At 65.1% G+C, this 224,764-nt stretch carries 209 protein-coding genes and 6 tRNA genes (2 of these 215 running past the window's edge); 122 read left to right on the top strand and 93 right to left on the bottom strand.

Annotation, left to right across the window (positions count from 1 at the left end; genetic code table 11):
* Positions 1 to 1,981 carry the 5' portion of an elongation factor G gene (fusA, locus tag BTJ49_RS01840; protein WP_113063645.1) on the bottom strand. 71 nt of this gene lie to the left of the window's left edge, so only the first 1,981 of its 2,052 coding nucleotides appear in the window; it begins with the start codon at positions 1,979 to 1,981; its stop codon lies off the left edge, out of view.
* A gap of 496 nt (positions 1,982 to 2,477) precedes the next feature.
* Between fusA (BTJ49_RS01840) and BTJ49_RS01835 the strand changes: the two genes are divergently transcribed.
* The 3 genes from BTJ49_RS01835 (at position 2,478) to BTJ49_RS01825 (ending at position 6,190) form a co-directional block, all read left to right on the top strand.
* Entirely contained in the window at positions 2,478 to 3,026 is a 549-nt protein-coding gene (locus BTJ49_RS01835) for a glycine zipper 2TM domain-containing protein (protein ID WP_113063644.1), read from the top strand.
* A gap of 209 nt (positions 3,027 to 3,235) precedes the next feature.
* Complete coding sequence (locus tag BTJ49_RS15380) at positions 3,236 to 4,291, top strand: hypothetical protein (RefSeq protein WP_146742233.1); 1,056 nt, start codon at positions 3,236 to 3,238, stop codon at positions 4,289 to 4,291.
* A gap of 276 nt (positions 4,292 to 4,567) precedes the next feature.
* Entirely contained in the window at positions 4,568 to 6,190 is a 1,623-nt protein-coding gene (locus BTJ49_RS01825) for a hypothetical protein (protein WP_146742232.1), read from the top strand.
* 9 nt (positions 6,191 to 6,199) lie between these two features.
* Here the strand turns inward: BTJ49_RS01825 and BTJ49_RS01820 are convergent, their stop codons facing one another.
* The 3 genes from BTJ49_RS01820 to BTJ49_RS01810 all read right to left on the bottom strand — a co-directional run bounded on the left by BTJ49_RS01820 (position 6,200) and on the right by BTJ49_RS01810 (position 10,285).
* The gene (locus BTJ49_RS01820; protein ID WP_113063641.1) at positions 6,200 to 8,455 is read right to left on the bottom strand and encodes a molybdopterin cofactor-binding domain-containing protein; all 2,256 of its coding nucleotides are present in this window, start codon (positions 8,453 to 8,455) and stop codon (positions 6,200 to 6,202) included.
* The gene (locus BTJ49_RS01815) at positions 8,452 to 8,985 is read right to left on the bottom strand and encodes a (2Fe-2S)-binding protein (protein ID WP_113063640.1); all 534 of its coding nucleotides are present in this window, start codon (positions 8,983 to 8,985) and stop codon (positions 8,452 to 8,454) included. The genes BTJ49_RS01820 and BTJ49_RS01815 overlap by 4 nt, the downstream gene beginning before the upstream one ends.
* 430 nt (positions 8,986 to 9,415) lie before the next feature.
* Positions 9,416 to 10,285, bottom strand: coding sequence for a PhzF family phenazine biosynthesis protein (locus tag BTJ49_RS01810; protein ID WP_113063639.1), 870 nt, complete (start codon positions 10,283 to 10,285; stop codon positions 9,416 to 9,418).
* A 215-nt stretch (positions 10,286 to 10,500) separates the two neighbouring features.
* Here BTJ49_RS01810 and BTJ49_RS01805 point away from each other — a divergent pair, with 215 nt between their 5' ends.
* Genes BTJ49_RS01805 through murD form a run of 3 tightly spaced genes read left to right on the top strand, consistent with a single transcriptional unit; the run spans position 10,501 to position 15,735 of the window.
* Positions 10,501 to 13,053, top strand: a complete 2,553-nt coding sequence (locus tag BTJ49_RS01805; protein ID WP_113064003.1) for a bifunctional aspartate kinase/diaminopimelate decarboxylase — start codon at positions 10,501 to 10,503, stop codon at positions 13,051 to 13,053.
* Positions 13,050 to 14,402 carry a UDP-N-acetyl-alpha-D-muramoyl-L-alanyl-L-glutamate epimerase gene (gene murL, locus BTJ49_RS01800; RefSeq protein WP_113063638.1) on the top strand — a complete coding sequence of 451 codons (1,353 nt, stop codon included), beginning with the start codon at positions 13,050 to 13,052 and terminating at the stop codon, positions 14,400 to 14,402. Before BTJ49_RS01805 ends, murL begins: the two co-directional genes overlap by 4 nt.
* On the top strand, positions 14,383 to 15,735 hold the full coding sequence (murD, locus tag BTJ49_RS01795; RefSeq protein ID WP_113064002.1) for a UDP-N-acetylmuramoyl-L-alanine--D-glutamate ligase: 1,353 nt from the start codon (positions 14,383 to 14,385) through the stop codon (positions 15,733 to 15,735). Before murL ends, murD begins: the two co-directional genes overlap by 20 nt.
* A gap of 293 nt (positions 15,736 to 16,028) precedes the next feature.
* Here murD and BTJ49_RS01790 read toward each other — a convergent pair whose 3' ends face one another.
* From BTJ49_RS01790 to BTJ49_RS01765, 6 genes are all read right to left on the bottom strand, one after another.
* Positions 16,029 to 18,152, bottom strand: coding sequence for a M13 family metallopeptidase (locus tag BTJ49_RS01790; protein ID WP_113063637.1), 2,124 nt, complete (start codon positions 18,150 to 18,152; stop codon positions 16,029 to 16,031).
* A 101-nt stretch (positions 18,153 to 18,253) separates the two neighbouring features.
* Positions 18,254 to 22,006, bottom strand: coding sequence for a translocation/assembly module TamB domain-containing protein (locus tag BTJ49_RS01785; protein ID WP_113063636.1), 3,753 nt, complete (start codon positions 22,004 to 22,006; stop codon positions 18,254 to 18,256).
* The gene (locus BTJ49_RS01780; protein ID WP_113063635.1) at positions 22,003 to 23,775 is read right to left on the bottom strand and encodes an autotransporter assembly complex family protein; all 1,773 of its coding nucleotides are present in this window, start codon (positions 23,773 to 23,775) and stop codon (positions 22,003 to 22,005) included. The genes BTJ49_RS01785 and BTJ49_RS01780 overlap by 4 nt, the downstream gene beginning before the upstream one ends.
* A gap of 80 nt (positions 23,776 to 23,855) precedes the next feature.
* Positions 23,856 to 26,387, bottom strand: coding sequence for a glycosyltransferase (locus tag BTJ49_RS01775; RefSeq protein ID WP_240601716.1), 2,532 nt, complete (start codon positions 26,385 to 26,387; stop codon positions 23,856 to 23,858).
* A 252-nt stretch (positions 26,388 to 26,639) separates the two neighbouring features.
* The gene (locus tag BTJ49_RS01770) at positions 26,640 to 27,050 is read right to left on the bottom strand and encodes a hypothetical protein (RefSeq protein WP_113063633.1); all 411 of its coding nucleotides are present in this window, start codon (positions 27,048 to 27,050) and stop codon (positions 26,640 to 26,642) included.
* 233 nt (positions 27,051 to 27,283) lie between these two features.
* Entirely contained in the window at positions 27,284 to 27,751 is a 468-nt protein-coding gene (locus BTJ49_RS01765; protein ID WP_113063632.1) for a Dps family protein, read from the bottom strand.
* Positions 27,752 to 27,954: 203 nt separating this feature from the next.
* Between BTJ49_RS01765 and hrpA the strand changes: the two genes are divergently transcribed.
* From hrpA to BTJ49_RS01745, 4 genes are all read left to right on the top strand, one after another.
* The gene (gene hrpA, locus BTJ49_RS01760; protein ID WP_113064001.1) at positions 27,955 to 31,971 is read left to right on the top strand and encodes an ATP-dependent RNA helicase HrpA; all 4,017 of its coding nucleotides are present in this window, start codon (positions 27,955 to 27,957) and stop codon (positions 31,969 to 31,971) included.
* Between the two features lie 60 nt (positions 31,972 to 32,031).
* A complete protein-coding gene (locus BTJ49_RS01755; protein ID WP_113063631.1) occupies positions 32,032 to 34,128 on the top strand; it encodes a bifunctional (p)ppGpp synthetase/guanosine-3',5'-bis(diphosphate) 3'-pyrophosphohydrolase in 2,097 nt (698 codons plus the stop codon).
* Positions 34,129 to 34,203: 75 nt separating this feature from the next.
* On the top strand, positions 34,204 to 35,898 hold the full coding sequence (locus BTJ49_RS01750; protein ID WP_146742231.1) for a hypothetical protein: 1,695 nt from the start codon (positions 34,204 to 34,206) through the stop codon (positions 35,896 to 35,898).
* A 122-nt stretch (positions 35,899 to 36,020) separates the two neighbouring features.
* Positions 36,021 to 36,413, top strand: a complete 393-nt coding sequence (locus tag BTJ49_RS01745; RefSeq protein ID WP_113063629.1) for a DUF1761 domain-containing protein — start codon at positions 36,021 to 36,023, stop codon at positions 36,411 to 36,413.
* A 10-nt stretch (positions 36,414 to 36,423) separates the two neighbouring features.
* Here BTJ49_RS01745 and BTJ49_RS01740 read toward each other — a convergent pair whose 3' ends face one another.
* Positions 36,424 to 37,791, bottom strand: coding sequence for an adenosylmethionine--8-amino-7-oxononanoate transaminase (locus tag BTJ49_RS01740; RefSeq protein ID WP_113063628.1), 1,368 nt, complete (start codon positions 37,789 to 37,791; stop codon positions 36,424 to 36,426).
* Positions 37,792 to 37,857: 66 nt separating this feature from the next.
* Between BTJ49_RS01740 and BTJ49_RS01735 the strand changes: the two genes are divergently transcribed.
* From BTJ49_RS01735 to mazG, 5 genes are read left to right on the top strand one after another with little or no spacing between them, the layout of a single operon-like run.
* Entirely contained in the window at positions 37,858 to 38,619 is a 762-nt protein-coding gene (locus BTJ49_RS01735) for a type II secretion system protein N (protein ID WP_168184630.1), read from the top strand.
* A complete protein-coding gene (locus BTJ49_RS01730) occupies positions 38,616 to 39,395 on the top strand; it encodes an inositol monophosphatase family protein (RefSeq protein WP_206098352.1) in 780 nt (259 codons plus the stop codon). Before BTJ49_RS01735 ends, BTJ49_RS01730 begins: the two co-directional genes overlap by 4 nt.
* 26 nt (positions 39,396 to 39,421) lie before the next feature.
* On the top strand, positions 39,422 to 39,979 hold the full coding sequence (gene nudE / locus BTJ49_RS01725; RefSeq protein ID WP_113063626.1) for an ADP compounds hydrolase NudE: 558 nt from the start codon (positions 39,422 to 39,424) through the stop codon (positions 39,977 to 39,979).
* Between the two features lie 9 nt (positions 39,980 to 39,988).
* Complete coding sequence (gene cysQ / locus BTJ49_RS01720; RefSeq protein ID WP_113063625.1) at positions 39,989 to 40,798, top strand: 3'(2'),5'-bisphosphate nucleotidase CysQ; 810 nt, start codon at positions 39,989 to 39,991, stop codon at positions 40,796 to 40,798.
* Between the two features lie 30 nt (positions 40,799 to 40,828).
* Positions 40,829 to 41,671, top strand: coding sequence for a nucleoside triphosphate pyrophosphohydrolase (mazG, locus tag BTJ49_RS01715; RefSeq protein WP_113063624.1), 843 nt, complete (start codon positions 40,829 to 40,831; stop codon positions 41,669 to 41,671).
* Between the two features lie 58 nt (positions 41,672 to 41,729).
* Here the strand turns inward: mazG and BTJ49_RS01710 are convergent, their stop codons facing one another.
* The 3 genes from BTJ49_RS01710 to BTJ49_RS01700 form a co-directional block, all read right to left on the bottom strand.
* Positions 41,730 to 42,206 (bottom strand): hypothetical protein, encoded by a 477-nt coding sequence (locus tag BTJ49_RS01710; RefSeq protein ID WP_113063623.1) that lies wholly within the window; start codon positions 42,204 to 42,206, stop codon positions 41,730 to 41,732.
* 88 nt (positions 42,207 to 42,294) lie between these two features.
* Positions 42,295 to 44,775 carry an FtsX-like permease family protein gene (locus BTJ49_RS01705; RefSeq protein WP_113063622.1) on the bottom strand — a complete coding sequence of 827 codons (2,481 nt, stop codon included), beginning with the start codon at positions 44,773 to 44,775 and terminating at the stop codon, positions 42,295 to 42,297.
* The gene (locus BTJ49_RS01700) at positions 44,772 to 45,458 is read right to left on the bottom strand and encodes an ATP-binding cassette domain-containing protein (RefSeq protein ID WP_113063621.1); all 687 of its coding nucleotides are present in this window, start codon (positions 45,456 to 45,458) and stop codon (positions 44,772 to 44,774) included. Before BTJ49_RS01700 ends, BTJ49_RS01705 begins: the two co-directional genes overlap by 4 nt.
* Between BTJ49_RS01700 and BTJ49_RS01695 the strand changes: the two genes are divergently transcribed.
* Positions 45,457 to 46,101 (top strand): arylesterase, encoded by a 645-nt coding sequence (locus tag BTJ49_RS01695; protein ID WP_113063620.1) that lies wholly within the window; start codon positions 45,457 to 45,459, stop codon positions 46,099 to 46,101. The two genes, BTJ49_RS01700 and BTJ49_RS01695, sit on opposite strands and share 2 nt — an antisense overlap.
* Before the next feature lie 271 nt (positions 46,102 to 46,372).
* On the opposite strand, the gene BTJ49_RS01690 is transcribed toward BTJ49_RS01695, so the two are convergent.
* The 3 genes from BTJ49_RS01690 to BTJ49_RS01680 form a co-directional block, all read right to left on the bottom strand.
* Positions 46,373 to 46,951, bottom strand: a complete 579-nt coding sequence (locus tag BTJ49_RS01690) for a response regulator transcription factor (protein ID WP_113063619.1) — start codon at positions 46,949 to 46,951, stop codon at positions 46,373 to 46,375.
* Between the two features lie 52 nt (positions 46,952 to 47,003).
* The gene (locus BTJ49_RS01685) at positions 47,004 to 48,266 is read right to left on the bottom strand and encodes an ATP-binding protein (RefSeq protein ID WP_206098351.1); all 1,263 of its coding nucleotides are present in this window, start codon (positions 48,264 to 48,266) and stop codon (positions 47,004 to 47,006) included.
* A gap of 95 nt (positions 48,267 to 48,361) precedes the next feature.
* Entirely contained in the window at positions 48,362 to 49,909 is a 1,548-nt protein-coding gene (locus tag BTJ49_RS01680; RefSeq protein WP_113063618.1) for an oligopeptide:H+ symporter, read from the bottom strand.
* A 292-nt stretch (positions 49,910 to 50,201) separates the two neighbouring features.
* On the opposite strand from BTJ49_RS01680, the gene BTJ49_RS01675 reads away from it, so the two are divergent.
* Entirely contained in the window at positions 50,202 to 50,573 is a 372-nt protein-coding gene (locus BTJ49_RS01675) for a diacylglycerol kinase (protein ID WP_113063617.1), read from the top strand.
* Positions 50,574 to 50,648: 75 nt separating this feature from the next.
* Here the strand turns inward: BTJ49_RS01675 and BTJ49_RS01670 are convergent, their stop codons facing one another.
* Positions 50,649 to 52,655 (bottom strand): prolyl oligopeptidase family serine peptidase, encoded by a 2,007-nt coding sequence (locus BTJ49_RS01670; protein ID WP_113063616.1) that lies wholly within the window; start codon positions 52,653 to 52,655, stop codon positions 50,649 to 50,651.
* Between the two features lie 156 nt (positions 52,656 to 52,811).
* Between BTJ49_RS01670 and lgt the strand changes: the two genes are divergently transcribed.
* Positions 52,812 to 53,741: a prolipoprotein diacylglyceryl transferase gene (lgt, locus tag BTJ49_RS01665; RefSeq protein WP_113063615.1), complete on the top strand. Its 930-nt coding sequence runs from the start codon at positions 52,812 to 52,814 to the stop codon at positions 53,739 to 53,741.
* Here the strand turns inward: lgt and BTJ49_RS01660 are convergent, their stop codons facing one another.
* On the bottom strand, positions 53,742 to 54,752 hold the full coding sequence (locus tag BTJ49_RS01660; protein WP_113063998.1) for a TIGR00266 family protein: 1,011 nt from the start codon (positions 54,750 to 54,752) through the stop codon (positions 53,742 to 53,744). It lies immediately after the preceding gene.
* Positions 54,753 to 54,883: 131 nt separating this feature from the next.
* Here BTJ49_RS01660 and BTJ49_RS01655 point away from each other — a divergent pair, with 131 nt between their 5' ends.
* The 3 genes from BTJ49_RS01655 to mutT all read left to right on the top strand — a co-directional run bounded on the left by BTJ49_RS01655 (position 54,884) and on the right by mutT (position 56,682).
* Positions 54,884 to 55,678: a thymidylate synthase gene (locus tag BTJ49_RS01655; protein WP_113063614.1), complete on the top strand. Its 795-nt coding sequence runs from the start codon at positions 54,884 to 54,886 to the stop codon at positions 55,676 to 55,678.
* A gap of 106 nt (positions 55,679 to 55,784) precedes the next feature.
* Positions 55,785 to 56,270 carry a dihydrofolate reductase gene (locus BTJ49_RS01650; RefSeq protein ID WP_113063613.1) on the top strand — a complete coding sequence of 162 codons (486 nt, stop codon included), beginning with the start codon at positions 55,785 to 55,787 and terminating at the stop codon, positions 56,268 to 56,270.
* Entirely contained in the window at positions 56,263 to 56,682 is a 420-nt protein-coding gene (gene mutT, locus BTJ49_RS01645; RefSeq protein ID WP_240601688.1) for an 8-oxo-dGTP diphosphatase MutT, read from the top strand. Before BTJ49_RS01650 ends, mutT begins: the two co-directional genes overlap by 8 nt.
* Here the strand turns inward: mutT and coaE are convergent.
* The 4 genes from coaE to pilB all read right to left on the bottom strand — a co-directional run bounded on the left by coaE (position 56,679) and on the right by pilB (position 61,375).
* Positions 56,679 to 57,338, bottom strand: a complete 660-nt coding sequence (gene coaE / locus BTJ49_RS01640; protein WP_240601687.1) for a dephospho-CoA kinase — start codon at positions 57,336 to 57,338, stop codon at positions 56,679 to 56,681. The two genes, mutT and coaE, sit on opposite strands and share 4 nt — an antisense overlap.
* Positions 57,339 to 57,345: 7 nt before the next feature.
* Positions 57,346 to 58,221 carry an A24 family peptidase gene (locus BTJ49_RS01635; RefSeq protein WP_113063612.1) on the bottom strand — a complete coding sequence of 292 codons (876 nt, stop codon included), beginning with the start codon at positions 58,219 to 58,221 and terminating at the stop codon, positions 57,346 to 57,348.
* 95 nt (positions 58,222 to 58,316) lie between these two features.
* Positions 58,317 to 59,573, bottom strand: a complete 1,257-nt coding sequence (locus BTJ49_RS01630) for a type II secretion system F family protein (protein ID WP_113063611.1) — start codon at positions 59,571 to 59,573, stop codon at positions 58,317 to 58,319.
* Between the two features lie 71 nt (positions 59,574 to 59,644).
* Complete coding sequence (gene pilB, locus BTJ49_RS01625) at positions 59,645 to 61,375, bottom strand: type IV-A pilus assembly ATPase PilB (RefSeq protein WP_113063610.1); 1,731 nt, start codon at positions 61,373 to 61,375, stop codon at positions 59,645 to 59,647.
* A gap of 200 nt (positions 61,376 to 61,575) precedes the next feature.
* Between pilB and BTJ49_RS01620 the strand changes: the two genes are divergently transcribed.
* The 3 genes from BTJ49_RS01620 to BTJ49_RS01610 all read left to right on the top strand — a co-directional run bounded on the left by BTJ49_RS01620 (position 61,576) and on the right by BTJ49_RS01610 (position 64,058).
* Positions 61,576 to 62,427 (top strand): glycosyltransferase family 2 protein, encoded by an 852-nt coding sequence (locus BTJ49_RS01620; protein WP_240601686.1) that lies wholly within the window; start codon positions 61,576 to 61,578, stop codon positions 62,425 to 62,427.
* A 5-nt stretch (positions 62,428 to 62,432) separates the two neighbouring features.
* Positions 62,433 to 63,185 carry a class I SAM-dependent methyltransferase gene (locus tag BTJ49_RS01615; protein WP_113063608.1) on the top strand — a complete coding sequence of 251 codons (753 nt, stop codon included), beginning with the start codon at positions 62,433 to 62,435 and terminating at the stop codon, positions 63,183 to 63,185.
* Between the two features lie 90 nt (positions 63,186 to 63,275).
* Positions 63,276 to 64,058, top strand: coding sequence for a class I SAM-dependent methyltransferase (locus tag BTJ49_RS01610; protein ID WP_113063607.1), 783 nt, complete (start codon positions 63,276 to 63,278; stop codon positions 64,056 to 64,058).
* On the opposite strand, the gene BTJ49_RS01605 is transcribed toward BTJ49_RS01610, so the two are convergent.
* The 13 genes from BTJ49_RS01605 to BTJ49_RS01545 form a co-directional block, all read right to left on the bottom strand.
* Positions 64,059 to 65,072 (bottom strand): glycosyltransferase, encoded by a 1,014-nt coding sequence (locus BTJ49_RS01605; protein WP_240601685.1) that lies wholly within the window; start codon positions 65,070 to 65,072, stop codon positions 64,059 to 64,061.
* Positions 65,069 to 65,992 (bottom strand): NAD-dependent epimerase/dehydratase family protein, encoded by a 924-nt coding sequence (locus BTJ49_RS01600; protein ID WP_168184628.1) that lies wholly within the window; start codon positions 65,990 to 65,992, stop codon positions 65,069 to 65,071. Before BTJ49_RS01600 ends, BTJ49_RS01605 begins: the two co-directional genes overlap by 4 nt.
* The gene (locus BTJ49_RS15905) at positions 65,989 to 66,711 is read right to left on the bottom strand and encodes a glycosyltransferase family 4 protein (protein ID WP_240601684.1); all 723 of its coding nucleotides are present in this window, start codon (positions 66,709 to 66,711) and stop codon (positions 65,989 to 65,991) included. The genes BTJ49_RS01600 and BTJ49_RS15905 overlap by 4 nt, the downstream gene beginning before the upstream one ends.
* Before the next feature lie 450 nt (positions 66,712 to 67,161).
* Complete coding sequence (locus BTJ49_RS01590) at positions 67,162 to 68,121, bottom strand: glycosyltransferase family 2 protein (protein WP_113063603.1); 960 nt, start codon at positions 68,119 to 68,121, stop codon at positions 67,162 to 67,164.
* A 16-nt stretch (positions 68,122 to 68,137) separates the two neighbouring features.
* Positions 68,138 to 69,589 carry a lipopolysaccharide biosynthesis protein gene (locus BTJ49_RS01585; protein ID WP_113063602.1) on the bottom strand — a complete coding sequence of 484 codons (1,452 nt, stop codon included), beginning with the start codon at positions 69,587 to 69,589 and terminating at the stop codon, positions 68,138 to 68,140.
* A 261-nt stretch (positions 69,590 to 69,850) separates the two neighbouring features.
* Positions 69,851 to 70,666 carry a sulfotransferase gene (locus BTJ49_RS01580; protein ID WP_113063601.1) on the bottom strand — a complete coding sequence of 272 codons (816 nt, stop codon included), beginning with the start codon at positions 70,664 to 70,666 and terminating at the stop codon, positions 69,851 to 69,853.
* On the bottom strand, positions 70,663 to 71,382 hold the full coding sequence (locus tag BTJ49_RS01575) for a WbqC family protein (protein WP_113063600.1): 720 nt from the start codon (positions 71,380 to 71,382) through the stop codon (positions 70,663 to 70,665). The genes BTJ49_RS01580 and BTJ49_RS01575 overlap by 4 nt, the downstream gene beginning before the upstream one ends.
* A complete protein-coding gene (locus tag BTJ49_RS01570; RefSeq protein ID WP_113063599.1) occupies positions 71,382 to 72,560 on the bottom strand; it encodes a DegT/DnrJ/EryC1/StrS family aminotransferase in 1,179 nt (392 codons plus the stop codon). Before BTJ49_RS01570 ends, BTJ49_RS01575 begins: the two co-directional genes overlap by 1 nt.
* Complete coding sequence (locus tag BTJ49_RS01565; RefSeq protein ID WP_113063598.1) at positions 72,557 to 73,786, bottom strand: DegT/DnrJ/EryC1/StrS family aminotransferase; 1,230 nt, start codon at positions 73,784 to 73,786, stop codon at positions 72,557 to 72,559. The genes BTJ49_RS01570 and BTJ49_RS01565 overlap by 4 nt, the downstream gene beginning before the upstream one ends.
* A 23-nt stretch (positions 73,787 to 73,809) precedes the next feature.
* Positions 73,810 to 75,831, bottom strand: a complete 2,022-nt coding sequence (locus BTJ49_RS01560; protein ID WP_240601683.1) for a hypothetical protein — start codon at positions 75,829 to 75,831, stop codon at positions 73,810 to 73,812.
* Positions 75,832 to 75,928: 97 nt separating this feature from the next.
* Positions 75,929 to 77,905, bottom strand: a complete 1,977-nt coding sequence (locus BTJ49_RS01555) for a hypothetical protein (protein ID WP_113063597.1) — start codon at positions 77,903 to 77,905, stop codon at positions 75,929 to 75,931.
* Positions 77,906 to 78,380: 475 nt separating this feature from the next.
* Entirely contained in the window at positions 78,381 to 78,986 is a 606-nt protein-coding gene (locus BTJ49_RS16075) for a pilin (RefSeq protein ID WP_304598389.1), read from the bottom strand.
* A 96-nt stretch (positions 78,987 to 79,082) separates the two neighbouring features.
* Entirely contained in the window at positions 79,083 to 79,556 is a 474-nt protein-coding gene (locus BTJ49_RS01545; protein WP_113063595.1) for a pilin, read from the bottom strand.
* A 613-nt stretch (positions 79,557 to 80,169) separates the two neighbouring features.
* Here BTJ49_RS01545 and BTJ49_RS01540 point away from each other — a divergent pair.
* On the top strand, positions 80,170 to 82,173 hold the full coding sequence (locus BTJ49_RS01540) for a S9 family peptidase (protein ID WP_240601714.1): 2,004 nt from the start codon (positions 80,170 to 80,172) through the stop codon (positions 82,171 to 82,173).
* Positions 82,174 to 82,245: 72 nt separating this feature from the next.
* Here BTJ49_RS01540 and BTJ49_RS01535 read toward each other — a convergent pair whose 3' ends face one another.
* The gene (locus BTJ49_RS01535; protein ID WP_113063593.1) at positions 82,246 to 83,289 is read right to left on the bottom strand and encodes a YeiH family protein; all 1,044 of its coding nucleotides are present in this window, start codon (positions 83,287 to 83,289) and stop codon (positions 82,246 to 82,248) included.
* A gap of 91 nt (positions 83,290 to 83,380) precedes the next feature.
* Between BTJ49_RS01535 and BTJ49_RS01530 the strand changes: the two genes are divergently transcribed.
* Positions 83,381 to 84,280: a LysR family transcriptional regulator gene (locus BTJ49_RS01530; RefSeq protein ID WP_113063592.1), complete on the top strand. Its 900-nt coding sequence runs from the start codon at positions 83,381 to 83,383 to the stop codon at positions 84,278 to 84,280.
* On the opposite strand, the gene ptsP is transcribed toward BTJ49_RS01530, so the two are convergent.
* The 12 genes from ptsP to BTJ49_RS01470 all read right to left on the bottom strand — a co-directional run bounded on the left by ptsP (position 84,255) and on the right by BTJ49_RS01470 (position 94,348).
* Positions 84,255 to 86,000 carry a phosphoenolpyruvate--protein phosphotransferase gene (gene ptsP / locus BTJ49_RS01525; protein ID WP_113063591.1) on the bottom strand — a complete coding sequence of 582 codons (1,746 nt, stop codon included), beginning with the start codon at positions 85,998 to 86,000 and terminating at the stop codon, positions 84,255 to 84,257. The genes BTJ49_RS01530 and ptsP overlap by 26 nt on opposite strands.
* 73 nt (positions 86,001 to 86,073) lie before the next feature.
* A complete protein-coding gene (locus tag BTJ49_RS01520; RefSeq protein ID WP_113063590.1) occupies positions 86,074 to 86,343 on the bottom strand; it encodes an HPr family phosphocarrier protein in 270 nt (89 codons plus the stop codon).
* Positions 86,336 to 86,728 (bottom strand): PTS fructose IIA subunit family protein, encoded by a 393-nt coding sequence (locus BTJ49_RS01515; RefSeq protein ID WP_113063589.1) that lies wholly within the window; start codon positions 86,726 to 86,728, stop codon positions 86,336 to 86,338. The genes BTJ49_RS01520 and BTJ49_RS01515 overlap by 8 nt, the downstream gene beginning before the upstream one ends.
* Positions 86,729 to 86,732: 4 nt before the next feature.
* Positions 86,733 to 87,611 (bottom strand): RNase adapter RapZ, encoded by an 879-nt coding sequence (gene rapZ / locus BTJ49_RS01510; RefSeq protein ID WP_113063588.1) that lies wholly within the window; start codon positions 87,609 to 87,611, stop codon positions 86,733 to 86,735.
* An 8-nt stretch (positions 87,612 to 87,619) separates the two neighbouring features.
* Positions 87,620 to 88,570 (bottom strand): HPr(Ser) kinase/phosphatase, encoded by a 951-nt coding sequence (gene hprK / locus BTJ49_RS01505; RefSeq protein ID WP_113063587.1) that lies wholly within the window; start codon positions 88,568 to 88,570, stop codon positions 87,620 to 87,622.
* Positions 88,571 to 88,684: 114 nt separating this feature from the next.
* Entirely contained in the window at positions 88,685 to 89,005 is a 321-nt protein-coding gene (gene raiA, locus BTJ49_RS01500; RefSeq protein WP_113063995.1) for a ribosome-associated translation inhibitor RaiA, read from the bottom strand.
* A 219-nt stretch (positions 89,006 to 89,224) separates the two neighbouring features.
* On the bottom strand, positions 89,225 to 90,676 hold the full coding sequence (locus BTJ49_RS01495; RefSeq protein WP_113063586.1) for an RNA polymerase factor sigma-54: 1,452 nt from the start codon (positions 90,674 to 90,676) through the stop codon (positions 89,225 to 89,227).
* Between the two features lie 102 nt (positions 90,677 to 90,778).
* On the bottom strand, positions 90,779 to 91,498 hold the full coding sequence (lptB, locus tag BTJ49_RS01490) for an LPS export ABC transporter ATP-binding protein (RefSeq protein ID WP_113063585.1): 720 nt from the start codon (positions 91,496 to 91,498) through the stop codon (positions 90,779 to 90,781).
* Positions 91,499 to 91,505: 7 nt separating this feature from the next.
* Complete coding sequence (gene lptA, locus BTJ49_RS01485; protein WP_240601682.1) at positions 91,506 to 92,123, bottom strand: lipopolysaccharide transport periplasmic protein LptA; 618 nt, start codon at positions 92,121 to 92,123, stop codon at positions 91,506 to 91,508.
* A 1-nt stretch (position 92,124) separates the two neighbouring features.
* Positions 92,125 to 92,709: an LPS export ABC transporter periplasmic protein LptC gene (gene lptC, locus BTJ49_RS01480; RefSeq protein WP_240601681.1), complete on the bottom strand. Its 585-nt coding sequence runs from the start codon at positions 92,707 to 92,709 to the stop codon at positions 92,125 to 92,127.
* The gene (locus BTJ49_RS01475) at positions 92,706 to 93,254 is read right to left on the bottom strand and encodes an HAD hydrolase family protein (RefSeq protein ID WP_113063583.1); all 549 of its coding nucleotides are present in this window, start codon (positions 93,252 to 93,254) and stop codon (positions 92,706 to 92,708) included. The genes lptC and BTJ49_RS01475 overlap by 4 nt, the downstream gene beginning before the upstream one ends.
* A 77-nt stretch (positions 93,255 to 93,331) precedes the next feature.
* Positions 93,332 to 94,348, bottom strand: coding sequence for a KpsF/GutQ family sugar-phosphate isomerase (locus BTJ49_RS01470; protein ID WP_113063582.1), 1,017 nt, complete (start codon positions 94,346 to 94,348; stop codon positions 93,332 to 93,334).
* A 209-nt stretch (positions 94,349 to 94,557) separates the two neighbouring features.
* On the opposite strand from BTJ49_RS01470, the gene BTJ49_RS01465 reads away from it, so the two are divergent.
* Positions 94,558 to 94,818 (top strand): BolA/IbaG family iron-sulfur metabolism protein, encoded by a 261-nt coding sequence (locus BTJ49_RS01465; protein ID WP_113063993.1) that lies wholly within the window; start codon positions 94,558 to 94,560, stop codon positions 94,816 to 94,818.
* 84 nt (positions 94,819 to 94,902) lie between these two features.
* Positions 94,903 to 96,162, top strand: a complete 1,260-nt coding sequence (gene murA, locus BTJ49_RS01460; RefSeq protein ID WP_113063581.1) for a UDP-N-acetylglucosamine 1-carboxyvinyltransferase — start codon at positions 94,903 to 94,905, stop codon at positions 96,160 to 96,162.
* 104 nt (positions 96,163 to 96,266) lie between these two features.
* Here the strand turns inward: murA and BTJ49_RS01455 are convergent, their stop codons facing one another.
* From BTJ49_RS01455 to purM, 3 genes are read right to left on the bottom strand one after another with little or no spacing between them, the layout of a single operon-like run.
* Positions 96,267 to 96,974 carry a DUF6134 family protein gene (locus BTJ49_RS01455; RefSeq protein ID WP_113063580.1) on the bottom strand — a complete coding sequence of 236 codons (708 nt, stop codon included), beginning with the start codon at positions 96,972 to 96,974 and terminating at the stop codon, positions 96,267 to 96,269.
* A 35-nt stretch (positions 96,975 to 97,009) separates the two neighbouring features.
* Positions 97,010 to 97,678 carry a phosphoribosylglycinamide formyltransferase gene (gene purN, locus BTJ49_RS01450; RefSeq protein ID WP_113063579.1) on the bottom strand — a complete coding sequence of 223 codons (669 nt, stop codon included), beginning with the start codon at positions 97,676 to 97,678 and terminating at the stop codon, positions 97,010 to 97,012.
* Between the two features lie 25 nt (positions 97,679 to 97,703).
* The gene (gene purM, locus BTJ49_RS01445) at positions 97,704 to 98,789 is read right to left on the bottom strand and encodes a phosphoribosylformylglycinamidine cyclo-ligase (RefSeq protein ID WP_206098349.1); all 1,086 of its coding nucleotides are present in this window, start codon (positions 98,787 to 98,789) and stop codon (positions 97,704 to 97,706) included.
* 127 nt (positions 98,790 to 98,916) lie between these two features.
* Between purM and BTJ49_RS01440 the strand changes: the two genes are divergently transcribed.
* Genes BTJ49_RS01440 through hda form a run of 4 tightly spaced genes read left to right on the top strand, consistent with a single transcriptional unit; the run spans position 98,917 to position 102,059 of the window.
* Positions 98,917 to 99,603: a DUF2066 domain-containing protein gene (locus tag BTJ49_RS01440; protein ID WP_113063577.1), complete on the top strand. Its 687-nt coding sequence runs from the start codon at positions 98,917 to 98,919 to the stop codon at positions 99,601 to 99,603.
* Positions 99,604 to 99,627: 24 nt separating this feature from the next.
* Positions 99,628 to 100,224, top strand: a complete 597-nt coding sequence (locus BTJ49_RS01435) for a CDP-alcohol phosphatidyltransferase family protein (protein WP_113063576.1) — start codon at positions 99,628 to 99,630, stop codon at positions 100,222 to 100,224.
* Positions 100,214 to 101,353, top strand: coding sequence for an AI-2E family transporter (locus BTJ49_RS01430; protein WP_113063575.1), 1,140 nt, complete (start codon positions 100,214 to 100,216; stop codon positions 101,351 to 101,353). Before BTJ49_RS01435 ends, BTJ49_RS01430 begins: the two co-directional genes overlap by 11 nt.
* A complete protein-coding gene (gene hda, locus BTJ49_RS01425; protein WP_240601713.1) occupies positions 101,349 to 102,059 on the top strand; it encodes a DnaA regulatory inactivator Hda in 711 nt (236 codons plus the stop codon). Before BTJ49_RS01430 ends, hda begins: the two co-directional genes overlap by 5 nt.
* A 48-nt stretch (positions 102,060 to 102,107) precedes the next feature.
* Here the strand turns inward: hda and BTJ49_RS01420 are convergent, their stop codons facing one another.
* Positions 102,108 to 102,911, bottom strand: coding sequence for an inositol monophosphatase family protein (locus BTJ49_RS01420; protein WP_113063573.1), 804 nt, complete (start codon positions 102,909 to 102,911; stop codon positions 102,108 to 102,110).
* A gap of 401 nt (positions 102,912 to 103,312) precedes the next feature.
* On the opposite strand from BTJ49_RS01420, the gene BTJ49_RS01415 reads away from it, so the two are divergent.
* Complete coding sequence (locus BTJ49_RS01415; RefSeq protein ID WP_113063572.1) at positions 103,313 to 104,068, top strand: RNA methyltransferase; 756 nt, start codon at positions 103,313 to 103,315, stop codon at positions 104,066 to 104,068.
* A 13-nt stretch (positions 104,069 to 104,081) separates the two neighbouring features.
* Here the strand turns inward: BTJ49_RS01415 and BTJ49_RS01410 are convergent, their stop codons facing one another.
* Together BTJ49_RS01410 and BTJ49_RS01405 are read right to left on the bottom strand one after the other, a co-directional pair.
* Positions 104,082 to 104,681 carry an exopolysaccharide biosynthesis protein gene (locus BTJ49_RS01410; RefSeq protein ID WP_168184627.1) on the bottom strand — a complete coding sequence of 200 codons (600 nt, stop codon included), beginning with the start codon at positions 104,679 to 104,681 and terminating at the stop codon, positions 104,082 to 104,084.
* Positions 104,678 to 106,006, bottom strand: coding sequence for a hemolysin family protein (locus BTJ49_RS01405; protein WP_113063570.1), 1,329 nt, complete (start codon positions 106,004 to 106,006; stop codon positions 104,678 to 104,680). Before BTJ49_RS01405 ends, BTJ49_RS01410 begins: the two co-directional genes overlap by 4 nt.
* 177 nt (positions 106,007 to 106,183) lie before the next feature.
* On the opposite strand from BTJ49_RS01405, the gene BTJ49_RS01400 reads away from it, so the two are divergent.
* Entirely contained in the window at positions 106,184 to 106,813 is a 630-nt protein-coding gene (locus BTJ49_RS01400) for a pit accessory protein (protein WP_113063569.1), read from the top strand.
* Between the two features lie 10 nt (positions 106,814 to 106,823).
* Positions 106,824 to 107,948: an inorganic phosphate transporter gene (locus tag BTJ49_RS01395; RefSeq protein ID WP_206098348.1), complete on the top strand. Its 1,125-nt coding sequence runs from the start codon at positions 106,824 to 106,826 to the stop codon at positions 107,946 to 107,948.
* A 76-nt stretch (positions 107,949 to 108,024) separates the two neighbouring features.
* Here the strand turns inward: BTJ49_RS01395 and BTJ49_RS01390 are convergent, their stop codons facing one another.
* Together BTJ49_RS01390 and BTJ49_RS01385 are read right to left on the bottom strand one after the other, a co-directional pair.
* The gene (locus BTJ49_RS01390; protein WP_113063568.1) at positions 108,025 to 108,720 is read right to left on the bottom strand and encodes an SDR family oxidoreductase; all 696 of its coding nucleotides are present in this window, start codon (positions 108,718 to 108,720) and stop codon (positions 108,025 to 108,027) included.
* 84 nt (positions 108,721 to 108,804) lie between these two features.
* The gene (locus BTJ49_RS01385) at positions 108,805 to 109,209 is read right to left on the bottom strand and encodes a hypothetical protein (protein WP_113063991.1); all 405 of its coding nucleotides are present in this window, start codon (positions 109,207 to 109,209) and stop codon (positions 108,805 to 108,807) included.
* 46 nt (positions 109,210 to 109,255) lie between these two features.
* On the opposite strand from BTJ49_RS01385, the gene BTJ49_RS01380 reads away from it, so the two are divergent.
* From BTJ49_RS01380 to BTJ49_RS01370, 3 genes are all read left to right on the top strand, one after another.
* Positions 109,256 to 109,594 carry an MGMT family protein gene (locus tag BTJ49_RS01380; RefSeq protein WP_113063990.1) on the top strand — a complete coding sequence of 113 codons (339 nt, stop codon included), beginning with the start codon at positions 109,256 to 109,258 and terminating at the stop codon, positions 109,592 to 109,594.
* A gap of 124 nt (positions 109,595 to 109,718) precedes the next feature.
* Positions 109,719 to 111,572 (top strand): DNA helicase RecQ, encoded by a 1,854-nt coding sequence (gene recQ, locus BTJ49_RS01375; RefSeq protein WP_113063567.1) that lies wholly within the window; start codon positions 109,719 to 109,721, stop codon positions 111,570 to 111,572.
* Between the two features lie 182 nt (positions 111,573 to 111,754).
* Positions 111,755 to 113,491, top strand: coding sequence for an endonuclease (locus BTJ49_RS01370; RefSeq protein WP_113063566.1), 1,737 nt, complete (start codon positions 111,755 to 111,757; stop codon positions 113,489 to 113,491).
* A 96-nt stretch (positions 113,492 to 113,587) separates the two neighbouring features.
* On the opposite strand, the gene BTJ49_RS01365 is transcribed toward BTJ49_RS01370, so the two are convergent.
* From BTJ49_RS01365 to ftsY, 9 genes are all read right to left on the bottom strand, one after another.
* Positions 113,588 to 114,097, bottom strand: a complete 510-nt coding sequence (locus tag BTJ49_RS01365; protein WP_168184626.1) for a spore coat U domain-containing protein — start codon at positions 114,095 to 114,097, stop codon at positions 113,588 to 113,590.
* Positions 114,084 to 116,393 (bottom strand): fimbria/pilus outer membrane usher protein, encoded by a 2,310-nt coding sequence (locus BTJ49_RS01360; RefSeq protein WP_240601712.1) that lies wholly within the window; start codon positions 116,391 to 116,393, stop codon positions 114,084 to 114,086. The genes BTJ49_RS01365 and BTJ49_RS01360 overlap by 14 nt, the downstream gene beginning before the upstream one ends.
* A 22-nt stretch (positions 116,394 to 116,415) precedes the next feature.
* Entirely contained in the window at positions 116,416 to 117,102 is a 687-nt protein-coding gene (locus tag BTJ49_RS01355) for a fimbria/pilus periplasmic chaperone (RefSeq protein ID WP_113063563.1), read from the bottom strand.
* Positions 117,103 to 117,145: 43 nt separating this feature from the next.
* Complete coding sequence (locus BTJ49_RS01350; RefSeq protein WP_168184623.1) at positions 117,146 to 117,688, bottom strand: spore coat U domain-containing protein; 543 nt, start codon at positions 117,686 to 117,688, stop codon at positions 117,146 to 117,148.
* A gap of 287 nt (positions 117,689 to 117,975) precedes the next feature.
* Positions 117,976 to 118,051 (bottom strand) — tRNA-Phe (locus BTJ49_RS01345).
* A gap of 93 nt (positions 118,052 to 118,144) precedes the next feature.
* On the bottom strand, positions 118,145 to 118,423 hold the full coding sequence (locus BTJ49_RS01340; protein WP_113063561.1) for an oxidative damage protection protein: 279 nt from the start codon (positions 118,421 to 118,423) through the stop codon (positions 118,145 to 118,147).
* Positions 118,420 to 119,466 (bottom strand): A/G-specific adenine glycosylase, encoded by a 1,047-nt coding sequence (gene mutY / locus BTJ49_RS01335; RefSeq protein WP_113063560.1) that lies wholly within the window; start codon positions 119,464 to 119,466, stop codon positions 118,420 to 118,422. The genes BTJ49_RS01340 and mutY overlap by 4 nt, the downstream gene beginning before the upstream one ends.
* Entirely contained in the window at positions 119,463 to 120,524 is a 1,062-nt protein-coding gene (locus tag BTJ49_RS01330; protein WP_113063559.1) for an AsmA family protein, read from the bottom strand. The genes mutY and BTJ49_RS01330 overlap by 4 nt, the downstream gene beginning before the upstream one ends.
* A 3-nt stretch (positions 120,525 to 120,527) precedes the next feature.
* The gene (ftsY, locus tag BTJ49_RS01325) at positions 120,528 to 121,643 is read right to left on the bottom strand and encodes a signal recognition particle-docking protein FtsY (protein WP_240601680.1); all 1,116 of its coding nucleotides are present in this window, start codon (positions 121,641 to 121,643) and stop codon (positions 120,528 to 120,530) included.
* Between the two features lie 79 nt (positions 121,644 to 121,722).
* On the opposite strand from ftsY, the gene rsmD reads away from it, so the two are divergent.
* The 6 genes from rsmD (at position 121,723) to BTJ49_RS01295 (ending at position 125,787) form a co-directional block, all read left to right on the top strand.
* Complete coding sequence (rsmD, locus tag BTJ49_RS01320; RefSeq protein ID WP_113063557.1) at positions 121,723 to 122,310, top strand: 16S rRNA (guanine(966)-N(2))-methyltransferase RsmD; 588 nt, start codon at positions 121,723 to 121,725, stop codon at positions 122,308 to 122,310.
* Positions 122,311 to 122,391: 81 nt separating this feature from the next.
* Entirely contained in the window at positions 122,392 to 122,904 is a 513-nt protein-coding gene (gene coaD / locus BTJ49_RS01315; protein WP_113063556.1) for a pantetheine-phosphate adenylyltransferase, read from the top strand.
* 50 nt (positions 122,905 to 122,954) lie between these two features.
* Positions 122,955 to 123,461, top strand: coding sequence for a hypothetical protein (locus BTJ49_RS01310; RefSeq protein WP_113063555.1), 507 nt, complete (start codon positions 122,955 to 122,957; stop codon positions 123,459 to 123,461).
* 69 nt (positions 123,462 to 123,530) lie between these two features.
* The gene (locus BTJ49_RS01305) at positions 123,531 to 123,788 is read left to right on the top strand and encodes a YfhL family 4Fe-4S dicluster ferredoxin (protein WP_113063554.1); all 258 of its coding nucleotides are present in this window, start codon (positions 123,531 to 123,533) and stop codon (positions 123,786 to 123,788) included.
* 60 nt (positions 123,789 to 123,848) lie between these two features.
* Entirely contained in the window at positions 123,849 to 124,712 is an 864-nt protein-coding gene (locus BTJ49_RS01300; RefSeq protein ID WP_113063553.1) for an MBL fold metallo-hydrolase, read from the top strand.
* 61 nt (positions 124,713 to 124,773) lie between these two features.
* Complete coding sequence (locus BTJ49_RS01295) at positions 124,774 to 125,787, top strand: TMEM43 family protein (RefSeq protein WP_168184622.1); 1,014 nt, start codon at positions 124,774 to 124,776, stop codon at positions 125,785 to 125,787.
* 15 nt (positions 125,788 to 125,802) lie between these two features.
* Here the strand turns inward: BTJ49_RS01295 and BTJ49_RS01290 are convergent, their stop codons facing one another.
* From BTJ49_RS01290 to cdd, 4 genes are read right to left on the bottom strand one after another with little or no spacing between them, the layout of a single operon-like run.
* A complete protein-coding gene (locus BTJ49_RS01290) occupies positions 125,803 to 126,354 on the bottom strand; it encodes an NUDIX hydrolase (protein WP_113063551.1) in 552 nt (183 codons plus the stop codon).
* The gene (locus tag BTJ49_RS01285) at positions 126,351 to 127,277 is read right to left on the bottom strand and encodes a 5'-3' exonuclease H3TH domain-containing protein (RefSeq protein WP_168184653.1); all 927 of its coding nucleotides are present in this window, start codon (positions 127,275 to 127,277) and stop codon (positions 126,351 to 126,353) included. Before BTJ49_RS01285 ends, BTJ49_RS01290 begins: the two co-directional genes overlap by 4 nt.
* Entirely contained in the window at positions 127,265 to 127,834 is a 570-nt protein-coding gene (locus tag BTJ49_RS01280) for a nitroreductase (RefSeq protein WP_168184621.1), read from the bottom strand. Before BTJ49_RS01280 ends, BTJ49_RS01285 begins: the two co-directional genes overlap by 13 nt.
* A gap of 25 nt (positions 127,835 to 127,859) precedes the next feature.
* Complete coding sequence (cdd, locus tag BTJ49_RS01275; RefSeq protein ID WP_113063989.1) at positions 127,860 to 128,435, bottom strand: cytidine deaminase; 576 nt, start codon at positions 128,433 to 128,435, stop codon at positions 127,860 to 127,862.
* Between cdd and BTJ49_RS01270 the strand changes: the two genes are divergently transcribed.
* Positions 128,377 to 129,480 carry an NAD(P) transhydrogenase subunit alpha gene (locus BTJ49_RS01270; RefSeq protein ID WP_113063549.1) on the top strand — a complete coding sequence of 368 codons (1,104 nt, stop codon included), beginning with the start codon at positions 128,377 to 128,379 and terminating at the stop codon, positions 129,478 to 129,480. The genes cdd and BTJ49_RS01270 overlap by 59 nt on opposite strands.
* Before the next feature lie 27 nt (positions 129,481 to 129,507).
* Here the strand turns inward: BTJ49_RS01270 and BTJ49_RS01265 are convergent, their stop codons facing one another.
* Genes BTJ49_RS01265 through BTJ49_RS01255 form a run of 3 tightly spaced genes read right to left on the bottom strand, consistent with a single transcriptional unit; the run spans position 129,508 to position 131,001 of the window.
* A complete protein-coding gene (locus tag BTJ49_RS01265) occupies positions 129,508 to 130,029 on the bottom strand; it encodes a DUF3106 domain-containing protein (RefSeq protein ID WP_113063548.1) in 522 nt (173 codons plus the stop codon).
* Between the two features lie 4 nt (positions 130,030 to 130,033).
* Positions 130,034 to 130,429: a hypothetical protein gene (locus tag BTJ49_RS01260; protein ID WP_113063547.1), complete on the bottom strand. Its 396-nt coding sequence runs from the start codon at positions 130,427 to 130,429 to the stop codon at positions 130,034 to 130,036.
* Positions 130,426 to 131,001, bottom strand: a complete 576-nt coding sequence (locus BTJ49_RS01255; protein ID WP_255420345.1) for an RNA polymerase sigma factor — start codon at positions 130,999 to 131,001, stop codon at positions 130,426 to 130,428. Before BTJ49_RS01255 ends, BTJ49_RS01260 begins: the two co-directional genes overlap by 4 nt.
* Before the next feature lie 172 nt (positions 131,002 to 131,173).
* On the opposite strand from BTJ49_RS01255, the gene BTJ49_RS01250 reads away from it, so the two are divergent.
* Together BTJ49_RS01250 and BTJ49_RS01245 are read left to right on the top strand one after the other, a co-directional pair.
* The gene (locus tag BTJ49_RS01250; RefSeq protein ID WP_113063546.1) at positions 131,174 to 131,485 is read left to right on the top strand and encodes an NAD(P) transhydrogenase subunit alpha; all 312 of its coding nucleotides are present in this window, start codon (positions 131,174 to 131,176) and stop codon (positions 131,483 to 131,485) included.
* On the top strand, positions 131,482 to 132,903 hold the full coding sequence (locus BTJ49_RS01245) for an NAD(P)(+) transhydrogenase (Re/Si-specific) subunit beta (RefSeq protein WP_168184620.1): 1,422 nt from the start codon (positions 131,482 to 131,484) through the stop codon (positions 132,901 to 132,903). Before BTJ49_RS01250 ends, BTJ49_RS01245 begins: the two co-directional genes overlap by 4 nt.
* Before the next feature lie 4 nt (positions 132,904 to 132,907).
* Here BTJ49_RS01245 and BTJ49_RS01240 read toward each other — a convergent pair whose 3' ends face one another.
* Positions 132,908 to 133,387, bottom strand: a complete 480-nt coding sequence (locus BTJ49_RS01240) for a hypothetical protein (protein ID WP_240151739.1) — start codon at positions 133,385 to 133,387, stop codon at positions 132,908 to 132,910.
* A gap of 122 nt (positions 133,388 to 133,509) precedes the next feature.
* On the opposite strand from BTJ49_RS01240, the gene sufT reads away from it, so the two are divergent.
* From sufT to BTJ49_RS01220, 4 genes are all read left to right on the top strand, one after another.
* The gene (sufT, locus tag BTJ49_RS01235) at positions 133,510 to 134,067 is read left to right on the top strand and encodes a putative Fe-S cluster assembly protein SufT (protein ID WP_113063544.1); all 558 of its coding nucleotides are present in this window, start codon (positions 133,510 to 133,512) and stop codon (positions 134,065 to 134,067) included.
* 59 nt (positions 134,068 to 134,126) lie between these two features.
* On the top strand, positions 134,127 to 134,552 hold the full coding sequence (locus tag BTJ49_RS01230; protein WP_113063543.1) for a hypothetical protein: 426 nt from the start codon (positions 134,127 to 134,129) through the stop codon (positions 134,550 to 134,552).
* Between the two features lie 413 nt (positions 134,553 to 134,965).
* Positions 134,966 to 137,167, top strand: a complete 2,202-nt coding sequence (locus BTJ49_RS01225; protein WP_113063542.1) for a M4 family metallopeptidase — start codon at positions 134,966 to 134,968, stop codon at positions 137,165 to 137,167.
* 512 nt (positions 137,168 to 137,679) lie between these two features.
* A complete protein-coding gene (locus BTJ49_RS01220) occupies positions 137,680 to 140,043 on the top strand; it encodes a protease pro-enzyme activation domain-containing protein (protein ID WP_113063541.1) in 2,364 nt (787 codons plus the stop codon).
* Positions 140,044 to 140,228: 185 nt separating this feature from the next.
* Here BTJ49_RS01220 and BTJ49_RS01215 read toward each other — a convergent pair whose 3' ends face one another.
* From BTJ49_RS01215 to wrbA, 4 genes are all read right to left on the bottom strand, one after another.
* A complete protein-coding gene (locus BTJ49_RS01215; RefSeq protein ID WP_113063540.1) occupies positions 140,229 to 140,723 on the bottom strand; it encodes an asparaginase domain-containing protein in 495 nt (164 codons plus the stop codon).
* Positions 140,724 to 140,817: 94 nt separating this feature from the next.
* A complete protein-coding gene (locus tag BTJ49_RS01210) occupies positions 140,818 to 142,455 on the bottom strand; it encodes an acyl-CoA dehydrogenase family protein (RefSeq protein ID WP_113063539.1) in 1,638 nt (545 codons plus the stop codon).
* A 62-nt stretch (positions 142,456 to 142,517) separates the two neighbouring features.
* Entirely contained in the window at positions 142,518 to 142,886 is a 369-nt protein-coding gene (locus tag BTJ49_RS01205) for a DUF2069 domain-containing protein (RefSeq protein WP_113063538.1), read from the bottom strand.
* The gene (gene wrbA, locus BTJ49_RS01200) at positions 142,883 to 143,485 is read right to left on the bottom strand and encodes an NAD(P)H:quinone oxidoreductase (RefSeq protein ID WP_113063537.1); all 603 of its coding nucleotides are present in this window, start codon (positions 143,483 to 143,485) and stop codon (positions 142,883 to 142,885) included. Before wrbA ends, BTJ49_RS01205 begins: the two co-directional genes overlap by 4 nt.
* A gap of 117 nt (positions 143,486 to 143,602) precedes the next feature.
* Here wrbA and BTJ49_RS01195 point away from each other — a divergent pair, with 117 nt between their 5' ends.
* From BTJ49_RS01195 to BTJ49_RS01185, 3 genes are read left to right on the top strand one after another with little or no spacing between them, the layout of a single operon-like run.
* Positions 143,603 to 144,886: a virulence factor BrkB family protein gene (locus BTJ49_RS01195; protein ID WP_113063536.1), complete on the top strand. Its 1,284-nt coding sequence runs from the start codon at positions 143,603 to 143,605 to the stop codon at positions 144,884 to 144,886.
* Entirely contained in the window at positions 144,883 to 145,365 is a 483-nt protein-coding gene (locus BTJ49_RS01190; protein WP_113063535.1) for a TlpA disulfide reductase family protein, read from the top strand. The genes BTJ49_RS01195 and BTJ49_RS01190 overlap by 4 nt, the downstream gene beginning before the upstream one ends.
* 7 nt (positions 145,366 to 145,372) lie before the next feature.
* Positions 145,373 to 145,639 carry an acylphosphatase gene (locus tag BTJ49_RS01185; protein WP_113063534.1) on the top strand — a complete coding sequence of 89 codons (267 nt, stop codon included), beginning with the start codon at positions 145,373 to 145,375 and terminating at the stop codon, positions 145,637 to 145,639.
* Between the two features lie 2 nt (positions 145,640 to 145,641).
* On the opposite strand, the gene ppk2 is transcribed toward BTJ49_RS01185, so the two are convergent.
* The 3 genes from ppk2 to hemA all read right to left on the bottom strand — a co-directional run bounded on the left by ppk2 (position 145,642) and on the right by hemA (position 148,895).
* Positions 145,642 to 146,409 carry a polyphosphate kinase 2 gene (ppk2, locus tag BTJ49_RS01180; RefSeq protein ID WP_113063533.1) on the bottom strand — a complete coding sequence of 256 codons (768 nt, stop codon included), beginning with the start codon at positions 146,407 to 146,409 and terminating at the stop codon, positions 145,642 to 145,644.
* A 53-nt stretch (positions 146,410 to 146,462) separates the two neighbouring features.
* Positions 146,463 to 147,545 carry a peptide chain release factor 1 gene (prfA, locus tag BTJ49_RS01175; RefSeq protein ID WP_113063532.1) on the bottom strand — a complete coding sequence of 361 codons (1,083 nt, stop codon included), beginning with the start codon at positions 147,543 to 147,545 and terminating at the stop codon, positions 146,463 to 146,465.
* Between the two features lie 69 nt (positions 147,546 to 147,614).
* Positions 147,615 to 148,895 carry a glutamyl-tRNA reductase gene (gene hemA / locus BTJ49_RS01170; protein ID WP_113063531.1) on the bottom strand — a complete coding sequence of 427 codons (1,281 nt, stop codon included), beginning with the start codon at positions 148,893 to 148,895 and terminating at the stop codon, positions 147,615 to 147,617.
* A 186-nt stretch (positions 148,896 to 149,081) separates the two neighbouring features.
* Between hemA and BTJ49_RS01165 the strand changes: the two genes are divergently transcribed.
* The 8 genes from BTJ49_RS01165 (at position 149,082) to ychF (ending at position 155,924) form a co-directional block, all read left to right on the top strand.
* Positions 149,082 to 150,728 carry a tetratricopeptide repeat protein gene (locus tag BTJ49_RS01165; RefSeq protein ID WP_113063986.1) on the top strand — a complete coding sequence of 549 codons (1,647 nt, stop codon included), beginning with the start codon at positions 149,082 to 149,084 and terminating at the stop codon, positions 150,726 to 150,728.
* Between the two features lie 2 nt (positions 150,729 to 150,730).
* Positions 150,731 to 151,333: a lipoprotein insertase outer membrane protein LolB gene (gene lolB, locus BTJ49_RS01160; protein ID WP_113063530.1), complete on the top strand. Its 603-nt coding sequence runs from the start codon at positions 150,731 to 150,733 to the stop codon at positions 151,331 to 151,333.
* A complete protein-coding gene (gene ispE, locus BTJ49_RS01155) occupies positions 151,330 to 152,190 on the top strand; it encodes a 4-(cytidine 5'-diphospho)-2-C-methyl-D-erythritol kinase (protein ID WP_113063529.1) in 861 nt (286 codons plus the stop codon). Before lolB ends, ispE begins: the two co-directional genes overlap by 4 nt.
* A tRNA-Gln gene (locus tag BTJ49_RS01150) sits at positions 152,181 to 152,255 on the top strand. Before ispE ends, BTJ49_RS01150 begins: the two co-directional genes overlap by 10 nt.
* An 88-nt stretch (positions 152,256 to 152,343) precedes the next feature.
* Complete coding sequence (locus tag BTJ49_RS01145; protein ID WP_255420344.1) at positions 152,344 to 153,300, top strand: ribose-phosphate diphosphokinase; 957 nt, start codon at positions 152,344 to 152,346, stop codon at positions 153,298 to 153,300.
* 152 nt (positions 153,301 to 153,452) lie between these two features.
* Complete coding sequence (locus BTJ49_RS01140; protein ID WP_113063528.1) at positions 153,453 to 154,139, top strand: 50S ribosomal protein L25/general stress protein Ctc; 687 nt, start codon at positions 153,453 to 153,455, stop codon at positions 154,137 to 154,139.
* 51 nt (positions 154,140 to 154,190) lie between these two features.
* Positions 154,191 to 154,778, top strand: coding sequence for an aminoacyl-tRNA hydrolase (gene pth, locus BTJ49_RS01135; protein WP_113063527.1), 588 nt, complete (start codon positions 154,191 to 154,193; stop codon positions 154,776 to 154,778).
* Positions 154,779 to 154,832: 54 nt separating this feature from the next.
* Positions 154,833 to 155,924 (top strand): redox-regulated ATPase YchF, encoded by a 1,092-nt coding sequence (gene ychF / locus BTJ49_RS01130; protein WP_113063526.1) that lies wholly within the window; start codon positions 154,833 to 154,835, stop codon positions 155,922 to 155,924.
* A 45-nt stretch (positions 155,925 to 155,969) separates the two neighbouring features.
* Here the strand turns inward: ychF and BTJ49_RS01125 are convergent, their stop codons facing one another.
* Together BTJ49_RS01125 and BTJ49_RS01120 are read right to left on the bottom strand one after the other, a co-directional pair.
* Complete coding sequence (locus tag BTJ49_RS01125) at positions 155,970 to 156,353, bottom strand: STAS domain-containing protein (RefSeq protein WP_113063525.1); 384 nt, start codon at positions 156,351 to 156,353, stop codon at positions 155,970 to 155,972.
* Positions 156,350 to 158,674 (bottom strand): SpoIIE family protein phosphatase, encoded by a 2,325-nt coding sequence (locus BTJ49_RS01120; RefSeq protein ID WP_113063984.1) that lies wholly within the window; start codon positions 158,672 to 158,674, stop codon positions 156,350 to 156,352. The genes BTJ49_RS01125 and BTJ49_RS01120 overlap by 4 nt, the downstream gene beginning before the upstream one ends.
* 111 nt (positions 158,675 to 158,785) lie before the next feature.
* On the opposite strand from BTJ49_RS01120, the gene BTJ49_RS01115 reads away from it, so the two are divergent.
* The 47 genes from BTJ49_RS01115 to BTJ49_RS00885 all read left to right on the top strand — a co-directional run bounded on the left by BTJ49_RS01115 (position 158,786) and on the right by BTJ49_RS00885 (position 194,191).
* Positions 158,786 to 159,292: an acyl-CoA thioesterase gene (locus BTJ49_RS01115; protein WP_113063524.1), complete on the top strand. Its 507-nt coding sequence runs from the start codon at positions 158,786 to 158,788 to the stop codon at positions 159,290 to 159,292.
* Between the two features lie 350 nt (positions 159,293 to 159,642).
* Positions 159,643 to 159,728 (top strand) — tRNA-Tyr (locus tag BTJ49_RS01110).
* A gap of 98 nt (positions 159,729 to 159,826) precedes the next feature.
* A tRNA-Gly gene (locus BTJ49_RS01105) sits at positions 159,827 to 159,900 on the top strand.
* 26 nt (positions 159,901 to 159,926) lie between these two features.
* A tRNA-Thr gene (locus BTJ49_RS01100) sits at positions 159,927 to 160,002 on the top strand.
* A gap of 69 nt (positions 160,003 to 160,071) precedes the next feature.
* Entirely contained in the window at positions 160,072 to 161,262 is a 1,191-nt protein-coding gene (gene tuf, locus BTJ49_RS01095; RefSeq protein WP_113063523.1) for an elongation factor Tu, read from the top strand.
* Positions 161,263 to 161,382: 120 nt separating this feature from the next.
* Positions 161,383 to 161,458, top strand: a tRNA-Trp gene (locus BTJ49_RS01090).
* A gap of 12 nt (positions 161,459 to 161,470) precedes the next feature.
* Complete coding sequence (gene secE, locus BTJ49_RS01085) at positions 161,471 to 161,857, top strand: preprotein translocase subunit SecE (RefSeq protein WP_113063522.1); 387 nt, start codon at positions 161,471 to 161,473, stop codon at positions 161,855 to 161,857.
* Between the two features lie 10 nt (positions 161,858 to 161,867).
* On the top strand, positions 161,868 to 162,428 hold the full coding sequence (gene nusG / locus BTJ49_RS01080; RefSeq protein ID WP_043101847.1) for a transcription termination/antitermination protein NusG: 561 nt from the start codon (positions 161,868 to 161,870) through the stop codon (positions 162,426 to 162,428).
* A 178-nt stretch (positions 162,429 to 162,606) separates the two neighbouring features.
* Positions 162,607 to 163,035, top strand: a complete 429-nt coding sequence (gene rplK, locus BTJ49_RS01075; protein WP_113063521.1) for a 50S ribosomal protein L11 — start codon at positions 162,607 to 162,609, stop codon at positions 163,033 to 163,035.
* A gap of 3 nt (positions 163,036 to 163,038) precedes the next feature.
* The gene (rplA, locus tag BTJ49_RS01070) at positions 163,039 to 163,743 is read left to right on the top strand and encodes a 50S ribosomal protein L1 (RefSeq protein ID WP_113063520.1); all 705 of its coding nucleotides are present in this window, start codon (positions 163,039 to 163,041) and stop codon (positions 163,741 to 163,743) included.
* A 342-nt stretch (positions 163,744 to 164,085) separates the two neighbouring features.
* Positions 164,086 to 164,610, top strand: coding sequence for a 50S ribosomal protein L10 (gene rplJ, locus BTJ49_RS01065; RefSeq protein ID WP_113063983.1), 525 nt, complete (start codon positions 164,086 to 164,088; stop codon positions 164,608 to 164,610).
* 60 nt (positions 164,611 to 164,670) lie between these two features.
* Entirely contained in the window at positions 164,671 to 165,051 is a 381-nt protein-coding gene (rplL, locus tag BTJ49_RS01060) for a 50S ribosomal protein L7/L12 (RefSeq protein WP_113063519.1), read from the top strand.
* Between the two features lie 218 nt (positions 165,052 to 165,269).
* A complete protein-coding gene (gene rpoB, locus BTJ49_RS01055; RefSeq protein ID WP_113063518.1) occupies positions 165,270 to 169,430 on the top strand; it encodes a DNA-directed RNA polymerase subunit beta in 4,161 nt (1,386 codons plus the stop codon).
* A gap of 25 nt (positions 169,431 to 169,455) precedes the next feature.
* Positions 169,456 to 173,676, top strand: coding sequence for a DNA-directed RNA polymerase subunit beta' (gene rpoC / locus BTJ49_RS01050; RefSeq protein ID WP_113063517.1), 4,221 nt, complete (start codon positions 169,456 to 169,458; stop codon positions 173,674 to 173,676).
* A 171-nt stretch (positions 173,677 to 173,847) separates the two neighbouring features.
* Positions 173,848 to 174,222, top strand: a complete 375-nt coding sequence (gene rpsL, locus BTJ49_RS01045) for a 30S ribosomal protein S12 (RefSeq protein ID WP_043101834.1) — start codon at positions 173,848 to 173,850, stop codon at positions 174,220 to 174,222.
* A gap of 15 nt (positions 174,223 to 174,237) precedes the next feature.
* Entirely contained in the window at positions 174,238 to 174,705 is a 468-nt protein-coding gene (rpsG, locus tag BTJ49_RS01040; protein ID WP_113063516.1) for a 30S ribosomal protein S7, read from the top strand.
* Between the two features lie 42 nt (positions 174,706 to 174,747).
* Positions 174,748 to 176,838, top strand: a complete 2,091-nt coding sequence (gene fusA / locus BTJ49_RS01035; protein ID WP_113063515.1) for an elongation factor G — start codon at positions 174,748 to 174,750, stop codon at positions 176,836 to 176,838.
* A gap of 53 nt (positions 176,839 to 176,891) precedes the next feature.
* On the top strand, positions 176,892 to 178,082 hold the full coding sequence (gene tuf / locus BTJ49_RS01030; protein ID WP_113063514.1) for an elongation factor Tu: 1,191 nt from the start codon (positions 176,892 to 176,894) through the stop codon (positions 178,080 to 178,082).
* Positions 178,083 to 178,195: 113 nt separating this feature from the next.
* A complete protein-coding gene (gene rpsJ, locus BTJ49_RS01025) occupies positions 178,196 to 178,507 on the top strand; it encodes a 30S ribosomal protein S10 (RefSeq protein WP_043101825.1) in 312 nt (103 codons plus the stop codon).
* Between the two features lie 20 nt (positions 178,508 to 178,527).
* Complete coding sequence (gene rplC, locus BTJ49_RS01020; RefSeq protein WP_113063513.1) at positions 178,528 to 179,169, top strand: 50S ribosomal protein L3; 642 nt, start codon at positions 178,528 to 178,530, stop codon at positions 179,167 to 179,169.
* Between the two features lie 11 nt (positions 179,170 to 179,180).
* The gene (gene rplD / locus BTJ49_RS01015; protein WP_113063512.1) at positions 179,181 to 179,783 is read left to right on the top strand and encodes a 50S ribosomal protein L4; all 603 of its coding nucleotides are present in this window, start codon (positions 179,181 to 179,183) and stop codon (positions 179,781 to 179,783) included.
* Positions 179,780 to 180,070 carry a 50S ribosomal protein L23 gene (gene rplW, locus BTJ49_RS01010; RefSeq protein ID WP_113063511.1) on the top strand — a complete coding sequence of 97 codons (291 nt, stop codon included), beginning with the start codon at positions 179,780 to 179,782 and terminating at the stop codon, positions 180,068 to 180,070. The genes rplD and rplW overlap by 4 nt, the downstream gene beginning before the upstream one ends.
* 18 nt (positions 180,071 to 180,088) lie before the next feature.
* Positions 180,089 to 180,916: a 50S ribosomal protein L2 gene (gene rplB / locus BTJ49_RS01005; protein WP_113063510.1), complete on the top strand. Its 828-nt coding sequence runs from the start codon at positions 180,089 to 180,091 to the stop codon at positions 180,914 to 180,916.
* Between the two features lie 12 nt (positions 180,917 to 180,928).
* Entirely contained in the window at positions 180,929 to 181,201 is a 273-nt protein-coding gene (rpsS, locus tag BTJ49_RS01000) for a 30S ribosomal protein S19 (RefSeq protein ID WP_043101808.1), read from the top strand.
* A gap of 14 nt (positions 181,202 to 181,215) precedes the next feature.
* Positions 181,216 to 181,545: a 50S ribosomal protein L22 gene (gene rplV, locus BTJ49_RS00995; RefSeq protein ID WP_113063982.1), complete on the top strand. Its 330-nt coding sequence runs from the start codon at positions 181,216 to 181,218 to the stop codon at positions 181,543 to 181,545.
* A gap of 16 nt (positions 181,546 to 181,561) precedes the next feature.
* Complete coding sequence (gene rpsC, locus BTJ49_RS00990) at positions 181,562 to 182,275, top strand: 30S ribosomal protein S3 (RefSeq protein WP_113063509.1); 714 nt, start codon at positions 181,562 to 181,564, stop codon at positions 182,273 to 182,275.
* Positions 182,276 to 182,287: 12 nt separating this feature from the next.
* On the top strand, positions 182,288 to 182,701 hold the full coding sequence (rplP, locus tag BTJ49_RS00985; protein ID WP_113063508.1) for a 50S ribosomal protein L16: 414 nt from the start codon (positions 182,288 to 182,290) through the stop codon (positions 182,699 to 182,701).
* The gene (gene rpmC, locus BTJ49_RS00980; protein WP_113063981.1) at positions 182,701 to 182,886 is read left to right on the top strand and encodes a 50S ribosomal protein L29; all 186 of its coding nucleotides are present in this window, start codon (positions 182,701 to 182,703) and stop codon (positions 182,884 to 182,886) included. The genes rplP and rpmC overlap by 1 nt, the downstream gene beginning before the upstream one ends.
* A gap of 11 nt (positions 182,887 to 182,897) precedes the next feature.
* Positions 182,898 to 183,158 carry a 30S ribosomal protein S17 gene (gene rpsQ / locus BTJ49_RS00975; protein ID WP_113063507.1) on the top strand — a complete coding sequence of 87 codons (261 nt, stop codon included), beginning with the start codon at positions 182,898 to 182,900 and terminating at the stop codon, positions 183,156 to 183,158.
* Positions 183,159 to 183,173: 15 nt separating this feature from the next.
* The gene (gene rplN, locus BTJ49_RS00970) at positions 183,174 to 183,542 is read left to right on the top strand and encodes a 50S ribosomal protein L14 (RefSeq protein WP_113063506.1); all 369 of its coding nucleotides are present in this window, start codon (positions 183,174 to 183,176) and stop codon (positions 183,540 to 183,542) included.
* A 15-nt stretch (positions 183,543 to 183,557) separates the two neighbouring features.
* Positions 183,558 to 183,875, top strand: a complete 318-nt coding sequence (gene rplX / locus BTJ49_RS00965; protein ID WP_113063505.1) for a 50S ribosomal protein L24 — start codon at positions 183,558 to 183,560, stop codon at positions 183,873 to 183,875.
* A 7-nt stretch (positions 183,876 to 183,882) separates the two neighbouring features.
* The gene (rplE, locus tag BTJ49_RS00960) at positions 183,883 to 184,425 is read left to right on the top strand and encodes a 50S ribosomal protein L5 (RefSeq protein ID WP_206098359.1); all 543 of its coding nucleotides are present in this window, start codon (positions 183,883 to 183,885) and stop codon (positions 184,423 to 184,425) included.
* Positions 184,426 to 184,439: 14 nt separating this feature from the next.
* Positions 184,440 to 184,745: a 30S ribosomal protein S14 gene (gene rpsN / locus BTJ49_RS00955; RefSeq protein WP_113063503.1), complete on the top strand. Its 306-nt coding sequence runs from the start codon at positions 184,440 to 184,442 to the stop codon at positions 184,743 to 184,745.
* Between the two features lie 130 nt (positions 184,746 to 184,875).
* Positions 184,876 to 185,274 (top strand): 30S ribosomal protein S8, encoded by a 399-nt coding sequence (gene rpsH, locus BTJ49_RS00950; RefSeq protein ID WP_113063502.1) that lies wholly within the window; start codon positions 184,876 to 184,878, stop codon positions 185,272 to 185,274.
* A gap of 12 nt (positions 185,275 to 185,286) precedes the next feature.
* Positions 185,287 to 185,814 (top strand): 50S ribosomal protein L6, encoded by a 528-nt coding sequence (rplF, locus tag BTJ49_RS00945; RefSeq protein WP_113063501.1) that lies wholly within the window; start codon positions 185,287 to 185,289, stop codon positions 185,812 to 185,814.
* 64 nt (positions 185,815 to 185,878) lie between these two features.
* Positions 185,879 to 186,232, top strand: a complete 354-nt coding sequence (gene rplR / locus BTJ49_RS00940) for a 50S ribosomal protein L18 (RefSeq protein WP_113063500.1) — start codon at positions 185,879 to 185,881, stop codon at positions 186,230 to 186,232.
* A 134-nt stretch (positions 186,233 to 186,366) separates the two neighbouring features.
* Entirely contained in the window at positions 186,367 to 186,876 is a 510-nt protein-coding gene (gene rpsE / locus BTJ49_RS00935; RefSeq protein WP_113063499.1) for a 30S ribosomal protein S5, read from the top strand.
* Positions 186,869 to 187,057 (top strand): 50S ribosomal protein L30, encoded by a 189-nt coding sequence (gene rpmD, locus BTJ49_RS00930; RefSeq protein WP_113063498.1) that lies wholly within the window; start codon positions 186,869 to 186,871, stop codon positions 187,055 to 187,057. The genes rpsE and rpmD overlap by 8 nt, the downstream gene beginning before the upstream one ends.
* 6 nt (positions 187,058 to 187,063) lie before the next feature.
* Positions 187,064 to 187,495 (top strand): 50S ribosomal protein L15, encoded by a 432-nt coding sequence (gene rplO, locus BTJ49_RS00925; RefSeq protein ID WP_113063497.1) that lies wholly within the window; start codon positions 187,064 to 187,066, stop codon positions 187,493 to 187,495.
* 3 nt (positions 187,496 to 187,498) lie between these two features.
* Positions 187,499 to 188,827, top strand: a complete 1,329-nt coding sequence (gene secY / locus BTJ49_RS00920) for a preprotein translocase subunit SecY (protein WP_113063496.1) — start codon at positions 187,499 to 187,501, stop codon at positions 188,825 to 188,827.
* A 129-nt stretch (positions 188,828 to 188,956) separates the two neighbouring features.
* A complete protein-coding gene (gene rpsM / locus BTJ49_RS00915) occupies positions 188,957 to 189,313 on the top strand; it encodes a 30S ribosomal protein S13 (RefSeq protein WP_113063495.1) in 357 nt (118 codons plus the stop codon).
* Between the two features lie 14 nt (positions 189,314 to 189,327).
* Positions 189,328 to 189,714 carry a 30S ribosomal protein S11 gene (gene rpsK, locus BTJ49_RS00910; protein WP_113063494.1) on the top strand — a complete coding sequence of 129 codons (387 nt, stop codon included), beginning with the start codon at positions 189,328 to 189,330 and terminating at the stop codon, positions 189,712 to 189,714.
* Between the two features lie 10 nt (positions 189,715 to 189,724).
* Positions 189,725 to 190,351 carry a 30S ribosomal protein S4 gene (gene rpsD / locus BTJ49_RS00905; protein ID WP_113063493.1) on the top strand — a complete coding sequence of 209 codons (627 nt, stop codon included), beginning with the start codon at positions 189,725 to 189,727 and terminating at the stop codon, positions 190,349 to 190,351.
* A 20-nt stretch (positions 190,352 to 190,371) separates the two neighbouring features.
* On the top strand, positions 190,372 to 191,370 hold the full coding sequence (gene rpoA / locus BTJ49_RS00900; RefSeq protein ID WP_113063492.1) for a DNA-directed RNA polymerase subunit alpha: 999 nt from the start codon (positions 190,372 to 190,374) through the stop codon (positions 191,368 to 191,370).
* A 299-nt stretch (positions 191,371 to 191,669) separates the two neighbouring features.
* Positions 191,670 to 192,047, top strand: a complete 378-nt coding sequence (rplQ, locus tag BTJ49_RS00895; RefSeq protein WP_113063491.1) for a 50S ribosomal protein L17 — start codon at positions 191,670 to 191,672, stop codon at positions 192,045 to 192,047.
* Between the two features lie 157 nt (positions 192,048 to 192,204).
* Positions 192,205 to 192,711 (top strand): disulfide bond formation protein B, encoded by a 507-nt coding sequence (locus tag BTJ49_RS00890; protein ID WP_113063490.1) that lies wholly within the window; start codon positions 192,205 to 192,207, stop codon positions 192,709 to 192,711.
* A gap of 94 nt (positions 192,712 to 192,805) precedes the next feature.
* Complete coding sequence (locus BTJ49_RS00885) at positions 192,806 to 194,191, top strand: 3-deoxy-7-phosphoheptulonate synthase class II (RefSeq protein ID WP_113063980.1); 1,386 nt, start codon at positions 192,806 to 192,808, stop codon at positions 194,189 to 194,191.
* Between the two features lie 40 nt (positions 194,192 to 194,231).
* Here BTJ49_RS00885 and BTJ49_RS00880 read toward each other — a convergent pair whose 3' ends face one another.
* On the bottom strand, positions 194,232 to 196,004 hold the full coding sequence (locus tag BTJ49_RS00880) for an amidase (RefSeq protein WP_113063489.1): 1,773 nt from the start codon (positions 196,002 to 196,004) through the stop codon (positions 194,232 to 194,234).
* Positions 196,005 to 196,175: 171 nt separating this feature from the next.
* Between BTJ49_RS00880 and BTJ49_RS00875 the strand changes: the two genes are divergently transcribed.
* Entirely contained in the window at positions 196,176 to 196,898 is a 723-nt protein-coding gene (locus BTJ49_RS00875) for a c-type cytochrome (protein ID WP_206098347.1), read from the top strand.
* Entirely contained in the window at positions 196,895 to 198,202 is a 1,308-nt protein-coding gene (locus BTJ49_RS00870; RefSeq protein ID WP_240601679.1) for a cytochrome c, read from the top strand. Before BTJ49_RS00875 ends, BTJ49_RS00870 begins: the two co-directional genes overlap by 4 nt.
* Before the next feature lie 9 nt (positions 198,203 to 198,211).
* On the opposite strand, the gene BTJ49_RS00865 is transcribed toward BTJ49_RS00870, so the two are convergent.
* From BTJ49_RS00865 to BTJ49_RS00845, 5 genes are all read right to left on the bottom strand, one after another.
* Positions 198,212 to 198,718, bottom strand: a complete 507-nt coding sequence (locus BTJ49_RS00865; RefSeq protein WP_113063487.1) for a mismatch-specific DNA-glycosylase — start codon at positions 198,716 to 198,718, stop codon at positions 198,212 to 198,214.
* Positions 198,708 to 199,391, bottom strand: a complete 684-nt coding sequence (locus tag BTJ49_RS00860; RefSeq protein ID WP_113063486.1) for an ATP-binding protein — start codon at positions 199,389 to 199,391, stop codon at positions 198,708 to 198,710. Before BTJ49_RS00860 ends, BTJ49_RS00865 begins: the two co-directional genes overlap by 11 nt.
* A 119-nt stretch (positions 199,392 to 199,510) precedes the next feature.
* On the bottom strand, positions 199,511 to 201,355 hold the full coding sequence (gene typA, locus BTJ49_RS00855) for a translational GTPase TypA (protein ID WP_113063485.1): 1,845 nt from the start codon (positions 201,353 to 201,355) through the stop codon (positions 199,511 to 199,513).
* Positions 201,356 to 201,600: 245 nt separating this feature from the next.
* Positions 201,601 to 202,305, bottom strand: coding sequence for an alpha/beta fold hydrolase (locus BTJ49_RS00850; RefSeq protein WP_113063484.1), 705 nt, complete (start codon positions 202,303 to 202,305; stop codon positions 201,601 to 201,603).
* Between the two features lie 354 nt (positions 202,306 to 202,659).
* Positions 202,660 to 204,057, bottom strand: coding sequence for a GntP family permease (locus BTJ49_RS00845; RefSeq protein WP_113063483.1), 1,398 nt, complete (start codon positions 204,055 to 204,057; stop codon positions 202,660 to 202,662).
* 144 nt (positions 204,058 to 204,201) lie between these two features.
* On the opposite strand from BTJ49_RS00845, the gene BTJ49_RS00840 reads away from it, so the two are divergent.
* From BTJ49_RS00840 to BTJ49_RS00830, 3 genes are all read left to right on the top strand, one after another.
* Entirely contained in the window at positions 204,202 to 206,535 is a 2,334-nt protein-coding gene (locus BTJ49_RS00840; protein ID WP_240601678.1) for a TonB-dependent receptor, read from the top strand.
* A gap of 138 nt (positions 206,536 to 206,673) precedes the next feature.
* Complete coding sequence (locus BTJ49_RS00835) at positions 206,674 to 207,729, top strand: PHB depolymerase family esterase (RefSeq protein WP_240601677.1); 1,056 nt, start codon at positions 206,674 to 206,676, stop codon at positions 207,727 to 207,729.
* 110 nt (positions 207,730 to 207,839) lie between these two features.
* Positions 207,840 to 211,184 carry a PAS-domain containing protein gene (locus tag BTJ49_RS00830; protein WP_113063481.1) on the top strand — a complete coding sequence of 1,115 codons (3,345 nt, stop codon included), beginning with the start codon at positions 207,840 to 207,842 and terminating at the stop codon, positions 211,182 to 211,184.
* A 9-nt stretch (positions 211,185 to 211,193) separates the two neighbouring features.
* Here BTJ49_RS00830 and BTJ49_RS00825 read toward each other — a convergent pair whose 3' ends face one another.
* Together BTJ49_RS00825 and BTJ49_RS00820 are read right to left on the bottom strand one after the other, a co-directional pair.
* Positions 211,194 to 211,853, bottom strand: coding sequence for a response regulator transcription factor (locus BTJ49_RS00825; RefSeq protein ID WP_113063480.1), 660 nt, complete (start codon positions 211,851 to 211,853; stop codon positions 211,194 to 211,196).
* A gap of 36 nt (positions 211,854 to 211,889) precedes the next feature.
* A complete protein-coding gene (locus BTJ49_RS00820; RefSeq protein ID WP_113063479.1) occupies positions 211,890 to 212,648 on the bottom strand; it encodes a 3-hydroxybutyrate dehydrogenase in 759 nt (252 codons plus the stop codon).
* A 114-nt stretch (positions 212,649 to 212,762) separates the two neighbouring features.
* Between BTJ49_RS00820 and BTJ49_RS00815 the strand changes: the two genes are divergently transcribed.
* Both BTJ49_RS00815 and BTJ49_RS00810 read left to right on the top strand, forming a co-directional pair.
* Positions 212,763 to 214,598 carry a 3-hydroxybutyrate oligomer hydrolase family protein gene (locus BTJ49_RS00815; protein WP_113063478.1) on the top strand — a complete coding sequence of 612 codons (1,836 nt, stop codon included), beginning with the start codon at positions 212,763 to 212,765 and terminating at the stop codon, positions 214,596 to 214,598.
* 54 nt (positions 214,599 to 214,652) lie between these two features.
* Positions 214,653 to 215,162, top strand: coding sequence for a peptidylprolyl isomerase (locus BTJ49_RS00810; RefSeq protein WP_113063477.1), 510 nt, complete (start codon positions 214,653 to 214,655; stop codon positions 215,160 to 215,162).
* A 73-nt stretch (positions 215,163 to 215,235) separates the two neighbouring features.
* Here the strand turns inward: BTJ49_RS00810 and BTJ49_RS00805 are convergent, their stop codons facing one another.
* Complete coding sequence (locus BTJ49_RS00805; RefSeq protein ID WP_113063476.1) at positions 215,236 to 215,484, bottom strand: GlsB/YeaQ/YmgE family stress response membrane protein; 249 nt, start codon at positions 215,482 to 215,484, stop codon at positions 215,236 to 215,238.
* 217 nt (positions 215,485 to 215,701) lie between these two features.
* Between BTJ49_RS00805 and BTJ49_RS00800 the strand changes: the two genes are divergently transcribed.
* The 4 genes from BTJ49_RS00800 to BTJ49_RS00785 all read left to right on the top strand — a co-directional run bounded on the left by BTJ49_RS00800 (position 215,702) and on the right by BTJ49_RS00785 (position 220,281).
* Positions 215,702 to 217,081 (top strand): sugar porter family MFS transporter, encoded by a 1,380-nt coding sequence (locus BTJ49_RS00800; RefSeq protein ID WP_113063475.1) that lies wholly within the window; start codon positions 215,702 to 215,704, stop codon positions 217,079 to 217,081.
* Between the two features lie 156 nt (positions 217,082 to 217,237).
* Entirely contained in the window at positions 217,238 to 218,437 is a 1,200-nt protein-coding gene (locus BTJ49_RS00795) for a pyridoxal phosphate-dependent aminotransferase (RefSeq protein ID WP_113063474.1), read from the top strand.
* Between the two features lie 70 nt (positions 218,438 to 218,507).
* Entirely contained in the window at positions 218,508 to 219,491 is a 984-nt protein-coding gene (locus tag BTJ49_RS00790) for a malate dehydrogenase (protein ID WP_113063473.1), read from the top strand.
* A 139-nt stretch (positions 219,492 to 219,630) separates the two neighbouring features.
* Positions 219,631 to 220,281 (top strand): response regulator transcription factor, encoded by a 651-nt coding sequence (locus tag BTJ49_RS00785; RefSeq protein ID WP_113063472.1) that lies wholly within the window; start codon positions 219,631 to 219,633, stop codon positions 220,279 to 220,281.
* Between the two features lie 4 nt (positions 220,282 to 220,285).
* On the opposite strand, the gene BTJ49_RS00780 is transcribed toward BTJ49_RS00785, so the two are convergent.
* Positions 220,286 to 222,922, bottom strand: a complete 2,637-nt coding sequence (locus BTJ49_RS00780) for a PAS-domain containing protein (RefSeq protein ID WP_113063471.1) — start codon at positions 222,920 to 222,922, stop codon at positions 220,286 to 220,288.
* Between the two features lie 169 nt (positions 222,923 to 223,091).
* Here BTJ49_RS00780 and BTJ49_RS00775 point away from each other — a divergent pair, with 169 nt between their 5' ends.
* Positions 223,092 to 224,438, top strand: a complete 1,347-nt coding sequence (locus tag BTJ49_RS00775; RefSeq protein WP_113063470.1) for a dicarboxylate/amino acid:cation symporter — start codon at positions 223,092 to 223,094, stop codon at positions 224,436 to 224,438.
* 178 nt (positions 224,439 to 224,616) lie between these two features.
* On the top strand, positions 224,617 to 224,764 hold the beginning of the coding sequence (locus BTJ49_RS00770; RefSeq protein WP_168184619.1) for a porin. 1,280 nt of this gene lie beyond the right edge of the window; 148 of the gene's 1,428 nt are visible here — the first part of the coding sequence; its start codon is at positions 224,617 to 224,619; the stop codon falls past the right edge of the window.

Raw genomic sequence — 224,764 nt, 5'->3', positions numbered from 1 at the left:
AGTGGCTCATCTCCATGGCGTAGCGTCCCTGGCCGCCGGTCATCGATTTCAGTTCGGTCTGGTAGTCGGTCAGTTCGGCCAGCGGCACCTGGGCCTTGATGACCAGTTCGCCGCCTCGCAGGGTATCCGTGCCGAGGATGCGTGCGCGCCGCGAGGCCAGGCTGCCGGTGACGTCGCCGACGCTGGCCTCGGGAATCGACACTTCCAGATTGACGATCGGTTCCAGCACCAGCGGCCCGGCCTTGGCGACGGCGTCGAGGAAGGCTTTGCGGCCGGCGGTGACGAAGGCGATCTCCTTGGAGTCGACCGGATGATGCTTGCCGTCATGGACGATCACGCGCACGTCCTGCATGGGGTAGCCGGCCACTGCGCCGCTCTCCATGGCCTGCAGCACGCCTTTCTCGATGGCCGGCAGGAACGAGCCGGGAATGGTGCCGCCCTTGACCTGGTCGACGAATTCGAAGCCCGCGCCGCGCGGAAGCGGTTCGACGCGCAAGAAGACTTCGCCGAACTGGCCGGCGCCGCCGGTCTGCTTCTTGTGCCGATGATGGCCTTCGGCGCTGCTGCGGATGGTCTCGCGGTAGGCAATGCGCGGCGGGTGCGTCTTCACGTCGACACCGTAGCGCTGTTTCATGCGCTCCAGTGCAACCTTCAGATGCAGATCGCCGAGGCCGCGCAGCACGGTCTCGTTGAGTTCCTTGTGGTGTTCGACCTGCAGACAGGGGTCTTCTTCGCACAGACGGTGCAATGCCTGCGAGAGTTTCTGCTCCTGTCCCTTGCGCGCCGGTTCCAGCGCCAGCGCGAACATCGGCTGCGGCAGGTCCAGCGGCGCCAGGTGGATGTGCTGGTCGGCCTGGGCGTCGTGCAGCACGGCATCGAAATGGATGTCGTCGATCTTGGCCACCGCGGCGATCTCGCCCGGGCCGGCTTCGTCGATCTCGACGTGTTCCTTGCCCTGCAGGCGGAACAGATGGCCGACCTTGAACGGCTTGCGGCCGTCGTCCACGAACAACTGCGAATCCTTGCGCACCGTACCCTGGTGCACGCGGAACACGCTGAGCTTGCCGACGAACGGATCGTTGATGATCTTGAACACGTCGGCCAGCACGTGACGGTCGGGATCGGCCACGGTCAGCACCGGCTCGCTGCCGGCATCCTGCTCGCGCATGAAGGGAGGCGGGTTGCCTTCGGCCGGGCTGGGCAGCAGGCGCGTAGTGAGATCGAGCAGTTCCTCGACCCCGACGCCGGTGCGCGCGGAGACGAAGCAGATCGGCACCAGGTGCGCTTCGCGCAGGCATTGTTCGAAGGCATCGTGCAGCTCTTCGCGGCTGAGGTCGCCTTCGCCGGCGTCCAGGTAGTGCTCCATCACGCTCTCGTTGATTTCCACGACCTGATCGAGCATCTGTCGGTGCGCATCGGCCAGCGAGGAGAAGTCGGTTTCGCCGGTATCGTGGAAGAAGCAGTCCAGCACTTTTGTCCCGTTCTCCGCGGGCAGATTGACCGGCAGGCATTCGGGGCCGAACTGCTCGCGCAGCTCGTCGACCAGTGTGGCCAGCGTCGCGCCGTTCACCCGGTCGATGCCGTTGATGACCAGCAGCCGCGCCAGTTTGCGCTGGCCGGCGTACTGCATGAGTCGACGCGTGCCGTGTTCGATGCCGGCCGTGGCGTCGACGACCACGGCCATGGTCTCGACGGCATTCATGGCCGACAGGGTGGGGCCGCGGAAATCGGCGTAGCCGGGAGTGTCGATCAGCTGGATGCGGCAGTCGTCGCGGTCCAGGCTGGCCAGCGACGTGTCGATGGAGTGTTGGTGTTCGCGTTCCAGCGGATCATGATCGGAGACGGTGTCGCCGCGCTCGATCGTGCCTGCCGAGGGAATCGCCGCGCCGGCATGCAGCAGGGCTTCAAATAGGGTGGTCTTGCCGGCGCCGGCGTGGCCGGATAGAGCGAGGTTGCGGATGCTTGCTTGACGTTGGGACATGACCTGCCTCCCTTCGAGGGTGAGCGGGATGTCCTGACGAGGTCCTGTGCGGGTACCGTGCCCGGATCGCATGCGAATCGCGAGCGCCCGGGTGGGGGCGGACGGACCATGTGTCGAGAGGGCGAATGAGGTAGTTGTGGCTCGGGTACGCGCGCCGCGCCGCCTTTGGACGGCCCGGACGATATCCGGTTGCCTTGCGCCACGATCGGTTCGCTGTGGGCCTTCTGGACATCATGACACCTGCACTGGGACACATCAGGTATCCCTGGAGGCCGTCATGGTCGTCCGCTCGGGAACGCTGGCCGCCGGGAGCGCGGTGCGCTGGGCGGGCGGTCATGGCGGGGAGGTCAAGCCTTGTCCTTTTGTCGGCGCAGGTCAAGTGATCATCGCAACGCACGAGTCCGCGGCACGTTGACAGGCCCGATTTCGCGATTAAGAAGCAATTCAATGCCGATGCGGAGAATGCGAATCGCACAACCGATAAAGGAGTCGTGCCATGAAACGCCTCGTTACCACCCTGACGCTCGTTACCGCCATCGCCGCCAGCACCTCCGCGCTGGCCAATCCGCCCTGGGCGCGTCACGGCTACGGCCACGAGTCGTACATCGACTATGCGCGGGTGACCTCCGTGCGCCCGCTCTATCGCCACGCCTATCGTCCGCAACGAGTCTGCCGCGATGTGCCGGTGGGCCGCGAGGTTTATCGCGACAACGGTCATCAGGCCGCGGGCACGCTGCTCGGCGCCGTGATCGGTGGCGTGCTGGGCAACACCGTGGGCAAGGGCGACGGGCGCAAGGCCGCGACGGTGGTCGGCGCAGTCGTGGGTGGGGCGATTGGCAACCGCGCTTCCGCAGGCGGTCGCGACGAAGTGCGCACCGCCTATGCCCGGCGCTGTCACACCCGTTCGGTCTATGCGGGCGATCGCGTGGTCGCGTACAACGTGACCTATCGCTATCGCGGCGACATCTATCGCACGCGCATGGATCACGATCCGGGTCGTCGTCTGCGTGTGCGCGTGGACGATCGTGTGCGTCCCGCGGAGTAAATGCCGGGAGCGGGAACTCGACTGGGTTGCCGCACTCCAAAGGCATTGTGGCGCGAAGGTGGCCGGGCAGCTCGGCCACCTTCGCTGCTGTTCAGCGGTCATCCCGTCCACTTTCGCGGACAGACCGAAGCCAGGGAAGATCATTCGGGGAGACGTCTCATGCATTCGAGCCTTCGCGCATTTCGCGTCCGACGAGGGATTCGGCATCGATGGATCGTGCGCTGGTGCGTGCACGGATGACGGTGCGGGAGTCCAGGCACGAGAATGAGAAGGGCGACGCTGCGTGGTTCAGGGATCGAGGTTCCGGGGAGACGTTGTCGTGCGCGCGGAATCGCGCGCACGGGGCGAGGCCATTCACCGGCGTCGAGGTCGCGGCATGCCTGCTCTCCGTGCTGGTCAATCTGGGCTTCGCGCTGTGGATGGTGCGCGCCCACCCGGTACGACCATGGAGTCGCACCGTGTCCCGCCGGAACGGTTCTCTGCGGTTTCGCTTCATCCGTGCACACCGTCCCGCGCCTCCGCCCGCCGTGCCGCCGTGGCCCGTGTCGGCAGCGCGCGCATTGCATGCGCGTCGCACGCCGCGCGCGCGAACCCGGCCCGTGGCGAACGCTGCCGGGGTGTCGCCTCCGTCCGCTCCTTCGCGGCATCGTCCGGAACATGCACCCAGGGCCATGGCGTCCTGGGTCATGGCTCCGGATCGCTTCGAGCCGCCAGCTCCCGTGCATGCCGGACCGACCGATAGCCATGCCCGGTCGCGTGGCGTGCCTGAGTTCACCCAGCCCGCCTTGCAGGGTTCTTCCGACCTCATGACGCGGGGTACGCACGGCATCACGGTAAGGAAAACCGTGTTTTCCCCCTACTGGACGCCACAGCACGTGGATGGCATCACCGAGTGGCTGCAGCATCTCGTGGACGCGACGGCCTATCACAAGACGTTCGATCTCGGGCACGGTATTCGCCTGCATTGCGCCAGCAGTCTTTTCGGCATCGGGGTGGTGATCGGCTGCGCGGGCGATCCGCCGCCGCCGCCTTCGAGCAAGAGCGGCGATGCGCGCCTGAGCATGGCGCCGGCCAAGCCGCTTGCGCCGGGTGCGGGGGCGACGGGTCATGCGCGGAAGGCCTCCGTCAGGACACCCGCCAGACCGCTTCTCGTGCGGGTGGATTGCGAGACGGCCCGCGTCTCGGGTGCGCCGCTGCCGCCGCATTGCGCACGAAAGCGGCGAGCGGATGCGAACGCGACATCCAGGTACGGCGGTGGTGGATGATGAGCACTGCCGCTGGTTGCCGGGCACTGTTAAGGTGTCCGGGATTGCCGGGTCCGTGTCGGATCTGCGCGTGTTACGGATCGCGGACATGAGGATGCCGAGTACCTTCATCATCCTTGACGTTGCGCCTCGCCTGCGGCGGGCGTGTTTCGGTGTGCGCGCATGAAATGGCTGGGCTATGTCCATACGCCGATCGCGGAGCATCACCGCTGGTCGCCGCATTCCCGTCGATCGATCTCCATCGGGAAGGGCACATTCAGTCGCACGACCCGGCTGATGCTGCATCAGATGCGCTGGCGGAAGCCGCCGCCGCAGCACGGTCTGAACATCACCGCCTGGGTGCTCTCGATTCTCGTGCATCTGGTGGTCGCGACAGCGATGCTTCTGGTGCGCCCGCCGCACTATGAGCCGCCGACGCCGCAAGGGCAGGACAATGCCATCCAGGTGCGTTTCATCGACAGCAGTCCGCCGCCTCCGCCGCCGCCACCCCCGGTTCCGCCGCGCAAGGCGACTCCAGTGAAGAAGCGGGTTGCGCAGCGCGCCGTGGCGACCCCGGCGCAGGCGCCGAATCTGGCGCCGATTCCCGTGCCGGCGCCGACTCGTCCGAAGATCGACGTGCGCATCGCGCGCACCGAGCCGAAGGTGGAGGAGAAACCGCAGCCGCTGCCGCAGGTGCAGCCCGTGGCGCAGCCGCCGGTATCGCCGCCGAAGCCGGATGCGCCGGCAATCGCAGTACCGCCACCGCCGAAGGTGGTGCTGGAACCCTCGAAGATGGCGCTGCCGCCGCCCGAGGTCACACTCGACCAGCAGACGACCGTGCCCTCGCCCTCGGTGATGGATCAGCCGATTGCCATCGACCGGCCCAAGCCGGTTCAGGGCGCGCCGAAACTCGACGTCCAGGCCGAGCAGGCCACACCGGCCGCCGTGCAACCGGTGCAGGCGTCGCCGCCAGCGTTGCCGCAGCCTCAGCCGCAGATCGATGTCGGCAAGGTATCGCCGCGGCAGCAGATTGCCGTGCAGCCGACGCAGAAACTGCAGATCGACGCGACCGCGGTCGAACCGACTGCGGCACAACCGCCGATAGCCGTGGCCGCGCCGACGGAGGCGCCGAGTCAGGAGTTGCCCGCCGCGCCGGTGCAAGCGCCCACGGTACGCATCGACGTGGTTGCGTCGACTGCGCCGAAAGTCGATTTTTCGTCCTCCCTGACCGAGGTCGAATCGGTGCCGGATATGCATGTCCAGCCGCCGAGCGTCACGCCGACGCCATCCTCTTCGGTCGCACCGGCGCGATCCAGCACGGTCGTGGCATCGCCGCAGCCGGACGACACTTCGTGGGCGCAGCAGTCGGACCGCTTCGGCAAGAAGCCCGTCACCCAGCCCGGACATGGAGAGGCCGCGCAGCGTCAGGCTGGAAAGGGAAGCCCGGACGGTGTCCCGGCATACATCCAGCGTCAGCCGCAGGGTAATTCCGACGTGATGACCCGGCGTTATCACGGCCTCGATTACAAGCCGACGATCTTCGACAAGTACTGGGCGCCGGATAACCAGGACGCACTCACCGCCTGGTTGCAGAATCTGGTCGATGCACTGAGCTTCAAGAAGACGTTCGACCTGGGGCGTGGCGTGCGCATTCACTGCGGTGGCTGGTTGCTGGGCTTCGGCTGCGGTGGCGATCCGCCCAGCGGACCGTCCGCGAAGAGCGACGATCCGCGTCTGAACATGGCGCCGGCGAAGCCGCTGGTGCCGGGCATGGGCGCGTCCACGGCGGCGCCGGCCGCGCCGGTATCGTTGCCGCAATCCTCGTCGCAATCGGTCGAGTGCGAGACCGCGCGGGTTTCCGGCGGTGTGCTGCCGCCGGGTTGCGCGGCGCCGAAGGGCGCGCGCAGTCACAATTGGTAGTGGGTTCGCCTACAGCTTGCGCAGCAGTTCCGGCATTAGCGGCAGGCGGCGCACGCGGATCGTGGTCGCGGCCGACACTGCGCTGGCCAAGGCCGGTGCCGCCGAGGGCATGGCGACGATGCTGGCGCCGGTTGGAGCCAGGTCGGAGGGGATGCTGATGACCTCGACTTCGTTGGGCAATTGCGCCATGCGTGCCAGCGGGTAATCGTGGAGGTCGGTCTGCACGATGCGACCGTCGCGTATCTGGATGATCTGACCGAGCGCCGTGGATATCCCGTCCACGGTCGCGCCCATCGCCTGCGCCTGCAGCCCCAGCGGATTGACCACGCGGCCGACATCGATCGCGCATACGGCGCGGTGAATACGCAACCGCTCGCCGCGCACGGACACCTCGAAGGCATGCGCGCAGTAGGCGCCGTCGATGTGGTGGAAGGCGATGCCCAGACCATGGCCGTTGGTGCGGCGCTTGCGCCAGTCGATGCGCACGGCGACCCGTTGCAGTACGTTCGCGAGACGGGCCGTGTCGATCGGGATGCTGGCCGCCATGCCGGGAAGCATGCGCGGTTCGCCGAGCAGTTCCATGCGCAGATCGAGCGGATCCTTGCGCAGGACGTGCGCAATCTCGTCGAGGAACATCTGCGTGGCGAAGGCGTCCACTACGTCGTGCCCGGCGCGGCTGGGTCCGCGCGGCAGTGGACTGTCGAGCTCGTACCAGGTCGAACTGAAATTCGGGATCAGGCCGGCGGGCAGGGCGTCGGGGTTGTTCTCGGAGGTCCACAGCCGATCCGCTGGCACCTCGCGTCCAGCCAGGACCGAGGCGCTGGCCTTGCGCACGTTCCAGCCGATCAGGCGTTTGCGGCGGTCCAGCAGCGCCTGCATGCGGTGCAGGGCACCGGGGCGGTAGAAATCGTGCTGCAGATCCTGGTCGCGGGTCCACATCAGCTTGACGGCGGTGCCGGTCGCCTTGGCCAGTGTCACCGCCTCGGCCAGAAAATCGTGGTCGAGGCGGCGCCCGAAGCCGCCTCCGGTACGCGGGACCTGCACGTCGATGCGGGATGCGGGCATGCCGGTCAGGCGCTGCACCACGGTCAGGGCTTCCTGTGGCGACTGCGTCGGGGTCACTACGCGGATGCGGTCAGTGTCGATGCGCACCAGGCAGTTCATCGGTTCGGCGGTGGCGTGGGCGACGAACGGCTGTGTGTAGAGCGCCTCGACGCGGTGTGCGGCCTTCTTCGCAGCTTCGGCGAAATCGCCGTCTTCGCGCACGTGGCGGGTCGGTTCGGCCTGGCTCTGCAGCAGATCGTGGGTACGCTGTTCCATGGCCGCCGTGGACGCATTCGCGTTCTTGCCCGGTTTCCAGGAAAGCTTCAGCGCGTCGCGTCCGCGCAGCGCCGACCAGGTGTCGTCGGCCAGCACCGCCACGCCGTTGGCGATGGGTGTGCTGCCCAGCGGCTGACCGGGTTCCGGCTGGAATTGAAGGACTTTGCGCACACCGGGGATCGCCAGCGTGGCCTGGGTGTCGATGCTGTCCAGCGTGCCGTCCGGCCAGGGGCAGTGCAGTACCACGGCGGTCAGGGCCTCGGCCATGTACTGGTCGATGGCGAATTTTTCCTCGCCGCGCACCATGGCTTCGGCGTCAACGTCGCCGGCGGGTCGACCGATCAGGCGGAAGCGGTCGGGCGTCTTCAGCGGCGGCGCGGTCTGCGGCGGGGCCTGGCGCAGGGCGGATTTCACCAGTGATCCGTAGTCGAAACGGCGGCCGTCCGGCGCGATCACGGCGCTGTTCTCGCAGCGCAGGTTGGCGGCCGCGACGCCGCTGGTCTGCGCCGCGGCCTGCACCAGCAGCCATCGCGCCAGAGCGCCGGCGGTGCGCAGGTCCTGCCAGGCGGCGGGAATGCTGCTGCCGTCTCCGCTGCGCTGATGGCCATAGCGCCAGTGCAGGCTGTCGTTGCCGCTGACCAGGTCGGGGCCGAGCGACAGCACTTCGACGCGAGTCCAGTCCGCGTCGAGTTCGTCGGCGATGATGCGCGGCAGGGACGTGTGCGTGCCTTCGCCGCAGTCCGGATCACGTGCGCCAAGGATCACGCGCCCGTCCGGCTCGATGCGCACGTAGGGGCCGAGACGCGTGACGGGATCGCCGAGCAGGGCCAGCGGTGTGTCGCCGTCGTCGGCGCGCGCCTGGCGAACGCCGACGATCAACGCGCCGGTCGCGCCGGCCATGACCTGCAGGAAGCGGCGTCGAGTCAGCGGTATGCGGGTGCTCATTTTGCGGCCTTCGCGTCAAGCAGTTGCGCGGCGGCGCGGTGGATGGCGCGGCGGATGCGCGGCTGGCTGCCGCAGCGGCACAGATTGGGCAGCGCGTCGATGTCGGCGTCGCTCGGATTCGGCTTGCGGCGCAGCAGATCCGCGGCGGCCATCAGCCAGCCCGGCTGGCAGTAGCCGCACAGGATTGCGTCCTCGTCGATCCAGGCCTGCTGCAGGGCGTGCAGACGACCGTCCGGACCGGCGAGGCCCTCGACCGTGGTGACGTCGCTGCCAGCCAGGGTTTCCATGGTGCGGGCGCAGGCCAGGGCGCGCTTGCCGTCGATCAGCACGGTGCAGGCGGCGCAGACATTGCTGTCGCAACCGTACTTGGTGCCGGTCAGTTGCAGCACGTCGCGCAGGTACCACAGCAGCGGCATCGCCGGATCGCCGGTATGCAGATAGGGTTCGCCGTTGATGCGGAGCGAGATCCCGCTGCGCGGCGGAACCCTGGTGATGGTGTCGGGCGGCGTCTGGACAGGTTGCGCTTGCACGTTGGGTACGTCCTCTGGCGTCGGCGTACGCCTATTCTTGCAGAGCCAGGCCGTTCAGCGGCTGAACCGGTGTCGACGCCGATCACGCCGCCGACCGGGCACCTGGGCGACAGACGTAATCGGGCGCTTGCGCGCCCTGCTGCATGGGACTCCGCGAACCATCCGCACAGCATGCGATGCGCTGCGAGTGCGGGCAACTGTCGCTGCCAAAGGCGTTACGGACACGTCCTTCGGTCATCATGCCTGTGGGAGCAGGAGTCCAGCGATTTCACGCCGATTGGAAAGAAAGACGCTGGTTATTCGCTTCGCTCGCCCCTCCCGGGCCATTCTTCGGACGCTCTGCGCGTTGCGTGCTTGTCCGGTTTTCGCCGGGGTGACACAAGAGGGGAGGCTTCCGAGGTTCCCATGCGGGACGATCAAAGCGGGGCGATCAGAGGTTCAGACGGCCCTCGACCACGACGACGCAGCGGCCGCCCACGGCCACGTGTCCCTCGGTGTCGACGCTCACCTCCACAATGCCGTCGCGGCCCACTTCGCGGCCTTGACTGGCGGTGTAGCGGCGACCGTAGTCGTCGAGTCCGCCCTCGGCATGCAGGTAGGCGGCGATGGCCGCGTTGGCGCTGCCGGTGACGGGGTCTTCGGGAATGCCGTCGGCCGGGCAGAAGGCACGCACGGCCATGTCCGCGCGGCCGTCGCGCTCGCGACCGAACACGCAGGCGCCGACCGCGTCCCGTTCCAGGCACAGTGCGGCCAGTGCGCCCATGTCCGGCTCCAGTGCGCGAACCGTCGCTGCGTCGGTCAGGTCGCAGGTCAGCCAGTGCGGGCCGTTGTCGATCATCTGCGGTGGCCGCGCGGCCGTTGCGCCCAGCGCGTCGTGGAGGGCGTCGGCCTGCGTGGTGGACAGCATCTGCATGCGGGCCGGCGGCGCCTGCACGCGGATTGTCCGCCGCGCATCGTCGCCCTCGACCTGCACGGGCAGCAGTCCGGCAGCGCATTCCTGCACCAGCGCCCCGCGCGCCGCGTCCACGCGCCCGCAGGCCAGCGCGACAAAGGCGCTGCCGACGCTCGGATGTCCGGCGAAGGGCAGTTCCTGCCGCGGCGTGAAGATGCGCACGCGGTAGTCGGCCTCGGGCGTGGTTGGGGGCAGCAGGAAGGTGGTCTCGGAGAAGTTGGTCCACGTGGCGATGCGTTGCATGGCGGCATCGTCCAGGTCCTCGGCGTCGACGATCACGGCCAGCGGATTGCCGTAGAGGGCGCGGTCGGTGAAGACGTCGATCTCGAAATAGCGTCGTGGGGTCATGGCGGAACGGTGCGCAGACGGGTGGCCTACAATACACGTGACGCTTCCTCGCCATGTCGCGGCCACCTCCGGGACATGTGAAAACGCTATAACCGTGATGATTGCGTTTTGCCACGCGCAGGGCACACTGGCCGGATGACCTTTTCCCCCACCATGCAACCGAAATCGTGAACGAAGCTGTCTCCACTTTGCCCGTCGACGCCCCCTGGGTGGTGATGAAGTTCGGCGGCACCAGCGTTGCCAGCGCCGAGCGCTGGGGCAATATCCGCGAGCTGGCCGCTGCGCGACGCGCCGAAGGTTCGCGTGTGCTGCTGGTGGTCTCGGCCCTGGCCGGGGTCACCGATGCGCTCAAGGCGCTGTGCGCCGAGGATGCCGTCGAGGCCCGCGTCGCGGCCGCGAAAGCCATCGCCACGCGCCATCACGAACTGGCGGCGGTGATGGGGCTCGAGTTGCCGGACACGGTGCGATCGCGCCTGGCGGATCTTTCGGCGCTGGCCGAAAACGGTCCCGACGCGGCCGATCCGCTGGCCTGGAAGGCCCTGGTTCAGGGGCACGGCGAACTGCTGTCGAGCGCGCTCGGCGCGGCCTTTCTTTCGGCGCAGGGCCTGGCGACGCAATGGGTCGACTCGCGCGAATGCCTGCGCGCCGTGTCGCTGCCGAACCAGAACGCCCGCACGCGCACGCTGTCGGCCACCGTCGATGCACAGCCCGACGCGGCGCTGGCCGAGCGACTGGCCGGGCAGGGCGACGTGTTCATCGCGCAGGGCTTCATTGCCCGCGACGAGGACGGTCGCTGCGTGCTGCTGGGTCGCGGTGGTTCGGATACTTCGGCCAGTTGTTTCGGGGCCGTGCTGAAGGCCGCTCGCGTGGAAATCTGGACCGATGTCGCCGGCATGTTCAGCGCCAATCCGCGTCAGGTGTCCTCGGCGCGCCTGCTGCGACAGCTGGACTACGAGGAAGCGCAGGAGATCGCCACCACTGGCGCCAAGGTGCTGCACCCGCGTTGCCTGTCGCCGCTGCGCGCACCGCGCGTGCCGTTGTGGATCAAGGACACCCATCACCCGGACATGGAAGGCACCGAGATCGGCCCGCAGGTGCGCGAGGCCGCGCCCAGCGTGAAGGCGATCTCGACGCGCTCCGGTATCACCCTGGTGTCGATGGAGTCGGTGGGCATGTGGCAGCAGGTCGGCTTCCTTGCCGACGTGTTCGACGCCTTCCGCCGCCACGGCATCTCAGTGGACCTGATCGGTTCGGCCGAGACCAACGTCACCGTGTCGCTGGACCCGACCGAGAACCTGCTCGATTCCGACGCCGTCGCCGCGCTCGCAGCCGATCTGGCGAAGGTGTGTCGGGTCAAGGTGATCGCCCCGTGCGCGGCAGTGACGCTGGTCGGGCGCGGCATGCGTTCGATGCTGCACCAGTTGTCCTCGGTGCTGGCCGAATTCGGCCAGCTGCGCGTGCACATGATTTCGCAGTCGTCGAACAACCTGAATCTGACCTTCGTGGTCGACGAGGACGTGGTCGACGATCTGCTGCCGCGCCTGCACGAGCTGCTGGTGCGCGCGGGCAGTCTGCGCAGCGACGATTCGCAGCTGTTCGGCCCCAGCTGGCAGGCGCTGTACGGCAGCGGCGAGCAGGACATCGCGCCGGCCTGGTGGCGCGGCGAACGCGCGCGTCTGTTGCAGCTGGCTGCCGAGCGCAGTCCGCGCTATGTCTACCATCTGCCGACGGTGCAGGCGCGCATCGACGGATTGAAGAGCCTGCGCGCGGTCGATCACGTGCATTACGCGATCAAGGCCAACACCCACGCGCGCATTCTGCAGGCGGTGGCCGCGTCCGGCTTCGGGCTGGAGTGCGTCTCGCCCGGCGAGTTGGCGGCGGCGAAGGCGGCCGCGCCGGAGGCGCCGCGTCTGTTCACGCCGAACTTCGCGCGCCGCGACGATTACGCCGCCGCGCTGGATGACGGCGCCACGGTCACGCTGGACGCGCTGCACCCGCTGGAACACTGGGGTGAACTGTTCGCCGGTCGCTCGATTATGCTGCGCGTCGATCTGGGGCGCGGCCTGGGACACCACGAGAAGGTGCGCACCGGCGGCAGCGGCTCGAAGTTCGGTCTGCCGCTGGATCAGTTGGACCGCTTTCTGGAACTGGCGCGCACGCACGACGTGCGCGTGCAGGGTCTGCATGCCCATCTGGGCTCGGGCATCCTCGATGCCGGCCACTGGGGCGAGGTCTACGCGCAGCTGGCGACGCTGGCCGAGCGCATCGGCAGCGTCGAGATTCTCAACATCGGCGGCGGCCTCGGCGTGCCCTCGCATCCGGGCGAGCAGCCGTTGGACCTGGACGCGCTGGACCGCGTGCTCGGCGAAGTGAAGGCGGCCTATCCGCAGTACCGTCTGTGGATGGAGCCGGGCCGTTATCTGGTCGCCGAGTGCGGCGCGCTGCTGACGCGCGTGACGCAGGACAAGCGTAAGGGCGGGCATCACTACCTCGGTGTCGACGCCGGCATGCACAATCTGATCCGTCCAGCCTTGTACGAGGCCTGGCACGAGATCGTGAATCTGTCGCGCCTGGACGACGAGGCCACCGCGCTGTATCAGGTCGTCGGTCCGATTTGCGAGACCGGCGACGTGCTCGGCAACGACCGTCGTCTTCCGGTCTCGGAGGAAGGCGACGTGATGCTGATTGCCCAGGCCGGCGCCTACGGCGCGGTGATGGCATCGAACTACAATCTGCGGGAAACCGCCGACGAGATCGTGATCGAATGAGTGCACTGAGCGACCCGCGTGAGGCCGCGAGCTTCCGTTTCGTCCGCTGCGGCTACGCCGATGGCGTGGCCGAGCTGGCCTATGCCTTCGACGACGGCCCGGAGCTGATCGAGCGCATCCGCTTTCCGGACGCGCCGGCGCTGCCGGAGGCGCGTCGCGGCGCGTTTGACGCCGCGTTGCGTCTGCTGCACTTCGTCGCCGGCATCAGCTACTACAAGGCCGGCGTGCCACCGCGCATCGTCGTCGATGGTGCTGCGCCGAACGCCGACACCGCAGAACTGCTGGATACGCTGTATCTGCATGGTCTGGCCGAGTTCGCCTACCGCAACGGACTGGATCTGCGCGAGCGCATCGCCTTCCCGCGCGACGGCGCAGCGCAGGCGCTGGCGGTGTCGCTGGATCTTCCGCGTCGCACGCTGGTGCCGATCGGCGGCGGCAAGGATTCGCTGGTCGCGATTGAGGCGATCAAGGCGGTCGGCGGCGAGGCCACGGCGGTCTGGGTCGGCAATTCGCCGCTGATCGCGCATTGCGCCGAACGCACCGGGTTGCCGATGCTGAACATCGGTCGCGAGCTGTCGCCGGTGCTGTTCGACTACAACCGCATGGGCGCGTGGAACGGCCACATCCCGGTGACGGCGGTGAATTCGGCGATCCTGGTCGTGGCCGCGATCCTGTACGGCTTCGACGGCATCGCCTTCGCCAACGAGCGCTCGGCCTCGGCTGCGACGCTGGAATACGAAGGGCAGGAGGTCAATCACCAGTGGAGCAAGGGCTTCGATTTCGAATGCCGGCTGCACGACTGGCTGCATCGCCACGTGGCCGCGGATCTGGATTATTTCTCGCTGCTGCGCCCGTTCGCCGAGCTGGCGGTGACGCGCGCCTTCGCGCGCCTGGGCGGCGACTATTTCGACGCCTTCTCCAGCTGCAACCGCAACTTCCGCATTCTCGGCCCCAAACCCGCGGATCGCTGGTGCGGACAGTGTCCGAAGTGCCATTTCGTGTTCCTGGCGCTGGCGCCGTTCCTGCCCAAACCACGGTTGATGGGCATCTTCGGTCGCAATCTGCTGGACGACGAATCGCAGCGCGCCGGTTTCGATGCGTTGATGGAGTATCAGGACCACAAGCCGTTCGAGTGTGTGGGCGAGGGCGCGGAAGCGCGTGCGGCCATGTACGCGCTGAGCCAGCGTCCAGAGTGGCGCGAGGATGCGCTGGTGGCGCGCTTCGCCGATGAGATTCTGCCGCAGCTCGATGCGACCGAACTGGCGCTGGAGCCGTGGCTGGATGCCGCCGATGCGCATCGCATTCCGTCCCGACTGGCCGGAGCGCTGGATGAAATTCGCGGTGCTTGAAGGCCAGCGCGTCGCGGTCTGGGGCGCGGGACGCGAGGGGCGCGCGGCATTGGCCGCGTTGCGTCAACGGCTTCCGGGTCAGGCGTTGACGCTGTTCTGTCGAGAGGGCGAGGCGGACGATCTGGCGGCGACCGATCTGACGGTGTGCGGCGAAGCGCCGGACGCGCGGGCGCTCTCGGTTTTCGACGTCGTCATCAAGTCGCCGGGCATCTCCGCCTACAAGCCGGAGCTGCTGGCCGCGCAGGCGCAGGGCACGACGTTCACTTCGGGCACGGCGCTGTGGTTCGGCGAGCGTCCCGACGCGCGCGTGGTCGGCGTCACCGGGACCAAGGGCAAGAGCACCGTCAGCGCACTGCTCGCGCATCTGGCGCGTTCGCTGGGCGTGCGCACGGCGCTGGCCGGCAACATCGGTCTGCCGCTGCTGGAGCTGCTCGATGGCGAGGCGGCGTTGTGGGTGATGGAACTGTCCAGTTTCCAGACCGGCGAGGCCGGGCCGCTGGAACTGGGCGTGATCACCAGCCTGTACGAGGAACACCTGGACTGGCACGGCTCGCGCGAGCGCTATGTCGCCGACAAACTGAAGCTGGCCGATGCGGCGCGCACGCTGCTGGTCAACGGCACGCAGCCGGACCTGCTGGCGCGCACGGCGGTGCATCCGCAGCGCATTGTCTTCGGCGCGGTGGACGGGTGGCATGTGGCCGACGGCGGTCTGTACCGTGGCGCGTCGCGCCTGTTCGAGGTCGCTGATTTGCCGCTCCCGGGCGTGCACAATGCACTCAATGCCTGTGCCGCGTTGACCGCGCTGGAGCAGATGGGGCTGGATGCCGAGGCTGCGCTGCCGGCCTTGCGTACCTTTCACGCCTTGCCGCATCGTTTGCAGCCGCTGGGTGAGCGCGACGGGCATCGCTGGATCAACGATTCCATCAGCACCACGCCGCAGGCTGCGCTGGCGGCGCTCGACAGCCTGCCGCGCGCGCGGACCGTGCTGATCCTCGGCGGTCACGATCGCGGCCTCGACTGGCGCGGCTTCGCCGAGGCGCTGCGCGAACGTCCGCCGCATGCGCTGGTAGTGCAGGGCGCCAACCGCGCGCGTGTGCTGGACGCCCTGCGCACGGCCGGATGCGCGACGACGCTGATCGAGACCGATACGCTGGACGCCGCCATCGCCCGTGCGCGCGAAGCGGCGCCGCCCGAGGGCGTGGTGCTTCTGTCGCCCGGCGCGCCCAGTTTCGATCAGTTCCGCGACTACACCGAACGCGGCCGCCGCTTCGCCGCACGGGCCGGTTTCGACGCCGCGCGCATCGCCAGCATCGAAGGACTCGGCATCGCCTGAGTCGGGCGTGATCCGGCGCATGTCGCGACATGACCGCGTTGCCTTGAGGCAGGATGTCCTGTGTCATGCACGTCCGCGATTGCAGGAAGTGCGGTCATCATGGCTTTCCCCTCATGTCTGGTTTCGATGTTGCGTACGTTGCCGGCATCACGGAATTCGACTGTCGAAAGGAGCACGGTCTGGCGCATCTCGCGCTGTGCTCAAGCCGGTTCGCAAACATGATCTGGCGGGTTCCGAAACGAAAAAGGCCGCGCATCGCTGCGCGGCCTTTTCGTTTTTGCGGTGGTGCGGTCTTACCAGATCTGCACGCGCTGATCCGGCTTCAAGTACAGCTTCTGGTCCGGCTGCACATTGAACGCCTTGTACCAGCCATCCAGGTTGCGCACCGTCTCGGCGCGGAACTGCGGCGGCGCGTGCACGTCGGTGTTCACGCGCTGACGCAGGGCGGCTTCGCGCATCTTGCTGCGCCAAGCCTGGCCGAAGGACAGGAAGAAGCGCTGGTCGCCGGTCAGGCCGTCGATCACCGGCGCCGGCTTGCCGTTCAGCGACTTGTGATAGGCGATGTAGGCGGCGGTCAGGCCGGAGACGTCGGCGATGTTCTCGCCCAGCGTCTGCTCGCCGTTGACGTGCAGGCCCGGTAGCGCGACGTACTGGTTGAACTGGTCGACCAGCTTCTGCGTAGCTTCCTTGAAGTGCTTGGCGTCAGCCGGCGTCCACCAGTTGTGCAGGCGGCCCTCGGCGTCGAACTGCGAACCCATGTTGTCGAAGCTGTGGCTGATCTCGTGACCGATGATCGCGCCGATGGCGCCGTAGTTGTGTGCCGGGTCGGCCTTCGGATCGAAGAACGGCGGCTGCAGGATCGCGGCCGGGAAGTTCAGCGCGTTCTCCAGCGGGATGTTCAGCGCGTTGACGGTCTGCGGCGTCATCCACCAGTCGGCGCGGTCGACCGGCTTGCCCAGCTTGGACAGGGCGAAGTCGTAGTTGAACTTCGACACCGCCATGGCATTGGCCAGCGGGTTGTCGGCGGTGACCTTCAGGCTGCCGTAGTTGCGCCAGTGGCCGGCGTCCGGATAGCCGACGAAGACCTTCAGGGTATCCAGCTTCTCCTTGGCCTTGGCGCGCGTGGCCGGGGTCATCCACTCCAGATGCTGCAAGCGCGAGCCGAAGGCGGCGACCAGGTTGTTCACCAGATCCTCGACCTGCTTCTTGGCTTCCGGCGGGAAGTACTTCTTCACGTACAGCTTGCCGACCGCGTCGCCCAGCGCGTAGCTGGTCGCGGCGATGGCGCGCTTGGCGCGCGGCTGCTGCTTGGGCACGCCGGTCAGGGTCTTGCCGTGGAAGTCGAAGGCGAGATCGGCGTAGGCCTGCGGCAGCAGGCTGGCGTGCTCATCCAGCGTGTGGAAGCGCAGCAGCGCGCGCCAGTCGGCCAGCGGCGCATCGGCGACCAGCTTGGACAGGCCGGCGAAGGCCTTCGGCTGCCACACGTCGATGACTTTCTGACCGCTCAGGCCGGCGGCCTTGAAGTAGGCGTTCCAGTCCAACCCCGGCGCTTTCTTGGCGAAGTCGCTCATTGACCACAGGTTGTTGGCCTTATGCACGTCCTGGCTGTCGACCAGGCTTTCCTGCGCCTTGGCGATCTTCATTTCCAGGTCGAACACGCGCTTGGCTTCGGCCTCGGCGTTCGGCGTGCCGGCCTGCTTCAGCAGGGCGGCGATGTAGGCCTTGTACTTGTCGCGGAAGCCGGCCATCGCCTTGTCGTTGGACAGGTAGTAGTCGCGGCTGGGCATGGTCAGGCCGCCCTGCAGCAGGTAGGCGATGTTGTGCGACGGGTCGGTCAGGCCCTGGGCCACGAACAGGCCGAACAGATGATCGGTGTGGAAGTCGGTGTTGTTGACCGGATCTTCGTCCTGGCGCAGGCGGCTGCCCAGCACTTCGGCGAGGTCCTTGCGCGACTTGATCTTGGCGATGGCGTCGAGTTCGGGCTGGATCGGCTTCAGGCCCATCTTCTCGATGGCCGCGGTGTCCATGTAGGCCGCGTAGTAGTCGGCGATCTTGCGGTTCTCGGTGCCGGCCGCCGGGTTGCTCTTGGCGGTGCCCTCGATGATGTCGTCGATGTGCTTCTGGGTGCGCTCGTAGATGGTCAGGAAGTTGCCGATGCTGGAGCGGTCATCCGGAATCTTCGCCGTCTTCAGCCACGCGCCGTTGGCGTAGTCGAAGAAGTTGTCGCCGGGCTTCACCGAATGGTCGATGCCGGCCATGTCGACGCCCGAGACGGGTTTTGCGGCGACGCTGGCGGTCTTGGCCGGCGCCGGAGCGCTGGCGCTGGGCTGCTGGCCCTTCTGGTCGTTGGACGACGGCGAGCAGGCGCTCAGCGTCATCGCGACCGCGGCGGCGAGAATCCAGGATGTGCGTTGCATGGTGCTTCACCTCGGCATGGAAAGTAGACCACCTTAGTACGACCGAGGGCCCGGTGGAACGGTTCGGGCGGCCCTATAGGTCATAGGTCATGGATGCCGATTCAGCGTTCGTAACGGTAGTTGAAGCTGGCGCGGCTGAACTCGGTCGCCTGCTGCGCCTCGAAATTCCAGCGGCGGCTGAGGATGTAGCGCAGGGTCACGACCTGGCCGGGCTGGAACAGGCCGACGCCGTAGCTGAGGTACAGGCGCGGGGACAGGTACTTGCCGACAGTGAACGCGGCGGTGCCCAGGGCGTCGTTGCTGGACACGCCGATGTCGCTGATGCCGAGCTTGGATCCGATGCCCTTGGCCAGCAGGTCGCCGGTGGCCGAGCCGAGTGCCTGCGCGGCCGAGTTCACCATGCTGCCTTCGCCGCCCTTGACCTGCGACAGCGGCTTGCCGGTGATCAGGTAGGACAGCGCATCGGATTGCTCCATGACCGGGTTCGAGAACACCGTCAGTTCGGGCCGCTTGGCGGTGCCGCGCACCTGCAGGCCGACTACCTGGCCGTCGTCGACGGTGGCGTTCGGGTTGAGCTTGCGCACGGCGCGGAGGTCGAGGCCGGGATCGTCCAGCGGCGTGGAGGCGAACAGCAGGCGGCCCTGCTCGATGTGCAGATCCTGGCCGTAGGCGCGGAAGGTACCGTCGACGCGGATCTGGCCCTGGCCCAGCGTACCCCTGCCGCTGCGACCGATCACGTGCAGGTTGCCGCGCAGGTTGCCGTTCAGGCCGTAGCCGACCACGTGCGTGCGCTCGCCCAGGTCGACGCGCACGTCGGTGCTGACCGACAGGGCGGCGCCCTGGGATTGCGCCGGCTTTTCGGCGTCGACCACGACCACGTCGGGCGAGGCCTGGGTGGCACCCGCACCGGGCAGTTTCTCCAGTTTCACGTCGGCCTTGTCCACCCCCAGCGTGCCGCCGATGTGCAGACCCTCGGCGCTGTGGGTGACGGTCAGGTCCGGCGAGACGCTGACCTCAGCCGACGGGATGTCGGCGACCTGCACCTTCTTGCCGGTGAGCCGGATGTTCGTGCCGGTGCCGTTGCCGAGGCCGATACGACCGGCGACCTGCAGATCACCGTCGCCCGAATGCATCTGGCCGTCGACGCGCAGTTCCTGTGTGTTGTCGCCGCGAAGGCGCAGGCGGCCCTGACTGAGTTTGAGGCCCAGTCCGGGGATTTCGCCGGAGAGTCCGTCGGCCACGGCCTCGCCGCTGGCGGCCGGCGCGTCGAGCGTGCCGGCGAGGTTCAGATCGGCCTTGAGGTCGCCCTGGAGGTTGGCGACTTCGGTGGTGAACAGTTCCACGAACCGCAGATTGTCCAGGTGCATGCGCAGCCGGCCGCTGAGCGCATGGTTCGGTCCGCTGGCGCGCAGGTCGCCGTCGAGACGTCCGTTCTGCTGCAGCGACGCGCCGATGCGCAGGCGCTGCTCCTGTGGCGTCATGGCGAGACGGGCGTCGAGGTCGTGGAAGCGGATCAGCGGCTGGTTCGGGTGGTCGACGTAGAAGATCCGCCCCTGCGCCGATTGCAGACGCGCCTGGCCGTCGAACTGGCCCTTGGCGTCACGGCGGATATCGCCGTCGCCGTTGAGCACGCCGTCCGCGCGCATCGGCAGGTCGTTGCCGGCGACAGCCAGGATCAGTTCGAGCGGCAGTTCGCGCATGCGGTACTGCGCATGCAGGCGGCCGTCGCGCTGGCGCTCGGCGGACAGGCACAACTGCGGTTGGCCCGGGCTCAGGCAGGCCTGGCCGAGTGTGCCTTCGCCCTGGTTCCAGGCCAGCGTCGCCGGAGCGCGCAGGCGCCAGTCCGGCGTGCCGGTCAGCCCCAGGTCGAGCTGCTGCAGCGTGCCTTTCCAGGCGTCGCCCTGCATGCCGCCGGACAGCGCCACGGAAAGGGACAGCGGGTCGCCCTTGGCATCAAGGCGAAGGGTATGGCGCTGACGATTGCCGCGACCGTCCACTGTCAGCGAAGCGAAGGCGAAGCCGGCGGCGTCGACCCGGCTGGCCTTGAGCGCCAGTGTGCCGCCGGGGTGACTGAGGTCGTCGATATCGACGTTCAGGTGCGCCTGCGCGACCTGCTGGTCGTGCCAGGCCAGCTTGGCGCCGTCGAGCTGACCGCGGACGCCCAGTTTCGGCCACCGTCCGCGGATGCGCAGATGTCCGCGCAGCGCGCCGCGCGCCTGCGGCAGCCAGTCGCCCAGCGATGCGATGCGCAGCTGCACGTCGAGATCGTTGCGTGGGCCGTCCTTGCCCTTCATCTGCAGTTCGCCCGAACCCGAGCGCAGCTGCAGCGCACCGCTCACGACCCGGTTTGCCGACAGGTTGAGCGTGCCGTGGCCCGACACAGGACGCTGACGCAGCGTGCCATCGAGCTTGTCCAGCTTCAGGGTGCCGCGCGTGTCCTGGTCGGCAATGCGGCCCTGGCTGGACAGCACAGCGTCGAGTGCGCCGTCCCATCCGGCCAGCAATTCGCCCGGATTGAAATGATCGGCCTTGGCGTCGACCTGCCATTGCAACTGCGGACTCCATTGCAACTCGCCATGTGCATCGAGTTTTCCCTTGGCCTGCCGGACGGTGAGGTTCTCGATCGTGAGCCGATCCGACGCGCCCTGCAGTTGCGCTTGCAAGTGCGAGGGGCGGCCCGGTGGTCCGGCCTGGGCGTCGAGCGTGGCGCGATAATGCTCGGTATTGCCCTCGACGTGCAGCGAACCCTGGCTGGCCAGCGCTTGACCGGTCAGTTCGGCGGGAAGCGTGACGTCCTTCCACTGCAGGTCCAGCGCGGCCTGGAGCGGTGCCGGGTCCAGGCGGATGCTTCCATGGCCCTGCAGCACGCCCTTGTGCTGGGGCGAAGTGATCTGCAGGTGCTCCAGTTGCCATGGCTGGCCGTCCTGGGCTGCGTGCACCTGCAGCGCGGCCAGTTGCACGCGGGTGGTGTCGAGCTCCAGCCAGCCGTTGGCGTTCAGGGTCTTCCTGTCGCCATGGGCGTCGAGCGTGGCGGCCAATTGCTGGATCGAACCCTTGCCGATCCAGGGGGCGGCTTCTCCGCGCGGAATCACGATGTGCGCTTTCCAGGCGTAGGGCGCGCGCGGGGTGAGGCGGAGCTGCATGTGCGCCACGGACGGTTGCGTCAGTTCGATCTTCGCGCTGGCCGCGCGGCCGTTGTTGTCGGCATGCAGGGTGCCGGCCCAGCGTGTGCCGTTGGCGTTCCAGTCGAAGCGCAGCGAACCCTTGCCGGGGTAGCCGCGGCCGAAGGTCATCGTTCCGTCGAGATCGACCTGGCCATCCGGTGCGCGTAGTTGCAGGCGCCGCAGTTGCACGCCGTCGTGCGTCCAGGCGCCGGCCAGGTCCAGACGGTCGGAGACGAACACCTCCTCGTCGCCGCGATGGATGCGGACGTGGCCGACCTGCACCCGGTCGAGCATCACGTCGAACGGCGCGCGCAGTGAGATCGGTCCGGTGTCGCTTGCAGTGGCGGGTGTGGGATGCGTCGGCAAGGCCACGTCGACCTGCTGTACGGCCAGTCGCACGAGGTGGGCGCGTCCGCGCAGCAGGGCCAGCGGGTGCAGGTCGAGTTCGACCTTCGCGATCCGCACGTCCAGTCCGCTCTGCGCGTCGCGGTAGCGCACGCCGGACAGGGTCAGCGGTCCGGCCAGACGTCCCTGCGACTGCTGAATCTGCAGGGCGTTGCCGGTTGCGTGCTCGACGCGCGCCAGCGCGAAGTGCAGGCCCGACGCGGTGCCCAGTAGCCAGCCCAGCGCCAGCCCAGCTATCAGCAGCAGGACGCCGAATGCGATCGCGATGCGCTTCAGCCCCTTCACAGGTCCGGCCCGATGACGAGGTGGAGTTCGACGCCGTGGGCATTGCGGTCATGCAGAGGCACGCCGAAGTCGACGCGGATCATGCCCACCGGCGAGCGCCAGCGTACGCCCAGGCCGGCGCCGATGCGCGGCCGGTAGTCGCTGCCGTTGAAGGCGTTGCCCGCGTCGACGAAGGCGGCCATGCCCCAGGTGGTTGTGAAATAGTGCTCGGCGGTGACGCTGCCGACCAGTAGATTGCGTCCGCCGATGATGCGGTCGTAGCGGTTGCGCGGTCCGATCGACTGGTAGCCGTAGCCGCGAACCGACTGGTCGCCGCCGGCGAAGAAGCGCAACTGCGGCGGCAACTGGCTGAAGTCGCCGACCACGGTGCTGCCGGCGGTACCGCGCACGATCAGTCGGTCGCGGCGGCTGAAGGCATCGATCCACTTGGCGTCGGCGATGACCTGCGCGAAGCGCGTGTCGGAAAGAACGGTGCCCAGCGTGCTGCGCGCGGTCAGGCTCAGACGCCAGCCGTGACGCACGTAGTTCGGATCCGCGCCCTGTTTCTTCACCAGCGAGATTTCCGGGTACACCAGCGTGCTCTGGCCGCGCTCGATGCCCAGCGTGTTGTCCGGATCGCCGCCGCGCTTGCCGACGGTGAATGTGCCCGACAGCGCATGGATGCCGACCGTGCGCAGCCAGCCGTGCCACAGCCTGCTCTCGCTGGCGACCAGTTCCAGCGTGCGCGACTTGGATGTGTCGGTGTCGGCCTGCCGGTAGTTGGCGCCGAAGTTGAGACTGCGCTGATTGGTGCCGGGCAGCGGCACCTGGTAGAGCGTGCTGAGCGTCTTCAATCGTTGCGCCAGCACCAGTTCGTTCTTCCACTTGTGGCCGCGGTTGTTGACCCAGCGCCGTTCCAGCCCGAGACGGACGCCGGCGCCGGTGTCGGTGCCGATGAACGGACCGCCGGTGTAGACGCTGCGTTTGGCCGGTTTCAGTTGCACATTGATATCGACCACGCCGTCGTGCGCATGTTCGATGTCCGGCAGCACGTTGACCACCGCGAAGTAGTCCGCGCCGGTCAGCGCCTGCTGCAGCTGTAGCAGATCGGGCTGCGAGAAATAGTCGCCGCGCTTGAACGGCACGTAGCGATTCAGGAAACCGTCCCGGAACTGGCTGCCCTCGAAAGTTACCTTGCCGAAGCGATAGCGTCGGCCGACCTGCCAGGCCAGGTGCACGACCGCGCTGTGCGTGGCGCGGGTCACCTCGACCTTGTGCACGGTCATGCGCGCATCGAGGTAGCCGACGGCGGTCAGCGCCCCCGCGATGGCGTCGCGCGAGGCCGTGTACAGGCCGTCGTCCATGCGCTGACCCTTGCGCGGCTTGAACTGGCGGATGGCGCTGCGCACGTCGGGCAGCTTGCGCGCGGCGTCGTCGAGCTGGATGTCGACGTCGCGCACGATCACCGGATCGCCGGGTGTCACCTTCAGCGTGACAGTCCAGTCGGCGCCGTTCTGCTTCAGGTCCGCGTCGACACGTGCGTCGTAATAGCCGTAGGGGCGGAGCGCCTGACGTGCTTCGTCGGGCGCCTTCGCATACAGCCGTCGCACTTGCGCGGCGCTGGCGTCACGCTTGGCGTACTGGCTCAGGCGCACGGCGGCGGTCACGGCCTGCTTCAGGTCGTCGTTCAGTCCCTGCACGCGCACGGTGACGCCCGCCTTCGCGCACAGCGGCGCGAGCACCAGCAGAGGGAGCAACAAGGCGAGGACGATGCGCGAGAGCGGACGCATGAGAGGGTGACAACCGGTTCCGTGGCAAGTTTCGGACGACAGGGCGACGATAGCATCGGCCTGCCGCGGCGCGGCGGGCGTCAGGCGCTGCGATGGGCGACCCAGGCGCCGGCCAGCGCGGATACATAGGGTATCGCCTGCGCGCCTAGAATGATCATCCACAACGTGCCTTCGAGGTAGGTGCTGCCGAAGGCGAACGCCATGCCGCCGATGGCCAGCGCCAGCGCGATGGCCATCAGACCTTCCTCGCGCACCGGTGCGAACGCGGCGAAGCTCGATTCGCCCAGGCGGCGACTCTTGGCGGTGACCACGAAGGCCGTCTTCTTGCGGGTTAGTCCGTGCATGATGCCGCGCGCGATGGCATGCGACAGACCCATGCTGGCGACCGAGGCGGTCAGCGTGTCGCGCCAGCCGCAGGGTACGCGGGCACGGTACAGCACGATGCCGAACACCGCCTTGGCGATGAAGAAGCCGATCACCGGGATCAGGAACAGCTGCATCGGCAGGCTGAAGTATTGCGGCAGGCCGATCATGCCGGCGGTCCAGAATAGCGCCATCATCGTGAATATGAAGTGCAGCGCGTCGGCGAACCAGCTGAACCAGCCGGTGAGGAAGTGGAAGCGCTGGCCGGCGCTGAGCGGGCCCTTGCGCACGAGCCAGTCCCAGCGACCCTTGAGGATCTGCATCGCGCCGAAGGCCCAGCGGTAGCGCTGGCTCTTGTAGGCCTTGAAATCGGCCGGCGTCAGGCCCTTGCCCATCAGTTCGTCGACGTAGACCAGCTGGTAGCCGGCGTGCATCAGGCGCAGGCCCAGTTCGGCGTCTTCGCAGATGGTCCATTCCGACCAGCCGCCTGTGCCTTCCAGCGCGCTGCGGCGGACCATGGTCATGGTGCCGTGCTGGATGATGGCGTTGCGCTCATTGCGATGGTGCATGCCGATGCGGAAGAAACCGTCGTATTCCCACGCGGTCCAGCGGCGGAAGGTGTTGTTCTCGAAGTCGCGGTGCGCCTGCGGGCACTGCACCACGGCGACGTCGGCATCGTGGAAATGGCCGGTCAGGCGCGACAGCCAGTCCGGGCGCACCACGTAGTCGGCGTCGACCACGGCGACGACCTCGGCGCGGTCGTCGGTTTCCTTCAAGCCGAAATTCAGCGCGCCGGCCTTGAAGCCCGGCCACGGCTCCAGATGGAAGAAGCGGAAGCGCGGGCCGAGTTTCTCGCAGTAGGCCTCGACCGGCTTCCAGACGTCCGGGTCCTTGGTGTTGTTGTCGATCACCAGCACTTCGTAGTTCTGGTAGCCGAGCGCGGCCAGCGAGTCCAGCGTGACCTGCACCATCTCCGGTGGCTCGTTGTAGCAGGCCAGGTGGATCGACACGAACGGCTGCTTCGCCGGCGGGTCCGGTTCGAGCAGTTCGCCGTGCCGCAGCCAGCCCCGGCGCCACAGTACTTCGGTGAACTCGAAGCCGTTGATCAGCAGGATCGCGATGATGGCGATCTGTGCCGGGAACAGCAGCACCAGCATCGCCCAGTCGAACGGACTGAGGTAGAAGTTGAAGGGCAGGGTGGCCGCCCACACGATCACGCCGGCGGCCAGCTGCAGCAGCAGCATGAAGAAGAAGCGCCCAGCCAGCTTGAAACGGCTGTAGCGGCGGCCGAACCAGACCATCGGGATCAGCGCCAGCAAACTGGCGGCCAGCGCCTTGAACGGCCAGCCGGTGTCCTCGGTCACCGGGCCCGTGAAGGCGAACTTGGGTTTGCGGTCCGCACCGAACATGCCCCAGTAGGCGCCGGTGCGGCCCTCGCCGAGCTGTTCCTTCCATGGCTGGTCGAAGGCTTCCATCACGTAGTACTGGATGTGCCGTTCGCGCGCGACCTGGAACCACTGGCGCAGGAAGATCGCTTCGTTGGAGACCGACGGGTTGGCGTAATGGAAGCGGTCGCCGTTGGACGGCCAGCCGATCTCGCCGACCACGATCGGCTTGTTCGGGTACATCCGGCGCAGCTCTTCGTAGCGCTGCAGCACATCGCCGATGGCGTCGCGGCGCGGCACGCCTTCCCAGTACGGCAACAGATGCACGGCGATGAAATCGACGTGCTGCACCAGTTCGGGGTATTTCTCCCAGATGTGCCACGGTTCGGCCACCGACACCGGCTGCCGGATCGCCGCGCGCGCGCGGTCCAGGTACGCCATCAGCCGGTCCGGTTTGATGTCGGCTCGCAGCAGCACCTCGTTGCCGATCAGCACGCGGGTGATGGTCTTCGGGTAGCGGCGCGCCAGGCTGACGACGGCGCGGATCTCGTCGTCGTTGTGCACCAGGCGGCGATCAATCCAGGCACCGGCCATGACGTCCAGACCCTGCTTTTTCGCCAGTCGGTAGATTTCCGGGTTCTGCAGCGCGTCGTAGGTGCGGATGTGCTGCGTGTAGCGCGACAGCAGCTTCAGATCGCCGGCGATGTCCTTGTCGCTCGGCTTGTCGTTGTCGAACGGACTCTGATAGCGCTGGAACGGACTGTAGGCGAAGCCGCTGATCGGCCCCTGCAGGTCCGTCGGTCCGTTGGGCAGGTTGGCCCACCACCACAGTCCGATGTTGAGCACGGCCAGCACCAGTGCCATGACCACGGCAGCGAACACGGGATGTCGGCTGTCGTAGGTTCGGGCTTCGGGAGTCAAGGGGAGTCCTGCTGGCGCGTCACGGGCATGGCCGGGCCCGTCGGTGCGGGGCGAGGGAAACGAGCTTACCCAAGGCATTGCGCCGGCTCAACGCGATGCGGGATCGCGGTCAGGTTGCGCTCAGGCGACGGACACGCGAACGCCGCGGACCGGAGATCCGCGGCGTTCGAACTAGGGTGCGCCGGGTATGGCGGCTCAGGACAGGATGGTGAGCGCCTGACTCATGGAGCTCATCGCGCCCCAGGCATATTCATCCATGCCGCCCATGGCGACGGCCATCTGCATGTTGGCGTCGGAGAACAGCTTGCTGACGGCCAGCGCGACGGCGGTCAGGGAAATGCCCAGACGCGTCGCCATGCGCTTCCAGACCAGGCCGTTGGCCGGATCGTGCGCCTGATCGGCCTGCGCGCGCAGCAGCCAGGGCATCGGATCCTGCTCCAGCTTGCGGCACATCGTCTCGATCAGCTTGGGTTCGGCCTGGCTGCCACGGGTGCGCCAGTTGCTGATGGTCTGCGGTTTCACGCCCAGGATCTGTCCAGCTGCGTGATCGGAACGCACCGTCAGGCGCTCCTTGAAGAGTTCGAAAAGTTCGATCGTCGCGCTCATATCCCCAACCTGTTGATTTTTGGGCCTCGAGACTATATTGCCTCAATCAGAGGAGTTTGGCGATAGGAACGTTTCGCATTGGCGGAAACGCCTCTCGGCGACCTCTGGCAGGCTCGTTGACGGGCTGCAGACGTCCGCAACGAACGGCTCTCGCAACGAGTGTTCCGATCCGATGCAAAAGAAGGCGCGCCCATGCGGCGCGCCTTCGGTGCGGGGGACGTAGCGAGCAGCGGTTACTGCAGCAGCGAGCGCAGCATCCATGCGGTCTTCTCGTGGTCCTTGAGGCGGCCGATCACCAGGTCCGCGGTGCCTTCATCGCCGGCCTCCTCGGCCACCTTCACCGTCTTGCGCGCGGTGGCAGCGGCAACTTCGTGTCCCTCGACCAGTTGCTCGACCATGTCCTGCCATGCCGGCACGCCGGTCTCTTCCTTGATGGACGTCAGTTTGGCGAACTGCGTGTAGGAACCGGGTGCGACGATGTCCAGTGTGCGGATGCGCTCGGCGACCTCGTCGGCGGCCATCCACAGCGCGTTGTATTGCTGTTCGAACATCAGATGCAGGCTGTTGAACTGCGGGCCGGTGACGTTCCAGTGGAAGCTGTGGGTCTTCAGGTATAGCGAATAGGTGTCCGCCAGCAGACGCGAAAGGCTGCCGGCGATCGCCTCGCGATCCTGTTGTGCAATGCCGATATCGATGGCCATGCGTAGTCTCCTTTGCTGAGGGTTGGATGGATGCTCGATCCTAAGGGTGACGCCCTGAATCCGATGTGGCCGACGTCGGACGTCGACGGACAGCGATTCATGAGCGCGTCCCCTGTTGTCTACATAAATGGGGGCGAATGCGCCGGGAAGGAAATGGATAGTGCTGATTGCGGCCATAGGGCCGGGCTATCATGTTCGATTCCATGAACACTCCGCTCCCCGACCGTGACGACATCCGTGACCTGCCTGCGCTGCGCCAGCGCCTGGGGCAGGTCTGCTCGCGCGACTACGGAAGGCTGCTCGGCCAGTGGCGGCGCCTGAAGCGCGAGGGTGGCGAGGACGCCGCGAAACGGGCGCGCCTGCACGAGCGCATCGAGGCCTCGGTGGCGCGTCGCGAGGCGCGCGCGGCGACGGTGCCGAAGGTGGGACTCGACGCCGCGCTGCCGATCAGCGAGCGCGCCGACGACATCATGGCGGCGATCCGCGATCATCAGGTGGTGGTGATCGCCGGCGAGACCGGTTCGGGCAAGACCACGCAGTTGCCGAAGCTGTGCCTGGCTGCCGGGCGCGGTGCGGCGGGGTTGATCGGCTGCACGCAGCCACGGCGGTTGGCGGCACGTTCCGTGGCGCGGCGCGTGGCCGAGGAGCTGGGCACGCAGATCGGTCAGCAGGTCGGCTTCCAGGTGCGCTTCACCGAACAGGTCAGCGACGACAGCCTGATCAAGTTCATGACCGACGGCATCCTGCTGGCCGAGACTCAGCGCGATCCATGGCTGAGCGCCTACGACACGCTCATCATCGACGAAGCGCACGAGCGCAGCCTCAACATCGACTTCCTGCTCGGTTACCTGAAGCGGCTGGCAAGGCGGCGGCCGGACCTGAAGATCATCGTCACCTCGGCGACCATCGACACCAAGCGCTTCGCCGAGCATTTCGACGACGCGCCGGTGATCGAGGTCGAGGGCCGCACCTATCCGGTCGAGGTGCGCTGGCGGCCGCTGGAAGCGCTGTCGGGTTCGTCGGGCGGCATCCAGCAGGGCAGCGCCGAGCACATCGCGCGCGTGCTCGACGAACTCAGCGCCGAGGACCCGCGCGGCGACGTGCTGGTGTTCCTGCCCGGCGAGCGCGAGATCCGCGACGCGCATCTGCTGCTTTCGCGCCGTCAGTACCGCCATACCGAGGTGCTGCCGTTGTACGCACGCCTGTCGGCGAAGGATCAGGATCGCGTGTTCCATCCGGGACCGGCGCGGCGCGTGGTGCTGGCGACCAACGTCGCCGAGACCTCACTGACCGTGCCGCGCATCCGCTATGTCATCGACACCGGCACCGCGCGCGTGAAGCGCTACAGCCAGCGCAGCCAGCTCGAACGCCTGCACGTCGAGCCGATCTCGCGCGCCGCCGCCGATCAGCGCAAGGGCCGCTGCGGACGCGTGGGGCCGGGCGTGTGCGTGCGGCTGTATGACGAAACCGATTTCGAAGGTCGTCCGCCCTTCACCGATCCGGAGCTGCTGCGTTCGTCGCTGGCCAACGTGATCCTGCGCATGCTTAGTCTGAAGCTGGGTGAGGTCGAGGACTTTCCGTTTCTCGAAGCGCCCGAGCCGAGCGCCATCGCGGACGGCTACCGGCGGCTGGCCGAGCTGTCGGCCATCGACGATGCGCGCACGCTGACGCCCATCGGTCGCGAGCTGGCGCGTCTGCCCATCGACGTGCAGCTGGCGCGCATGCTGGTCGAAGCGAAGCAGCGCGATACGCTGGATGCGCTGCTGACCGTGGTCGCCTTCCTGAGTGTGCAGGACCCGCGCGAACGCCCCGCCGACGCGCGCGGCCAGGCCGATGCCGCGCACAAGGTCTTTGCCGATCCGAAGTCCGATTTCGTCGGCGTGCTGAATCTGTGGCGCGCCTACACGATGGCGCACGAGGACCTGACCCAGTCGAAATTGCGCGACTGGTGCCAGAAGCATTTTCTCAGTTACCTGCGCATGCGCGAGTGGCGCGAATTGCATCGGCAGCTGAAGCTGGCGATGGGCGATCTGGCGCGTGATGCCGGGAAGCCGGAAGCGTCCTCACGCCGTCGTCGGGGCAAAGCGCCTGCGCGCGCTGAAAAGACCGGGTCGACACAGGCTGCGAATTCTGCGCGCGCGCCGCAGCGGCAGGACGACGCGGATACGCTGCCCGCCGAAGCCTACGAGGCCATTCACCGCTGCCTGCTGGCTGGCTTGCCGACCCAGGTCGCGCACAAGGACGAGAAGGGCGTGTTTCGCGGCACACGCCAGCGCAGCTTCAAGGTCTTTCCGGGCTCGTCGCTGGCGAAGTCGCCGCCGAACTGGCTGTTCGCGGCGCAGATTCTCGACGTCGGCGGACGCGTGTGGGGCATGCTCTGCGCGCGCGTCGATCCGCGCTGGATCGAGGAGCAGGCCGCGCATCTGATTCGCCGCTCGCATAGCGACCCGCATTGGTCGCGCAAGCGCGGCAAGGTGGTGGCGTACGAACAGGTCACGCTGTTCGGTCTGAGTCTGGCCGAGCGGCGCATGGTGACGTTCGAGAAGCAGGATCCGGCGCTGGCGCGCGCGATCTTCCTGGAGCAGGCGCTGGCGACCGGCGACATCGACACGCGCGCCGATTTCGTCCGCGCCAATCAGCGCGTGCTGGAAAAGGCCCACGAAGTGGAAGCCAAGCAGCGCCGCGAGGGGCTGCTGAAGTCGCCGCAGGACCTCGCCGTCTTCTTCGAGGACAAGCTGCCTGCCGATATCGTTTCGCGCAGCACGCTGGAGAAGTGGTACCGCAAGGCGCCGCCAGCGAAGCAGGCCGCGTTGCGCTGGTCGCTCGACGACGTGCTCGACGTATCGCCGGACCTGGATGCGCACGCCTTCCCGGCGCGGCTGGAGATCGACGGCCAGCGCTATCAGCTCGAATACCGTTTCGTGCCCGGCGACGAGGCCGACGGGGTGACACTGCATCTACCGCTGGCGATGCTCAATGCGCTGCCGGCCACGCGCTGTCAGTGGCTGGTGCCGGGCCTGCTGGCTGACAAGGTCGCGGCGCTGATCCGCAGTCTGCCGAAGGGCCTGCGCCGCAACTTCGTGCCGGCGCCGGACTTCGCCCGGGCTTTCTGCGAGGCCGAGACGGTCGGCGACGAGCCGCTGCATGCTGCCCTGGCACGGTTCCTCGAACGCACGACCGGCGTGGAGATCGCGGCCGACGCCTTCGCCGGCGCCGAGCTGCCCGCGCATTTCGCCATGCGCTTCCGGCTGCACGATGAGCACGGCCGCACGCTGGCGACTTCGCGCAGTCTCGATGCCCTGCGCGCGGAATGGAGCGGCGATGCGCGCGCTGCGTTCTCGCGTCAGGCCGATGCCGACCTGACCCGCGAGGATGTGGTCAGCTGGGATTTCGACGACCTGCCCGAGCGCGTGCGCTCCGAGGGCGGGCTGGACGCCTGGCCGGCCCTGGTCGATCAGGGCACCTCGGTGGCGCTGCGTGTCTTCGAGCGCGCGGACGAAGCGCTCGCCGAGCACCTGAGCGGCGTGGAGCGCCTGCTGCGGCTGTCGCTGGCGCCGGCGCTGAAGCAGGCGCGGCGCAAGTTGCCGATCGGTAACACGATCGGTCTGAAGTACGCACCGCTGGGAAGCCTCGACGGCCTGCGCGAGGATCTGGTCGAGGGCGGCCTGGCCGATCTGCTGGCGGTGCAGACTCTGGATGTGCGTACCCGCGCCGATTTCGACGCTCTGCAGGACACGCTGGCACGCGGTGTGTTCGCGGCGGCGGTCGAACGTCTGAAGTGCGCCGAGCCGATCATCGAGGCGCAGGCCGAGCTCAAGCCCTGGCTGGAACCGCCGCTGATGGGGTTCGCCGCGGCCAGCTACGACGATCTGGGCGAGCAGCTCGATGCCCTGCTGCAACCGGGGTTCTTGCGCGAACTGCCGCTGGATCGCCTGCGCCAGTTTCCGCGTTACCTGCAGGCCATGCGCCTGCGCGCCGAGCGTCTGCAGCAGGACCCGAAGAAGGATCAGCAGCGCCTGCTGCAGGTGCTGCCGTACTGGCGCGCCTGGCTGCAGCAGCGGGCAGCCGGCGCGGCGGGCGAGGATCTGGATACGCTGCGCTGGATGATCGAGGAATTCCGCGTGTCGCTGTTCGCCCAGGAACTGGGCACGGCGGTCACGGTCTCGCCCAAGCGCATGGCGCGCGCGCTGCACAAGGTCGAGCGCGGCGGCGACGCCTGAGCATGGCGATACCACGCGTCGTCATTTCGTCCGCTTCACGCTTCGTACTAGGCTTTTCCCATGGCCGAATCCCCCCGTCCGCCGCAAACTCCCACTGCCGACACGCCGTTGCTGCGTGACGCGATGAATGCCTGCGCCGGTCTGCCGGAGGCGCCCTGCGAGTCCCAGACGCAGACACTGGAGTTGCTGGCGTCGCTGGGCTGCGACGAGGAAACCCGTGCCGCAGCGCTGTGGTTCGCGGTCGCCGAGCACGATCACGCGGCCTGGGAGCGGGCGGCGGAGTCGTTGCCGCCGGGGGTCGTCAGGCTGGTCGAAGGGCAGTTCGCCGCCGAGCGCGTGTGGGCGTTGCATGCCGAGCGCAGCGGCGCCAGCGAGGGGCTGCGGCGTCTGCTGCTGGCGATCATCCGCGATGTGCGCGTGGTGTTCGTGCTGCTGGTTCGGCAGTTGCTGCGCATGCGCGGCGCGTCGAAGCTGCCGGCCGAGGAAGCTCGGCGGCTGGCCAAACTGACCGCCGACATCCATGCGCCGCTGGCCAATCGTCTGGGCATCTGGCAGTTGAAGTGGGAGTTGGAGGATCTCGCGTTCCGCTTCCTGCAGCCGGACGTCTACAAGCGCATCGCGAAATTGCTGGATGAGCGCCGCGTCGACCGCGAGCGCTTCATCCGCGAATGCATCGACACGCTGGGTACGGCGCTTCGCGAAGTCGGCATCAAGGCCGACATCGCGGGTCGGCCCAAGCACATCCACTCGATCTGGAAGAAGATGCAGCGCAAGCATCTGGATTTCGCCGAGCTGTATGACATCCGCGCCCTGCGCATCCTGGTCGACGATGTCGCCGACTGCTACGCCGCGCTGGGCGTGGTGCACGGTCTATGGCCGCACATCCCGAAGGAGTTCGACGACTACATCGCGCGGCCCAAGCAGAATGGCTACCGCTCGCTGCATACCGCCGTGCTGGGGCCGGGCGGGCGCACGCTGGAAGTGCAGATCCGCACTCACGCCATGCATCGCGACAACGAACTCGGCGTGGCCGCTCACTGGCGTTACAAGGAAGGCGGGTCGGGCGATGCGCAGTTCGAGAAGCGCGTGGCCTGGCTGCGCACGTTGCTGGAGTCGCGCGGCGACGACGATGCCGGTCTGCTGGCCGATTTCGAGACCGCGCTGGACGAGGACCGCGTCTACGTGCTGACCCCGCGCGGTGAAGTCGTCGACATGCCGCGCGGCGCGACCGTGCTCGATTTCGCGTACCACATTCATACCGACGTCGGACATCGCTGCCGCGGCGCCAAGGTCAACGACCGCATTGTGCCGCTGACGCATCAGCCGCGCAGCGGCGACCGCGTGGAGATTCTCACCGCCAAGCAGTCCGAACCCAGCCGCGACTGGCTGTCGCCGCATCACGGTTATCTGCATTCGGGGCGCGCGAAGGACAAGGTGCGCGCCTGGTTCCGGCGCAAGGAGCACAGTGCGAATCTGGCCGCCGGTCGCGCGCTGCTGGAGCGTGAACTCAAGCGTCTGGCCATGACCGACGCCGACCACGACGCGCTGGCGCGCAAGCTCGGTTTCCAGCAGTTCGAGGAACTGCTGGTGGCGCTGGCTCTGGGCGAGTTGTCCACGGCCCAGATCGCGCGCAGCCTGACTGAACGTGAAGCCGGCGCGCCGGCCCCCCGGCCCGCGCCGCGGCGTACCGAGCGGGTCGATCCGGGCGCCATGCGCGTGCAGGGCGTGGGCGATCTGATGACCACGCTGGCGCGCTGTTGCCAGCCGCTGCCGGGCGATCCGGTGCGCGGGTACATCACCAAGGGGCGCGGCGTGTCGGTGCATCGGCGTGACTGCACCAGCCTGGCGCGGCTGGTGCGGCGCGATCCCAAGCGCGTGATCGACGTCGAATGGGGGCACGTGCCAGAGCGCGCCTACGAGGCCACGGTGCGCGTACTCGGCTACGACCGCAAGGGGCTGCAGAAGGACGTCACCGGCCTCATCACCAACTTCGGCGCGCCCATCGTGGCCTCGTCCAGCCGACTGTTTGCGCGCACCGGCGAGGCGGAAATGACCTTCACCCTGCGGGTGCGCGATTTCGAACAGCTGTCGGTGCTGCTGGCACGTCTGGAAACCCTGCCCAACGTGATCGAGGTGCAACGGCTGGCTGCCGGCTGAATGCAGCCCTGAAGCAAGTGCTGGCGCGGGTTTGACGATGCTAAGCTGAACGGAGTCAAGGTTTCGAGCTCTTCCATGGGCGAACAACGCAATTCCGGGTCGCGAGGCCGCACCGAGCCGAGTCTGGGCGATCTCGACGAGCTTCACGGTCGCTCGTCTTCCGCACCGCCGTCTTCCTCCGCGCCATCGCCGTCAGAGTCCGAGATGGTGCTTCCGGGCGAGACGCGAAAGCGGTCGCGCGCCTCCACGCCTTCGGCACCCACTCGTTCGGGCTCGCGTCGTGGCTGGCTGTGGCCGTTGCTGGCGGTGATCCTGCTGGCGCTGGGCACGCTGGCCTGGGTCAAGCAGGATGCGTTGCGCAGCCTGTTTCCCCGCACCCAGCTGAACAGTCTGCTGGCGCGCGCGGACAAGGCCTACGCGGCCGGGCATCTCGAAGGCAATCAGGGCGACAGCGCGCGAGAATTGTACGAAGCCGTGCGCGCGCTGGAGCCGGATAACGAGCAGGCCAACGCGGGATTGCGCAAGGTCGGCGAAGCCGAGTTGAAGCGGGCCCGCGATGCCATGGCCAAGGGCGACTATGCCGACGCGCAGTCCGCGCTGGAGGATGCCCGCGAGCTGCTCGGCGGTGGCGACGCGGTGCATGCCGTCTCGCAGAAGCTGCTGCAGGCGCGCCAGTCGCAGGCGCAGACCGATGCACTCATCACCCAGGCGCAGCAGGCCCTGGCCCAGGGCAAGCTGGATGGTGACCAGGGTGCGGCCAGGCTGTTCCGTCAGGCGCTGAAGGCCGATCCCGACAACGCCGTGGCACGCCATGGCCTGGACAAGGTCGGTGACGCGCTGGCGGGACAGGCGCGCAGCGCGCTCGACAACGGTCAGCTGGATCAGGCCGACGATCTGATCGGCGAGATTGCCTCGCTGATGCCGGGGTATGGCGATTTGCCGTCGCTGCGTGCGCATCTGGCCCAGGCCAAACAGCAGTCCGAGGCGGCCATTCAGCAGCATCTGCAGCAGGCCCGCGACGCCCTGCGCGCGGGGACGTTCACCGGGGACGGCAGCGACAACGCGCTGGCGCAGTTCCAGGCGGTGCTGAAACTCGACCCCGACAATGCGCAGGCCAAGGCCGGCGTGGGGCAGGTGGCGCAGGCGTTGATTCTGCGCGCCAACGCCTCCATCGATGCCGAGGATTTCAAGCAGGCTTCCGCCTTGCTCGATCAGGCCGCGAAGCTGGCCCCGCATTCGGCGGATCTGGCCGCCGCGCGCTCGCGTTTGACCGATCAGCAGCAGACGGCGTCCGGTCAGGATCAGGCGGCCACGCCGCTGACGCCGAAGCAGCAGGCGCGCATCGATGGGTTGCTGAAGCGGGCGAAGGCGGCGCTCGATGCCGGCGACATCATGCTGCCACCGGGGGCGAGTGCCTACGATCTGTACAGCGAAGTGCTCAACATCGACGGCAACAATCGCGCCGCCCTGGCCGGTTTGCAGGGGTTGGCCGCGCACGCGACCACGCGGTTCGACCAGGCCATGAACCAGGGCGATCTGGCGCAGGCCGACAAGATGCTGAAGGTGCTCGAGCAATTGGTGCCCGGCGATGCCGCGCAGACGGGCATGCGTCGCCGCCTGGCCAGCGCATGGCTTGATCAGGCCGAGAATAGCCTGAATCAGGGCAACCGCGCCGCCGCCAGGCAAGCCGTGGAAGCCGCCGCCAGACTGCGGCCGGACGCACAGCGTCTGCAGGCCTTGCGTTCACGCATCGGCAACGGAAACGGTTGAAATCCAGCGGGAGGCGAGCCCGCCCGGGCATGCCTTACGGCCTGCCACTTTGGTTGCAATGACAGATGCGTCCTGATTGTGGAAGCTTGTGCCCCGGTGCTGTGTGTGACGCGGGGTGAGTCATGGAAGATATCCAACTGTGGGCCGTACTCGCTGCGGCGATGTCCAGCTTCGTGCTGGGCAGTCTCTGGTACGGCTTCGTGTTCCAGCGGCTGTGGGCGCGTGAGGCGGGCGTGGATCCGGAGAAGGTGCCGCCGCTTCTGCGCACGTTTGTCGGCGCATTCGTGCTGAGCCTGCTGGCGGCGTTCGTGTTCGCGCTGTTCCTCGGGCCTTCGCCCCAGTTCCGCTTCGCGGTCGGGGCGGGCGTGCTGGCGGGTCTGTGCTGGGTCGCGACCAGCTTCGGCATCAACTACTTGTTCGCGCGGCGCAGCATGAAGCTGTTCCTGCTCGACGGCGGCTACCACACACTGCAGTTCACGCTGTACGGCGCGGTGCTGGGCGCCTGGCCGGTCTGAATCGTTCGGCTCAGGCCACCGCGCGTTCGATGCCCTCGATGGCGACGTCGACCAGATGGTCGATCTCGCTCTCGGTCACCACGTATGGCGGCATGAAGTAGACGACGTTGCCCAGCGGGCGCAACAGGCATTCGCGGGTCAGGCCGTGCAGGTACACGCGCATGCCGCGGCGTTCCTCGAATGGGAACGGCGTGCGCGTGGCCTTGTCGCGGACCAGCTCGACGGCGGCGATCATGCCGGTCTGGCGCACGTCGGCGACGTGCGGGTGGTCGCGCAGCGGTTCCAGGCGCGAGGCCAGGTGCGCGGCGAGGCGACGGTTGTTCTCGATCACCGGTTCGTCGGCGAAGATCGCCAGCGTCTCCAGCGCCACGCGGCAGGCCAGCGGGTTGCCGGTGTAGCTGTGCGAATGCAGGAAAGCCTTGCCGCTGGCGTATTCGTCGTAGAACGCCTCGTACACGGCGTCGGTGGTCAGTACTGCCGACAGCGCCAGGGTGCCGGCGGTCAGGCCCTTGGACAGGCACATGAAATCCGGACGCACATCGGCCTGTTCGCAGGCGAACATCGTGCCGGTGCGGCCGAAGCCGACGGCGATCTCGTCGGCGATGAAGTGCACGTCGAACTCGTCGCAGAGCTTGCGCAGACCGGCCAGGTAGTCCGGGTGGTACATGCGCATGCCGCCGGCGCACTGCACCAGCGGTTCGACGATCACCGCGCAAACCTCGCCGGCGTTGCGTTCCAGCACGGCGCGCATGTCTTCCAGGCGGCGTGCCGCGACCTCGGACGGCGACTCGCCCGGTTCGGCATCCCAAGTATCCGGCGACGGCGCCAGGATCGGTTCCAGCAGCAGCGGCGCGTAGGTCTTGCGGTACAGCGCCACGTCGCTGACCGACAGCGCGCCCAGCGTCTCGCCGTGGTAGCTGCCGGTCAGGGCGATGAAGCGGGTCTTCTCGCCGTGGCCCTGGTTGAGCCAGTAGTGGAAGCTCATCTTCAGCGCCACTTCGATGGCGGACGAGCCGTTGTCGCCGTAGAACACGCGATTCAGGCCCTCGGGTGTCACCCGCACCAGTTCCTCGGCCAGACGCAGTGCCGGTTCGTGGGTCAGTCCAGCGAAAATGACGTGCTCCAGCGTCCGCGCCTGATCGGCCAGGGCGTCGGCGATGCGCGGGTTGGCGTGACCGAACAGGTTCACCCACCAGGAGCTGACGCCGTCGATGTAGCGATTGCCGTCGGCGTCGAACAGCCATACCCCTTCGCCGCGCACGATGGGTACCATGGGGATGGTCTCGTGGTCGTGCATCTGCGTGCACGGATGCCACACGTGTCGAAGATCGCGCGCGGCCAGCGCGGCGTTGCCGGAGAGGTTCTTGGTGTCGTTCATGCCTAATATCATCCCCGTCCCGGGCGCTTGTACTCAAGCGGCGGACTATGGCAGGCGGGGCCGCCCGTGATCCGCGTTCGCACGCTGGTCTGGCTGCTTCCGCTGCTCGCGGCGATCATTCTGGTCGCGCTCTTTCCGGCTTCGTGGGCCTGGCGACTGGCGCGTGCGCACGCCTCGGGCGTGCAGGTCGAGGCGGTGCACGGCAGCGTCTGGAACGGGCGCGCCGAAGGGGTCGCGTACGACGGCATTCCCTTCGGCGAAGTGCACTGGGCATTGTCGCGGGTCGCCCTGTTCGGACGCGTGAAGCTGGATCTGCATCTGGACGGCCCGCTGCTGCAGGGGCGCGGATATTTCGAACGGCGAGATGATGCCGTGATCGGCGAGCGGCTGCATGCGGTCGTGCATGCGCAGGCGCTACCGGTGACGATCGGATCGCCCGGTCTGCGACCGATGGGCGAAGTGGTCGTGGACATTCCGCGTCTGCGCGTGCGCGGACGCTGGCCCGAACAACTGGACGGCACGGTCACGTGGTCGCAGGCGGCGCTGGTCGACGCGCAGGGTCCGGTGGCCCTGGGCACGCTGCGCGCGCGCCTGCACGAGCGCGCGGCCACGACGCTGGAGGTCCAGCTGAGCGATGACGGCGGTCCGCTGGCGCTTTCGGGCCAGGCGCAGGCTTCGCTGCTGGGCTGGCGTCTCGATGCGCGGCTGCAGGCGCGTAACAATGCGCCGCGGCTGCGACAGGTGCTGTCGCATCTGGGCACGCTGCAGCAAGATGGCACACTGATCGTTCGTCGCGAGGGCGGCGCGGTGATGGGAGCAGCACGTTGAGCGACACGTTTTCTCTGCAGCAGGCGCTGGACACGGCGCGCGAGGCGGCACAGGCCGCGGCCGAGGTGATCCGTCACTACTGGCGGCACGGCGTCCGGGTCGAACGGAAGGCCGACGACACGCCGGTCACCGTGGCCGACCGCGAAGCCGAGCAGGCGATCCGCCGGATCATCGGCGAACGCTATCCCGACCATGCCTTCTACGGCGAGGAATTCGGCCGCCAGGGCGAGGGCGATTTCCTGTGGCTGGTCGATCCGCTCGACGGTACCAAGAGCTTCGTGCGGCGTACGCCGTTCCTGTCCACGCAGATCGCGCTGATGCATCGCGGTCAGCTGGTGCTGGGCGTGTCTTCCGCGCCGATCTTCGGCGAGACGATGTGGGCCACGGTCGGCGGCGGCGCGTTCCTCGACGGCGAGACCGTGCATGTGGCCGGCACGGACACGCTGGCGCAGGCGTCGATCTCGACCGGCAATGTCGCCACGCTGACCGCCGACGCGCGCTGGGACGCACTGGGGCAGCTGATCCGCGACAGCAACCGCATCCGCGGCTACGGCGACTTCTGTCACTACCATCTGCTGGCGCGCGGCGGCCTGGATGTGGTGGTCGAGTCGGACGTGAACATCCTCGACATCGCCGCGCTGGCGGTGATCGTGCGCGAAGCCGGAGGCGTGTTCAGCGATCTGGACGGCAACGAGCCCGGACTGGACACGCGCAGCGTGCTTGCCGCCGTGCCGGCGTTGCACGAGACGGTGCTGCGACGCCTGCAGCGGACCTGACATCCCAGCGGGCGTACAATGGTGGAATGAGCCGCAAGTATCCGATCATCCACGACACCCGCAAGGTCGAGCGCAGCCGCTTCCTGCACATCGAGGAAGTGGATCTGGAATTCTCCAACGGTGAACGGCGCACCCACGAGCGCCTGCTCAGTTCCGGGCTGGGCGCGGTCATCATCGTGCCGATGCGCGACGACGACACCGTGCTGCTGGTGCGCGAGTACAGCGTCGGCCTCGACCACTACGAACTGGGTCTGCCCAAGGGGCGCATGGACCGCGACGAGAGCGTCGAGCAGGCCGCCAACCGCGAGCTGAAGGAAGAGGCCGGTTTCGGCGCGCGTTCGCTGCGCCACATCGGTTCGCTGTCGCTGTCACCGGCGTACATGAGCCATGTCACCAATGTGGTGCTGGCACAGGAGCTGTATCCGGAGAAACTCGAAGGCGACGAACCGGAGCCGCTCGAAGTGGTGGAATGGAAACTGTCGGAACTGCATCACCTGATGGCGCGCGAAGACGTCACCGAGGGCCGCTCCATCGCGGCGCTGTTCATGGCCCGCGAATACCTCGCCGGCCGGTATCGACCCTGAAGGAAGGACATGAACGACTCCCTGCGCGGCGACGCGCTGACCGCCTCCGTCATCGACATCGCGCGTCGCGCCGGCGATGCGATCCTCAGTGTCTACAAGCGCGATTTCGACGTCGAGCAGAAGGCCGACGACTCGCCGCTGACCGAGGCCGACCTGGCTTCGCATCGCATCATCGTCGACAGCCTGCGCGCACTGACGCCGGAGATCCCCGTGCTGTCGGAGGAGTCGGTCGACATCGCCTGGGAAACCCGGCGCGGCTGGGAACGCTACTGGCTGGTCGATCCGCTCGACGGCACCCGCGAGTTCGTCAAGCGCAACGGCGAGTTCACCGTCAACATCGCCCTGATCGAGGGTGATCGCAGCGTACTCGGCGTGGTGCAGACGCCGGTGACCGGCGACCTGTACTACGCGCGCCACGGCCACGGTGCGTTCCGGCAGGAGCGTCCCGGCGAGGAACCGCAGCGGCTGCAAACGCGCCAGGCCGCCGCGCCGCTGACCATCGCCGGTAGCCGCTCGCACGGCAGCGAGCGGCAGCGCGAACTGCTGACGCGGCTGGGCGAGCACGAGCTGATCGCGCGCGGTTCGTCGTTGAAATTCTGCCTGGTCGCACGCGGCGAGGCCGATCTGTATTTGCGTGCCGGTCCCACTTCCGAATGGGACACGGCCGCCGCGCATTGCGTGCTGGAAGCCGCGGGTGGCGACGTGCGCACGCTGAGCGGCGAACCCCTGCGCTACAACCGCAAGGACTCGCTGCTCAATCCCGAATTCATCGCCGTCGGCGACGCCGACATCGACTGGGCCGCGCGCCTGGCGTCGTGACGGCCACGCAACCATCGCGGAACTCGAAGCATGAGTAATCCCCGTTCCATCGACGAACTGCTGACGATCATGGCGCGCTTGCGCGATCCCGAACACGGCTGTCCGTGGGACGTGCAGCAGGACTTCGACTCCATCGCCGCCTATACGATCGAGGAAGCCTACGAGGTCGCCGACGCCATCGACCGGCGCGACTACGATGACCTGCGCGACGAACTCGGCGATCTGCTGCTGCAGGTGGTGTTCCACGCGCGCATGGCCGAGGAAGCGGGGGTGTTCGATTTCGCCGACGTGGTCGGATCGATCAGCGACAAGATGGTGCGGCGTCACCCGCACGTGTTCGGCGATGCCTCCTTCGAGGATGCCGAGGAACAGACGCGCGCCTGGGAGCAGATCAAGGCGGATGAGCGGCGCGACAAGGGCGAGGAAGATCGCAGCGCGCTGGCCGGCATCGCGCGCGGCCTGCCCGAGTGGAAGCGGGCGCTGAAGCTGCAGAAGCGCGCCGCGGCCGTGGGCTACGATTGGCCCGATCACCGTCCGGTGCTGGAGAAGGCCGACGAGGAGCTGGCCGAAGTGCGCGCCGAGTTCGACGCCGGCGGCGATGCCGCGCGTCTGGAGGACGAGATTGGCGACGTGCTGTTCGTGCTGGTCAACCTGACGCGTCACGCCAAGGTTGATTTCTCGCGTGCGCTGCGCCATGCCAACGCCAAATTCGAGCGCCGCTTCCGGCGCATGGAAGCTCTGGCGGAGGCGTCGGGCACGTCGATGGCCGAGCGCGACCTGGACAGCCAGGAAGCCTTGTGGCGCCGGGTGAAGGGCGAGGAGCGCGAAGGCGAAGACGCGGCGTCGTCCAATCGCGTCGAGTCGGCCCCCTGAAAGAAAAAAGCCCCGACATCGCGTGATGCCGGGGCGTCGGTCCGATGGGCGGGTCGGATTACTTCGGCGCTTTCGCCTTCATGGCGTTGAGGCGCGTCAGGTTCTCGTTGAGGCTCTTGCGCAGCGTGGCGATGGCCGCGTCGGGATTGCGCGGACGCATCTGCGCGCGGGCCAGCGCGTCGTAGGCGTAGTTGCGCACCATCGGATTCTGGGTCTTGCTCAGCACGTCCTTGTACAGCGCCGGAAGCTGGTCGGCCTTGCCCGCCGCCCTATACAGACGCGACAGCTGATGCAGGTCGGCGATGACCGCACCTGCCGGACCGCGGTGGCGCCCCATGCGATGCATGCCGCGCTGGCCGTGGCGATGTTCGCCCATGCGGCCCTTCCAGGCATGCGGCGCGCCCATCTTCATGGGCTGGTTCGCCGGGGCCGGCGGCGTGGGCGGGGCAGGCGGGGCGGTTTGCTGCGCCAGGGCGAGGCCGCCTGTGGCGATCAGGGCGGTAGCGAGCGCAGACAGCAGAAATTTGCGTTGCATGGTGCGTTTCCTCGTTCGGGGGTGTGAACGGGAAAACGCGACAGGGCCGTGAACGGTTGACGTATGCGCGCGGTGGGATAGTTTCCGTTCAGCTGCGGCGCAACAGTTCGAGTGGCGATGTGCGGATCACCCGGCGGGTACCGGCCAGGCCGATCAGCATCACGCTAAGGGCCGCAGCTGCGGCGGCGACGAGCAGCGGCTCCCACGGTGGCAGATAGCCCGGAATGCGGAACACCCCGCGTGCCAGCCATAGACCGGCCCCGGCCGCGCCCACTGCCGCAGTGATGCCTGCGATCAGGCCGAGCAGGGCGAATTCGCAGGCGGCGGCCACGCGCAGTTGCGACTTGTGCGCACCCAGGGTGCGCAGCAGGGCCGCCTCGTGTTCCCGCTCGCGCGCGCTGGAGGCCAGCGCCGCGGCCAGCACCAGGATGCCGGCCAGCAGACTGAAGCCCAGCACCCAGCGCACGGCGACGCTGACCCGGTCGATGATGCCGCGCACACGGTCCAGCAGGGCATTGACGTCGATCAGGCTGAGGTTGGGGTAGTCGCGCGACAGCGTCGCCAGTGCGCCGGACTGGCCGCGAGGCAGATGGAAGCTGGCAATCCAGGTATGCGGAAGCCGGCTCGCGTGCGCGGTGTCCAGCAGCAGGAAGAAGTTGACCTGGAACGAACTCCAGTCGACCTTGCGCACGCTGGACACAGTCGTGGTCAGCGTGGCTTCGCCGACCTGGAAGGTCATGCGGTCGCCCGGTTTCAGCTGGAACAGATCGCGCCAGCGTTCGTCGATGGAGACCATCGGCGTCGGCGGATCGGCACCCTGCCAGGTGCCGGCGACGACGCGGTTGGAGGAGGGCAGCGCGGCGGTCCAGGACAGACGCAGTTGACGGTCGGCCCAGCGCTTGGCGTCCGGGTTCGGCAGCGGTCTCTGGTCGATGGGCTGGCCATCGATCGACACCAGCTTGCCCACGGCCAGCGGCAGCATGTTCAGGCCGTCGGCATGCAGGTCGCGCAGCGCCTGCTCGAAGCCGGCGCGCTGATCGTTTTGCAGGTTAAGCACGAACCAGTTGGGTGTGTCCGGCGGCAGCTCGTTGCGCCAGCCCTGCAGCAGCGACGGCGCGATCACGCCGAGCAGCAGCAGGGCGGTGAGTCCCAGCGACAGCGCCGTGGCCTGGATCAGGCTGAGCCCGCGCCGGCGCGCCAGCGCAGCCAGACCCAGACGCAGTCCCGGATGCGCCCCCGGGGCGATGCGGCGCGCCAGCCACAGCAGCAGAAGCGACAGCAGCACCGCCGCGGCGACCACGCCGAACAGGCTGGCGGCCAGGATCGGTCCCAGTCGCGCGTTGCCGGCCTGCAGCCAGATCAGCGCCACGGCGACCAGTACCGGCAGCAGATAGAGCACGTCGAACCGCCGCACGCGTCGCGCAAGGCTGCGGCGGAATACCGCCACCGGCGCGACGTCGGCCAGACGCGCCAGCGGCGGGAAGGCGAAACCGATCAGCACGGCCAGTCCCATGCCGGCTGCCGCCCATGCCGGCAGCCAGGGCAGTTGGGTCGGCACACGGGTGAGCAGTTCGCCAGCGAGGTGCCAAGCCAGTTGCGAAAGCCCCAGCGCCAGAGCGCTGCCGAGCGCCAGCGCCGGTAGCGCGAGCGCGGCCAGCGTGGCGGCCAGCAGACCCAGCACGCGCCGGCGTGGCGTCCCCAGTGCGCGCAGCAGGGCGACCTCGTCGGTCTTGCGGCGTGCGTAGCGCTGTGCGGCCAGCGCGATGGCGACGCCTGCCAGCAGGGCGGCCAGCAAGGCGGTCAGGCGCAGGAACGCACCGGCGCGGTCGAAGGCGGCGCGCATACGCTGCTGGGTGCTTTGCGGCGTAATCAGGCGCTGCCCCTTCTGCAGCAGCGGGCGCACTTCGGTGACGTATTGCCGAATTTGCGGCGGTTCGCCCGCGATCAGCAGATCGTGACCGGCGCGGCTGCCCATACCGAGCAGCCCGGCGCGATGGGCGTCTTGCAGATTCATCACCGCGCGTGGCGCCATCGTGACCAGCTGGCCGCCATCGGGCAGCGCGTTCAGCTGCGCCGCGATGCGCAGCGTCTGTCCGCCGAGCTGCACCGGTTGGCCAATGGTCAGGTGTAGGTCCGTCAGCGCGCGATGATCGAGGTACACCGCGCCGGGCGCGGGACCGTGAGCAGCTTGCTCGTGGCCCTCGGCGTCCTGCACCCGCAGTCGGCCGCGCAGCGGATAGGCGGCATCGACCGCAGTGACGTCCAGCAGCTGATTGCGATCGCCGGCGAAGGCGACGCTGGGGAATGTAGCGTCCCGGCTGATCTTCAGGCCCAGTTGCTTTGCGCGGGCCGCGAACGATTCGGGCAGCGGCGACGCGCCGTGGACGCCGACATCGCCGCCGATGAGTTCGGCGGCGCTGGCGACGATGCCGTGTTCGACCCGCGCCGAAAGCGTCGCCACCACACCCAGCGCGGCCACGGCCAGCACCAGCGCCGCCGCCAGCGTGCGCAGCTCCGGCAGGCGCCATTCGCGGCGCAGCGTGCGCAGGGCCAGGCGCAGCAGTTTCATGCCGGCTCCCGCAGGCGTCCGTCGTCCAGTTCAGCCACGTGCATGCAGTGATCCGCCAGCTGCGTGTCGTGGGTGACCAGTACCAGTGTCGTAGCGTGGCTGTGGTTGAGTTCGAACAGCAGCTCGCAGACCTTGTTCCCGGTGCGGCGGTCGAGGTTGCCGGTCGGTTCGTCGGCGAACAGGATGCGCGGTTGGTGCACGAAGGCGCGCGCCAGCGCCACGCGTTGCTGCTCGCCACCGGACAGCTGGTGCGGATAGTGGCTCCGGCGAGCGCCCAGTCCGACGGCGTCCAGCGCGTCGCGCGCGCGGGTGCGCGCGTCTTCGGCACCGTCCAGTTCCAGCGGCAGCATGACGTTCTCTTCGGCGGTCAGGGCGGGCATCAGGTGGAACGACTGGAACACGAAGCCGACCAGCTGCCGACGCAGGGCCGCGCGGGTTTCCTCGTCGCTGTCGTGCAGGGGGTGGCCGTCCAGATGGATCTCGCCGCTGCTGGGCGTGTCCAGGCCGGCCAGCAGGCCGAGCAGGGTGGTCTTGCCGGAGCCGGATGCACCGACGATGGCCAGGCTCTCGCCCTGCGGCACGCGCAGCGTCACGCTGTCGAGGATGTCGATGCGACCGGCCGGTCCCACGACATGCTTGCTAACATCGCGGGCATCGAGCGCCACTTTGTCGGATTCCGTCATGCGTCGTCTTCCCGTGTTGCTGAATGCCCTTTGGACCCTCTGCATCCTGGCGTCGTTTGCGTTGCCTGCACAGGCGGCTGCGCCGCGTACGGTGCTGGTGCTGGGGGATTCTTTGTCTGCGGCCCACAATATCGCCGCCGAGCAGGGATGGGTCCATCTGCTCGACGGCCGTCTCCAGAATATGCGGCCGCCGTGGCGGGCAATCAATGCCAGCATCAGCGGCGAGACCAGTCTGAGCGGACGCAACCGTCTGCCTGCATTGCTGAAACAGTACCGACCGCAGATCGTGGTGCTGGAACTTGGCGCCAACGATGGACTGCGCGGGCTGCCGCTGGACCGCATGCGCGATAACCTCGCGGCCATGATCGAGGCCAGTCAGAAGGCCCACGCGCGTGTGCTACTGCTGGGCATCGAGCTGCCGGTGAACTACGGCCCGCGCTATCGCGATGCGCTACGCAACGTCTACGTCGATCTGGCCCAGCAGTACCACACTGGACTCGTGCCGTTTCTCCTTGATGGCGTTGCGCTCGATCCCGCACTGATGCAGGCGGATGGCCTGCATCCCACTGCGGCCGGCGAGCCGCGTGTGCTGAAGAATGTCTGGGAGGCCCTGAAACCGCTGCTGGACGCTGCGCCGCGCTGATCCGGCTCGCTGCAGTAAGGGGCCGTTGAGACGGTCCGGGTACAACCTGGTGGAGCGCGTCGATTACGAGAAGGCGCTGTAGTCGCTCGGCGTCATCAGCTATCTCGCACCGGTCAGCGATTCCCTGCTTGGCAAGTACCGTAGTGCGGACGATCTTGGCAAGAACGCGCTGACGCCCGGTGCTGTGGCAGGATTGGCGGGTGCGACGCAGCTGAAACTGGATGCCGAGCAGATCGTGCGTCTGGATCGCGTCAGCGCGTGCGGCTGAGGTTCATTCGTCGCGTTCGTGCGGCCGCTCGCGAACAGGGTGCTTGGCGAGCTTTCGTTGCAGCGTGCGGCGATGCATGCCGAGCCGGCGAGCGGTCTCGGAGATGTTGCCTTCGCACTCGTTGAGCACGCGCTGGATGTGTTCCCATTCCAGGCGGCGCAGCGGCAGCGGGCCGGAGGTCGTGCCGACAAGATCGTCGTTCTCGCCGTGGTTTTCCTGCTGCCCGCCCGTCAATGCGCGGACAACCGCATCGGCGTCGACCGGCTTGGACAGGTAGTCATGCGCGCCGCGCTTGATCGCTTCCACGGCCGTGGCGATGGAAGCGTAGCCGGTCAGCAGCAGGATGCGCATGCCCGGTGCCTGACGGCGCAATTGCGGAATCAGCTGCAATCCGCTCTGCTCGCCCAGCTTCAGGTCCAGCACGCAGTAGTCCGGCTGCAGGCGCTGCACCTGTGCCAGAGCATCGTCGGTATCGTGGGCGATCTCGATCTGGAAGCCGCGCGAGGCGAGCGCGCGGGCGAGCACGCGGGCAAAAGTGACGTCGTCGTCGACGATGAGCAGTTTGGCGTCGGAAGCATTCATGATGGCGGAAAGTGTACCGGATGCGTGTGCAGTTGCCGTTGCTTGTGCGGCTTCAGTAGACCGAAATCGGCAGGCGCAGACGGATTTCGCCGCCTCCGTCCACGTTGTGCGCGACGAGTTCGCCGTCCATGCGTTCGGCGGTCGCCTCGGCCAGCGCCAGGCCTAGGCCCAGGCCAGTCTGCTTCTGGGTGTAGCCCAGTCCAGTCAGGGTGTCGAGATCGGCGAAGCCGGGACCGTGATCGCGCACGGCGAGCTCGAACCAGGGGCCGTTGATGCGTGCATCGAGGAACACTTCGTCGTGTCCCGTGCTGGCGGACGCGTCGGCGGCGTTGTTGAGCAGATTGATCAGCGCGTGGCACAGGCCGGGCTGCATGTGCAGGATGAATTCGGGCGGCGCTTTCAGCGTGAGTTGCACATCGGTCTCCGGGCGCAACAGGCGGAAGCGCTGCAGACAGTCCTGCACGAAGCGCTGCATGCTCACCTTTTCCGGGGACTGCGACAGTTGCGCCTTGCCGAAGCTGACCATCTCGCGCAGGCTGTCGCGGCAGCGCTCGACCTGCGACTGCAGCAGCTCCAGGTCCTCGTTGAGCTGTGCATCGTCGGTGTGCTCGCGGCGCAGTTCGGGCAGCAGGGTGCGCATGGTCGAGAGCGGCGTGTTCATCTCGTGCGCGGCACTGGCGGCCTGGGTGGCGATGGCGAGGATGCCTTCGTCGCGTAGCGCACGTTCGCGGATACGCTGCACCTCGCCCTGCTGATCGCGTAGCGCCTGCGCCAGCCGCGAGATGAACACGCCCAGCAGCAACGCCATGATGATGAAGTTCATCACCATGCCGGCGACCAGCAGGCGGAAATCGGTGAAGCCGTAGGTGTGGATTGGCGGCAGCGGCATCGACCACAGCAGCAGAACCAGGTAGGCCAGTCCGCAGATCACCGCCACGCCCAGCACGGCGCCGGTGGACAGCGCCGCCGCGCTGAGTCCGATTGGCACCAGCATCAGGGTGATGAACGGATTGCTCGCGCCGCCGGTCAGGTACAGCAGGTAGCTCAGCACGAGGGTGTCGACGAGGATGTGGCCGACGCATTCCAGTTCGCTCAGCGGCCAGGTGCGCTGCAGGCGCCAGGCGGCGAAGACGGCGAAGATGGCCAGTGCGCCGACACCGATCAGCAGCGCCAGCAGCGGGATCGCCATGTCCAGCCACAGGTAGACGATGAAGATGCAGATGCACTGGCCGGCGATGGCTGAGATCCGCAGCCAGGCCAGGGAGCGGGCCAGTGCGCGCGGTCCGGTGCGCAGAGCGTTGGAATGGGAGTGCACGGAGATTCGCCTGTTGGAAGCGGCTTCATCCTAGCGCAAAAGAAAAAGGCCGCCGGATGTACCGGCGGCCCTTCGCGAAGCGTATTGCCTCGAACTTACTCTTCCGAGCCGATCGTCGGCATGCCGGTATCGGTGGCGATGTTGTGCTCGTGATGCTGCATGTTGAGCTTGCGCATCAGTGGCAGCACGGACAGCGCGATCAGGGTGCAGATCACGCCGGCCACGCCCAGCTTGAAGAACAGGTTGGTGTAGATGGGCATGGTCTGCAGCGGCTCGGTGATGTCTCTGGGCACGCTGGCGTAGTTCGCCACGACGCCGCCCAGGTACTGCGAGATGCCCGAGGCCACGAAGTACGCGCCCATCATGAAGCCGCCCATGCGCGCCGGCACGTAGCGGGCGATCATGGCCAGACCCAGGCCGCTCACGAGCAATTCGCCCAGCGAGGAGAAGCCGTAGCCCCAGACCATGATCCAGGAGCTGGCCTTGCCCGGCTGCGTGGTGAAGTGCGGCGCGGCGCTGTAGATGAAAAAGCCGATCGCCACCGCGGCGAAGCCGAGGGCGAACTTGGCGGCGATGGACAGATCCTTGCCCTTGTTGCCGGCGCTGGTATACAGCCACGCCAGGATCGGGCTGAGGACCATGATCCAGATCGGATTGAAGGACTGGAACTGCGCCGGTTTCCAGGTCCACAGATGGGCGCCGAACAGATTGAAGCTCCAGTCGACGTTGCGCAGCGCGAACAGATTCAGCGAGGTCGACATCTGCTGGTAGAAGACGAAGAAGAACACCGTCTGCACGGTCAGCACCAGCGCGGCGATCAGGCCCGGTCGCTCGTTCTTCTTGCCGATCACGATCAGGTAGATGAAGATCGCGGCGACCACGATGCCGGCGAGAATCACGAAGGCGCGCGCGACGCCCTCGTAGTTGAGGATGACGGCCGCGGCCAGCACCGCCAGCGCGCTCAGGCCGAGCACCGCGCCGAGTTTGCTCCACTGCACCGGCTTGTCGTCCGCCGGCGAGCCGACATGGCTCATGGTCAGGCGCATGAAGGAGTAGTTCAGCAGGCCCAGGAGCAGGCCGAAGCAGCAGACCGCAAAGGCGGCGTGCCAGCCCAGTTCGTGGCCCCAGGTGTCGTTGACGTAGTCCTTGATCCAGGGCGTCAGCAGCATCGAGATGGTCGAGCCAATGTTGACCGCCATGTAGTAGATGGTGAAGGCGCTGTCGATCTTGGAATCGTCGCCCTCGTAGATCTTGCGCACCAGGTTGCCGGCGTTGGGCTTGAACAGGCCGTTGCCGACCACGATCACGCCCAGCGCGAAATACAGGAACCACACGCTTTCGGTGGGTACGGCCATCAGCGCGTAGCCGGCGGCGAGGATGGTGGCGCCCAGCAGCATGGTGCGGCGGGTGCCGAGAATCTTGTCGCCGACCCAGCCGCCGATGGCGGGAGCGACGTAGATCAGGGCGGCGGCGGCGCTCCAGGTCAGATTGGCGCGATCGTCGGCGAAGCCGAGACGCTGGACCATGTAGTAGATGATCAGCGCCTGCATACCGTAGTAGCCGAAGCGCTCCCACATCTCGATCAGGAACACGGTCGTGAACGAGCGTGTTTGCGAAACAGGTGCTTGTGGTGCGTTGCTCATAATGTTTCCGCTGTGACGGTCAGTTGAACCCTGACGGCGCGCAGCCGCCTCCCCAATGTCGTGCTTTCGTATCGTGCCTTCTGCGAGGCACATTTCCTCAAGAGTACCTGATCGGCACGCGCTTCCTTGATGCGGTGCAGCATGGCAAAGTGCGCCGATCGAGGCGTGATCCCGGATGCGTATGGCATCATGCCGCGCTTACGGGAACGTGCTGCGGACCGTGTGTCGCTGTCAGCGTCTGGCGCGGTTGCGCGAGCGCTCGTTCCCACTTGTGCAAATCGGGAAACGAACCATGGCCAGCACCGAATCACGCGGTCCGCGACAAATCTGGAAAGCCTTTACCTGGTCGGCGAAGGGGTTGTCCGCGGCTTATCGGCACGAGGCCTCGTTCCGGCTGGAGCTGTACCTGTCCCTGGTGCTGATCCCGCTCGGCCTGTGGCTGGGTAACGGCGCGGTCGAGAAGATCCTGCTGGCCGGCACGCCTTTGATGGTGATGAGCGCGGAGTTGCTGAATTCGGGCATCGAGGCGGTCGTCGACAAGGTCAGCCCGGAATTCCACGAGTTGGCCGGACGCGCCAAGGACATGGGGTCGGCGGCGGTCTTCCTGCTGATGCTGCTGGTCGCGCTGTGCTGGGGGCTGCTGCTCGGACCGCGCCTGTTCTGAACCGCAGTTCCGCGAATCATGAAAAAGGCCCGCGTGAGCGGGCCTTTTTCATATCCGGATGCGGGTGAACCGATCTCAGTTCGATGCCTGCGCCGGCTTGGCCACCGGTGCACCGGGGCCGATGTTCGTCTTCAGGAAGGCGAGCATCTTGGTGAACAAATCGATGTTGTTCTGTTCGTCGTAGAAGCCATGGCCCTCTCCGGACTTGGCCATCCACTCGACGTGCTTTCCTGCCTTCTCCAGCGCGTCGCGCATTTCCTTGGCGCCGGCGTAGGGCGCGCGGGTGTCGTCCTTGCCGTGGACCAGCAGCACGGGAACATCGATCTTGCCCGCCTGGGCGACCGGGGAGTTGTTCTCCAGCGCGTTCGGATCGTCGCCGATCACCATGTGCAGGTAGTTGCGCCCGCTGCGGAGATAGCGGATGTCGCCCTTGTGGTACAGCATGTCCAGGTCGTAGACACCCGCGTAGCCGATGGCGCACTTGAACAGCTTGGGTGCGCGCACCACGGTCATCATCGCAGAGTAGCCACCGAAGCTGGCGCCGTACACGCAGATGCGATTCGGATCGGCGTACTGCTTGGCGATGGCCCATTTCACGCCGTCGATCAGGTCCTGCTGAATGCGGGTACCCCACTTCATGTAGCCGGCCTGCTCGAAGGCCGGGCCGCGTCCGCCCGAGCCGCGGAAGTTGACCTGCAGCACCAGATAGCCGCGGCTGGCGAGCATTTGCGCGTCCCACGCACCATCGGTGAACAGCCAGTCGTCGTGGATGCCGTACGGTCCGCCGTGCGGGAGCAGGATCATTGGCAGGTTCAACGGGTTGCGGCCTTTGGGCAGGGTCAGGATGCCTTCGAGCATCAAGCCGTCGCTGGCCTTGAAGCGGAACGAGCGGCGCTCGGACATCTGCTGCGGATGGATCCACGGCGCGGCATCGAACAGCTTGCGCACCTTGTTGTGGTGCCGGTCGAGCAGATAGTACGAACCCGGATTGCGATCACTGAGCGTCGAGAACAGCAGGGTCATGCCGTCCTGGCTGAAGGCGATGAAGTTGACGTACTGCCCGGGGAACGCCTTGCTCAGCGCCTTGTACAGCTTGGCCGAGGGCAGTTGCGGCTGCAGGAAGTGCGCCTTGGGGATGCCGGTGAGGTTGGTCACCGCGAACAGCTTGTAGGGCGGTGGCGACCATTGCGAGCCGCCGAAACTGGCGAACGGGTCGGCGGTCAAGGTAACCGGATGGCTGGCGTCCGCGTCGGCCTGGATCAGGCGGTATGGGCCGCCATCCTTGCTGGAGTAGGCATAGATCTTCTTCTCGTCCGGGGTGTACGCGAACGGTTTGAAGTGCGATCCCACGAGCTTATCCGGCAACGGAGTCCAGTGGCCGTCGATGTTGCGGAAGGCGCGGAAATCCTGTTGTGTGTTGACGCCGAAGGCGTAGGTGGCCTGACCCGCCTTGTCGATCAGGAAATTCATGCCGCCTTGGTCGATGTCGGAGACCAGATGGCGCGTGTTCCGCGCCGCATTGACGTTGTAGATCGAGCTGATGTTCTCGTTGTCCCACAACGAGACGTCCATATAGAAGTGATCGTTCGGTTTGTCGGGAAGACCCGCGAGCGTACCGAAGCCCTCATCGCGCGCGCGATTGGCCGCGCGTTTGCCCTTGGCGTCGTAGCCGTAGAGGTAGCGCTGGTTCTTGCCGTCGTAGTCGGAGGCGATGATCTGGCCGAGATTGATGGGCTTGCCGATCGAACCCATGGCCTTGCCCTTGGTGATGACCAGACGCGTTGCGCTGACCCAGGTGATGTCCAGGGGCAGTTCGTACTGCGGCATCTTCAGGATGCTGATGACGTGCATGTCGGCCAGTCGGTAGACCACGACCGAGTGATGCGTGCCGTCAGGATCATCGGTTCGAACGGCGAGGTACTTGCCGTCGGGCGACAGCACCGGGTCGCTGAGTCCGGGGTGTCGCGCGAAGTCTTTCAGCGGAATCGTCGCGCTGGACGGGAAGGCCTGGGCGGCGCCGGTGCCGGTAAAGTACAGGCCGCAGGCACATGCGGCTAGAAGGCGCAGAAAACGCAGTTGCATGGATTCCCCCCCCTACCCCCAATGATTTTGAAACAAGCTCACCCCCGCGCGCATTATAGCCTCGACCGGGGGTAGCTTCCGGCGTGCGCGTCGGTCGGGACTGGCTTCGTGCGTCAACGTCGCTAAACTTGTGCTTTGCGCGCGGATTTCTCGTCCATGATTCAACCCTTCGTTGACCACATCGATCCGGTTGCCCTGCGTCTGGGGCCTCTTCAGGTGCACTGGTACGGATTGATGTACCTGCTGGGATTCGCCGCTGCCTGGTTCCTCGGCGAACGCCGCCGTCGCAGAGGGTTCCTGCCGGTCAGCGCCAACGCCTACAGCGATCTGCTGTTCTTCCTGATGATGGGCGTGATCGCCGGTGGGCGCATCTGGTACATGGCGACCTACTACCGCCCGGCGGACTGGCTGTGGACCGACCCGCTGGCGCTGTTCCGCATCTGGGACGGCGGCATGTCGTTCCACGGCGGGCTGCTCGGTGTACTGCTGGCCGGCTGGTGGTGGTCGCGCCGCCACAAGGTGCATCCCATGGACACGGTCGATTTCGTCGCGCCGCTGGTGCCGATCGGTCTGGGACTGGGGCGGCTGGGCAATTTCATCAACGGCGAACTGTGGGGCAAGCCGACCCACCTGCCGTGGGCGGTCATGTTTCCGGATGCGCGCAATGAGGATCTGGAGTTCCTGGTTCATCATCCGGGCTGGCAGGCGACTTGGCAGCGCTACGGCATGCTGCCGCGGCATCCCTCGCAGCTGTACGAACTGCTGCTGGAGGGCGTGGTGATGTTCACCGTGCTGTACCTGTACTCGCGCAAGCCGCGGCCGCGGTTCCGCATTTCCGGATTGTTCGCGCTGATGTACGGCTGCTTCCGTATCGCGGTTGAATTCGTGCGCATGCCGGATCCGCAGTTCGGCCATCATGGCTTGCCTGGCTATTTGTTCGGCACGAACTGGGTCACGATGGGGCAGGTGCAGTCCGTGCCGCTGGTGCTGGTCGGCCTGTGGCTGCTGTGGCTCTCGCGTCGGGCGCCGGTTCCGGAGCGCCGGGTCGTGCAGGCGGAAACGAAGCCCGACGCCGAGAAGTCCTGATCAGAAGTTGCGGTCGCCGCCGAGCAGGTCGCCGAGACCGCCGAGAATCGAACCTTCGCCTCGCCGTTCGCCGCCGCCCTGCGGCGCGGCGGCGAGCATGCGGCCGGCCATGCGCGAGAACGGCAGCGACTGCAGCCAGACCTTGCCGGGACCGGTCAGCGTGGCCAGGAACATGCCCTCGCCGCCGAACAGCATGCTCTTGATGCCGCCGACGGTGCGCACGTCCATGCTCACGGTGTCGTGGAAGGCGACGACGCAGCCGGTGTCCACGTCCAGGCGCTCGCCGGCTTTCAGCTCACGCTCGATCACGGTGCCGCCGGCATGGACGAAGACCCAGCCGTCGCCTTCCAGTTTCTGCATGATGAAACCCTCGCCGCCGAACAGGCCGGTGAGGATGCGGCGCTGGAAGAAGATGCCCAGCTGCACACCGCGCGCGCCGGCCAGGAAGCTGTCCTTCTGGCAAATCAGGCGGCCGCCGTGCTCGGACAGTCTCATCGCCATCACGGTGCCGGGGTAGGGCGCGGCGAAGGCCACGTGCGCCTTGCCCGCGCCGCCGTGCGTGAACACGGTGGTGAACAGGCTCTCGCCGGTGACCACGCGCTTGCCGGCCGACAGCAGCTTGTCCATGAAGCCGCCGCCCTGGCCGCTGTGCGATCCGTCGCCGAACACGGTGTCCATGTTCACGGCTGCGTCCTTGTACATGAGCGCACCGGCCTCGGCGACGGCGCTTTCGCCCGGGTCCAGCTCGATCTCGACGAACTGCATGTCAGTGCCGACGATGCGGTAGTCGATCTCGTCGGCACTGCCGGTTGCCATCGGCGGCGGAGCGGCAGGGGGCGCGATGGCGCTGCCGCCGGTGCGCAGTTCGGGCGTGTCGGCAATGCGCTGCCAGGCGCCGAAGCCTTCGCGCCAGCAGTGTCCTTCGGGGCGGCGGGCCGCCTGTTCGCGGGCGGCGGCATCGTCCATCGGGCCGACCTGTTCGCCGTTGTAGCTGAAAAACCACTGGGCCATGTGCATTCCTTGTGCGGGAGTGGAGACCCTCGATTCTAGGCGGGGCAAGGGGCACATTCGAGTGACGCTCGTCATGCCCCGGCGTTTCCCTCGCTCGCGACCGGACGCTGCGCTTGGGCTATCCTTGCGGCATGCAGACCTACCTCGATCTTCTACGCCATGTCCTTGATCACGGCACGCCCAAGTCGGATCGCACCGGCACCGGAACGCGCAGCGTGTTCGGCTGGCAGATGCGCTTCGACCTGCGGCAGGGTTTTCCGCTGGTCACGACCAAGAAACTGCATCTGAAGTCCATCGTCCACGAACTGATCTGGTTCCTGCGCGGCGACACCAATATCGCCTACCTGAAGGAGCACGGGGTGCGTATCTGGGACGAGTGGGCCGACGAGAACGGCGATCTCGGCCCGATCTACGGCAGGCAGTGGCGTGCCTGGACCGCCGCCAATGGACAGGTGGTCGACCAGATCGACTGGGTGGTGCGCGAGATCGCCCGCAATCCGGATTCGCGGCGTCTGATCGTGTCCGCTTGGAATGTCGGTGACTTGCCGAAGATGGCGCTGATGCCGTGCCACACGATGTTCCAGTTCTACGTCGCGGAGGGGCGGCTGTCCTGTCAGTTGTACCAGCGTTCGGGCGATATTTTCCTGGGCGTGCCGTTCAACATCGCCAGCTATGCGCTGCTCACGCACATGGTGGCCCAGGTCACCGGACTGGAGGTGGGTGACTTTGTGCACACGCTTGGCGATGCGCATCTGTATTCCAATCACGTCGAGCAGGCACGCGAGCAGCTGACCCGCACGCCGCGACCGCTGCCCCGGTTGAAACTGGCGCCGCAGGTTCGCGCGCTCGGCGATTTCCGCTTCGAGGACGTGCAGTTCGAGGGGTACGAACCGCATCCGGCCATCAAGGCCGTGGTGGCGGTGTGAACGACGACTTCATGGTGCGGTAGGCGCTGTCCGCGTTCGGACGTAAACTTGCACGCAGCATTCGGACGCGGCGCGTGCCGCTTTCCATTCCATTGCAGGAGAATCCATGTCCATTTCCCTGATTGCAGCGCTGGACAACGACAGCGTGATCGGCAAGGACGGCAAGATGCCGTGGCATCTGCCGGACGACCTGAAGCGGTTCAAGGAACTGACCGTCGGCAAGTACGTGCTGATGGGCTACAACACAGCGGTCTCAATCGGCCGCACGCTGCCTGACCGCAGCAATCTGGTACTCAGCCGGCGCCACAGTGCGCCGTTCCCGGGGCAGGAGACGGTGCGCTCGCTGCCCGAGGCCCAAGCGCTGGCCGGGGGTACAGGACTGATGGTGATCGGCGGTGGCGAGGTCTACCGCGAGACGCTGCCGTTCGCACAGCGCCTCTATCTGACCTGGGTCGATACCCATATCGACGGCGGCGACGTATTCTTCCCGCGCGTCAATTTCCGCGATTGGGTGGAAGTCTCGCGCGTTCATCATCGCAAGGACGAGAACCATGCCTTCGCGTTCGACACGGTTGAATACGTGCGTGAGTGACGTGCTGGAAACGACGCCGGAGACGATTCACGTCGTCGCCGGCGTCTTGAACGATGGACAGGGGCGCGTGCTGCTGGCGCAGCGTCCACCGGGCAAGTCGCTGGAAGGTCTCTGGGAATTCCCCGGCGGAAAGGCCGAACCCGGCGAGAGTGCCGCCCAGGCGCTGGCGCGCGAACTGCACGAAGAGCTCGGCATCCACGCCGAACTCGGCGAGGTGTTGACGCGATTTCCCTGGCGTTACGGCGACAAGCAGCTGGATCTGGAGACTCTGCGCGTGACGCACTGGGACGGCGAGCCGCGTTCCTGCGAGGGTCAGGCGCTGCAATGGGTCGACGCGAGAACGTTCGATCGCGAGCAACTGACGCCGGCCGACCGGCCGATCATGGCGCTGCTGGCCGAGTCGGTGGATTAGGACTTCTCGCCTTTCTCCGCAGCGAGCCGCAGATAGCGCTCGTGCAGTGCACGTACCTGGTCGTCCAGTTCCGCCGGTGTGCCGGCATTGTCGACGACATCGTCGGCGAGTTCGAGGCGGCGCTCGCGAGTGGTCTGCGAAGCCAGCATGCTGCGTGCGAGTTCGGGCGTGATGTCGTCGCGCCGCATCAGTCGCTGCAGGCGGGTTTCGTCCGGCGTGTCGACCAGCAGCACGCGGTCGACCCATGCGTACTGCGGCCAGGTTTCCGCAAGCAGTGGGATCGCCAGGAGGCAGTAGGGCCCCTGGTCCGCATCCACGCGGTCGCGCAGCCATGTGCGTACGGCGGGATGCACGATGGCCTCCAGTTGCTGCCGAGCAGCGTCATTCTCGAACACGCGCTCACGCATGGCGCGACGGTCGAGTGCGCCGTTCGCGTCGAGCACATCGGCGCCGAAGGCGATGACGATGGCGCGCAACCCCTCGCTTCCAGGTGCAACCGCGTCGCGTGCGGCCACGTCGGCATCGTAGACGGCGACGCCAAGGCGCTCGAAACACTCGGCGACTGCGCTCTTGCCCGCGGCGACGCCGCCGGTCAGCGCGGCGACCCAGTGTGGGGGCGCATGCATGTGTTGATTGCTGGTTGCGCTGCGGGTCATGCGCGTTTCACCGCAGTCCGAATGTCGCCATGTAGGCATGCAGCAGCCAAGGACCGAACACGAACCATACCCAGCCTGCCGCGGCGATGAACGGGCCGAACGGCATCGGCACGTCGCGTTGGTGGCGGCGAAGCGCGATCAGGCTCACGCCAACGATGGCGCCAATCAGCGAGGACAGCAGCATGATCGGCAGCAGCGCCATCGGCCCCATCCAGGCACCCAGGGCGGCCAGCAGCTTGAAGTCGCCGTACCCCATGCCTTCCTTGCCGGTCAGCAGTTTGAACAGCCAGTACAGGCTCCACAGGCTCAGATAGCCGATCGCGGCGGCAAGGATCGCGGTCCGTGGTAGGACGAACATCGGCAGTAAGCTGAGCAGCAGTCCCAGCCAGAGCAGCGGATACGTGAGCTGGTCGGGAAGCAGTTGGGTGCGAAAGTCGATGCCCGATGCCGCCATCAGGATCCAGGTGAAGGCCAGTCCGGCGAGACCGACCCAGCCGGGTCCGAAGCGCCAGATCACGGCGGCGCTGAGCAGCGCGGTCAGTAGTTCGACCAGCGGATACTGAATCGAGATGCGCGCTTTGCAGTAGCGACAGCGGCCGCCCAGCAGCAGCCAGCCGAACAGGGGAATGTTGTCCAGCGCGGAGAGCCGGTGCTTGCATTTCGGGCAGTGCGAGGGTTCGCGCACCAGATCCGGCGGCGGTGTCTCCTCGACGTTTTCCAGTTCGAGAATTTCGCGTGCTTCGCTGCGCCAGGCATGCGCCATGCGCGCGGGCAGGCGCAACATCACGACATTGAGAAAACTCCCGACCATCAGGCCGAGCACGCCACCGACCAGGATCCAGGCCCAGTATGGAAGGATGGCGAGCAGGTGCGGCTGCAGCATGACGTGATGGACCCCTGTTGATGTTCTGCAAGCAAGAAGGGGCGAGTGATGCTCGCCCCTTCCGGTGATTCATGATTATGCGTCCGAGCGGTCGATCAGACCGTGCCGGCCAGTTTGAAGATCGGCAGATACAGCGAGATCACCATGCCGCCGACGATCACGCCCAGAACGACCATGATCAGCGGTTCGAGCAGGGTGCTCAGCGTGTCGACGGCGTTGCTGACCTCTTCTTCGTAGAACTCCGCGACCTTGAACAGCATGCTGTCCAGCGCGCCGGATTCCTCGCCGATGGCGGTCATCTGCACCACCATGTTCGGGAACAGACCGGTCTGGCGCATGGCCAGCTGCATCTGATGGCCGACCGCGACATCGTCGCGCATCTGTCGCACGGCGTCTCCGTAGACGATACTGCCCGTGGCGCCGGCCACGGCGTCCATGGCCTCGACCAGCGGCACGCCCGCCTGGAACGTCACGCCCAGCGTACGTGCGAAACGGGCCAGTGCCGACTGGCGAAGAATATTGCCGATGATGGGGAAGCGCAGCAGCATGCGATCGAGGAAGTGCGCGAATTTCCGCGAGCGCTTGTTGGCCATGACCAGTCCGACGATGCTGCCCACCAGGATCAGGAGGATCAGCCACCAGTAGGCCTGCACGAACTTCGATGCATTGATGACGATCTGCGTGGCCGCCGGCAGGGCGGCACCGGCGTTCTTGAACACATCCTGGAACACGGGCACCACGAACAGCAGGATGATCATGCTGACCAGGAAGGCCACGGCCATGACCATGGCCGGATAGAACAGGGCCTTCTTGATCTTGGACTTGATGCCCTCCATGCGCTCCTTGTACGTGGCCACCGTATCCAGCACGGTATCGAGCACACCCGCCGATTCACCGGCCTGCACCAGATTGCAGAACAGCTCATCGAACTGGATCGGATACTTGCCCAGCGCTTCATGCAGGGTGGAGCCGCCCTCGATGGTCTGCTTGATATCCGTGAGCATGTTCTTGAAGCGCGGATTGCGCTGGCCGCCGGCGATGATCTCGAAGGCCTGCACCATCGGCACGCCCGAGGCCATCATGGTGGCGATCTGGCGGCTGAAGATGGCCACGTCGCGCGGCTTGACGCGGCTGCCGGTGGAACCGAACAGCGGCTTGGGCTTCTCGCGCACGGTCTGCGGGTTCATGCCCTGACGGCGCAGCTCGGCCTTGACGAGCGAAGCATTCTTCGACTGCAGCTCGCCCTTCATCTTCTTGCCGCGCTTGTCCAGCGCGACCCACTCGTACATGGTGAGCTTGCTCACGCTGGCGCGCGAAGCGCCGGCATTTTTGGTGGCAGTGGCGGTAGCCATAGGCACGTTCTTCCACGTTGGTTATGCGATGGTTCCGTCGTTCCGGGGTCAGGGGCGGGACGACGGAGTCGTTAATCCTTGGTCACACGATTGATTTCGGCCAGGCTGGTGACGCCCTGCTTGACCTTCAGCAATGCCGAGGTGAACAGGTCGGAGACGCCGGCTTCGCGCGCGACCTGCGCAATCTGCATGGCATTGCCGCCTTCGAGGATGATCTTCTGGATATCCTCGAGCATCGGCATCACCTGATAGACGCCAACGCGGCCCTTGTAGCCTTCATTGCAGCCATCGCAGCCGTTGGCGTCGTAGATGTGCAGCCCTTCGTCAATTTCTTCCTGGCTGAAGCCTTCGGCCAGCAGTGCGGCGGGCGGCAGTTCGAGGTGCGTCTTGCACTCGTGCAGACGGCGCCCCAGGCGCTGGGCGATGATCAGCGTCACCGACGAGGTGATGTTGTAGGGCGCGATGCCCATGTTCATCAGGCGCGCCACGGTCTGCGCCGCGTCGTTGGTATGCAGGGTCGACAGCACCATGTGGCCGGTCTGTGCGGCCTTGATCGCGATCTCGGCGGTTTCCAGATCGCGGATTTCGCCGACCATGATGACGTCCGGATCCTGACGCAGGAACGAGCGCAGCGCCGCGGCGAAGGTCATGCCGCGCTTGACGTTCTGCTGGACCTGATTGATGCCCTCGACGCGGATTTCGACCGGGTCCTCGACCGTGGAGATGTTGCGCCCTTCGGTGTTGAGGATGTTGAGCGCGGTGTACAGCGACACGGTCTTGCCCGAGCCGGTCGGGCCGGTTACCAGCACCATGCCATAGGGCTTGTGCATGGCTTCGAGGAACAGCTGCTTCTGGTCGTCCTCGTAGCCGAGCTTGTCGATGCCCATCTTGGCCGCGGACGCGTCGAGGATACGCAGCACGATCTTCTCGCCAAACAGGGTCGGCAGGGTGCTGACGCGGAAGTCGATGGCCTTGGTCTTGGACAGGTTGAGCTTGATGCGGCCGTCCTGCGGCACGCGGCGCTCGGCGATGTCCAGGCCGCTCATGACTTTCAGTCGCGAGGAAATGCGGCTGCTCAGCGCCATCGGCGCCTTGGCCGAGGTGCGCAGGATGCCGTCCATGCGCAGGCGCACGCGGAACTGGGATTCGTACGGTTCGAAGTGAATGTCCGAGGCGCCGCGACGAATCGCGTCCAGCAGCACCTTGTTGACGAACTTCACGACCGGCGTGTCGTCGCCGCCGGTGGCGTCGACGCCCGAGTTGTCGGCCGGCTCCAGGTCGCCGGACTCGGTCATCAGCTCGTCCAGTCCCTCCTCGTCGTCCAGACCGTCCATGGTGGTCGAGGCGGAGGCCAGCGCGTGGTCGATGGTGCGTGCCAGCTGCTGACTCTCGATGAGGATCGGCTCGACGATGCAGTTGGAATGGAACTTGACCTCGTCGAGCGCGTGCGACTGGGTCGGGTCGGATACGCCGACGAAAAGGCGTTTGCCGCGCTTGAACAGCGGCAGCACCTTGTGTTTCGTCATCAGGGCTTCGCTGACGCTGGACAGCGGCATCTGCTTGACCGGAATCGAGGAAGCATCCATCAGTGGGATGCCGAACTCGGCACTGGTCACGCGTGCGATCTGCGCGCTGTCGACCATGCCTTTCTCGATCAGCCACTTGGTCAGCGGCACCTTTTTCTCGGCCGCGTTTTGCGCAGCCGAGCGGGCATCGGCTTCCTGAAGGACGCCATCGAGAACCAGCCGCCGGGCCATGCCGGTCAAGCCCGTGAGCGGCGGGGGCTGCATCTGAGTTGCCATAAGAATGTTTCGTAATCCCCCGAATATGATACGAATCTACCGCAAATACGGCGGTTTGGGCAGCCCGGATGCGGCTTTTGGTGTCCGGAACGGCCTACCATGTCGCGTTTCCGGCCTCGGTCGGTCGTCGGACCCTCCGGGCCAGACCGGTCGAAGTGGCTTCACGCTATCATCCGGGCAACCGGCAAGGGGCGAATTTCTTGATCAGCATCATCCTTCCAGCCAAGAACGAGGCGGCGGCGCTGGCCGAATTGCTGCCGCATCTTAGGGCCCTGCAACCCGAAGCCGAGATCATTGTCGTCAACGACGGTTCCACCGATGACACGGAGGCTCTTTGCGAACGTCATGGCGTGCAATGCCTCTCGTCGCCGTATTCCATGGGCAACGGCGCGGCCATCAAGCGTGGCGCACGTGCCGCGAGTGGCGACATACTGGTCTTCATGGATGCCGACGGACAGCATGATCCGAACGATATCCCGCGTCTTCTGGGCAAACTCGACGAGGGATACGACATGGCCGTGGGCGCTCGCGACTGGGACGGTCAGGCCGGGGTCGGCCGCGGCCTGGCGAACGGCTTCTACAACTGGCTGGCCAGCCGCATCACGGGCCATCGTGTCGAAGACCTCACCTCGGGCTTCCGCGCCGTGCGTGCGGACAAGTTTCGCCAGTTTCTGTATCTGTTGCCCAACGGCTTCAGCTACCCCACGACCAGCACGATGGCCTTCTTTCGCAGCGCCTACGGCGTGGCCTATGTCCCGATCAAGGTTGCGCAGCGTGACGGCACGACCAGCCACATCAAGCCCCTGCGCGACGGTCTGCGGTTTCTGTTGATCATCTTCAAGATTGCGACCCTGTATTCGCCGTTGAAGTTGTTTGTGCCCGCGAGCGCGGTGTTCTTTGCGCTGGGGTGTCTGAACTATGCATGGACTTTCTTGCATGAAGGACGCTTGACCAATATGAGCACATTGCTGTGGAGCGCGTCGGTGATCGTATTCCTCATAGGTCTGGTTTCCGAGCAGATTACGGCTCTGACCTATCGCAAGAACGACTGACGATCATGCGGGCACGTCTGATTCGCCGGATGCTGAAGCGCTTTCGAATGCTCCCCATTCATCCCCAGTGGCTGCTTAGTGCGCGTGAGGAGCGGCGAGCGCTTGGTCGCGTACTCAAGCCACTGCGTGGCCGGGTGTTGGACATCGGCTGCGCCGGAGGACGTCTGCGGCGATATTTTTCCTCTGAGATCAAGTACATCGGATTAGACTACCCAGACACTGCGCTGGCTCTTTACGCTACGCGGCCTGATCTGTACGCCGATGCACGGCACCTGCCCATTGCTACGGCAAGCGTGGACGCAGTCGTGCTGAAAGATGTGCTTGAGCATGTTCCAGAGCCGCAATGCGCGTTGGACGAATGCGCTCGGGTATTGCGTGATGGCGGGAAGATGGTGATCTGGGTCCCGTTTATATACCCGATCCATGATGCTCCCTACGATTTCCAGCGCTTCACGGAACACGGCTTGATCACATGCCTGGATCTGGCTGGTTTCGAAGTGGAGTATCTCCAGGGGCAGCTCAAGCCAGTGGAAACGGCTGCGCTGCTGGGAAGTCTTGCCCTTGCCGACATTATGGAGACCATACTGACCAAGTATCGGGTGTTTGTTTTTTTGTTGCCGCTGTTGGTGCTAGGGGTCTTGATCGTGAATGTGCTCGGGAAGCTGATTGGGCTGTTGCCGGCCGGAACGTTCATGCCGGCCTTTTACCGTATGCAGGCTGTGCGCCGATCGCGTCTGTCAAAGGATGAAGGTGCGTGAGTCCGACCTCACCGCCTGTCCGATTTGCTCAGGCTGGGCCATCCATACTCATGAATACTAGGCGTTAGGGCCATTCTGGCCGAGGCGTACATGAAAGCTGTGAATGCATTCAAGCTATTTAAAGTGGTCTGGTATCGATGGCTCACGCCACAAAACCGTTATTGCTGTGTATGTGGGCAAACCAGCGGTGGATTCCTTCCGTACCGTGGTGGGTCTCGTTCCATGCCGAATGCAATGCGGGCACTGAAAACAGTCGGCAGCGATCTCGATGAGTTTGAGTGTCCTTGCTGTGGTGCACATGATCGGGAAAGACATTTGCTGTTATATCTTCGGGCCAGCGGGGTATGGGATGAATTCCGCAGCGCCGATATATTGCATTTCGCTCCAGAAAAGCGGTTGGCGAAGCTGGTCGGCAGTCAACAACCTCGGTTGTATGTGAAGGCTGATCTTCATCCCGGGGGCGATGACATCCATTGCATGGATCTACATTCGATTGCGGTCAAGGCGGAGTCATTCGATATTGTCATTGCCAACCATGTGCTTGAACACGTCGATGACGATCGATTGGCGATGCGTGAGATTTCTCGCGTGCTGCGCCCCGGAGGGTGCGCCATTGTGCAGACGCCGTATAGCAGGGTGTTGCAGCATACGTTCAGCGATCCAGGTATCAAGTTTACTGACGCACGCAGGGAAATCTATGGTCAGGAAGACCATGTGAGGTTGTTTGGGCGAGATATCTTTACGCGCTTGGTTGCGGCGGGAGCGCTGGAAAATCGAGTTAAGACGCACCAGGACTTGTTGGCTGATGTCGATTCACATCGCTATGGGGTTAATCCTGACGAGCCTTTCTTTCTATTCCGCAAACCGCTCTGATTAACGCAGATTGGGGACGCCATATCGCCACAACAACACGAGTTTGCGTGGTACAAGCGTAAATGCGGAAAAATATGAATGGTTTCCTGAACGCCAGTGAGTACGTTGCGCGCGCCTGAGCGCTCGAAGCTTTCCACGATCTCTCCACAGTCTCAGCAACGTGTTTGCGTACACGCGCTGGAAGAGTTTCAAGTCCCGGCGAAGGGCGGTGAGAATGAGTCCTTCAAATATGAGCGTCAACGAGTGCACGGGAAGCATAACCACGAGCGATGGCCATGGCGTGCACAGCATCAGGACGGCGGTTTTGTTGAATTCACTGAGTGCGCGGCGACGATAGGTTGAGTGCAGGCGTCCCCGGATGGGTTTGTTGCCGCCGAGGCTCTGCCCCTGGTGGTGTTTGTATCCACTTGCATTCGGCACCTGGACTGACAGGCCCCGACGGCGCGCCTCGCAGCACAGGTACATGTCCTCTGCGAGGGATACCATCCAGGCGGGGAATCCGCCGATGTCACACCACAGTGATCGCCGGATCCATAGGCACGCACCGGCGACCATCGCCACATCCAAACGTCTGGCACGCACATTGGGAACGGGGTTGTAGAACGGATCCAGTAGACATCCCCGGTCAACTAGTTCTCCACGATTCCAAGTGTACTGCGGAAGGCTCAGAATGCCGCACTCAGTATGAGTGCGAGCATGGTCAAGTAAGGTATGCAGTGCATCGGGGAAGAGTGCGGCATCATTGTTCAGCAGCAGAACGAACTCCCCTCTTGCCACCTCTACCATGCGATTGTTGGCGACGCAGAACCCGACGTTTTCCCGGCTGGCAATAACCTTAACGTCTGGATACCTGGCGAGGATATGCAGCGACTCATCGGTAGACGCGTCGTCGTGCACGATGATTTCAATGTCCGGTCCGTTTTGCTGCGCAAGTACCGAGTCGATACATTCGGTGAGCATGCGCTCACCGTTGTAGTTCGCGATGCAAATGGAACACACCGGCGTGTTTGTCATGCGTAGTGTTCCGAAAACCATGCCCAAGTTTGCGCGAGTCCGTCAGGCAGCGATGTGACGGGTGACCAGCCCAGACGCCTATGTGCTTCGTCGTTGCCAAGTACTACTCGAGAGACGTCAACCGAGTGGCTGGCAGTGATGTCTCGAATGACTTTTTTTCCCGCCACATACTCGATCTCTTCCAGCAATGCATCCAGGCGGATTCCGGTTGCGCTTGCAGCATGCATAAGCACGGGTGAATCGGTCGGGCGATGATCCAGGGCGAGCATGCAGAGGTCGACGAGATCCTCAATATACAGATAGTCGCGAACTGCGCCACCGTCTCCCCACACGGGAAATGCTTGATCTTTCATGAGTGCATAGAATGCAGCCGGAATGATTCCGAATCCCGGGCGGTAGGGCTGTCCGGGACCATAAACGTTCGATGGCCTGATGATGGTTACGGGCGCAGTGGTCTGATTGGCAAATGCACTGGCAAAGTGTTCCAAGGCGGCCTTGCCGGCGCTGTAGTAGGACTTCGGCTTGATGCACCGCTCTTCGTTAGCAATCCCCTCAGGGATATCGCCATACATTGCTCCACCCGTGGAGATATAGATCAAGTGGCAGTCTGGATGCTCCTGTAATGCATCGAGCATGGTCAGGAATGGGCGTATGTTTCCATCAAGTTCTTCGAGAGGGTGGCCTTCAGAGTTTCTGGGGGTCGTGGAACAGGCCATCCAGATGAAGGCATGGGCGTCAGCCAGGATATTGCGGTAATCGTCTACCGACAGTGGCTGCATCGCTGTTCGGCGCGGCTCCCCGTCGCGGTGGATACCGTCACGATCAATGAGCGTACGAGTGTATCCGCGATGACGAAGGCGCTCCGATACATGGGTTCCCATGAAACCGCGCGCACCACTGAGGATGACGTGAGGACTCACGTTGAGGACTTCTCCAGGAGGTGGCGGTAGATGGTGCAGAAATGCTTGGCTGTATCGTCCCATGTTCCCGGAGTCTCATGCACGTTTTTTCGCGCTTGAGCCCCCAGGCGATAAGTGGTTTCGTGACTCTCGGCACGTTGGACAGATAAGGCGAGTTGTTCGGGATTGTCCACGATGTAACCGGTATGTTTGTCATGGACTAGGCCTTCATGGGCTGGAAGTCGAGAAGCGATAATGGGGAGTCCGGCTGCCATGGCTTCGAGGATGACCTGGGGGCGACCTTCTGCATGGCGGCTCAACGTAATCAAGCCGGTAGCGCGCGGGAACCATCGGTTGCACAGGTCTTCGGGGCTCGCGGGACCGTGGTATCGGACCCAATCGGGCAAGTGGATGTTTTCCTGCATCGGGCCGATCAGATGAAGTTCCCTACTTTCTCGCGCAAACAGGGGAGCACACCATTCGAGTAGTGGTCCGAGTTTGGCTCGAGTCAGGCGGCTGACTACCAGCCATTCGTGCGGCTGTGCGGGACTTTTGCCCCGGTCAATCTCAAACCAGCGTGGATCGATTCCAAACGGAACGGGCTGGATGGTTGCAATGTCTCCGAAAGACTTTTCGAGTTCAGTTTGCATCCATCCCGCATTCGGGCAGATAGCAACGGCTCGACTGCGAAAAGCGCGCCGGAGCAATGCCTTCATACCTGGTATGCGGATGAACTGCATGTCTGACCCGAGCACGGTCACCACCACAGGCCGGCCATCCGATGGGACCGGAATGGCGCATTGCAACCAGTTGACATGGTATAGGTCGACGTCATCTCGACGATATGCAGCATACAAGTCACGTAGGAGGCGTATGGCCGCAATGAGTCCCCGTACGCGTTGGTTGCGCAACAGATGGGCAATGCCTCCCTGTTCCATCAGTGTGGCAAGGCGCATGTTTTCACGCGCGTTGGAATTTCGTTGCACGGGGCCAGCGCATGGGCCAGGTGGCGCCCATAACCGAAGATGAATGTCTTTGCGCCTCGCCAATGCTTCGGTCAAATGACGGATGAACACACCGCGCCAGTCCCCCGGGGTCGACGGAAAGGATGTGCTTGTCATCAGAACGCGCACAGGATTTCCGGATGATTTCGGGTCATGGCTTGAAGGCATGAATCTGCGAGGTTCGTCTTAGCAAGGATGAAGGATACGGTAACGCCGACCCTGGAAGGTTCGTCTGATACCTAAATAGGTTAGGCGCAAGGCCGTCTTCGCGACCGCAAGCATTGCCAGCCAAAGGGTGCGTGAACGCGAACAGGGGGAATGTGCGATCACGACCGGAATCCATTTTCGGAGAAGTTCCGGGTTGCGGGTGCGTATGCTTCGGAATGTGATCATGCGTAGGAAGTTGGCCAGGCCGGCGGTGAAATCTGCATCGCTGATACGGTTCCTCGGGACGCTCAGGATGGCTTCCCAGTAGAGGTCGCGCACGCGATCGTTGCTTCCGGCCAACATCGAGCCTGCAGCATTGACTCGATAAGCGGTCAGTGGTTCTCCAATCAGTGCCAGGTAGCCATGTCGGGCCTGCCAAAGGTGGATTCTGTAGTCAATCTGCGTGTTGCATTCGGACCAGGCTTGCTTGCCGGAGTGTCGGAATAGCACTGAACTGTTGTTGAGGAAATTTCCGTTTCGCAGCATTGAGGCCAGGTCGATTGTTCTATCGCGGATATCGTTGAACAGCCCCACGTGATTGCCTGCCTCATCGACTGTCAATGCATTGGTGTATACGGCTGCACAATCGGGGTGATGGCGAAGATAGGCAATCTGCTTTTCTAGTTTTCCCGGTAGCCAGTGGTCGTCGCCATCCAGGCGTGCGATGAAGTCACCATCCGCCCGTGCAATCAGGTCACGCATGTTTGCAAACGCCCCCATTCGGGGTGAGCGAAGAAGGTGCGTTACTTTTTCTGGGTGTTCGGCGGCGAACTTTGCCACGATATCGCTGGTTCCGTCTTCAGACGCATCGTCGCCGATTAGGATGCTGACGCTGGCATCCACGACCTGGTCGAGCACACTCTGGATGCATTCACTGATGTAACCACGCTGGTTACACGTGACAATGCAAATGGTGACTTTTACGGGCACGGATTTCATGCGTATGGCTCCCGCGTCATGGGCTTCGTTTGAGCGCGAGGATCATCAAGTCCCGTACACGGCGATAGGCTTGCAGCTTCAGAATGTGACTGGAACCCACATAAATCAGGAGGCCTGTGGCCATATCGAGGCCCAGGCGGATAGCAATGCCTATCCCGGATAGACGTTTGTCCACGATCCATACTGCAACGGCCATCGCAGTGCCAAGGGTTATGTAAGGAAGCAGGTCCAGGCACTGCCGGTACAGAGGGTAGCCCGCGAGCCGAGCAGAATAGACCGTGTTGAACACCAGTCCAATGATGGATGACGCCAATAGTGCCCACGCGATGGCCATCATGCCCCAGTGGCCGGCCAGCACAAGCACGGCGATGAGCAAGGATTTTTTCGCCACTTCAATGCGTAGCGCCAGTTTCGGATGCCCAGTCGCTAGCATGAGATTGATATTGCTGATATGCATGGGCCAGAGCAATCCGATACCGCACAACACTCGCAAGATGGGCACCGATGGCAGCCATTTGGCCCCGAACACCAAGTATACCAATGGGTGTGCCGTGACCAGTAGGCCAAGCATAACCGGGATGTTGATTGCCATCGCAGTCACCTGAGCCTGTTGCATGCGGATACGCAGACCCACTTGGTCTCCTGCATTGCGAGAGAGGATGGGCAAAACCAACCTGGCATACAGGTTGCCCAGCGTGAGTTGCGGAAAGTCCTTGATGCTCGCCGCCTGATTGAAATAGCCCAGATCGCGGGTAGATTGCATGCGGCCGATCAGTACGGTGTAGAAGCGAGCAGCAAAGGCGTCGAGCAGCGAGGCAAGGAGCACGAAGCCGCTGAAACTGAGCATTTCCCTCAGGCGCTGCATGGACATCGTGAGTGAGGGGCGCCATGGATGCATCCACCACAACAGCAGTGCGTTGAGTGTCGTATTGAGCACGATCTGGGTAGCAAGCGCCCAGACCCCCAAGCCGTGTAGTGCAAGCATGATCGCCACGCCGCCTGCGATCACCGTTGCAAACGTGGCAGCCAGCGTTTGTGTGCGGAAATCCATGGCACGAGCGAGCATTGCCCGTTGCACGGTAATGAAGCCGGTTAGCCATGTGTTTGCGGCCATGGCCCACATCAATGGAACGAGAACCGGTTCTCGGTAGAACGATGCGATTAGTGGCGCCAAAAGGGCAATGGCTACCGCGGCGGCAGTGGCGACGAGGAGATTGAACCAGAAAGCCGTACTTACCGTTACGTTATCGATTTTTTCGCGCTGGACCAACGCGGTACCGAGGCCGCTGTCAACCAGCACGTTAGCGAACGCCACGAACAGCATCATCACGGCCAAAAGTCCGAATGCCTGTGGCTGTAGAGTCCGAGCGAGGACGATGCCGAACACGAATTGGCTGCCCTGGCGAAACAGGGCGTCGGCGCCAGCCCAAATCGTGGCGCGCTGGGTCGTGCTCAGCGAGTCAGACACCTAAGCTCCTCGGTGGATATCGGCTTGACCAAGTCGGGCTACTGTCGCCGCGCGTACCCGAAAGGTCTCAATGTAGTCCTGGGCATCATGATATTGCAGTGGAGTGCAGGTGTGCGGCACGCAGTCGCCGAAGGCCACGTTTCCCATTCTGGACTGAGCAGGGTGTCGGGACTACGCATGCAGCCTTCTACGAATGTCCATGATGACTCGCTCGTTGATGGAGCCGGCGCCTTTGATGGTGGCATCAAGAATGGTTGGAATTCAATGGTTTGCAGGGTCGAGGAAGGGGGCAAGGGGGGTGTCCGACAGCTCCTGGACTATGGCTTCGGCAATATGAGGCGGAAGCTTGTACTGGAAGCGGTTTGAAGTATTGCGGAAGACTCCGTAGGGATCGCTATCGTCCTCGCTGGTTGAACGCGCAAGGAATCGCTTTGTCTGGTTCTTGAAGTCGATTTCACAGAAGGAAAAGAGGTTGCGGATGATGGGTTCCGGATCGAGAACGAGATCCTCATATCGGACCAGGCGAAACCGGTTCGGGTATTTTTCGGAAAGCCTCAAGAATAGTTCGGCAAGTTCTTTCCAACGCTCGAATCCATACCAGTTTTCCCCAAGACCTGCGTTCTTATGGGCTGCAAGACGCCATTCCCCATCCAGTGACCATGCAAGGTCGAACTCCCGGGGCGCCATCGACCAAGATGCAATCACATCTCGAGGGTCGCGAATGAGGCCCACATAACGGGCCCCGGGGATTGCATCCAGCAAGTGTTCAATGAGGTGATGAAAGCGTACTTCCTTGTATACGAGATGTGTGGTCGATGTCTTGGTGAATTGAGTCCCGCGACGAGCGAGGCGCGCAGCTCCGGTCTGTAGCACGAACTCGTCTCGCGTATGAAGCAAATCATCGAGCCATGAACGGACCTCAGCCGCATCCGAATCGACGTCAATCCGGTCGCGAAACGCATAGGCGAAGAGTGGTTGGTATCGATATGCGGTCTGTGGCGAACTGTTGAAAATTTCGCCGACCCAGCTTGTGCCCGAACGCGGTGCGCCGTGGATGCCGATGATTTGAATGTTCAAGCCAGTGCATTCCTCGCGCTTCCGACGATCAGTTCGAACCTGTTCAGATCCTCTCTTACACCCGCCACACCTTTATGCATCAGTTCATGGAGTATGGACAGGTGCTGCGGGCCGCTTTCCAGCTGAGCCGGGGAAGCGGTGGTCCGAAGAAACTTCAGTTCGATGCCGCTCGCTGCAAAATCTTCCGGGTCATAGAGATCCATGCCGCCGATAGGGTTGATATAGGTTGTAGCACCGACGGCTTTGCAAATATCGATGACCCTTGGCGTGCCGCTTCCACGATGTCCAGCGGTCATCTGAGATGACCGCTGGAACCGGCAGCATATGCCCATCATGTGCGCCAAGTGAATGGCGGCATGGACGTTGAAGTTAGAGATGTTGGGGGAGGGGTACCTGAGAAGGTGCGCGACAACGTCGTACATTTCTCGACCATGGCTGGTGTGCGAGTAGTTCATCCAGATGGTGCGAAGCAGGCGCTCCAGGGTTGCTTCATCGGTACGGTATTCGCGTTCATGAATCGAAAGATGACTGCGATCCCTCTTGATGGGCAAGGTGAACCAGGCTGCGCGATTGCCGATGCGCAGCCGGTTCCGATTTACCCATCCGGACTTGATGTATTTGACATCGTCGTAGAAAACGAAGATGTCCACCGCATGCATCAACTGGAAGTAGCCGATGTAGGGGAACAAGTACGGTTGCATGATCGCCGCGATCATCAAGACATCCGGGACATTGTGCGGAATACATCTGTGATGAGTTTGATGCTGCCTTCGGGAAGGTTCATGCCGTTGGGGAGCACGATCACGCGTTGGGCCACCGCCTCGGTGGACGGCAGCGCCAATCCGGCGTTCGGGAAGAGGTCGTGATAGGGCTTCATGTTATGGCACCCTGGCCAGAAATATTTTCGTGCCAGGACATTTTCGGCCTGCAGAGCAGCCACAAGGACATCGCGACTGCATGCGAAGTCGTCGTCGACTTCGGCCACGACATAGTGGTAGTTCGGTTCGTTGGCCGGGTCATGCGACAGTACGGTTATGCCATTGATGCCTGAAAGAGCTTCGGCATATGTTGTATAGGCGCGGCGATTCGCTTCGACAAAAGCTGGAAAATTTGCCAAGTTGACCAGCCCCATGGCGGCATTGATCTCCGGCATCTTGCCGTTGGTGCCGGGGTGGATCACATCGTCATAGCCGGCAAAGCCGAAATTGCGCATGAGACGCATCTTTTCGGCCAGTTTGCCGTCGTTGGTTACAACGGCGCCGCCTTCGAAAGTGTTGAATACCTTGGTGGCGTGGAAACTGAAGACTTCACATGCGCCGAAGTTTCCAATGCTGCGATCTTGGTAGCTGCAGCCGAAGGCATGTGCGGCATCGAACATGAGCTGGAGGCCGTATTCATCGGCGAGCGCCTGCAAGGAGGTGGCCGGTGCGGGGCGGCCCCACAGGTGCACACCGATAATGCCACTGGTGCGTGGCGTGATCATGCGGCGCACGGCGTCTGGGTCGAGGTTGTGCGTGGTTGGGTCGATGTCTGCGAAGACCGGCGTGATGCCTTGCCAGTGCAGGGCATGTGCCGTGGCAATGAAGGTCCAGGATGGAACGATGACTTCGCCTTTCAGACCGAGTGCGCGGATAGCGATTTCGAGCGCTACCGTGCCATTGCACATGGCCACGCAGTGGCCCACTCCGAGCATGTCTGCGATGCGGCCTTCCAGTTGTCTCACCAGTGGGCCGTTGTTGGTGAGCCAGCAGTCGCCCAAGATTTTTCTGGTCATCGCCAGAAAGTTTTCATGATCGCCGATGTTGGGTCGGCCGACATGCAGTGGTTGATCGAATGCTGGCGGAGCGCCATTGATCGCTAGATCCTTCGCACTGTGGACGCGCTTGATGCTCATGGTCTCCCCGAGCGGGCCACGGTTCTAGGCAGTGTTGGACGAAGTATCGTCTTAGTGTGTGCAACGATGCGTTCGACATCACCATCGCTCAGCGCCGGAGACAACGGAAGGCTTGCGGTCTTGCGACCCACGCGCATTGCCTCCGGCCATTGCTCGGGCTTCCAGCCGAAACGTTCGCGGTAGTAGGTGTGCTCGGGTACGGAAAGGTAATGTACTCCGGTGCCGATTCCGCTTCCGTGCATGGCTTCGATGAACGCATTGCGCCCTATGCCGCCGCACGATTCGTCAATCAGCATGGTGAACAGGTGCAGGGCATGGCGTGTGCCCGGCTCGAAGCCCGCAGGGAGTTGCACGGGTAGGTCAACGAAGGTTTCCATGTAATGCTGCCAAATACGTTCGCGCTGCGTGCGGTTCGCTTCGGCGCGGGCAAGCTGGTGGATACCCAGCGCCGCCTGCATGTCCATCATGTTGTACTTGAAGCCTGCTTCGACTACCTGATAGTGGCGGTAACCGGTATCGCTGTAACGGTGCCAAGCGTCCTTGCTCATGCCGTGCAGGGCAAGGATGCGTGCGCGGGCGATGTGAGTTTCGTCGCGGCCAACGATCATGCCGCCTTCACCGGTGACTACGTTCTTGGTGGCGTAGAAACTGAAACAGCCGAAGTCGCCGAAGGTGCCCATTTTGCGGCCATGGTATTCGGCTTCGATCGCGTGGGCGCAGTCCTCGATCACTATCAGATCGTATTTGCGGGCAATGGCCATGATTGCGGCCATGTCACAAGGCCTTCCGGCAAAATGTACTGGCAGAATGGCACGTGTGCGTGGGGTGATCGCATCCTCAATTGCAGCCGGATCGATGTTCATCGTTACCGGATCGATGTCGGCTAGAATCGGTGTCAGACCGGCGTGGATGATCGCGTTGATCGTGGCGCAGAAGGTTAGTGGTGTGGTGATGACCTCGCTGCCTGGATCCAAACCTGCGGCGATCATGCTCACATGTAGCGCGGCGGTGCAGGAATTGACCGCCGCGACCTGCTGCTCGCCCACTCCCTTGTAGCTTGCAAAGTCGCGTTCAAATTGCGCCACGCGCGGCCCGGTACCTAGCCACCCCGAGCGCAAGCAGGTTTCGACTTCGGCGATTTCTTCTTCACCGATCAGCGGAGCACCGAACACCAGGTACGGTTCGCTGGCTTCTGCAAATGGTTTGTCCGTTTCATCGATGTTCATGGGAGCGACTTTCTGCTGGGATGTCACGGTTGACTCTGTTCGTGTGAGGTCTCTGTGCAGGATGCCTCATTGCAGCGGGCGCTGGATAGCCGTTGATGCAGATTTGCAATGCTGTCATCCAGCTCACCCCCGATATTCATGTGCTTGAGAGCATTGATTTGTTGCTCGGCTTCAGACAACTTGTTCAGAACCAGGTACATACGCACCAGGGTGATGCGGTAAGCAGGTTCGCTCGGGTCTGCATTGACGGCGTGCTGCGTCAGTTTCAGACCCTCAGCGTGATTGCCCAGTACGTTCCAGGTGTAGTCGCCGTAGGAAGCCCAGAGGCGTGCATCAGTGTCGGGGTAGGATACGGCGGCCTGAAAGGCTTGCTGCATCCGATGGGCCGGTAGCGAGCACAATCCATTGCGAGCACATTGGGTCAATGCGGCCAGTGAGCTTTCATCCTGTACGCCCGGTTTCCGGCGTTTCAGGGTGGCGATCAGGCTGTCCCACCATTCGACCTTGACCGGACGATGCATGCGTGCGTTGAAGAAAATCAGCGCCTGTTGCGGAAGAATCGAGGAATCGGGAAGTTTGGACGCGCGCTCAAGCGGCGCGTAGACCAGGGGTGTGTAGGGTGAGTCCGGCTCGTAATGCGAAGCGATGATGTAGCCGCGACCCAGTTCGTACTGCGCGCGAGGTGAATTCGGTGCGCGTGCGGCCAGTTCCCGCGCTAGGCGCATCGAGTCGCCCCAAGCGTATGCAGTGCTGGCGGTGAGCACAGTCCAGGTCAGCAGAGCAGCGCCAAGTACGCCCCATCGAACGCGCGCAAGGCGGGCCGATGACGGTACCGCGAAAAGCGGCACCAGAGCGAGCATCAGGCCGAAACTGGCGAAATAGTTGCGGTGTTCGTAGATGAGTTCCAGGGGAATGATTGTAGCTGTCAGTACATGACAGCCGAGGTAAAGCGCGATGCCTAGAGCGAATAGCGGATGAGTGCGACGAAACTTAAACACAGCCAGGACAAGAGCGAGCAGCACGAGGATGCTGGCCAGTGTGGTCCAGGGATGAAACAAGCTCGTGGAGACTTGGAAGTTGTCGTGATAGAAGCTCAGCCAATGTGGTAAGGCAAGTAGCGTCCAGGCGATATAGCCGACTACGATGCGCGCTTCGCTAAGCAGGCGGGTTTGTAAGTCGAAGTCTCGTGCGGCCCAGCTTGCCTGAGAGAGTACACCTGGATACAGCCAGATCAGGCCGACTATCATCGGCACTACCAACACCAGTGCGAATAGGGCCAGCACACTGCGGTCCGTACGGTTTTGGCAGGATGTTTCCGTGTTGCCGTGCGAGGTATCCAGTCTGTCAGCGCGTTGTGGCGGCATGCGGAAGCCGAATACGATCCATTCGATCAGGAAGGCATACAGCGGCAGCATTACCGCCGTTTCCTTTGCGGTCAGTCCGGCGGCGGTAGCCAGGACCAGGCTGGTGGCGCTTAGCAATAGGCCGCTATGGCGTGTGCGTGGGGAGCCGGATATCGAAAGCATGCGTCTGCGCCCGGTGATGTAGCCGAGCAGGCCGGCAAGAACGAAAATGTTGGCCAGGCTTTCCATGCGCTGCACAACGTACAGCACGCCGGTCAGGTTGATCGGCAACAACATCCACGCCGCGGCGATACATGCGGCCACAACACCTATGTACTTTGTTTCTGTTGGCGTGGGTGATTGAGCCGGGTCCGTGACTGATTTACGCGTTTGGGTCAGCAGCACTCTTGCCACAAGGAAGGCTAGGATGCCGTTGAGCAGGTGGATGAAAAGGTTCGTGAGCTTCCAGCTGAATGGGTTTAGGCCGCTGAAGTAATAATTGGCGGCGAAGGTTAGAGAGGCCAGCGGACGCTTGAAGATGCTGGATGGCGAGGACAGCGCTGCGTGCGTCAGGCTGGCCAAGTCGATGCGTGTCAGATGTACGCCGGGGTTCTGGACAATGTTGGGGTAATCGTCGAACAGCCAGCTACCCCACAGGCCGGTCTGATAGACAAATAGAGTCAGTGCCAATGCGGCCAGCATTAGCCACTGGCCTGGGCGTTCTGGTTTCGTCCGAGAAGTCATTCGGCGCAGCCTATGATGCAGTCCTGATACTGCGCAAGCAGATCAGTTGGCCTATTTACTTGCCAGATGGCGACTTGTTGGTGCTGACCGCGGGCGTCGCTTTTATCGTATCTCCGGGATCCGTTAGCGCTTTATGCTTCATGGCTTCGATTTGCCGGATGTTCTTCGCGTTGATGGCGCGATCATCCACCAGTAGACGACGCAGCAGCGGCAGGTGCTTGTAGTTGGTGTCGCGCAAGGTTGCGATGGCTTGATCGTATAGGCCGGCGCTGATCAGGTACTTGGCTTGCAGGCGTGGAATTTCAGCATCCGGATCGGCCTTGTAGGTCAAGTCCAGTTCGTGGATGGCCATGTCCAGCTTGCCCTTGCTGACAGCCCAAAAGTGCTTTTGGTAGTGAAGAAAGCCGGCAGCGATGCCGTAGCGCGCATAAGCCGGATTGGACAACAGTGTATTGGTTAAGCGCAACCAGTTCTTCGGGTTCATCGCCGGGCAGCGTCCTTCGAATGCCAGTTTGCGCAGGGTTTCCATATTGTCGACACCGCCGCGGTCGAACGGGGCGACTTTGAGGGTGGCGTCGAGCCGGTTAACGTCTTCGGGTGTCAGGGTGCCCATCCTGCACTGCAGGTATGCACGGTTTTCGGCTAGCATCGAGTCGTGCGGATGTCGTTTCGTGGCCGTGTTGATAACCTTGAGTGCTTGCTCCAGTTGGCCGTGCTTGAGCAGGCGGTCGGCCAAGTAGGTCTGGGCACGTATGGAATCAGGTTGCGCATTGGCCCAGGTCAGGGCCAAGCGGTCTGGAGACGCGTACACGTGTGCGCTGAGGGCGGTGGTGATGCCGCAGGCGATCAGCCACAAGCTGGCCAGTCCCATCGCCAGACTCCGGCGCGCATCGGGCTGCATACGCGCAACAGCTAATGCAAGTGCCAGCACAATGCCGGCCAGCGGCAAGTAGTTACGGTGCTCGAAATACAGTTCCAGCATGATGCTGGAACTTTCCAGCAGTTGTCCGCCGAGGTACCAGAACACGGCCAGTGCGAACAGAGGCCAGCGCTTCCGGCGTACAAAGGCAGCGACGGTTAGCCCTGCAACCACGACCAGTGAGGGAAGTGTGGACCACGGTGTCAGCAGTCCTGTCGAGAAGCGGTAACCATCGTGGTAGAGCCCGTAAATGCCGAAACGCGGCAAGAATATCTTGCCCAGATAGTCAAGCACGATGCGCGGTTCAGTCAGCAAGCGTTCGCCGATGCTGAAGGGGCGGATGCTGGCCAGATCCCATTGCTTCGGAATCATCCACACCAGGTACGCCAGCACGAATGCAAGAATGGGCCATATCAGTATCCGCCGGCACCACTTGAGTACGCCCGGTAGCCGCTGGACGTATTCGCGTAGCACCGTGGTATCGAGTACTAGCGCATACAATGGCAGCAGAATGCCATTCTCTTTGCTCAGGCATGCCGGTACCAGACATACGCCGAGGCCGAGTATCATCCAGCCTCCGCGCTGTCTGGACGAAAGCGCTTCGTTCAGCAATCCACGCATGTAGGCGTGTAGTCCCAGTAGCACGAACACCGCCATCAGCAATGTCATGCGTTGCACTACCAGCAGTACGCCGGCCAGTTGGATCGGATTGATCAGCCAGATGGCCGTAGCCAGTGTGGCCGGGATCCAGATCTGAGGTTCATGTGTACTGTCGCGACCGAGCCAGGCGCGCGCCACGCGCAGTACCAGCAGATAGACCAGCACCCCGCAGAGCAGGTGGATGCCCAGATTCACCAGGTGGAAGGGGAAGCTGTGGCCTGGCCAGGAGGACTTCTGCAGCAGGAAGCTGAGCATCGCAAGCGGCCGGCCGGGGAAATTGCGCGGTTGCGAGAGGTAGATGCCCAAGTCACGCCAATTCTCGATGTGCGTGATGCTCGACAGTGCGCTCAGGTTGGGTAAGTCGTCGAACAGGAACGGTCCGTGCAAGGACGGCCAGTACAGCAACGCAGTCACGAGCAACGCCACGATCAGCGCTGGGAGTTGGTATTTCATCAGGGTGTGTTCGCTTCGAGCGGAACCAGCGTGCACTATGCCTGAATTCAACGTTGCATTCCTGCGGAACACATCGCGGCATCCGCGAGCAATGTCCATTGTGCGAGAGACGTCTGTCCCGCGGTTCAAGAGTGGGTCTGTGGCAGGCAGGGGGCGGGTTGCGCCGATGCATCAACGGTGCAGTCGTTGTTGGCGATAGTCGTGCTTGCATCAGGCTTTTTTGAAAGCTGATCGAGGCAGGCGAGTCGCACAATCCTTGTGTGGGCGATGCAGGTTGGGGGGGTATTTGGAGGCAGCTATGCCCTAGCCGCCTGCCGGGATGAGGGTGTCAGATTTTTTAGTGAGACGGAAGGCGTCAGCGCATCGCATGACTGGATGCTTGCACAAGAGGCAACAAGCGCCTCTCGGAAGAACAGCTTGAGAGAGTCGCTCACCGGAGTCTGTGGTCATGGATCGGTGGTCCTGTTTTCGCAAATCAGTTGCCGTTGCAGGCTCGTGGCTTGTATTTGATAGGTATGCCGCTCGCGTTATTCATGTCGCAGATCCAAGAGAAATTGCCGCCATTGTTCTTGCCGGTGAGGATGACGGTTTTGCCGGCCAGTTGGGTCGCGACAGATCCGAGTGGCTTGAACTTGATGCGGATGGTGCAGCCGGTGGTCTTGTTGCCACCGGTTGTGACAGAAGCGACATACTTGCCGATAAAACTGCCCGGCGGAGAGATGCCGCCTGCGGCGGTCCCGGCAGCAGTATTGTCCGGGCAAGTGCCGCTCTGGTTGAAGTGGTCGACGACCGGTGTCTTCAGGCCATCAGCGATGGTCTGCGACTCGGAGAACTCCGATTTAGTCACATAGTTCTGGTACTGCGGGATGGCGATGGCTGCCAGGATGGCGATGATCGCCACCACGATCATCAGCTCAATCAGGGTAAAACCCGCTCCCCGTTTCCTTGTTTTCCCATTCAAGACACTGTTCCCCATGACATTGGACTCCAAGTGTGACTTGTCACCGAAAAAGCCAGCAAGGGATGTGCCATCAGCTGTTTTGGATGTGTGTCGGGGCAAAAAAAGAAGCCCCTCGAACACGAGGGGCTTCCATGTGAGCTGTCGACTTCGTATGTAATACGGGTCGCAGCGGGTCTGTACGATCAGTTGCCGTTGCAGACCTGTGGCTTGCCCTTCTCAGGGGTTGCCGTTGCAGACCTGAGGCTTGTACTTCGAAGCGATGCCGCTGGCATCGCCAGCGTCGCAGATCCAGGAGAAGGTGCCACCATTGTTCTTGCCGGTGAAAACAACGCTGTTGCCAAGCAGCGGGGTGGAAACCGAACCCGCAGTGGACTTGAATGCTACGGTAATGGTGCAGCCAGATGCGGCGGCGCCGCCGGTGGTGGCGCTTGCGACATACTTACCAGCAAAGCTGCCTGGCAGGGAGATGCCGCCCGAAGTGGCCGCTGCCGTATTGTCCGGGCACTGGCCGGTCTGGTTGAAGTACTCCACGATCGGCGTCTTCAGGCCGTCGGCGACGGTCTGCGTCTCGGAGAACTGCGACTTGGTGATGTAGTTCTGGTACTGCGGAATGGCGATGGCCGCCAGGATGGCGATGATCGCGACCACGATCATCAGTTCGATGAGGGTAAAGCCCTTTTGCGTCTTCATGGTGATTCCTCTGTTTAGCTAGCTATGAATCTTGTGATGCCCCTGAGCTCCGGTCCCGAATCCCCCTAGGCGGGATCGGCCCGCACCACTGTCAGGAATGACCAGAAAGCTCACGTGAAACGCAGCATGAAACATGCCACGCTCCCCGCACCCCTATTGCCTCATGGTTGCAGGCCGGTTGATTGTGCCCGCGGTCACGAATTGCCACAAGCGCTTGTGAAGCATTGTGCGAGGCTTGCATCAGATTGCTTATTTTCTACGCAAAGCGTGACGCTTTGCGGCATAGACTGACAAAAAACGTCACATTCAGTGTGACGCAGCAGTGCAGGTAATGGATGGCTAAATCGGCCGATGCAAGGCAGAACAAAATCACTTCGCGGCGCGAAGTAAAGCAAAGGGTCTAGTTCGAATGGTGGGCGAGTGCTCAGGAGAAGTCCTGCGTGCTTGCACGCCGGCGGTTCGCGGCTTACCGTTCGGAGCCAGTCTTCCCGGGGATCTTCCGAACATGATCAAGCAAGCGTTTTTGGCGCTGTCGCTGTGTGCTGTCTGTTTCCAGGCCTCGGCCGCCGACAGCAAGAGCGACAAGCATCCGTTCAACGTGCGTGACCTGGTGATGCTCAAGCGCGTCAGCGATCCGCATCTTTCGCCGGATGGCAATACGGTGGCGTTCTCGATCCGCCGTACCGATTACGACGCGAACAAGGGGCGTCATGCCATCGATGTTCTCGATCTCCGCTCGAGAAATGCCAAGCCGCACCGCCTGGTCGATAACGCGTCCAGTCCGCGCTGGTCGCGGGACGGAAGCCGTATCTTCTTCCTTTCCTCGCGCTCGGGCAGCAGCCAGCTGTGGTGGGTCTCGGCCCGGGGCGGAGCGCCGGTGCAGGCGACGCACTACCCGCTCGACGTCACCACCTTCAAGCTGTCGCCCGATGGCGTGCATGTGGCCCTGACCATGGATGCCTTCACCGATTGCGCCACGCTGGCCTGCACGCGTCAGCGTCTGGACGCGCGCGCGGCGGACAAGGCGAGCGGCACGCTGTACAAGAAATTGTTCGTGCGGCATTGGGACACCTGGTCCGATGGCCGCCGTTCGCAGCTGTATGTGGCAGAGCTCGGTGCGGGCGGCAAGGTGGCCGGAGAACCGGTGCACGTCAGCCGCGGCATCGATGGCGACATTCCGTCCAAGCCGTTCGGCGACGACGGCGAGTACAGCTTCTCGCCGCAGGGTGACTGGGTGTACTTCGACGTCCGCATCGCCGGGCGCACCGAGCCGTGGTCGACCAACTTCGACATCTACCGCGTGCCGACCAGCGGCTCGGCAGCGCCGAAGAATCTGACGGCGTCGAACAAGGCCTGGGATGCCTGGCCGGTGCCGTCGCCGGATGGCCGCAGTCTGTTCTATCTGGCGCAGAAGACGCCCGGCTTCGAATCCGACCGGTTCGCGATCATGAAAATGGATCTGGCCACGGGCAAGACCCGCGAGCTGGATGAAGGCTGGGACCGCTCGCCGGGAAGCCTGTCGATTTCGCACGATGGCAAGACCCTCTACGCCACGGCCGACGATGAGGGACAGCACCCGCTGTTCGCCATCGACGCCGAGGACGGTGGTGTCGACAAAGTGGTCGGTGACGGACACGTGGCCGGCTACGACGTCGCTCTCGCCGTCGACCGCATCGTGTTGGTGCGCGACAGCCTGACCGCGCCGGGCGATCTGTATACCGCGCACACCGACGGTGGCGATCTCGAGCAGGTCACGCACGTCAACGCCGCGGCGCTGGCCAAGGTCAGCATGGGCCAGCCGCGCTGGTTCACCTTCAAGGGCTGGAACGACGAACGAGTGCAGGGCTATGTCGTGACGCCGGCCGACTTCGACAGCGACAAGACCTATCCGGTGGCGTTCATCATCCATGGCGGCCCGCAGGGTGCGATGACCAACAGCTGGAGCTATCGCTGGAATCCGCAGACGTACGCGGGCCAGGGTTTCGCCGTGGTCACCGTCAACTTCCACGGCTCCACGGGCTACGGTCAGGACTTCACCGATTCGATCTCGGGCGACTGGGGCGGCAAGCCGCTGGACGACCTGAAGGCCGGCTGGAAGTACGCGCTGGACAAGTACGATTTCCTCGACGGCGACCGCGCCTGTGCACTGGGCGCCAGCTACGGCGGCTACATGGTCTACTGGATGGCCGGCGTGTGGAACAAGCCGTGGAAGTGCTTCGTCGACCACGACGGCGTGTTCGATGCGCGGATGATGTACTACGCCACGGACGAGCTGTGGTTCGAGGAGCGCGAGAACGGCGGTATGCAGTTCCGGGTGCCGCAGAACTACGAGAAGTTCAATCCCATCGACCACGTGAAGGATTGGCGCGTGCCGATGCTGGTCGTGCATTCGGCGCACGATTATCGCATTCCGTTGACGCAGGGGCTGGGCGCGTTCACAGCCTTGCAGCGTCAGGGCATTCCGAGCGAATTCCTGACCTTCCCGGACGAGAACCACTGGGTGCTGAAGCCGCATAACAGCGTGCAGTGGCACGACACGGTCAATGCCTGGCTCAAGCGCTGGACGCCGGCCACGGACAAGCCGAAGAAGAAAAGTTTTCTCCGCAGCCTGATGTAACGAGCCGATACGAGAACGGCGCCCGACAACTAAGTCGGGCGCCGTTTTTTTTTGTGTCGGGTGGAGCCGCGTTCAGAGCTGATGCATCAACAGCTGCACGCCCAGACTGCTCAGCGCCACGGCGGCCCAGACGCCCAGCCCCAGCAGGATCGGGCGCACGCCGGTCGAGAGCATGCGGCGCAGGTCCGAGGAGAGGCCGATGGCGGTGAGCGCCATGATGATCATGAATTCCGCGCCGGCGTGGATGATCGGCCCCCAGCTGTCAGGCACCACGCCGCTACTGCGCAGGGCCGAGGCGACCACGAACCACAGGATGAACCACGGGAAGATGCGGCGCAGGCTGAAGTCGGAACGGTTGTGCTTGTGGTGGCGACGGATCTCGATCACGGCCAGCACCAGGCAGACCGGAATGATCAGCGTTGCGCGGGTCAGCTTGACGATGGTCGCGTAGTCGCCGGCGGCCTTGCTGTAGGTGTAGCCGGCAGCGACCACCGACGAGGTGTCGTTGATGGCGGTGCCGGCCCACAGACCGAAGCCGTGCGCGCTCAGATGCATCAGGTGTCCGAGTGCCGGGAACAGCAGCACGGCGACCACGTTGAACAGGAAGATGGTCGAGATTGCGAACGCGGTCTCGTGCTCGTCCGACTGGATGATCGGTGTGGCCGCGGCGATGGCCGATCCACCGCAGATTGCGGTGCCGATGCCGATCAGCGTCTTCAACTTGGACGGAATGCCAAGCAGCTTGCCGAGCAGGGCGGCCGAGACGAAGGCGGCGGTGATCGTGACGAGGGTCACGCCCAATGAGGACGCGCCGGTGCGCAACACCTGGTGCAGGCTGAGGTTCAGGCCCAGCGCCACGATCGACCATTGCAAGACCTGCTTGCCGGCCAGACGGATGCCGGGCTGGAAGAGTGCGCCCGGTGCGCGCATATTGCGCACGGCGATGCCGAGCACGATGCCGAACACCGGTCCGCCGATCAGCGGCCAGAGACGGCCCAGACCCAGGGCGGCAACGGCGATGCATGCGGTGAGCAGCAGGCCGGGCCAGATCGTGCTGCGCATGCGTGGCGTGGCGGCTTCGGTTTGCGGGGCGGTGATCTCTGAAGCGGCGTTCATGATTGGGTTCGTGGTGACGGTGAAGTCATTCTGGCGCGTTGGGGTCGAAAGATATATTGATTAATAATTATCCATGAAATAAGTTTTACTTATGATTTCCTACACCCCTCGCCAGTTGCAGGCCTTCGTCGCCGTGGCGACCCATGGCAGTGTGCGGCGTGCGGCGGAAACGCTTCACCTCACCCAGCCGGCGCTGAGCATGGCGCTGGCCGAGCTGGAACGGCAGCTGGGAACGCCGCTGTTCGACCGCGAGCGCGGGCGGCTGCATCTGAGCGCGCAGGGGCGTGAGCTGCTGCCGATGGCGCAGGAAATCCTGCAGCGCATGCAGGCGCTGCAGCAGCGCGCGGGCACCGCGGCGGATCGGTTGAGCGGCGAACTGCGTCTGGGCGCGAGCAATACCGTGGGCAACTATCTGGTCGGCGATCTGCTGGGTGATTTCGTCGTCGCGCATCCCGATGTCGCGGTGCAGCTGACCGTGAACAACACGGACGCCATTGTCGCCGGCGTGCTCGAACATCGTCTCGATCTCGGCTGTGTCGAGGGCGAGGTGACGCATCCGCAACTGGACACGAGGCCGTGGCGCGAAGATGCTCTGGTGGTCTGCGCGCGCCCGGATCATCGTCTGGCGGAGCGGGCGCGTCTGCGCGCCGAGGATTTCCGCGGCACGCGGTGGATCGTGCGCGAACCGGGTTCGGCCACGCGGGCGATGAGCGAGCGCATTCTGGCCAAGTTGCCGGAACCGCGCGTGGTGCTGGAGCTGGGCCAGATCGAGGCCATCAAGCAGGCAGTGAGCGCCGGACTCGGACTGGCATGCCTGCCGCGCGTGGCGCTGGGCGATGCGCTTGCGGCCGGACGTCTGGTGGTGCTGCCGACGCCGTTCCTGCGCATGCACCGTCAGCTATCCCTGGTCATGCACCACACTCGCTATCGGGGGCCGGTGATGCAGGCGTTCCTCGACCGCGTGCTCACTGCAGTTTCAGGTCGGGGTTGAAACTGTCCAGCAGTGCGGCGACTTCCTGGCTGGAGCGCGCGCGAAGCAGTTGCGGCGACAGCTTGCGCAGGCGCGCGCGTTCGAGCTGGCCGATGCGGTCGCGCACTTCCAGCATCTGTCCCGGGTGCATGCTGAAGTCGGTGAGGCCGAGCGCCAGCAGCAGCGGCGTCAGCAGCGGATCGCCGGCCATCTCGCCGCACAGACTGACCGGCTTGCCGGCACGCCGGCCGACGCTGATCACGCGCGCGATCAGGCGCAGCAGCGCAGGTTGCAGTGGGTCGTACAGGGTGCCCAGTGCATCGTTGTTGCGGTCCGCGGCCAGCACGTACTGGGCCAGGTCGTTGGTGCCGATGGCGAAGAAGTCGGCGTCTTCGAGCAGGGTGTGAATGCCGATCGCAGCGGCGGGCACTTCGACCATCGCGCCGACCTCGGGCAGTTCGCTCAGCGTGTGGCCGGCATCGCGCAGGTCGTTGGCGCAGATCTGCAGCAGCGAGCGCACCGCGCCGAGTTCGTCGGGCGTGGTGATCATCGGCACGAGGATGCGGATCGGACCGTAGCTGGCGGCGCGCAGGATCGCGCGCAGCTGCGAGGCGAAGACCGCCGGATGGCGCAGGGACAAGCGCACGCCGCGCACGCCGAGCGCCGGGTTTTCTTCCTCGCGCAGGGCGATGCCGGCGTTGTCGGCCTTGTCCGCGCCCAGGTCCAGGGTGCGGATGGTGCAGGGCAGGCCGCCCATGCCCAGCACCAGGTCGCGGTAGGCGTGGAACTGCTCGTCCTCGCTGGGCAGGCCCTTGCTGCGCAGGAACAGGAATTCGGTGCGGTACAGGCCGATGCCGCTGGCGCCGAGCGCGCGCGCCTGGGCCACGTCCGGCGACTGCTCGGCATTGGCGAACAGGCGGATGTCGACGTTGTCGCGGGTGCGCGTGGGTTCCTTCGCCAGCGCGGCGAGGCGGCGGCCCTCGCGGGCGGCCTCGCGTTGCCAGTTGCGGTAGCGGGTCAGGTCCTGGGCGGTCGGATGGATCACCACCTCGCCGGCTTCGGCGTCGACCAGCACCAGGTCTTCGTCGCTGATGGTGCCGAGGGCGTCGCTGGTGGCGACCAGCATCGGCAGGTTCAGGCTGCGCGCGAGGATGGCGCTGTGCGAATACACGCTGCCGCCGGCTGCGACGATGCCGAGCAGGCCGTGGCCGGCCAGGTGCGCCATGTCGCCGGGCGCGATGGTGTCGGCGATCAGGATCTCGCCGACGCGCGCGGCCAGCTTGCGTTCTTCCTGGCTGGTCTGGCGCGACAGCACGCTCATGACGCGGCCGATGACCTGGTCGATGTCCTCACGACGACTGCGCAGATACGGATCGTCCATCGCCTCGAAGACTTTGCCGAGACGATCGGCCTGCATCTTCAGCGCGGCGCTGGCGCGGTAGTGCCCCTTGCGGATCATGTCGTCGAGACCATGCACCAGCTCGGGGTCTTCCAGCAGCAGGCTGTGCGCGTCGATGAATTCGCCGACGTCGCGGGCCAGGGCGCCATGCAGTTTTTCGCGCAGTTCAACCAGCTCCGCGCGGGCGGTCTCGATGGCGTCGTGCAGACGTTCGATTTCCGCTTCGACCTCGTCGTCCTCGAGCGGACGATTGTCCACATTCAACTTGCTCGGCTTGACCAGCCGGGCACGGCCCAGGGCCATGCCGCGCGAGGCGGCGGTGCCGGAGAGGACGATTCTCATCGCTCGTCGGCCTCCGTGCAGGGCGGTTGTGCGCGACGCGCCGACAGGTTGCAGGGAGTCAGCGAACGCATGCTCAGCCACCCTCGTCGAACTTGCGCTCGAACAAATCGACGACGGCGGTCATCGCCGCGTCTTCATCCGGGCCGTCGGTGCGGATGGTCAGCGTGCTGCCGAGTCCGGCCGCCAGCATCATGACGCCCATGATCGACTTGGCGTTGACCTCGCGGCCCTGGCCGACAAGCATCACGGAGGATGTAAAGCCGTTGACCAGCTGCACCAGCTTGGCCGAGGCCCGGGCATGCAGGCCCAGACGGTTGGAAATGACGATGTCCTTCTCAAGCATGGTCGATGAAGATTCCTCGGCGGCCGCCGCTGGCAGCGATTTCGGCCAATTCGGGCAGGGATTTGTCGGCGTAGTTCATGACTCGCAGCAGCATCGGCAGGTTCAATCCGGAAACGCAGCGCACGTGGGCGCCCAGGTTGCTCATGGACAGGCCGATGTTGCACGGCGTGGCGCCGTACAGGTCGGACAGCACCAGCACGCCGTCGCCGTCGTCGAGGTCGCGCAGGTAGCGGGTGGTGTCCTCGCGCGTGTCCGACACGTCGGCGTCGGCGGGGACTTCCATCGCGGCAACCTTCAGCGGCAACTGCGGCATGACGTGACGTGCCGCGGTGATCAGGGCGGCGCCCACGCCTTCGTGCGTCATCAGCAGGATTCCAACGCTCATCGGTTCAGTCCAGCTCGCGGTGGAAGGTGAGCACTTCGTCACGTCCGGCGTGGAAGTGCTCGCTGAGGCGTTCGGCCAGATACACCGAACGATGACGGCCGCCGGTGCAGCCGATGGAGACGGTCACGTAGCTGCGGTCGGCGTGCTTGAAGCGCGGCAGCCAGGTGTCCAGGAAGCGCATGATGTCGTCGAGGTACTCGCCAACCATGGGCTGGGTCTCGAGGAACTCGCGTACCGGTGCGTCCTTGCCGGACAGCGGGCGCAGCGTGCGATTCCAGTGCGGGTTCGGCAGGCAGCGCGCGTCGAACACGAAATCGGCGTCCAGTGGCAGGCCGTGCTTGAAGGCGAAGGACTCGAACAGCAGCGTCATGCCTTCGGCGGCGGCGGCGAACTCGGTGGCGATCATGCGCCGCAACTGGTGCACGTTGAGGTCGCTGGTGTCGATGACATGCTCGGCGATCGACATCAGCGGACGCAGCAGCTTGCGCTCGCGGGCGATGGCGTCAGCCAGCGACATGCCGCCGGTGGACAGCGGATGGCGGCGGCGGGTTTCAGAGAAGCGTTTCAGCAGCACCTCGTCCCGGCTGTCGACGAAGACCAGATGCACGACCACGCCCTCGGCCGCCAGCTCGGACAGCATGCCGGGCATGCTGGCCAGATCCTCGCTGCGCACGTCGATGCCGACGGCGATGCGTGCGTTGGTTTCGCGCGCGTTGCTGTCGACCGCCTTGACCAGTTGCGTCAGCAGCGGGGCGGGCAGGTTGTCGACGCAATAGAAGTTCAGATCCTCCATCGCGCGCAGGGCGATGGTCTTGCCGCCGCCGGACATGCCGGTGAGCACGACGAGGTGGACGTCTTCCTGATGGGGGCCGGGTGCGTTCATCGTCGGTATTACCAGGGGGGCATGTGGCGGAGTTGGTGGGCCTGACGGTCCATGAAGGTCTGTGCCGGGTCGATGCCCTGGCTCTTGAGCATGTGGCTGCGCACGGCGGCCTCGACCAGCACCGAGAGGTTGCGGCCGGGCGCGACGGGAATGGTCAGCTTGGGCACCTTCACGTCCATCACGTCCTGATGGCTGACGTCGCCGGTGATGCGCGTCATGGCGTCGGCCTCCTCGCCTTCGCGCATCGGTTTCAGGTGGATGATGAGGCGCAGGTACTTGGACGCCTTGACTGCGGTGTGGCCGAACATCTCGCGCACGTTGAGCACGCCCAGACCGCGCACTTCCAGCAGGTCGCGGATCAGCGACGGGCAGGTGCCGTCGATCACGTCGGGTGCGATCAGGGTGAATTCGGTGGCGTCGTCGGCGACCAGCCGGTGGCCGCGCGTGACCAGCTCCAGCGCCAGTTCGCTCTTGCCCGAGCCGGGTTCGCCGGTGATCAGCACACCGATGGAGTAGACCTCCATGAACACGCCGTGCAGCGTGATCGAGCGCGCCAGGCTGCGCGCCAAGTGGTACTGCAGCCAGGTCAGCAATTCGTGGCCACGCTTGCTGCTCAGCCACAGCGGCGTGTCCGATTCCTCGGCCGCATCGCGCAGGTCCGAAGGGACGCTCTGTTCCTTGCTGATGATCAGCGCGATGGGCGCGTTGGCGATGATCTTCTGGATGGTCTTCCAGCGCTGGCGCGAGTCGAGGCTGTCGAGATAGCGCAGCTCTTCGGTGCCGATGATCTGCACCTTGTTGGGATAGATGATGTTGAGATAACCGACCAGCGACGGCCGGCGCGACTGCGAGCGGTCGATCTTGACGACGCGCGATTCGCCGCGCAGGCCGGCGACCCAGCGCAGCGCCATGCGGTCTTCCACGTCATCGAAGAGTTGTCGGGCGGTCAGCTGTTCCACGTGGGCCACTCATGCGGGGCATGGCGGTCATTGTGCCAGTTTGCGGGAAGTGCGTCGCCCGTTCATTGCGCGCCGGGCCGGTCGAGGATGGACCGGCCCGGCGGTGCGGCGGCGTCAGCCGGCGCGCATCTGGCGCACTTCGGCGCGGTGATGATCGGTCAGCTTTTCCTTGTGCTTGCGCAACTGTGCGACCAGCTTGTCGATGAGCACGTCGATGGAGGCGTACATGTCGCTGTCGCAGGCTTCGGCATGCACGGTGGCGCCGGCCGCGTTGACGGTGCCCTCGGCGCGTTGCTCCAGTTTCTCCACGCTCAGGACCACGTTGAGCGAGGTGATGTTGTCGAAATGTCGCGTGAGGCGGTCCAGCTTGGATTGCAGGTGATCGCGCAATGCCGGGGTGACGTCGATCTGGTGGCCGCTGAGTTGAACGTGCATGGTCGCCTCCTGAAAGGAATGATTGGATTTGCCGCATGGCGGCATGACGCCGGAAGTCCGGTGTCGGGCAATCCCTCGCGAGGGCAACCCATGCTTCATGCCAGTCGCGCAGTTCGTGGTCGGAGCCTGGGCGCGATCGGGTTGCCTGGTGTGTGGTGCCTGTTTTCCATACCTCCTTGATTCTGACGTTGGGGGCGTGAAAGGGTTCCCTCAAGTTTCTCAGCCGATACGCTGACGTTCATTCGAGCTGGGAATGCGCAATTGCTCGCGGTACTTGGCGACGGTGCGGCGTGCCACCTGGATGCCGCGTTCGTTGAGATGTTCGGCCAACGCCTTGTCCGACAGCGGTCGGCTGGTGTCCTCTTCGTCAACCAGCTTGCGCAGCATGGCCTGGATCGCCGTGGCCGATGCGCTGCCGCCGGTGTCGGTGGAGACGCCGGAGGAAAAGAAATACTTGAATTCGAAGGTGCCGCGCGGGGTGTGCAGGTACTTGCGCGTGGTCACGCGCGAGATGGTCGATTCGTGCATGCCGACTTGCTCGGCGACTTCGCGCAGCACCAGCGGGCGCATGGCTTCCGGGCCGTAGTCGAGGAAGGCGCTCTGCCGTCGCACGATGGCCTCGGCGACCTTGAGGATGGTTTCGGCGCGCGACTGCAGACTCTTCAGCAGCCAGCGCGCTTCCTGCATGCGCCCGCGCAGGTACGCCGCGTCCTCGCGCGAGGCCTGCTTGATGAGGCTGCAGTAATGCTGGTTGAGGCCCAATCGCGGCTGCGAGTCGGGACTGAGGCTGACGCGCCAGCGCGTGCCGTCGCGCCATGCATAGGCGTCGGGCGTGACGTATTCGGTCGGTGTGGGGTCGAGGCGCGCGCCCGGCCGCGGGTCGAGGCTGCGAATCAGCGCGCTGGCGTCGGCGATGTCCTCGATGGGTGACTTCAGTTTGCTGGCCAGGCGCGGCAGGTCGTTCTTGGCCAGCAGGTCCAGGCCGATCTCGACGATGCCGCAGGCGAGCGCCAGTTGCGGTGTATCCGGTTCCAGCTGCTGCAACTGGGCCAGAAGGCAGTCGCGCAAATCGAGGCTGGCGACGCCGGTCGGATCGAGACGCTGCAGGCGTCGCCGCACGGCATCGATTTCGGCTTCGTCCACACCGTGCTGCGGCGGCAGGGCGGCGAGCACCGACGCCAGACCTTCGTGCAAATAGCCGTCGTCGTCCAGTGCGTCGATGATGGCCAGGGCGATGGCTTGCTCGCGCGGTGACAGCGATTCGAGGTTGAGCTGCCAGACGAGGTGTTCGCGCAGGCCCTCGGGCGCGGCGTTCTGCGGTTCGAAGTCGTCCTCCTCGCCACCGCCGCTGCCGTTGACGGTTCCGCCGCCGCTGGGGCCGTAGGATTCGGCTTCGCGGGAGGGGTCGCTCTCCCAGTCGTCGGTCTTGGTCTCGGTCGCGTTCTCGGCCGGTGGCTCGGCGTCCGCAGCGGGTTCGGAAGGGTTGCCGTCGACGTCGAGCGTCGGCTCCTCGCTGTCGTCGGTGAACTCCAGCAGGGGGTTGGTTTCGGTGATCTGGCGCAGCTCGGTTTCGAGCTCGAGTTGCGACAGCTGCAACAGGCGGATGGCCTGCTGCAATTGCGGCGTCAGCGCGAGCTGCTGGTTGAGGCGAAGCTGAAGCCCAGGTTTCATCCGTTAATGCAAGTGCTGGGGTGTCAGGTTCATCCTAACCCTATGCGTCGGCCCGAACCAGCGCCTACGCATGCAATCGGTGAAGGCGGTCTCGCTGTGGCGTCAGAGCTTGAACTCGTGGCCCAGGTAGACCTCGCGGACCTTCGGGTCGGCGAGGATGTGCGCCGGGTTGCCCCGAGCCAGCACTTCGCCTTCGTTGAGGATGTAGGCCCGGTCGCAGATGCCCAGCGTTTCACGCACGTTGTGATCGGTGATCAGCACGCCGATGCCGCGGTCCTTGAGGTGGCGCACGATGCGCTGGATCTCGCCGACGGAGATCGGGTCGACGCCAGCGAAGGGTTCGTCCAGCAGCATGAAGCGCGGACGGCCGGCCAGTGCGCGGGCGATCTCCACACGCCGGCGTTCGCCGCCGGACAGGCTGATGCCTTTCTGCGTGGCGATGTGGCTGATTTTCAGCTCGTCCAGCAGGGAATCCAGTTCCTTGCCGCGTTCGCGTGCGTCGAGATCGTCGCGCAGTTCCAGCACAGCCATGATGTTGTCGGCCACACTCAGGCGTCGGAACACCGACGGCTCCTGCGGCAGGTAGCCGATACCCATGCGCGCACGTTCGTGCATGGGCTGCCCGGTGATGTCGGTCTTGTCCAGGCGGATGCTGCCGGCATCGGCGGGAATCAGGCCGACCACCATGTAGAAACAGGTGGTCTTGCCCGCGCCGTTGGGGCCGAGCAGGCCGACGACTTCGCCCTCGCGGATGGAGAAGCCGAAGTCGCGGACCACCTGGCGCTGACGGAAGCGTTTCTGCAGGCCTTGCGCAGTAAGCATGCGGCGATCAGTTCCCTGCTGCGGCGCTGGCGGCGGCAGCCGGCGCGGGCGTGGAGGAGGCGGCAGGCGGCGTTGCCGCGCTGGCTGAAGTCGCGGGCGCCGAGGGCTTCGGCGGCGCGCTCTTGGCGGGCTTCTGCTTGGCCTGGAAGACCAGGTGCACGCGGTTGTCGCCGTCGCTGTGCGCAGTCATGGTGCTGGTCTTGGTGTCGTAGACCAGCCGGTCGCCGCTGGCGCTGCCGCGGCCGGCCTGCTTGACGTGTGCGCTGCCGGTAAGGATCGCGACGCCGCCGGGCACGTTGTAGTCGATGCTGTCGGCGTTGCCGGTCATCAGATTGTCGTGGTCGTCCAGCTGCTGGATGTGCGCGTGGCCGGTCAGCACCACGCGCTTGACCTGCGACTGGCCATCGAAGTGGATGGTGGCCAGGTTGCCGGTCGCCTTCAGCGTGCCCTGCGTGATCACGACATCGCCCTTGATGTGGCTGACGCCGTTGGGCTGCGCGGTGGCATCGGCCGACTTGGCGTCGACGTTGACCGGCTTGGAGCGGTCGCTCTGCTTGGCGTTCGCCGTAGCGCACAGCAGCACGCCCAGCAGGGCGAGCAGCGCGGGACGCCAGACGCGGCGCACGTCAGCGCTTCGAGGTGCTGGGCTTGAAGGTGCCATGGAAGTCATTCAGAAGCTCCATATGCTTGGTATCGAGATCGGCGCGCATGCCGATTCCCGTCATCGTAGCGGTTCCCTGGTGCATGACGACATGCTCGTCGGTCTGCACCTTGTTCTTCTTGGGCCAGGCGGTGACATCGCTGGTGTCGATGCTGGCGGCGGCCGTACCGGCATAGGCCTTGCGCCGCATCTTGACCGCGCCCTGCAGCTTCAGTTCGTCGCCCTTGGCGCTGACCCAGCCGTAGTCGGAGTGGCCGGTCCAGGGTTCGCCCGGCGCGCGCTTCGGCGGCAGCAGGAATTTCGGCTGGTTCAGGTACAGCGAGTCGTCGCCTTCGCGGCGTTCCAGCCGCGGAGCCTGCAGACGATAACTCAGCTTGCCGTTGTCGCCGTAGCCGTACAGGGTGAAGTCGTGCAGGGTGTAGCCCGAGCGCGGAGGACCGGCGTCCATGCGGTTGTTGCGCGTCGGCTGCAGCCACCACACCAGGAGTTGCACCACGCCGATCGCCAGCGCCAGCGCGACCATGCTCGCGATCAGGCGGCGCGTGCTCACGACCAGCGCTCGTATTCGGCGGCGGACTTGCCCTGCGCGGCGAGGATCATGTCGCAGACTTCGCGGGCCGCGCCCTCGCCGCCGCGCAGGCGTGTCTGCCAGTGTGCCTGTTCGGCGACCCAGGCGTGCGCGTTGGCCACGGCCACGGCCAGACCGACTACGCGCATCGGCGCCAGGTCGGGCAGGTCGTCGCCGACGAAGGCGGCCTGCTCGGGTTTCAGCGACAGCGCATCGAGCAGCTCGTCGAGGCTCTCGCGCTTGTTGCTCTGGCCCTGATAGAGGTGGGCGATGCCGAGATCGTTGGCGCGTTCGGCCAGTGCGTGACTGATGCGCGCGGTGATGAAGGCCACCTCGATGCCGTGGGCGTGCAGGCGCTTGAGGCCGAGACCGTCGTGGGCATGGAACAACTTGGTCTCGCGTCCATCCGCGCCGTACCACAGGCGGCCGTCGGTCAGGGTGCCGTCGACATCGAAGGCGACCAGCCGCACGCGTGCCGCGCGCTCGCGCACCGCATCGGGAACATCGGTCAGGAAATCGAAGGGCATCGGATCGGATCGGCAGTGAAAACGACAGGCGGCATGCTACCAGAGCCGCCGCCGTGGACGCCTTGCGGAAGGCGGATTCAGACCACGCGCGCGCGCAGCAGGTCGTGGATGTTGAGCGCGCCGACGACGACGTTGTCGGCATCGACCACCAGCAGGGCGTGAATCTGGTGCTTTTCCATCAGCTGCGCGGCCTCGACCGCCAGCTTGTCCGGCGTCACGGTCTTCGGGCCGCGGGTCATCAGGCTTTCGACGCTCGCGGCGCGCAGGTCGACGTTGTGGTCGTCCAGGGCGCGGCGCAGATCGCCGTCGGTGAACACGCCGAGCAGGCGCTGATCGTCGTCGACTACGGCCGTCATGCCCAGGCGCTTGCGGGTCATCTCCATCAGCGCCTCGGTCAGGCTGGCTCGCGGCGAGATGCGCGGGATACCGTCGTCGCGATGCATGATGTCGGCGATGTGCAGCAGCAGACGGCGGCCGAGGCTGCCGGCAGGGTGCGAGCGGGCGAAATCGTCGGCCGTGAAGCCGCGCGCTTCCAGCAGTGCGACCGAAAGGGCGTCGCCCATGACCAGCGCTGCGGTGGTGCTGGCGGTCGGCGCCAGGCCCAGCGGGCAGGCCTCGGCGGGCACGCTGACGTCCAGATGCGCGTCCGCCTGCTGGGCGAGGGACGACTTCGGATTGCCGGTCATGGCGATCAGCGGGATGCCCTGGCGCTTGATGACCGGCAGGATGAACAGCACTTCGTCGGTCTCGCCGGAGTTGGACAGCGCCAGCACCACGTCCTGCGGCATGATCATGCCCAGGTCGCCGTGGCTGGCTTCGCCCGGATGCACGAAGAAGGCGGGCGTGCCGGTCGAGGCCAGGGTGGCGGCGATCTTGCGCGCGATGTGGCCGGATTTGCCCATGCCGGTGACCACCACGCGGCCCTCACAGGCCAGAATGGTGCGACAGGCGGCGCTGAAATCGCCGTCGATGCGCGGTTCCAGCGAACGGATCGCGGCGGCTTCGGTGGCGATGACGGTGCGGGCGCTGCGGGCCAGACTGTCGGCCGTGACGGGCGCCGGGCTCAGTGTGGCCGGGGCGGTTTCGGTACTCATTGGTCTCTCCGGACGGGACAGCGCGCGAATGTGGCCCTGAACCGGGGCCGACGGGCGTGGTTTCTGTCGTTCCTGTGCCGCAGGTTTTCCATTACCATGCCATGATTGCATTTTACCTTTTCTTGACGGGCATGTGCGCCGTTGCGCATTCAGCAGCCGTTTCGTCTGCCGGCCCGTGCATCACCGTATCGAAGAACCCTTTATCCATGATGGATCCAGTCAGCATCAAGAACCTGATCGAGAGCGGCCTCGAAGACGCGCGCGCCGACGTGCGCGGCGACGACGGCGTGCATTTCGAGGCCGACGTGGTGTGCGCCGCCTTCGCGGGCAAGCTGCCGCTGGCGCGTCATCGCCTGGTGTATGCGACGCTCGGCGAACGCATGGGCGGGGAGATCCACGCATTGAGTCTGAATACCTGGACGCCCGAGGAAGCGCGCGAGCGCGGTCTCGACGTCGCCGGAGATTCATGACGGTTCGGGCGCGCCCGCAACCGGTCCGGCGGACCCGCGCTTGCCGGCGCGGCGCACGCCGCCCCACGAGGAACACATAGAACCATGGCCAAAATCGTCATTTCCGGCGGCGATCCGCTTTCCGGCGAAATCCAGATCTCCGGCGCCAAGAACGCCGTACTGCCCATTCTCGCTTCGTGCCTGCTGGCCGACGAGCCGGTCACCATCGGCAACGTGCCGCACCTGCACGACGTCACCACGACCATGGAGCTGCTCGGCCGCATGGGCGTGTCGCTGGTGCTGGACGACCGCATGACCATCGAGGTCGACCCGCGCACCATTGACCGCTTCTTCGCGCCGTACGATCTGGTCAAGACCATGCGCGCGTCGATCCTGGTGCTGGGGCCGCTGGTGGCGCGCTACGGCCAAGCCGAGGTCTCGCTGCCGGGTGGCTGCCAGATCGGCTCGCGACCGGTCGATCAGCACATCCGCGGCCTGCAGGCGCTGGGCGCCGACGTCGTGGTCGAGAACGGCTACATCAAGGCCCGCGCCAAGCGCCTCAAGGGCGCGCGCATCGTCATGGACATGGTTACCGTCACCGGTACCGAGAACATCATGATGGCGGCGACCCTCGCCGAGGGCACCACCGTCATCGAGAACGCCGCGCAGGAACCGGAGGTCGTCGACCTCGCCAACTGCCTCAATGCCATGGGCGCGCAGATCGAGGGCGCGGGCAGCGCCAACTTGGTCATCCACGGCGTCGAGCGCCTGCACGGCTGCCATTACGACGTGCTGCCGGACCGCATCGAGACCGGTACCTTCCTCATCGCCGGCGCCATCACCGGCGGCAAGGTGCGCACCCGCAACGCGCGCCCGGCGACGCTGGATTCGGTGCTGGCGAAGCTGGAGCAGACCGGCGCGCACATGAACGTCGGCGATGACTGGATCGAACTGGACATGCGCGGCAACCGTCCGCGTGCGGTCGACGTCAGCACCGCACCGTATCCGGCGTTCCCGACCGACATGCAGGCGCAATTCACCGCGCTCAACTGCGTGGCCGAGGGCGTCGGTGTCATCACCGAGACGGTGTTCGAGAACCGCTTCATGCACGTGCACGAGTTGCAGCGTCTGGGCGCCGACATCCGCCTGGAAGGCAACACCGCGATCGTCAAGGGCGTCACGCAGATGAGCGGCGCGCCGATCATGGCGACCGACTTGCGCGCCTCGGCGTGCCTGGTGCTGGCCGGATTGGTCGCCGGTGGCGACACCACGGTCGATCGCGTCTACCACATCGACCGCGGTTACGAGAATATCGAGGAGAAGCTGGGCACGCTGGGCGCGAAGATCCGCCGTCTGCCCAACTGATCTCGTCTTCGTTTGCGCGGCCTTCGCGGCCGTTGCGCGACGCTCCTGCCCGGACGGGCGGTAAGTCGGCGACGATGGTCGTCGCCGACCGAGCCCGTGAATCTTCAGTCGCGGCGGAAACTCTTCAGCAGCAGGGTCAGGTGACCGCCGGCGCGCTGCGCCAGCTTCACCGGCACCGGGTAGCGCTTGGGTACGTACCAGGCGGAGAAGTTCTTGCTGTCGTCGGTGCGGTCCACGCGCACGGCGTCGAAGCGGCCGGCGGGCACGTTCACCTCGCTCTTGCCGGTGATCGCGTAGCGCTGGATCTCGACGCGATCCTTCACGGCGACCGGCAGCGCGACGTGCCTTGCGCCGTCGGCCAGCGCGTAGCCCAGCGCCAGCGGCATGCTGTGGCGTTCGACCAATCCCGGCTTGGCGGCGTAGTCGAAGCGCTTGCCGCCGTCGGTGACCTGCACGGTGTCTTTCACCCAATCCACCTGCACGCGGCGCTGACGGCTCTTGATGGCGGCCTCCATGCGGTAGTCGTAGCTGAGCGCCTCGGGCTTGCCGTCATGCCAGCGGAAGCGCGAGGTCTCGTCGACGCTGGCGCCGAGAAGGCTGGCCAGACCGGACGTACCGCGCATGTGCGAGACGTAGGTCCAGTCGCTGCCGTCGCGGGTCAGGCGCAGCGTCGATTCGCCGATCGGCGAGCCGTTGCGCAGAACCTGGTAGGTCGCGGTGAACGGCGCGGGCGTGCCGGCGGCCAGGACGGAACCCGCGAAGCACAGTAGTGCGGTGGCGAGCAGGGAACGAAGAATATTCGGCGTATGCATGCGATCAGTGTGAGCGCACGATCCTGAATCGCGGCTCACGCCGGTTTCAGGCAGGCATCCTCGAGCCGCAGGGGGCTCGTCAACGGGACGTCGTCGAACACGATGCCCCGTTCGCCCAGATGCAGGCGGCCGCTGGCGATCAGGGCCACGGCGGCGGGCAGAAGACGATGCTCGAGCGGCAGCAGGCGTTCGGCCAGTGTGGTTTCGGTGTCGTCGGGGCGCACGTCGATGCGGGCCTGGGCGATGACCGGGCCACCGTCCAGCTCGGGACTGACGAAATGCACGCTCGCGCCATGCTCGGCGTCGCCGGCTTCCAGTGCGCGGCGGTGCGTGTGCAGACCGCGGTATTTGGGAAGTAGCGAGGGGTGCACGTTGATCATGCGGCCACGCCATGGATTCACGGCGTCTGCGTCGAGGATGCGCATGAAACCGGCCAGCACCAGCAGCTTCGCGCCGCTTTCGGCGACGCGGCGGAACAGTTCCAGGTCGTAGTCGCGACGCGTGGCGTAGCCGGCCGGGTCCAAGGCGAGCGTGGCGATGCCAGCCGCTTCCGCATGGCGCAGGGCGGGGGCCTCGGCGCGGTCGCTGGCGACCAGGCGCAGATCGATGGGCAGTCCTGCGTCGCGGGCGCGGATCAATGCCTGCAGGTTGCTGCCGCGGCCGGACGCCAGCACGGCGACGGGCAAGGTCGAACGTTCGGTCATGCGGGGATGCGCAGTCGCTGCCGCATCAGGCGATGTGCACGCGCGCATCGTCCGATGCGTCGGTCACGCGGCCGATGACCTGTGCGGAGAGTTCGTGGGCGCGCAGCGCGTCGATGGCGGTGTCGGCCTGGTCCGCGGCGAGGATCAGCGTGAAGCCGATGCCGCAGTTGAAGGTGCGCCACATTTCCTCGCGCGCAATGTTGCCTTCGCGCTGCAGCCAGTCGAACACGGCGGGCAGGGTCCACGTGCTGCTGTCCAGCTCGATGCCCAGTCCGTCCGGCACCACGCGGATGATGTTCTCCAGCAGGCCGCCGCCGGTGATGTGCGCCATGCCGTGCACCGCGATCTGCTTGCGCAGGGCCAGCATCGGCTTGACGTACAGCGTGGTCGGCGCCATCAGCGCGTCGACCAGCGGGGTGCCGTCCAGGTCCATGCCCAGCTTGTCGCTGTCGGGCGTGACGCCTGCGCGCTCGAGAATGTGCCGGATCAGCGAATAGCCGTTCGAGTGCGGTCCGGACGAGGCGACGCCGACGATGACATCGTCCTTGCGGATCGCGCTGCCGTCGAGCAGTTCGGACTTCTCTACCGCGCCGACCGAGAAGCCGGCCAGATCGTATTCGCCGGGCGGGTACATGTCCGGCATTTCCGCGGTCTCGCCGCCGATCAGCGCGCAGCCGGACAGTTCGCAGCCGCGCGCGATGCCGCTGACCACGGCGGCGGCCACGTCCACGTCCAGCTTGCCGGTGGCGAAATAGTCGAGGAAGAACAGCGGCTCGGCGCCCTGCACCAGGATGTCGTTGACACACATGCCGACCAGATCGATGCCGATGGTGTCATGACGGTTCAGCTGCTGCGCCAGCTTCAGCTTGGTGCCCACGCCGTCGGTGCCCGAGACCAGCACCGGCTCGCGGTAGCGGCCGGCCATGTCGAACAGCGCGCCGAAACCGCCCAGGCCGCCCATCACTTCCGGGCGCATGGTGCGTTTGACCATCGGCTTGATGCGTTCGACCAGCGCGTTGCCGGCGTCGATGTCCACGCCGGCGGCGCGATAGGTGAGGGCGTCGTTTTCGGCGGACATGCGTTCGTATCCGGTCGCGGGGTCGGGAATCATCGCGTGGCAGGTCGTGCCGACGCGGGTCTCAGAGCGCCCATGATAGACGTTGCAGCCTCAATTGGGCAGACTTTCGGGAAGAGTCGCCACGAAGGCGGCCGTGATTTTCCGCTCTGCGAGTGCCTCGATGCGTATCCGTTCCTTGTTGATTCTTGCCCTGGCGTTGGTCTGCGCCGTCGTCGTCCCGCCGCGTGCGCATGCGCAGAATGCCGGTTACGGCGTCACAGTTCCGGTCAGCGACACGTCCGATGCGCAACGCGACCACGCGTTCGCCGTGGCGCTGGGCGATGTGCTCACGCGCACGGCCGGCGCGTCGATCACTGGTGCATCGGGTTACACCGATGCGCTGGGCACCGCATCGAGCCTGGTGCAGAACTATCGCTATCTGCGGGCCGCCGCGGGCGCTTCGCGTCCGTTCCTGCTGCAGGTGCAGTTCGATCCCGCTGCCGTGCAGGAATTGGCCGGAAGCTTGCAGAAGCAGCTCGCGGCGCAGAATGCCTCCGCGGTCGCGCCCACGTCCGCGGCCTCGGCCGCGATGCCCGGTGCATCCGCCATGAGTCGTCAGGACGCCACGCTCTGGGTCGCACCGATGCAGTCCGGACTGGATCTTCCGCAGTTGCTGTCCGTGCTGCGCGCGAATCCGCAGGTGGCTTCGGTCGAACCGATCGGTGCGGACGGTGACGGCGTGATGCTTCGACTGCACGCGCGCAGCGCGATCTCCACCGTGCTGCCGTCGCTGCAGGCCAGCGGCCACCTGCAGCGCGATGCCGTCGATCACCCCGGCGCCGACGTCAGCCTGCGCTGGCTGCGGTGAGGACGACGGAGGCATGGGCCGGCGATGAATTCCACCACGACGATCTGGCGGCACCTGCCCAACCTGATCTCGTTGTTGCGCATTGCCCTGGTCGTGCCGGTGGCGTGGCTGATGCTGGAACATCGTTACGGCAGCGCGCTGTGGCTGGCGCTCGTCGCCGGTCTGTCCGACGCGCTCGATGGATGGATGGCGCGGCATTTCGGATGGCGCAGCCGTCTGGGCGCATTCCTGGACCCGGCCGCCGACAAGCTGCTGCTGATGACCAGCTACCTCGTCCTGGCGCTGATGGCGAAACTGCCCTGGTGGCTGGCGCTGCTGGTGCTGGGCCGCGACCTGGTCATTCTCGGCGGCGCGTTGGGTTATCGACTGCTGATCGGGCCGTTCACGGCGCAGCCCAGCCGTATCGCCAAATTCTGCACCATGTTGCAGATTGTCTATGTATTGCTGGTCCTGCTGCGCAGCAGCGCCCTGCCGAGTCTGCATCTGCAGCCGATGCAATGGCTGGTCGCGTTGCTGACCGTGGCCAGTGGTCTGGATTATGTGCTGCGCTGGGCGGTTCGCGCCCGGCGCGAGGGACGGGCAGGACGACGCCATTCGAAGGAGACGCCGCATGACGCCTGACGTTGCACGCCGCTGGCAGGGGCTGGCCATCATTCTCGTTCTGTTCGCCGTGCTATGGCTGCTGGCGCCGGTGCTGATGCCGTTCGCCGTGGCTGCGGGCTTTGCCTATCTGGGCGACCCCATCGCCGACCGGCTCGAACGCTGGAAGTTGAGCCGCACGGTGGCGGTCAGTCTGGTGTTCGCCTGCATGATCCTGGTGGTGGCTGGTGCGCTGCTGCTGCTGGTGCCGCTGTTGCAGCATCAGATCCGCAACCTGATCGACAACATTCCGCGCTATGTGGAGTGGGTGCGTGGCGTGGCCATGCCCTGGCTGCAGGTGCATCTGCATCTGGGCGCGAGTTCGTTCGACAGCCAGAAGCTGGTCGACACACTGAAGGAGCACATCGGCTCGGTCAGCGGTGTGGCAGCGGCAGTGCTGGGCCAGGTCTCGCGCTCTGGATTCGGCCTCATCGCCGGTCTCGCGAACTTGATTCTGATTCCGGTGGTGACGTTCTATCTGCTGCGCGACTGGGACGTGCTGATCGAGCGCATCGAGCGCATGCTGCCGCGCCGTCAGGCCCCGGTGATTCGTCGCCTGGCGAGAGAATCCGATCAAGTGCTGGGCGCCTTCGTGCGCGGTCAGATGCTGGTGATGCTGGCGCTGGGCGTGATCTACGGTACCGGCCTCACCCTGATGGGGCTGTCGGTGGGACCGTTGATCGGCATGATCGCGGGGCTGCTCAGCTTCGTTCCGTACCTCGGCTTCATCATCGGTCTGGGCGCCAGTCTGATCGCGGCGCTGGTGCAGTACGGCGACTGGATGCACATCGCACTGGTGCTGGTGGTGTTCGGCATCGGCCAGGTGCTGGAAGGCTATGTGCTGGTGCCCCGTCTGGTCGGCAACAAGATCGGTCTGCATCCGGTTGCGGTGATCTTTGCCGTGCTGGCGGGCGGCCATCTGTTCGGTTTTCTCGGCGTGCTGCTGGCGTTGCCCGCGGCGGCCATCATCATGGTGCTGCTGCGCTACGGCTACGAGCGTTATCAGGTCAGCGACCTGTATGGCCACGGACACGAACCGCCGCCGGCGCTGGACGAAGGGGGCGTATCGCAGGCATCGTCCGTCCCTGACGCACCCGATTCGGACGATTGACGTGAATCAGCTTCCGCTCGCCCTGCGCTGGCCACGCCGTCAGCGCTTCGAACATTTCCATGCCGGCGAGAACGCCGCCGCCGTCGCCGCCGTGCAGCGCGCGGTCGAGGGCGGCGAGGCACCCTGGATCTACCTCGCCGGCCCGGCGGGCAGCGGCAAGACGCATCTGCTGGCAGCGGCCTGTCAGGCGGCTAGCGAGGCGGGCAAACGGGTGCAATACCTGCCGTTGCGCGCGTTGCGTGGTCCGGCCGAACGCGCCATTCGCGGCAGCGGCGGCTGCGATTTGCTGGCGCTGGACGATGTCGATGCACTGGCGGGGCAGCGCGAGGCCGAGCATGCGCTGTTCGACCTCTACAACCGGTGCCGCGCAGAAGGCGCGACGCTGCTGTTCGCGGGCAACGAGCCACCTTCGCAACTGCCATTGACGCTGCCCGATCTGCGCTCGCGGCTGGGCATGTGCACGCTGGCCATGCTGCGACCGCTGAGCGAGGCGGAACGCCGCGACGTGCTGCGCACGCGCGCGCAGGCGCGCGGTATCGAACTCGATGACGCGGTGCTGGACTGGCTGTTCGTGCATCACGCCCGCGACTTGGGTGCGCTCGGCGAATTGCTCGAGGACATCGACCGCGCCTCGTTGGCGGCCAAGCGGCGCGTCACCGTGCCGTTCGTGCGGCAATTGCTGAAGAATCGCGATTCCGCGGCCTAGCTGTCGGCTCGCGCCACGGTGCCGTGACGCGGGAGCGGTGACAGCGGATCAACCGCGCAGCAGTTTCGGCGTCAGCGTGTTGCCGGCGATCTCGACCATCGCCCTCACCAGGTGATGGTTGCCGGCGATCAGGTTGCCGCTTTCGGGCAAGCCGTCACGGCCGGCGAAATCGGTGAAGCTGCCGCCGGCTTCGCGCACCAGCAGACAGCCCGCGGCCATGTCCCATGGCTTCAGTCCGATCTCGAAATAACCGTCGAAACGGCCGGCTGCGGTGTAGGCCAGATCGAGTGCGGCCGAACCCGTGCGGCGGAGGTCCTCGGCCTGGGTCAGCAGCTGCCGGGTCATGTCCAGCTGCGCATCGAGATGCGCGCGCTGGCGGTATGGAAAACCCGTGGCCAGCATGGCGCCGTCCAGCGACTCGCGCTTGCCGACGCGGATGCGGCGGTCATTGAGGTAGGCGCCGTCGCCCTTGCTGGCGGTGAACAGCTCGTCGCGCAGCGGGTCGTAGATCACGCCGTAGACCGGCTCGCCCTTGTCCAGCATGGCGATGGATACGGAGAAGTGCGGGATGCCGCGCAGGTAGTTGTGGGTGCCGTCCAGCGGGTCGATGACCCAGACCAGATTGCCCCGACCGATTTGGCCGGACTCTTCTCCGAGGAAGGCATGACGCGGGTAGGCACGCTTCAGCTCGCGGACGATCTCGGCCTCGGCGGCGCGGTCGACGTCGGACACGAAGTCCATGCGCTGTTTCTCGACCACGTTTACGCTGTCGAGGCGGTTCATGTAGCGCAGGATTACGTTTCCTGCTGCACGTGCGGCGCGGGCCGCCACATTGACTGCGGGTCTGGGCATGGTCGTCTGGGCTGTAAAGAACGGGGTCGCGATACGGGCGCGAAGGCGCGCAAGCTTAGCAGAGCCAAGGGGTTGCGCCCAATCCCTCGTGTGCATGCGCCACTTCCGGCCGGTCCTGGCCATCCCGCTCTGCGATCTGGAGTACGCGAAGATGCGGTCCTGTTCGTCGCCCGCTGGAATGCCCGTATCACGCAGGAGCCGGTGTGCAGGCGGATCGATGAAATTTCTTGTTAAAAGAATGCGTTGCCGCATGCGGTGTGGCCGCCTGACGGCCTGCCTGCCTGCTCAGCGGGCTGTCCGGTCTCGGTGTCGGTGTCCATGCGGCATGCGGCCTGCAGGGAACCGGCAGGCGCATCCCTGTACACTCTGCCGTTTGTCCGTCGACTGATTCCGGTGTCGCCATGATCGATTCCCAGGCCCTCGCACGTGTCCGCTATGTGCTGGTGCGCACCTCGCATCCCGGTAACATCGGCAGTGCCGCGCGCGCGATCCGCACCATGGGTTTCGATCGTCTCGACCTGGTCACACCGCATCGCTACCCCGATCCCGAAGCCGATGCGCTGGCGGCCGGTGCGCCCGGCGTGCTGGAGGCCGCTCGCGTGCACGACGACCTGCCGACGGCGCTGAGCGGTTGCAGCCTGGCATTCGGTCTCAGCGCGCGCCGGCGCGGCGTGACACTGCCGGAACTTACGCCGGGACAGGCCGCGGAACAGGCGTGGAAGGCTGCGCTCGAAGGGCGCGAGGTGGCGCTGGTGTTCGGCAACGAACAGAGCGGTCTGGCCAATGAGGAACTGGCGCACTGCCACGCCATGGTGCGCATTCCCAGTGTCGAGGACTACAGCTCGCTGAACCTGGCACAGGCGGTGCAGGTCGTGGCCTACGAGATGCGACTGGCCAGCCTGCAGGGCACGGCGCCGGACCTGCCCGAGGCGAAGGATCCGCCGGCCGATCTGGCGCAGATGGAGCAGTTCTTCACGCATCTGTCGCAGACGCTGCACGACATCGATTTCCACAAGGGACGTTCGCCGCGCACCATCGAACTGCGTCTGCGCAAACTGTTCCTGCGCGCCGAGCCGGATCAGCGCGAACTGCGCATTCTGCACGGCATCCTGGCCGAGGCACAGCGCGTGCAGCGGCGCGCGCAAGGCGAGAGCTGAGCCGGCACCGGTCTCAGAACATCTTGGCCATGGCGTCGAGCACCACGCTGCTGAACACTACCGACAGCACCAGGATCGCCACCGACAGCACCCACAGTCCGACCAGCAGCGCGCCGTCGCGCTCGATCAGGGCGATGGCGTAGGCCAGCATGATGAGGCCGAAGAAGTAGTTGGTGAACGGGATCGGCAGCGCGAGCAGGATGCCGAGCAGGGTCAGGAACACGCCGGTCACGATGCTCACGGGCCGCTGCGTGAGGAGCTCCAGCCGCGGTCGGCACATGCGTTCCAGACGCTGCAGGATCGGCAGGGTGCGATCCAGGAACTTGTGCACGGACGTGCAGCGAAGCGGGCGCTCACGCAGCCGTTTTGGCATCCACGGCTGCTCCATGCCGATCATCATCTGCAGGCCGAGCACGATGATCATCGATCCCATGATGCCGCCGATGCCGAGCGGAGCGGGAATGAAATTGGGGATTGCCAGCAACAGCAGCACGCAGCCGAAAGCGCGTGCGCGCAGGGGCGCGAGCAGGGTGTCGAGCGTGATGAACGTGTCCTCGTGGGCCGCCAAGGTCTCGGCGAGAATGCGCGTGGTGCGCCGTTCGCCGGGATTCACGCGTGTTCGGCCTGGGTGGTGGCGGTATGACCCTTGCCGGGTACGGCCACCACCCGCACGCGGTCGATGCGGGCGCCGTCCACGCGAGCGACCTCGAAGCGCCAGCCGCGCCAGCTGAAGGCGTCGCCTACCTGCGGAATGCGCGCGAAGGCGGTCATGACCATGCCGGCGACGGTGTTGAAGTCGTGCTCGTCTTCGTTGGGCAGGTGGTCCAGGCGCAGCAGCTCGCGCAAGTCCTCGGTAGCCAGGCTGCCTTCGATCAGCCAGCTGCCGTCTGCATGGCGCATGATCGGTGATTGCTCGCTGCCTTCGCCCGGCTGGCTCTGGCCGACCACGGCCGAGAGCACGTCGTTGAGTGTGACCAGTCCCTCGATGTCGCCGTATTCGTCGACCACCAGCGCCATCTGTGTGTCGGCGTCGCGGAACGATTCCAGCAGATCCAGCGCGCGCGCCGTCTCCGGGATGTACAGCGGCTTGACCAGGTCGCGGAACAGATCGGTTTCGCCGCGCAGCATGCCGTCCAGCATGCGCTTGACCTCGACCACGCCGAGCACCTCGCTTTCGTCGCCGCGGTAGACCGGAAAGCGCGAGAACGAGTGCGCCTGCAGTTCCTGCAGGTTCTCCTCGCGCGAGGCGGCCGCGTCGAGCCAGGCGATGCGCGTGCGCGGGGTCATCACGCTGTCGACCGGGCGGTCGCCCAGGCGCAGTACGCGGTTGACCATGTTGTGTTCATCGGGGTCGAGGATGCCCTGTTCGGCGCCTTCGGCGACCAGCAGACGGATTTCCTCTTCGCTCACTGCCGAGCGGCGCGCCTTGTTCAGGCGGAACAGCTTCAGCAGCAGCGTGCTGCCGCCGTTGAGCACCCACACGAACGGCGCGCACAGGCGCGACAGCACCAACATCGGCAGCGCGATGACCGAGGACAGACGTTCCGGCGCGACCAGCGCGATGCGCTTGGGCACCAGCTCGCCGATGATGATCTGCACGGTGGTGACGATGATGAAACCGATGAGCCAGCCGACCGCGGTGGCGTATGGAGTCAGCCACGGGAATCCCAACGATTGCACCAGTGCGCTGAAGCGCACTCCCAGTGCCGCGCCTGTGACGGCACCGGTGATCAGCATGACCAGCGTGATGCCGACCTGTACCGTCGACAGGAAACGGTCCGGATGCTCGGCCAACTGCAGCGCCACCCGCGCGCGGGCGCTGTGCCGGGCCATCTGCTTCAGGCGGCTCTTTCGCGAAGCCACAATGGCCATTTCGGACAGGGCGAAGAAGCCGTTGAGAATCGACAACAGCAGGATCAGTCCCAGTTCGGTCAGCATGTGCGCTCGGTGTGCGTCTCGGTGGAGTCCGCTGGCAGTGTAACCGGGTTTGCCCAGCGTACGCAGTGCCGTTCGGACCCCCGTTCAGCGACGCGGAGAAATGTGACAGTAGGGTTACAATGGTCCGATTCGCGTGCCTGTCGGGCACGCCTCCACTTCGACAGGAGCGGTTCCACCGTGTTCTCACTGCAAACCATCTTCGGCAAGGGCGACAAGTTCTACGGGCTTCTGGAGCAGAGCGCGGACGCCGCGCGCGAGAGCGCGCGCGCCGTACACAAGCTGGTCAGCCCCGGTGGCGGTAGCCCCGACATCGCTGCGTTCTCGGTCGCACGCAAGCGCGAGAAGGACCTGGCGCAGCAGATCAGCGAGGAACTGGTGAACACCTTCGTCACCGCGCTCGACCGCGAGGACATCGAGGCGCTGAACGCCGCGCTGTACAAGATTCCGAAAACGGTGGAAAAGTTCGCCGAGCGCTACGCGATGATCAGCGACCGCCTGCACGGCATCGACTTCACCCAGCGCACCGAGCTGTTGGTGCGCGCGTCCGACGTGGTCCGCGAGATGATCGGGCAGCTGCGCAAGGGCATGCGCGTCGACGCCATGCGTCGTCTTCAGGATCGCTTGCAGGCGCTGGAATCGGAGGCCGATCGCCTGCTGCTGGAGCCGTACCGCGAGATGTACGTCAACAGCACCGATCCGGTGCGCATGGTGCTGGCCAAGGATCTGTACGAACTGCTGGAGCGCGCCATCGACAAGTGCCGCGACGTCGGCAACGTGACGTATTCCATCGTGCTGAAGAACTCCTGAGGTCGCCGCCATGAGCCTGGACATGCTCATCGTGACGATGGTGATCGCGCTCGCCTTCACCTACATCAACGGCTTCCACGACACCGCCAACTCCATCGCCACCGTGGTCGCGACGAAGGTGCTCACGCCCGCTCAGGCGGTGATTCTGGCCGCCGTCACCAACCTGGTTGGTGCGCTGTGGGGCACGGCGGTGGCCAAGACTATCGCCTCGGGCCTGGTCGATTCGGGCGTGGTGTCGGTGGGGCCGGAATTCCTGATCTGCGCGCTGCTGGGCGCGGTGATCTGGAACCTTGTCACCTGGTGGTGGGGGCTGCCGTCCAGCTCCAGTCACGGTCTGGTCGGCGGTCTGGTCGGCGCGGCCATCGCGGCGTCGAGCGGAAAGTTCGATGCGGTGATCTGGTTCCGCGGTGGCGCGCACTGGTGGCAGGGACATGGCGTGATTCCCAAGGTCATCGTGCCGATGGCGGTGTCGCCGATCATGGGCTTCGTGCTGGGTATCACCGTGATGGGGCTGTTGTACGCGCTGTTCTCGTGGTTCAACAATCGCAAGGGTCGCCTGCATCGCTACGGACGCACGCCGTTCGTGAACGCTTTCTTCGGCAAGGCGCAGATCGTCTCGGCCGCGGCGATGGGCGTGTCGCATGGACTGAACGACGCGCAGAAGTCGATGGGCATCATCGCTCTGGCGCTGGCCGGCGCGACGGCGGCCGGCAGTCTCGATCAACTGCCGCACTGGCTGCACTTCCTGCAGATCCCGGAAGACGCCAACGGCGGCTTTCCGGTGCCGGCGTGGGTCGCGGCCGTGTGCGCGTTGACCATGGCGGCGGGCACGGCCGGCGGCGGCTGGCGCATCATCAAGACGCTGGGTCACAACATGGTCAAGCTGCACCCGATCAACGGCTTTGCCGCCGAGAGCAGCGCGGCCGTGGTGATCATCATCGCCTCGATCTTCGGCATCCCGGTGTCGACCACGCACAACGTGTCGGCGGCGATCATGGGCGTGGGCGCGGCCAAGCGCTTCAACGCGATCCGTTGGACCGTGGTCGAGCGCATGGTGTGGGCGTGGATCCTGACCTTGCCGATCACGGCGCTGCTTGCCTACGCCCTGTTCCAGGCTGCGACATGGCTGTTCTGATCGCGGGTGAGGCCGGGAACGTCGGGCGAGCCGACCTTGGCCGGCTCGCCGATTCGCACGTCGCGGGTGTCCGGCTTCAGGCGACCGGAGGGTAGACCTTCGCTTCGAGGATGCGGCCGCGCGGGCTGCGCGAGGCCAGATGCAGGGCCGTCGCCGCCAGTTCGCGCGGATCGATCCAGGAGGATGGGTCGACATCCGGCATCGCGCCGCGGTTGCCGGCGGTGTCCACGGCGCCCATCGGGTACATCACGGCGACGTTGACGCCCTGCGGCGCGACTTCCGCGTGCACCGACTTCAGCCATGCGATCAGCGCGGCTTTGGCCGCCGCGTACGGACCCTTCGAGGCGCCGCCGTCGAGCGCGGCGTCCGCGCCCACGCCAAGGATGAAGCCAGAGCCCTTCTTCAGCATGCCCGGTAGCACGGCGCGGGTGGCGTTGAAGGCGGTGCGGAAGTTGATGTCCAGCTGCGCTTCGAGCTGCTGGTGGCTGGTTTCGGTGGCGCCGCTCATGTCGAAGCCGCCGGCGATGTTGAGCAGGGCGTCGACGTGGCCCAGCTCCTTCTCCAGCGCGGCCATGCCCTCGTTGGCGCGGTTTTCGTCGACGAGGTCGATCTGCACCGTGACCGCATCGCCGTGGTCGCGCTGCAGGCGCGTCTTCTCGGCCTCGTCGTAGGCCACCAGGCCGAGCTTCCAGCCGGCCTTGGCGAAGGCGTCGACGACATGGCCGGCGATGGCGCCGCCGGCGCCGGTGATGATCGCGGTGTGCTGGGACATGAAGTGCTCCGTGAACGAATTCGGTCGCGGATTATCCCACAGGGACCGTGGCCGGCTCGAACCGACGGTGTACGGCGGGCGGTCTCAGAAGGCGTCGCTTTCGCTGGAAATGGCTTTCTCCAGCTGGTCGCCCAGGGTCGAAAGCTCGATGATCAGGCCTTCCAGCTCGTCTTTGGTCAGCAGGTCGTAGGGACGGTTCTCGCACAGATGGATGTAGGGCGAGCCGTCGAGGTCGCTGACCGCGAGATAGCCCACGCGCTGGGCCCAGTTGAAGCGCAGGCAGCGGCGCGCGTCGGTGCCGACCAGCGGGCCGACGGGGGTGGAGATGCGCAGGTACTTGCGTTCCTGCTCGTCCTCGAGCTCGGCCAGGTAGATACCCTGGTGACGGCCGTCGGGAAGGCGGACATCGAAGCTGATCAGGTACGGGTCGTTGTGGCGCAACGGATACTGGCTGCCGAGTTGCGAGCGGATGGCCTCGAAGTGCTGCATGACGTGCATTCCCGTGAAGTTCGTCGGCAATGGTAGCGTAGCGCCGATGAAGGAAGAATATCGACGCATCCTGCAGGCCGTGGCCGCGATTCCGCCCGGCCGCGTGGCCAGCTATGGCCAGATCGCGGCCCGCGCTGGTCTGCCGGGCCGCGCGCGCATGGTCGGCAAGGTACTCGGCTACCGCACGGAAGGCATGAAATTGCCGTGGTTCCGCGTGCTCCGGGCCGACGGGCGCATCGCCTTCGAGCCGGGCAGCCGGGGCTTTCGCGAACAGACCGAGCGACTGCGCGCCGAGGGTGTGGTCGTACAGAACGGACGCATTCGCATGCAGGAATTCGGTCTCGACCACGACCTCGATCGTGAATTGTGGGGTATCCCCGACTGACCTGCGTGGCGTGTGCGCACAGCGTCGCAAGCATCTGCGCGCTGGGTGTGGGCGGAGCGCTTTGCTAGCATCGCCGGGTGGCGACACGCGTCGTCCCCACTTCCACTCCCATGCCCCTGCGTTCATGACCGACTCTTCCGCCGTCGCCGCTTCCGTTCCGGCTGTGACGTCCATCGAAGCCCTGGAAACCCTGCGCCGCGTGTTCGGCTACACCGCGTTTCGCGGGCAGCAGGAGGCCATCATCGACCGCGTCACGCACGGCGGCGATGCGCTGGTACTGATGCCGACCGGCGGCGGCAAATCGCTGTGCTACCAGTTGCCGGCGCTGCTGCGCCCGGGCACGGCCATCGTTGTTTCGCCGCTGATCGCGTTGATGCAGGACCAGGTCGAAGCGTTGAACCAGGCCGGCGTCGAGGCGGCCTTTCTCAACTCCAGTCTCGATGCTGCGGCGCAGGCCGAGGTCGAGCGGCGTTTTCTCAGTGATGGTCTGAAGCTGCTGTACGTAGCGCCCGAGCGCTTGCTCACCGGGCGTTTCCTGGAGCTTCTGGGGCGCGTGGAACTGTCGCTGTTCGCCATCGACGAGGCGCACTGCGTCTCACAGTGGGGCCACGATTTTCGCCCGGAATACCGGCAGCTCACCGTGCTGCACGAACGCTTCCCCGGCGTGCCGCGGGTCGCCCTGACGGCGACCGCGGATGCGCCGACGCGGCGCGAGATCGTCGAGCGTCTGGCGCTGCAGGACGCCGAGCAGTTCGTCTCCAGCTTTGATCGTCCGAACATCCGCTATCGCGTCGTGCACAAGGACCAGCCACGCCCGCAGCTCAAGGCGTTCCTGGCCGGTCACGAGGACGAGTCGGGCATCGTGTACTGCCTGTCCCGGCGCAAGGTCGAGGAGACTGCCGAATGGCTGCAGGGGCAGGGCGTGAACGCGCTGCCGTACCATGCCGGCCTGGACGCCGAGACGCGCGCGGCGCACCAGCAGCGGTTTCTGCGCGAGGACGGCATCGTGATGTGCGCGACCATCGCCTTCGGCATGGGTATCGACAAGCCGGACGTGCGTTTCGTCGCGCACCTGGACCTGCCCAAGAGCCTGGAGGGCTACTACCAGGAGACGGGCCGCGCCGGCCGCGACGGGCTGCCCGCCGAAGCCTGGATGGCCTACGGGCTCGGCGATCTGGTCACGCTGGCCCAGTTCATCCAGCGCTCGGAGGCCAGCGACGAACGCAAGCGCCTGGAGCGTGCCAAGCTCGACGCGCTGCTGGCGTTCGCCGAGACCACGCGCTGCCGTCGGCAGCAGCTGCTGGGCTATTTCGGCGAGACGCTGGAGCAGCCTTGCGGCAACTGCGATAACTGCCTCGACCCGCCGCCGACCTGGGACGCCACCGAAGCGGCGCAGAAGGCGCTCTCCTGCGTCTACCGCACCGGGCAGCGTTATGGTGTGGGCTATCTGGTCGATGTGCTGCTGGGCAAGGACAACGAACGGATTCAGGCGCAGGGGCACGACCACCTCAACGTGCACGGCATCGGCACCGATCTCGACGCGCGGCAGTGGCGAGGCGTGTTCCGCCAACTGGTCGCGCACGGACTGCTGACTCCCGATGCCGAGGGTTACGGCACGCTGCATCTGACGACCGAGGCCAAGCCGGTGCTGCGCGGCGAGCGCGCGCTGCATCTGCGGCGCGAGCCGGATCGTGCGCAGCGCCGCGCCAGCCGCAAGGGCGTGTCGGGCGAACGCCGCAGTCTGGATATCGCGCCACATGAGGAAGTGATGTGGAATGCGTTGCGCGATGCGCGCGCGCGACTGGCAAAGGAGCAGGGCGTGCCCGCCTATGTGATTTTCCACGACGCCACGCTGTACGCCATGCTGCGCGAGCGCCCCGGCGATCGCGAAGCGCTGGCGGCGATCAGCGGCGTCGGCGCGCGCAAGCTGGAGCGTTACGGCGAGCAGTTCCTCGACGTGCTGAACGCGACGGACTGACACGTCGCGTTTTGCCGAATCCGTGCACGTGCGGCGCCATGCGGCGTTGGCCTGCGGTGCGGAAATTCCCCATCCGTACGCGCAGGCATGAATCGCGTCACAGTTTCGACCGCTTGCCGTCACACGCATGACGCATCTCGCCCGCTAGTCTGAAAAGACTTGTATTCAGGGAGGGGAGCAACATGCGTTCATACGTTCGCGTGCTGGCGATGATCGCCGCACTGGTCTGGATCGCGCCGGCGTTTGCCGACTCGCAGACCTTCATCAACGAAATCCACTACGACAACAGCGGCACCGACACCGGCGAAGCGGTCGAGATCGCCGGTCCGGCGGGCACCAATCTGTCCGGTTGGCAGGTGGTGCTGTACAACGGCAGCAACGGTTCCAGCTACGCCACCTACACGCTGTCGGGCACGCTGTCCGACCAGTGCAGCGGCTACGGCGTGACCACGGTGTCGACGCCGGGCATCCAGAACGGCTCGCCCGACGGCATCGCGCTCATCGACGGCAGCGGCATCGTGCGCCAGTTCCTCAGCTACGAGGGATCGTTCACCGCGACCTCGGGGCCGGCCTCGGGCGTGACCAGCACCGACATCGGTGTCAGCGAAGGCAGTGCCACGCCGGTGGGGCAGTCGCTGCAGCTGTCCGGTAGCGGTTCCTATGCCAGCGACTTCACCTGGCTGGCGCCGGACACGTCCAGCTTCGGTCAGTGCAATCCGGGCGAGACCTTCGTCACCTCCGGCGGCGGCACGGGCGGAAGCGGCAGCGGCACGAGTCTGCAGAACGGTGTTCCGGTCAGCGGCATCTCCGGCAGCCAGGGCGCGTTCTCGCAAGCCTACACGGTCGACATCCCGTCGGGCGCCAGCAACCTGGTCATCACCCTGTCCGGCGGCTCCGGCGATGCCGACATGTACGTGAAGCTCGGTTCCGAGCCGACGCTGAGCAGCTACGACTGCCGTCCGTACACCTCCGGCAACAACGAAACCTGCACCATGACCACGCAGGCCGGCACGTATTACGTGAAGCTGTACGGCTACAACAGCTACAGCAACGTCACGCTGGAGGCGACCTGGACGGCGCCCAGCGGCGGCGGGACCGGAGGCGGTTCGGGTGGCGGCAGCGGCTACTACGCCAACGTCGACACCAGCAGTCCGACGGCGCTGCGCAACTCGCTGCACACGCTGATCGAGCAGGTCACCAAGATTCCGTACACCGCCTCGACCACTGACACCTGGGATGTGATGGCCGCGGCCGAGCAGGACCCGTGGAACAGCAGCAACGTCATCGAGCTGTACACCAACAAGAGCGTGCCCAAGGAGACCGGAGGCAACACCGAGTACAACCGCGAGCACACCTGGCCCAATTCCTACGGTTTCCCGGACGACGGCTCGGACAACTACGCCTACACCGACCTGCACATGCTGATGATCGCCAACATCGCTGACAACAGCGCGCGCGGCAACAAGCCCTACGGCACCTGCAGCGCGTCGTGCACGGAGTATCCGACGGTGGCCAACGATGGCATCGGCGGCGGCACCGGGACCTATCCGGGCAACTCGAACTGGACCGACGGCATCATCTGGGAAGTCTGGATGGGCAAGCGCGGCGATGTGGCGCGTGCGCTGCTGTACATGGACGTGCGCTTCGAAGGCGGTACCAATCCGTATACCGGCTACGCCGAACCGGATCTGGTGCTGACTGACGACACCTCCAAGATCGTCACCACCGGCGGCAATACCACCGGCAAGGCCTACATGGGCAAGCTGTCGGTGCTGCTGCAGTGGGCGCAGCAGGACCCGGTGTCCGACTACGAGCGGCTGCAGAACGACACGGTCGAGTCGTACCAGGGCAACCGCAATCCGTTCGTCGATCATCCGGAATGGATCGCCTGCGTGTTCCAGAACCAGTGCACGCAATAGCCCGCACAGGATCGCCGCCGGCATCGTGTCGGCGGGGTCGTAATCGAGTGATCGAGGACCCGTCTCGTTCGAGGCGGGTCTTTTTTTTTGGAGCGATCAGTACGTCACGGTGACGGTGATACTGTCGGCATAGCTGCCCGGATTGACGTACTGGCCGGTGGGAATGGCGCCGTACACGGTCAGATTCAGCGAACCGACCTGCAGCACGCCGCTGTTGGTGACTGTGCTGGTCCCACCGCTGCCGTCGCCCCAGACCGTGGCCAGCGCCGAACTGGTGTAGAGGTTGTAGGACAGTGCATGCGCGCCCGAGAGCATGGTCCGGGGGAAGTATGTGGTCGATTGTCCGCGCGACAGGCTGACCGTGAACGAGGGCAGCACGTCGATCAGCAGGCTGCAGCGCACCGTGATGGTGCCGCTGGCCTGCACGGCCGAGCCGCCGCCGGGATCGTAGTTGCCGAAATTCACCGCGGTGGCGGAGGCCGAGATCGGGGTGAGTACCGTGCCGCACAGCGCAGCGTGCGCACGGCCGGGCGCGAAGGCGAGGCATGCCAGCGCCAGCAGGGCGAACCAGCGCCCCGGATGTCGGTGCAGATCATGGTCCGTCACGGGAAACACTCCGCAGGCAGGGAATCGGTCCTTCGGCGGGAATGCGGCCGTCGCTGCGCACCCGAGGCGGCGTGACGTGGAAGCGACATTGCAGCGCGCCGTGGCGAACTGTGCCGGAAAACGGTGCGGGCGCATCATCCAGAAACACCTGGCCGTGCCGTCCGACTACGAGCAAGTCCTCGCGCCCCTCGATGGCGACGACAGCGCCGAGCGGCGGGTAGCGGCCATCCTCCAGTTCGAGCGTCAACAGCAGCGGGCTTGCCTTCCTCGGCGCCAGGTCGACCTGCATGCCGCTGTCGCGCTGCGGCACCACATCGCGTTCGGGATGTTCGACGAGCACGCCCATCGGGTAGTCGGTCGGATCGATGGAGAGGTGATTGACGGAGTAGGCGCTCAGATCGGTGACCAGCGCCTTGCCGTCGGCGCCGGTCACGGCGATCTCGCGATGTTCGCGGTAGATCGGCACGCCGGGTGCGCCGGCGTCGACCAGCGCGAAGGCGTCGCCAGTGCGCCGCGTCGCGTAGGCGCTTCCGTCCATCAGTACCAGCGCGCCGGAGGCGCCGAGACGGCCTGCGCTGCGGCCGTCGATCGAGATCGCGCCCGCGTGGGTGACGCCGTGTTGTCCCACCCAGGTGACCTGGCCTTCGCGGATTGCGTTGTCGCCGGTGTAGGCATCCAGGCGGTATCCGAAGCCTCCGTCGGGGTTGGCCGACCGGGTCAGCGCCGCGCCGGCTGCGTTGCTACCGCGCCGGTCGCGCCGGCCGAAGGTGGAGAGGTTGCTTTCGCCGAGAGGGACGGTGATCGAGATCTGTCCCTGCCAGTTATCGGTGGTGCGGTCGTACAGCGAGCCGATGCCGAGGTAGGCGCCGCCGCCGAACGAGCGCGTGTAGGTCAGCGACATCAGTTGCGTGCGGTAGATGCGCTGGTCGACATCAATCCAGGATGCGACGAGATTGCCGCGCAGGCCGAGTGCCGTGCTAACGCCCAGTTGGGCGCGTCTGCGCGGCGGCGCGATGTCGTACTGCGCGCCGACGTCGGCGTAATGCCGTGATGCCAGGTCGAGGCGGGCGAATACGGTCATGCGGGACGCCTGACCGCTGGCCGCGAAGGACAGCAGGCTGCCGCGGCGTCCGTGATTCGTGCTGCCGGCGGCGTCGATTTCCAGCACGCCCAGCGGCTGGATCGCGAAGGCTGCGCCGCCGCCGAGCAGGGTCGTGTCGCGGCTGGCCTCGGCGTGCGACATAAGCGTGACGTTCCGGTTCATGCCATGACGAAAGGTCGCGGCAGCGGCGGGGGCTCCATAGTCGAAGCTGCGCAGTCCATATCGGCGGCGGAGAAAACCTGCGTCGAACGCATAGTCGCTGAGTCCGGGCCGGAGCAGTCGGTCGGAGGCGTAGAACGGCAGAGTCTGGGTCTGTTCGCGACCGAGCAGATCGCGGACCACAAGGGTGGCGACATTGCGCCCCGTGTTCACCGGGATGTCGTCGATCCGATACGGGCCGCTCGCGATGTTGCGGTCCAGCACTCGCGCGGCATTGACGTAGATGTCAAGACTTGAGGGAACCGTGGTGGAACCGATAAAGGCGGGCAGGGGAAACGTGCGCATCCGCGGCTGCAGGGCATAGTCGGTGCCCACGTGCAGACCGGCGAAGCGGAACGGACGCGACCAGCGTAGCCCGCCGGAGACGGCGTCGCCGATCACCCACTGCCGCAGGGTGCCGGGGCGGTCCATGACGAGCGAGGAATCCAGGCGCACAGCGCGATTCGTGCTCTGGCCGAATAGACCGAAGCCCGACGAGTTCAGGCGCCATCCTGGATGGAACAATGTGGCGGCCAGTGTCGCGCCACCGGTGGGGCCGCCATAGGCTTCGCCGGCGCTGGCCGAGACGTCGTAGTTGAGCATCAGTCCCGTGCCTGTCGGGTCGGGTTGCACAGCAGGCCGCGGGTCGACATGAATGTGCTGCAGGGACAGACGCTCGGCATCGGCGTGAATCAGCAGGCGTTGTCCGGCCTCGTCGATGCGCGCGCGGACGCCGGGCAGGCGTTGCAGGCTGACCCGGTCGCCGGCCGGGTCGTCGGATCGGAAGCGGAGTCCGGCGGCGGCCAGCGTGGCGCGGTCGATCCAGATCATGCCGTGGCGCTGGGTGACGGCGGCGTCGAGCCGGCTGTTGCGGTCGTTGATCCAGACCTGCAGCAACAGATCCCGATTGTCGAGTTCGAAAGGAGTTGCCGGATGCGACCCGTACGCGGCAGGCAGCCCGGCAAGCATCACGCACGCGAACATGGCGGTCTGCATGCTCAACCGGCGCATCGTGATGTCACTGTCTTACGGCGACGGTGACGTGCAGCGCGGTATCGCCGTGCAGTTCCTTGCCCTCGATGACCAGCTTGCGGCTCGTGGTCGCGGGGAGCATCCAGCTGCGTTCGGCGCCGGAAAGGACGTATTTCAACGATTTTGAGAGTACGGGCGTGCGTTTGCCATTGGGGGAGACGGTCACAAGATTGACGAGTTTCGCGTAGCCCGATCCGTCGTTGCGCACGGACAGGCGGATGCCGTCGGCTTCCCGGCGCGCGCGCCATGTCAGTGCAGGGTGACTGTCTTTGCCGGACGCGACGAACACCGGCACGCTGAACTGCAGCAGCACGCGCACGCTGTTGGCGCGTTCATTGTTAGGGTCGGGCAGCTCGCTGACGAGGAGACGGAACGTGCGTTCGCGCTTCGCCGCGGAGGGTGGCACGCGCACGCGAATAGTCTGCTTCTGCCCGGGTGCGATGCGCGCCATGGGCGGACTGCGCTGCAGCCGGTCCGTGCTGGCGAGGTGGTCCGCATTGTCGTGCTGGCTCCAGACATAGCCTTCGACCTGCACGATCACCGGGTGATCGCCGCGATTGAACGCGTACATAACTGCGGTGCCGCCGTTGGCGGGCAATCGAAGACTCGTCGGCGCGACGGCCAGTGAGCCGGCATGGACGGGAGCGGTCGCCGCGAATGCAACAGACAGCATGCCGCCCAGGATGCGACGGAGGATGCGGGACACGACCGTCGACTCAGTAGGTCACGGTGGCGGTCACGGTGTCCGTGTAGCTTCCGCTGGTCACGAACTGTCCCGTCGGAATGCTTCCGAAGACCGTGAAGTCCTGTGTGCTGGTACCGGTGCCCGTGCCCGTATTGGTCAGCGTCGAACCGGAACCGTCACCCCATACGACCGTGTGCGTGCCGTCGGTGTAGAGCTGGTAGTTGAGCGTGGAGCTGCCGCCGTCGGACATGTTGCGGTCGGTCAGCGTCGAGCCAGCCGTCGTGCCGGCATCGAGTGCAACGGCGAACGACGTGCCGTTCGAACATTGCACGGACACCGTACTCGTTGCGTCGTCGGACGAGGCTGATCCGGGATCGTAGTTGCCGAAATCGAGATCGGTGGCGGAGATCGTGCAGCTGGCGAGTACGGTTGCACTGACCGTGAAGGTGGTCGATGTCGACGCCGCATTGGCCGTGCCGCATATCAGCACCAGAGCCGAAGTTGTCGCGGTCAGTCCCCATTTCTTCCATGCATGCCGGGTCGACCGGCTTCTTGCCTGAACATCGCTAGCCATGGCGTTCCTCCCGAACTTTGGCCAACTTTCGTCGTCCGGTGCTTCAAGGCACTGAACACGTTTGAAAATTTCAGGGCATCCTGCGTTCAGCATAGGTCGGCGGGAGCGATTGTCAATATTCCGCCGAGCGAGGCCGCGTCGCGGTGGATCGCATCGTGCCGATCGCGGTCAGCATGCAGGGCCGGTCAGACGAAGGCGACCCGTGACCGAACCGCGTGCGAGTGCGCGCGATCTGATCGAAAAGAGGGCAAAAAAAACGACCTGCCGAGGGGCAGGTCGTCGAATCATGGTGGCCGGGGACGGAATCGAACCGCCGACACGGGGATTTTCAATCCCCTGCTCTACCAACTGAGCTACCCGGCCTGATTTTGGACTCGCGTCAATGCTGCGTTGGGCACTGCGCGAAGCCGCGTATTAAATCGATTGCGTGGTGCCGCGTCAAGCCATGCGTGCGAATCAGTCCGCTTCGGGCGGCACGTAGCCCTCCGGTCGGGCGACTTCGCCCTCGTCGAACAGGAAGCTCTTCATCTGCGTTTCCAGGAACTTGCGTGCTTCCGGGTCGAGCGGATTCAGGCGGTATTCGTTGATGAGCATGGTCTGGTGCGCCATCCACTGCTGCCAGGCCTGGCGCGAGATCTGTTCATAGACGCGCTTGCCCAGTGGGCCGGGCCAGGGGGCGAAATCCAGCCCTTCGGCGTCGATGTCGAGCTTGGCGCAGTGCACGGTGCGTGTCATGCGTCGGACTCCCAGGTGTCGTTCAAGAGTTTGCGTACAGGTGCGGGCAGACCGAGGGTCTGGATCTGCGCGGGATCGCACCAGCGAAGGTCGTCATTATCGGCGATTCGTCTGGTCGCTGTCGCGGCCTCGAACAGCAGCGGCCGGATTTCCAGGCGATAGTGGCTGAAGACATGGATGAACGCCGTCAGCGTCTGCGCGTCGCCGACTTCGGCGAGCCGCTTCGCTTTCTGCTGGGCGTCGGTCTCGTTCTCGGCTTCAGGCAGACTCCACAGACCGGACCACACGCCTTCGGGGCCGCGGCGTTGCAGCAGTACGCGCTGCTCATGATCCCGCAGCAGCAGCATGAACGTTTGTCGAGTCGGGATGGCGCGAGAAGGCTTCGGCGTTGGCAGTGCGTCGGTCAGGTCTTCGGCATGCGCGACACAGCGTGACTGCAGCGGACAGTCGTTGCAGCGCGGGCGGTTGCGTGTGCACAGGGTGGCGCCGAGATCCATGATGGCCTGGGTGTAGTCGGCCAGCCGCTCGTGCGGCGTGTGTTGCTCGGCCAGCGTCCAGAGCTGCTTCTCCACGACGCGCTGGCCGGGATGGCCATGGATGCCGTGCAGGCGGGTGAGCACGCGTTTCACGTTGCCGTCGAGGATCGGGAAACGCAGCCCGTGCGCCTGCGCCAGGATGGCGCCTGCGGTGGAACGGCCGATGCCGGGGAGGGCGGCCAGCGCATCGAAATCGCGCGGCAGTTCGCCATCGTGCTCACGCATGCATTGAAGCGCGGCACGATGCAGGAAGCGCGCGCGGCGGTAGTAGCCCAGTCCCGACCACAGGGCGAGCACCTCGTCCTCGTCCGCGCGCGCCAGATCCGCCAGTGTCGGCAGTTGCGTGACGAAGCGCTGGAAATAGTCGATGACCGTTTCCACGCGGGTCTGCTGCAGCATGATCTCCGACAGCCACACACGATAGGCGCTGCGCGGGTGCTGCCAGGGCAGGTCGTGGCGGCCGTGGCGGTCGAACCAGGCCAGGAGGGGTTCGGCGAGCGGCGTCACTTGACTTCGTTCTGCTCAGCTTGCGCCGCGCTGCTCGCGGCGGCCGGGAGGGCCGAACCGGAGCGCAGCTTGAGTCCCTTGATCTGCACGTCACCGAACGTCAGCGCATCGGCATCGACGGTGCCATCGATCGGCGGCGGCGGAAGCGGACCCGGCGCATGGTCGCCGGCGATGCGCTTCCACCACGCGGCCAGCTCCAGCGGCGAAAGGTGCAGGTCGGCCGATGTCTTAGGCCCTTCGAGTTTCACGTGCAGGCGGCCGCCGAGGCGGGCGTCGGGAGTATCGGAGCCGACATCGATGCGGTAGCTATCGCTGCCCTTGACGGCCATCTCGCCATGCAGCGCGATGGCCAGCTTCGGTCCGCCGAGCCACGTTGCGTTGCCGGCGAGCTGGATGCGCGAATCCTTTCCGCCATATCCACTCAGCTTCAGATCTTTCAGTTCGATGGCGCCCCGCGCCGTCTCGAGTGGGGTGAACATCAGCGTCAGGCGAAGATTCTTGCCCGACGCCGATTGCCCCGAGGCATTCAGCGAAAAGGTGCGCCCCGAGGACAGTGCGCCGGTCTGCAGGCTGACGTCCTGCAGCAGCACGCTGTTGTCGCGCACCAGGGTGCCGTTGCGGATGGAAACGCCTGCGTCGATGCTGGGCAGACTCGGCTGGCCGGTGCTCTTGGTCGGCAGCTCGTTCAGGGCATACTGCAGTTGGTCCAGATCCAGGCGTGGCGAATCCAGTTCCAGCTTGTTGATGGCGGTGGGGCCGCCGAACAGGGCGCGCCAGGGCACCACGATCTGGCCGTGATCGGCGATCAGGATCGGGTCGGCCTGGTTCTTGGCGAAGACCTGCAGTCCCTGCAACTGGACGCCCGGACGCGGCCACAGCGTGGGGCGCGCGGGCGCGGTGAGGGTCAGTTCGAGGCCGGCATTGCGAGCCGCGCTGCGCAGCGTTTCGGTGAAGCGTGCCGGGCGCAGCATCACGTAGGTGAGTACCAGCGCCGCCAGCACCAGCGCCAGCGCGACGCCGGCGACCGAGAGCAGGGTGATGCGCAGGCGCCGCGACATGCGTCAGGCGTCCGTTTCCACGGGCAGCAGGCCATCCACGTAGGCTTCGGCGTCGAAGGGACGCAGGTCGGCGATGCCCTCGCCGAGACCGACGTAACGGATCGGCAGGCCGAATTCGCGCGCCAGCGCGAAGACCACGCCGCCGCGCGCGGTGCCATCGAGCTTGGTCACGACCAGGCCGGTGACGCCGATGGCCTGGTGGAACTGGCGCACCTGGCTGACGGCGTTCTGGCCGGTGGTGCCGTCGATCACCATCAGCACCTCATTCGGCGCATCGGCGTCGAGCTTCTTCAGCACGCGGGCGATCTTGCCGAGTTCGTCCATCAGACCGCCCTGGGTGTGCAGACGCCCGGCGGTGTCGGCGATCAGCAGGTCGGCTTTTCGCGACTGCGCGCCTTGCAGGGCATCGAAGATCACGCTGGCCGAATCCGCGCCCTGGCCCTGCGCCACGACCGGCACCTGGTTGCGTTCGCCCCAGGTCTTGAGCTGCTCGACGGCGGCGGCGCGGAAGGTGTCACCGGCGGCCAGCATCACCTTGCGGCCGGCGGCCAGATGATGGTGGGTGAGCTTGCCGATGGTGGTGGTCTTGCCGACGCCGTTGACGCCGACTACCAGCATCACGAACGGCGTGTGCGTGGTGACGTCGAGCGACTGCTGCACGGGGCGGAGCTGTTCGATCAACGCCTCGCGCAGCGCATTGCGCAGGGCTGCGGCGTCGGCGAATTCGCGCTTGCGCACGCGCTGGCGCAGCGACTCGACCAGCGTCGTGCTGGCGGTGACGCCGACATCGGACGTGATGAGGATGGTCTCGAGTTCGTCCAGCAGCGCATCGTCGAGTTGCGGGTTGCGCTTGAACAGACCGCCCAGGCCGCGGGCGATGCCGCTGCCGCCGAGCCGCTCGCGCCAGCTGCGCGGTGCTTTTTCCTCCGGCGCGGCGATTTCTTCCGGCGCGGCGGATGGCGCGTCGCTCGCATGTTCCGGCGCTAGAGATTCCGCAGGCGCATCGGCGTTCTGCGGCGCATTGGCGTCGACATCGTCTTGTGCGGCCTCGCGCTTGGGGGCGGCGGGGTCGTTTTTCTTTTTCCAGAACTTGAGCATGAGGCGCGGAAATGAGGACAATTCAGGGCATCATGGTATCACCCGCAACCCACACCAGAGCTGAGCGCGGCGGCGCCGCGCACCGGCAAGGAGACGCTGCATGAAGCGTGCGAAAGGCGCTGCGGCCGGGCAGGTGCGCATCATCGGCGGTTCGCTGCGCGGCTCGGTGCTGCGCGTGGCGGATGCGCCGGGTCTGCGGCCCACGCCGGGCCGCGTGCGCGAGACCCTGTTCAATTGGCTGCAGCCGTTCATTGCCGGCGCGCGTTGCCTGGACCTGTTCGCGGGCACGGGTGCGCTGGGCATGGAGGCGCTGTCGCGCGGCGCGCGTGCGGTGACGTTCGTCGAGCGCGACGCCGCCGCCGCGCGGGCGTTGCAGGCCAATCTGCAACGGTTGAACCAGGACAAGGGCGACGTGCGGGGTGCCGATGCCTTCGATTACCTGCGCGGTACGGCCTCGCCGTTCGACATCGTGTTCCTCGATCCGCCGTTCGCACAGGCGCTGTGGGACGATGCGGCGCGGCAGCTGGAGGCGGGAGGCTGGCTGGCCCGCAATGCGCTGATCCATGTCGAGTCCCCCGTGGAGCAGATCCCCGCGCTGCCGGCGAATTGGCAATTGCACCGTGAGCGTTGCGCCGGGCAGGTGCGGCATGCGCTTTATCGCCGCGCTGCAGCCGATCCGTTAGACTGAAAAGAGCCGTACGGCAGCCGCCCGCGCCGCGCCGTCGATCAACCTCACGCCAACGCGGCCGCGCGCCGCAAGGTGCATCCGATGACTGCCAAAACCGATCCCGTCGCGGCCCGCGTGGCCGTGTATCCGGGTACTTTCGATCCGATCACCAACGGCCACGCCGATCTGGTCGCGCGTGCCGCGCCGCTGTTCGATCGTGTCGTGGTGGCCGTGGCCGACAGCCACACCAAGGGGCCGAGTTTCAACCTGGAGGAGCGGATCGGGCTGGCGCGCGAGGCGCTGGCGGACCTGCCCAATGTCGAAGTGCGCGGGTTCGACACACTGCTCGCGCACTTCGTGAAGGAAATCGGCGCGGGGGTGATTCTGCGCGGTCTGCGCGCGGTGTCGGACTTTGAGTACGAGTTCCAGTTGGCGAGCATGAATCGCCATCTGATTCCGCAGGCCGAGACCCTGTTCCTGACGCCCGCGGAGCAATACAGCTTCATTTCCTCGTCGCTGGTGCGCGAGATCGCGCGGTTGGGCGGCGATGTGAGCGGCTTCGTGCATCCTTCGGTGCAGAAGGCCATGCGGGCGCGTTGGCATACCGCGAGCTGAACAGTCGCGCTATGCTTGCCCACTGTGTTCGACAATCCAAGGTGACGACAATGCGCAAACTGGCAATCATCGCAATGCTGGCCCTGGCCGGTACGCTGGGCCTGACGGCCTGTGGCAAGAAAAGCGATGAAGGGCAGCAGACCCAGCAGGCAGCCAAGCTGACCCGCCCGACGGACATGAGCAACAAGTCCGCGTGGCAGGCCTATCTGGTGCAGGTGCTGCAGAGCGGCGACAACATGAAGGGCATGACGGGCGATCGTCCGTACGTGTACTACGTGTCGCCCTCCGATGACGATAACGACACCGCCGAGCGTCAGCGTCAGCTGGACAACGTCAGCGACACGCTGGCCCGTGGCGTCCTGCCGGGCAATCTGATGGCTTTCGCCGGTCCCGACTCGTCCAAGACCGCTGATCTGATGATCTCCGCGTTCCAGGACACCAAGGCGGGTTCGCTGGACAAGGTCATCGTGGTGTTCATCGGCGATCAGGCCGACGAGCAGCGCGTGGCCGAAGTCATCAAGCCGACCGGCGCGACCTTCCGTTTCGCGCAGATGTAAGTTCCATGCCCCGGCGCCGCGGCGGATTCGCCTCCGCGGCGCCGACGGCATCCGCTCCGACGAGATCCCATGGCACTGAAAATCCTCGACACCTGCATCAACTGCGATGTGTGCGAGCCGGTCTGTCCGAACAATGCGATTTCGCTGGGCGAGGAGTACTACCAGATCAATCCCGACCTGTGCACGGAGTGCGTGGGTCATTTCGACGAGCCGCAGTGCGTCGAAGTCTGTCCGGTCGAGTGCATCCCCAAGGATCCCGACCACGTCGAGACGACCGATCAGTTGCAGCTCAAATACGAGGCGCTGATGCGCAAGTCCGACGACTGACGCGATCCGGACTCGCCGCTGCAGGCCTCGTGGTTCACACGGCAATTTTCGAGGCTTTTCATGCAGCTCTGGTCGATCGAAGGCAATTCCCAGAAACTCGACGGTGGCGCGATGTTCGGCAACGCGCCCAAGGCGTTGTGGACGCGCTGGGTCGAGGCGGATGAACACAATCGCATCCCGCTGGCCTGCCGCTGTTTGCTGGTGAAGGATCTGAACGGGCGGACCGTGCTCTTCGAAACGGGCATCGGCGCGTTCTTCGAACCGAAGCTTCGTGAACGCTACGGTGTGGTCGAGTCCGAGCACGTGCTGCTGCAGTCGCTGGAAGAGGCTGGGGTCCGCCACGAGGATATCGATGCGGTGGTTCTGTCACACCTGCATTTCGACCATGCCGGCGGTCTGCTCGCGCCGTGGCGGGAAGGCCACGAGCCGGAGCTGCTGTTTCCCAACGCGACCTTCCTGGTCGGCGCCGAGCACTGGAAGCGGGCCTGCCATCCGCATCCGCGCGATCGCGCCTCGTTCATCCCCGAACTGCCCGGACTGCTTGAGCAGAGCGGACGCCTGGAACTCGTCGAAGGAGAGTATTCCAAGTGCCTGGGTGAGTCCGTGCGCTTCCACTATTCGCAGGGTCACACCCCAGGCCTGATGCTGGCCGAGGTCGTGGCGGACAACGGCGGGCTGGTGTTCTGTGCCGATCTGATTCCGGGGCGAGCCTGGGTGCACGTGCCGATCAGCATGGGCTACGACCGCTATCCGGAATGCGTGATCGACGAGAAGCGTGCGTTCCTCGAGGACATGCTGGCACGCGGCGTGCGTCTGTACTTCACGCATGACCACGCTTGCGCCATGGCCAGCGTGGATCGTGACGAGCGCGGCCGCTTTGTGTGCACGGACGCTCGCGAGCGTCTGGTCGGCGAGGTATGGTGATCGGAAGACCGGAGGCTCCGGGCAGGCAGACGCTTCGATGATGCAGGAAAGGGGAACGGCCATGTGGAAGCTGCTGGGCGGCAGTCTGCTGCTGCTGCTGGCGATGGCCATGCTCGCCAGCAACGAGAGCAGCGTGATGACCTACCGCACAGCCGCGGCGCGGCACGGCGGCGTCGTGGTCGATGCCACGCGCAGCGGTCCGACAGCAGCCAATGACAGCGACATGGTGCGGGTCGCCGGTACGCCGCGCGTGGTCAAGCCGGCGGTCGACAAGCAGTTCGGCATTCGCGCGGACGTGCCGATCCTGTGGCGCGTGACCGAAATGTTCCAGTGGCGCGAGATCGACTACGGTGGCAGCGCCAGCTACGAGTTGCAGTGGGTCGATCATCCGGTCAATTCGAACATCTTCAGGGAACGCGCGCGACACGAGAATCCTTCCGCGTTGCCGTTCGGCGGCGCGCGCTACCTGGCCGGTGAAGTGCGACTGGGTGGTTTCACGCTGAGTCCAGCAATCGTCGCTGCGATGCCGGGACGCACGGACTACGCGCCCGATTTCGGAACGCTTCGCCCGAACATGGCTGCCAGCTTCCGGGTGGTGAACGACACGCTGATGACCAGCGAGGATCCGAACTCACCCCAGCTCGGCGATCTGCGCGTGAGCTGGCGCAGTGCACCGTTGCAGGAGGTGACCGTGATTGCGCGTAATCGCGATGGCGTTCTGGTGCCGGCGGAGGGCGTCGAGGACAACCCGGGCTTCGAATTGCAGGTGGGACAGCGCGAGGTGATGGATCTGCAGCCGGACATGCCGCCGCAGCCGTGGCTGCCGTGGCTCTGGCGCGTGCTCTCGCTGGTAGTCGCCACGGTCGGTGCGTATGTCCTGCTGCACGGCATGTCTCCGTCCCGGCGAGGCGCGCCGCTGGCCGCGCTCGGCGTGGGTGTGGCGCTGACCTCCGGGCTGGGCGGTGTGATGTGGGTGACCGAACGCACCGACCTGGGCGGCGTGCTGCTCGGCATCGCGGTGCTGGCGCTCGGTGTGACCGCCTGGCAGATGTACGAGCGGTCGTCGCCGGCCTGAATCCCGGCGACGCCTTCAGCCGAAGGCTTCGGGGTGTTCGAGGAACCACAACCCGGCGAACAGCTTCGGGTCGATGGAGTAGCCCTTGCGGCTCATGCGAAGCAGCCATGCGCCGGCTTCTTGTCGAGGCACTTCGTGGACCACGATCTGTTCGCTCTCGTCGCCGCCGCCCGGTCCGGTGCGGCGCAGTCCGGTGGCGCGCACGAAGATCATCATTTCCGTGCTCATGCCGGCCGAGGAAGGGCCGGTGTGTATGACGTGCACGTGTTCGCACGCGTAGCCGGTTTCCTCTTCCAGTTCACGTCGGGCCGCCAGGCAAGCGTCTTCGTCGTCGTGTTCCTTCAGATCGCCGATCAGGCCGGCCGGCATCTCGATGGTCTGCTGCTGGATGGGCTCGCGGTACTGTTCGACGAACAGCACTTTGTCTTCGTCTGTCACTGCAATGATGATCGCAGCGCCGCCTGGATTGTTGCGCTCGACGAACTCCCAGCGGCCGCGTTTTCGCAGGGTCAGCCACTGGCCGTGATACAGCGTCTGCGCCGTTGTGTCTTCGGCGGTTCGAGTCATGCGTGCGGTTCTCCATCCAGCGCCTTCAGGCGCGAGCGCGTCAGCGGACCGAAGCGCAGCTGGTCGCAAAGTTCATCCAGGCGTTCCGCATCGCAGCGTTCGCGATGCAGTTCGGCCGCGGTCTCGGGCACGGGCGCATCCAGGGCGATGCGGGTGATGCGTGCGAACAGGCGTGCGGATTCGGCATGTTCGCGCAATCGTGTCGCACAGGCGGCGGCACCGCGCAGACGCAGGTAGGGTACTTCGTCGACACGTTCGAGCAGACTTTCCAGGTCGCCGAAGTGGCTCAGCAGCGCGGCGGCGGTCTTGGCGCCGACACCCGGGACGCCGGGGATGTTGTCCACGGCATCGCCGGTCAGTGCCAGATAGTCGGCGACCTGGTGCGGCTGCACCCCGAGCTTTTCCTGTACGCCTTCCGGCCCCCAACGGCGATTGCGCGCGAAATCCCATTGCCGGTCGCGCTCGCCGAGGAGCTGTCCGAAATCCTTGTCCGCCGAGACGATGATGCTGTCCAGCCCCTGCGCCCGAAGTGTCCACAGCATCGAGCCGATCAGGTCGTCGGCTTCGTAGCTGTGATGGGCCAGTGCGGTGACGCCCATGGCCTCGGTTACGGCGCGGCACAATTCGAACTGTCGCTCCAGGTCGGGTGGCGGCAACTCGCGGTTCGCCTTGTAGGGTGGATAGAGCGTGTTACGGAAGGACGTGGTCAACGCGGCGTCGAAGGCCACCATCAGGTGCAGGGGGCGTTCGCGTTCGATCAGGTCGCACAGGAAGCGCGTGTAGCCGTGCACGGCATTGACCGGTCGACCTTCGCGGTCGACGAAGTCATCCGGCATCGAATGCCAGGCGCGGAATACATACAGGCTGCCGTCGATCAGGTAGGCCGGAGCGGCGCGGCGGGCTGCGGTGTTCACGGCGTCCAGGCGCTGACGATGTCGGTGAGGTCGGGGCGGTCGCGCTGAGGAACGTCCAGCTTCGGCGTGCCGATGTGCACGAAACCCACCACACGTTCGTGTGCGGCGAGCCCGAGGATGCCGGCGACTTCGGGATCGTACGCGGCCCATCCGGTCAGCCATTGCGCGCCGTAGCCCATGGCCTGTGCGCCCAGCAGCAGGTTGTAGGCGACGCAACCGGCCGACAGCAGTTGTTCCTGTTCGGGGATGCGGCCTTCCTGGATGCGGGCGATCACCGTGACCACGAGCGGGGCGAAGGTATAGCGCAGCGTTTCTTTCTCGCGCTTGGCAGGAGGCAGATCCGGGTCCCGTTCCACGGCGCGCTGTGCCAGACGGCGGCCGAACTCCAGTTTCGCATCGCCCTGCAGCGTGACCAGCCGCCAGGGTTCGAGCTTGCCGTGATCGGGCACGCGGATGGCGCCGGTCAGCAGATGCTCCAGCTCACTCGCGTCGGGGCCGGGAGCTTCGAGCTGGCGCGAGGGCACGGAGCAGCGGTTCAGCAGAACGTGGAGGGCGTCGTCGGACATGAATCGTTGATTCCTGGAAAGTGATTCAGGCGCCTCCGTCGAAACGGAAGGCGTCGGGCAGCAGGGCGGCGACCGTGGTCCGGCGCTGCTGTCCCTTTGTGTTGGCGAGGGTGACCGGCGTATCGGCGGCGGCCAGTTCGGCCATGACCTGGCGGCAGGCGCCGCACGGGGTCACGGGCGCTTCGGTGTCGCTGATGACGGCGATGTGCGCGAAATCCCCGGGTTTGCAGCCTGCCGCGATGGCGCTGAACAGCGCCGTGCGTTCGGCGCAGTTGCACAAGCCGTAGGAAGCGTTCTCGATATTGCAGCCGCCGAACACCTGGCCGTCATGCGTCAGTACGGCGGCGCCGACGTGAAAGTTCGAGTAGGGCGCGTAGGCCCGATCCCGTGACTGCCGCGCCTGCTGCATGAGTTGATCTGGATTCATCGGCTTCCCGCCCCCGAAGTGGTCTTGTCCCGCCAGTGTATCGGCAATGTCTTGCCGTTGCGTGTTGGCATCGCGGCATCGTGTACGATGCGGCAAGACCGTACGGGAGGCGAGGATGACTGTCACAGTTGCGGCCCTGCGCGAGACCGCTGCCAGCGAGCGTCGCGTGGCCATCGTTCCTGAAGTGGTGAAGAAGCTGCGCGCGAGTGGCGTTGAGGTCCTGCTCGAGCGCGACGCCGGCGTGTCCGCGGGATTTCCGGATGATGCCTACGAGGGCGCGACATTCGACGATGCCGAGGCGGTTCTGGCGCGCGCCGACCTGCTGTGGTGCCTGCAGATGCCGGAGGCTTCGCGTCTGGCCGGCTTGCGGCGGGGGAGCGTGCTGATCGGCGCGTTGCAGCCCCATCGCCATGCCGAATCCCTGCAGCGACTGGCCGGACAGGGCGTCACCGCGTTCGCGCTGGAGCTGCTACCGCGCACTACGCGCGCGCAGGCCATGGATATCCTCAGTTCGCAGGCGGCGGTGGCCGGTTACCGGGCCATGCTGATCGCGGCCGAGCATTGCCCGAAATTCTTTCCCATGCTGACCACGGCAGCGGGCACCATCCGCCCGTCCCGGGTGCTGGTGATCGGCGCCGGCGTGGCCGGATTGCAAGCCATTGCCACGGCGCGCCGGCTGGGTGCGCAGGTGGAGGGCTACGACGTGCGCAGCGAGACCCGCGAGCAGGTGCAGTCGCTCGGCGCGAAGTTTCTCGAACTGGGTGTCGACGCGGCCGGCAAGGGCGGCTACGCCCGTGAGCTTTCCGCCGAAGAGCGGGCGGCGCAGCAGCAGGCGCTGGCCGATCATCTGGCCGGCATCGATGTGGTCGTCACCACGGCTGCGGTGCCGGGGCGTCCGGCGCCGCGCATTCTGACGCAGGCGATGGTCGAGGGCATGAAGCCGGGCGCGCTGGTCGTGGATCTGGCCGCCGAGGGTGGCGGCAACTGCGAGCTGACCCGTCCCGGCGAACAGATCGATCATCGGGGGCGCACTGTCATCGGTCCGCTGAACCTGGCGTCCGGCGCGGCCTTTCACGCTTCGCAGATGTTCGCGCGCAATGTGCAGCATTTCTCGGCGCTGCTGCTCGGCGAGGACGGCGTGCTTCTCGATTTCGACGACGAGTTGCTGGCGCGCAGCTGCGTGGTGCACGACGGCGAGGTTCGCTTCACCGCCGGCTGAAACGAGACAGCAGCGCGCTGCGATTGCTCAGCGACCGCCAGAAGAAGGCGGGTGGTCGTGCATCCAGCGCTTGCGCTGCTCGGGCGTCATGCGCCGCCACTCGCGCCGTAGCTTGTCGCGCTGTTGCGGCGACATCGACTGGAAACGCTCGTAGGCATGATGCAGTGCACGACGCTCCTGCGGGGACATGTGTTCATAGCGACGGTGATTGGCGCGGGCCTCCCGGCGCTGTTCGGGCGTCATGCGCTCCCAGCGTGCGATGCGTTCACGGATGCGTTCGCGGCGCTCCGGCGACAGATGCTTCCAGCGCTCGGCCCGGCGCAGCAAGTGCTGCTGGTGGCGCGGCGACATGCGGTCCCAGCGCGGACGCATCGGCGCGAGCATTCGGCGGGTGTCGGGGTCGAGGCGACTCCACGGCACGGGGCGCGCAGGGGACGGCGCATCCGCATGGTTTGGCGGCGGTGGTGGCGGGAGCGGCCCACGTGCGGCCAGGACCGGGGATGAGCCGATCAGCAGCAGGGCCGCGAGTATCCAGGTCGTGCGCAGCATGGGGTCAGCCTCCGCGAGGGGTGTGCGAGGCCGTGGCCGGTTGCTGGGCCAGCCAGGCGTAGAAATCCATGTCCTCGTACAGCGCCGGATCGGTGCTGTCGGGGTCCGGCGGCAGGGCGTCGCTGGGGTCGTTGTCGCTGGCCGTCACCGCGGTGGGCGTGACGGCGTGCCGCGATGGATGGGGGGCGGAAGGCCAGATCATCACGACCGCGAGCAGGCAGGCGGCGACAGCACCAGCCGGCACCAGCCAGCGGCTCAGGTACGGGCGTTCCGCTGCCTCCAGGGCCTTGCGGCGCGCGTCGCGGAGACGGGCGGCGGTGGCCGTGTCGACCTCGTCGCCGGTGCGCCGGTACAGCGCACGCAGCCGATCCTGGAATTCACGTTCGGTTTGCGGACTCATTGCCAGTCCTCCAGTTGATCTCTCAGGCTGTGCAGGGCGCGGGAAAGATGGGTCTTCACGCTGCCCTCCGAGCAACCCATGGCCGCGGCGGTCTCGGCCACGCTCAATTGTTCCAGCGTACGCAGCATGAAGGCTTCGCGCTGGCGTTGCGGCAGTTGCTTCACGGCTTCGCTGACCGCGTCCCAGGCCTGTCGGTCGGCGACCTGGCGCTGCGGTCCCGGGCCGTGGTCAGGCGGCTCCCAGGCGGGCATGTCTTCGCCGTGGTCGTCGCGGCGGCCGCTGAGCCAGTTCACCATGATCGAGCGCACCTTGCGACGGCGCTGCAGATCGGTGATGCGCCGCCGCAGGATGCCCCAGAACAGCGGTGTCCACTCGTCCGCTGGCTTGTTCCGGTAGCTGCGCACCAGGCGCAGCATGGCGTCCTGCACCGCGTCGTGAGCCTCTTCCGGGTCGCCCAGCGCGAGTTTCGCCATGCGCCAGGCCCGGCGCTCGATCTGCGCCAGGAAGGCATCCATCGACACCGGTGTCGACGGTGCGCGGTCGTCCGCGGCGAGCGAGGCCGATGCGTTCACGTCCACGAGCTCCTCGGCATCATGTTTTGGATCCGTGTTCACTGCTTGTATCCGTTAACGCATGAGGCGCGATCGGGGTTGACCGGCGAAACGCCGCTTGGGCTGGCCCGATGGGCGGGTTTCCGTATGATGGTCCGGCAGTCCGATCCGCATCCACGCTCCGGGGGCACCGATGATCGACGGGTTTGTAGCACTGTACATCTTCATGCTGGCGGCGTTCACTGGCTACGAGATCATCGCGCGCGTGCCGGTGATTTTGCACACGCCGCTGATGTCCGGTTCCAACTTCGTTCACGGCATTGTGCTGGTCGGCGCGATGGTCGCGCTGGGACACGCCGACGGGCTGCTGGATATCGCCATCGGCTTTATTGCGGTTCTGCTCGCCGCCGGCAACGCGGTCGGCGGCTATGTGGTCACCGAGCGCATGCTGGAGATGTTCAAGACCAGTCGGCCGGGCGGTGCGAACGAGGAGAAACGCTCATGAGCGCCGATCTCCTGCTGCGCTGGCTTCCGGGCGTGATTCGCGCCTGCTATCTGCTGGCGGCGCTGTTGTTCATCCTGGGACTCAAGCGCATGAGTTCGCCGCGCACCGCGCGCGGCGGTGTGGTCTGGGCCGGCGTGGGCATGCTGGTGGCGGTGCTGGCGACCATGTTGCTGCCGGACATGCATCATCGAAGCCTGGTCGTGCTGGGCATTGTCGTGGCCGGCGGGCTGGCCTGGTGGTCCGGCAAGCGCGTGGCGATGACCGACATGCCGCAGATGGTCGCGCTGTACAACGGCATGGGTGGCGGTGCGGCCGCGGCTATCGGTGTGTTCGAGCTGGTGGTCGCCGCGCGCGAGTCGATGCTCGACAGCGCACCGCCCATGGCGCCGGCGGCATTGGTGCTGGCGGTGCTGGGCGTGTTGATCGGCGCGGTGTCGTTTTCCGGTTCGCTGATCGCCTTCGCCAAGCTGCAGGGTTGGATGGACCGTCGCTTCGTGTTTCCGGGCCAGCAGGTCTTCAATGTGCTGATCCTGCTGCTGGCGGTCGTGCTCGGCGGCGTGCTGGTCTTCGCGCCGCCGGCGATGGCCGTGATCGGCGGGTTCCTGCTCGCGGCGCTGGTGTTCGGTCTGCTGATGACACTGCCGATCGGCGGCGCCGACATGCCGGTGGTGATCTCGCTGTACAACGCCCTGACCGGTCTGGCCGTGGCCTTCGAGGGCTTCGTGCTGCAGAACGAAGCCATGATCATCGCCGGCACAGTCGTTGGCGCCGCGGGCACGTTGCTGACGCAACTGATGGCCAAGGCCATGAATCGCTCACTGGGCAATGTGCTGTTCGGCAGCTTCGGTGCGGCGACCGGTGAGGCGCAGGCCATCGATGGCGCGCAGAAGGAGATCGAGGCCTCCGACGCCGCGGTGATGATGGCCTACGCCGAGCGTGTGGTGATCGTGCCGGGCTACGGCATGGCCGTGGCGCAGGCGCAGCACAAGGTCTGGGAGTTCGCGCATCAGCTGATCGAGCGCGGCGTGAAGGTGCGCTTCGCCATCCATCCCGTCGCCGGTCGCATGCCGGGTCACATGAACGTCCTGCTGGCCGAGGCCGGCGTGCCCTACGACCTGATCGTGGACATGGAGGACGTCAATCCGGAATTCCCCAACACCGACGTGGTGCTGGTGATCGGCGCCAACGACGTGGTCAATCCGGTGGCCAAGACGGACCCGTCCTCGCCGATCTACGGCATGCCGGTGCTGGACGTGGTGGCCGCAAAGCAGACCATCGTCATCAAGCGTGGTCGCGGCAAGGGCTTTGCCGGCATCGAGAACGCGCTGTTCTATGCCGAAAACACGCGCATGCTGTTTGGCGACGGTCAGGCGATGGCCGCCCAGCTGGTCAGCGAATTGAAGGGGTTGGACGCCTAGGGCGCTAGTCCGCGCCGCGTCGTCGACGCCCTCGCCATGCCAGCACGGCGGCGAGCAGGGCGGCGAAGATGTAGATCGCAATCGCGCCTGCGCTCAGCGAAGCCCATGCGAGGTGCGCCAGCATGCCGCTGCCGGCGCGGCGCAGGGCCTGCATGAAGCTCATGCCGAAGGTGCCGGCCAGATCGGCGGCAGCGAACAGGAAGCGCATGTAGGCACAGGCCAGCAACGTCGCCAGGGCGGCAAGCACGGCAGCGGGCAGCGGCTCGTCGATGACCCAGTGCCGCATGACGTGGCCGATCAACAGGCCCATTGGCAGCGCCAGCCAGACGGCGGTATGCCAGCTCGGCATAAACAGGTTGAGCAGCAGCCACAGTGCGCCTGCGGCCAGCGCGATCATGGCGGCGCTGAACGTCGAGAACAGCAGCGTCGTCATCGAGACGGCGCGGGAATGGTTCGACATCGGGTCGGGTGTGGCTCGGCCCATGGGCATCCTCCTCGGCAAGGGGCGCATGATAGCGCCTGTGTGGAAACGCGCATCCTCGCCTTGGCATGGGCGCGAGCCGGACGCATGTCATAATGACCGATCCATTCCACGCATCGATTCTCATGTCCGGTTTCAGTCTCAGCAGCGAACCTTTCACCCTGCAGCGCGATTGCGAGGCGGTGATGGTGCCCGTCGGCGAGACGGTCACGCTTCCCGCGGGGCAGATCGGCTACATCACCCAGGCTCTGGGCGGCAGCTTCACGGTGTATGTGGAAGGCAATCTGTTCCGCATCGCCGGCCAGGACGCGGAGGCGCTGGGCAAGGAGCCTCCGGCGCCGATCGAGCTGGCCGAGGACGCCAGCGATGAGGATGTGGAGAAGCTGGTCTGGTCGCAGCTGCGCACCTGCTTCGATCCGGAAATTCCGGTCAACATCGTAGAACTGGGGCTGGTCTACGACGTCAGCCTGGACCCGGACGAGGATGGTTCGCGCAAGGTCTATGTGAAGATGACCCTGACCGCGCCCGGCTGCGGCATGGGCGACATCCTGGTCGATGACGTGCGCACCAAGCTGGAACTGATTCCCACCGTGTCCGAGGCCGATGTCGACATGGTGTTTGATCCGCCGTGGAATCAGTCCATGATGTCAGACGCCGCCAAGCTCGAGACCGGCATGCTCTGATTCGATGCGCGGTCCCGGTTCGGCGGCTCGACACTGCCGGTATCTGACTGGAGGCCTCCATGAAGAAGATCCGTTGGTACGCCTGGGCTGCGATGCTCGGCGTTGCGATGTTGTTGGTCGAGGTCTACGCGCACGCCGGTCTGCGCGCGCAGCCTGTTGTCGGCGCAGCGGTTGCGTCCCAGGCGCGTCTGCAGGCTCCGCTTCGACACACCTATCTGGTCGCTGGTGCTCATGCATTGCAGTGGACGCCCTTCATGCGCGATCCGGCGATGCGCCTGGCCGAATCCGTATGGGGTGACGCGTTCGTTCCGATTCGCGAACATCCCGAATTGGCGCTGTACGAACTCGGGGACGCATCGCATGGCGTGGTGCACGCCTTGCTCGCGCCCATGTACTGGGGGGCGCCGCTTTTCCTGCTGCTGGCCGCGATCGGTTATGCGCTTCGTCCGCGCCGGGTTCATGTGATGGGTTCGGGCAATCATTGAATCGGCATTTTAGATACACATAATCGGAAAACATTTCGCGATGGCTACGATAATGTGAAGTCATCGGCGTGTGATTCATGAATAATTAATCACTCATGAATATGAAATCGGAAAAACTCCTAAAGCCGGCTTGACGACATTTTCCCGGCTGCTCTAGGTTGTCCTTGCCGCATTTCGTGGGGAGACGTAAATGCGGTGCTCCGAAACGGCGTCTTGGGGGATGCCGTCACCGATGTAACCAACGTTCAGTAACGCTCTCTCGGGGATGCAGGGGGAGAGCGCGTTATGCATTTCGAACGACTTCGGGGCAGCAAGGTAATCGACCGCGGCAATCGCGGTTCACTCACGTTTGATGGCCATGCCGTCACGAGGACGCGTTGCGCCATCGGGCACCTAGGAGGAGGTTGTACCCAATGCCTGGTACTTTTCGTTTGAACATCCTGGTCGCAGCCATGGGGCTGGCCGCGTTCTCGACGGCCAATGCCGCGACCACGGAGCATCTGCATGCACGAACGCTCGGCGTCACGCCGGCCAGCCAGCTCGCGCACACGCTCGGTCTCGGCAACGGCATGTCTTTCAAGGCGCGCTTCAGCCGTCCGACGCGTCACGGCACCGACACGGTTCGCATGCAGCAGATGTACAACGGCGTTCCCGTCTACGGCCGCAGCATCGCCGTGGAGCAGAACGCGCAGGGACAGGCCCTGGTGGCCAATGGTCCCGTCGCCCAGTCCTTCAACCTGAGCGCCTCGGACATGCGCGCCAAGCTCACCGGCGATCGTGCGGTGGAAGTCCTGCGCGGGCGTCACAATCCGTTCATGGCGCCGGGGCAGTCGATCCACAACGCCAAGGCCGACCTGTACGTGTATCCCGAGTCGCAGGGGCAGGCGCGTCTGGTCTATCTGACCTCGTACTTCGCGGCGGGTAACCAGCCGGCGCGTCCGACCGCGATCATCGATGCCAACACCGGCGAGATCATCGAGCAGTGGGACGGTTTGACCACCGCCGACGGCTACGGCCCGGGCGGCAATCAGAAGACCGGTCAGTATCAGTACGGCACCGACTATCCGGCGCTGGTCGTCACCGCGTCCGGCAGCACCTGCTCGCTGTCGAACTCGGATGTGAAGACCTACGACATGAACAACGCGATGTCCGGCTCGGGCACGCTGGTCAGTTTCCCGTGCTACACGCACACGGGCGATGGCGTGAACGGCGCCTACTCGCCGGAGAACGACGCGCATCACTTCGGCCAGGTCGTGCATGACATGTACAACAACTGGTTCGGCGCACCGCCGCTGAACTTCACGCTGGTCATGAAGGTGCATCTGGGCAGCAACTACGAGAACGCGTACTGGGACGGCTCGGCGATGAACTTCGGCGACGGCGCCAGCACGTTCTACCCACTGACCTCGCTGGATGTCACTAGTCACGAAATCAGCCACGGTTTCACCGAGCAGCACTCGAACCTGCAGTATTCCGGCCAGTCCGGCGGCATGAACGAGGCGTTCTCGGACATGGCCGGCGAAGCGGCCGAGTACTACGACCGCGGCAGCAACGACTGGCTGGTGGGCGCCGAGATCATCAAGAGCGGCACCGCGTTGCGCTACATGTGCAATCCGACCCAGGACGGTTCGTCGATCGACAACGCGGCGGACTACTACAGCGGTCTGAACGTGCATTACTCGAGCGGCGTCTACAACAAGGCGTTCTGCACCCTGGCCAAGACCTCCGGCTGGAATACCAAGAAGGCCTTCGAGGTGTTCGAGCGCGCCAATGCGCTGTACTGGAGCTCGACCGCGACGTTCAACAGCGGCGCCTGCGGCGTCGAGAGTGCCTCGGACGATCTGGGCTACACCACCAGTGACGTGGTCAGCGCCTTCAACGCCGTCGGCGTGAGCTGCCCGAGTGGCGGCGGCGGTGGTGGCGGCGGCGGTACTGGCGGTTCGCTGCAAAACGGCACCGCGGTCTCGCTGTCCGGCAGCTCGGGCGCCTTCAGCAGCACCTACACCGTGCAGGTGCCCTCGGGTTCCAGCAACCTGGTGATCTCCACCTCCGGTGGCAGCGGTGACGCCGACCTGTACGTGAAGCTGGGTTCGGAGCCGACCCTGAGCAGCTATGACTGCCGCCCGTACAAGAACGGCAACAGCGAGAGCTGCAGCTTCTCGTCGCCGTCGACCAGCACCTACTACGTCAAGCTGTACGGCTACAGCAGCTACTCGGGCGTCTCCCTGAAGGCGACCTGGACCGAGCCGAGCGGCGGTGGTGGTGGCGGCGGCGGGTTCTACGAGAACTCGACCAACGTCAACATCCCGGACCAGAGCACCGCGAGCAGCTACATCAGCGTCAGCGGTGAAGCCAACCCGGGTCCGAGCGACCTGCAGGTGCATGTGAAGATCGTTCACACCTACCGTGGCGACCTGCGCATCACGCTGTACGAGCCGAATGGTTCCAGCGTCGTGCTGAAGAGCCCGAGCGGTTCGGACGGCACGGACAACGTCGACCAGACCTACACGGTGAACGCATCCAGCGTGGACCCGAACGGTCAGTGGCGTCTGAAGGTCGACGATGTCTATGCCGGCGACACCGGTTACATCGACGACTGGAGCCTGCAATTCTGAGGCTCCGCCCGCACAGGGAGGTGCGGGTTTCGTCCGAGGAAAGGGTGGGTTGAGGCCTGCCGGCGAAGCCTTTAAATGGGGCTTTGCATGAAGGCCCGGCCGCGTTTAGCGGTCGGGTCTTTCTATTTCGGTAGCGGTTTGCCGAATTCGTGTATTCGACATATTTGCTGCGTGATACAACAATAAAGGCAAGTGCGGGGACAATTAATACACGGTTTCTCGCGGGGTAAAAAATTGCGAATTAACGCATATTTTTATCTTTATTAAATCCCCATGCTGGGGATAAGTGTTTTTAAATAAGCCAAGGGATGCTGGCAATAAGTTCCGCGATGCATAAATGAATGACATCAGTGCCCGTACATTGCTTCAGTCATGGAGGCTGGGGGAGTGGCAATGAACCGGGTCGCGGGAATTTGGATGGGTAGATAACTCGAGAGCGATTGGGCTCATTACAGAGTGGCACGCACGGGCCGCTGCAGGTTCGCTCGTGCTCTATATACGGAGGAGTAGCAATGCGAAGCAGTTTTCCACGATTGAAGATCCTTGCGGCCGCAGTCGGACTGGCCGCAGCCGGTACGGCCATGGCCGCCAGCGGCCAGGCTTCCGACATGGCGACCGCGCAGTCGCCGGTGATCGGTCATGCCATGCACCTGAACGCCCATCAGGCCGCGATCGGTGCGATGGATGCCGGTCAGCAGATGCACATTTCGGTGGCGCTGAAGCTGCGCAACCACCAGGATCTGAAGAATTTCATCGCTGCCGCACATGAGCATCTGTCGCCGCTGGCGCAGACGCACCTGTCCAAGGCGCAGTTCATGCAGAGCTATGGTCCGACTGCGGCCCAGGCGAACAAGGTGGCGAACTACCTGCGTCGCTACGGCTTCCAGAACGTCACCATTGCCGGCAATAACATGCTGGTCTCCGGTGATGCGCCGGCCAGCGTCGTGCAGTCTGTGTTTCACACCTCGCTGCAGCGCGTGCGCACCAAGAGCGGTCGTCTAGCGTTCGCGAATTCCTCGGATGTGCACATCCCGGCTTCGCTGAGTGATTCGGTCCTGTCCGTGATCGGCCTGCAGGACGTCTATCGTCCGCACACCTTCGCGCATGTCATGGCCGGCGCCAGCACGCAGAGCGTGACCGGTCACAACCCGACTGATTTCTCCGCCATCTACGGCGGTACCGGCGTCGCCACTGGCGCGGGCGTGACGGTCGGCATCATCACCCAGGGCAGCCTGACCCAGACCAAGACCGACCTGAACACCTTCACGTCGAACAACGGTCTGCCGACGGTGACCACGCAGACGGTCAACACCAACGGCACCAGCAGCGACACCAGCGGTGTAGACGAATGGAACCTGGACAGCCAGGACGTCGTCGGTGCGGCCGGCGGTCAGGTCGGCAAGCTGATCTTCTACAACATCCCGACCCTGTCCAACACCAATCTGACCGCAGACATCAACACGGCGGTCAGCGCCAACGCGGCCAAGATCATCAATGTGTCGCTGGGCGAGTGCGAGACCTCGGCGAAGAGCGACGGCTCGGCGGCGGCGCAGGACCAAGCGTTCCAGCAGGCCGTGGCGCAGGGGCAGACCTTCTCCATCTCGACCGGCGACTCCGGTGCGGATGAGTGCGGCAACGGTGGGACTACGCCAAGCTGGCCGGCTGCCTCGCAGTACGTCATCGCGGTGGCGGGCACGACGCTGAATGCGTCCACCACTACCTGGAACAGTGAGACCGTGTGGAGCAGCAGCGGCGGCAGCGAGAGCACCTTCGAGCCGAAGCCGAGCTGGCAGACGCTGTACAGCGGCACCTATCGTGGCGTGGCTGACGTGGCCTTCGACGGCGATCCGAATTCGGGCGCCAAGATCATCGTCAACGGCAGCACGACCCAGGTCGGCGGCACCAGCCTCTCGGCACCGATCTTCTCGGGCCTGTGGGCCCGCGTGATCGCGACCAAGGGCACCGGCGTCGGCTTTGCCGGTCCGCTGCTGTACAACCTGCCGGCTTCCGATTTCCATGACATCACGTCGGGCAACAACGGCGGTTCCACGGCCAGCACTGGCTATGACCTGGCCAGCGGCCGCGGCAGCCTGATCCTGAGCAACGCCATCAATGACATCGGTGGCAGCAGCGGTGGCAACAACCCACCGACCGCGAACTTCAGTGATTCCGTGAACGGCTTGACCGTCAACTTCACCGATTCTTCCAGCGATAGCGATGGTTCGATCGCCTCGCGCTCCTGGAACTTCGGCGACGGCTCGACCTCGACCGCCACCAATCCGAGTCACACCTACTCCGCGGGCGGCACCTATACGGTGACCCTGACGGTGACGGACAACGGTGGTGCGACGGATACCAAGACGGCTTCGGTCACCGTGTCGGGCGGCGGTGGCGGTTCCAACCAGCTGCTGGGCAACACCGGCTTCGAGAGCGGCTCGGCCTCGCCGTGGTCGCTGAGCTCCGGCGTGCTGTGCAGCAACAGCACCTGCTCGGGCCAGTCCGCGCATGCCGGTTCGTGGTTCGCGTGGCTGGACGGCTACGGTTCCTCGCACACCGACACCGTATCGCAGACCGTTTCGATTCCGTCCGGCATCAGCTCGGCGACACTGAAGTACTACCTGCACATCGACACGGCCGAAGGCACGTCTTCGTACGCCTACGACACGCTGAAGGTGCAGGTCTACAACACGTCGGGAAGCCTGCTGGGCACGCTGGCGACGTATTCGAACCTGAATGCGGCGTCAGGCTACACCGCTCACACCGCCAGCTTGTCTTCCTACGCGGGACAGACGGTGGTCGTGAAGTTCACCGGCACCGAGGACTACTCCAACCAGACCTCGTTCGTGCTGGATGACATCACGCTGACCACGCAGTAAGCGCACAACCCCGGGTCGGCGCGCGATGACGCCGGCCCGGGTTATCGAGCAATTGCACGCCGTCCGGCGTGCATCGGCAAGGACGCCGGGTCTACCCCCAGACCTGCTACATGGATGTATGCGTCATGGAGGACGCTTGTTGCCCGGCCCACGCAGCCGGGCATTTTTTTGTCCGCGTGTCGGTCTCAGGCGGCGGGGATTTCCTCGAAGCGGTTGGCGTCGCGATTCTTGCGTACGCGCATCGGATCCCATACGCGGCCGTTCATGGCGATCCAGACGCCATCGGGCAGGCTCTGCACCGCGCCGACCGCGCAGCCGATGTTGAACACCGCGTCCGAGCCCTGGAACCGCGCCGGATTCAGGGCGCCGGTCAGCACGATGGTCTTGCCCTCGATGCCCTGCAGCATGCGCGCGGTGTCGACCATGGAGTCGGTGCCGTGCGTCACCAGTACGTGGCGATGCGGCTGCGCCTCGATGGTGCGGCGGATCAGCTGGCGGTCGTCATCGGTCATGTCCAGACTGTCCTTGCGCAGGATCGAGACCACGTCGAAGCGGAAGCCGACGCCGAGCTGGCCGAGGATATCGCCGATCTGCGGCGCGCCGATCTGGTAGTCGGACTTGGCGTCGAAGTAGATCTTGTCGATGGTGCCGCCGGTGGTGACGATGGTCAGATGCTGCATGGAGGGATCCTGATTGCGTGATTGCGTACGTGGTGCGGTGTCGATGAATGAGGCGTGATGCGCGTGCACGGCGCCATTTCGTGGGGTCGCCCGCTCAATCGAGCAGGGCGAGTGTGTCGGTGTCGATATCGGTCAGGCGGTCGAGGCCATGCGCGAGAAAACAGCGCAGCGCGAGGGCGGGGCGGCGGGCGTCGGGCGACTCACTCGCGCGTGCGGCGAGCAGGGCGGCCGCCATGCATCGCGCCAGTGTGATCGCCAGCCCGCGCGCTCCGGCCTGCAGTCGAGCGGCGTCGTTGCCGCAGTCGTCGATGAAGGCACGCGCACGGTCCAATGCACTGCGCACGGCCTCGGCAGCGGTGCGGTCGTCATGATGGGGCAGTAGGCGTTCGATCTCTTCGTTCAGCGGGTCGAGACTGCTGGCGGACAGCGCGCGCAACGTGTCCAGGGACAGCACGTTGGTCGTGCCTTCCCAGATGGCATACACCTGTGCGTCGCGCAGCAGCTGGGGCAGGCCCGTGTCCTCGATGTAGCCCGCGCCGCCGAAGCATTCAAGTGTCTCCGAGGCGATCGCGACCGACAGCTTGCCGGTCCACAGTTTTGCCAGCGGCGTGAGCAGACGCAGTAGCTGCGTCTGTGCCGGGGAGGCCGTGTGGTGTTCGACCTGACCGAGCAGTTCGGCGACATGGAAGGTCAGGGCGAACGCGCCCTCGAACTCGGCCTGCATGTCGGCCAGCGTGCGGGCGTGCAGCGGCTGTTCGATCAGCGGCCGGCCGAAGGCCTGCCGGCGGCGTGCGTAATCGCTCGCCAGCGCCAGGCAGCGCGCCATGCTGGCCGTAGCGCAGACCGCATTCCAGGTGCGGGTGACGTTGAGCATCGGCGCGACCCGACGCACGCCATGATCGAGGCCAGCGACGGGTTCGGCGGGCAGGCCGTCCAGGTGAATTTCCGCGGTCGGCAGTTCGCGGGTGCCGAGCTTGTTCTTCAGGCGGTCGATGCTCAGATCGCGCCAGCGGCCCTGCGCATCCTTGGTCTCGACGTAGAACAGCGCCAGGCCGCCAGTGCCTTCGCCCGCGCCTTCGGGGCGGGCCAGCGCCAGCGCGGCTTCGCCGACCACCGCCGAGGTGAACCACTTGCGGCCGTACAGCCGCCACTGGCCCTGCTCGTCGCGTCGGGCGACGGTGCCGGTGCGAGCGACATCGGAGCCACCGGCAGTCTCGGTCATCCACTGCCCCGATAGCCAGAAACGGTCGCTTTCGCGGCTGAGGAAGTGCGGCAGGGCGCGCGCGATGATGTCTTTGTTCCCGGCGGCCTTGAGCGCGGTGGCCGCGCCGTCGGTCATGGCCAGCGGGCAGGTGTAGAACTCGCTGGCGAGGTGGTACAGATACACGCGCATGAACTGTTCCAGCCGGCCGTGCGCGCCGGCCTCGGCATCATGGCCGGCGGCGAGGACGGCATGGCGCGTGGTCAACTCGGGTCCCTCGCGCCAGGCTTGGGTCAGTTCGATGCGGTCGATGCGCTCGCCCCAGGGGCCCCATTGCGTCAGCACGGGTTCGCCGGGCGTGCTCGCCAGGCGACGCTCGTAGGCCATGCAGGCGTAGTCGCCCAGCGCGATCAGATCGGCCTCCAGCGCGGCGCGGCGCGCGGGCGGCACACGCTGTGCGATCAGGGCCTTGAGCAGGCGATCCTGATGGAACGGATGCGGCAGTCGTGGGGCGTCCTGCAGGAATTCCATGACGGTCAGCGCCAGCGGTGGAGAATCGAATTATAAACGCCGCGTGCGCCCAGCCGCAGGCGTCACGCCTTCCTGCGGCGCTGCACGCCGGCGCCGAGGGCAAAGATCAGCAGCAGGCTCAGCGCGACCTGGGCCAGCGCCAGCATGCGTTCGTTCGGCAGCGACCAGGCCTCGGCCACCCCGTGCGAGAAATAGAATAGCGCCACGATACCCGCCCATAGCAGCGCGCGGGCCGGGCGGCGGATGGCCAGCAGCGGCAGCAGCAGCGGCAGCAGCGCGAGAATCAGCACGGCGCTCAGGGGCTCGTGCGGATCGGGCGCGAGCCAGGCATGCCAGATCGGCTGCAGGGCAATCAGGCCGAGCCAGCCGAGGTAGCCGGTCAGGCGGGCACGGCGTTGGCGTGGGCTGAGTGTGAGCGTGTCCCGGCTCATGCATTCGCTTCCAGGCGTCGCGCGACATCGGCCAGCCGCTTGCCCAGCGCGCGGGCGAGCTCGCGTTCGTGCTCGCTGATGTCCAGCTCGTGCTGCGCGCCGGCCAGGTGGCTGGCGCCGTAGGGCGATCCACCCGTGCGGGTCGTGTTGAGTGCGGCCTCGGTGTACGGGATGCCGACCAGCAGCATGCCGTGATGCAGCAGCGGCAGCATCATCGACAGCAGGGTCGATTCCTGGCCGCCGTGCATGGTGCCGGTGGCGGTGAACACTGCGGCGGGCTTGCCGGCGAGCGTACCGGAGGCCCATTCGGCGCCGGTGCCGTCGAGGAAATGCTTCAGCGGCGCGGCCATGTTGCCGAAACGGGTCGGGCTGCCCATCGCCAGGGCGGCGCACTCGGCCAGATCTTCGCGCGTGACATAGGGCGCGCCGTCCTCGGGTTCCGGCGGCTGCGCGATTTCGGTCACCGGCGCGACCGGAGGCACCTGCCGCAGCCGTGCATGCATGCCCGGCACCTCCTCGATGCCGCGCGCGATCAGACGCGCCAGTTTCGCGGTGGCGCCGCTGCGGCTGTAGTAGAGCACCAGAATGTCCTGGTCCATGAGGTCTCCTGCGTGTTCGGGGGCGCGCTCGGACGCCCGGACGGCGTGTGTCGCCGTGTGTGGGACGTTCATGGCCGATGCGCTACGCTGACCATGATATTCCACACGGGGGCCGACATGTTCCGGCGTTTCGATCGCGACCGCGTTATCGCCTTCGCCCGCTTCGTCTGGCAGCGCTTCGTCGACGACAAGTGCTTCGAGACCGCAGGTGCGTTGTCGTACACCACACTGTTCGCGCTGGTGCCCCTGACCGTGGCCGTGGTCAGCATTCTCACGGCCCTTCCGATGTTCCAGGGCTGGACCGATGTGCTGGCCAACTTCCTGTTCCGCAATTTCGTGCCGGCGGCGGGCGACGCGGTACAGAAGTACGTGCTGGAGTTCGCCGGCAACGCCAGCAAGCTGACCGGCATCGGCATCGTGGTGGTGCTGCTTTCGGCGCTGATGATGCTGTCCAGCATCGAGGAGCGCTTCAACCGCATCTGGCGGGTGCAGACCAAGCGCTCGACGGTGTCGCGCTTCATGATGTACTGGGCGGCGCTGACGCTGGGGCCGGTGCTGGTGGTGGCCGGACTGACCCTGACCTCGTACCTGGCTGCGGTGCCGCTGCTGGGCCGGGTCAGCGACGGTGTGGAGCTGAAGCGCCATCTGCTGGGCGTCCTGCCGTTCCTGGTCAGTGTGGCGGGCCTGTTCGGCATGTACTGGCTGATCCCGAATCGCAAAATCAAGCGCCGCTATGCACTGGTCGGCGCGTTGCTGGCGGCTGTGTTGTTCGAGATCGCCAAGTGGGCCTTCGCCGCCTACGTGCGCAGCGTGCCGTCCTACCGCGAGATCTACGGCGCGCTGGCGGTGGTGCCGATCTTCCTGGTGTGGATCTATCTGTCCTGGGTCATCGTGCTGCTGGGGGCGTCGATCACCGCCTCGATCTCGGCGTTCGACTACCGTCCGCACGAGGAACGGCTGCCGAAGGGCGCGGAATTCCTCGGGCTGATGCATCTGCTCAAGCATTTCGTGGTGGCGCAGCGCCAGGGGCGCGCGCTGGGCGAGAGCGATCTGAAGGTATGCGAGCGCTTCGTGTCCGACGACCTGCTGCAGCGCTATCTGGGCGATCTGAACGAGGCGGGTCTGATTCGTCGCACCGAAGAGGACGAGTGGGTCATGACGCGCAGCCTGGACACTTCCACGCTGATGGAAATCTACGAGGCCGGGCGGTATCGTCTGCCTCTCGACGAGCCCCTGCTGCACCAGTTCAGCCAGGGGCTGCCGGAGCCGTTGCGCAGGCAGTTGGGCGAGCTTACCGAGTCCCTGCGCGCCACGCTCGGCATCCACCTGTCCGAGTTGTTCGTCTTCCCCAACGCGGGCGCCGATCGCGACGCCGCGAAAGTCAAAGCGGAATCCTCATGAAACGTCTTTTCCTGTTGATGTGCCTCGGTCTCCTGCTGGCCGGCCTCGGTTCCGTTTCGCATGCGAGCGGTACGGATGCACTGCCGACCCTGAAGGTCGACACGCTCGCCGGCAAGTCGTTCGACCTCGCCGCGCAGCGCGGCAAGTGGGTCATCGTCAACTACTGGGCGACTTGGTGCCATCCGTGCATCCACGAGATGCCGGCGATCTCGACCTTCGTCCAGGATCACGATGACGTCACCGCCATCGGCCTGGCCTATCAGGATGCCGATCCGGTGGACCTGCGGGCGTTCCTGAAGAAGCATCCCGTCAGTTATCCGATCGCCAAGGTCGATCCTGCGCATCCGCCGGCCGCCTTCGGTGCGCCGCTGGGCTTGCCGACGACCTACCTGATCGCGCCGGACGGCCACATTGCCAAGCGCTTCGTCGGTCCGATCACGCCCGCCGACCTGAAGAAGGTCATCGATGCGGCGAAGTGAGGCGCCGATGACGGCGGCGCGTTTTCTCGTGTCGGGACGGGTGCAGGGCGTGTTCTACCGCGCGTCCACCCGCGAGCAGGCGTTGCGGCTCGGACTGAGTGGTTCGGCGGTCAATTTGGCCGACGGACGCGTCGAAGTCATCGCCGAGGGGGCGCCCGATGCCATCGATGCGTTGGAGCGGTGGCTGCACGAAGGCCCGCCCGCAGCCCGGGTCGAGCAGGTCGAGCGCAGCACCTTCGCGGCGGATGTGGCGCCGGGATTCCGTACCGGCTGAATTCAGTGTCGAGGCTCGATCCAGAAAGACGGATCGGCCAGCTGTTCACGTCCAGGTTGTTCGCGCAAGGCGGGCAGGTCGAGCGCCGCCGTGGGCACGGTGGTGTCCGGTAGCCGGTCGAGCAGATGGCGCAGCAGATTCAGGCGACCGCGGCGCTGATCGTTGTAGTCGACTACGAACCAGGGCGCGTGCGGGGCGTGCGTGCGTTCCAGCATCACGTCGCGCAGGCGGCCGATCTCGGCGTACTTCTCGCGCGCGGCGACGTCGATGGGCGAAAGTTTCCAGCGCTTGAGCGGGTCCTGGGCACGCTCGGCGAAGCGCTCTTCCTGATTCGCCTGGTCGACGGCCAGCCAGTACTTCAGCAGCAGGATGCCGTCGTCGGCCAGCATGCGTTCGAAGATCGGACATTCATCGAGGAATTGCGCGTACTGCGCCTGCGTGCAGAACCCCATCAGCGGCTCGACGCCGGCGCGGTTGTACCAGCTGCGATCGAACAGCACGAATTCGCCGGCAGCGGGCAGGTGCGCGACATAGCGCTGGAAATACCACTGCGTGCTCTCGCGGTCGCTGGGTTTGGGCAGGGCGACCACGCGATAGCTGCGCGTGTCCAGATGCTCGGTGATGGCGCGGATGGTTCCGCCTTTGCCGGCCGCGTCGCGGCCCTCGAAGATCACCATCAGTCGGCGCCCGCTGGCGCGCAGCCAGCGGCTGACGCCGATCAGCTCGGCCTGCAGGCCTTCCAGCGCGTCCTCGTAGTCCTTGCGTTTCATCGGTCCGCCTCCGTCGCGATGATCGCAGCGTAGCAGGCGGGAGGCCGAAAGGGTCAGCCGCTTTCGCCGAGCGATTTGAGCTGCTCGGCCTGGTCCTCGGCGGTCAGTGCATCGATCAGTTCGTCCAGGTCGCCGGCGAGCACTTCGCCGAGGCGGTACAGCGTCAGGTTGATGCGATGGTCGGTGATGCGCCCCTGCGGGAAGTTGTAGGTGCGGATGCGCTGGCTGCGGTCGCCGCTGCCAACCTGCAGACGGCGCGAGGCGGCTTCTTCGGACGCCTGTTTCTCGCGCTCGGCCTCCAGCAGCTGCGCCTTCAGGCGTTTCATGGCCTTGTCGCGGTTGGCGTGCTGCGAGCGCTCGGTCTGGCATTCGACCACCACGCCGCTGGGCAGGTGGGTGATGCGGATCGCCGAGTCGGTCTTGTTGACGTGCTGGCCGCCGGCGCCGGAGGAGCGGAAGGTGTCCACGCGCAGGTCGGCCGGGTTGATCTCGATCTCGCCGATGTCCTCGGTCTCGGGAATGATCGCCACGGTCGCGGCCGACGTGTGGATGCGGCCCTGCGACTCGGTCTCGGGCACGCGCTGCACGCGATGTGTGCCGGATTCGAATTTCAGCCGCGAGAAGGCGCCGCGCCCGACGATGCGCGCCACGATTTCCTTGTGCCCGCCGTGCTCGCCGGCGTGGTCGGATTCGACCTCCACCTTCCAGCCTCGCTGTTCGGCGTAGCGCGTGTACATGCGGAACAGGTCGCCGGCGAACAGCGCGGCCTCGTCGCCACCGGTGCCGGCGCGGATTTCCAGGAACAGGTTGGCTTCGTCGCGCGGGTCGACCGGCAGCAGCAAAATTTGCAGCTCCGCGTCGAGCTCGGCGATGCGTGCTTCCAGGCGGCGCACGTCTTCGGCGGCGATCTCGCTCAGTTCGGGGTCGTCCAGCATGCCGCGCGCGTCGGTCAGCTCATGCTGTGCGCGCTCGTGCTCGGCAAGGGCGGATTTCAGCGGCTCCAGCTGCGCATATTCGCGCGACAGGTCGCGGAAGCGGTCGGTGTCGTCGATCACTTCCGGTTGCGCCAGCAGCAGGCTGATTTCCTCGTGGCGCTCGGCCAGCGTCTGCAGTTTGCGGCGTATGGAAGGCGTCATGGCGACCGGTTGGCGACAACGGGATGGCCGGTCAGGATAGCGTGCCGGCGGCGCAGGCGGAACGCTAGGCTAGCGCTCGTCGGGCGTCTTGTCCGGATCGGCGGTCAGGCCGTACAGCCGCTCGGCGGCGTTGAGCAGGTCCAGGTCGCCGGACAGCGCCGCTTCGCGCAGGCTCGCGCTGGGGGCGTGCAGCAGCTTGTTGGTCAGCGTGTTGGCGAGGAAGGCCAGCGCCTCCTCGGGCGACTTGCCGCGTTCGATCATGCTCTGTGCGCGACTGAGCACTTCGTCGCGATGGTTCTCGGCGTTGGCGCGCAAGTCGAGCACCGGATTGCGCAGGGTCAGCGCGCGGCGCCAGTTCATGTAGCGGTCGACCTGCAGGTCGATGATGGCGCCGGCCTCGTTGGCGGCCATTTCGCGCGAGCGCAGGTGTTCGTCGATGACCTGGCGCAGATCGTCGATGCCATACAGGAACACGTCGCGCAGTTCGGCCACGGCCGGTTCGATGTCGCGCGGCACGGCGATGTCGACCATGAACATCGGGCGGCGGCGACGCGTGGCGATGGCGGCCTCGACCATGTCGCGGGTAATCACCGGCTGTCGCGCGGCGGTCGAGCTGATGACGATGTCGGCTTCGGCCAGATGCTTGCCCAGGTCGGACAGGGCGATGGCGTAGCCGCCGTGCTGATGCGCCAGCGTCTGCGCGGTTTCCAGTGTGCGGTTGGCGACCAGCAGGCGTTTGACCTGTTTCCCGGCCAGGTGTCGCGCGGCCAGCTCGATGGTGTCGCCGGCGCCGACCAGCAACACGCAGGCGTCGCGCAGATCGGTGAAGACCTGTTCGGCCAGGCGCACGGCGGTGAAGGCGACGGAAACCGTGTGCGCGCCGATGCGCGTGTCGCTGCGCACTCGCTTGGCCACGGCGAAAGTGTGCTGCAGCAGGCGGTCCATCGGCGGGCCCAGCGTCTGCACTTCGCGCGCCATCTGGTAGGCGTCCTTGACCTGGCCGAGAATCTGCGGCTCGCCCAGCACCATCGAATCGAGTCCGGTGGCGACGCGGAAGATGTGTCGCACCGCCTCGTCCTCGTCGTGGCGATACAGGAACTCGTCCAGCTTGTCCGCGGTCAGGTGATGATGCTGGTGCAACCATTCGGCCGGCACGTGCTCGGCGCCGGCATGGACGCTGCAGTAAAGCTCGGTGCGGTTGCAGGTCGACAGGATCAACGCTTCGTCCACGCCGTTCTGCAGGCGCAGGTCGCTCATCGCACGACGTGCGTTGTCGCCGTCGAACGCAACCTGTTCACGCAGGCTGACGGGCGCAGTGAGGTGGTTGAGCCCGAAGGCGACGAGCGGCATAGGAAATCGTGGTGGCGGCAGCTTGGTTACGGGCAGCAATAGGCTAAGCTGTCCCGACGGCCGGTCGCTGGCGTTACCGGCCCCATACGGAGGTAAATTGTGCGCAGCAGTCACGCCAAGTTCAAGCAATGGCGGCATTTTGCAGCAGCAGCGATGCTGCCCATGGTGTTGTTCGGGTGCACTTCGATGCCCACAAAGACCGCGCAGCGGCCTGCGGACGGCAAGCAGCCGCTGCACACCCTGTCGGTCGCGACCCCGGATGCCGATCACGACGTGGCCGCGCTGTTGATGCAGGCCGAATTCGCGCTCGGCAAGGGCGACCTGCGCGCCGCGCAGAAGGGGTATGCCAAGGCCAGTCAGCTATCCAGCGATCCCAAAGTGGCCGAGCGTGCCGTGGGCCTGGCGCTGGCCCTGCATGATAGCGCCGCCGCGCAACAGGCTCTGGCGCGCTGGAAGGCCCTGGGTGCCGACGAGGCGGGACTGCAGCGCGCGCGCGCGCAGATCGCACTGGATCAGGGACGTACTGAAGACGCGCAAAAAGCCTTGATGGCGCTGACCGAGCGCGGCAGCAAGCAGGACTGGCAGCGTTTCGGCAAGGTGCTGCTGGGCGCACGCGATGCTGCGCAGGCGGGGCAGTTGCTGGAAAAGATTGCTACACCGCAGCGACTTCCGAAAGACGAGCTGGCCTGGCTGGCGATGAGCGAACTGGGTCAGAAACTCGGTCGCTACGCCTACGCGCAGCAGATTGCCGACATCGCCGCCGAGCGTTTCCGGAGCAGTCAGACCTATGCCTGGGCGGCGCAACTCCATGCGCAGCGCGGCGAAGACCAGAAGGCGCTCGCGCTGTATGCAAAAGCCGTGTCCGCTTCGCCGCAGGATCTCGATGCGCGCATGGCCTATGCCGGTCTACTGGCCAAGAACGGGGACAACCAGGGCGCCGAGCGCGTGCTGGCGAAGGGACCCCAGAATTCGCGCAGCTTCGCGGCGCGCGCGGCCTTTGCCGCACGCACCAAGGATTTGCCTGCGCTGAAACGCATCTACGGCGAATTGCGCAAGGCGCCGGATGACGTGCGGGAGTCGAGCTACTACCTGCTTGGTCAACTGGCTTCACTGCTGGACAAGCCGCAGGAGGCCGTCGATTGGCTGGCCAAGGTGCCGTCCGGCGACGAACATGCGTTCGATGCCGGTGTGCGGCGCGCCGTACTGCTGCAACAACTGGGCAAGCCGGCGCAGGCGCACGCGCTGGTCAAGCGTATGCGTGACGACCATGCCGACAAGGCGGATGTGGTGCAGCGACTGGATCAGGTCGACGCCGAGCTGTACATGCGTGGCGGCGACTATGCCAAGGCAGCGGTGGCGTACACGCGCGCACTGAGCGCGGACAAGCACGATGCCGAGTTGCTCTACGGGCGTGGTCTGGCCTACGCAGAGGCCGGCGACATCGATGCCGCAGTGGCTGACCTGCGCGCTGTGCTGCGGTTGAAGCCCGACGACATCAATGCCGTCAATGCACTGGGCTATACGCTGGTCGACGCCAATCGCGATCTCGATCAGGCAGAGAAACTGTTGACCCGGGCGCATGCCGCGCAGCCGGATGATCCGTCCATCACCGATTCCTGGGGCTGGCTGCAGTATCGACTGGGTCATCTGGACAAGGCCGAAGCGGCGTTGCAGGAATCCTGGAAGAAGCGTCCCGATCCCGAAGTCGGCGCGCATCTGGTGCAGGTGCTGCTCGACCTGGGCAAGCGAACGCAGGCCGGGGAGGTCTATCGAGACGCGTTGAAACTGGATCCGGACAACCGGCACCTGCTTGCGCTGAAAGGGAAGCTGTAACCGTGAACATCCGTCATCTGCTGCTCGGCGCCGCGATCCTGGCGCTGGCGGCCTGCGCGCCGGTACGGATCAAAGGCGACCATGCCATGCTCGGCGCGCAGCAGGCACGCGAGGCGAAGCTGTCGGCGCGCAACCACTGGACCATCCAGGCAAGGCTGGCGGTGACGGACGGCAAGCATGGCGGCAGCGGCAGCCTGACCTGGACCCAGAACGGCGACCGTTACGATTTCACCCTGCGCGCCCCGGTCACCGGGCGCAGTTTCCGCCTGCGCGGCGGCCCGGATGGTGCGGAGCTGGACGGGCTGGATCAGGGCACGCTCTACGGCGTCGACGCCGAGCACCTGTTGGCGCGGGCGCTGGGCTGGCGCGTGCCGCTGCAACAGCTGCGCTATTGGGTGAAGGGACTGCGCGCGCCGGGTGGCAAGGCGAAGTTGCGCTTCGGCGAGAACCATCTGCCGTCGCTGCTGCAGCAGAATGGCTGGAACGTGGAATACCGCGACTGGTTCGCCGGCAGCGATCCAAGCGTGCCGCGCAAAGTCTTCGCCTCCATGGGCAACTATCGTGTGCGCGTGTCCATCCAGCGCTGGTCCTGGTTCAAGCGATGAGCGCGTGGAGCGTCTGGCCGGCGCCGGCCAAACTCAATTTGTTCCTGCGCATCGTCGGTCGGCGTGCGGATGGTTACCATCTGCTGCAGACCGTGTTCCGGCTGCTCGACTGGGGCGACGACGTCCGCGTCCGCGTTCGCGATGACGGGCAGATCACGGGGGGCTCTGGTGTTGAAGGTGTGTCGCCCGAGCAGGATCTGGTGCTGCGGGCTGCACACATGCTGCAGCAGCGTGCCGGCTGCACGCTCGGCGCGGATCTGGCCGTGGACAAGCGGATTCCGCTGGGTGGAGGGCTTGGCGGCGGCAGTTCCGACGCGGCGACGACGCTGGTTGCATTGAATACGTTGTGGAGAGCGGGCCTGGATATCGACGAACTGGCGGATCTGGGGCTGCGGCTCGGCGCGGATGTGCCAGTATTCGTGCGTGGCCGCAGTGCCTGGGCTGAAGGGGTGGGTGAGTGCATCGAGCCGTTGTCGCTGCCTGCCGCTAGCTATGTCATCGTGGATCCAGGTGTGCATGTGTCCACGCAGGCGCTTTTTCAGTCGCCCGAATTGACACGAAATGCGCCCGAGGCGACAATTTCGAGCTTCCTGGAGGGACATGTCACGGATAACGCCTTCGCGCCGTTGGTGCGGGCGCGGCATGTGCGAATCGACGACGCGATGACCTGGCTCGGCCAGTACGGCGCGGCGCGATTGTCCGGAACCGGAGCGTGCGTATTCCTGGAAACGGAAACGCGCGAGGCCAGCGAGCGGATTGCCGCGCGCTGCCCGGAACCGTTCAGGGCCTTCGTGGCCGGTGGCGTCGACACGTCGCCGTTGCGTACGAAGGCGGACCGTTCAAGCATTGGGGCGTAGCCAAGCGGTAAGGCACCGGGTTTTGATCCCGGCATGCGCAGGTTCGAATCCTGCCGCCCCAGCCATTTTTCGCAGCGCGCATGCGTCCGACGCAGCGCGTACATCGGGGTCCGCCCCGGTCTTCTCGAAACATCGCCAAGCGGAGAACGAACTGTGGATACGGCTGGCCTGATGCTGTTCACCGGCAATGCTCATCACAAACTTGCCGAGGACGTCGCGCACCGGCTGGCGGTGCCCCTGGGCAAGGCGCTGGTCGGTCGCTTCAGCGACGGCGAAACCCAGGTCGAGATCGAGGAGAACGTGCGCGGGCAGGACGTCTTCGTCCTGCAGCCGACCGGCGCACCGACGGCCGAGAACTTCATGGAGCTGTTGGTGCTGGCCGACGCGCTGAAGCGCGCCTCGGCGACTTCGGTGACCGCGGTGATGCCGTATTTCGGCTACGCCCGGCAGGATCGCCGCCCGCGCTCCGCGCGTGTGCCGATCACCGCCAAGCTGGCGGCGAAGATGATCGGTGCGTCCGGCGTCGACCGCGTGCTGACCGTCGATCTGCACGCCGACCAGATCCAGGGTTTCTTCGATATTCCGGTCGACAACGTCTACGCCTCGCCGGTGCTGCTGGCCGACATCTGGCGTCGTCACAACATGGACGACATCATCGTGGTCAGCCCTGATGTTGGAGGCGTGGTGCGCGCGCGCGCCATCGCCAAGCGTCTGGACGATGCCGATCTGGCGATCATCGACAAGCGCCGTCCGAAGGCCAACGTGGCCACGGTGATGAACATCATCGGCGACGTGTCGGGCAAGTCCTGCGTGCTGGTCGACGACATTGTCGACACCGCCGGCACGCTGTGTGCGGCCGCCGCGGCGCTGAAGGACCAGGGCGCCAAGCGCGTCGAGGCCTACTGCGTGCACGCAGTACTGTCCGGCGCCGCCATCGACAACATCAACGGTTCGCAGCTGGACCAGCTGGTGGTGACCGACACGCTGCCGTTGTCGCCTGCTGCCGCGGCCTGCGAGAAGATCCGCCAGCTTACGGTGGCCGAACTGCTGGCCGAGACCATCCGGCGCATGGCCGGCGGCGAATCGGTCAGTTCGCTCTACGTGGACTGATGCACCGGGCCGCGCATGCGGCCGGTTTTTGCCCTATAATCGCCGGTTTGCCGGCTGGCGACGGGCGGCATTCCAAGGATTTCATCGTTCTCCTGGTCGCGGGAGAACGTTTCTTCCGCCGCAAGGCGGGCTTTTCAACCGAGGCAACAATCATGGCAACGATTCACGAAGTGAACGCCGAAGTTCGCAGTGACGAGGGGAAAGGTGCGAGCCGCCGCCTGCGTCACGCGGGCATGGTTCCGGCGATCGTCTATGGCGGCGACAAAGCGCCCCAGAGTATCCAGATCGAGCACCGCATCGTTATGGCGCTGGCCAAGAACGAGTGGTTCTTCTCGTCCGTGCTGGACCTGAACGTCGGCGGCAAGACCGAGAAGGTGCTGCTGCGCGACTGGCAGAAGCATCCGTATAAGCTGCAGATGATGCACATGGATTTCCAGCGCGTGCGTGCCGGCGAGAAGCTGCACACCGCCATCCCGCTGCACTTCCTGAACCAGGAGAAGTCCCCGGCCGGCAAGACCTCCGGCGTGGTGGTTTCGCACAACTTCACCGAAGTCGAGGTGGCCTGCCTGCCGAAGGATCTGCCCGAGTACATCGAGGTCGATCTGTCCAACATCGACCAGGGCGACATCATTCACCTGTCGGAGCTGAACCTGCCCGAGGGCGTGGAGATTCCCGAGCTGCGTCACGGCCCCGAGCATGACCTGCCGGTCGTCACCGTGCATGCGGTGAAGGTCGAGGTCGAGCCGACCGAGGGCGAGGAAGGCGAGGAAGCCGCCGCCGCGCCGAGCGCCGCCGCCGAAGGGTCGTCCGCCGAGGGCGACGCCGGCGAGGACAAGTAAGCGCATCCGCGCCGCGCTTCCTCGCGAAGCGCGGCGCCATGCCTTGCATCCATGGCAGGTCTGCGTCTCATTGTCGGTCTGGGCAATCCCGGAGCCGAATATCTCGGAACCCGGCACAATGCCGGGTTCTGGTTTGTCGACGCCCTGGCGCGCGCCGAGGGCGAGACGTTCACGGCGGACAGCAAGCTGCACGGCATGTCCTGTCGCGTGCGCATCGGCGGCGAGCCGGTGTGGCTGCTGAAGCCGTCCACGTTCATGAACAAGAGCGGCATCGCCGTGGCATCGGCGCTGCGCTACTACAAGATTCCGGCCGACGAGTGCCTGGTCGTGCATGACGACCTGGATCTCGATCCGGGCGTCGTGCGTCTGAAATTCGACGGCGGACACGGCGGCCAGAACGGCCTTCGCGACATCATGGCCCATCTCGGCCACGGCAAGTTTCATCGTCTGCGGGTGGGCATCGGTCATCCGGGCGTGCGCGATCGCGTGACGCCCTGGGTGCTGGGACGCCCGTCGGCACAGGACGAGGACGCCATCATGATCGACGGCATCGCGCGCGCGCTCGACGTGCTGCCGCTGGCCGTCGAGGGTCGATTCAACGAGGCGATGAAACGCCTGCATACCAGTGCGGCGCAATAAGGCGCGTAGGCGCCGGCGTCGCGTTCGTTCTCCCGTTACACGGAATCCAGTCTGATGGGTATCAAATGCGGCATCGTCGGTCTGCCCAACGTCGGCAAGTCGACTCTCTTCAACGCGCTGACCAAGGCCGGCATTGCGGCGGCCAATTTTCCGTTCTGCACCATCGATCCGAATGTCGGCGTGGTGCCCGTGCCGGACCCGCGTCTGAAGGCGCTGTCCGACATCGTGCACCCGGAGCGGGTGGTGCCGACCTCGATCGAGTTCGTCGACATTGCCGGCCTGGTCGCCGGCGCCTCCAAGGGTGAGGGTCTGGGCAACAAGTTCCTGGCGCACATTCGCGAGGTGGACGCCATCACCCACGTGGTGCGCTGCTTCGAACACGGCGACATCGTGCATGTGTCCGGCAAGGTCGATCCGATCGCCGATATCGAGACCATCGACACCGAGCTGGCGCTGGCCGATCTGGAATCGGTGGAGAAGGCGCTGAACCGCGTCGAGCGCGCGGCCAAGGCCAATGACAAGGATGCCCTGGCGCGTCGCCCGGTGCTGCAGAAGCTGGCGGCTGCGCTGAGCGAGGGCCATGCCGCGCGCTCGGTGGAGCTGGACGACGACGAGCGCGCCCTGGTGCGCGACATGTTCCTGCTGACGCTCAAACCGCTGATGTACATCGCCAACGTGCGCGAGGACGGCTTCGAGAACAATCCGCATCTCGATGCGGTGCGCGCGCGCGCCGAGACCGAAGGTGCCGAGGTGGTGCCGGTGTGCGCCGCCATCGAGGAAGAGATGGCGCAGCTGGATGATGCCGATCGCGACGAGTTCCTGGCCGATCTGGGTCTCGATGAGCCGGGCCTCGACCGCGTGATCCGCGCCGGCTACAAGCTGCTCGGCCTGCAGACGTACTTCACTGCGGGCGTGAAGGAAGTGCGCGCCTGGACGGTCAAGCGCGGCGCGACCGCGCCGCAGGCAGCGGGCGTCATTCATACCGATTTCGAGAAGGGCTTCATCCGCGCCGAGACCGTCGGCTACGACGATTTCATCCAGTACAAGGGCGAGAGCGGTGCCAAGGAAGCCGGGCGTCTGCGACTGGAAGGCAAGGACTACATCGTCAAGGAAGGCGATGTGCTGCACTTCCGCTTCAACGTCTGATACCGGCGAGCGCCCGGCCGCGTGGCGGCCGGGCGAAGCATTCGGTCAGCGGTCTTCCTGCATCATCTTGCGCTGAATCTGGTCGAGATAATCATCCAGTTCCTGCACGGTCACGAAAATCTCATTGACCGGTACCGCCTTGACGATATCGAACACCTTGCGTACCTGCGGCTGTGGATTGAGCAGCAGCGTGTGCCCGTTGCGCGTACGCATCTGCTTGCGGATCTTTGCGAAACTGCGCAGACCGGCGCTGCTGATGTACTCCAGGTCCTGCAAGTCGAGCACCACGGTGCCTCCCTCGAGGAGCGGGGCCAGTTTCTGCTGCGTCTCGCTGTCGAATTGTCCGAAATTGCTGGCGTCGAGGCGGCCTTCCACGAAGAGGGTGATGCGTTCCGGCGAAGTCGATTCGGTACGGATGTTCAGCGTCATGACTCGGATTCCATGCGAGGGTTGTTGACGAAGCGAAGCTGCAGGTGGTTGCCCTGGGCGTCGTGCGAGTAGGTGAGTTCGCTGGCCATGGCGCGCACGAGGTGGATGCCGAAGCCGCCGACCTGTTCCGGATCGGCGGCGCCATCGGTGGTGGTGGGTGGCGGTTTGGCTTCGAGCGGATTGAACGGGTGGCCGTCGTCGCGCAACGAGACGTGGACGTCTTCTTCGCATTCCAGCCGCAGCCGGATGCATCCGTCGGCCTTCGCGACGTGTCCGTGTTCGACCATGTTGACCATCAGTTCCTCGAGCACCAGTCGGACATCCGCGCGCACGCTGCTCGGGATGCCGGACGCGGTCATGGTCTGGTCGCATCGTTCGAGCGCTGCGAATACGTCTTCGAGTTGGCTGGGAAGATCCAGTTCGAGCATGTCGGAGGCTTGTTCGTCTGCGGTGTGACACCAGCTCAGCGCGAGGATCGTGATGTCGTCGGCCTGGTCGGCATGGCCCACGAAGTGGTCCAGGTCCGACAGCAGCCGGCGTGTGTATTCGCTGGCGTGCTCGGGGCGCGGAGCATGGTCGAGCACCTTCAGTGCGCGCTCGATGCCGTACATCCGCATTTGCGCATCGTTCGCCTCGGTGATGCCGTCGGTGTACATCATCAGGGTATCACCGGCGTGCAGTTGCACGGTGCGGCTCGGGTAGGAGGCGTCCTCGTCGAGTCCGATCGCCGGCCCGGTTTCGGTCTCAATCAGGTGGGCACCGCCTTCGCCGCACAGGATGATCGGGTCATGCCCGGCGCTGGCTAGCGTGAGCTTTCCGTTGCGCAGATCCAGCACGCCGCACAGCAGCGTCACGAACATGCAGCTGTCGTTGCCGACGCACAGTTCCTGATTCAGGCGCTTCAGAATCTGCTGTGGCGACAGTGTGTGCGCTGCTAGTGCCTTGGCCAGGGTGATGGTGCGCGCCATGAACAGAGCGGCCGGTATGCCTTTGTCGGAGACGTCGCCGACCATCACGCAGAAATGCCGGTGATCGAGCATGAAGTAGCTGTACAGGTCGCCGCCGACCGCGCGGGCAGGGCGCAGGCACGCATGCAGTTCGAAGCGTGAGGTGTGTGCTTCGATGTAGTGCTCGCTGGGCAGCAGGGAGGTCTGGATCTGCTGCGCGATTTCCAGTTCGCTGCTCAGCCGCTGTTGTGCGCGGACGGCTTCGGTCAACTGCTCGATGTGTGCGGCCAGTTCTTTGCGCATGGTGTCGAAGGCCTGCGTCAGTCGGCCGATTTCGTCATGACCGCGAACGGCAGGCAGTTCAAATTCGGTTTCGCCCCGTGCGATGTGCTCGGCACGCGCGGTGAGCACGCCCAGCGGCGCGAGTGTGCGCCGGGTCACGACCAGCAGCATGACGGCGATGCACAGCAGGGCCAGCAGGCCGACACTGAGGTCGATGACGAAAAGGCGGCGCAGCGGTGCGTAGATGCGCTGCTCGGGAATCAGCATGCCGAGCGACCAGTACGATCCATGGATGGGGGCGCCGTACAGCCAGGAGGTTTCGCCGAGATCCGGTGCGTGGTTGGTCGACAGCAGGGTGGGCGTTCCGGTACGTGCAGCCAGAGCCTTGAGCAGGGCCGGGCTGCCGGCATGCCCCGTCAGGTCGTGCTCGTCGTGCGCCAGATACTTGCCATTGCCACCCATGACGAAAGCCTGGGCGCCATCCGGCTTGTGCAGCGCGCCGAGTATGTCCTGCAGCCAGTCCAGGCTGACGTCGGCGTTGACCAGGCCGACCGGTCGCCCCTTGCGCACGATGGCAACGGAGAAATTGATGAGCCAGCGATGCCGGGACTTGGAGAAAAAGGGACGCTGCCAGCAGCCGGCTCGGCAGGTGAGGCCGCCCAGGAACCAGTTCTGCTCCCAGTACTGTGTGGGGTCGTCGCGCAGGTCGCGCTCATGCAGCATGCCTTCGCTGTCCCGGCTGACGAAAGGCGCGTGTGCCGTCTGTCCATCCTCTGGTCGGAAGGCCACGGCCAGGCCGGACAGGTCGTGATTGGCCTTCAGGGCCTGATGGAGGATTTTGTCGGTCTCCGGCGCCGGGCGGTCGATGAGGGCGGCCAGTTGCTGTGTCGAGACCATCACGCGATCCAGACGCGCCTCGATGCGGCTGGCCGCGCTTCGCGTGAGTGCGCCGGCCTCGCGATGCGTGTGGGCGAGGATGGTGTCGCGCGTATGTGTGAAGAGAATGGTTCCGCTGATCGCAAGAACCAGGGCGGAGCCCAGCAGGGCCCATAGGGCGAGTCGTGGAGCGATACTTATGCTTCGCCATCCCATGACGACATCTCCTTGTGTGGCCGGGCGATCGATCGGGTGCGGCGCGATCACTGCTGCTCCGGGGATATTGACGCATAATGGCCGTTCCTGAACGAACAGCGGATCATTTGCATGTCCGGAATGCAGCGCGAAGTCACATTTCGTTTCCTGGCTCAGCCCACCGATGTCAATTTCGGCGGCAAGGTGCACGGCGGGATGGTGATGAAATGGATCGACCAGGCCGGTTACGCGGGTGCGGTCGGATGGAGTGGCGCTTACTGCGTGACTGTGGCGGTGGGCGGGATCCAGTTTGTGCAGCCGATTCTTATCGGCGATCTGGTCACCGTGCATGCGAAGCTGATCCATACCGGGACCTCCAGCATGCATTTCGCCGTTGACGTGTTGGCGCGCGACCTTACGCATGGCAAGGAGCGTCTGGCGACGAGCTGCGTCATCGTGTTCGTGGCGCTGGACGGGCCGGACGGCAAGCCGACGCCGGTTCCGGCCTGGGAGCCGAAGGATGACGGTGACCGCACGCTGCAGGAGTACGCGCAGCGATTGATCGAGCTGTCCAAGCGCATGGAGCAGGAGGTTGCGCAGTATCGGCCGCCGCTTCGTCATGAAGACGTGGGTGGCTGAGGCCCGTTCGATGGCTTGAGGGCGGAGCGGTTGGTACAGGTTCTCGACCGATTGCGATCATCGCCCTCGGAATGAGGAGGGCATTGCCGAGTCAGGGTTGCGCTTGGGTGCGGTGGGGTTTGAGCGGTAGGAATTCATACGCATATGTTCCTCGGTGCTCGGCTTTTCGCATCGATCTGTGCGAAATGACTTGGCAATGTCGTCGCGATCAGCCAGAATACGCGCCCCGCCGATGCGGACCTCGCGCAGCATGCACATGGTCTTCGTTCGGCACGGCAAATAACGCGCCGAAAGTCGCCCTGAAGTGTTGACACATCCGGGGTCGGTCGCGAAAATAGCCGGTCTTTGTTGGAGGGATACCCAAGCGGCCAACGGGGGCAGACTGTAAATCTGCTGGCTTACGCCTTCGGTGGTTCGAATCCACCTCCCTCCACCATTTCATTCGCCTCCGGTGTGTGTGAAATGGTGAAGCAAAACAGAGTGGTGCAAGCGTCGGTTTCGGTGCTGCGCAACTCGAAGCGATGTACCCGCCGGGCGGGAGTAGTTCAATGGTAGAACCTCAGCCTTCCAAGCTGATGGTGCGGGTTCGATTCCCGTCTCCCGCTCCATTGACCTCCGGTCATGCGGAACTTCTGCTCATGTAGCTCAGTCGGTAGAGCACTTCCTTGGTAAGGAAGAGGTCACAGGTTCGATTCCTGTCATGAGCACCACTTTTCACGGGGCGCTCTTGCGTCCTGATTTTGTGTTTTCCATTTTGATTCCATCGGGGTTTGGCAGTCATGTCCAAGGAAAAGTTCGAGCGAACCAAGCCGCACGTGAACGTGGGCACGATCGGTCACGTTGACCACGGCAAGACGACGCTGACGGCGGCGCTGACGAAGGTCGGTGCGGAGAAGTTCGGCGGCGACGTGAAGGCCTACGATCAGATCGACGGTGCGCCGGAAGAGAAGGCGCGCGGTATCACGATCTCGACCGCGCACGTTGAGTACGAATCCCCGACGCGCCATTACGCGCACGTGGACTGCCCGGGCCACGCCGACTACGTGAAGAACATGATCACGGGTGCGGCGCAGATGGACGGCGCGATCCTGGTGTGCTCGGCCGCGGACGGCCCGATGCCGCAGACGCGCGAGCACATCCTGCTGTCGCGTCAGGTCGGCGTGCCGTACATCGTGGTGTACCTGAACAAGGCCGACATGGTCGACGATGCCGAGCTGCTGGAGCTGGTCGAGATGGAAGTGCGCGAGCTGCTTTCCAACTACGACTTCCCGGGCGACGACACGCCGATCATCACCGGCTCGGCGCTGAAGGCGCTGGAAGGCGACGAGAGCGAGATCGGCGTGCCGTCGATCGTGAAGCTGGTCGAGGCGCTGGACAGCTGGATTCCGGAGCCGGAGCGCGACATCGACAAGCCGTTCGTGAGGCCGGTCGAGGACGTGTTCTCGATCTCCGGTCGCGGTACGGTGGTCACGGGTCGTGTTGAGCGCGGCATCATCAAGGTGGGCGAGGAAGTCGAGATCGTCGGCATCCGTCCGACCACCAAGACCACCGTCACCGGTGTGGAAATGTTCCGCAAGCTGCTGGATCAGGGCCAGGCGGGCGACAACGTGGGTCTACTGCTGCGCGGCACGAAGCGTGACGAAGTCGAGCGCGGCCAGGTTCTGGCCAAGCCGGGTTCGATCACCCCGCACACGAAGTTCGAGGCCGAGGTGTACGTGCTGTCGAAGGACGAGGGTGGTCGTCACACGCCGTTCTTCAAGGGCTACCGCCCGCAGTTCTACTTCCGCACGACCGACGTGACGGGTGCCTGCGAGCTGCCGGAAGGCGTCGAGATGGTGATGCCGGGCGACAACGTGAAGATGAAGGTCGAGCTGATCGCGCCGATCGCGATGGACGAAGGCCTGCGCTTCGCGATCCGCGAAGGTGGCCGCACCGTCGGCGCCGGCGTCGTTGCCAAGATCTTCGAGTAAACGCAGTACAGGTGTCGACCGAGCTGAAATGTGGTTCGGTCGACTCCAGATGAAGTTTGTGGCCGGCGGTCCGTGCAAGCGGTCCGCCTTGGTCATTTCGACGCGATAGAATTCATTCATACGGCAGTAGCTCAATTGGCAGAGCAGCGGTCTCCAAAACCGCAGGTTGGGGGTTCGATTCCCTCCTGCCGTGCCATCCAGGGTGCGCATGAACGCGAAGGCTGAACAAACCAACAAGTCGAGTGCTGGCGATAAGCTGATGCTGGCGCTTGCCGTGCTGGTGCTGGCGGCCGGTATCTTCGGCTTCTACTGGTATGCGAATGCGGCGCAGTCCTTGCGCGCCGGTATTCTGGTCGGTGGCCTGGTTGTTCCGGCCGGGCTTGTCATGTTGACCAGCTACGGTCGTCGCATTCGCCACTTCCTGGCCGAATCGCAGTTCGAAATGCGCAAGGTGGTCTGGCCCAATCGCGACGAGACGGTCAAGACCACAATCATCATTCTCATTGTCGTGGTGATCCTGGCCCTGCTGCTGGGCGCGATCGACATGCTTCTGAAGACGGTCGTCCTCGAGTGGCTTCTCAAGCTCGGAAAGTGAGGGTAAGGGCATGAGCAAGCGCTGGTATGTGGTGCACGCCTATTCGGGCTTCGAGAATCAGGTCAAGCGTTCCCTTGAGGAGCGTATCCGTCGCATGGAGATGGAGGCCAAGTTCGGCGAGGTCCTGGTGCCGACCGAGGAAGTGGTCGAAATGCGCGCCGGTCAGAAGCGCCGTAGCGAGCGGAAGTTCTTCCCTGGCTACGTGCTGGTGCAGATCGAGACCGACACCGAAGGCAAGGCGCCGCGCATCGACGACGAGTGCTGGCATCTGGTCAAGGACACGCCCAAGGTAATGGGCTTCATCGGCGGTACCGCTGATCGTCCGCAGCCGATCAAGGACAGCGAGGCCGACACGATCCTCAGTCGTGTGCGCGAGGGTGTCGAGAAGCCGCGTCCGAAGGTCTTGTTCGAGCCGGGTGAGATGGTCCGCGTCATCGACGGTCCGTTCAACGATTTCAACGGTGTGGTCGAAGAAGTCAACTACGAGAAGAGTCGCCTGCGCGTCGCGGTGCTCATCTTCGGGCGCTCCACGCCGGTCGAGCTGGAATTCGGGCAGGTGGAGAAATCCTGACCCGCGGGTAGCAAGGCTTGTAAGAAGCTGTTTTCCCGCCTATACTAGGCTGTTCACGCCGTTCCTTTTGGGGTCGGCGTGTACGCGTTTGTGGCCCGGCGGAGCCGAGGCCGTCCCGTCATCAAGGATGGTGTGAAGCGAGGAGCCGTCAGGCGCTTGCACTCGCAAGGAAAATAACATGGCAAAAAAAGTCATTGGATACATCAAGTTGCAGGTGAAGGCCGGTCAGGCCAATCCGTCTCCGCCCGTCGGTCCGGCGCTGGGTCAGCGCGGTCTGAACATCATGGAATTCTGCAAGGCGTTTAATGCCGCCACGCAGAAGATGGAGCCGGGTCTGCCGATCCCGACCGTCATCACGGCGTATTCCGACCGTAGCTTCACCTTCATTACCAAAACCCCGCCGGCCTCCGTGCTGCTGCGCAAGCTGACGGGCGTGAAGAAGGGTTCGTCCAAGCCGAACACCGACAAGGTGGGCAAGGTCACCCGTGCCCAGCTCGAAGAGATCGCCAAGCAGAAGGAGCCGGATCTGACGGCTGCCGATCTGGAAGCCGCGGTGCGCACCATTGCTGGTAGCGCGCGCAGCATGGGCCTGGTGGTGGAGGACTAAGTCATGGCGAAGCTCACGAAGCGTTTCAAGGCAATGCAGGGTCTGGTCGAGCCGGGCAAGACCTATCCGCTCAGCGATGCGCTGTCCATGATCAAGGACAACGCCAAGGCCAAGTTCGTCGAGTCCATCGACGTGGCCGTGCGCCTGGGTATCGATGCGCGCAAGTCCGATCAGGGTGTGCGCGGTTCCTCGCTGCTGCCGCACGGCACTGGTAAGACCATCAAGGTCGCGGTGTTCTGCCCGGCCGGTGAGAAGGCCGAGGCCGCCAAGGCCGCCGGCGCCGACGCCGTCGGCATGGAAGACCTGGCCGAGCGCCTGCAGGGCGGCGATCTGGACTTCGGTCGCGTGATCGCCACGCCGGACGCCATGCGCGTGGTCGGCAAGCTCGGTCAGTTGCTGGGTCCCCGCGGTCTGATGCCGAACCCGAAGGACGGTTCGGTCACGGCCGACGTGGTCACCGCGGTGAACAACGCCAAGGCCGGTCAGGTGAAGTTCCGCAACGACAAGGCGGGCATCATCCACGCCAGCGTCGGCAAGGCGGATTTCGACGTCGAGAAGCTGGCGGACAACATCAACGCGCTGGTGTCCGACCTGCTGAAGGCCAAGCCGGCGACGGCCAAGGGTCAGTACCTGCAGAAGGTTTCGGTGTCCAGCACGATGGGCATCGGTATCGCCGTCGACACTTCGACGCTGTCGGCAGGCAAGTAAGAATTAAGTCCCGTTCGGCTCTCGGGCCGGGCGGGCAGTTTTTGGGGGCAACATCCGGTATATCCGGATGAAGCCGTCAAAGACCGCAGGCGGCTCGAGCGGTCGCTCCGGAACGGCAAGGACGCGCGTGTTTAGCGATGGAAAGGTCCCCGGAGTGCTCATGAAAGCCTTAATCGGTCCCAACCGGCCTGCGTAGATGGTGCTGCCCGAACAGGTTTCATCCTGGAACGGCCACCAAGTCGGCATCGAACGATGCCGGGGGACCGCAAGGACGTGGTTTCCATAACCCGCTTGGGAGCGGTGGCGCGAAGGATGCGTCGCCGATCCGGTTCGGAGGAAGCAATGGCGCTCAATCTCGCGCAGAAGAAAGAGGTCGTTGCCGAACTGGCGAACGTGGCCGCCTCGGCTCACTCGCTGGTCGCCGCCGAGTATCTGGGTCTCACCGTCGAGCAGCTCACCGAGCTGCGCAAGAAGGCGCGCGAGTCCGGCGTGTTTCTTCGCGTTGCGAAGAACACCCTGGTTCGTCGTGCAGTGGAAGGTACCGACTACGAAGGTACTTCCGACCAGCTGGTCGGTCCGCTGCTGTATGCCTTCTCGGTCGAGGATCCGGGTGCCGCCGGTCGACTGGTGAAGGAATTTGCCAAGGCCAATGACAAGCTGAAAGCCAAGATCGTGGCTATCGGCGGCAAGGTGTATCCGGGCTCGCATGTCGAAGTCCTGGCTTCCCTGCCGACGCGCGATCAGGCGCTCAGCATGCTGCTCAGCGTGATGTCGCAGCCGGCCACCCAGCTGGTCCGTCTGTTGTCGGAGCCTGCCTCTCAGGTCACTCGCGTGATCAACCAGGCCGGGCAGCAGAAGGCCGCCTGACGTTTCGCCCTACGGCAATCCCATTCAAACGTAACAGTCGTTTTTCCAGGAGTTATCAAGATGTCTCTCAGCAACGAACAGATCATCGACGCGATCGCCGAGAAGTCCCTCGTCGAGGTGATGGAGCTGGTCAAGGCGATGGAAGAGAAGTTCGGCGTGTCCGCCGCCGCTCCGGTCGCCGTGGCTGCTGGCCCGGCCGCCGGTGGTGCCGCCGCCGCCGCCGAGGAGCAGACCGAGTTCGACGTGGTCCTCGCCGCCGCCGGTAGCAACAAGGTCTCCACCATCAAGGCCGTGCGTGCCATCACCGGTCTGGGCCTGAAGGAAGCCAAGGACATGGTCGAAGGCGCCCCGCAGACCCTGAAGGAAGGCGTGAGCAAGGACGAGGCCGAGAAGTTCAAGAAGGACCTCGAGGAAGCCGGCGCCAAGGTCGAGCTGAAGTAAGCGGCGCCTTGCGCGCTGCATACTCGACCCGAAGCACAGCGAGCCTGGGGGCGAGAGCCCCCGGGCTTTGCCTGTTGAAGCAAAACCCGTAACCCGGAAGAGGGCGATGGGCCATCGGCACTTGCGAATGATCGCGAGCGTCGATTTCCGATCTTCGTTTTCCAACTTTAGCCGGTGTTTTTCCACCGGCGTCACTGCGAACCGAGGCGGTATCCACCATGACCTACTCGTTTACCGAGAAGAAGCGCATCCGCAAGGATTTCGGCAAGCGTCCTCCGGTGCTGGACGTTCCCAACCTGCTGACGATCCAGACCGATTCCTATCGCGACTTCCTGCAGCAGAATGTGCAGCCGAAGAAGCGTGAGGAGAAAGGTCTGCACGCGGCGCTGAAATCGGTGTTCCCGATTTCCAGCTATTCCGGCAACGCCGCGCTGGAGTACGTGGACTATCGCCTGGGCGAGCCGCCCTTCGACGAGCGCGAATGCCGCAACCGCGGCATGACCTACGGCGCGCCGCTGCGCGTGACCGTGCGCTTGGTCATCTACGACAAGGACAGCCCGGCCTCCAAGAAGACCGTCAAGTACATCAAGGAGCAAGAGGTCTACATGGGCGAAATGCCGCTCATGACCGAGACCGGCACCTTCATCGTCAACGGCACCGAGCGCGTCATCGTCTCGCAGCTGCACCGTTCGCCGGGCGTGTTCTTCGATCACGACAAGGGCAAGACGCACAGCTCGGGCAAGCTGCTGTTCTCCGCGCGCGTGATCCCCTACCGCGGCTCCTGGCTGGACTTCGAGTTCGACCCGAAGGACGCGTTGTTCACTCGTATCGACCGCCGCCGCAAGTTGCCGGTGACGGTGCTTCTGCGTGCGCTGGGCTACAACGACGAAGAGATCCTGGCGATCTTCTTCGAGCACAACGTGTTCCATCTGAATCAGAAGGAAGGCGCCACGCTGGATCTGGTCGCCGAGCGTCTGCGCGGCGAGACCCTGAACTTCGATCTGGTTGCCGATGGCGAGGTGCTGGTCGAGGCCGGCAAGCGCATCACCGCGCGCCACGTGCGTCAGCTGGCCAAGGCCGACGTCGACACGCTGGAGGTTCCGGACGACTACCTGATCGGCCGTATCCTGGCCGTGGACGTCGCCGACACCAAGACCGGCGAGCTGATTGCTTCGGCCAATGACGAGATCACCGAGGAACATCTGGAACTGTTCCGCAAGGCCGGCATCGAGACGCTGCCGACCCTGTACGTGAACGATCTGGATCGTGGTCCGTACATCTCCAACACGCTGCGCGTGGACCCGACCAAGACCCAGCTCGAGGCGCTGGTCGAGATCTACCGCATGATGCGTCCGGGCGAGCCGCCGACCAAGGAAGCGGCGCAGAACCTGTTCTTCAACCTGTTCTTCACCTTCGACCGCTACGATCTGTCGGCCGTCGGTCGCATGAAGTTCAACCGTCGCGTCGGTCGCGAAGACGTGATCGGCCCGAGTGTGCTGTTCGATCACAAGTACTTCTCCACGCGCAAGGACGAAGCCTCCAAGAAGCTGCTGGAAGAGCAGGGCGAGGGTTCGGACATTCTCGACGTGCTGAAGGTCCTGATCGACATCAAGAACGGTCACGGCCAGGTCGACGACATCGATCATCTGGGCAACCGTCGCGTGCGTTCGGTCGGCGAGATGGCCGAGAACACCTTCCGTATCGGTCTGGTGCGCGTCGAGCGCGCCGTGCGCGAGCGCCTGTCGCTGGCCGAGGCCGACAACCTGGGTCCGCAGGACCTGATCAACGCCAAGCCGGTGGCCGCGGCGGTGAAGGAGTTCTTCGGATCCTCGCAGCTGTCGCAGTTCATGGATCAGAACAACCCGCTGTCGGAAGTCACCCACAAGCGTCGCGTGTCGGCGCTGGGTCCGGGCGGCCTGACCCGTGAGCGTGCCGGCTTCGAAGTCCGCGACGTGCATCCGACCCATTACGGTCGCGTCTGCACCATCGAGACGCCGGAAGGCCCGAACATCGGCCTGATCAACTCGCTGGCCGTGTACGCCCGCACGAATCGCTACGGCTTCCTGGAGACGCCGTACCGCCGCGTCGTGAACGGCAAGGTCACCACCGACGTCGACTACCTGTCGGCGATCGAGGAGGGCGACCACGTCATCGCGCAGGCGAACTCGCCGCTCAACGAGGACGGCAGCTTCGTCGAAGGCTTCGTGTCCTGCCGTTTCCGTGGCGAATCCGAACTGCGTCCGGCGTCCGAAGTGGACTACATGGACGTTTCGACCATGCAGACCGTGTCGGTAGCCGCCGCGCTGGTGCCGTTCCTGGAGCACGATGACGCCAACCGCGCACTGATGGGCGCGAACATGCAGCGCCAGGCCGTGCCGACGCTGCGTTCGGAGAAGCCGTTGGTCGGTACCGGCATCGAGCGCCCGACCGCGCGCGATTCCGGTGTGACCGTGGCCGCCCGTCGCGGCGGCGTGATCGACCAGGTCGACGCCGGCCGTATCGTGGTCCGCGTCAACGAGGACGAGATCCAGGGCAACGACGCCGGCGTGGATATCTACACGCTGGTCAAGTACACCCGTTCCAACCAGAACACCAACCTGAACCAGCGTCCGCTGGTCAAGGTCGGAGACATCGTGGCCAAGGGCGACACCTTGGCCGACGGCAGCTCCACCGACATGGGCGAGCTGGCGCTGGGCCAGAACATGCTGGTCGCGTTCATGCCGTGGAACGGCTACAACTTCGAGGATTCCATCCTCATCTCCGAGCGCGTCGTGCAGGAAGACCGCTACACCTCGATCCACATCGAGGAGCTGACCTGCGTGGCCCGCGACACCAAGCTGGGTCCCGAGGAGATCACGGCCGACATCCCCAACGTGGGCGAACAGGCGCTGGCGCGTCTGGACGAGTCGGGCATCGTGTACATCGGTGCCGAGGTCAAGGCCGGCGACATCATGGTCGGCAAGGTCACGCCGAAGGGCGAGAGCCAGCTGACCCCGGAAGAGAAGCTGCTGCGCGCGATCTTCGGCGAGAAGGCGTCCGACGTGAAGGACAGCTCGCTGCGCGTGCCGCCGGGCATGGATGGCACCGTCATCGACGTGCAGGTCTTTACCCGCGACGGCATCGAGAAGGACAAGCGCGCCAAGCAGATCGAGGAAACCGAGCTCAAGCGCATCCGCAAGGATCTGGACGATCAGTTCCGCATCTTGGAAAGCGCGATCTACGATCGCATGCGCGAGAAGCTGGTCGGCAAGGTCGTCAGCAGCGCGCCGGCCGGTCTGAAGCGCGGTTCGGAGATCACCGACGAGTACCTCGACGGCCTGAAGAAGGACGAGTGGTTCAAGATCAACGTCAAGGACGAAGAGGCCGCCGAATTCCTGGAGCGTGGCGCCAAGCAGATCAAGGCGCACAAGGACGATTTCGACAAGCGCTTCAAGGAGAAGCAGGGCAAGATCACCGCCGGTGACGACCTGGCCCCGGGCGTGCTGAAGATGGTCAAGGTGTTCCTGGCCGTCAAGCGCCGCATCCAGCCGGGCGACAAGATGGCCGGCCGCCACGGCAACAAGGGTGTCGTGTCGATGATCGTCCCGGTCGAGGACATGCCGTATTCGGCCGACGGTCGTCCGGTGGACATCGTGCTGAACCCGCTGGGCGTGCCTTCGCGTATGAACATCGGCCAGATCCTGGAAGTGCATCTGGGCTGGGCCGCGAAGGGGCTGGGCGAGAAGATCGCCGGCATGCTCGACGCCAACGAGAAGGCCTCGAAGGTGCGCGAGTTCCTCAACGAGATCTACAACCACGACAGCGCCGAGTTCGGCAACCGCGTGAACCTGAAGTCCTTCAAGGATGCCGAGGTTCTCGAGTTGGCCAACAACCTGCGCGGCGGCGTGCCGATGGCGACGCCGGTGTTCGACGGTGCCGAGGAGCGCGAGATCAAGGCCATGCTGAAGCTGGCCGATCTGCCCGAATCGGGTCAGGCCACGCTGTATGACGGCCGCACCGGCGAGGCATTCGATCGCCCGGTCACGGTCGGCTACATGCACATGCTCAAGCTGAACCATCTGGTCGACGACAAGATGCATGCGCGTTCCACCGGTCCGTACTCGCTGGTCACCCAGCAGCCGTTGGGCGGCAAGGCGCAGTTCGGCGGCCAGCGCTTCGGTGAGATGGAAGTCTGGGCGCTGGAAGCCTACGGCGCGGCCTACACCCTGCAGGAAATGCTGACGGTGAAGTCCGATGACGTGCAGGGCCGCAACCAGATGTACAAGAACATCGTCGACGGCAATCACGAGATGGTCGCGGGCATGCCGGAATCCTTCAACGTGTTGGTGAAGGAAATCCGGTCGCTGGCGATCGACATCGAGCTGGACGAGACCAAGTAATCGGCGCGCGAGCGGAGAGAACCCCATGAAAGATTTGCTCAACCTGTTCAATCAGCAGCGTCAGCCGCAGGACTTTGACGCGATCAAGATCTCGCTGTCCTCGCCGGAGCTGATCCGGTCGTGGTCGTTCGGCGAGGTCAAGAAGCCGGAAACCATCAACTACCGCACCTTCAAGCCGGAGCGTGACGGCCTGTTCTGCGCCGCCATCTTCGGACCGGTGAAGGACTACGAGTGCCTGTGCGGCAAGTACAAGCGCATGAAGCACCGTGGCGTGGTCTGCGAGAAGTGCGGCACCGAGGTCACCCTGGCCAAGGTGCGCCGCGAGCGCATGGGCCACATCGAGTTGGCCAGCCCGGTCGCGCACATCTGGTTCCTGAAGTCGCTGCCGTCGCGCATCGGCCTGATGCTGGACATGACCCTGCGCGATATCGAGCGCATCCTGTACTTCGAGGCCTACGTGGTCGTCGACCCGGGCCTGACCACGCTGGAAAGCGGTCAGATGCTGTCCGAGGACCAGTACCTGGAAGCCGTCGAGGAGCACGGTGACGAGTTCGACGCCCGCATGGGTGCCGAGGCCGTCTACGAACTGCTGAAGGACCTCGATCTCAAGACCGAGGAAATGCAGCTCAAGGAAGCCATCGCGGCGACCAATTCCGAGACCAAGCTCAAGCGACTGACCAAGCGCATCAAGCTGGTCGAGGCGTTCCTGGAGTCGGGCAACAAGCCCGAGTGGATGATCATGACGGTGATGCCGGTGCTGCCGCCGGATCTGCGTCCGCTGGTGCCGCTGGACGGCGGTCGCTTCGCGACCTCGGATCTGAACGATCTGTACCGCCGCGTCATCAACCGCAACAACCGCCTGAAGCGTCTGCTCGACCTCAATGCGCCGGACATCATCGTGCGCAACGAGAAGCGCATGCTGCAGGAGTCGGTGGATGCGTTGCTGGACAACGGCCGTCGCGGCCGTGCCATCACCGGCACCAACAAGCGCCCGTTGAAGTCGCTGGCCGACATGATCAAGGGCAAGCAGGGCCGCTTCCGCCAGAACCTGCTGGGCAAGCGCGTCGACTACTCCGGCCGTTCGGTCATCGTGGTCGGCCCGACCCTGAAGCTGCATCAGTGCGGCCTGCCGAAGAAGATGGCGCTGGAGCTGTTCAAGCCGTTCATCTTCGCCAAGCTGCAGAGCCGCGGCCTGGCCACCACCATCAAGGCCGCCAAGAAGCTGGTCGAGCGCGAAGAGGCGGAAGTCTGGGACATCCTGTCCGAGGTCATCCGCGAGCATCCGGTGATGCTGAACCGCGCGCCGACCCTGCATCGTCTGGGCATCCAGGCGTTCGAGCCGGTGCTGATCGAAGGCAAGGCCATCCAGCTGCATCCGCTGGTCTGTACCGCCTTCAACGCCGACTTCGACGGCGATCAGATGGCCGTGCACGTCCCGCTGTCCATCGAGGCACAGCTGGAAGCGCGTGCCCTGATGATGTCCTCCAACAACATCCTGTCGCCCGCCAACGGCGAGCCCATCATCGTGCCGACGCAGGACGTGGTCCTGGGTCTGTACTACATGAGCCGCGAGCTGGTCGACGCCAAGGGCGCGGGCATGGTCTTCGCCAACGTGGCCGAAGTCCGCCGCGCCTACGAGAACCGTGCGGTCGAACTGCATGCGAGCGTTCGCGTGCGCCTGAAGCAGGTCGAGGTCGGCGAGGAAGGCGAGCGCACCGAGAAGGTCGAGCTGGTCCAGACCACCGTCGGTCGTGCGTTGCTGGCCGAGATCATGCCGGTGGGGCTGCCGTTCGAGCTGGCCAACACCGAGCTGACCAAGAAGGCCATCTCGCGCCTGATCAATGCCAGCTACCGCCGCCTGGGCCTGAAGGAGACCGTCGTCTTTGCCGACAAGCTGATGTACACCGGCTTCCGTCTGGCGACGCGCGCGGGCATCTCCATCGGCATCGACGACATGAAGATTCCGGAGGCCAAGAAGGGCATTCTTGCCGAGGCCGAGAAGGAAGTCGTCGAGATCCAGGAGCAGTACCAGTCGGGTCTGGTCACAGCCGGCGAACGCTATAACAAGGTCGTCGATATCTGGTCGCGTACCAACGAGCAGGTCGCCAAGGCCATGATCGACGGTATCGGCACCGAGAAGCGCGTCGATGCCGAGGGCAAGGAAGTCGACCAAAAGTCGATGAACTCGCTGTACATCATGGCCGATTCCGGCGCCCGTGGTTCGGTGGCGCAGATTCGTCAGCTGGCCGGCATGCGTGGTCTGATGGCGCGTCCGGACGGCTCGATCATCGAGACGCCCATCAAGGCCAACTTCCGTGAAGGCCTGAACGTGCTGCAGTACTTCAACTCGACCCATGGTGCTCGTAAGGGCCTGGCCGATACCGCGTTGAAGACCGCGAACTCCGGTTACCTGACGCGTCGTCTGGTCGACGTGGCGCAGGACGTGGTGGTGACCACCGAGGACTGTGGCACGACCGAAGGTCTGACCATGACGCCGATCGTCGAAGGCGGCGATGTGGTCGAGCCGCTGCGCGAGCGCGTGCTGGGCCGCGTGGTGGCCGAGGATGTGTATGCGCCGGGCGACGACAGCAACGACCCGATCGTCGAGGCCGGCACGCTGCTGGACGAGAAGCGGGTCGCCATGCTGGACGAGGCCGGCGTGCAGACCGTGCAGGTCCGTTCGCCGATCACCTGTGCGGCTTCGCACGGCGTCTGCGGCATGTGCTATGGCCGCGATCTGGCCCGTGGCCATCTGGTCAACATCGGTGAAGCCGTCGGCGTCATCGCTGCGCAGTCGATCGGTGAGCCGGGCACGCAGCTGACCATGCGTACCTTCCATATCGGTGGTGCCGCCTCGCGTGCCGCCGCGGTCGACAATGTCACCGTCAAGACCACGGGTACGCTGAAGTTCAACAACCTCAAGACCGTGCAGCACAGCCAGGGCCATCTGGTGGCCGTGTCGCGTTCGGGCGAGGTCAGCGTGCTCGACACGCAGGGTCGCGAGCGCGAGCGCTACAAGGTGCCCTACGGCGCTACCATCGACGTCAAGGACGGCGCGCCGGTCAAGGCCGGTCAGACGGTCGCGCAGTGGGATCCGCATACCCATCCGATCGTTTCGGAAGTGGCCGGTGTGGTCCGCTTCAGCGACTTCATCGACGGCGTTACCGTGCAGAGCCAGACCGACGAACTGACGGGTCTGGAAAGCGCGGTGGTGACCGATCCCAAGCGTCGCGGAACCGCGGCCAAGGATCTGCGTCCGATGGTCAAGCTGGAAGACAAGAAGGGCAAGGAGCTCAAGCTGCCCGGCACCGATGTTCCGGCGCAGTACTTCCTGCCGGCCGGCGCCATCGTGTCGATCCAGAACGGTGCCGAAGTCGGTGTGGGCGACGTGGTGGCACGTATCCCGCAGGAAACTTCCAAGACCCGCGACATCACCGGTGGTCTGCCGCGCGTGGCCGATCTGTTCGAGGCGCGCAAGCCGAAGGAGCCGGCCGTGCTGGCCGAGCGCTCCGGTGTGGTCAGCTTCGGCAAGGACACCAAGGGCAAGCAGCGTCTGGTCATCAAGGATGCCGATGGCAACGATCACGAGGAGCTGATTCCGAAGTGGCGTCATGTCATCGTGTTCGAAGGCGAGCACGTGGAGAAGGGCGAGACGGTTGTCGACGGCGAGCCGGATCCGCATGACATCCTGCGCCTGCTGGGTGTCGAGCAGCTGGCCGCCTACCTGGTCAAGGAGATCCAGGACGTCTACCGCCTGCAGGGCGTGAAGATCAACGACAAGCACATCGAGGCGATCATTCGACAGATGCTGCGCAAGGTCGAGATCACCGATCCGGGCGAGAGCACCTATCTCCGTGGCGAGCAGGTCGAGCGTCAGCGCTTCATCGAGGAAAACGAACGCATGGTCAAGCGCGATGAGCGCCCGGCCGAAGCGCAGTCGGTCCTGCTGGGTATCACCAAGGCCTCGCTGGCGACGGAATCGTTCATTTCGGCGGCTTCGTTCCAGGAGACCACCCGCGTGCTGACCGAGGCTGCTGTACGAGGAACGCGTGACACCTTGCGCGGGCTGAAGGAAAACGTTATAGTCGGCCGGCTAATCCCGGCGGGAACGGGTCTTGCCTATCACGCGCAACGTCAGCGCAGCGATGGCCTGACCGCTTCCGAGCTGGAAACTCTCTCCGGCAGCGGTTCCGAGGAATCCGCCGCCGCCGAGACCAGCGAGGCCGGTGCGGCAGACGGCGAGTAATAATCCGGCTGTCGACTACATACGAAATGAGGCGCACGGACGCGCCTCGTGTTCGAACTCAGGGAAGGTTAAGTGCTGCTTGCCATATGGGGGCAGTGCGTGTTAAATTTCCGCTTCTTGGCAGGCCGGATTGCACCGGTCTGCCTTTGTGTTTCTTAGGACAACTTTCGCATGGCGACGATCAACCAACTGGTTCGCAAGCCCCGCCGGCCGAAGAGCTACAAGAGCAATTCGCCGGCCCTGCAGAGCAGCCCGCAGCGACGTGGCGTCTGCACGCGTGTTTACACGACCACGCCGAAGAAGCCGAACTCGGCGCTTCGCAAGGTGGCCAAGGTCCGTTTGACCAATGGCTACGAGGTCATCAGCTACATCGGCGGCGAAGGCCACAACCTGCAGGAGCACTCGGTGGTCCTGATTCGTGGCGGCCGTGTCAAGGATCTGCCGGGTGTGCGTTATCACACCGTCCGCGGCAGCCTCGACTGCGCCGGCGTCACCAAGCGTCGTCAGGCGCGTTCCAAATACGGCGCCAAGCGCCCGAAGGGCTAAGCGAGGATTTGAAAGATGTCGCGTAAAGGTTCACATCCCGCTCGCGTGATCCTGCCGGATCCGAAGCACAGCAGCGAGCTGATCGCGCGCTTCATCAACATGGTGATGAAGAGCGGCAAGAAATCGACCGCCGAGACGATCGTCTACGGCGCACTGGGCCACATCGGCGAGAAGAATGCCGAGCCGGTGGCCCTGGTCGAGAAGGCGTTGGGCAACATCGCGCCGGTCGTCGAGGTGAAGTCCCGTCGTGTCGGTGGCGCCACCTATCAGGTGCCGGTCGAAGTGCGTCCGGGTCGTCGCATGGCGCTGGCCATGCGCTGGGTCATCGATGCCGCGCGCAAGCGCAGCGAGACGTCGATGCCGCGCAAGCTGGCTGCCGAGCTGCTGGACGCGTCCGAATCGCGTGGCGGCGCCATGAAGAAGCGTGAAGAGACGCATCGCATGGCCGAAGCCAACAAGGCCTTCTCGCACTACCGCTGGTAATCGCGGTAGTACGGATACACACGAGAATTTCGAGGAATCACCGTGGCACGCACCACTCCCATCGAGCGCTACCGCAACTTCGGCATCATGGCCCACATCGATGCCGGCAAGACCACGACGACGGAGCGCATCCTGTTCTACACCGGTGTCTCGCACAAGATCGGCGAGGTGCATGACGGTGCTGCCGCCATGGACTGGATGGAGCAGGAGCAGGAGCGTGGCATCACCATTACGTCGGCCGCGACCACCTGCTTCTGGCAGGGCATGGACCATTCGCTGCCGCAGCATCGCTTCAACATCATCGACACCCCGGGCCACGTCGACTTCACCATTGAGGTGGAGCGTTCGCTGCGTGTGCTCGACGGTGCGGTGTTCGTGCTGTGCGCGGTCGGTGGTGTGCAGCCGCAGTCCGAGACCGTGTGGCGTCAGGCCAACAAGTACGCGGTGCCGCGTATGGCCTTTGTCAACAAGATGGACCGCACCGGCGCCAACTTCGACAAGGTCGTTGACCAGCTGAAGACGCGCCTGGGTGCCCACCCGGTGCCGATGCAGGTGCCGATCGGTGCCGAGGACAACTTCGAGGGCGTGGTCGACCTGGTCAAGATGAAGGCCATCTACTGGGATATGGAATCCCAGGGCACCAAGTTCGAGTATCGCGACATTCCTGCCGAGCTGCAGGAAAAGTGCGACGCTGCCCGCGAGTTCATGGTCGAGTCCGCCGCCGAGACCAGCGAAGAGCTGATGAACAAGTACCTGGAGGAAGGCGAGCTTTCCCAGGAAGAGATCATCGCCGGTATCCGTCAGGGTACGTTGGACACCTCGCTGATTCCGGTGTTCTGCGGCACCGCTTTCAAGAACAAGGGTGTGCAGGCGCTGCTGGACGCGGTCATCGAACTGCTGCCGTCGCCGGCCGATCGTCCGCCGGTCGAAGGCATCGACGAGAACGAGCAGCCGGCCACGCGTACGGCTGACGACAAGGCTCCGTTCTCGGCGCTGGCGTTCAAGATCATGACCGATCCGTTCGTCGGTTCGCTGAGCTTCTTCCGCGTCTACTCCGGCGTGCTGAATGCCGGCGATCAGGTCTACAACCCGGTCAAGAGCAAGAAAGAGCGCGTGGGCCGCATCCTGCAGATGCACGCCAACGAGCGTCAGGAACTGAAGGAAGTCCGTGCCGGCGACATCGCCTCCGCGGTCGGCCTGAAGGACGTCACCACCGGTGACACGCTGTGCGATCAGGGCAACATCATCACCCTCGAGCGCATGGTGTTCCCGGAGCCGGTGATTTCCATGGCGGTCGAGCCGAAGACCAAGTCGGACCAGGAGAAGATGGGTATTGCCCTCGGTCGCCTGGCGCAGGAGGATCCGTCCTTCCGCGTGCGTACCGACGAAGAGTCCGGCCAGACGATCATCTCGGGCATGGGTGAGCTCCACCTGGACATCCTGGTGGACCGCATGAAGCGCGAGTTCAACGTCGAGGCCAATGTCGGCAAGCCGCAGGTCGCGTACCGCGAGACGATTCGCAAGGCCGTCACGCAGGAAGGCAAGTTCGTGCGTCAGTCCGGCGGTAAGGGCCAGTTCGGTCATGTGGTGCTGGAGATCGAGCCGCAGGAGCGTGGCGTCGGCTACGAGTTCGACAACAAGATTGTCGGCGGCGTGGTGCCGAAGGAATACATCCCGGCGGTCGACAAGGGTATCCAGGAAGCCATGGCCAACGGCATCATGGCCGGTTATCCGGTCGTGGACATCAAGGTGCGCTTGGTCGACGGTTCCTACCATGAAGTCGATTCGTCGGAAATGGCGTTCAAGATCGCGGGTTCGATGGGCTTCAAGGAAGGTTTCAGCAAGGCCGATCCGGTCCTGCTCGAGCCGATGATGAAGGTCGAGGTCGTCACGCCCGAGGAATACATGGGCGACGTCATGGGCGATCTGAGCCGCCGTCGTGGCCTGCTGCAGGGTTCCGATGACGGCCCGTCGGGCAAGGTGGTCAACGCGATGGTGCCGCTGGGCGAAATGTTCGGCTACGCGACCAGCCTGCGTTCGAGCACTCAGGGTCGTGCGACCTTCACGATGGAATTCGATCATTACGCCGAGGCGCCGAACAGCATCGCCGAAGAAGTGATGAAAAAGGCCTAAGGCCGGTTGTCTACACGAATCACAAGTACAAGTTCTTTCGAGGTTATTAAGTCATGTCCAAGGAAAAGTTCGAGCGAACCAAGCCGCACGTGAACGTGGGCACGATCGGTCACGTTGACCACGGCAAGACGACGCTGACGGCGGCGCTGACGAAGGTCGGTGCGGAGAAGTTCGGCGGCGACGTGAAGGCCTACGATCAGATCGACGGTGCGCCGGAAGAGAAGGCGCGCGGTATCACGATCTCGACCGCGCACGTTGAGTACGAATCCCCGACGCGCCATTACGCGCACGTGGACTGCCCGGGCCACGCCGACTACGTGAAGAACATGATCACGGGTGCGGCGCAGATGGACGGCGCGATCCTGGTGTGCTCGGCCGCGGACGGCCCGATGCCGCAGACGCGCGAGCACATCCTGCTGTCGCGTCAGGTCGGCGTGCCGTACATCGTGGTGTACCTGAACAAGGCCGACATGGTCGACGACGCCGAGCTGCTGGAGCTGGTCGAGATGGAAGTGCGCGAGCTGCTTTCCAACTACGACTTCCCGGGCGACGACACGCCGATCATCACCGGCTCGGCGCTGAAGGCGCTGGAAGGCGACGAGAGCGAGATCGGCGTGCCGTCGATCGTGAAGCTGGTCGAGGCGCTGGACAGCTGGATTCCGGAGCCGGAGCGCGACATCGACAAGCCGTTCCTGATGCCGGTCGAGGACGTGTTCTCGATCTCCGGTCGCGGTACGGTGGTCACGGGTCGTGTCGAGCGCGGCATCATCAAGGTGGGCGAGGAAGTCGAGATCGTCGGCATCCGTCCGACCACCAAGACCACCGTCACCGGTGTGGAAATGTTCCGCAAGCTGCTGGATCAGGGGCAGGCGGGCGACAACGTGGGTCTGCTGCTGCGCGGCACGAAGCGTGACGAAGTCGAGCGCGGTCAGGTTCTGGCCAAGCCGGGTTCGATCACCCCGCACACGAAGTTCGAGGCCGAGGTGTACGTGCTGTCGAAGGACGAGGGTGGTCGTCACACGCCGTTCTTCAAGGGCTACCGCCCGCAGTTCTACTTCCGCACGACCGACGTGACGGGTGCCTGCGAGCTGCCGGAAGGCGTCGAGATGGTGATGCCGGGCGACAACGTGAAGATGAAGGTCGAGCTGATCGCGCCGATCGCGATGGACGAAGGCCTGCGCTTCGCGATCCGCGAAGGTGGCCGCACCGTCGGCGCCGGCGTCGTCGCCAAGATCTTCGAGTAATTGCAAGACCGCGGGACCGGAGCCTCGCGCTCCGGTCCCGAATCACGGCATCGGTGAGAAGCCGCTGTCATTCCAAGTTGTAGAAACGTTCTTTCGATAAACAGGACACGGTTATGGCGAACCAGAAGATTCGCATTCGGCTCAAGGCCTACGATCATCGTTTGATCGATCGTTCCGCCGGCGAGATTGTCGAGACGGCCAAGCGCACCGGCGCCACGGTTCTCGGCCCCATCCCGCTGCCGACCAAGATCGAGCGCTACACCATTCTTACGTCGCCGCACGTCGACAAGGATGCGCGCGATCAGTACGAGACCCGTACGCACAAGCGAGTGCTCGACATTGTCGACCCGAACGACAAGACCGTGGACGCGCTCATGAAGCTTGACCTCGCCGCTGGCGTGGACGTTCAGATCAAGCTCGGTTGAGCGATAGACAGGATACGAAGATGAGTATCGGACTGGTTGGCCGCAAATGCGGCATGAGCCGGATCTTCACCGAAGACGGCACGTCGATCCCGGTGACGCTGATCGAAGCGACCCCGAATCGCGTGACGCAGGTGAAGACCGAAGACAATGATGGCTACAGCGCCGTCCAGGTGACCGCGGGCGCCAAGCGCGCGTCCCTGCTGACGAAGCCGGCCAAGGGGCATTACGCCAAGGCCAAGGTCGAGCCGGGTCGTGGTCTGTGGGAATTCCGCGTCAGTGCCGAGGACGTTGCCAAGTACGAAGTGGGCAGCGAAATCAAGGTTGACGACATTTTCGAAGCCGGTCAGGTGGTCGACGTTGCGGGTGTGAGCAAGGGCAAGGGCTTTGCCGGCACCATCAAGCGTCACAACTTCCGTGGCCAGGACAACACGCACGGCAACTCGCTGTCGCATCGCGTCCCGGGTTCGATCGGTCAGAACCAGACGCCGGGTCGCGTGTTTCCGGGCAAGAAGATGTCCGGCCACATGGGTGCCGTGCGTCGTACTGCCCAGGGCCTGCAGGTGGTCAAGGTCGACGCCGAGCGTCACCTGATCGCGATCAAGGGTGCTGTCCCAGGTGCGACCGGCGGTGATGTCATCGTCCGCGCGACGGCGAAGGGTTGAGGAGAAACGGCATGGAACTGAATGTGACTGGCGCCAAGCCGATGAAGGTCTCCGAAGCCGTGTTCGGCGCGGAGTTCCGTGAACACCTGATTCATCAGGTTGTGGTGGCCTACCAGGCTGCCGGCCGTTCCGGCACCAAGGCGCAGAAGACGCGCTCGGAAGTCAGCGGCACGACCAAGAAGTCCAAGCGCCAGAAGGGCGGCGGTGCGCGCCACGGTGCGTTGACTGCGCCGATCTTCGTCGGCGGTGGCGTGACCTTCGCGGCGAAGCCGCGCAGCTTCGAGCAGAAGGTCAACCGCAAGATGTATCGCGGCGCGCTGCGCTCGATCGTGGCCGAGCTGAACCGCAAAGACCGCTTCAAGGTGGTCGAGGATTTCGGTCTCGATTCCGCCAAGACCAAGGCTATGGCTGCGAAGTTGGCCGAGCTGGAAGTCAGCGGTCGTGTACTGCTGGTGTCCGAGAATGCCAGTGAGGAACTGTATCTGGCGGCGCGCAACATCCCGTATGTGCACGTCGTCGACGTTGCCGCCCTGAATCCGGTCAGCCTTGTCGGTGCCGATTACGTGGTGGCGACGGTCGAGTCGGTGAAGAAGCTCGAGGAGTGGCTGGGATGAGCAACGAACGCATTCTCAATACGCTGCGTGGCCCGCACATCTCCGAGAAATCGGCGCTGCTCGGCGAGCACAACCAGTATGTTTTCGTGGTCGCGCCGGACGCGACCAAGGCTGACGTCAAGGCGGCTGTGGAAAACCTCTTCGACGTGACCGTCGAGCGGGTGAATATCGTCAACGGCAAGGCCAAGACCAAGTCGTTCCGCTTCCGCACCGGCAAGCGCCAGGGCAAGCGCAAGGCCTACGTCCGTCTCGCCGATGGCCAGACCATCGACGTGTCGGCGGCCTGATCCAGGAGTTGAATTTCGATGGCACTGATCAAACTCAAGCCAACCTCTGCAGGACGCCGTTCCACGGTGCGCGTGTCCACGCCGGGTCTGCACAAGGGCGCGCCGTACGCGGCGTTGACCGAGGCGCAGTCCCGCACCGGTGGCCGCAACCACCATGGTCGCATCACCACGCGTCATCGCGGCGGTGGTCACAAGCAGCTGTATCGCATCATCGACTTCAAGCGCAACAAGATCGGCATTGCCGCTCGCGTCGAGCGCCTGGAGTATGATCCGAACCGTACCGCGCACATCGCGCTGGTCTGCTACGCCGATGGTGAGCGCCGCTACATCATCGCGCCGAAGGGTCTGGAAGTGGGCGACCGCATCCTGGCCGGTAGCAACGCGCCGATCAAGCCGGGCAACAGCCTGCCGCTGCGTAACATCCCGGTCGGCACCACGGTGCACTGCATCGAGCTGAAGCCCGGCAAGGGCGCGCAGATCGCTCGCAGCGCTGGTGCCTCGGCACAGCTGGTCGCCCGCGAGTCGGCGTACGCCACCCTGCGCCTGCGTTCGGGCGAGATGCGTCGCGTCTCGATCGAGTGCAGCGCGACGATCGGCGAAGTCGGCAACAGCGAGCACAGCCTGCGCAAACTCGGCAAGGCCGGCGCTAAGCGCTGGAAGGGCATTCGCCCGACCGTCCGCGGTGTCGCGATGAACCCGGTCGACCATCCGCACGGCGGTGGTGAAGGCCGTACCTCCGGTGGCCGTCATCCGGTCAGCCCGTGGGGCACGCCGACCAAGGGTTACAAGACCCGTAACAACAAGCGCACGCAGCAGTTCATCGTGCGCCGCCGCAGCAAGAAGTAAAGGGAGACGATCATGCCGCGTTCTTTGAAGAAAGGTCCGTTCGTCGACCTGCACCTGCTGAAAAAGGTGGAGGTCGCCTCCGCCGCCAACAATCGGCGTCCGATCAAGACCTGGTCGCGTCGCTCCATGGTCCTGCCGGAAATGGTCGGCCTGACCATTGCCGTTCACAACGGTCGCCAGCATGTCCCGGTGCTCATCAACGAGAACATGGTCGGGCATAAGCTCGGCGAGTTCGCGGTGACGCGCACCTTTAAGGGCCATTCCGGCGACAAGAAGTCGAAATGACGATGGATAGCACGATGGAAGCCAAAGCGATCCTGCGCAGTGCGCGCATCTCGGCGCAGAAAGTGCGTCTGGTGGCCGACATGGTCCGCGGCATGCCCGTGGGCAAGGCCGAAGGCCTGCTCGAGTACACCAACAAGAAGGCTGCGCACCTGGTGCGCAAGGTGCTGCTGTCCGCCGTCGCCAACGCCGAAAACAATCTCGGTGCCGATGTCGACGAGCTGAAGGTGGCGCGCATCTTCGTGGATGAGGGCCCGACCATGAAGCGCATGCATGCACGCGCCAAGGGTCGTGGTTCGCGCATCCTGCGCCGTACCAGCCACATTACTGTCGTCGTCGGCGACTGATACGAGGACGAAAACGATGGGTCATAAAGTTCATCCCACCGGCATCCGCCTCGGCATTTCCAAGGACTGGAATTCCAAGTGGTATGCCAACAAGGGCCACTATGCCGAGTATCTGGCCGCCGACCTGAAGGTCCGCGATCTGCTGAAGACCAAGCTGAAGCAGGCCGGCATCTCGCGCATCCAGATCGAGCGTCCCGCCAACAACGCGCGCATCACCATTCACACGGCTCGTCCGGGTGTGGTGATCGGCAAGAAGGGCGAGGATATCGAGAAGCTGCGTCAGCAGGTGACCAAGGTGATGGGTGTTCCCACCCACATCAACGTCAGCGAAGTGCGCAAGCCGGAACTGGACGCGCAGCTGGTCGCCGAGTCGATCGCCAACCAGCTCGAGCGCCGCATCATGTTCCGCCGCGCCATGCGTCGCGCCGTCGGTAATGCCGTGCGCCTGGGCGCCTTGGGCATCAAGGTGCACGTCGCCGGCCGCCTGAACGGCGCCGAGATCGCGCGTTCCGAGTGGAGCCGCGAGGGCCGTGTGCCGCTGCATACCCTGCGTGCGGACATCGATTACGGTTTCGCCGAGGCGCACACCACCTACGGTGTGATCGGCATCAAGGTCTGGGTCTACAAGGGTGAGATCTTCGATCTGGAAGCCGCCGAGGAAGCGAAGGACGAAAAGCCGTCCGGTCGTCGCGAGGGCGGTGAAGGCCGCCGCGCTCGGGCTGCGAAGTAAGGAGTCACAGTCATGTTGCAACCCAAGCGAACCAAGTACCGCAAGGTGCACAAGGGCCGTAACCGCGGCCTGAGCAACAACTCGAACCTCGTCAGTTTCGGCGAGTTCGGTTTGAAGGCGACCACCCGCGGCCAGCTCACAGCGCGCCAGATCGAAGCGGCCCGCCGCTGCATCACGCGCTACGTCAAGCGTGGCGGCAAGCTCTGGATCCGCGTGTTCCCGGACAAGCCGATCACCAAGAAGCCCATCGAAGTGCGTATGGGTTCGGGTAAGGGCAACGTCGAGTTCTGGGTCGCCCCGATCCAGCCCGGTCGCATGCTCTATGAAATCGAGGGCGTCGACGAGCAGACCGCTCGTGAAGCCTTCCGTCTGGCGGCTGCCAAGCTTTCGGTGCAGACCCAGTTTGTGACCAGGGCGGTGATGTGATGGCTATCAACGACATTCGTGAAAAATCGGTGGAGGAGCTCAAGGAGCACCTGCTCGAGCTGCGCAAGGAGCAGTTGAACCTGCGCATGCAGCAGGGTTCCGGTCAGCTTTCCCAGCCGCATCAGCTGCGCCGTGTTCGGCGCGACATCGCCCGCACGAAATTCGTGCTGGGCGAGAAGAAGTAAGGACCGCCGACATGAGCGAGAATCAGAAAACAGCACGCAGCCTGCAGGGGCGCGTGATCAGCGACAAGATGGCCGATACGGTCACCGTCCTGATCGAGCGTCAGGTGCAGCATCCGGTCTTCGGCAAGATTATTCGCCGTTCCACCAAGCTGCACGTGCACGACGAATCCGGTGCGCGTGAGGGCGACGTGGTGCGCATCGAAGAGTGCCGGCCGCTTTCCAAGACCAAGCATCATCGCGTGGTCGAAATCGTTTCGCGTGCGGAACAGTAAGGCGAGGGTGCAGACATGATCCAGATGCAAAGCACGCTTTCCGCGGCTGACAACAGCGGTGCCCGTGAACTGATGTGCATCAAGGTGCTGGGTGGCTCCAAACGCCGTTATGCCCGCATCGGCGATGTCATCAAGGTGACCGTCAAGGACGCCATCCCGCGCGGCAAGGTGAAGAAGGGCGAGGTGTACAATGCCGTCGTCGTGCGTACCGCCAAGGGTGTGCGTCGTACCGATGGCTCGCTGATCCGTTTCGACGGCAACGCAGCGGTGCTCCTCAACAACAAGCTCGAGCCGATCGGCACCCGTATCTTCGGACCGGTTACCCGTGAGCTGCGCAGCGAACGATTCATGAAGATCGTTTCGCTGGCACCGGAAGTGCTCTGAGCGGAGGCCTAGACTATGAACCGTATTCAGAAGGGTGATCACGTCATCGTGACCACCGGCAAGAACAAGGGGCAGCGCGGCGATGTCCTGCGTATGGCGGGAGATCGGGTGTTCGTTTCGAACGTCAACCTGGTCAAGCGCCACACCAAGGGCAATCCGCAGGATCCCCAGGCTCCGAGTGGCATTATCGAGCGCGAAGCCTCGATCCACATCTCCAACGTGATGCTGTTCAACCCCGCCACCAACAAGGGTGAGCGCGTGGGTACCAAGACGCTCGAGGATGGGCGCAAGGTCCGCGTGTACCGCTCGAGTGGCGAGGTCGTGGACGTGTAAGGACGAAATCATGACGCGCCTTGAAAATTTCTACAAAGAGCAAGTAGTTCCGAAGCTGATCGAGCGTTTCGGCTACGACAACGTGATGCAGGTTCCGCGCATCACCAAGATCACGCTGAACATGGGCGTGGGTGAAGCCGTGGGCAACAAGAAGGTCCTCGAAAACGCCGTGGCCGACATGGCCAAGGTGTCCGGCCAGAAGCCGGTGACGACCAAGGCTCGCGTGTCCGTTGCCTCGTTCAAGATCCGTGACGGCTGGCCGATCGGTTGCAAGGTGACCCTGCGCCGCGCCCGCATGTACGAGTTCCTCGACCGCCTGGTGAACGTTTCGCTGCCGCGCGTCCGCGATTTTCGCGGCGTCAACGGCCGTTCGTTCGATGGTCGCGGCAACTACAACATGGGCCTGAAGGAGCAGATCATCTTCCCCGAGATCGACTACGATCAGATCGACGCGATCCGGGGCATGGATATCTCCATCACCACGACCGCCAATACCGACGAGGAAGCCAAGGCACTGCTCGAAGCCTTCAGTTTCCCGTTCCGTAACTGACCTTAGGTACAGACATGGCCAAGACCTCCATGGTTGAGCGCGACGTCAAGCGCGCCAAGCTCGTCGCGAAGTACGCCGAGAAGCGTGCGGCGCTGAAGAAGATCGTGCTGAATCCGGAATCCTCCTACGAGGAGAAGATGGAAGCGCAGGCGAAGCTGCAGAAGCTGCCGCGTGATTCCAGCCCGGTTCGCCAGCGCAACCGCTGCGCCCTGACCGGTCGCCCGCGTGGCGTCTACCGCAAGTTCGGCCTGGGCCGCAACAAGCTGCGCGAGGCCACCATGAGTGGCAACGTGCCCGGCCTGCGCAAGGCCAGCTGGTAAACATCGCTCGCCATAGCGGTTCAAGTACTGCTATACTCGCGGGTCTGCCCGGCACGGTCTTCCGTGTCCGGGCATTACAATCGAAGATTTCCGGTCAACGGATATCGGTGCACCCTCAAAGGTTTGACTTATGAGCATGACTGATCCCATTGCCGACATGTTCACGCGGATCCGCAACGCCCAGGCTATGGGCAAGGCGACCGTGAGCATGCCGGCTTCCAAGCTGAAGGCGGCCATCGCCGACTTGCTGAAGAACGAGGGCTACATCCTCGGCAGCAAGGTGGAACAGGGCGATTCCAACAAGCCCGTTCTCGAAGTCCAGCTGAAGTATTTCGAAGGCCGTCCGGCCATCGAGCGCATCCAGCGCATCAGCCGTTCGGGTCTGCGCGTGTATCGCGGCAAGGACGAACTGCCGCAGATCATCGGCGGCCTGGGCATTTCCATCATCTCGACCTCCGCCGGTCTGTTGACCGATGCACAGGCCCGTACCAAGGGTCTGGGCGGCGAAGTGCTCGGCTTGGTGGCATAAGGGAGGATCGACATGTCTCGTATTGCCAATGCGCCGATCACCCTGCCGAAGGGCGTGGAATTCAAGTCCGATGATAGCGGCGTCACCGTCAAGGGTCCGAAAGGCACCCTGTCGCTGCACGCACTGCCGGGCGTCATCATCAACAACGAGGACGGCACCCTGCGTTTCTCGATCGCCGATGGCGGTGAGGTCAAGTTCGCGGGTACGGCCCGCGCCCTGGTCGCCAACATGGTCAAGGGTGTTACCGACGGATTCGAGCGCAAGCTGGAGCTCGTTGGCGTCGGTTACCGTGCCTCGATGCAGGGCAAGAGCCTGAACCTCAGCGTCGGTTATTCCCATCCGGTGGTCTTCGAGGCTCCCGAGGGCATCACCATCGAGACCCCGACCCAGACCGAAGTGCTGGTGAAGGGTGCCGATAAGCAGCGCGTGGGTCAGGTGGCCGCCAAGATTCGTTCGGTGCGCCCGCCGGAGCCGTACAAGGGCAAGGGCGTCCGCTATGCGGGCGAGCGTATCAGTCTGAAGGAAGCCAAGAAGGCGTAATGCCGCTGCGGGCCGTTCGGTCCGAGCGTTGTAAAGCCGATCCGTTTCCAGGAGTAGCAAGATCGTGGATAAGAATTCCGCCCGTCTGCGCCGTGCCAAGTCCACGCGCGCACACATCCGCAAGCTGGCCGTGCCGCGCCTGACGGTGCATCGCTCGGGCAAGCATCTGTACGCCCAGGTCATCGATGCGACTGGCGGCAAGGTCGTGGCGGCTGCCTCGACCCTGCAGAAGTCGATCAACGAGGGCCTGGAAGGCACGAAGAACCTGACTGCCGCGGCCGCGGTGGGCAAGGCTGTTGCCGAACGTTCCATCGCCGCTGGTGTCGACAGTGTGGCGTTCGACCGTTCGGGCCTGAAGTATCACGGTCGTATCAAGGCGATTGCCGATGCGGCGCGTGAGGCCGGCCTGAAGTTCTGATGTTTCACGGCACGTGGTTTCGGTCCGGCTGGCCACGTGCAGTGTTCGACCATAACAAGAACGACAACAACTCCAAGCGGCTGCGGCCGTAATCTACAAGTCCCGAAATCGTTTCGGGCACGACAGGAAAAGACATGTCTTCGAGTGATCGTGACAATTCGGACGGCCTGCTCGAGAAGCTGATCGCCGTCAATCGTGTGGCCAAGACCGTGAAGGGTGGCCGCCAGATGAGCTTCACCGCACTGACCGTGGTCGGTGACGGCGAGGGTCGCGTGGGTTTCGGCTATGGCAAGGCGCGTGAAGTGCCGCTGGCCATTTCCAAGGCCATGGATCGTGCCCGCCGCAACATGGTGAAGATCGATCTCAACAACGGCACCCTGTGGTATGCCATCAAGGCCAACCACGGCGCGGCGCGTGTGTACATGCAGCCTGCCGCCGAGGGTACCGGTGTCATCGCCGGCGGCGCCATGCGCGCTGTGCTGGAAGTGGTCGGTGTGCGCAACGTGCTGGCCAAGGCCGTCGGTTCGCGCAACCCGATCAATCTGGTTCGCGCCACGATCAACGGCCTGAAGGCGGTTGCTTCGCCGGCGCAGGTCGCGGCCAAGCGCGGCAAGACTGTGGAAGAGGTGCTGGGCAATGGCTAAGAGCAATGCAACCGTTCGCGTGCGCCTGGTGAAGGGCCTGCGCGGAGTGCAGCAGCGTCATCGTCTGAGCGTGAAGGCCCTGGGCCTGAACAAGCTCAATGACGTGCGCGAACTGAAGGATAGCCCGCAGGTGCGTGGCCTGATCAACAAGGTCTACTACCTGGTCCGGGTCGAGGAGTAAGCGATCATGCGTCTGAATACGATCAAGCCGTCCAAGGGCTCGCGCCCGGCCCGCACCCGAGTGGGGCGTGGCATCGGTTCCGGCCTGGGCAAGACCGGTGGCCGCGGCCACAAGGGTCAGCACGCCCGTTCCGGTGGTTATCACAAGGTGGGCTTCGAGGGCGGTCAGATGCCGCTGCAGCGTCGCCTGCCGAAGGTGGGTTTCCGCTCGCTGAAGAAGGCCGATACCGAGCAGGTATTCCTGTATCAGCTGGCCAGCGTGAAGTCCGACACCATCGACTTCGCCACGCTGCGTGAAGCGGGTCTGGTCAGCAATCGCGCCAAGAAGGTCAAGATCGTGCTGCAGGGCAGCATCGATCGCGCGGTCAAGCTGTCCGGCGTTCTGGCCACGGCCGGCGCCAAGGCTGCCATCGAGGCAGCCGGCGGAAGCGTGGAGTAAGGCGTGGCCGGTGCGCAGGGCAACAGCATGCTGGGTTCGCTCGGTCGCCTGACCGAGCTGCGTCAGCGCATCTTCTTCGTGATCGGTGCGCTGGTGGTCTTTCGTCTGGGGTCGTTCATCCCCGTGCCGGGTGTGAACCCGGAAGCGATGAGCAGCTTCCTGAATCAGCAGGGTGGCCTGTTGGGCATGTTCAACATGTTCTCGGGCGGTGCGCTGGGCCGTTTCTCGGTCTTCGCGCTGGGCGTGATGCCTTACATCTCTGCATCCATCGTGGTGCAGATGATGGGGTCGGTTCTGCCGAGCCTGCAGCAGCTGAAGAAGGAAGGCGAGGCAGGACAGCGCAAGCTGACGATGTACACGCGCATCGGCACCGTCGGTCTGGCTGCATTCCAGGCGTTCGGCATCGCCGTCGCTCTGCAGAAGCAGGTGGGCGCTGGCGGTATCCCGGTGGTCTACATTCCGGGACCCGGCTTCGTGTTGTCGGCCGTGATCGGTCTGACCGCGGGCGCCATGTTCCTGATGTGGCTCGGCGAGCAGATGACGGAGCGCGGTGTGGGCAACGGCATCTCGCTGCTGATCTTCGCCGGTATCGTCGCGGGTCTGCCTGCCGCGGTCATGCATACGCTGACCATGGCGAACAACGGTGAACTCTCGATTCTGCGCGTGTTCATGGTCATCGCGGTGGTGCTGGGCGTGACGGCGTTCGTGGTGTTCATGGAGAAGGCGCAGCGGCGCATTACCGTGAACTATGCGCGACGTGGCGGTGGTCGTCAGGGTTACCAGAACCAGACCTCGCATCTGCCGCTGAAGATCAACATGTCGGGCGTGATCCCGCCGATCTTCGCGTCGAGTCTGATTATGTTCCCGGCCACGGCTGCCGCCTGGATGGGAACCAGCAACAAGTCGCACTGGCTGACCTCGCTGACCACTGCGTTGTCGCCCGGCGAGCCGCTGCACGATGTGCTGTATGCCGCGCTGATCCTGATCTTCGCGTTCTTCTACACCGCGATCGTGTTCAACTCGCAGGAAACGGCCGACAATCTGAAACGTTCGGGTGCCTTGATTCCGGGTATCCGCCCGGGCCGCAACACCGCCAACTACATCGACGGTGTGATGACGCGACTGACCACGGTTGGTGCGATCTATCTGGTGCTGGTCTGTCTGGTGCCGACGTTTCTGCAGAATGCATGGCATGTCCCGTTCTACTTTGGCGGTACGTCCCTGCTGATCGTGGTGGTCGTGGTGATGGACTTCACGGCTCAGATCCAGGCCCATCTGGTCAGCCACCAGTACGAAAATCTGCTCAAGAAAGCCAATCTCCGTCGCAACTGAGACTGAGCTATTGGCACGGGGAGAAAGCCGGGTTGCCGCGTGCGGTACCCGTAGGGCTTTCTGTTTGATGAAATAAAGGTTAGAATTGCGCGTTTACCGCGCACGTTACGTAATCGGAGAGAACAGCTCATGGCGCGCATTGCGGGTGTCAACCTGCCGGTCCACAAGCATGTCTGGATCGGTCTGCAGAGCATTTATGGTATCGGGCGTACCCGGTCCATGAAGGTCTGTGCCGAAGCCGGCGTGGAACCCACCACGCCGATCAAGTCGCTCAGCGAAGGCGAGATCGAAAAGCTTCGCGCCGAAGTCGGCAAGTACATCATCGAAGGCGATCTGCGCCGTGAGATCGGCATGTCGATCAAGCGACTGATGGATCTGGGCTGCTACCGCGGTCTGCGCCATCGTCGTGGTCTGCCTGTCCGTGGTCAACGCACCAAAACGAATGCGCGTACCCGCAAGGGCCCGCGTCGTCCGATCAGGAAGTAAACGGATTCCAAGTTATGGCAAAGCCGGTTAAGAGCAAGAAGAAGGTCAAGCGCGTCGTCACCGACGCGATCGCCCATGTGCAGGCGTCCTTCAACAACACCATCGTCACCATCACCGACCGTCAGGGCAATGCGTTGTCCTGGGCGACCGCCGGTGGTGCCGGTTTCCGTGGTTCGCGCAAGTCCACGCCGTTCGCCGCGCAGGTCGCTGCCGAGCGCGCCGGTCGTGCCGCGCAGGACTACGGTGTGAAGACGGTAGAAGTGCGCATCAAGGGCCCGGGTCCGGGTCGCGAGTCCGCCGTGCGTTCGCTGAACGCGCTGGGCTACAAGGTTCTGAACATCACCGACGTCACGCCGATTCCGCACAACGGCTGCCGTCCCCCGAAGAAGCGTCGCGTCTAAGGAGCACATCATGGCCCGATATCGTGGAGCCACCTGCAAACTGGCGCGCCGTGAAGGTGCTGACCTGGGTCTGAAGAGCCCGGCCCGCGCGCTCGATTCCAAGTGCAAGCTGGAGAACAAGCCCGGCCAGCACGGTGCCAATCGCCGCATGCGCCAGTCGGACTACGCCGGCCAGCTGCGCGAGAAGCAGAAGGTCAAGCGCATCTATGGCGTGTTGGAACGTCAGTTCCGCAACTACTACGCCAAGGCGTCCTCGCTGAAGGGCAACACCGGCGAGAACCTGCTGCGTCTGCTGGAAAGCCGTCTCGATAACGTCGTCTACCGCATGGGTTTCGCGGTGACACGTTCGCAGGCTCGTCAGCTGGTCGCGCACAAGGGCGTCATGGTCAACGGCAAGAAGGTGAACATTCCTTCCTACCAGGTTCGCGAAGGCGACGAGATCTCCCTGACCGAGCGCGCTCAGAAGCAGCTGCGCGTGCAGGAAGCCTCGACGCTGGCCGACAGCATGGACCTGCGTCCGATGTGGGTCGACGTGGACACCAAGAAGTTCGCCGGTGTGTTCAAGTCGGTGCCGGATCGCGGTGATCTGCCGTCCGACATCAACGAAAGCCTCATCATCGAGCTTTACTCGAAGTAAACCAATTACCGGAGCCGTACATGGCAGTTTCGTCTACAAGCGTGCTGCGGCCGCGCGGCCTCAGTGTCGAGCAGCTCGGCGCCAACCACTCCAAGGTGGTGGTTGAGCCGCTCGAGCGTGGCTTTGGCCACACTCTGGGCAATGCCCTGCGTCGCGTGCTGCTCTCCTCCATCCCGGGCTCGGCAATCATCGAGGTCGAGATCGATGACGTCCTGCACGAGTACACCACGCTCGAAGGTCTGCAGGAAGACGTGATCGAAGTCCTGCTGAACCTGAAGGACGTCGCCATTCGCCAGCACAGCGGCGATGAAGTCGTCCTGACCCTGTCCAAGAAGGGCAAGGGCGTGGTCACTGCTGGCGACATCACCGTCGATCACACCGTGGAGATCGTCAATCCGGATCATGTGATCTGCCATCTGACCAAGGACATCGCGCTGAACATGCGTCTGAAGGTCCGCAAGGGTCTGGGTTACCAGCCGGTCAGTGCACGTCAGAATCCGGACGATGAGGCCCAGCCGATCGGCCGCTTGCAGCTGGATGCGTCCTTCGCGCCGGTGCGCCGTGTGGCCTACGAGGTCGACGCCGCCCGCGTGGAACAGCGTACCAACCTGGACAAGCTGATCCTGGACATCGAGACCAACGGCACCATCGACGCCGAGGAAGCGGTGCGCAAGGCGGCTGAGATCCTCAACGACCAGCTGTCGATCTTCGGCGACTTCTCGCAGCGCGAGAGTGACGAGGGCGAGGCCGAGCAGGCCGGGTTCGATCCGCTGCTGCTGCGTCCGATCGACGATCTGGAGCTGACCGTGCGTTCGGCCAACTGCCTGAAGGCCGAGAGCATCTACTACATCGGCGATCTGGTGCAGAAGACCGAGGTCGAGCTGCTCAAGACCCCGAACCTGGGCAAGAAGTCCCTGACCGAGATCAAGGATGTGCTGGGTGCGCGTGGTCTGGCCCTGGGCATGAAGCTGGAAAACTGGCCGCCGCCGGGCCTCGTGCACGGCATGCAGCTGGGCTAAAAGCTGCTTCTTCCAAGGTTGCGGAAGATTGTGATCTTGGCAGTGTTTATTCGTGCAATTGTCCCTGATTGCCGCAGTAGGACCAAGTCGGCCAGAGCGTGTAGTGCGCTCTGGCTGATGCATCAGAAGCGGCCATCCATGGCCGCACTTCTCGAAAGCGTCGTGCTTTTCGAGAATTTTGCGGTCTGCGGACCGTGTTTCTCTAAGGCCCCGATCTAATAGGGCTCATAGCGGGCAACCGCGGGTGTCGGACATAAGAGCCGGTCTCCCATAACGACAAACCAAAAGAGAATGCCATCATGCGTCACATGAAATCCGGTCGTAAGTTCAATCGGACCAGCAGCCACCGTCAGGCGATGTTCCGCAACATGTCAGCATCGCTGATCAAGCACGAGCTGATCCGTACCACCCTGCCCAAGGCCAAGGAACTGCGCCGCGTTGCCGAGCCGCTGATCACCCTGGCCAAGAATGACGGCGTCGCCAATCGTCGTCTCGCCTTCTCGCGCCTGCGCGACAAGGAAGCCGTGGGCAAGCTGTTCACGGATCTGGGCCCGCGCTACCGCGAGCGTCCGGGCGGTTACCTGCGTATCCTGAAGTGTGGCAACCGCGACGGCGACAATGCTCCGATGGCCTACGTCGAGCTGGTCGATCGTCCGGAAGCACCGGAAGCCGAATAAGCGACCGCATCACGAACGCCGGAAATGAGACGCCCCGGGAGCTTCAGCTTCCGGGGCGTCTTTTTTTTGGGACATTGCACTCTCGAGCGTTGGCATGCAGCTGACAAGCGGGCGGGGAATCGGTACCTTTGCCGTTCCATCGTTCAAGTCATTCGCCATGAATCCATTGCGCTGGTCTTTCCGCACGCTCTATCTCTTCGGCTTTCTCGTCTGCGCCGGCTTGATCGCCTTCGCGCTTTATGCGCAATACGTGATGCTGATGGATCCATGTCCGCTGTGCATTCTGCAGCGTGTGGCCTTCATTGCGCTGGGTGTGGTGTTTCTGATTGGTGGCCTGCATGCCCCCAAGGCTCGTGGCAGATGGTTCTATGCGCTGCTTGTTGTCGTGGCGGCCGGGGTCGGGGTGGCGATCGCTTCGCGTCATCTGTGGATTCAGTCGCTTCCGCCGGGCGCCGTGCCCAGCTGCGGAGCGCCGCTCGGCTATCTTCTGGATACTCGTGATGCGCATGGCGGGCTGCTCGGGGTGCTGAAGATGGTGCTGAGCGGGTCGGGCGAATGCGCCAAGGTCGAGACGATCCTCGGCCTGTCGATGCCCTGGTGGTCGTTGATCTGGTTTGTGCTGCTGGGACTCGGCGGTCTGTTCGCCGTACGCAGCCGCCGCTGAACTCTTCCGCACGAATTTCGCTCATGCCCGCGCGGCATTTCCCTCAATGGGGGATAATGTCTACTCTGCATCCATGAACCATCGTGCCCGCGCCATGAACGTCAGCGACCGTAATCTGCAAGCCATCCGTGAACCCGAGAACTGGGCGGTGGACTCCTGGCAGTCGCGTGAGGCCATTCAGCAGCCGCATTACGAGGACCAGGTGGCGTTGGGTGGCGTGCTGGCCCAATTGAACGAACGCCCGCCGCTGGTCACGTCATGGGAAGTGCTGGCGCTCAAGCGCCTGGTAGCCGAGGCGCAGGAAGGCCGACGTTTCGTCCTGCAGGGCGGCGATTGCGCCGAGAGTTTCGCGGACTGCAACAACCGAGTCATCACCAATCGTCTGAAGGTCCTGCTGCAGATGAGTCTGGTGCTGGTCCACGGCCTGCGTCTGCCGGTGCTGCGTGTGGGCCGCTTCGCGGGGCAGTACGCCAAGCCGCGATCGACCGACACCGAGACCCGGGATGGCGTGACGCTGCCCAGCTATCGGGGCGACATCATCAATGCCCCCGCATTCGAGGCCGATGCGCGCCGCGCAGATCCGCAGCGTCTGCTGCGTGCGCATTCGCATTCGGCGATGACGATGAATTTCGTGCGTGCGCTGATCGACGGTGGTTTCGCGGACCTTCATCATCCCGAATATTGGGATCTGGCCTGGGTCGATCATTCCCCCCTTGCCAGCGAATACCGTCAGATGGTCGACGGCATCAGCGACTCGCTGCGATTCATGGAGACGCTGGCCGGCGAGGCGCTGGAGAGTTTCTCGCGCGTGGATTTCTTCACGTCCCACGAGGCGCTTCTTCTGCACTACGAGCAGGCGCAGACACGGCGCGTGCCGCGTCAATGGGGTTGGTTCAACCTCGGTACGCATTTCCCTTGGATCGGTATGCGCACGGCGGCGCTGGATGGCGCGCACGTCGAATACTTCCGCGGCATTCGCAACCCGGTCGCGGTGAAAGTCGGGCCGACGATGCAGCGAGACCATCTGCTACGCCTTCTGGAAGTGCTCAACCCCGAGGACGAGCCGGGCCGCCTGACGCTGATCCATCGCATGGGCGCGGGCAAGATTGCCGAGCAATTACCGCCTCTGCTGGACGGCGTGAAGGCGAGCGGACGTCGGGTTCTGTGGATCTGCGATCCGATGCACGGCAACACCGAGAGCACGTCCAACGGCTACAAGACGCGTCGCTTCGCCAATGTCGCCAGTGAGCTGGAGCAGGCCTTCGATGCGCATGCTGCGGCCGGCACGCGTCTGGGTGGCGTGCACCTGGAATTGACCGGCGAGGATGTCACCGAGTGCATCGGCGGAGCGCGGGGCCTGGCCGAGGCGGACCTTTCGCGCGCGTACAAGTCGAACGTGGACCCGCGTCTGAACTATGAGCAATCGCTGGAACTGGCGATGCTGATCGTTCGCAAGTCAGGCGGCCGCATCAGCGTCTAGATCCGTCGCGCGTATCGATGACGCGAATTCGGCCATCGCTTCATGACTGAGTCGGGATTGGTGCATCACTCGTGCTCGAAGACGAAGCCGGTGTCGTCGTGCTGTCGGCGGGTGCCGGATTTCCGGGAGCTGAAGCATCGCTGGGCGAGTTCGCGGAGGCTGCCTGAGCGGGTGCGGGGTTCGTTGTATGTTCCACCGAAGGGGGCGGATCGGGCGTTTCCTCCAGCACCGAGGGGAAGAAGTGCGGTCGACGCCGTGCATGGGTGTGCTGCTCGAAACCGTAGGCGATGCCGATCAGCGTCGGTTCACTCCATTTTCCGGCAAAGAACACCACGCCGATCGGCAGGCCGTGCACGAAGCCGGCCGGGACCGTGATGGACGGATAGCCAGCGACGGCGGCTGTGCCGTAACCGTTGCCGCCGTCGTTGTCACCGTTGACCAGATCTGTGACCCACGCCGGCCCCTGTGTTGGTGCCACGAGTGCGTCCAGGTGCTGTGCGGTGAGGGCGGCGTCGATGCCTTCCGGCCCGGCCAGTCGGTGTGCTTTCTGTCGCGCGTCAATGTAGCCCTTGTCGGTCAGCGGCCCCATGGTCTCAGCTTTTAGGAACAGTTCCTGCCCGAACCACGGCATCTCGGTGTCCGCGTGCGCCTTGTTGTAGGCGATGAGGTCGGCCAGCGAATGCACTTTCAGGCGTGGCCGTGTGGCCAGGTAGGCGTTGAGGTCGTGCTTGAACTCATACAGCAGGACCGTGAACTCGGCGGCGCCATACTCGTTCAGATGCGGCAGCTTGACCGGGTCGACGACGATGGCACCCGCAGCGCGCATCGCCGCGATGGCCTGGTCCAGGATGCGGTCGGTGGCCGGGCTGTAGCCGGTCAGGCCACGGACCACTCCGATGCGCTTGCCGCGAAGGCCCTGCGGATCGAGAAAGCGAGTGTAGTCGGTGGCGTGCAGGTCGGCTTCGCGGGTGGCCGGATCTTGCGGGTCGCTGCCGGCCATCGCGGTGAGCAGGCGCGCGGCATCGCCGACGGTGCGTGCCATCGGTCCGGCGGTGTCCTGGGTGTGACTGATGGGGATGATGCCTGCACGGCTGACCAGGCCCACGGTCGGTTTGATGCCGACGATACCGTTCGCCGCCGACGGACAGATCACGGAGCCGTCCGTCTCGGTTCCGATGGCGACCGTGACGAAGCCGGCTGCGACGGCAGCGGCCGAGCCGGAGCTGGAGCCGCAGGCTGTGCGGTTGAGCACGTACGGATTGCGCGTCAGTCCGCCGCGACCGCTCCAGCCGCTGCTGGAGTGCGTAGAGCGAAAATTGGCCCATTCGCTGAGGTTGGTCTTGCCCAGTAGCACCATGCCCGCCGCGCGCAGTTTCAGCGCGACGGTGGCGTCGCGCGGCGCGGGTGGGCCGGCCAGTGCCAGTGAGCCGGCGGTGGTCTGCATGCGGTCGCCGGTGTCGATATTGTCCTTCAGCAGGACCGGTATGCCGAGCAGCGGTGCATGCGAGTCCGGTGCGGCGGCGCGTTGATCGTCGCGCTGGCGGGCGATTTCCAGCGCATCGGGGTTGATCTCCAGCACCGCGTTCACATTGGGGCCGGACTGATCCTTGGCTGCGATGCGCATGATGAAATTGCGCGCCAGGGTTTCCGCACTGAGTTGCCCCTGGTGCATGCGCTGCTGAAGCACCGGAATCGAAGCGTAGATATTCGGCACGGGCGTTGCTGCGGGCGCTGAGGCCGGCGTTTGTGCAGGACTTGCGTCGGCGGCCAGTGCAGAAAGTGCGAGGAATCCCGATACGACCCAGATTTTCATGCCATTCCCCCTGAGGAAATCGCGGCGTGGATGATACGTGAGACTCAGTCTACAGGCGTTCTCGGTATGACTGAACGTTGCGGCGAAGGCTACTGGGGCACGTACAATGGAAGGCCTTGCCGCGAAAAGGCGCCGTGCGCGCATTCGCTGCCCTCTGTTACGGGGATCAAGATGCCGCGTTTCGTTCTGACTGTTGCAATGGCGTTTTTGGCGCTCCTGAGCTGGGGCGCGTCGGCGAGCGGGTACACGCCCGCCTCGGTCCCGAACACGCTCAAGCAGCGCATTGCGGCCTGCACCAGTTGTCATGGCGCGAACGGTGAAGGCGGCACGAACGGCTTCAATCCGCGCCTGGCGGGCAAGCCGGCCACCTACCTGTATCACCAATTGCTGAATTTCCGCGATGGCCGCCGCCACTATCCGCTGATGACCTATATGCTGCGGCCGCTTTCGGATGCCTATTTGCACGAGATCGCGACCTATTTTTCAGCGCTGGACACGCGTTACCCCGAGCGGCATCCGCCGCGTCTGTCGTCAACAGAGTTGGCGCGGGGGCGCACGCTGGTGCACGAAGGCGATCCGGGCAAGGGCATTCCTGCCTGCCAGGCCTGCCATGGCGCGCGCCTGACCGGTGTCGAACCGGCCATTCCCGGTTTGCTGGGGCTGCCGTACAGCTACCTCAGCGCGCAGCTCGGTGCATGGCGCAACGGCACACGCCGCATGCGCAAGCCGGATTGCATGAAGCACGTGGCCGATCGCCTGGATGCGCGCGACATTCGCGCGGTGGCCGCCTGGCTCGCTGCACAGCCGATTCCGGCCGAGGATCGCGCGCAGGCAGCCAGCATTCCTGGGCATGACCTGCCGCTGCGCTGCGGCAGCGTGGAGACTGGCGAATGATCGTGCAATGGAAGCGATACGCGGCGCTGGGCATGGCGCTCGTGCTAGCGGCGGTCGTGCTCGGTGCGGCGACCGCCAGTGGCGAGAAGGACTCGTCGCATGGGCGAACCGGCCACGAAGCCGCGTCAGCCGTGCAGATCGCGCGTGGCAAGTATCTGGTCCGCGCCGGCGACTGCATCGCCTGCCACACGGCGCCGGGCGGCCAGCCGTTTGCCGGCAACCGCATGATCCCGACACCATTCGGGGTGATCTACACGGCGAACCTGACTCCGGACAAGGCCACCGGCCTCGGCGACTGGAGCGTGGACGATTTCTGGCGCGCCATGCATCTCGGGCGGGGGCGTGATGGCCGGCTGCTGTATCCGGCGTTTCCGTATCCGTCCTACACCAAGATCCGCCGCGCAGATGTCGAGGCCATGTATGCCTACCTGCGCACCCTGAAACCGGTGCACAGCAGGACGAATCCCCCGGAGTTGTCGTTTCCCTACAGCTGGCGCCGCCTGCTGCTGGGCTGGCGTGCACTGTATTTCGATGCTGGCGAATACGTCGCGAACCCCAAGCGCACGGCGCAGTGGAATCGCGGCGCGTATCTGGTGCAGGGGCTGGGACATTGCAGCGCCTGCCACACGCCGCGCAATGCACTCGGCGCGCGCAAGAGCGGTCAGGCACTGCGCGGCGGCATGATTCCCGAGCAGGGCTGGTACGCCCCTGATCTGACGGCCGACGCCCACGGTGGACTGGCGGGCTGGAGCGAACAGGACATCGTCGACCTGCTGAAGACCGGTCGTTCGCGCAAGGGGACGGCGTACGGTCCGATGGCGGAAGTGGTGCAGAACAGCATGCAATATCTGCGCAACAGCGACCTCCATGCCATGGCCGTCTATCTGCGCAGCCTGTCGCCCGGCCGGGCGGAAGACTCCGCCATGTCGAGCGATGCCGAACAACTGCCCGCCAAGACCGCGACAGCCCTGGTCGCGCGAGGACGCGTCATCTATCGGCGTGATTGCTCGGCTTGCCACCAGAAAGACGGCCGTGGCGTCGCGAATGTGTATCCGCCGCTGGCCGGCAACAGCGTGGTGCGCGCGGCCAACCCGGTCAATCCGGTTCGAGCGGTGCTACTCGGTGGATTCGAGCCGACGACCGCCATGTATCCGCGACCGTACTCGATGCCGCCGTACGCGCAGCGACTCAGCGATCGGGACGTGGCGGCCGTGGTCAGCTACATCCGTCAGGCGTGGGGCAATGCCGCCGCGCCGGTGTCGCCGAGCATGGTGGGCGAGTACCGCTCGATTCCGATCCACTGAGCCGGCGGCTCAGTCGGCGTGCAGCCAGTCCGAAAGCATCTGCCAGGGTTCGATGCGCCAGGCCGCGCGCGCCTGGCCGGAGGGCGAGGGCAGCACGAACAGTCGCGTGTCGCCGATGCGTTCTTCCTGCCAGCCGTAGTCGACCGGGTGGCGAAGCCAGGCGCGTGCGGCATTCTTGCTGGTGAAGGCGACAGCTCCCGGCGCGTGTTGGCGGATGCGCGTCTCGAAGGCTTCGATGTCGAATGCGTCGCGCGGTAATTCGTTGTCGTTGCCCGAGTGATGCTTGGCGAGGTCGGTGAGACCGACGCCCAGCGTGAGCAGGTCGGGGAATTCCGTAGGTGCGAAGCGACGGGGCGTGATGCCCACCTCGTGCAGCGCACGCCAGAAGGCGTTGCCGGGATGGGCGTAGTAGGCCGCCTCGCTGGCCGAGCGGCGGCTCGGCGCGGTGCCGCAGAACACCAGGCGCAGACCCGGTTGCAGCATGTCGGGGAGGATCGGCGCCGAATCAGCGGGCATCGTCGAGCAGGAAGTCGGTGTACTGGAAGCGCTCGTCCCGCAGTACCGACTCGCCGCGCTGGAGTGCGATGGGTGCTTCGAAGGCGGGGCCGGCGAAGGCGAGAGTATGGAATTCGCCGTTCTCGCCGCACGGGTCGACGTCGTCGGGCAGGTCGTCGAGCAGGTCGGCATCGAAGGTGCGTCCGCAGAACGAAGCGTCCAGCTGCGTGGTGTCGACGCAGGTCAGCATGGCGCGGTGGCCCGAGTCCACGAAGCGGCGCGCCATGACTGCGGTGTCCGTCTGCCAGATCGGGAAGACGCCTTCCCACTCCATGCGCGCCAGCTGCTGCTCGCGGTAGGCGCGCACGTCTTCCAGGAACAGATCGCCGTAGGCGCAGTGACGCAGGCCGGGCCAGCGTTCGGCGGCCGCGCGCAGGGCGTCCGCATGGGCCTGTTCGTAGGCCTCATTGCTGCTGGGCCAGTCGATTTCTGCGGTCAGCAGCGGCAGACCGAGCCGTTCGGACTGGCGTTCGAGCACGTCGCGGCGGATGCCGTGCATGGCGATGCGGTCGAAGGTGCGGGTGACGGTGGTGAGCAGGGCGACGGGCTGCCAGTCTGGATCGGCGCGCAGGGCTTGCAGCGCCATCAGACAGTCCTTGCCGCCGCTCCAGGCGAGCAGTACGGGCGTGGTCATGCGGGCCAGTCTACGGATTCGACCTACTAGTCGCGAGTCGTCGCCGATGGTGCAAAAACGAAAACGGCGCCGGCGATCGTTCGACCGCCGGCGCCGCGCCGTCTTTCCGGTGTCGAGCGTCAGGCTGCGCGCGAGGCGCGCTTGCGATCGCTCTCGGTGAGGTGTTTCTTGCGCAGGCGGATTTCCTTCGGCGTGACCTCGACCAGCTCGTCGTCGTCGATGAATTCCAGTGCCTGTTCCAGCGACATTTTCACCGGCGGCGTCAGCGTCAGCGCGTCGTCCTTGCCCGAAGCGCGGACGTTGGTCAGCTGCTTGGCGCGCAGGGCATTGACGGTGAGGTCGTTGTCCTTGGAATGGATGCCGACCAGCTGGCCCTCGTAGATTTCCACGCCGGCGTCGATCAGCATGCGACCGCGATCCTGCAGACCGAACAGGGCGTAGGCCGGCGCCGGGCCGGTGCCGTTGGAGATCAGGACGCCGTTCTGACGCTTGCCGATCGTGCCTTCCGACTTCGGGCCGTAATGGTCGAAGACGTGGAACAGCAGGCCGGTGCCGGCGGTCAGCGTCTTGAACTCGGTCTGGAAACCGATCAGGCCGCGCGCCGGGATCATGTATTCCAGACGTACGCGACCGCGGCCGTCCGGTTCCATGTTCTTCAGCAGGCCCTTGCGCAGACCCAGACGCTCCATCACGCCGCCCTGGTACTGCTCCTCCAGGTCGACCACCAGTTGCTCGTACGGCTCCTGCATCACGCCGTCGATCTCCTTGATGATGACCTCGGGACGCGACACGCCCAGCTCGTAGCCCTCGCGGCGCATGGTCTCGATCAGGATCGACAGGTGCAGTTCGCCGCGGCCGGAGACCTTGAACTTGTCCGGGTCGTCCGTGTCCTCGACCTTCAGCGCCACGTTGTGCAGCGTCTCGCGGATCAGGCGGTCGCGGATCTGGCGGCTGGTGATGAACTTGCCGCCGCTGACGTCCTTCTTGCCGGCGAACGGCGAGTTGTTGACCTGGAAGGTCATGGAGATGGTCGGCTCGTCGACGGTCAGCACCGGCAGCGCCTCGGGTGCGTCGACCGCGCAGACGGTGTCGGAGATGCCCAGGTTCTCGATGCCGGAGATGGCGATGATGTCGCCGGCGCGCGCCTCGGGCACCTCGTTGCGCTCCAGGCCCATGAAGCCGAGCACCTGCAGCACCTTGCCCTGGCGCTTCTTGCCTTCGCGGTCGAGGATGCTGACCGGCATGTTGGTGCGCACGGTGCCACGCTGCACGCGGCCGATGCCGATCACGCCGACGTAGCTGTTGTAGTCGAGCTGGCTGACGCGCATCTGGAACGGGCCGTCCGGGTCCACGTCCGGTGCGGACACCTTGTTGACGATGGTCTCGAACAGCGGCGTCATGTCGCCTTCGCGCACGCTTTCGTCCATGCCGGCATAGCCCTGCAGGCCGGAGGCGTAGACCACCGGGAAGTCCAGCTGCTCATCGCTGGCGCCCAGACGGTCGAACAGGTCGAAGGTGGCGTTGAGCACCCAGTCCGGACGCGCGCCCGGGCGGTCGACCTTGTTGATGACGACGATGGGCTTGAAGCCCATTTCGAAGGCTTTCTGGGTGACGAAGCGCGTCTGCGGCATCGGGCCGTCGAAGGCGTCGACCAGCACCACCACCGAATCGACCATCGACAGCACGCGCTCGACCTCGCCGCCGAAGTCGGCATGGCCCGGGGTGTCGACGATGTTGATGCGCCAGGTCTCGCCCTGCGGATCGGTCCAGCGGATGGCCGTGTTCTTGGCCAGGATGGTGATGCCGCGTTCTTTCTCGAGGTCGTTCGAGTCCATCACGCGATCCGGGATCACCTCGCGCTCGGACAGCGTGTTCGACTGCTTCAGCAGCTGATCGACGAGGGTGGTCTTGCCGTGGTCGACGTGGGCGACGATGGCAATGTTGCGGAGCTTCTCGATGGACATGCGAAACCGGCCCGACCTGTCGGTCGCGCCGCCTTAGTGGTGGAGTGAAGCGCGTGATTATACGGGAAAACTAGCCGAAGCGATATGAACGGCAGCTTGCCGATATCTGCTGGCAGGTTGGCCCCTTGGGTGGGCTGGACGACCGTCCATCACGAGGACATCCGTCAGGCGCGTCGCGGCTACGACGAAGCGGGAAGCGATTGACCGGACGCCGTCCGCTGGGACGACGGCCGGTCGGTGCGGTTCTACTGGATCAGATTGACCTGATCGGCCGCGGTGTACCAAAGCAGGCCGTAATGGCCGTAGGGGTAGGTCAGGCTGCCGTCCTCGCCCCAGATCGACGAGGTGTGCACGCCGTAGACCAGGCAGGTGCCGCTCGAGCAGTTGATCTCGTCCGACCATGACTTGATCGAGTAGACCTTGTCGCCGAAGCGTTTTCCGTACAGGTCGTTGAGGAAGGGACTGTTGACTGACAGCCCCCACGAGCCGCAGGTGGCGTTCCAGACGTTGTACGGATACATGCCGCACGACCACAGACCGTGGAAGGCCCCGGCGATGCCGACAAAAGTGTCGATGTAAGGGCGCGCGCCCAGCTCGACGATCTCGTGCGCGGCCAGGGTCGCGCCCATGGAGTGGCCGATGACGTCGATCTTTCCGGTGCACGAGGCGGCGATGGCGTCGACGATGGCGTTGGCGACTGGAGTCTCTTCCGAACCGTTGTGGTCGTTGCAGGCGGCGCAGGTCTTGCTGCCCCAGTTGGGTGTGAAGATCTGTGAGGCGCTGTAGCCGCGCGCGAGCAGTTCCTGGCGCGTGTTGTCGAAGTCCGACGGCGAGCCGGTGTTGCCGTGCACCAGCACCACGTTGTCGTGGCAGCTGGCTGCGTGCAGCGCGCCGAGCGGCGCCAGAAGCAGCAGGGCCGCGAGACTCAGGATCAGGCGTTGGACGTGCATGATGATTCCTCCCTTGCATTGCCGAAGATTCCCCGCGTCCCCCAACGCGGGGCCGAAACAGCCGAGCTTGTCGTGCGCCGGAACCGGTGCGTGCGCAACCCTGCGATCCCTGTCCGTGTCCGCCTTCCTGCGTTTCCGTTCGGACGCGCGAACCGGCCCCGGCACGAGCGTTATGGAGGCCGTGCGCCTCCGGGAGATGCGGATGGCCGAAGCGGGTCGACGGCATGAGTGTCTGTGCGGTTTGTTTTTCCGCCGATGCCTGATCGATGGCATCGGCCATCGGTGCCCGAACCGCCGAAAATCGGCCCCGGTGCAGTTCCTTCTCCGCGCTGGTCTTTCCAGCCGTTCACTTGGCTAGACCAGCCCGGTCGTGTAGTACAGGGCAATCACCACGAACACGGCCAGCGTCTTGATGATGGTGATGGCGAAGATGTCCTTGTAGGACTGTCGATGGGTCAGGCCGGTGACCGCCAGCAGGGTGATGACCGCGCCGTTGTGCGGCAGCGTGTCCATGCCGCCCGAGGCCATGGCCGCGACGCGGTGGAAGACCTCCAGCGGAATGCCCGCGGCGTGCGCGTTGGCGACGAAGGTGTCGGCCATTGCGCCCAGGGCGATGCTCATGCCGCCCGAGGCCGAGCCGGTGACACCGGCCAGCGCGGTGACCGTGACGGCCTCGTTGACCAGCGGGTTGGGAATCGCGTGCAGCGCGTCGGCGACCACGCGGAAGCCGGGCAGGGCGGCGATCACCGCGCCGAAGCCGTACTCGGAGGCGGTGTTCATCGACGCCAGCAACGCGCCGCCGACGGCCGCCTGGCTGCCGGCCGCGAAGCGTTGCCGGACGGGGCGCCAGGCGAAGACCAGCACGCAGACGATGCCGACCAGCAGCGCGCCTTCCACAGCCCAGATGCCGGCCACGCGCGAGACCTGCTGCACCACCGGCTCGGCTTTGCCGACCACGGCGGGCGTGAACGACGTGGTCGCGCCGTACAGGCGCGGAATCAGGTCGGTGAAGATCTTGTTGGTCACGCCGACCAGCAGCAGCGGCAGGATCGCGATGATCGGGTTGGCCAGCTTGCCGCCCTCGAACGGCGCCGGCTCGTTGACCAGATTCTGGCCGTATCCCTCGCCGGCGCGCGCGGCCTTGCGGCGACGCCACTCGAGATAGCTCATGCCGACGATGAGGATGAACACGCCGCCGAGTGTGCCCAGCCACGGCGCGGCCCAGGCGGTGGTGCCGAAGAAGCTGGTCGGAATGATGTTCTGGATCTGCGGCGTGCCCGGCAGCGAGTCCATGGTGAAGGTGAACGCGCCCAGCGCGATGGTGCCGGGGATCAGGCGCTTGGGAATGTCGGCCTGGCGGAACAGCTCGGCGGCGAACGGATACACCGCGAACACCACCACGAACAGCGACACGCCGCCGTAGGTCAGCAGCGCGCACACCAGCACGATCGACAGCATCGCACGGCTGCGACCGAGCAGGCCGATGGTGGCGGCGACGATGGACTTGGAGAAGCCCGACAGTTCGATCAGCTTGCCGAACACCGCGCCCAGCATGAACACCGGGAAGTAGAGTTTCAGGAAGCCGACCATCTTGGCCATGAACAGGCCGGTGAACATCGGTGCGACCAGCGACGGGTCGGTCAGCAGCACCGCGCCCAGCGCCGCGATCGGCGCGAACAGGATCACGCTGTGACCGCGGTAGGCCGCGAACATCAGGAAGGCCAGCGCCGCCAGCACGATCAAGAAACTCATGCGTCATCCCCCACTCGTGGAGGTTCCGAGTATCGGCATGCATCCCGGTCCGTCCCACTGGACCAAAGTACAAGTGTGACCGCGCGGGCTTGTCGATAGCCTCGTTGCACGCTGTCCTGAAGACCATTCTTGCGGGGGAACACCATGAAACGACAGATCCTTTGTGTGGCCATCGCCGCCGCCTTCGCCGCGCCGTTGTGCGTGCAGGCCGCGCAGCCGGCTGTTTCGCGCGATGCCGCGCCGGTCATGCAGAACGCGCCCGCGAATGCGCAGAACCCGAAGCAGACGGAGGCCGAGAAGAAGCGCGCCGAGGCCACCCAGCTGCAGACCGTCACGGTCACCGCGCGTCGTCGCAGCGAGAATCTGGAAAAGGTACCGGTCGCGGTTAGCGCCTTCAGTTCGGAGGACCTGAAGGATCTGCAGGCCAACAACATCGACGGGCTGCAGGGCGCGGTGCCGGGCCTGAACATCGTGCCGGGCCGCGGATCGTCGTCGTCGGTCAACGTCTTCATCCGCGGCATCGGTCAGCCGGACGCGTTGCAGACGTTCGATCCGGGCGTGGGCATGTACGTCGACGACGTGTACTACTCGCGTATCCAGGGCGCGCTGTTCGATCTGTTCGACGTCGATCACGTCGAGGTGCTGCGCGGTCCGCAGGGCACGCTGTACGGCAAGAATTCCACCGGTGGCGCGATCAAGATCATCACCAAGCAACCCAGCCAGACGCCGGGCGGTTCGGTCGAGGCCAAGGTCGGCAGCTTCGGCCGCCGGGAAGGACAGTTCTACTTCACCGGTCCGCTGAGCGACACGCTGACGGGCAGTCTGGCCGGCATCTACACCAAGAGCGATGGTTTCGTCACCGATCCGACCACCGGACGCAAGTACAACAACGATGACACCAAGGCCGTGCGCGGCAAGCTGCGCTGGGAACCGAGCGATGCCTTCAACGCGACCCTTTCGCTGGACTACACCAAGCAGGACACCGCACTGACGCTGGGCCAGCCGACCGCACCGCTGTACGCGACCGACCTGCTGCTGGGGCCGGTGCTGCTGTACACGCCGCCGGGCGGCAAGTACGACTTCCACTCGCAGACGTCGTTCGGTCCGGGCAAGGGGCAGAAGCTCAAGCATCGGGGCGCGGCGCTGCACATGAACTGGAAGCTCTCCGGCGACTGGAACCTGAAGAGCATCACCGCCTACCGCAAGCTCGACAGCAATTCCTACATCGACATCGACGCTTCGCAGTTCCAGCTCGGCGATGTGCTGGTCGACTTCCACCAGAAGCAGTTCAGTCAGGAACTGCAGCTGCAGTACGACAACGGCGACAACCTGGAAGCGGTCTACGGCCTGTACTACCTCAATGAGAAGGTGCCGTCGCACCAGGAGGCCTACGCCAACGACTTTATCCAGTTCGGCGGTCTGCCGATCGATTTCCTGCGGACCATCGACGACGACCTGCGCAACAAGAGCTACGCAGGCTTCGCGCACGTGAACTGGACTTTCGCGCCCACCTGGACCCTGGCCGCGGGCGTGCGCTACACCAAGGAAACCAAGAAGTACTATCGCACCACCAGCGCGTTCTTCGGCGCACCGTTGCAGGCCTTCAGCGCGGACCCGCAGGCGGTCATCGACAACGTCAGCAAGTCATGGAGCGCGGTGACGCCGTCGCTCAGCCTGCAGAAGCAGTTCAATCCGCAGGTGATGGGCTACATCTCGGTCAACCGCGGCTTCAAGTCGGGCGGCTTCAACGGCCGCGCCAACGATCCCAACGAGGCGGCCGATCCGATCTTCAACCCCGAGTATGTGTGGACATACGAAATGGGTCTGAAGATGCGCTCGTCGGACAACCGCCTGCAGGGAAATCTGGCGGCCTACCGCTCCAACTACAGCGACTTCCAGGCACGCGTCTCGGACGTGGTGAATCCCGGTTCGCTGACGCCGAGCTTCGACTTTCCGGTGCTCAACGCGGCCAAGCTGCGCATCCAGGGCCTGGAGTTCGAGGGCACCGCGTTGATGGGTCGCGGCACGCGACTGTCGACCCAGCTGGCCTGGATGGACGCGACCTACCAGAAGTTCGACGATCACCGTCTGAATCCGAGCGATCCACTGTATGACCCGAACCTGCACAAGCATGTGCCGTTCTCGCCCAAGTTCACCGCGCGCGTGGCGTTGACGCAGACCTTCGAGTTGTCCGGCGGCGCGGCACTGACCTTCGGCGCGGACGCGTCCTATCGCAGCGATACCTGGCTGAGCGTCGACAACCGTCCGGGCCTGATGCAGAAGGCCTACACGGTGACCGGTCTGTTCGGTGTGTACGACTCGGCGAACGGCGACTGGCAGGTGCGCACGGGCGTGCGCAACCTGGGCGACAAGACCTACAAGACCGACGCGCAGGAATTCTCCAGCGTCGGCAACATCCAGACCGCCTACTACGCCATGCCGCGCAACTGGTACCTGAGCGCGCGCTACAACTTCTGACGCCAGGCCTGCGATCGTTCCCATGGTCTCCCCGGGGAACGGTCGAATCGGGACGTCCGGCCGGAGTCTGCCGGGCGTCCCCGGGCCGCACGGGTTCTTGCGTCATTGTGCCAATCGGCGCCATGCAGGGTTCGAGAGATGACTTCCATGACGATACGCGCGGGACTGGCGCTGATGCTCGCTCCGCTTCTGCTCGCTTCCTGTGTGCGTGCGCCGGACAACACACTGCCGAAGCTCAACGTCGACCCGGCTCGTGTGAAGGTGGCGGGTCTGTCCTCCGGGGCCTACATGGCCACGCAGTCGCACATGGCGTGGCCGGATGTGTTTTCCGGTGCGGCGCTGGTCGCGGGCGGTCCGTGGGGGTGTGCCAAAGGAGAGCTGGCGACGGCGCTCGGCACCTGCATGAAAGGCGTGCCGGCACCGGACGTGAAGGCGCTGGCGTCGCGTGCGCGTGCCGACGCGTCGGCGGGCAAGTTGGGGCCGTTGCGTGATCTTGCCGATGACCGCATCTACGTGCTGCACGGCAAGGACGACGACCGCGTCGCCGCAAGTGTCAGCAAGGCCGCTGCGCAGTTCTACGAGGCCTTGCGCGCGGAGGACCCGGCGCTGGCCTCGATGACGGTGATCTGGGACGGCGACCGGAATTTCGGACACAACCTGCCGGTCGCGGTGTCCGGCGAGGACTGCCGCGCTTCGGTGGCGCCATACCTGGGGCGCTGCGGCTTCGACGCCGCCGGCGAGATCTTCGACAAGCTGTACGGTCCGGCGCCGGCGAGCGCAAAATCGCCGTCGGGCGAACTGCTGCGCTTCGACCAGCACCGGCTGCGTCCGGACGGGCGCGATGCGTTTCTCGCCGACACCGGCTATGCCTACGTGCCGAAGGCGTGCCGGAGCGGTGCCGAATGCGGCGTGCTGGTGGTCTTCCACGGGTGCAAGCAGAACGCCGAGTCCGTGGGCGAGACATTCGTGCGCGAGGCCGGCTTCAACCGCTGGGCCGATGTCTATCACGTCGCCGTGCTGTACCCGCAGACACGCGCCAGCTACGCGCCGCTGAATCCGCAGGCCTGCTGGGACTGGTGGGGCTATTCCGGCGCGGACTACGACACTCGCGCGGGCGTCCAGCAGCAGTGGTTGATCCGCGCGCTGGCGGCGCTGGGCGTGGCGCGCGCGCAGGCGGACATCCAGCAGCCGTAGGCCACGGCGACGCGTTTGGTTATGCTCGAACGCCTGTGCTGTCGACGTGACGGGTCCATGCGGCGGCCGGGGGAGAGCATGCGACATACACGCGGCCAGAAAACCGGGTCATGCTGAGTTCCGGCGTCATCATCGCCGCCGGCGTGGTCTGGCTCGGGCTGCTGTTCGGCGTGGCCCTGTACGGCGAGCGTCATCCGCGTGTGTTCGAGAATCGCTGGGCCATCGTCTATGCGCTGTCGCTGGCGATTCACTGCACTTCCTGGACCTTCTACGGCACGGTGACGCAGGCCAGCCGGTCGGGCTGGTGGCTTCCGCCGACTTTCGTCGGCGCGATCCTGCTGTATGCCTTCGGCGCGGCCGTGCTGATGCGGCTGGTGCGCATGGCGCGGGACTACAACGCCGGTTCGCTGGCCGATTTGATCGCCGCACGCCTGGGACGGCACTCGGGGCTGGCGGCGCTGGTCACGGCGGTGATGCTGATCGGCATCGTTCCGTACATCGCGCTGCAACTGAAAGCCGTGGCGATGAGCTACGGCGTGCTCAGCCGCGACCGCTACGAGGGCATGCCACCGTGGCAGGACAGCGCCCTGTACGTGGCGTTGATCATGGCGTTGTTCGCGATGCTGTTCGGCACCCGGCGCGCGGCGGCCACCGAGCACAACCGCGGCCTGGTGCTGGCGATGGCGTTCGAGTCGCTGTTCAAGCTCGGTGCGATGCTGGCGCTGGGTGTGATGCTGCTGTTGCCGATGCACCATCTGCCTGCGCTGGCCTCGACGCATGCGCCGGTGCCGCACGATACCAACGGCTTTCCCGCACTGATCCTGCTGGGCGCGCTGGCCATGTTCACGTTGCCGCATCAGTTTCACGCCGGCGTGGTCGAGTGCCGCGACGCGCGTCACGTGAACACGGCGCGCTGGCTGTTTCCGCTGTACCTGCTGCTGATCGCCGCGCCGATCCTGCCGCTGGCGCGGCTTGGCGATGCCTGGCTCGGGCCGGCGGGCGTGTCGTCGGATCTCTATGTGCTGGCCCTGCCGCTGGCGCAACAGCAGAACGGTTTGGCTCTGCTGGCCTTTCTGGGCGGATTGAGCGCGGCGACCAGTATGGTGGTGGTCGCGACGCTGGCGCTGAGCCTGATGGTCGCCAACCACTTCGTCGCGCCGTTGCTGGTGCGCGCAGGCTGGGGCCGCGGCGAGCAGGGCGATCTGCGCCGCGAGGTGCTGACCCAGCGGCGCCTGGCGATTCTCGCCATCGTGCTGCTGGCCTGGGGCTATAGCCGCGTGCTGGCCGGCAACGACGCGCTGGCCGACATCGGTGCGATCTCCTTCTCGGCATTGGCCGAGCTGGCGCCGGCGACGCTGGTGGCGATCTACCGTCCACAGCTCGGCGCGCGCGCGGTCGGTGCCGGTCTGCTGGTGGGCACACTGGTGTGGCTGTACGCCTTGCTGCCCGCCCTGTTCACGCCGCAGCCTGCGTGGGTACATGCCGGGCCGTTCGGAATCGACTGGCTCGCGCCACAGCATCTGCTCGGCCTGTCTGGATGGAGCGGGCTGGGGCGTGCGGTGGTGTTGAGTCTGCTCGCCAACATCGCCGCGATCCTGCTGGTGGCGCGTTCGCGCTACGGCCGCGCGCAGCCGGCTTCGTCGGGCGGCGGCGTGGCACTGCACGAGTTGCGCGCGCTCTCGGCACGCTTCCTGCCGCAGCAGGAGGTGGAGGATCTGTTCCACGATGCGCCGGACCGGGTGCTGGCTGAACCGAAGCGTGTCGCCGCAGTCGAGCACGAGCTGGCGGCGGTGATCGGCGCGGCTTCGGCGCGCCTGTTGCTCGACGTGATGCGGCACCAGGGCAGCGAGGACCTGGACACCGTCGCCGCCATCGTCGACGAGGCCTCCCAGGACCTGCGCTTCAATCAGCGCGTGCTGTCGGCGGCGCTGGCGAACATGAGTCAGGGCATCTGCGTGGTCGATGCCGAGCTGTGCGTGGTGGCCTGGAACCAGCCGTACGCGGATCTGTTCGCGTATCCCGAACACCTGCTCGAGGTGGGGCGTCCGATACTCGAACTGATGCGCCACAACATTGCCGCCGGGCTTATCGGCGAAGGCGATGTCGAGGCGCGTTGCCAGCGACGTCTGGCGCATATGCGCGCCGGCACGCCACATCTGTCCGAGCGACACTTGCCCGATGGGCGCGCGATCGAGATTCGCGGCAACCCGATGCCCGGTGGCGGTTACGTGGCGACGTTCACCGACGTGACTGCGTTCCGTCTGGCCGAGCGCGAGCTCAAGCGCAGCAACGAGACGCTGGAACTGCGCGTGGCCGAGCGCACCCACGCGCTGGCGCAGGCCAGCGAGGCGGCGCAACGGGCCAACGAGGCCAAGACGCACTTCCTGGCTGCGGTCAGTCACGATCTGCTGCAGCCGCTGCACGCCGCGCAGTTGTTCGCGCATACGCTGGAGGAGCGCCTCGGGGAGAGCCACCGCGAGACGGCGCGACATCTGCACGGTGCGCTCGACGCCACCGAGCATCTGCTGGCAGGGCTGCTCGATATCGCGCGGCTGGAAGGCGGGCGCCTGGCGCCACGCCCGCGTCCGTTCGCGCTGGCGGATGTGCTCGATCCGCTGGCCGCCGAGTTCCAGGCGCTGGCGGCCGAGCGCGGGATCCGCCTGCGGGTGGTCGGCACGTGCCTGTGGGCGCATTCTGATCCGCAACTGTTGCGCCGTGTGCTGCAGAACTTTCTCGCCAACGCCTTGCGCTATGCCCGCTGCGGGCGCGTGCTGCTGGGCTGCCGGCGGCGAGACGGCGAGCTGGAGCTGGAAGTCTGGGACACTGGTCCAGGCATCGAACGTGCCGAACAGGAGCTGATTTTTCAGGAGTTCCGCCGTGGCCGCGCCGCCAGCGGTCAGGGACTCGGGCTCGGCCTGGCCATCGCCGAACGTATGGCGGGTTTGCTTGGCCATCGCCTGACGCTGCGCTCCTGGCCCGGTCGCGGCAGTGTATTCGGCGTGCGTCTGTCCGCAGCCGAGCCCGGCTCGACGTCGCGACGTCCGCCCCCCGCGCTGACTGCAGAGGCGCTTCCGGCCGGTCGTGTGGTGGTCGTGGACAACGAACCGGACGCGCTCACCGCGATGCGTTCGCTCCTTCAGCCATGGGGATGGAGCGTGCATGGCGCGGGTACGTTGGAGGATGCCCTGGCAGCGCCGTGGACGCCGGATCTGCTGCTGCTCGATTACCACCTGGACGGCGGCGTCACCGGCCTCGATGCATTGCAGGCGCTGCGGCTTCGATTCGGCAGCGTGCCGGCGGTCGTGCTGACCGCGGACCGCGATCCGGGGCTGCGCCATACCGTGCTCGAAACGGGGGCGGTCATGCTGTACAAACCGCTGAAGCCATTGGCGTTGCGTCAGGTACTCAAGCACCTCGTCATGGCTTCCAGACCCTCGGCGGCCACGCAGAACTGAATGTAGGGTTCAGTCGGCGTGCGCCGGGTCGGCCAGGTCCAGCGAGCGCAGCAGCACGCCGGCCTGAGTGCGGTTGCGCACTTCCAGTTTCTCGAAGATCGCCGTGGCGTGCGCTTTCACCGTCCGCTCCTGGATGCCGAGGCGGTCGGCGATCTGCTTGTTCAGCAGGCCCTCGGCGAGGAGGCCGAGCACGCGGTACTGCTGCTCGGTCAATCGCGCCAGGCGCGCGGCCAGCTCGCTGTCGGATGGATCGCTGGGTGTGGCCGCGACGCTGTCGCTGAGATGTGGCGGCACCCATTGTCCGCAGTCGAGGACGGTGCGGATGGCGTTGGCGATCTGCTCGGGATCGGCGCTCTTGGAGATGAAGCCGGACGCGCCGTGGTCCAGCGCGCGCCGGATCACACGCGGTTCATCGTGTGCGGACACCACCAGTACGGCCACAGCTGGATGCTGGCCGCGAAGCGCGGCCAGACCGGACAGGCCGCGGCTGCCGGGCATGTGAAGATCCAGCAGGACCAGATCGATGTCCGGTTCCTCGGCCAGAGCGTCCAGCGTGGCGGGCAGGTCGGGCGCTTCCTGGATGTCGCCGTCCGGGAGTGCGTGCAGCGCGGACTGCCGCAGCGCGGCGCGGAACAGCGGATGGTCGTCGGCGATCAGCAGGCGCGGCATGGGTGCGAAACGGTGGCGTGGCGACAGTCCAACAGCCTACTGCGCGGTCCAGCCGCCGTCGACGACCAGCGTCTGACCGGTGATGTTGCGCGCGGCGGGCGACATCAGGAACGCCGTGATGCCGGCCAGCTCCTCGATGCTGATGAACACGCCCTTGGGCATCGGCTTGAGCATGATCTCGCTGACCACCTGTTCCTCGCTGAGGCCGTTCTCGCGCGCCTGCGCGGCGATCTGTTTGTCGACCAGCGGCGTGTGCACGTAGGCGGGGCAGACGGTGTTGATCGTGATGTCGGTGTCGGCGGTCTCCAGCGCCAGGACCTTGGAGAAGCCGAGCAGGCCGTGCTTGGCGGCGACATACGCGGACTTGTAGCGCGAGGCCACCAGCGAATGCACCGAACCGATGTTGACGATGCGGCCGTGGCCGCGTTCGCGCATGGTCGATAGCAGGGCGCGCGTGATGCGGGCGACGCCAGTCAGCATCACCTGGATCAGCAGGTCCCATTTCTGCATCGGGAAGTCTTCCAGCCTCGATACGTGCTGCAGGCCGGCGTTGTTGACCAGCACGTCGACTGGCGCGGGCAGGGCGCCGAGCAGGGCATCGACGCTTTCGTCGCGGCTGACGTCCAGCGGCAGCGCGTCGGCGCGGCCGCCGTCGTTGCGAATGCGTGCGGCGACCTGCTCGGCGGCCTCGGCGTCGAGGTCGGTGGCGAGAATGTGGTGACCGGCGGCGGCTAGTTCGGTGGCGAGACCGGCGCCGATGCCGCTGCCGGCACCGGTGATCAGGATCGTGGACATGCTGCTACCTCGGGACGTGCGAGCGGGATGGGCCCAGCCTAGCGATCCAGATGCGCCACGGCATGTGGACTTTCGTACCATGGTCAGCGCGGGAATTATGGCTAGGCTGACAGCATGCCTACGTTTGCCCGCTATCTGTGCACCGCCGCCGTGGCCGCCCTGACGGCCTGCTCGGCGCCCTCGACGCCTCGGGAGGAGGCCATGTCCCTCGATTTCCTGTCGGGTCCGGTCCGCGTGACCGATCATCGTGGCGACGACGACCTGCTCTCGGCCGGACTCGGCCTGAAGGGACTGGCCGGGGCACCGACGCCTTTTGCCGAGGCCGACGCGCCGACGCCCGCGGAGTTGCGCCGCCGCGCCATCCAGATGAGCTGGAAGGGCATCGCCGATCTGGGGCCGCTAGGTGGATATGGCCGCGTCTACGGCGGTGTGCCGGACGTGCCCGGTCGCGAGTACACGGCCTTTGCGCGTCTGCCGGACGCACATGCGCCGCACCGGGTGTTGTTGCAGGCGCCCGACGCCTTCGACAAGCAGGCGCGGTGTCTCATTGTCACCGCGTCGTCCGGTTCGCGCGGCGTGTACGGCGCCATTTCGCTGGCCGGCGCGTTCGGTCTGCCGCGCGGGTGTGCGGTGGCCTATACCGACAAGGGTACCGGCTCGGGCTATTTCGACACCGCCACGGGCACCGGCGTGGCGCTGGACGGCACACGCGCCAGGGCCGGCGAGGCCGCGCTGGAATTCGAACCTCGCGCCTACGACGCCGATGCCGGCGTGGCCGTGAAGCACATGCATTCGGGTGACAATCCGGAAGCCGACTGGGGGCGCGACGTGCTGCAAGCAGCGCGCTTCGGACTGGCCATGCTTGATCGCGCCTACCCGGACCAGGCGCCGTTCACGCCGGAAAACACCCGCATCATCGCGGCCGGTCTGTCCAACGGCGGTGGTGCGGTGCTGCAGGCGGCCGGCCTGGATCACGACGGTCTGCTCGATGCCGTGATGGCGATGGAGCCGAACGTTCACCTGTCCGGCCGTGGACGCGCGCTGTATGACTACGCCACGGAAGCGGCGTTGTGGATGCCGTGTGCGCTGACCGATGCGCGTTTCGACGATGCACCGCTCGCACGTACCGAGGGCAAGCCGCCCGCGCACTGGCTGGCGCGTTGCGCGAGCCTGCATGCGCAGGGCCGGCTTCGTGCCGGCACGCAGGCCGGGCAGGCCACCGAGGCGCTCGCGCATCTGCACGCACAGGGCTGGACCGATGCGGTGCTGTCGACAGCGGCGAGCACCACCGCGTTCGACGCATGGCGCAGCGTGGCAGCAGGGTATGCCTCGGCCTATCTGCGCCGCGAGGTGGGACAGATGCCCTGCGGATTCCGCTACGACGCCATGGATATGCGGGGACAGCCGACGACGGCCAATCCTGCGCTGCGCGCCGCGTGGTGGTCGGACGCTTCCGGCATTCCTCCCGGTGCGGGCGTCGGGTTGTTCGGCGGTCTGGATGCTTCGGCGGACCCGACGCTGGACAGCCTGGAGTGCCTGCGCGCGCTGTGGAGCGGCAGCGACGACGAGGCCGTGAGCCTGCATGCCTCGGTCGATGCGCTGGCGGCGCAGCTTCCGCGCGCATCGCTGCCGATCTGGGTCGTGCACGGCGCGGATGACGGCCTGATCCCGACCGCATTCACCTCCGAACCCTACGTGGACTGGCTACGCGCCGAAGGGCGTACTCCGCGCTACTGGAAAGTGCCACACGCACAGCATTTCGACGCGTTCCTGGCGCTGCCCGAATTCGGCGCCGCGCACGTGCCGTTGATGCCGTATGGCTACGCCGCCCTGGACGCGCTCTATCGCCATGTGGTCGCGGGCGAGGCGCTGTCCGATGCGCCGATGCCGAAACCCTCGCCGCGCGGGACGGAAGCATTGACGAGCCAGGCTTTGGACCTTTCGCCCTGAGGCCTGGATGGAGCGGTATACTTCGACGTTTCGTTCCCACGACGGATACCGCTCATGAGCATTACCGCCACGTTTCACACCAGCCGCGGCCCGATCCGCATTCGCCTGCATGACGACGAGACGCCGCTGACCACGGCCAACTTCGTCAATCTGGCCAAGCGCGGGTTCTATGACGGGCTCAGCTTTCATCGCGTCATTCCCGATTTCATGATCCAGGGCGGCTGCCCCGAAGGCAGTGGTCGCGGCGGTCCGGGCTACCGTTTCGAGGATGAGTTCGACGCCAGCCTGCGTCACGACAAGCCGGGCGTGCTGTCCATGGCCAACGCCGGTCCGGGCACCAATGGCAGCCAGTTCTTCATCACCCATGGCGCCACGCCGTGGCTGGACGGCAAGCACAGCGTTTTCGGCGAAGTCGTCGACAGCAGCGATCAGACTGTGGTCGATGCCGTGCAGCAGGGTGACGAAATCGAAAAGGTCACCCTGGAGGGCGACGTCGACGCACTGCTGGAGAAGATGAGCGAGCGCGTGGCCGACTGGAACACGGTGCTCGACGACCGCGGTTGACTCGCGGCGGACATCGCAACACGAAAAAGGGCGGCCCGCGGGTCGCCCTTTTTCGTATGCACTCGCCTGCGCGCTAGGCCTTCTTGGCCACCAGCCGATACAGGAACAACAGGATGATGGCGCCGACCACGCCGGCGATGAAACCGCCCAGTCCGCCGCCGACCATGATGCCGAGCTTGGCGGCCAGCCAGTCGCCGACGAACATGCCGGCGATGCCGAGAATGGCGGTGATGATGAAGCCGCCCGGGTCCCTTCCGGGCATGAGGAACTTGGCGACGATGCCGACCACGAGGCCGACGACAAACAACCATAACCAATGCATGTGCGTTCTCCCGTTTGTGGGTCACTGACACGCTGTTACGTGTGTCCACGGTCGCGGACGCCCCATTATGCACGGTCGTGTGCATACGTATGCACGCGCACAAAGGCTCCGGATCTGGCTACCTTTGGCAAATTGAGTGCTGCGCGCTGGCGGGAGGGCTGGTGTGTGGCATAGACTGAGAAAACGTTTACATAAGAACTCACGGGGAGACCACTCGATGAACGCAACCGTCGCGGCGCTACCGAGCCGCAAGACCACGTTCACCTATCTACTGGCCGCGTTGGCCGGGCTCATGTTCGGCCTCGACATCGGTGTGATTTCCGGTGCCGAGCAGTTCATCCAGACCGAATTCCACATCAGCGACAACTACATCGAGTGGATCGTCAGCATCATGATGTGGGGCGCAGCCACCGGCGCCGCGGGGGCCGGCTGGCTGTCGTCGAGCCTGGGTCGGCGACGCACGCTGATCATCAGTGCATCGCTGTTCGTGATCGGTTCCGTGCTGTGCGCGTTCGCATGGTCGCCGGCATTTCTTCTGGTGGCGCGGTTCCTGCTGGGCATCGCGATCGGCGTGGCGGCATTCACCGCGCCGCTGTATCTGGCCGAAGTGGCGCCGCAGGAGACTCGCGGTGCGATGATCTCGATGTACCAGCTGATGATCACCATCGGCATCCTGGGCGCGTTCCTGTCCAATCTGTGGTTCAGCCAACATGGCGAGTGGCGCTGGATGCTCGGCGTCATCGCCATCCCGGGCGCGCTGTTCCTGGTCGGTGTGCTGAGGCTGCCGGAGAGCCCGCGCTGGCTGGTCATGCGTGGTCGTTCCGAAGAGGCGCGCGATGTGCTGAACCATCTGCGCTCAGACGACGCCACAGTCGAACGCGAAGTGAACGACATCCAGGAACAGCTGAAGATCCCGCAGCGCGGCTGGCACATGTTCCTGCAGAACCGCAATTTCCGCCGTTCGGTCGGTCTGGGCGTTCTATTGCAGGTCGTGCAGCAGCTGACCGGCATCAATGTGATCATGTACTACGCCCCGCGCATCTTCATGCATGTGGGCTTTGGCGTGAACGCGCAGATGTGGGCTACGGTGATTGTCGGTGTGACCAATGTGCTGGCCACCTTTATCGCGATCGCCTTCGTCGACCGCATTGGCCGCAAGCCGATCCTGTATGCGGGGTTCCTGGTGATGGCCGCCGGTCTGGGCGCGGTGGGCACCATGATGAACATGGGCACGCTCACTCAGGGGCAGCAGATTTTCACCGTCTCCATGTTGCTGGTGTTCATCGTCGGTTTCGCCATGTCGGCCGGACCGCTGGTGTGGGCAATTTGCTCGGAGATCCAGCCGCTGAAGGGACGTGACTTCGGCATCGGCGTATCGACCCTGACCAACTGGGTGGCCAACGCCATCGTCGGCCTGACCTTCCTCAGCCTGCTCAATGGCATCGGTGCCGCGCAGACCTTCTGGCTGTACGGCGGTCTGAATATTCTGTTCCTGCTGTTCACCATCTGGTTCGTGCCCGAGACCAAGGGCGTGAGTCTCGAGCAGATCGAGCGCAATCTGATGGCCGGCAAGTCCCTGCGCCGCATCGGCAGCTGACGGCTTCCGGGCTTCGCGATCCTGCGAGGCGCGCATGGGGAAATCCGGAAGGGCGCCGCGAGTCGGAGCCCTTCGTTCATGCTTTCCGCGGCAATTCGGGGTGGGCGACCGTGTGATAAAATCGCCGTTTTCCCCATCCCGTTGCGTGAGGACGTCATGCCCAAGCTCGCCCAGCGCATGAGCCGTGCCAAGCCGAGCACGATCATGCTGATCGCCGAGAAGGCCCGCCAGCTCAAGGCCGAAGGCCGCGACATCATCAGTTTCTCGATCGGCGTGCCGAACTTCCTGCCCGGCCCGCACGTGTACCAGGCCGTGCGCGACTGGCTGGACAAGGACTCGGGTTCCTACGGTTCCAACCGCGGCAGCGCGGACCTGCTGGACGCGTTCCTTGAGCACATGAAGGGCGTCGGCCTGGACGGCTACACGCGCGAGAATTGCGCGGTGGCGGTGGGCGCCAAGCACATCCTGTACAACCTGGCCGAGGCGCTGCTGGACGACGGCGACGAGATGGCTTTCCCGACGCCGTACTGGACCAGCTACCTGGATATCGCCGAGATCCTCGGTGCCAAGGTCAAGCTGCTGCCGTGCCCGCCGGAACAGCACTACAAGCTGACCCCGGCGCAGCTCGACGAGGCGCTGGCCAGCAAGCCCAAGATCTTCCTGTTCAACAATCCGTCCAATCCGACGGGCATGGTCTACACCAAGGAAGAGATCGCCGCACTGGCCGACGTGCTGGTCAAGCATCCGGATACCTGGGTCGTCACCGACGACATCTACAACCGCATGGTGTTCGACGGCGTCGGCTACCACAATTTCGTGCAGGCCCGTCCGGAATTGCGCGAGCGCGTGATCTTCGTCGACTCGATGTCCAAGACCTACGGCATGCCCGGCTGGCGCGTGGGCATGATGGCCGGTCCGAAGGCCGTCGCCGACGCGGTGGTGACGCTGAACTCCAACCACATCACCAACATTCCCGAGGTCGCTTCGGTGGCCGCGGCGGCCGCGCTGTCCGGCCCGCAGGACGTGCCGACCGAGAAGCGCGCCGAATTCGCCAAGCGCCGCGATCTGGTGGTCGACATCCTGAACGGCATCGAGGGCGTGAAGTGCCCGCGTCCGCAGGGTGCGTTCTACGCGTTCCCGGACATTTCCTGCGCGTTCGGCAAGAGCCACAACGGCAAGCGTCTGGAGAACGACGTCGACGTCTGCACCGCGCTGCTGGAAGCCAAGGGCGTGGCCTGCGTGCCGGGTTCGGCCTTCGGCGAGCCGCGCGGCCTGCGCATCTCCTACACCTGTCCGGCCGACGAGCTGGAGCCGGGGATGCAGCGCATCCGCGACTTCTTCGCCGAGCTGTCCTGATTTCCACGGTCGCGGAACGGCTTGGTTCCGCGACCGACTCTCGCATTCCCCTGTTCAACGGAGTATCGACATGAAAGCACCCGTTCGAGTTGCCGTCACCGGCGCCGCCGGCCAGATCGGCTACGCGCTGCTGTTCCGCATTGCCGCCGGCGACATGCTGGGCAAGGACCAGCCGGTCATCCTGCATCTGCTCGAGATCACCCCGGCTCTGGACGCCCTGAAGGGCGTGGTGATGGAGCTGAACGACTGCGCGTTCCCGCTGCTGGCCGACATCGTCGCCACCGACGACGCCAATGTCGCCTTCAAGGATGCCGATTACGCGCTGCTGGTCGGCGCGCGTCCGCGCGGCGCTGGCATGGAGCGCAAGGACCTGCTGGAAGCCAACGGCAAGATCTTCGGGCCGCAGGGCAAGGCGCTGAACGACCATGCCAAGCGCGACGTCAAGGTGCTGGTGGTCGGCAATCCGGCCAACACCAACGCGCTGATCGCGCAGCAGAATGCGCCGGACCTGGATCCGAAGTGCTTCACCGCCATGGTGCGCCTGGACCACAACCGCGCCATGAGCCAGCTGGCCGAGAAGACCGGCAAGCACAACACCGACATCAAGAAGATGATCATCTGGGGCAACCACAGTTCCACGCAGTATCCGGATCTGCATCACGTCACCGTCGACGGCAAGAACGCGATGGAGCTGGTCGACCAGGCCTGGTATGAGGGCGAGTTCATCCCCACCGTGCAGCAGCGCGGCGCGGCGATCATCAAGGCGCGCGGCGCTTCTTCGGCCGCCTCGGCCGCCTCGGCCGCGATCGACCACATGCGTTCGTGGGCGCTGGGCACCGACGAGGGGGATTGGGTCTCGATGGGCATTCCGTCGGACGGTTCCTACGGCATCGAGCCGGGCGTGATCTACGGCTATCCGGTGACCTGCAAGGACGGCAAGTACGAGATCGTCCAGGGCCTGGAGATCAACGATTTCTCGCGCGCCCGCATGGACGCGACGGCCAAGGAGCTGCATGAAGAGCGCAGCGCCGTCGAAGGCCTGTTCGCCAAGTAAGCGCGGTATCGTGAGCACGACGAGAAAGGGCGGCCCGGTGCCGCCCTTTTTCATGCGTGAAACAGCGGGCGGCGGACACGGCGAGGCATGATGTGATACTGAAAACAGACCGCGACACAAAGCAGCCACGGAAAACCGCATGACGCATGCCCCGACCTTCCTCATCGCCGACGACCACCCGATGTTCCGTTCGGCGGTCGCGCATGCTCTGGGTTCCGAGTTCGACGGTGCCAGCGTGCGCGAGGCCGCCAGCCGCAGTGCGCTGGAGAAGATGCTGGAGGATGGGACGGAGTTCGATCTGATGCTTCTGGACCTGACCATGCCCGGTGCGATCGGTTTCTCTTCGCTGCTGTGGCTGCGTTCGGAATATCCGGATCTCCCGGTGCTGGTCATCTCGTCCAATGATCGGCCGCGCACGGTGCGTCGGGCGCAGCAGTTCGGTGCGGCCGGCTTCGTGTCCAAGGCGGCGCCGGTGGAGACGTTGGGAAAGGCGGTGCGGCACGTGATGCAGGGCGAATTGTGGTTCGAGGCCACCAGTGCCGAACGCAGCGAGCGCGATGCCGAATTGATGTCGCGGCTGGCCCAGCTCACGCCACAGCAGTTCCGGGTGCTGATGCTCATCGCTGAAGGCCTGCTCAACAAGCAGATCGCGGACCGCCTGGGGCTGGCCGAGAACACCGTGAAGATCCACGTCACGGCGGTGCTGTCGAAGCTGAACTGCCGTTCGCGCACGCAGGCTGCAGTGCTGGTCAAGACCCTCGACATCGACGAGGAAGACGATCTCGAATAGCCGTTCAGGACGCGCCCGAGGCAATGAGCAGCTGGCTGGCCAGTGCGCGCAGACGTGCCGGCGAGGCAGGCTTGGCCAGGAAGTGGAGTCCGGCTTCGCGAATCTTGCGGCGAACTTCGGCGCCGGTTTGCGCAGTCAGCACGATCACCGGCGGCCGATGGTTGAGCCGCGCGTACAGTGCGGGTAACAGTTCGGGGCCGCGGACCTTGCCCAGCTGATAGTCGAGAAGGATCAGGTCCACCCGGGGAAAGCTCATGTCCTGCAGCGCGTCGGCGCTGCGTGCGACGTGCACGGTGCATGACCAGCTCCCCAGCAGGGTAGCCAGGGCATCGGCATTCTCGCGGTCGTCGTCGATGCAGAGAATGTGACGCCCGGCGAGCGGCGAGTCGGACGGTGTCTCCACGGAAGCGTCGGGCGAAGATGACGACCCGCGGGAGGGGAATACGCGCGGCACCGTGACCGCGAACACGCTGCCGTGCTCGGGCCATGACCGCAGGCTCAGCGGATGACCGAGCAGTCCGGCGACACGTTCGACGATCGACAGGCCGAGACCGGCGCTGCGCTCGTCGGTGTCCAGACCGGTATCGAGTCGGGCGAACTCCTGGAAGATGGCCTGGCGCTTGTCTTCCGGGATGCCGACCCCGGTGTCCCAGACCTCGATGCGGAGATTTTCACCGTGACGCCGGCAACCGAGGAGCACCGAGCCGCGTGGCGTGTAATGCAGCGCATTGGAGAGGAAATTCTGCAGGATGCGCCGCAGCAGGATGGCGTCGCTGCGCACCCAGGCACGCGTGTTGACCAGACGCAGGGACAGATCCTTTGCCTGGGCGATGATGCCGAACTGGCGCGCCAGGGACTGCAGCAGCGGGGCCAGTTCGATGTCCTCGATCTTCGGCCGGATCACGCCGGCTTCGAGGCGCGACAGGTCGAGCATGCTGCCGAGTTGGTCGTCCAGTGCCTGCAACGCATGTTCGACGCGCTCCAGCATGGCGTGGTCGTCGGGCTTGTGCAGCGCCTTGTGCAGCGCGCCGGAAAACAGTCGTGCCGCATTCAGCGGTTGCAGCAGGTCGTGCACCGCCGCGGCCACGTAGCGGGTCTTGTTGCGGTTCGCGCGTTCGGCCTCGGCCTTGGCCAGGCGCAGCTCGCGCGTGCTTCGTTCCACGCGCAATTCCAGCGTGGAAGTCAGGGTGCGCAGGGCGCGCGCGGCTTTCTTGTAGGGGGTGATGTCGGCGTAGCTGGTCACGAAACCACCGCCCGGCAGGGGATTGCCGCGGATTTCGAGCACCGTGCCGTCCGGACGCTCGCGCTCGTACATATGCGGGCCGCCTTCACGCAGATAGTCCAGGCGCCGCTGGATGGCTTCCTCGACGTCGCCCGGTCCGAGCAGGCCGCGCTGGGCGTTGTAGCGGAACAGGTCCTCGATCGGCCTGCCGGTTTCAAGTAACCGTGGTGGAAAGGCGAAGATGTCGGCGTAGCGACGATTCCATGCGACGAGACGCAGTTGCGCATCGACCACGCTGACGCCCTGCGGCAAGTGTTCGAGTTGCTGCGGTTGTCCGCGCGCGGCCGAAAGCGCGGCCTGGACCAGACTGTCCTGTTCCGAACGCAGGGCGCTGGCGTAATGCGCGACGAGTCGCTCCAGTTCCTCGCGGGTGCGCTGGCGATCCTGCGCTAGGCGCAGGCGTTGATGCAGGAACATGCCAAATAGGATCACCGGCAGCCAGCCGCCGAGCGTGAGCAGCACCGCATGACGGACGGCCGAAACGACCGGCGTCGTACGTGCCAGCGAATGCAGTTCCCAGCCCTGCGCGGGCAATGGCCGCGAGCGCCAGAGCATGTCGTGCTTCTGCGTCGGCATGTCGAACCGCACCAGGCGGCCGCCGTCAGGCAGGCGCTGCTCGATGTGCATGCGTGCCGCCGGGCGCAGCTTGTTGCCGTACTGCCGGGTCTGTGCGATCCGCTGCAGCGTGGCGGCGTCCAGCGGCTTCAGCGGCCGGTATTGCCATGCTGCACGATTGGCGAGAAACACGACGCCATGGCGATCGCTGAGCAGGATGACGTCCTGGCTCGACGCCCACTCGCGGCGGATTTCGCTCAGCGTGATCTTGACCACGATCACGCCGATGCGTCGGCCCGCGTCATCGTGCAACGCCTGGGCGATGAAGTAGCCCGGCACCTGTGTGGATACGCCGATGGCGTAGAAGGTGCCGTGGTCGTCGCGCATGGCACGCTGGAAATAGGGGCGGAAGGCGTAGTTGTGTCCGACATTGCTCGAAGGCTGGCGCCAGTTGCTGGCCGCGATGGCGGTGCCGTGGCGGTCGATGAGCGTCAGCGTGGACACGTGCGTGGCGCCGTTGGTGCGTTCCAGTTTGCGGTTCAGTTCGGCGTTATCGATGCTGGCGGACGGCGCTTCCAAAGCGTTGCGCAACGCCGGGTCCAGTGCAAGCGTCGAGGGCAGCACGCGGTAGCGGTCGATCAGTCGCTGCAGGGACAGGGCGCGCAGCTGCAGCTGTGCGCCCTGTTGTTCGGACAATGCGTGCAGTGCCCGATGCTCCGCAAGCCAGCCGGCAACGAGCGCGCTGCCGGCAATCGCCAGCAACAGCGCCGAGGCCAGCAGGATGCGTTTGAGGCGTCGATGCATGAGTGGGCGGTCGCGTGGACGTAGGCCCCTATCCTCGCATGGCCGAAGACCGGGGCGTGGCGACTAGCCGGAATGTGTTATTCGGTTCCGCCCGTGCCTGGACTACAACGTATGGCGTCGGGTGAACCGTGCACGCGGTTGCCCATTCATCGCCAAGCACGAGGGGCTTATGCATAGTTCATCGGCAACACAAACGCGGATCGGCGAACGCCGTCCGCTGTACAGGCAGTTGTACGTCCAGGTTCTAGTCGCGATTTTTCTTGGCGCGGTACTGGGCCATTTCTGGCCGCTGCTGGGGGAGTCGCTCAAACCGCTGGGCGATGCCTTCATCAAGCTGGTGAAGATGATCATTGCGCCGGTGATCTTTCTCACCGTGGTCAACGGCATCGCCGGCATGGCCAGCCTGCGCTCGGTCGGCCGGGTGATGCTCAAGGCCATGCTGTATTTCCTGGGCCTGTCCACGCTGGCCCTGATCATCGGTCTGCTGATCGCGCACCTGATTCATCCGGGCACCGGGCTGAACATCGACCCGGCCAGTCTCGATGCCGGGGCGGTGGGGCAGTACGCGACCCGCGCGCATGAAATGAGCCTGTCCGGCTTTCTGATCGACATCATTCCGGGGACGCTGTTCGGCGCGTTCGTTTCCGGAAACATCCTGCAGGTGCTGTTCATCGCCGTGCTGTTCGGCATCGCGCTGGCCATGGTCGGCGAGCCTGCGCAACCGGTGACCCGCTTCCTCGACGCGCTTACGCGGCCGGTGTTCCAGCTGGTGCATATCCTGATGAAGGCCGCGCCGATCGGCGCGTTTGGCGCCATTGCCTTCACCATCGGCCGATACGGCATCGATTCGCTGGCCAACTTGGCCTGGCTGGTGGGGACCTTCTATCTGACGTCGGCATTGTTCGTGCTGGTGGTACTCGGCGTGGTTGCGCGCCTGACCGGCTTTTCGGTGCTCTCGCTGCTGCGCTACCTGAAGGCCGAGCTGCTGCTTGTGCTCGGTACCTCGTCCTCGGAGGCGGCCCTGCCTTCGCTGATGGAGAAAATGGAGAAGGCCGGCTGCAGCAAGTCCGTGGTGGGGCTGGTGGTGCCGGCGGGTTACTCGTTCAATCTGGACGGCACCAACATCTACATGACGCTCGCTTCCATGTTCATCGTGCAGGCGACCAACATCCATCTTTCGCTCGGCCAGGAACTGGCGCTGCTGCTGGTCGCCATGATCAGCTCGAAGGGGGCTGCGGGCGTGACTGGCGCCGGTTTCGTGACCTTGGCCGCGACGCTCTCGGTGGTGCCTTCGGTACCGGTCGCGGGGATGGCGCTGATCCTTGGTGTGGACCGCTTCATGAGCGAGTGCCGGGCGATCACCAATTTCATTGGCAATGCGGTGGCCACGGTCGTGGTGGCGCGCTGGGAAGGCGGGCTCGACCGAGATCGCCTGCACGCGGCGCTCGCTTCCGGGACATCCGGCGAACGCGAACGTCTGCCCGCCGGCACGGAAGAAGCCGCCGACGCCATCTGAGCGGTACGCCGCCCGCCGTACCCGCCCTCCGTTCCTGGCACAGGATTCCGCGACGCAAGCCCGCCGCGGCAGGGCCCACTTGCGCGAACGGGTGCGCGGCGGCGCAGGGCGAAGCGGAACGGCGGATCGAACAAACACAAGGCGCATGCCAAAGCCTGGAAACCTGGGGAGTCGCACCATGAAACGCACGAAACGAATCCTGCCCGTCGCGGTGATCGCGGCCCTGATGGGGCTGTCGACGCCCGCCTTCGCCACTGGGCACATCGACAATGACGAGCTGCTGCGCCTGGTCAAACAGCAGGCCGCGCAGATCAAGGCGTTGCAGG

Origin of the sequence: Oleiagrimonas sp. MCCC 1A03011 (genome assembly GCF_003267965.1) — a bacterium.
Classification (GTDB): Bacteria; Pseudomonadota; Gammaproteobacteria; order Xanthomonadales; family Rhodanobacteraceae; genus Oleiagrimonas; species Oleiagrimonas citrea.
The sequence above is the reverse complement of the archived record's forward strand: the minus strand, read 5'-3'. Positions and strand labels throughout refer to the sequence as shown.

Excerpts from the sequence above, each read along its gene's own strand:
- BTJ49_RS00825 (WP_113063480.1), bottom strand. The coding sequence starts at position 211,853 with ATGCCGCGCCTGCTGATCGCCGACGACCATCCGCTGTTCCGCGCCGCG.
- BTJ49_RS00850 (WP_113063484.1), bottom strand. The coding sequence starts at position 202,305 with ATGCACGTCCAACGCCTGATCCTGAGTCTCGCGGCCCTGCTGCTTCTG.
- pth (WP_113063527.1), top strand. The coding sequence starts at position 154,191 with ATGGCAGGTCTGCGTCTCATTGTCGGTCTGGGCAATCCCGGAGCCGAA.
- nusG (WP_043101847.1), top strand. The coding sequence starts at position 161,868 with ATGAGCAAGCGCTGGTATGTGGTGCACGCCTATTCGGGCTTCGAGAAT.
- BTJ49_RS01765 (WP_113063632.1), bottom strand. The coding sequence starts at position 27,751 with ATGGCCATCGATATCGGCATTGCACAACAGGATCGCGAGGCGATCGCC.
- rplC (WP_113063513.1), top strand. The coding sequence starts at position 178,528 with ATGAGTATCGGACTGGTTGGCCGCAAATGCGGCATGAGCCGGATCTTC.
- BTJ49_RS00805 (WP_113063476.1), bottom strand. The coding sequence starts at position 215,484 with ATGCATTGGTTATGGTTGTTTGTCGTCGGCCTCGTGGTCGGCATCGTC.
- BTJ49_RS01190 (WP_113063535.1), top strand. The coding sequence starts at position 144,883 with ATGAAACGTCTTTTCCTGTTGATGTGCCTCGGTCTCCTGCTGGCCGGC.
- BTJ49_RS01340 (WP_113063561.1), bottom strand. The coding sequence starts at position 118,423 with ATGACACGCACCGTGCACTGCGCCAAGCTCGACATCGACGCCGAAGGG.
- rplO (WP_113063497.1), top strand. The coding sequence starts at position 187,064 with ATGCGTCTGAATACGATCAAGCCGTCCAAGGGCTCGCGCCCGGCCCGC.
- ispE (WP_113063529.1), top strand. The coding sequence starts at position 151,330 with ATGAGCGCGTGGAGCGTCTGGCCGGCGCCGGCCAAACTCAATTTGTTC.
- BTJ49_RS01350 (WP_168184623.1), bottom strand. The coding sequence starts at position 117,688 with ATGGCTAGCGATGTTCAGGCAAGAAGCCGGTCGACCCGGCATGCATGG.
- BTJ49_RS01805 (WP_113064003.1), top strand. The coding sequence starts at position 10,501 with ATGAAGTTCGGCGGCACCAGCGTTGCCAGCGCCGAGCGCTGGGGCAAT.
- rpoB (WP_113063518.1), top strand. The coding sequence starts at position 165,270 with ATGACCTACTCGTTTACCGAGAAGAAGCGCATCCGCAAGGATTTCGGC.
- BTJ49_RS01330 (WP_113063559.1), bottom strand. The coding sequence starts at position 120,524 with ATGTCGCGGCGCCTGCGCATCACCCTGCTCTCGGTCGCCGGCGTCGCG.
- BTJ49_RS01560 (WP_240601683.1), bottom strand. The coding sequence starts at position 75,831 with ATGCTGGCCGCATTGGCACTGACTCTATTTGTCTATCAGACCGGCCTG.
- BTJ49_RS01700 (WP_113063621.1), bottom strand. The coding sequence starts at position 45,458 with ATGACGGAATCCGACAAAGTGGCGCTCGATGCCCGCGATGTTAGCAAG.
- BTJ49_RS01790 (WP_113063637.1), bottom strand. The coding sequence starts at position 18,152 with ATGCAACGCACATCCTGGATTCTCGCCGCCGCGGTCGCGATGACGCTG.
- BTJ49_RS01300 (WP_113063553.1), top strand. The coding sequence starts at position 123,849 with ATGCAGCTCTGGTCGATCGAAGGCAATTCCCAGAAACTCGACGGTGGC.
- rpoC (WP_113063517.1), top strand. The coding sequence starts at position 169,456 with ATGAAAGATTTGCTCAACCTGTTCAATCAGCAGCGTCAGCCGCAGGAC.
- rpsG (WP_113063516.1), top strand. The coding sequence starts at position 174,238 with ATGTCGCGTAAAGGTTCACATCCCGCTCGCGTGATCCTGCCGGATCCG.
- BTJ49_RS01630 (WP_113063611.1), bottom strand. The coding sequence starts at position 59,573 with ATGGCTACCGCCACTGCCACCAAAAATGCCGGCGCTTCGCGCGCCAGC.
- BTJ49_RS01710 (WP_113063623.1), bottom strand. The coding sequence starts at position 42,206 with ATGCAACGCAAATTTCTGCTGTCTGCGCTCGCTACCGCCCTGATCGCC.
- rplQ (WP_113063491.1), top strand. The coding sequence starts at position 191,670 with ATGCGTCACATGAAATCCGGTCGTAAGTTCAATCGGACCAGCAGCCAC.
- tuf (WP_113063514.1), top strand. The coding sequence starts at position 176,892 with ATGTCCAAGGAAAAGTTCGAGCGAACCAAGCCGCACGTGAACGTGGGC.
- BTJ49_RS00880 (WP_113063489.1), bottom strand. The coding sequence starts at position 196,004 with ATGAAAATCTGGGTCGTATCGGGATTCCTCGCACTTTCTGCACTGGCC.
- rpsL (WP_043101834.1), top strand. The coding sequence starts at position 173,848 with ATGGCGACGATCAACCAACTGGTTCGCAAGCCCCGCCGGCCGAAGAGC.
- BTJ49_RS01540 (WP_240601714.1), top strand. The coding sequence starts at position 80,170 with ATGCTCAAGCGCGTCAGCGATCCGCATCTTTCGCCGGATGGCAATACG.
- BTJ49_RS01680 (WP_113063618.1), bottom strand. The coding sequence starts at position 49,909 with ATGAGCAACGCACCACAAGCACCTGTTTCGCAAACACGCTCGTTCACG.
- BTJ49_RS01690 (WP_113063619.1), bottom strand. The coding sequence starts at position 46,951 with ATGAATGCTTCCGACGCCAAACTGCTCATCGTCGACGACGACGTCACT.
- BTJ49_RS01470 (WP_113063582.1), bottom strand. The coding sequence starts at position 94,348 with ATGAGTACCGAAACCGCCCCGGCCACACTGAGCCCGGCGCCCGTCACG.
- BTJ49_RS01225 (WP_113063542.1), top strand. The coding sequence starts at position 134,966 with ATGCCTGGTACTTTTCGTTTGAACATCCTGGTCGCAGCCATGGGGCTG.
- BTJ49_RS01230 (WP_113063543.1), top strand. The coding sequence starts at position 134,127 with ATGAAGAAGATCCGTTGGTACGCCTGGGCTGCGATGCTCGGCGTTGCG.
- BTJ49_RS01270 (WP_113063549.1), top strand. The coding sequence starts at position 128,377 with ATGACTGTCACAGTTGCGGCCCTGCGCGAGACCGCTGCCAGCGAGCGT.
- BTJ49_RS01355 (WP_113063563.1), bottom strand. The coding sequence starts at position 117,102 with ATGCTGTCTGTTGCATTCGCGGCGACCGCTCCCGTCCATGCCGGCTCA.
- ychF (WP_113063526.1), top strand. The coding sequence starts at position 154,833 with ATGGGTATCAAATGCGGCATCGTCGGTCTGCCCAACGTCGGCAAGTCG.
- sufT (WP_113063544.1), top strand. The coding sequence starts at position 133,510 with ATGTCCGGTTTCAGTCTCAGCAGCGAACCTTTCACCCTGCAGCGCGAT.
- BTJ49_RS01205 (WP_113063538.1), bottom strand. The coding sequence starts at position 142,886 with ATGAGCCGGGACACGCTCACACTCAGCCCACGCCAACGCCGTGCCCGC.
- BTJ49_RS01120 (WP_113063984.1), bottom strand. The coding sequence starts at position 158,674 with ATGGGATGGCGAAGCATAAGTATCGCTCCACGACTCGCCCTATGGGCC.
- BTJ49_RS00780 (WP_113063471.1), bottom strand. The coding sequence starts at position 222,922 with ATGCATCGACGCCTCAAACGCATCCTGCTGGCCTCGGCGCTGTTGCTG.
- BTJ49_RS01535 (WP_113063593.1), bottom strand. The coding sequence starts at position 83,289 with ATGAACGCCGCTTCAGAGATCACCGCCCCGCAAACCGAAGCCGCCACG.
- BTJ49_RS01390 (WP_113063568.1), bottom strand. The coding sequence starts at position 108,720 with ATGTCCCAGCACACCGCGATCATCACCGGCGCCGGCGGCGCCATCGCC.
- prfA (WP_113063532.1), bottom strand. The coding sequence starts at position 147,545 with ATGACGCCTTCCATACGCCGCAAACTGCAGACGCTGGCCGAGCGCCAC.
- rpsQ (WP_113063507.1), top strand. The coding sequence starts at position 182,898 with ATGAGCGAGAATCAGAAAACAGCACGCAGCCTGCAGGGGCGCGTGATC.
- BTJ49_RS01415 (WP_113063572.1), top strand. The coding sequence starts at position 103,313 with ATGATCGATTCCCAGGCCCTCGCACGTGTCCGCTATGTGCTGGTGCGC.
- BTJ49_RS01440 (WP_113063577.1), top strand. The coding sequence starts at position 98,917 with ATGCGTATCCGTTCCTTGTTGATTCTTGCCCTGGCGTTGGTCTGCGCC.
- rplW (WP_113063511.1), top strand. The coding sequence starts at position 179,780 with ATGAGCAACGAACGCATTCTCAATACGCTGCGTGGCCCGCACATCTCC.
- BTJ49_RS01770 (WP_113063633.1), bottom strand. The coding sequence starts at position 27,050 with ATGAGCGCGACGATCGAACTTTTCGAACTCTTCAAGGAGCGCCTGACG.
- BTJ49_RS01310 (WP_113063555.1), top strand. The coding sequence starts at position 122,955 with ATGCGCAAACTGGCAATCATCGCAATGCTGGCCCTGGCCGGTACGCTG.
- rplK (WP_113063521.1), top strand. The coding sequence starts at position 162,607 with ATGGCAAAAAAAGTCATTGGATACATCAAGTTGCAGGTGAAGGCCGGT.
- BTJ49_RS00800 (WP_113063475.1), top strand. The coding sequence starts at position 215,702 with ATGAACGCAACCGTCGCGGCGCTACCGAGCCGCAAGACCACGTTCACC.
- BTJ49_RS01825 (WP_146742232.1), top strand. The coding sequence starts at position 4,568 with ATGCTGCATCAGATGCGCTGGCGGAAGCCGCCGCCGCAGCACGGTCTG.
- BTJ49_RS01520 (WP_113063590.1), bottom strand. The coding sequence starts at position 86,343 with ATGCTTGAGAAGGACATCGTCATTTCCAACCGTCTGGGCCTGCATGCC.
- pilB (WP_113063610.1), bottom strand. The coding sequence starts at position 61,375 with ATGGCAACTCAGATGCAGCCCCCGCCGCTCACGGGCTTGACCGGCATG.
- BTJ49_RS01530 (WP_113063592.1), top strand. The coding sequence starts at position 83,381 with ATGATTTCCTACACCCCTCGCCAGTTGCAGGCCTTCGTCGCCGTGGCG.
- BTJ49_RS01210 (WP_113063539.1), bottom strand. The coding sequence starts at position 142,455 with ATGGAATTCCTGCAGGACGCCCCACGACTGCCGCATCCGTTCCATCAG.
- rplJ (WP_113063983.1), top strand. The coding sequence starts at position 164,086 with ATGGCGCTCAATCTCGCGCAGAAGAAAGAGGTCGTTGCCGAACTGGCG.
- rapZ (WP_113063588.1), bottom strand. The coding sequence starts at position 87,611 with ATGAACGCACCCGGCCCCCATCAGGAAGACGTCCACCTCGTCGTGCTC.
- rpmC (WP_113063981.1), top strand. The coding sequence starts at position 182,701 with ATGGCTATCAACGACATTCGTGAAAAATCGGTGGAGGAGCTCAAGGAG.
- rplA (WP_113063520.1), top strand. The coding sequence starts at position 163,039 with ATGGCGAAGCTCACGAAGCGTTTCAAGGCAATGCAGGGTCTGGTCGAG.
- BTJ49_RS01115 (WP_113063524.1), top strand. The coding sequence starts at position 158,786 with ATGTCCGGAATGCAGCGCGAAGTCACATTTCGTTTCCTGGCTCAGCCC.
- hrpA (WP_113064001.1), top strand. The coding sequence starts at position 27,955 with ATGAACACTCCGCTCCCCGACCGTGACGACATCCGTGACCTGCCTGCG.
- BTJ49_RS01605 (WP_240601685.1), bottom strand. The coding sequence starts at position 65,072 with ATGACAAACACGCCGGTGTGTTCCATTTGCATCGCGAACTACAACGGT.
- BTJ49_RS01290 (WP_113063551.1), bottom strand. The coding sequence starts at position 126,354 with ATGACTCGAACCGCCGAAGACACAACGGCGCAGACGCTGTATCACGGC.
- BTJ49_RS00815 (WP_113063478.1), top strand. The coding sequence starts at position 212,763 with ATGCCTACGTTTGCCCGCTATCTGTGCACCGCCGCCGTGGCCGCCCTG.
- BTJ49_RS01370 (WP_113063566.1), top strand. The coding sequence starts at position 111,755 with ATGCGTTCATACGTTCGCGTGCTGGCGATGATCGCCGCACTGGTCTGG.
- BTJ49_RS01125 (WP_113063525.1), bottom strand. The coding sequence starts at position 156,353 with ATGACGCTGAACATCCGTACCGAATCGACTTCGCCGGAACGCATCACC.
- BTJ49_RS00835 (WP_240601677.1), top strand. The coding sequence starts at position 206,674 with ATGACTTCCATGACGATACGCGCGGGACTGGCGCTGATGCTCGCTCCG.
- BTJ49_RS01695 (WP_113063620.1), top strand. The coding sequence starts at position 45,457 with ATGCGTCGTCTTCCCGTGTTGCTGAATGCCCTTTGGACCCTCTGCATC.
- BTJ49_RS01670 (WP_113063616.1), bottom strand. The coding sequence starts at position 52,655 with ATGCAACTGCGTTTTCTGCGCCTTCTAGCCGCATGTGCCTGCGGCCTG.
- BTJ49_RS00845 (WP_113063483.1), bottom strand. The coding sequence starts at position 204,057 with ATGAGTTTCTTGATCGTGCTGGCGGCGCTGGCCTTCCTGATGTTCGCG.
- rpoA (WP_113063492.1), top strand. The coding sequence starts at position 190,372 with ATGGCAGTTTCGTCTACAAGCGTGCTGCGGCCGCGCGGCCTCAGTGTC.
- rplF (WP_113063501.1), top strand. The coding sequence starts at position 185,287 with ATGTCTCGTATTGCCAATGCGCCGATCACCCTGCCGAAGGGCGTGGAA.
- BTJ49_RS01405 (WP_113063570.1), bottom strand. The coding sequence starts at position 106,006 with ATGCTGACCGAACTGGGACTGATCCTGCTGTTGTCGATTCTCAACGGC.
- BTJ49_RS01385 (WP_113063991.1), bottom strand. The coding sequence starts at position 109,209 with ATGCAGCACTTCGAGGCCATCCGCTCGCAACTCGGCAGCCAGTATCCG.
- BTJ49_RS00785 (WP_113063472.1), top strand. The coding sequence starts at position 219,631 with ATGACGCATGCCCCGACCTTCCTCATCGCCGACGACCACCCGATGTTC.
- rplD (WP_113063512.1), top strand. The coding sequence starts at position 179,181 with ATGGAACTGAATGTGACTGGCGCCAAGCCGATGAAGGTCTCCGAAGCC.
- BTJ49_RS01280 (WP_168184621.1), bottom strand. The coding sequence starts at position 127,834 with ATGTCCGACGACGCCCTCCACGTTCTGCTGAACCGCTGCTCCGTGCCC.
- mazG (WP_113063624.1), top strand. The coding sequence starts at position 40,829 with ATGAGTAATCCCCGTTCCATCGACGAACTGCTGACGATCATGGCGCGC.
- BTJ49_RS00840 (WP_240601678.1), top strand. The coding sequence starts at position 204,202 with ATGAAACGACAGATCCTTTGTGTGGCCATCGCCGCCGCCTTCGCCGCG.
- BTJ49_RS00860 (WP_113063486.1), bottom strand. The coding sequence starts at position 199,391 with ATGACCACGCCCGTACTGCTCGCCTGGAGCGGCGGCAAGGACTGTCTG.
- BTJ49_RS01185 (WP_113063534.1), top strand. The coding sequence starts at position 145,373 with ATGACGGCGGCGCGTTTTCTCGTGTCGGGACGGGTGCAGGGCGTGTTC.
- BTJ49_RS00790 (WP_113063473.1), top strand. The coding sequence starts at position 218,508 with ATGAAAGCACCCGTTCGAGTTGCCGTCACCGGCGCCGCCGGCCAGATC.
- rplX (WP_113063505.1), top strand. The coding sequence starts at position 183,558 with ATGAACCGTATTCAGAAGGGTGATCACGTCATCGTGACCACCGGCAAG.
- BTJ49_RS01745 (WP_113063629.1), top strand. The coding sequence starts at position 36,021 with ATGGAAGATATCCAACTGTGGGCCGTACTCGCTGCGGCGATGTCCAGC.
- BTJ49_RS01780 (WP_113063635.1), bottom strand. The coding sequence starts at position 23,775 with ATGCGTCCGCTCTCGCGCATCGTCCTCGCCTTGTTGCTCCCTCTGCTG.
- BTJ49_RS15905 (WP_240601684.1), bottom strand. The coding sequence starts at position 66,711 with ATGCAGTTCATCCGCATACCAGGTATGAAGGCATTGCTCCGGCGCGCT.
- BTJ49_RS01240 (WP_240151739.1), bottom strand. The coding sequence starts at position 133,387 with ATGGGCCGAGCCACACCCGACCCGATGTCGAACCATTCCCGCGCCGTC.
- BTJ49_RS01750 (WP_146742231.1), top strand. The coding sequence starts at position 34,204 with ATGGGCGAACAACGCAATTCCGGGTCGCGAGGCCGCACCGAGCCGAGT.
- BTJ49_RS01475 (WP_113063583.1), bottom strand. The coding sequence starts at position 93,254 with ATGCCCTTCGATTTCCTGACCGATGTTCCCGATGCGGTGCGCGAGCGC.
- typA (WP_113063485.1), bottom strand. The coding sequence starts at position 201,355 with ATGTCCATCGAGAAGCTCCGCAACATTGCCATCGTCGCCCACGTCGAC.
- BTJ49_RS01430 (WP_113063575.1), top strand. The coding sequence starts at position 100,214 with ATGACGCCTGACGTTGCACGCCGCTGGCAGGGGCTGGCCATCATTCTC.
- murL (WP_113063638.1), top strand. The coding sequence starts at position 13,050 with ATGAGTGCACTGAGCGACCCGCGTGAGGCCGCGAGCTTCCGTTTCGTC.
- rsmD (WP_113063557.1), top strand. The coding sequence starts at position 121,723 with ATGAAGCGTGCGAAAGGCGCTGCGGCCGGGCAGGTGCGCATCATCGGC.
- BTJ49_RS01245 (WP_168184620.1), top strand. The coding sequence starts at position 131,482 with ATGAGCGCCGATCTCCTGCTGCGCTGGCTTCCGGGCGTGATTCGCGCC.
- rpsE (WP_113063499.1), top strand. The coding sequence starts at position 186,367 with ATGTCTTCGAGTGATCGTGACAATTCGGACGGCCTGCTCGAGAAGCTG.
- BTJ49_RS01775 (WP_240601716.1), bottom strand. The coding sequence starts at position 26,387 with ATGGCACTGGTGCTGGCCGTGCTCAACATCGGACTGTGGTGGTGGGCC.
- BTJ49_RS01675 (WP_113063617.1), top strand. The coding sequence starts at position 50,202 with ATGGCCAGCACCGAATCACGCGGTCCGCGACAAATCTGGAAAGCCTTT.
- BTJ49_RS01435 (WP_113063576.1), top strand. The coding sequence starts at position 99,628 with ATGAATTCCACCACGACGATCTGGCGGCACCTGCCCAACCTGATCTCG.
- raiA (WP_113063995.1), bottom strand. The coding sequence starts at position 89,005 with ATGCACGTTCAACTCAGCGGCCACCAGATCGACGTCACCCCGGCATTG.
- BTJ49_RS01140 (WP_113063528.1), top strand. The coding sequence starts at position 153,453 with ATGGCAACGATTCACGAAGTGAACGCCGAAGTTCGCAGTGACGAGGGG.
- murD (WP_113064002.1), top strand. The coding sequence starts at position 14,383 with ATGAAATTCGCGGTGCTTGAAGGCCAGCGCGTCGCGGTCTGGGGCGCG.
- BTJ49_RS01545 (WP_113063595.1), bottom strand. The coding sequence starts at position 79,556 with ATGAAGACGCAAAAGGGCTTTACCCTCATCGAACTGATGATCGTGGTC.
- rpsS (WP_043101808.1), top strand. The coding sequence starts at position 180,929 with ATGCCGCGTTCTTTGAAGAAAGGTCCGTTCGTCGACCTGCACCTGCTG.
- BTJ49_RS00875 (WP_206098347.1), top strand. The coding sequence starts at position 196,176 with ATGCCGCGTTTCGTTCTGACTGTTGCAATGGCGTTTTTGGCGCTCCTG.
- ppk2 (WP_113063533.1), bottom strand. The coding sequence starts at position 146,409 with ATGAAACGCAAGGACTACGAGGACGCGCTGGAAGGCCTGCAGGCCGAG.
- BTJ49_RS01590 (WP_113063603.1), bottom strand. The coding sequence starts at position 68,121 with ATGAAATCCGTGCCCGTAAAAGTCACCATTTGCATTGTCACGTGTAAC.
- BTJ49_RS01835 (WP_113063644.1), top strand. The coding sequence starts at position 2,478 with ATGAAACGCCTCGTTACCACCCTGACGCTCGTTACCGCCATCGCCGCC.
- BTJ49_RS01655 (WP_113063614.1), top strand. The coding sequence starts at position 54,884 with ATGCAGACCTACCTCGATCTTCTACGCCATGTCCTTGATCACGGCACG.
- BTJ49_RS01755 (WP_113063631.1), top strand. The coding sequence starts at position 32,032 with ATGGCCGAATCCCCCCGTCCGCCGCAAACTCCCACTGCCGACACGCCG.
- BTJ49_RS01250 (WP_113063546.1), top strand. The coding sequence starts at position 131,174 with ATGATCGACGGGTTTGTAGCACTGTACATCTTCATGCTGGCGGCGTTC.
- BTJ49_RS01575 (WP_113063600.1), bottom strand. The coding sequence starts at position 71,382 with ATGATCGCGGCGATCATGCAACCGTACTTGTTCCCCTACATCGGCTAC.
- lgt (WP_113063615.1), top strand. The coding sequence starts at position 52,812 with ATGATTCAACCCTTCGTTGACCACATCGATCCGGTTGCCCTGCGTCTG.
- rpsD (WP_113063493.1), top strand. The coding sequence starts at position 189,725 with ATGGCCCGATATCGTGGAGCCACCTGCAAACTGGCGCGCCGTGAAGGT.
- BTJ49_RS01635 (WP_113063612.1), bottom strand. The coding sequence starts at position 58,221 with ATGCTGCAGCCGCACCTGCTCGCCATCCTTCCATACTGGGCCTGGATC.
- BTJ49_RS01360 (WP_240601712.1), bottom strand. The coding sequence starts at position 116,393 with ATGCAGACCGCCATGTTCGCGTGCGTGATGCTTGCCGGGCTGCCTGCC.
- BTJ49_RS01555 (WP_113063597.1), bottom strand. The coding sequence starts at position 77,905 with ATGAAATACCAACTCCCAGCGCTGATCGTGGCGTTGCTCGTGACTGCG.
- rplV (WP_113063982.1), top strand. The coding sequence starts at position 181,216 with ATGGAAGCCAAAGCGATCCTGCGCAGTGCGCGCATCTCGGCGCAGAAA.
- rplN (WP_113063506.1), top strand. The coding sequence starts at position 183,174 with ATGATCCAGATGCAAAGCACGCTTTCCGCGGCTGACAACAGCGGTGCC.
- BTJ49_RS01610 (WP_113063607.1), top strand. The coding sequence starts at position 63,276 with ATGAAAGCTGTGAATGCATTCAAGCTATTTAAAGTGGTCTGGTATCGA.
- tuf (WP_113063523.1), top strand. The coding sequence starts at position 160,072 with ATGTCCAAGGAAAAGTTCGAGCGAACCAAGCCGCACGTGAACGTGGGC.
- BTJ49_RS00820 (WP_113063479.1), bottom strand. The coding sequence starts at position 212,648 with ATGTCCACGATCCTGATCACCGGTGCCGGCAGCGGCATCGGCGCCGGT.
- BTJ49_RS00795 (WP_113063474.1), top strand. The coding sequence starts at position 217,238 with ATGCCCAAGCTCGCCCAGCGCATGAGCCGTGCCAAGCCGAGCACGATC.
- cysQ (WP_113063625.1), top strand. The coding sequence starts at position 39,989 with ATGAACGACTCCCTGCGCGGCGACGCGCTGACCGCCTCCGTCATCGAC.
- ptsP (WP_113063591.1), bottom strand. The coding sequence starts at position 86,000 with ATGAGAATCGTCCTCTCCGGCACCGCCGCCTCGCGCGGCATGGCCCTG.
- BTJ49_RS01420 (WP_113063573.1), bottom strand. The coding sequence starts at position 102,911 with ATGCCCAGACCCGCAGTCAATGTGGCGGCCCGCGCCGCACGTGCAGCA.
- BTJ49_RS01195 (WP_113063536.1), top strand. The coding sequence starts at position 143,603 with ATGTTCCGGCGTTTCGATCGCGACCGCGTTATCGCCTTCGCCCGCTTC.
- BTJ49_RS01495 (WP_113063586.1), bottom strand. The coding sequence starts at position 90,676 with ATGAAACCTGGGCTTCAGCTTCGCCTCAACCAGCAGCTCGCGCTGACG.
- rpsN (WP_113063503.1), top strand. The coding sequence starts at position 184,440 with ATGGCCAAGACCTCCATGGTTGAGCGCGACGTCAAGCGCGCCAAGCTC.
- BTJ49_RS01305 (WP_113063554.1), top strand. The coding sequence starts at position 123,531 with ATGGCACTGAAAATCCTCGACACCTGCATCAACTGCGATGTGTGCGAG.
- BTJ49_RS01395 (WP_206098348.1), top strand. The coding sequence starts at position 106,824 with ATGAGCCTGGACATGCTCATCGTGACGATGGTGATCGCGCTCGCCTTC.
- BTJ49_RS00870 (WP_240601679.1), top strand. The coding sequence starts at position 196,895 with ATGATCGTGCAATGGAAGCGATACGCGGCGCTGGGCATGGCGCTCGTG.
- coaD (WP_113063556.1), top strand. The coding sequence starts at position 122,392 with ATGACTGCCAAAACCGATCCCGTCGCGGCCCGCGTGGCCGTGTATCCG.
- BTJ49_RS01165 (WP_113063986.1), top strand. The coding sequence starts at position 149,082 with ATGCCCACAAAGACCGCGCAGCGGCCTGCGGACGGCAAGCAGCCGCTG.
- purN (WP_113063579.1), bottom strand. The coding sequence starts at position 97,678 with ATGACCGAACGTTCGACCTTGCCCGTCGCCGTGCTGGCGTCCGGCCGC.
- wrbA (WP_113063537.1), bottom strand. The coding sequence starts at position 143,485 with ATGGACCAGGACATTCTGGTGCTCTACTACAGCCGCAGCGGCGCCACC.
- recQ (WP_113063567.1), top strand. The coding sequence starts at position 109,719 with ATGACCGACTCTTCCGCCGTCGCCGCTTCCGTTCCGGCTGTGACGTCC.
- BTJ49_RS15380 (WP_146742233.1), top strand. The coding sequence starts at position 3,236 with ATGGATCGTGCGCTGGTGCGTGCACGGATGACGGTGCGGGAGTCCAGG.
- BTJ49_RS01265 (WP_113063548.1), bottom strand. The coding sequence starts at position 130,029 with ATGCTGCGCACGACCTGGATACTCGCGGCCCTGCTGCTGATCGGCTCA.
- BTJ49_RS01820 (WP_113063641.1), bottom strand. The coding sequence starts at position 8,455 with ATGAGCACCCGCATACCGCTGACTCGACGCCGCTTCCTGCAGGTCATG.
- rpsH (WP_113063502.1), top strand. The coding sequence starts at position 184,876 with ATGAGCATGACTGATCCCATTGCCGACATGTTCACGCGGATCCGCAAC.
- BTJ49_RS01215 (WP_113063540.1), bottom strand. The coding sequence starts at position 140,723 with ATGCAGCATCTGACCATCGTCACCACCGGCGGCACCATCGACAAGATC.
- BTJ49_RS01380 (WP_113063990.1), top strand. The coding sequence starts at position 109,256 with ATGAAGGAAGAATATCGACGCATCCTGCAGGCCGTGGCCGCGATTCCG.
- BTJ49_RS00885 (WP_113063980.1), top strand. The coding sequence starts at position 192,806 with ATGAACGTCAGCGACCGTAATCTGCAAGCCATCCGTGAACCCGAGAAC.
- secE (WP_113063522.1), top strand. The coding sequence starts at position 161,471 with ATGAACGCGAAGGCTGAACAAACCAACAAGTCGAGTGCTGGCGATAAG.
- rplP (WP_113063508.1), top strand. The coding sequence starts at position 182,288 with ATGTTGCAACCCAAGCGAACCAAGTACCGCAAGGTGCACAAGGGCCGT.
- BTJ49_RS01705 (WP_113063622.1), bottom strand. The coding sequence starts at position 44,775 with ATGAAACTGCTGCGCCTGGCCCTGCGCACGCTGCGCCGCGAATGGCGC.
- rplL (WP_113063519.1), top strand. The coding sequence starts at position 164,671 with ATGTCTCTCAGCAACGAACAGATCATCGACGCGATCGCCGAGAAGTCC.
- purM (WP_206098349.1), bottom strand. The coding sequence starts at position 98,789 with ATGATTCCCGACCCCGCGACCGGATACGAACGCATGTCCGCCGAAAAC.
- BTJ49_RS00830 (WP_113063481.1), top strand. The coding sequence starts at position 207,840 with ATGCTGAGTTCCGGCGTCATCATCGCCGCCGGCGTGGTCTGGCTCGGG.
- BTJ49_RS01295 (WP_168184622.1), top strand. The coding sequence starts at position 124,774 with ATGTGGAAGCTGCTGGGCGGCAGTCTGCTGCTGCTGCTGGCGATGGCC.
- rpsJ (WP_043101825.1), top strand. The coding sequence starts at position 178,196 with ATGGCGAACCAGAAGATTCGCATTCGGCTCAAGGCCTACGATCATCGT.
- BTJ49_RS00775 (WP_113063470.1), top strand. The coding sequence starts at position 223,092 with ATGCATAGTTCATCGGCAACACAAACGCGGATCGGCGAACGCCGTCCG.
- BTJ49_RS01220 (WP_113063541.1), top strand. The coding sequence starts at position 137,680 with ATGCGAAGCAGTTTTCCACGATTGAAGATCCTTGCGGCCGCAGTCGGA.
- BTJ49_RS01260 (WP_113063547.1), bottom strand. The coding sequence starts at position 130,429 with ATGAGTCCGCAAACCGAACGTGAATTCCAGGATCGGCTGCGTGCGCTG.
- rpsM (WP_113063495.1), top strand. The coding sequence starts at position 188,957 with ATGGCGCGCATTGCGGGTGTCAACCTGCCGGTCCACAAGCATGTCTGG.
- BTJ49_RS01660 (WP_113063998.1), bottom strand. The coding sequence starts at position 54,752 with ATGGCCCAGTGGTTTTTCAGCTACAACGGCGAACAGGTCGGCCCGATG.
- BTJ49_RS01455 (WP_113063580.1), bottom strand. The coding sequence starts at position 96,974 with ATGCATACGCCGAATATTCTTCGTTCCCTGCTCGCCACCGCACTACTG.
- nudE (WP_113063626.1), top strand. The coding sequence starts at position 39,422 with ATGAGCCGCAAGTATCCGATCATCCACGACACCCGCAAGGTCGAGCGC.
- BTJ49_RS01740 (WP_113063628.1), bottom strand. The coding sequence starts at position 37,791 with ATGAACGACACCAAGAACCTCTCCGGCAACGCCGCGCTGGCCGCGCGC.
- BTJ49_RS01565 (WP_113063598.1), bottom strand. The coding sequence starts at position 73,786 with ATGAACATCGATGAAACGGACAAACCATTTGCAGAAGCCAGCGAACCG.
- rplB (WP_113063510.1), top strand. The coding sequence starts at position 180,089 with ATGGCACTGATCAAACTCAAGCCAACCTCTGCAGGACGCCGTTCCACG.
- BTJ49_RS01570 (WP_113063599.1), bottom strand. The coding sequence starts at position 72,560 with ATGAGCATCAAGCGCGTCCACAGTGCGAAGGATCTAGCGATCAATGGC.
- BTJ49_RS01615 (WP_113063608.1), top strand. The coding sequence starts at position 62,433 with ATGCGGGCACGTCTGATTCGCCGGATGCTGAAGCGCTTTCGAATGCTC.
- BTJ49_RS01515 (WP_113063589.1), bottom strand. The coding sequence starts at position 86,728 with ATGAGCGTTGGAATCCTGCTGATGACGCACGAAGGCGTGGGCGCCGCC.
- rpsK (WP_113063494.1), top strand. The coding sequence starts at position 189,328 with ATGGCAAAGCCGGTTAAGAGCAAGAAGAAGGTCAAGCGCGTCGTCACC.
- BTJ49_RS01650 (WP_113063613.1), top strand. The coding sequence starts at position 55,785 with ATGTCCATTTCCCTGATTGCAGCGCTGGACAACGACAGCGTGATCGGC.
- coaE (WP_240601687.1), bottom strand. The coding sequence starts at position 57,338 with ATGACCCGCAGCGCAACCAGCAATCAACACATGCATGCGCCCCCACAC.
- BTJ49_RS00810 (WP_113063477.1), top strand. The coding sequence starts at position 214,653 with ATGAGCATTACCGCCACGTTTCACACCAGCCGCGGCCCGATCCGCATT.
- cdd (WP_113063989.1), bottom strand. The coding sequence starts at position 128,435 with ATGGCCACGCGACGCTCGCTGGCAGCGGTCTCGCGCAGGGCCGCAACT.
- hemA (WP_113063531.1), bottom strand. The coding sequence starts at position 148,895 with ATGCCGCTCGTCGCCTTCGGGCTCAACCACCTCACTGCGCCCGTCAGC.
- BTJ49_RS01465 (WP_113063993.1), top strand. The coding sequence starts at position 94,558 with ATGGATCCAGTCAGCATCAAGAACCTGATCGAGAGCGGCCTCGAAGAC.
- BTJ49_RS01810 (WP_113063639.1), bottom strand. The coding sequence starts at position 10,285 with ATGACCCCACGACGCTATTTCGAGATCGACGTCTTCACCGACCGCGCC.
- rpsC (WP_113063509.1), top strand. The coding sequence starts at position 181,562 with ATGGGTCATAAAGTTCATCCCACCGGCATCCGCCTCGGCATTTCCAAG.
- rpmD (WP_113063498.1), top strand. The coding sequence starts at position 186,869 with ATGGCTAAGAGCAATGCAACCGTTCGCGTGCGCCTGGTGAAGGGCCTG.
- murA (WP_113063581.1), top strand. The coding sequence starts at position 94,903 with ATGGCCAAAATCGTCATTTCCGGCGGCGATCCGCTTTCCGGCGAAATC.
- BTJ49_RS00890 (WP_113063490.1), top strand. The coding sequence starts at position 192,205 with ATGAATCCATTGCGCTGGTCTTTCCGCACGCTCTATCTCTTCGGCTTT.
- BTJ49_RS00865 (WP_113063487.1), bottom strand. The coding sequence starts at position 198,718 with ATGCCCGCTGATTCGGCGCCGATCCTCCCCGACATGCTGCAACCGGGT.
- lptB (WP_113063585.1), bottom strand. The coding sequence starts at position 91,498 with ATGCTTACTGCGCAAGGCCTGCAGAAACGCTTCCGTCAGCGCCAGGTG.